This is a genomic window from Photobacterium sp. R1 (assembly GCF_054600795.1).
This window is the reverse complement of sequence record NZ_BAAHZP010000003.1, coordinates 171,754-402,439: the sequence shown is the minus strand read 5'-3', so window position 1 is coordinate 402,439 and position 230,686 is coordinate 171,754. Positions and strand designations below refer to the sequence as shown.

The 230,686-nt window shown below is 50.6% G+C and carries 216 protein-coding genes (2 of these 216 running past the window's edge); 97 read left to right on the top strand and 119 right to left on the bottom strand.

The genetic code is table 11. The features are described 5' to 3' along the window. Positions 1-1,565, top strand: partial view of an ABC-F family ATP-binding cassette domain-containing protein gene (locus tag ACYP03_RS07625; protein ID WP_459779122.1) — the 3' portion only. The gene continues 196 nt to the left of window position 1, outside the view; 1,565 of the gene's 1,761 nt are visible here — the last part of the coding sequence; its start codon lies beyond the left edge, outside the window; the stop codon is at positions 1,563-1,565. A gap of 107 nt (positions 1,566-1,672) precedes the next feature. On the opposite strand, the gene ACYP03_RS07620 is transcribed toward ACYP03_RS07625, so the two are convergent. Then, complete coding sequence (locus tag ACYP03_RS07620) at positions 1,673-2,449, bottom strand: bestrophin-like domain (protein WP_248141953.1); 777 nt, start codon at positions 2,447-2,449, stop codon at positions 1,673-1,675. A 292-nt stretch (positions 2,450-2,741) separates the two neighbouring features. Further along, a complete protein-coding gene (locus tag ACYP03_RS07615; RefSeq protein WP_459779121.1) occupies positions 2,742-4,319 on the bottom strand; it encodes an alkaline phosphatase in 1,578 nt (525 codons plus the stop codon). Positions 4,320-4,651: 332 nt separating this feature from the next. Between ACYP03_RS07615 and ACYP03_RS07610 the strand changes: the two genes are divergently transcribed. From ACYP03_RS07610 to ACYP03_RS07600, 3 genes are all read left to right on the top strand, one after another. Next, on the top strand, positions 4,652-5,644 hold the full coding sequence (locus tag ACYP03_RS07610; protein WP_459779120.1) for a CobW family GTP-binding protein: 993 nt from the start codon (positions 4,652-4,654) through the stop codon (positions 5,642-5,644). Positions 5,645-5,709: 65 nt separating this feature from the next. Further along, positions 5,710-7,092: a TldD/PmbA family protein gene (locus ACYP03_RS07605; protein ID WP_459779118.1), complete on the top strand. Its 1,383-nt coding sequence runs from the start codon at positions 5,710-5,712 to the stop codon at positions 7,090-7,092. Then, on the top strand, positions 7,092-8,432 hold the full coding sequence (locus tag ACYP03_RS07600; RefSeq protein ID WP_459779117.1) for a TldD/PmbA family protein: 1,341 nt from the start codon (positions 7,092-7,094) through the stop codon (positions 8,430-8,432). The genes ACYP03_RS07605 and ACYP03_RS07600 overlap by 1 nt, the downstream gene beginning before the upstream one ends. A 67-nt stretch (positions 8,433-8,499) precedes the next feature. Here the strand turns inward: ACYP03_RS07600 and ACYP03_RS07595 are convergent, their stop codons facing one another. The 3 genes from ACYP03_RS07595 to ACYP03_RS07585 form a co-directional block, all read right to left on the bottom strand. Next, entirely contained in the window at positions 8,500-8,748 is a 249-nt protein-coding gene (locus ACYP03_RS07595; RefSeq protein WP_248141948.1) for a hypothetical protein, read from the bottom strand. Between the two features lie 74 nt (positions 8,749-8,822). After that, positions 8,823-9,272, bottom strand: a complete 450-nt coding sequence (locus tag ACYP03_RS07590) for an acyl-CoA thioesterase (protein ID WP_459779116.1) — start codon at positions 9,270-9,272, stop codon at positions 8,823-8,825. Positions 9,273-9,406: 134 nt separating this feature from the next. Beyond that, positions 9,407-9,934: a CbrC family protein gene (locus tag ACYP03_RS07585; protein WP_248141946.1), complete on the bottom strand. Its 528-nt coding sequence runs from the start codon at positions 9,932-9,934 to the stop codon at positions 9,407-9,409. A gap of 462 nt (positions 9,935-10,396) precedes the next feature. Here ACYP03_RS07585 and ACYP03_RS07580 point away from each other — a divergent pair, with 462 nt between their 5' ends. Next, positions 10,397-11,470: a Preprotein translocase subunit SecY gene (locus ACYP03_RS07580; RefSeq protein ID WP_459779179.1), complete on the top strand. Its 1,074-nt coding sequence runs from the start codon at positions 10,397-10,399 to the stop codon at positions 11,468-11,470. A 93-nt stretch (positions 11,471-11,563) separates the two neighbouring features. On the opposite strand, the gene ACYP03_RS07575 is transcribed toward ACYP03_RS07580, so the two are convergent. The 3 genes from ACYP03_RS07575 to hppD form a co-directional block, all read right to left on the bottom strand. Next, positions 11,564-13,210: a hypothetical protein gene (locus ACYP03_RS07575; protein WP_459779115.1), complete on the bottom strand. Its 1,647-nt coding sequence runs from the start codon at positions 13,208-13,210 to the stop codon at positions 11,564-11,566. 183 nt (positions 13,211-13,393) lie between these two features. Beyond that, the gene (locus ACYP03_RS07570; protein WP_459779114.1) at positions 13,394-14,854 is read right to left on the bottom strand and encodes a hypothetical protein; all 1,461 of its coding nucleotides are present in this window, start codon (positions 14,852-14,854) and stop codon (positions 13,394-13,396) included. 163 nt (positions 14,855-15,017) lie between these two features. Continuing rightward, positions 15,018-16,088 (bottom strand): 4-hydroxyphenylpyruvate dioxygenase, encoded by a 1,071-nt coding sequence (gene hppD, locus ACYP03_RS07565; RefSeq protein WP_459779113.1) that lies wholly within the window; start codon positions 16,086-16,088, stop codon positions 15,018-15,020. Positions 16,089-16,547: 459 nt separating this feature from the next. On the opposite strand from hppD, the gene ACYP03_RS07560 reads away from it, so the two are divergent. Continuing rightward, the gene (locus tag ACYP03_RS07560; RefSeq protein ID WP_459779112.1) at positions 16,548-17,510 is read left to right on the top strand and encodes a CHAD domain-containing protein; all 963 of its coding nucleotides are present in this window, start codon (positions 16,548-16,550) and stop codon (positions 17,508-17,510) included. 138 nt (positions 17,511-17,648) lie between these two features. Next, on the top strand, positions 17,649-17,996 hold the full coding sequence (locus tag ACYP03_RS07555; RefSeq protein ID WP_330960310.1) for a hypothetical protein: 348 nt from the start codon (positions 17,649-17,651) through the stop codon (positions 17,994-17,996). Positions 17,997-18,066: 70 nt separating this feature from the next. Here ACYP03_RS07555 and ACYP03_RS07550 read toward each other — a convergent pair whose 3' ends face one another. Next, positions 18,067-18,549, bottom strand: coding sequence for a glutathione peroxidase (locus tag ACYP03_RS07550; RefSeq protein ID WP_248141939.1), 483 nt, complete (start codon positions 18,547-18,549; stop codon positions 18,067-18,069). A 106-nt stretch (positions 18,550-18,655) separates the two neighbouring features. Here ACYP03_RS07550 and ACYP03_RS07545 point away from each other — a divergent pair, with 106 nt between their 5' ends. Continuing rightward, the gene (locus tag ACYP03_RS07545; RefSeq protein WP_459779109.1) at positions 18,656-19,252 is read left to right on the top strand and encodes a hypothetical protein; all 597 of its coding nucleotides are present in this window, start codon (positions 18,656-18,658) and stop codon (positions 19,250-19,252) included. A 398-nt stretch (positions 19,253-19,650) separates the two neighbouring features. Here the strand turns inward: ACYP03_RS07545 and ACYP03_RS07540 are convergent, their stop codons facing one another. The 4 genes from ACYP03_RS07540 to ACYP03_RS07525 form a co-directional block, all read right to left on the bottom strand. Then, complete coding sequence (locus tag ACYP03_RS07540; protein ID WP_459779108.1) at positions 19,651-20,670, bottom strand: adenosine deaminase; 1,020 nt, start codon at positions 20,668-20,670, stop codon at positions 19,651-19,653. A 117-nt stretch (positions 20,671-20,787) separates the two neighbouring features. Next, positions 20,788-21,321 carry a molybdopterin adenylyltransferase gene (mog, locus tag ACYP03_RS07535; protein ID WP_459779107.1) on the bottom strand — a complete coding sequence of 178 codons (534 nt, stop codon included), beginning with the start codon at positions 21,319-21,321 and terminating at the stop codon, positions 20,788-20,790. Between the two features lie 99 nt (positions 21,322-21,420). Next, a complete protein-coding gene (locus ACYP03_RS07530; RefSeq protein WP_459779106.1) occupies positions 21,421-22,116 on the bottom strand; it encodes a pirin family protein in 696 nt (231 codons plus the stop codon). 54 nt (positions 22,117-22,170) lie between these two features. Beyond that, positions 22,171-22,611, bottom strand: coding sequence for a DoxX family protein (locus tag ACYP03_RS07525; RefSeq protein WP_371929417.1), 441 nt, complete (start codon positions 22,609-22,611; stop codon positions 22,171-22,173). A gap of 268 nt (positions 22,612-22,879) precedes the next feature. Between ACYP03_RS07525 and ACYP03_RS07520 the strand changes: the two genes are divergently transcribed. After that, entirely contained in the window at positions 22,880-24,097 is a 1,218-nt protein-coding gene (locus tag ACYP03_RS07520; protein ID WP_459779105.1) for an MDR family MFS transporter, read from the top strand. Positions 24,098-24,121: 24 nt separating this feature from the next. Here the strand turns inward: ACYP03_RS07520 and ACYP03_RS07515 are convergent, their stop codons facing one another. The 4 genes from ACYP03_RS07515 to doeB2 all read right to left on the bottom strand — a co-directional run bounded on the left by ACYP03_RS07515 (position 24,122) and on the right by doeB2 (position 29,324). Beyond that, complete coding sequence (locus ACYP03_RS07515) at positions 24,122-25,486, bottom strand: NAD-dependent succinate-semialdehyde dehydrogenase (RefSeq protein ID WP_459779104.1); 1,365 nt, start codon at positions 25,484-25,486, stop codon at positions 24,122-24,124. A gap of 18 nt (positions 25,487-25,504) precedes the next feature. Then, positions 25,505-26,776, bottom strand: coding sequence for an ectoine hydrolase (gene doeA, locus ACYP03_RS07510; protein WP_459779103.1), 1,272 nt, complete (start codon positions 26,774-26,776; stop codon positions 25,505-25,507). Further along, positions 26,773-28,032 carry a diaminobutyrate--2-oxoglutarate transaminase gene (locus ACYP03_RS07505; RefSeq protein WP_459779102.1) on the bottom strand — a complete coding sequence of 420 codons (1,260 nt, stop codon included), beginning with the start codon at positions 28,030-28,032 and terminating at the stop codon, positions 26,773-26,775. The genes doeA and ACYP03_RS07505 overlap by 4 nt, the downstream gene beginning before the upstream one ends. Positions 28,033-28,151: 119 nt before the next feature. Then, positions 28,152-29,324 carry a N(2)-acetyl-L-2,4-diaminobutanoate deacetylase DoeB2 gene (doeB2, locus tag ACYP03_RS07500; protein WP_459779101.1) on the bottom strand — a complete coding sequence of 391 codons (1,173 nt, stop codon included), beginning with the start codon at positions 29,322-29,324 and terminating at the stop codon, positions 28,152-28,154. Positions 29,325-29,585: 261 nt separating this feature from the next. On the opposite strand from doeB2, the gene ACYP03_RS07495 reads away from it, so the two are divergent. Next, the gene (locus tag ACYP03_RS07495; RefSeq protein ID WP_459779100.1) at positions 29,586-30,704 is read left to right on the top strand and encodes an anhydro-N-acetylmuramic acid kinase; all 1,119 of its coding nucleotides are present in this window, start codon (positions 29,586-29,588) and stop codon (positions 30,702-30,704) included. A 44-nt stretch (positions 30,705-30,748) separates the two neighbouring features. Here ACYP03_RS07495 and ACYP03_RS07490 read toward each other — a convergent pair whose 3' ends face one another. After that, positions 30,749-31,132, bottom strand: a complete 384-nt coding sequence (locus ACYP03_RS07490) for an MAPEG family protein (protein WP_459779099.1) — start codon at positions 31,130-31,132, stop codon at positions 30,749-30,751. 246 nt (positions 31,133-31,378) lie between these two features. Here ACYP03_RS07490 and ACYP03_RS07485 point away from each other — a divergent pair, with 246 nt between their 5' ends. From ACYP03_RS07485 to ACYP03_RS07475, 3 genes are all read left to right on the top strand, one after another. Next, complete coding sequence (locus tag ACYP03_RS07485; protein ID WP_459779098.1) at positions 31,379-33,925, top strand: hypothetical protein; 2,547 nt, start codon at positions 31,379-31,381, stop codon at positions 33,923-33,925. A 224-nt stretch (positions 33,926-34,149) separates the two neighbouring features. After that, the gene (locus tag ACYP03_RS07480) at positions 34,150-34,833 is read left to right on the top strand and encodes a GIN domain-containing protein (RefSeq protein ID WP_330960322.1); all 684 of its coding nucleotides are present in this window, start codon (positions 34,150-34,152) and stop codon (positions 34,831-34,833) included. A 163-nt stretch (positions 34,834-34,996) separates the two neighbouring features. Beyond that, positions 34,997-35,341, top strand: a complete 345-nt coding sequence (locus ACYP03_RS07475; RefSeq protein ID WP_459779097.1) for a hypothetical protein — start codon at positions 34,997-34,999, stop codon at positions 35,339-35,341. A gap of 72 nt (positions 35,342-35,413) precedes the next feature. Here ACYP03_RS07475 and ACYP03_RS07470 read toward each other — a convergent pair whose 3' ends face one another. The 3 genes from ACYP03_RS07470 to ACYP03_RS07460 all read right to left on the bottom strand — a co-directional run bounded on the left by ACYP03_RS07470 (position 35,414) and on the right by ACYP03_RS07460 (position 38,165). Beyond that, positions 35,414-36,265, bottom strand: a complete 852-nt coding sequence (locus tag ACYP03_RS07470; RefSeq protein ID WP_459779096.1) for a GNAT family N-acetyltransferase — start codon at positions 36,263-36,265, stop codon at positions 35,414-35,416. A gap of 102 nt (positions 36,266-36,367) precedes the next feature. Then, positions 36,368-36,847, bottom strand: a complete 480-nt coding sequence (locus ACYP03_RS07465) for a GNAT family N-acetyltransferase (protein ID WP_330960325.1) — start codon at positions 36,845-36,847, stop codon at positions 36,368-36,370. Between the two features lie 409 nt (positions 36,848-37,256). Next, the gene (locus ACYP03_RS07460; RefSeq protein ID WP_459779095.1) at positions 37,257-38,165 is read right to left on the bottom strand and encodes an aldo/keto reductase; all 909 of its coding nucleotides are present in this window, start codon (positions 38,163-38,165) and stop codon (positions 37,257-37,259) included. A 108-nt stretch (positions 38,166-38,273) separates the two neighbouring features. Between ACYP03_RS07460 and ACYP03_RS07455 the strand changes: the two genes are divergently transcribed. Then, positions 38,274-38,681: a helix-turn-helix domain-containing protein gene (locus ACYP03_RS07455; RefSeq protein WP_248141911.1), complete on the top strand. Its 408-nt coding sequence runs from the start codon at positions 38,274-38,276 to the stop codon at positions 38,679-38,681. A gap of 64 nt (positions 38,682-38,745) precedes the next feature. Here the strand turns inward: ACYP03_RS07455 and ACYP03_RS07450 are convergent, their stop codons facing one another. The 3 genes from ACYP03_RS07450 to ACYP03_RS07440 all read right to left on the bottom strand — a co-directional run bounded on the left by ACYP03_RS07450 (position 38,746) and on the right by ACYP03_RS07440 (position 42,478). After that, a complete protein-coding gene (locus ACYP03_RS07450; protein ID WP_330960327.1) occupies positions 38,746-41,115 on the bottom strand; it encodes a Lon protease family protein in 2,370 nt (789 codons plus the stop codon). Between the two features lie 401 nt (positions 41,116-41,516). After that, a complete protein-coding gene (locus tag ACYP03_RS07445; RefSeq protein WP_459779094.1) occupies positions 41,517-41,975 on the bottom strand; it encodes a DUF3850 domain-containing protein in 459 nt (152 codons plus the stop codon). Next, a complete protein-coding gene (locus ACYP03_RS07440) occupies positions 41,972-42,478 on the bottom strand; it encodes a hypothetical protein (RefSeq protein ID WP_459779093.1) in 507 nt (168 codons plus the stop codon). Before ACYP03_RS07440 ends, ACYP03_RS07445 begins: the two co-directional genes overlap by 4 nt. Positions 42,479-43,044: 566 nt before the next feature. Between ACYP03_RS07440 and ACYP03_RS07435 the strand changes: the two genes are divergently transcribed. The 5 genes from ACYP03_RS07435 to ACYP03_RS07415 all read left to right on the top strand — a co-directional run bounded on the left by ACYP03_RS07435 (position 43,045) and on the right by ACYP03_RS07415 (position 47,072). Continuing rightward, the gene (locus tag ACYP03_RS07435; RefSeq protein WP_459779092.1) at positions 43,045-44,046 is read left to right on the top strand and encodes a helix-turn-helix domain-containing protein; all 1,002 of its coding nucleotides are present in this window, start codon (positions 43,045-43,047) and stop codon (positions 44,044-44,046) included. Positions 44,047-44,071: 25 nt separating this feature from the next. After that, positions 44,072-44,545, top strand: a complete 474-nt coding sequence (locus tag ACYP03_RS07430; RefSeq protein WP_459779091.1) for a hypothetical protein — start codon at positions 44,072-44,074, stop codon at positions 44,543-44,545. A gap of 201 nt (positions 44,546-44,746) precedes the next feature. Continuing rightward, positions 44,747-45,052, top strand: coding sequence for a hypothetical protein (locus tag ACYP03_RS07425; protein WP_459779090.1), 306 nt, complete (start codon positions 44,747-44,749; stop codon positions 45,050-45,052). A 384-nt stretch (positions 45,053-45,436) separates the two neighbouring features. Continuing rightward, positions 45,437-46,150: a hypothetical protein gene (locus ACYP03_RS07420; protein ID WP_459779089.1), complete on the top strand. Its 714-nt coding sequence runs from the start codon at positions 45,437-45,439 to the stop codon at positions 46,148-46,150. 247 nt (positions 46,151-46,397) lie between these two features. Then, positions 46,398-47,072 (top strand): phage integrase, encoded by a 675-nt coding sequence (locus tag ACYP03_RS07415; RefSeq protein ID WP_459779088.1) that lies wholly within the window; start codon positions 46,398-46,400, stop codon positions 47,070-47,072. On the opposite strand, the gene ACYP03_RS07410 is transcribed toward ACYP03_RS07415, so the two are convergent. Together ACYP03_RS07410 and ACYP03_RS07405 are read right to left on the bottom strand one after the other, a co-directional pair. Further along, positions 47,062-47,490, bottom strand: coding sequence for a GFA family protein (locus ACYP03_RS07410; RefSeq protein ID WP_248141816.1), 429 nt, complete (start codon positions 47,488-47,490; stop codon positions 47,062-47,064). The genes ACYP03_RS07415 and ACYP03_RS07410 overlap by 11 nt on opposite strands. 41 nt (positions 47,491-47,531) lie before the next feature. Then, complete coding sequence (locus ACYP03_RS07405; protein WP_459779087.1) at positions 47,532-49,109, bottom strand: ATP-binding cassette domain-containing protein; 1,578 nt, start codon at positions 49,107-49,109, stop codon at positions 47,532-47,534. A 530-nt stretch (positions 49,110-49,639) separates the two neighbouring features. On the opposite strand from ACYP03_RS07405, the gene ACYP03_RS07400 reads away from it, so the two are divergent. From ACYP03_RS07400 to lhgO, 3 genes are all read left to right on the top strand, one after another. Then, positions 49,640-50,653 (top strand): TAXI family TRAP transporter solute-binding subunit, encoded by a 1,014-nt coding sequence (locus tag ACYP03_RS07400; RefSeq protein WP_459779086.1) that lies wholly within the window; start codon positions 49,640-49,642, stop codon positions 50,651-50,653. 71 nt (positions 50,654-50,724) lie between these two features. Beyond that, positions 50,725-52,929 (top strand): TRAP transporter permease, encoded by a 2,205-nt coding sequence (locus ACYP03_RS07395; RefSeq protein ID WP_459779085.1) that lies wholly within the window; start codon positions 50,725-50,727, stop codon positions 52,927-52,929. Continuing rightward, positions 52,926-54,185, top strand: a complete 1,260-nt coding sequence (gene lhgO, locus ACYP03_RS07390; protein WP_459779084.1) for an L-2-hydroxyglutarate oxidase — start codon at positions 52,926-52,928, stop codon at positions 54,183-54,185. The genes ACYP03_RS07395 and lhgO overlap by 4 nt, the downstream gene beginning before the upstream one ends. A gap of 75 nt (positions 54,186-54,260) precedes the next feature. Here the strand turns inward: lhgO and ACYP03_RS07385 are convergent, their stop codons facing one another. The 10 genes from ACYP03_RS07385 to ACYP03_RS07340 all read right to left on the bottom strand — a co-directional run bounded on the left by ACYP03_RS07385 (position 54,261) and on the right by ACYP03_RS07340 (position 65,628). After that, complete coding sequence (locus tag ACYP03_RS07385; RefSeq protein ID WP_459779083.1) at positions 54,261-55,139, bottom strand: 6-carboxytetrahydropterin synthase; 879 nt, start codon at positions 55,137-55,139, stop codon at positions 54,261-54,263. 98 nt (positions 55,140-55,237) lie between these two features. Then, a complete protein-coding gene (locus ACYP03_RS07380; RefSeq protein WP_459779082.1) occupies positions 55,238-55,954 on the bottom strand; it encodes a hypothetical protein in 717 nt (238 codons plus the stop codon). 122 nt (positions 55,955-56,076) lie between these two features. Continuing rightward, positions 56,077-56,457, bottom strand: a complete 381-nt coding sequence (locus tag ACYP03_RS07375) for a SpoIIAA family protein (protein WP_459779081.1) — start codon at positions 56,455-56,457, stop codon at positions 56,077-56,079. 125 nt (positions 56,458-56,582) lie between these two features. Then, entirely contained in the window at positions 56,583-58,136 is a 1,554-nt protein-coding gene (locus ACYP03_RS07370; RefSeq protein ID WP_459779080.1) for a long-chain-fatty-acid--CoA ligase, read from the bottom strand. Between the two features lie 170 nt (positions 58,137-58,306). After that, the gene (locus ACYP03_RS07365) at positions 58,307-60,322 is read right to left on the bottom strand and encodes an alkaline phosphatase D family protein (protein ID WP_330960344.1); all 2,016 of its coding nucleotides are present in this window, start codon (positions 60,320-60,322) and stop codon (positions 58,307-58,309) included. A gap of 143 nt (positions 60,323-60,465) precedes the next feature. Beyond that, a complete protein-coding gene (locus tag ACYP03_RS07360; RefSeq protein WP_330960345.1) occupies positions 60,466-61,209 on the bottom strand; it encodes a sulfite exporter TauE/SafE family protein in 744 nt (247 codons plus the stop codon). Beyond that, positions 61,209-61,739, bottom strand: a complete 531-nt coding sequence (locus ACYP03_RS07355) for a cupin domain-containing protein (protein ID WP_330960346.1) — start codon at positions 61,737-61,739, stop codon at positions 61,209-61,211. The genes ACYP03_RS07360 and ACYP03_RS07355 overlap by 1 nt, the downstream gene beginning before the upstream one ends. 17 nt (positions 61,740-61,756) lie before the next feature. After that, complete coding sequence (locus ACYP03_RS07350; RefSeq protein ID WP_459779079.1) at positions 61,757-63,499, bottom strand: FAD/NAD(P)-binding protein; 1,743 nt, start codon at positions 63,497-63,499, stop codon at positions 61,757-61,759. A 61-nt stretch (positions 63,500-63,560) separates the two neighbouring features. Next, positions 63,561-64,838: a pyridoxal phosphate-dependent aminotransferase gene (locus ACYP03_RS07345; protein ID WP_459779078.1), complete on the bottom strand. Its 1,278-nt coding sequence runs from the start codon at positions 64,836-64,838 to the stop codon at positions 63,561-63,563. Further along, a complete protein-coding gene (locus ACYP03_RS07340) occupies positions 64,831-65,628 on the bottom strand; it encodes an iron-containing redox enzyme family protein (RefSeq protein WP_459779077.1) in 798 nt (265 codons plus the stop codon). The genes ACYP03_RS07345 and ACYP03_RS07340 overlap by 8 nt, the downstream gene beginning before the upstream one ends. 736 nt (positions 65,629-66,364) lie before the next feature. Between ACYP03_RS07340 and ACYP03_RS07335 the strand changes: the two genes are divergently transcribed. Then, positions 66,365-66,859, top strand: a complete 495-nt coding sequence (locus ACYP03_RS07335; RefSeq protein ID WP_459779076.1) for a hypothetical protein — start codon at positions 66,365-66,367, stop codon at positions 66,857-66,859. A 280-nt stretch (positions 66,860-67,139) separates the two neighbouring features. Here the strand turns inward: ACYP03_RS07335 and ACYP03_RS07330 are convergent, their stop codons facing one another. From ACYP03_RS07330 to ACYP03_RS07270, 13 genes are all read right to left on the bottom strand, one after another. Beyond that, positions 67,140-67,961 carry a hypothetical protein gene (locus ACYP03_RS07330; protein WP_459779075.1) on the bottom strand — a complete coding sequence of 274 codons (822 nt, stop codon included), beginning with the start codon at positions 67,959-67,961 and terminating at the stop codon, positions 67,140-67,142. Positions 67,962-68,042: 81 nt separating this feature from the next. Beyond that, positions 68,043-68,852, bottom strand: a complete 810-nt coding sequence (locus tag ACYP03_RS07325) for a hypothetical protein (protein ID WP_459779074.1) — start codon at positions 68,850-68,852, stop codon at positions 68,043-68,045. Positions 68,853-68,963: 111 nt separating this feature from the next. Next, a complete protein-coding gene (locus tag ACYP03_RS07320) occupies positions 68,964-69,806 on the bottom strand; it encodes a hypothetical protein (protein WP_459779073.1) in 843 nt (280 codons plus the stop codon). A 258-nt stretch (positions 69,807-70,064) separates the two neighbouring features. Continuing rightward, positions 70,065-70,313 (bottom strand): hypothetical protein, encoded by a 249-nt coding sequence (locus tag ACYP03_RS07315; protein WP_459779072.1) that lies wholly within the window; start codon positions 70,311-70,313, stop codon positions 70,065-70,067. Between the two features lie 481 nt (positions 70,314-70,794). After that, positions 70,795-71,130, bottom strand: a complete 336-nt coding sequence (locus ACYP03_RS07310; protein WP_459779071.1) for a hypothetical protein — start codon at positions 71,128-71,130, stop codon at positions 70,795-70,797. Next, positions 71,106-71,444 carry a hypothetical protein gene (locus ACYP03_RS07305; protein WP_459779070.1) on the bottom strand — a complete coding sequence of 113 codons (339 nt, stop codon included), beginning with the start codon at positions 71,442-71,444 and terminating at the stop codon, positions 71,106-71,108. The genes ACYP03_RS07310 and ACYP03_RS07305 overlap by 25 nt, the downstream gene beginning before the upstream one ends. A gap of 482 nt (positions 71,445-71,926) precedes the next feature. Continuing rightward, positions 71,927-72,511 carry a hypothetical protein gene (locus ACYP03_RS07300; RefSeq protein WP_459779069.1) on the bottom strand — a complete coding sequence of 195 codons (585 nt, stop codon included), beginning with the start codon at positions 72,509-72,511 and terminating at the stop codon, positions 71,927-71,929. Between the two features lie 5 nt (positions 72,512-72,516). Further along, positions 72,517-73,080, bottom strand: a complete 564-nt coding sequence (locus ACYP03_RS07295; protein ID WP_459779068.1) for a hypothetical protein — start codon at positions 73,078-73,080, stop codon at positions 72,517-72,519. 551 nt (positions 73,081-73,631) lie between these two features. After that, complete coding sequence (locus ACYP03_RS07290; RefSeq protein WP_459779067.1) at positions 73,632-74,456, bottom strand: hypothetical protein; 825 nt, start codon at positions 74,454-74,456, stop codon at positions 73,632-73,634. Continuing rightward, a complete protein-coding gene (locus ACYP03_RS07285; protein ID WP_459779066.1) occupies positions 74,446-80,499 on the bottom strand; it encodes a LysM peptidoglycan-binding domain-containing protein in 6,054 nt (2,017 codons plus the stop codon). Before ACYP03_RS07285 ends, ACYP03_RS07290 begins: the two co-directional genes overlap by 11 nt. A 329-nt stretch (positions 80,500-80,828) precedes the next feature. Then, complete coding sequence (locus ACYP03_RS07280; RefSeq protein WP_459779065.1) at positions 80,829-82,370, bottom strand: tripartite tricarboxylate transporter permease; 1,542 nt, start codon at positions 82,368-82,370, stop codon at positions 80,829-80,831. Positions 82,371-82,374: 4 nt separating this feature from the next. Beyond that, entirely contained in the window at positions 82,375-82,848 is a 474-nt protein-coding gene (locus ACYP03_RS07275) for a tripartite tricarboxylate transporter TctB family protein (RefSeq protein ID WP_248141767.1), read from the bottom strand. 105 nt (positions 82,849-82,953) lie between these two features. Continuing rightward, positions 82,954-83,934 (bottom strand): tripartite tricarboxylate transporter substrate binding protein, encoded by a 981-nt coding sequence (locus ACYP03_RS07270; RefSeq protein ID WP_248141766.1) that lies wholly within the window; start codon positions 83,932-83,934, stop codon positions 82,954-82,956. 264 nt (positions 83,935-84,198) lie between these two features. On the opposite strand from ACYP03_RS07270, the gene ACYP03_RS07265 reads away from it, so the two are divergent. Further along, entirely contained in the window at positions 84,199-85,857 is a 1,659-nt protein-coding gene (locus ACYP03_RS07265; protein WP_248141764.1) for an ATP-binding protein, read from the top strand. Then, on the top strand, positions 85,854-86,561 hold the full coding sequence (locus tag ACYP03_RS07260) for a response regulator (RefSeq protein WP_459779064.1): 708 nt from the start codon (positions 85,854-85,856) through the stop codon (positions 86,559-86,561). The genes ACYP03_RS07265 and ACYP03_RS07260 overlap by 4 nt, the downstream gene beginning before the upstream one ends. A gap of 63 nt (positions 86,562-86,624) precedes the next feature. Here the strand turns inward: ACYP03_RS07260 and ACYP03_RS07255 are convergent, their stop codons facing one another. Continuing rightward, positions 86,625-87,617, bottom strand: coding sequence for a D-2-hydroxyacid dehydrogenase family protein (locus tag ACYP03_RS07255; protein WP_459779063.1), 993 nt, complete (start codon positions 87,615-87,617; stop codon positions 86,625-86,627). A 241-nt stretch (positions 87,618-87,858) separates the two neighbouring features. Between ACYP03_RS07255 and ACYP03_RS07250 the strand changes: the two genes are divergently transcribed. The 8 genes from ACYP03_RS07250 (at position 87,859) to ACYP03_RS07215 (ending at position 93,984) form a co-directional block, all read left to right on the top strand. Then, on the top strand, positions 87,859-88,284 hold the full coding sequence (locus ACYP03_RS07250) for a hypothetical protein (RefSeq protein WP_248141759.1): 426 nt from the start codon (positions 87,859-87,861) through the stop codon (positions 88,282-88,284). 47 nt (positions 88,285-88,331) lie between these two features. Then, entirely contained in the window at positions 88,332-88,940 is a 609-nt protein-coding gene (locus ACYP03_RS07245; protein WP_459779062.1) for a copper chaperone PCu(A)C, read from the top strand. Positions 88,941-89,267: 327 nt separating this feature from the next. Further along, positions 89,268-90,350: an ACR3 family arsenite efflux transporter gene (arsB, locus tag ACYP03_RS07240; RefSeq protein WP_459779061.1), complete on the top strand. Its 1,083-nt coding sequence runs from the start codon at positions 89,268-89,270 to the stop codon at positions 90,348-90,350. Between the two features lie 107 nt (positions 90,351-90,457). Next, positions 90,458-90,799, top strand: a complete 342-nt coding sequence (locus tag ACYP03_RS07235) for a metalloregulator ArsR/SmtB family transcription factor (RefSeq protein ID WP_248141756.1) — start codon at positions 90,458-90,460, stop codon at positions 90,797-90,799. 34 nt (positions 90,800-90,833) lie between these two features. Then, positions 90,834-91,835, top strand: a complete 1,002-nt coding sequence (locus ACYP03_RS07230; protein ID WP_459779060.1) for an ArsJ-associated glyceraldehyde-3-phosphate dehydrogenase — start codon at positions 90,834-90,836, stop codon at positions 91,833-91,835. An 11-nt stretch (positions 91,836-91,846) separates the two neighbouring features. Beyond that, positions 91,847-92,341, top strand: coding sequence for a phosphatase domain-containing putative toxin (locus ACYP03_RS07225; protein WP_459779059.1), 495 nt, complete (start codon positions 91,847-91,849; stop codon positions 92,339-92,341). A gap of 48 nt (positions 92,342-92,389) precedes the next feature. Continuing rightward, complete coding sequence (arsJ, locus tag ACYP03_RS07220) at positions 92,390-93,640, top strand: organoarsenical effux MFS transporter ArsJ (RefSeq protein ID WP_459779058.1); 1,251 nt, start codon at positions 92,390-92,392, stop codon at positions 93,638-93,640. Between the two features lie 32 nt (positions 93,641-93,672). Continuing rightward, the gene (locus ACYP03_RS07215) at positions 93,673-93,984 is read left to right on the top strand and encodes a hypothetical protein (protein ID WP_459779057.1); all 312 of its coding nucleotides are present in this window, start codon (positions 93,673-93,675) and stop codon (positions 93,982-93,984) included. A 134-nt stretch (positions 93,985-94,118) separates the two neighbouring features. Here the strand turns inward: ACYP03_RS07215 and ACYP03_RS07210 are convergent, their stop codons facing one another. Both ACYP03_RS07210 and ACYP03_RS07205 read right to left on the bottom strand, forming a co-directional pair. Next, entirely contained in the window at positions 94,119-94,994 is an 876-nt protein-coding gene (locus tag ACYP03_RS07210; protein ID WP_459779056.1) for a sulfurtransferase, read from the bottom strand. A 99-nt stretch (positions 94,995-95,093) separates the two neighbouring features. After that, the gene (locus ACYP03_RS07205; protein ID WP_459779055.1) at positions 95,094-95,969 is read right to left on the bottom strand and encodes a patatin-like phospholipase family protein; all 876 of its coding nucleotides are present in this window, start codon (positions 95,967-95,969) and stop codon (positions 95,094-95,096) included. Between the two features lie 107 nt (positions 95,970-96,076). Between ACYP03_RS07205 and ACYP03_RS07200 the strand changes: the two genes are divergently transcribed. From ACYP03_RS07200 to ACYP03_RS07135, 14 genes are all read left to right on the top strand, one after another. Continuing rightward, positions 96,077-96,793, top strand: coding sequence for an NMCC_0638 family (lipo)protein (locus ACYP03_RS07200; RefSeq protein WP_330961813.1), 717 nt, complete (start codon positions 96,077-96,079; stop codon positions 96,791-96,793). Positions 96,794-96,926: 133 nt separating this feature from the next. Further along, positions 96,927-97,334, top strand: coding sequence for a GFA family protein (locus ACYP03_RS07195; protein WP_459779054.1), 408 nt, complete (start codon positions 96,927-96,929; stop codon positions 97,332-97,334). A gap of 136 nt (positions 97,335-97,470) precedes the next feature. Beyond that, positions 97,471-97,932: a hypothetical protein gene (locus ACYP03_RS07190; RefSeq protein ID WP_459779053.1), complete on the top strand. Its 462-nt coding sequence runs from the start codon at positions 97,471-97,473 to the stop codon at positions 97,930-97,932. A 90-nt stretch (positions 97,933-98,022) separates the two neighbouring features. After that, positions 98,023-98,364, top strand: coding sequence for a Fis family transcriptional regulator (locus tag ACYP03_RS07185; protein WP_459779052.1), 342 nt, complete (start codon positions 98,023-98,025; stop codon positions 98,362-98,364). A 174-nt stretch (positions 98,365-98,538) separates the two neighbouring features. Then, positions 98,539-99,312 carry an MBL fold metallo-hydrolase gene (locus tag ACYP03_RS07180; RefSeq protein ID WP_459779051.1) on the top strand — a complete coding sequence of 258 codons (774 nt, stop codon included), beginning with the start codon at positions 98,539-98,541 and terminating at the stop codon, positions 99,310-99,312. Between the two features lie 81 nt (positions 99,313-99,393). Next, positions 99,394-100,350: a GlxA family transcriptional regulator gene (locus ACYP03_RS07175; RefSeq protein WP_459779050.1), complete on the top strand. Its 957-nt coding sequence runs from the start codon at positions 99,394-99,396 to the stop codon at positions 100,348-100,350. A gap of 217 nt (positions 100,351-100,567) precedes the next feature. After that, positions 100,568-100,975 (top strand): GFA family protein, encoded by a 408-nt coding sequence (locus ACYP03_RS07170; RefSeq protein ID WP_459779049.1) that lies wholly within the window; start codon positions 100,568-100,570, stop codon positions 100,973-100,975. Between the two features lie 37 nt (positions 100,976-101,012). Next, a complete protein-coding gene (locus ACYP03_RS07165; RefSeq protein WP_459779048.1) occupies positions 101,013-101,657 on the top strand; it encodes a glutathione S-transferase family protein in 645 nt (214 codons plus the stop codon). 40 nt (positions 101,658-101,697) lie between these two features. Next, positions 101,698-101,937: a hypothetical protein gene (locus ACYP03_RS07160; protein ID WP_459779047.1), complete on the top strand. Its 240-nt coding sequence runs from the start codon at positions 101,698-101,700 to the stop codon at positions 101,935-101,937. Beyond that, on the top strand, positions 101,937-102,332 hold the full coding sequence (locus ACYP03_RS07155) for a hypothetical protein (RefSeq protein ID WP_459779046.1): 396 nt from the start codon (positions 101,937-101,939) through the stop codon (positions 102,330-102,332). Before ACYP03_RS07160 ends, ACYP03_RS07155 begins: the two co-directional genes overlap by 1 nt. Positions 102,333-102,427: 95 nt before the next feature. Beyond that, positions 102,428-103,213, top strand: coding sequence for a hypothetical protein (locus tag ACYP03_RS07150; RefSeq protein WP_248141734.1), 786 nt, complete (start codon positions 102,428-102,430; stop codon positions 103,211-103,213). A gap of 88 nt (positions 103,214-103,301) precedes the next feature. After that, positions 103,302-103,622 (top strand): hypothetical protein, encoded by a 321-nt coding sequence (locus tag ACYP03_RS07145; RefSeq protein ID WP_459779045.1) that lies wholly within the window; start codon positions 103,302-103,304, stop codon positions 103,620-103,622. A gap of 150 nt (positions 103,623-103,772) precedes the next feature. Next, positions 103,773-104,372: a nucleoside deaminase gene (locus tag ACYP03_RS07140; RefSeq protein ID WP_330961824.1), complete on the top strand. Its 600-nt coding sequence runs from the start codon at positions 103,773-103,775 to the stop codon at positions 104,370-104,372. Between the two features lie 48 nt (positions 104,373-104,420). Next, positions 104,421-104,876: a GNAT family N-acetyltransferase gene (locus ACYP03_RS07135; protein WP_459779044.1), complete on the top strand. Its 456-nt coding sequence runs from the start codon at positions 104,421-104,423 to the stop codon at positions 104,874-104,876. Between the two features lie 42 nt (positions 104,877-104,918). On the opposite strand, the gene ACYP03_RS07130 is transcribed toward ACYP03_RS07135, so the two are convergent. The 5 genes from ACYP03_RS07130 to ACYP03_RS07110 form a co-directional block, all read right to left on the bottom strand. Continuing rightward, complete coding sequence (locus ACYP03_RS07130) at positions 104,919-105,518, bottom strand: hypothetical protein (RefSeq protein WP_459779043.1); 600 nt, start codon at positions 105,516-105,518, stop codon at positions 104,919-104,921. Between the two features lie 89 nt (positions 105,519-105,607). After that, positions 105,608-106,195, bottom strand: coding sequence for a hypothetical protein (locus ACYP03_RS07125; RefSeq protein ID WP_459779042.1), 588 nt, complete (start codon positions 106,193-106,195; stop codon positions 105,608-105,610). A gap of 74 nt (positions 106,196-106,269) precedes the next feature. After that, positions 106,270-106,872 (bottom strand): hypothetical protein, encoded by a 603-nt coding sequence (locus ACYP03_RS07120; protein ID WP_459779041.1) that lies wholly within the window; start codon positions 106,870-106,872, stop codon positions 106,270-106,272. Between the two features lie 73 nt (positions 106,873-106,945). Beyond that, a complete protein-coding gene (locus ACYP03_RS07115; RefSeq protein WP_459779040.1) occupies positions 106,946-107,548 on the bottom strand; it encodes a hypothetical protein in 603 nt (200 codons plus the stop codon). 22 nt (positions 107,549-107,570) lie between these two features. Then, complete coding sequence (locus tag ACYP03_RS07110) at positions 107,571-107,723, bottom strand: hypothetical protein (RefSeq protein WP_459779039.1); 153 nt, start codon at positions 107,721-107,723, stop codon at positions 107,571-107,573. Positions 107,724-108,043: 320 nt separating this feature from the next. On the opposite strand from ACYP03_RS07110, the gene ACYP03_RS07105 reads away from it, so the two are divergent. From ACYP03_RS07105 to ACYP03_RS07070, 8 genes are all read left to right on the top strand, one after another. Continuing rightward, on the top strand, positions 108,044-108,580 hold the full coding sequence (locus ACYP03_RS07105) for a DUF2937 family protein (protein ID WP_459779038.1): 537 nt from the start codon (positions 108,044-108,046) through the stop codon (positions 108,578-108,580). A 134-nt stretch (positions 108,581-108,714) separates the two neighbouring features. Continuing rightward, a complete protein-coding gene (locus tag ACYP03_RS07100) occupies positions 108,715-109,083 on the top strand; it encodes a VOC family protein (protein WP_459779037.1) in 369 nt (122 codons plus the stop codon). 165 nt (positions 109,084-109,248) lie between these two features. Further along, positions 109,249-110,148, top strand: coding sequence for a hypothetical protein (locus ACYP03_RS07095; protein WP_459779036.1), 900 nt, complete (start codon positions 109,249-109,251; stop codon positions 110,146-110,148). A 133-nt stretch (positions 110,149-110,281) separates the two neighbouring features. Further along, complete coding sequence (locus ACYP03_RS07090; protein WP_330961832.1) at positions 110,282-110,497, top strand: DUF6500 family protein; 216 nt, start codon at positions 110,282-110,284, stop codon at positions 110,495-110,497. Positions 110,498-110,683: 186 nt separating this feature from the next. Further along, positions 110,684-111,913, top strand: a complete 1,230-nt coding sequence (locus tag ACYP03_RS07085) for a lysozyme inhibitor LprI family protein (RefSeq protein ID WP_459779035.1) — start codon at positions 110,684-110,686, stop codon at positions 111,911-111,913. Positions 111,914-112,102: 189 nt separating this feature from the next. Then, positions 112,103-112,927, top strand: a complete 825-nt coding sequence (locus ACYP03_RS07080; protein WP_459779034.1) for an AraC family transcriptional regulator — start codon at positions 112,103-112,105, stop codon at positions 112,925-112,927. 258 nt (positions 112,928-113,185) lie between these two features. Beyond that, the gene (locus tag ACYP03_RS07075) at positions 113,186-113,857 is read left to right on the top strand and encodes a hypothetical protein (RefSeq protein ID WP_459779033.1); all 672 of its coding nucleotides are present in this window, start codon (positions 113,186-113,188) and stop codon (positions 113,855-113,857) included. A gap of 209 nt (positions 113,858-114,066) precedes the next feature. Further along, entirely contained in the window at positions 114,067-114,633 is a 567-nt protein-coding gene (locus ACYP03_RS07070; protein ID WP_459779032.1) for a DUF4145 domain-containing protein, read from the top strand. 1 nt (position 114,634) lies between these two features. Here ACYP03_RS07070 and ACYP03_RS07065 read toward each other — a convergent pair whose 3' ends face one another. Both ACYP03_RS07065 and ACYP03_RS07060 read right to left on the bottom strand, forming a co-directional pair. Then, complete coding sequence (locus ACYP03_RS07065; protein WP_459779031.1) at positions 114,635-114,856, bottom strand: hypothetical protein; 222 nt, start codon at positions 114,854-114,856, stop codon at positions 114,635-114,637. 61 nt (positions 114,857-114,917) lie between these two features. Further along, complete coding sequence (locus ACYP03_RS07060; protein ID WP_459779030.1) at positions 114,918-115,916, bottom strand: AraC family transcriptional regulator; 999 nt, start codon at positions 115,914-115,916, stop codon at positions 114,918-114,920. A gap of 156 nt (positions 115,917-116,072) precedes the next feature. Here ACYP03_RS07060 and ACYP03_RS07055 point away from each other — a divergent pair, with 156 nt between their 5' ends. Continuing rightward, positions 116,073-118,088 carry a TonB-dependent receptor domain-containing protein gene (locus ACYP03_RS07055; RefSeq protein ID WP_459779029.1) on the top strand — a complete coding sequence of 672 codons (2,016 nt, stop codon included), beginning with the start codon at positions 116,073-116,075 and terminating at the stop codon, positions 118,086-118,088. Positions 118,089-118,180: 92 nt separating this feature from the next. Here the strand turns inward: ACYP03_RS07055 and ACYP03_RS07050 are convergent, their stop codons facing one another. From ACYP03_RS07050 to ACYP03_RS07040, 3 genes are all read right to left on the bottom strand, one after another. Further along, positions 118,181-120,151, bottom strand: a complete 1,971-nt coding sequence (locus tag ACYP03_RS07050; protein ID WP_459779028.1) for an LTA synthase family protein — start codon at positions 120,149-120,151, stop codon at positions 118,181-118,183. 38 nt (positions 120,152-120,189) lie between these two features. Beyond that, the gene (locus tag ACYP03_RS07045; protein ID WP_248143246.1) at positions 120,190-120,558 is read right to left on the bottom strand and encodes a diacylglycerol kinase; all 369 of its coding nucleotides are present in this window, start codon (positions 120,556-120,558) and stop codon (positions 120,190-120,192) included. Positions 120,559-120,805: 247 nt separating this feature from the next. Beyond that, positions 120,806-121,255, bottom strand: a complete 450-nt coding sequence (locus tag ACYP03_RS07040) for an Lrp/AsnC family transcriptional regulator (RefSeq protein ID WP_459779178.1) — start codon at positions 121,253-121,255, stop codon at positions 120,806-120,808. Positions 121,256-121,445: 190 nt separating this feature from the next. Between ACYP03_RS07040 and ACYP03_RS07035 the strand changes: the two genes are divergently transcribed. Beyond that, a complete protein-coding gene (locus ACYP03_RS07035; RefSeq protein ID WP_459779027.1) occupies positions 121,446-122,381 on the top strand; it encodes a DMT family transporter in 936 nt (311 codons plus the stop codon). Positions 122,382-122,383: 2 nt separating this feature from the next. Here the strand turns inward: ACYP03_RS07035 and ACYP03_RS07030 are convergent, their stop codons facing one another. The 3 genes from ACYP03_RS07030 to ACYP03_RS07020 all read right to left on the bottom strand — a co-directional run bounded on the left by ACYP03_RS07030 (position 122,384) and on the right by ACYP03_RS07020 (position 123,963). Then, complete coding sequence (locus ACYP03_RS07030) at positions 122,384-122,593, bottom strand: DUF3283 family protein (protein ID WP_248143373.1); 210 nt, start codon at positions 122,591-122,593, stop codon at positions 122,384-122,386. Between the two features lie 103 nt (positions 122,594-122,696). Continuing rightward, positions 122,697-123,341, bottom strand: coding sequence for a hypothetical protein (locus ACYP03_RS07025; RefSeq protein WP_459779026.1), 645 nt, complete (start codon positions 123,339-123,341; stop codon positions 122,697-122,699). 106 nt (positions 123,342-123,447) lie between these two features. Then, positions 123,448-123,963, bottom strand: a complete 516-nt coding sequence (locus ACYP03_RS07020) for a porin family protein (RefSeq protein ID WP_248143243.1) — start codon at positions 123,961-123,963, stop codon at positions 123,448-123,450. A 547-nt stretch (positions 123,964-124,510) separates the two neighbouring features. On the opposite strand from ACYP03_RS07020, the gene ACYP03_RS07015 reads away from it, so the two are divergent. From ACYP03_RS07015 to ACYP03_RS06985, 7 genes are all read left to right on the top strand, one after another. Beyond that, complete coding sequence (locus ACYP03_RS07015) at positions 124,511-124,681, top strand: XapX domain-containing protein (RefSeq protein WP_036756827.1); 171 nt, start codon at positions 124,511-124,513, stop codon at positions 124,679-124,681. 32 nt (positions 124,682-124,713) lie between these two features. Further along, the gene (gene deoD, locus ACYP03_RS07010; protein ID WP_459779025.1) at positions 124,714-125,424 is read left to right on the top strand and encodes a purine-nucleoside phosphorylase; all 711 of its coding nucleotides are present in this window, start codon (positions 124,714-124,716) and stop codon (positions 125,422-125,424) included. A 275-nt stretch (positions 125,425-125,699) separates the two neighbouring features. Next, positions 125,700-127,181: a transposase gene (locus ACYP03_RS07005; RefSeq protein WP_459779024.1), complete on the top strand. Its 1,482-nt coding sequence runs from the start codon at positions 125,700-125,702 to the stop codon at positions 127,179-127,181. A 362-nt stretch (positions 127,182-127,543) separates the two neighbouring features. After that, positions 127,544-130,258 (top strand): ATP-binding protein, encoded by a 2,715-nt coding sequence (locus ACYP03_RS07000; RefSeq protein WP_459779023.1) that lies wholly within the window; start codon positions 127,544-127,546, stop codon positions 130,256-130,258. A gap of 371 nt (positions 130,259-130,629) precedes the next feature. Then, a complete protein-coding gene (gene tal / locus ACYP03_RS06995; protein WP_459779022.1) occupies positions 130,630-131,580 on the top strand; it encodes a transaldolase in 951 nt (316 codons plus the stop codon). Between the two features lie 80 nt (positions 131,581-131,660). Continuing rightward, positions 131,661-133,652 (top strand): transketolase, encoded by a 1,992-nt coding sequence (gene tkt, locus ACYP03_RS06990; protein ID WP_459779021.1) that lies wholly within the window; start codon positions 131,661-131,663, stop codon positions 133,650-133,652. A 414-nt stretch (positions 133,653-134,066) separates the two neighbouring features. Further along, positions 134,067-135,029, top strand: a complete 963-nt coding sequence (locus ACYP03_RS06985) for a LysR substrate-binding domain-containing protein (protein ID WP_459779020.1) — start codon at positions 134,067-134,069, stop codon at positions 135,027-135,029. Between the two features lie 40 nt (positions 135,030-135,069). Here ACYP03_RS06985 and ACYP03_RS06980 read toward each other — a convergent pair whose 3' ends face one another. From ACYP03_RS06980 to ACYP03_RS06935, 10 genes are all read right to left on the bottom strand, one after another. Next, positions 135,070-135,642, bottom strand: a complete 573-nt coding sequence (locus ACYP03_RS06980; RefSeq protein WP_330961198.1) for a flavoprotein — start codon at positions 135,640-135,642, stop codon at positions 135,070-135,072. Positions 135,643-135,721: 79 nt separating this feature from the next. Beyond that, positions 135,722-136,546, bottom strand: a complete 825-nt coding sequence (locus ACYP03_RS06975; RefSeq protein WP_248143234.1) for a metallophosphoesterase family protein — start codon at positions 136,544-136,546, stop codon at positions 135,722-135,724. A gap of 17 nt (positions 136,547-136,563) precedes the next feature. Next, entirely contained in the window at positions 136,564-137,067 is a 504-nt protein-coding gene (locus ACYP03_RS06970) for a group II truncated hemoglobin (RefSeq protein WP_248143233.1), read from the bottom strand. Between the two features lie 20 nt (positions 137,068-137,087). Beyond that, the gene (locus ACYP03_RS06965) at positions 137,088-137,966 is read right to left on the bottom strand and encodes a GNAT family N-acetyltransferase (RefSeq protein WP_459779019.1); all 879 of its coding nucleotides are present in this window, start codon (positions 137,964-137,966) and stop codon (positions 137,088-137,090) included. A gap of 10 nt (positions 137,967-137,976) precedes the next feature. After that, complete coding sequence (locus ACYP03_RS06960) at positions 137,977-139,113, bottom strand: acyl-CoA dehydrogenase family protein (RefSeq protein ID WP_248143230.1); 1,137 nt, start codon at positions 139,111-139,113, stop codon at positions 137,977-137,979. Beyond that, positions 139,110-139,886, bottom strand: coding sequence for a thioesterase II family protein (locus ACYP03_RS06955; protein ID WP_248143229.1), 777 nt, complete (start codon positions 139,884-139,886; stop codon positions 139,110-139,112). The genes ACYP03_RS06960 and ACYP03_RS06955 overlap by 4 nt, the downstream gene beginning before the upstream one ends. After that, complete coding sequence (locus tag ACYP03_RS06950; protein WP_459779018.1) at positions 139,873-141,522, bottom strand: GMC family oxidoreductase; 1,650 nt, start codon at positions 141,520-141,522, stop codon at positions 139,873-139,875. Before ACYP03_RS06950 ends, ACYP03_RS06955 begins: the two co-directional genes overlap by 14 nt. Beyond that, positions 141,522-144,896 (bottom strand): non-ribosomal peptide synthetase, encoded by a 3,375-nt coding sequence (locus ACYP03_RS06945; RefSeq protein ID WP_459779017.1) that lies wholly within the window; start codon positions 144,894-144,896, stop codon positions 141,522-141,524. Before ACYP03_RS06945 ends, ACYP03_RS06950 begins: the two co-directional genes overlap by 1 nt. 255 nt (positions 144,897-145,151) lie before the next feature. Beyond that, positions 145,152-146,588 carry an MFS transporter gene (locus ACYP03_RS06940; RefSeq protein WP_330961204.1) on the bottom strand — a complete coding sequence of 479 codons (1,437 nt, stop codon included), beginning with the start codon at positions 146,586-146,588 and terminating at the stop codon, positions 145,152-145,154. A 213-nt stretch (positions 146,589-146,801) separates the two neighbouring features. Beyond that, positions 146,802-147,464, bottom strand: a complete 663-nt coding sequence (locus ACYP03_RS06935; RefSeq protein ID WP_248143225.1) for an ArsR/SmtB family transcription factor — start codon at positions 147,462-147,464, stop codon at positions 146,802-146,804. A gap of 145 nt (positions 147,465-147,609) precedes the next feature. Between ACYP03_RS06935 and ACYP03_RS06930 the strand changes: the two genes are divergently transcribed. Next, positions 147,610-148,095 (top strand): DUF2938 domain-containing protein, encoded by a 486-nt coding sequence (locus ACYP03_RS06930; RefSeq protein ID WP_330961205.1) that lies wholly within the window; start codon positions 147,610-147,612, stop codon positions 148,093-148,095. Between the two features lie 86 nt (positions 148,096-148,181). Here ACYP03_RS06930 and ACYP03_RS06925 read toward each other — a convergent pair whose 3' ends face one another. Next, positions 148,182-150,161, bottom strand: coding sequence for an alkyl/aryl-sulfatase (locus ACYP03_RS06925; RefSeq protein ID WP_459779016.1), 1,980 nt, complete (start codon positions 150,159-150,161; stop codon positions 148,182-148,184). A gap of 194 nt (positions 150,162-150,355) precedes the next feature. Here ACYP03_RS06925 and ACYP03_RS06920 point away from each other — a divergent pair, with 194 nt between their 5' ends. Next, a complete protein-coding gene (locus ACYP03_RS06920; protein WP_459779015.1) occupies positions 150,356-151,261 on the top strand; it encodes a LysR family transcriptional regulator in 906 nt (301 codons plus the stop codon). A 34-nt stretch (positions 151,262-151,295) separates the two neighbouring features. Here ACYP03_RS06920 and ACYP03_RS06915 read toward each other — a convergent pair whose 3' ends face one another. The 12 genes from ACYP03_RS06915 to ACYP03_RS06860 all read right to left on the bottom strand — a co-directional run bounded on the left by ACYP03_RS06915 (position 151,296) and on the right by ACYP03_RS06860 (position 167,439). Beyond that, on the bottom strand, positions 151,296-152,933 hold the full coding sequence (locus ACYP03_RS06915) for a methyl-accepting chemotaxis protein (protein WP_248143220.1): 1,638 nt from the start codon (positions 152,931-152,933) through the stop codon (positions 151,296-151,298). A gap of 43 nt (positions 152,934-152,976) precedes the next feature. After that, entirely contained in the window at positions 152,977-153,228 is a 252-nt protein-coding gene (locus ACYP03_RS06910; protein ID WP_459779014.1) for a hypothetical protein, read from the bottom strand. Next, positions 153,228-155,306: an NHL repeat-containing protein gene (locus tag ACYP03_RS06905; protein ID WP_459779013.1), complete on the bottom strand. Its 2,079-nt coding sequence runs from the start codon at positions 155,304-155,306 to the stop codon at positions 153,228-153,230. Before ACYP03_RS06905 ends, ACYP03_RS06910 begins: the two co-directional genes overlap by 1 nt. A gap of 292 nt (positions 155,307-155,598) precedes the next feature. After that, complete coding sequence (gene nirD, locus ACYP03_RS06900; RefSeq protein ID WP_459779012.1) at positions 155,599-155,940, bottom strand: nitrite reductase small subunit NirD; 342 nt, start codon at positions 155,938-155,940, stop codon at positions 155,599-155,601. Next, positions 155,937-158,465, bottom strand: coding sequence for a nitrite reductase large subunit NirB (gene nirB, locus ACYP03_RS06895; protein WP_459779177.1), 2,529 nt, complete (start codon positions 158,463-158,465; stop codon positions 155,937-155,939). The genes nirD and nirB overlap by 4 nt, the downstream gene beginning before the upstream one ends. 38 nt (positions 158,466-158,503) lie before the next feature. Next, complete coding sequence (locus tag ACYP03_RS06890; RefSeq protein ID WP_459779011.1) at positions 158,504-159,358, bottom strand: ABC transporter ATP-binding protein; 855 nt, start codon at positions 159,356-159,358, stop codon at positions 158,504-158,506. A 25-nt stretch (positions 159,359-159,383) separates the two neighbouring features. Then, positions 159,384-160,355 (bottom strand): ABC transporter permease, encoded by a 972-nt coding sequence (locus ACYP03_RS06885; protein ID WP_459779010.1) that lies wholly within the window; start codon positions 160,353-160,355, stop codon positions 159,384-159,386. A 12-nt stretch (positions 160,356-160,367) separates the two neighbouring features. Then, the gene (locus tag ACYP03_RS06880; RefSeq protein ID WP_459779176.1) at positions 160,368-161,711 is read right to left on the bottom strand and encodes a CmpA/NrtA family ABC transporter substrate-binding protein; all 1,344 of its coding nucleotides are present in this window, start codon (positions 161,709-161,711) and stop codon (positions 160,368-160,370) included. A 214-nt stretch (positions 161,712-161,925) separates the two neighbouring features. Beyond that, positions 161,926-162,483 carry an ANTAR domain-containing response regulator gene (locus ACYP03_RS06875; protein ID WP_330961213.1) on the bottom strand — a complete coding sequence of 186 codons (558 nt, stop codon included), beginning with the start codon at positions 162,481-162,483 and terminating at the stop codon, positions 161,926-161,928. 95 nt (positions 162,484-162,578) lie between these two features. Continuing rightward, complete coding sequence (gene cobA, locus ACYP03_RS06870) at positions 162,579-163,478, bottom strand: uroporphyrinogen-III C-methyltransferase (RefSeq protein ID WP_459779009.1); 900 nt, start codon at positions 163,476-163,478, stop codon at positions 162,579-162,581. Further along, entirely contained in the window at positions 163,475-166,207 is a 2,733-nt protein-coding gene (locus ACYP03_RS06865; RefSeq protein WP_459779175.1) for a nitrate reductase, read from the bottom strand. The genes cobA and ACYP03_RS06865 overlap by 4 nt, the downstream gene beginning before the upstream one ends. 302 nt (positions 166,208-166,509) lie before the next feature. Beyond that, positions 166,510-167,439 carry a DMT family transporter gene (locus ACYP03_RS06860; RefSeq protein WP_459779008.1) on the bottom strand — a complete coding sequence of 310 codons (930 nt, stop codon included), beginning with the start codon at positions 167,437-167,439 and terminating at the stop codon, positions 166,510-166,512. A 90-nt stretch (positions 167,440-167,529) separates the two neighbouring features. On the opposite strand from ACYP03_RS06860, the gene ACYP03_RS06855 reads away from it, so the two are divergent. Continuing rightward, positions 167,530-168,429 carry a LysR substrate-binding domain-containing protein gene (locus ACYP03_RS06855; protein ID WP_459779007.1) on the top strand — a complete coding sequence of 300 codons (900 nt, stop codon included), beginning with the start codon at positions 167,530-167,532 and terminating at the stop codon, positions 168,427-168,429. A 98-nt stretch (positions 168,430-168,527) separates the two neighbouring features. Here ACYP03_RS06855 and ACYP03_RS06850 read toward each other — a convergent pair whose 3' ends face one another. Continuing rightward, complete coding sequence (locus ACYP03_RS06850; protein ID WP_459779006.1) at positions 168,528-169,517, bottom strand: hypothetical protein; 990 nt, start codon at positions 169,515-169,517, stop codon at positions 168,528-168,530. 346 nt (positions 169,518-169,863) lie between these two features. On the opposite strand from ACYP03_RS06850, the gene ACYP03_RS06845 reads away from it, so the two are divergent. The 7 genes from ACYP03_RS06845 to ACYP03_RS06815 all read left to right on the top strand — a co-directional run bounded on the left by ACYP03_RS06845 (position 169,864) and on the right by ACYP03_RS06815 (position 176,134). After that, the gene (locus ACYP03_RS06845; RefSeq protein ID WP_330961219.1) at positions 169,864-170,262 is read left to right on the top strand and encodes a DUF2170 family protein; all 399 of its coding nucleotides are present in this window, start codon (positions 169,864-169,866) and stop codon (positions 170,260-170,262) included. Beyond that, on the top strand, positions 170,259-170,948 hold the full coding sequence (locus tag ACYP03_RS06840) for a PspA/IM30 family protein (protein ID WP_248143197.1): 690 nt from the start codon (positions 170,259-170,261) through the stop codon (positions 170,946-170,948). The genes ACYP03_RS06845 and ACYP03_RS06840 overlap by 4 nt, the downstream gene beginning before the upstream one ends. Positions 170,949-170,984: 36 nt before the next feature. Then, positions 170,985-172,013 carry an ion channel gene (locus tag ACYP03_RS06835; RefSeq protein WP_459779005.1) on the top strand — a complete coding sequence of 343 codons (1,029 nt, stop codon included), beginning with the start codon at positions 170,985-170,987 and terminating at the stop codon, positions 172,011-172,013. 17 nt (positions 172,014-172,030) lie between these two features. Continuing rightward, positions 172,031-172,666 carry a YjfK family protein gene (locus tag ACYP03_RS06830; RefSeq protein ID WP_330961221.1) on the top strand — a complete coding sequence of 212 codons (636 nt, stop codon included), beginning with the start codon at positions 172,031-172,033 and terminating at the stop codon, positions 172,664-172,666. A 43-nt stretch (positions 172,667-172,709) separates the two neighbouring features. Then, the gene (locus ACYP03_RS06825) at positions 172,710-173,126 is read left to right on the top strand and encodes a DUF350 domain-containing protein (RefSeq protein ID WP_248143194.1); all 417 of its coding nucleotides are present in this window, start codon (positions 172,710-172,712) and stop codon (positions 173,124-173,126) included. A 10-nt stretch (positions 173,127-173,136) separates the two neighbouring features. Further along, positions 173,137-173,766 (top strand): DUF1190 family protein, encoded by a 630-nt coding sequence (locus ACYP03_RS06820; RefSeq protein ID WP_248143193.1) that lies wholly within the window; start codon positions 173,137-173,139, stop codon positions 173,764-173,766. A gap of 391 nt (positions 173,767-174,157) precedes the next feature. Then, a complete protein-coding gene (locus ACYP03_RS06815) occupies positions 174,158-176,134 on the top strand; it encodes a BCCT family transporter (protein WP_459779004.1) in 1,977 nt (658 codons plus the stop codon). Between the two features lie 85 nt (positions 176,135-176,219). On the opposite strand, the gene ACYP03_RS06810 is transcribed toward ACYP03_RS06815, so the two are convergent. Continuing rightward, the gene (locus ACYP03_RS06810; RefSeq protein WP_459779003.1) at positions 176,220-176,738 is read right to left on the bottom strand and encodes a lactoylglutathione lyase family protein; all 519 of its coding nucleotides are present in this window, start codon (positions 176,736-176,738) and stop codon (positions 176,220-176,222) included. A gap of 98 nt (positions 176,739-176,836) precedes the next feature. On the opposite strand from ACYP03_RS06810, the gene ACYP03_RS06805 reads away from it, so the two are divergent. The 3 genes from ACYP03_RS06805 to ACYP03_RS06795 all read left to right on the top strand — a co-directional run bounded on the left by ACYP03_RS06805 (position 176,837) and on the right by ACYP03_RS06795 (position 180,431). Further along, complete coding sequence (locus ACYP03_RS06805) at positions 176,837-177,733, top strand: LysR family transcriptional regulator (protein WP_459779002.1); 897 nt, start codon at positions 176,837-176,839, stop codon at positions 177,731-177,733. A gap of 246 nt (positions 177,734-177,979) precedes the next feature. Further along, entirely contained in the window at positions 177,980-179,161 is a 1,182-nt protein-coding gene (locus tag ACYP03_RS06800) for an acyltransferase family protein (protein ID WP_459779001.1), read from the top strand. A 184-nt stretch (positions 179,162-179,345) separates the two neighbouring features. Further along, positions 179,346-180,431, top strand: coding sequence for an extracellular catalytic domain type 2 short-chain-length polyhydroxyalkanoate depolymerase (locus ACYP03_RS06795; RefSeq protein WP_248143187.1), 1,086 nt, complete (start codon positions 179,346-179,348; stop codon positions 180,429-180,431). A gap of 432 nt (positions 180,432-180,863) precedes the next feature. On the opposite strand, the gene ACYP03_RS06790 is transcribed toward ACYP03_RS06795, so the two are convergent. Next, positions 180,864-181,112 carry a hypothetical protein gene (locus ACYP03_RS06790; protein ID WP_330961226.1) on the bottom strand — a complete coding sequence of 83 codons (249 nt, stop codon included), beginning with the start codon at positions 181,110-181,112 and terminating at the stop codon, positions 180,864-180,866. 401 nt (positions 181,113-181,513) lie between these two features. Between ACYP03_RS06790 and ACYP03_RS06785 the strand changes: the two genes are divergently transcribed. Beyond that, on the top strand, positions 181,514-181,900 hold the full coding sequence (locus tag ACYP03_RS06785; RefSeq protein ID WP_248143185.1) for a hypothetical protein: 387 nt from the start codon (positions 181,514-181,516) through the stop codon (positions 181,898-181,900). A gap of 329 nt (positions 181,901-182,229) precedes the next feature. Here the strand turns inward: ACYP03_RS06785 and ACYP03_RS06780 are convergent, their stop codons facing one another. The 3 genes from ACYP03_RS06780 to ACYP03_RS06770 are packed head-to-tail and all read right to left on the bottom strand — an operon-like array spanning position 182,230 to position 183,457. Beyond that, complete coding sequence (locus tag ACYP03_RS06780; RefSeq protein WP_248143183.1) at positions 182,230-182,436, bottom strand: tautomerase family protein; 207 nt, start codon at positions 182,434-182,436, stop codon at positions 182,230-182,232. A gap of 11 nt (positions 182,437-182,447) precedes the next feature. Continuing rightward, the gene (locus ACYP03_RS06775) at positions 182,448-182,825 is read right to left on the bottom strand and encodes a nuclear transport factor 2 family protein (RefSeq protein WP_459779000.1); all 378 of its coding nucleotides are present in this window, start codon (positions 182,823-182,825) and stop codon (positions 182,448-182,450) included. Between the two features lie 17 nt (positions 182,826-182,842). Beyond that, positions 182,843-183,457: a glutathione S-transferase family protein gene (locus ACYP03_RS06770; protein WP_459778999.1), complete on the bottom strand. Its 615-nt coding sequence runs from the start codon at positions 183,455-183,457 to the stop codon at positions 182,843-182,845. Between the two features lie 196 nt (positions 183,458-183,653). Between ACYP03_RS06770 and ACYP03_RS06765 the strand changes: the two genes are divergently transcribed. Continuing rightward, entirely contained in the window at positions 183,654-184,532 is an 879-nt protein-coding gene (locus tag ACYP03_RS06765) for a LysR family transcriptional regulator (protein ID WP_459778998.1), read from the top strand. A gap of 187 nt (positions 184,533-184,719) precedes the next feature. After that, positions 184,720-185,130 carry a hypothetical protein gene (locus ACYP03_RS06760; RefSeq protein WP_459778997.1) on the top strand — a complete coding sequence of 137 codons (411 nt, stop codon included), beginning with the start codon at positions 184,720-184,722 and terminating at the stop codon, positions 185,128-185,130. 177 nt (positions 185,131-185,307) lie between these two features. Here the strand turns inward: ACYP03_RS06760 and ACYP03_RS06755 are convergent, their stop codons facing one another. Then, a complete protein-coding gene (locus tag ACYP03_RS06755) occupies positions 185,308-186,384 on the bottom strand; it encodes a hypothetical protein (RefSeq protein WP_459778996.1) in 1,077 nt (358 codons plus the stop codon). A 386-nt stretch (positions 186,385-186,770) separates the two neighbouring features. Between ACYP03_RS06755 and ACYP03_RS06750 the strand changes: the two genes are divergently transcribed. Then, the gene (locus ACYP03_RS06750) at positions 186,771-187,289 is read left to right on the top strand and encodes a GNAT family N-acetyltransferase (RefSeq protein ID WP_459778995.1); all 519 of its coding nucleotides are present in this window, start codon (positions 186,771-186,773) and stop codon (positions 187,287-187,289) included. Between the two features lie 56 nt (positions 187,290-187,345). On the opposite strand, the gene ACYP03_RS06745 is transcribed toward ACYP03_RS06750, so the two are convergent. The 3 genes from ACYP03_RS06745 to ACYP03_RS06735 are packed head-to-tail and all read right to left on the bottom strand — an operon-like array spanning position 187,346 to position 191,616. Beyond that, positions 187,346-188,548 carry an efflux RND transporter periplasmic adaptor subunit gene (locus ACYP03_RS06745; RefSeq protein ID WP_459778994.1) on the bottom strand — a complete coding sequence of 401 codons (1,203 nt, stop codon included), beginning with the start codon at positions 188,546-188,548 and terminating at the stop codon, positions 187,346-187,348. A gap of 3 nt (positions 188,549-188,551) precedes the next feature. After that, complete coding sequence (locus tag ACYP03_RS06740) at positions 188,552-190,924, bottom strand: ABC transporter permease (protein ID WP_459778993.1); 2,373 nt, start codon at positions 190,922-190,924, stop codon at positions 188,552-188,554. Next, entirely contained in the window at positions 190,918-191,616 is a 699-nt protein-coding gene (locus tag ACYP03_RS06735) for an ABC transporter ATP-binding protein (protein ID WP_459778992.1), read from the bottom strand. Before ACYP03_RS06735 ends, ACYP03_RS06740 begins: the two co-directional genes overlap by 7 nt. A gap of 407 nt (positions 191,617-192,023) precedes the next feature. Between ACYP03_RS06735 and ACYP03_RS06730 the strand changes: the two genes are divergently transcribed. Further along, positions 192,024-192,455: a hypothetical protein gene (locus tag ACYP03_RS06730; protein ID WP_459778991.1), complete on the top strand. Its 432-nt coding sequence runs from the start codon at positions 192,024-192,026 to the stop codon at positions 192,453-192,455. A 276-nt stretch (positions 192,456-192,731) separates the two neighbouring features. Continuing rightward, positions 192,732-193,397 (top strand): hypothetical protein, encoded by a 666-nt coding sequence (locus ACYP03_RS06725; RefSeq protein WP_459778990.1) that lies wholly within the window; start codon positions 192,732-192,734, stop codon positions 193,395-193,397. Positions 193,398-193,434: 37 nt separating this feature from the next. Here the strand turns inward: ACYP03_RS06725 and ACYP03_RS06720 are convergent, their stop codons facing one another. Further along, a complete protein-coding gene (locus ACYP03_RS06720; protein ID WP_459778989.1) occupies positions 193,435-194,634 on the bottom strand; it encodes a type III PLP-dependent enzyme in 1,200 nt (399 codons plus the stop codon). Positions 194,635-195,124: 490 nt separating this feature from the next. On the opposite strand from ACYP03_RS06720, the gene ACYP03_RS06715 reads away from it, so the two are divergent. The 6 genes from ACYP03_RS06715 to ACYP03_RS06690 all read left to right on the top strand — a co-directional run bounded on the left by ACYP03_RS06715 (position 195,125) and on the right by ACYP03_RS06690 (position 197,883). After that, positions 195,125-195,535 (top strand): GFA family protein, encoded by a 411-nt coding sequence (locus ACYP03_RS06715; protein WP_459778988.1) that lies wholly within the window; start codon positions 195,125-195,127, stop codon positions 195,533-195,535. Next, entirely contained in the window at positions 195,486-196,064 is a 579-nt protein-coding gene (locus ACYP03_RS06710) for an SgcJ/EcaC family oxidoreductase (protein WP_459778987.1), read from the top strand. Before ACYP03_RS06715 ends, ACYP03_RS06710 begins: the two co-directional genes overlap by 50 nt. An 18-nt stretch (positions 196,065-196,082) precedes the next feature. Then, entirely contained in the window at positions 196,083-196,559 is a 477-nt protein-coding gene (locus ACYP03_RS06705; RefSeq protein ID WP_330961239.1) for a GNAT family N-acetyltransferase, read from the top strand. 53 nt (positions 196,560-196,612) lie between these two features. Next, positions 196,613-197,074, top strand: coding sequence for a GNAT family N-acetyltransferase (locus tag ACYP03_RS06700; RefSeq protein ID WP_459778986.1), 462 nt, complete (start codon positions 196,613-196,615; stop codon positions 197,072-197,074). 76 nt (positions 197,075-197,150) lie between these two features. Beyond that, positions 197,151-197,513 carry a MerR family transcriptional regulator gene (locus ACYP03_RS06695; RefSeq protein ID WP_459778985.1) on the top strand — a complete coding sequence of 121 codons (363 nt, stop codon included), beginning with the start codon at positions 197,151-197,153 and terminating at the stop codon, positions 197,511-197,513. Between the two features lie 46 nt (positions 197,514-197,559). Further along, positions 197,560-197,883, top strand: coding sequence for a putative quinol monooxygenase (locus tag ACYP03_RS06690; protein ID WP_330961247.1), 324 nt, complete (start codon positions 197,560-197,562; stop codon positions 197,881-197,883). Positions 197,884-198,016: 133 nt separating this feature from the next. Here the strand turns inward: ACYP03_RS06690 and ACYP03_RS06685 are convergent, their stop codons facing one another. Together ACYP03_RS06685 and ACYP03_RS06680 are read right to left on the bottom strand one after the other, a co-directional pair. Continuing rightward, on the bottom strand, positions 198,017-198,445 hold the full coding sequence (locus ACYP03_RS06685) for an N-acetyltransferase (RefSeq protein ID WP_459778984.1): 429 nt from the start codon (positions 198,443-198,445) through the stop codon (positions 198,017-198,019). Between the two features lie 14 nt (positions 198,446-198,459). Beyond that, a complete protein-coding gene (locus ACYP03_RS06680) occupies positions 198,460-199,029 on the bottom strand; it encodes an AAA family ATPase (RefSeq protein ID WP_248143157.1) in 570 nt (189 codons plus the stop codon). Positions 199,030-199,469: 440 nt separating this feature from the next. Between ACYP03_RS06680 and ACYP03_RS06675 the strand changes: the two genes are divergently transcribed. Together ACYP03_RS06675 and ACYP03_RS06670 are read left to right on the top strand one after the other, a co-directional pair. Beyond that, positions 199,470-201,419, top strand: coding sequence for a thiamine pyrophosphate-binding protein (locus ACYP03_RS06675; RefSeq protein WP_459778983.1), 1,950 nt, complete (start codon positions 199,470-199,472; stop codon positions 201,417-201,419). A gap of 32 nt (positions 201,420-201,451) precedes the next feature. Then, entirely contained in the window at positions 201,452-203,077 is a 1,626-nt protein-coding gene (locus ACYP03_RS06670; RefSeq protein WP_459778982.1) for a flavin monoamine oxidase family protein, read from the top strand. An 89-nt stretch (positions 203,078-203,166) separates the two neighbouring features. Here the strand turns inward: ACYP03_RS06670 and ACYP03_RS06665 are convergent, their stop codons facing one another. From ACYP03_RS06665 to ACYP03_RS06640, 6 genes are all read right to left on the bottom strand, one after another. Next, on the bottom strand, positions 203,167-203,667 hold the full coding sequence (locus ACYP03_RS06665; protein WP_248143153.1) for a GNAT family N-acetyltransferase: 501 nt from the start codon (positions 203,665-203,667) through the stop codon (positions 203,167-203,169). A 127-nt stretch (positions 203,668-203,794) separates the two neighbouring features. After that, positions 203,795-204,208, bottom strand: coding sequence for a hypothetical protein (locus tag ACYP03_RS06660; protein ID WP_330961253.1), 414 nt, complete (start codon positions 204,206-204,208; stop codon positions 203,795-203,797). A gap of 57 nt (positions 204,209-204,265) precedes the next feature. Then, positions 204,266-204,778 (bottom strand): peptide deformylase, encoded by a 513-nt coding sequence (gene def / locus ACYP03_RS06655; protein ID WP_459778981.1) that lies wholly within the window; start codon positions 204,776-204,778, stop codon positions 204,266-204,268. A gap of 73 nt (positions 204,779-204,851) precedes the next feature. Then, positions 204,852-205,328, bottom strand: a complete 477-nt coding sequence (locus tag ACYP03_RS06650) for a GNAT family N-acetyltransferase (RefSeq protein ID WP_248143150.1) — start codon at positions 205,326-205,328, stop codon at positions 204,852-204,854. A 16-nt stretch (positions 205,329-205,344) separates the two neighbouring features. Further along, positions 205,345-206,355, bottom strand: coding sequence for a S66 family peptidase (locus ACYP03_RS06645; RefSeq protein ID WP_459778980.1), 1,011 nt, complete (start codon positions 206,353-206,355; stop codon positions 205,345-205,347). Positions 206,356-206,397: 42 nt separating this feature from the next. After that, entirely contained in the window at positions 206,398-206,682 is a 285-nt protein-coding gene (locus ACYP03_RS06640; RefSeq protein WP_459778979.1) for a MazG nucleotide pyrophosphohydrolase domain-containing protein, read from the bottom strand. A gap of 148 nt (positions 206,683-206,830) precedes the next feature. Between ACYP03_RS06640 and ACYP03_RS06635 the strand changes: the two genes are divergently transcribed. Continuing rightward, on the top strand, positions 206,831-207,196 hold the full coding sequence (locus ACYP03_RS06635) for a VOC family protein (RefSeq protein WP_459778978.1): 366 nt from the start codon (positions 206,831-206,833) through the stop codon (positions 207,194-207,196). A 121-nt stretch (positions 207,197-207,317) separates the two neighbouring features. Here ACYP03_RS06635 and lepB read toward each other — a convergent pair whose 3' ends face one another. The 8 genes from lepB to ACYP03_RS06595 form a co-directional block, all read right to left on the bottom strand. Next, the gene (gene lepB / locus ACYP03_RS06630) at positions 207,318-208,145 is read right to left on the bottom strand and encodes a signal peptidase I (protein WP_248143147.1); all 828 of its coding nucleotides are present in this window, start codon (positions 208,143-208,145) and stop codon (positions 207,318-207,320) included. 95 nt (positions 208,146-208,240) lie between these two features. Then, positions 208,241-209,209, bottom strand: a complete 969-nt coding sequence (locus ACYP03_RS06625) for a polysaccharide deacetylase family protein (RefSeq protein ID WP_459778977.1) — start codon at positions 209,207-209,209, stop codon at positions 208,241-208,243. A 223-nt stretch (positions 209,210-209,432) separates the two neighbouring features. Next, complete coding sequence (locus tag ACYP03_RS06620; RefSeq protein ID WP_459778976.1) at positions 209,433-213,215, bottom strand: cellulose synthase subunit BcsC-related outer membrane protein; 3,783 nt, start codon at positions 213,213-213,215, stop codon at positions 209,433-209,435. After that, positions 213,206-214,315, bottom strand: a complete 1,110-nt coding sequence (bcsZ, locus tag ACYP03_RS06615) for a cellulose synthase complex periplasmic endoglucanase BcsZ (RefSeq protein ID WP_459778975.1) — start codon at positions 214,313-214,315, stop codon at positions 213,206-213,208. The genes ACYP03_RS06620 and bcsZ overlap by 10 nt, the downstream gene beginning before the upstream one ends. Next, a complete protein-coding gene (gene bcsB, locus ACYP03_RS06610) occupies positions 214,312-216,591 on the bottom strand; it encodes a cellulose biosynthesis cyclic di-GMP-binding regulatory protein BcsB (RefSeq protein ID WP_459778974.1) in 2,280 nt (759 codons plus the stop codon). The genes bcsZ and bcsB overlap by 4 nt, the downstream gene beginning before the upstream one ends. A gap of 4 nt (positions 216,592-216,595) precedes the next feature. Then, a complete protein-coding gene (bcsA, locus tag ACYP03_RS06605; protein ID WP_459778973.1) occupies positions 216,596-219,217 on the bottom strand; it encodes a UDP-forming cellulose synthase catalytic subunit in 2,622 nt (873 codons plus the stop codon). A 15-nt stretch (positions 219,218-219,232) separates the two neighbouring features. Next, positions 219,233-220,006 carry a cellulose biosynthesis protein BcsQ gene (gene bcsQ, locus ACYP03_RS06600; protein ID WP_459778972.1) on the bottom strand — a complete coding sequence of 258 codons (774 nt, stop codon included), beginning with the start codon at positions 220,004-220,006 and terminating at the stop codon, positions 219,233-219,235. After that, positions 220,003-220,218: a hypothetical protein gene (locus ACYP03_RS06595; protein WP_248143139.1), complete on the bottom strand. Its 216-nt coding sequence runs from the start codon at positions 220,216-220,218 to the stop codon at positions 220,003-220,005. The genes bcsQ and ACYP03_RS06595 overlap by 4 nt, the downstream gene beginning before the upstream one ends. A 481-nt stretch (positions 220,219-220,699) precedes the next feature. On the opposite strand from ACYP03_RS06595, the gene bcsE reads away from it, so the two are divergent. Genes bcsE through bcsG form a run of 3 tightly spaced genes read left to right on the top strand, consistent with a single transcriptional unit; the run spans position 220,700 to position 224,134 of the window. Beyond that, positions 220,700-222,301 carry a cellulose biosynthesis protein BcsE gene (gene bcsE / locus ACYP03_RS06590; protein ID WP_459778971.1) on the top strand — a complete coding sequence of 534 codons (1,602 nt, stop codon included), beginning with the start codon at positions 220,700-220,702 and terminating at the stop codon, positions 222,299-222,301. Next, on the top strand, positions 222,298-222,444 hold the full coding sequence (locus ACYP03_RS06585; RefSeq protein WP_248143137.1) for a hypothetical protein: 147 nt from the start codon (positions 222,298-222,300) through the stop codon (positions 222,442-222,444). Before bcsE ends, ACYP03_RS06585 begins: the two co-directional genes overlap by 4 nt. 25 nt (positions 222,445-222,469) lie before the next feature. Next, a complete protein-coding gene (bcsG, locus tag ACYP03_RS06580) occupies positions 222,470-224,134 on the top strand; it encodes a cellulose biosynthesis protein BcsG (protein ID WP_459778970.1) in 1,665 nt (554 codons plus the stop codon). Positions 224,135-224,206: 72 nt separating this feature from the next. Here the strand turns inward: bcsG and ACYP03_RS06575 are convergent, their stop codons facing one another. From ACYP03_RS06575 to ACYP03_RS06560, 4 genes are all read right to left on the bottom strand, one after another. Continuing rightward, positions 224,207-225,625, bottom strand: a complete 1,419-nt coding sequence (locus tag ACYP03_RS06575) for a S41 family peptidase (RefSeq protein WP_459778969.1) — start codon at positions 225,623-225,625, stop codon at positions 224,207-224,209. Between the two features lie 166 nt (positions 225,626-225,791). Next, a complete protein-coding gene (locus ACYP03_RS06570; RefSeq protein WP_459778968.1) occupies positions 225,792-226,787 on the bottom strand; it encodes a DUF2860 family protein in 996 nt (331 codons plus the stop codon). 105 nt (positions 226,788-226,892) lie between these two features. After that, positions 226,893-228,530, bottom strand: a complete 1,638-nt coding sequence (locus tag ACYP03_RS06565) for an ATP-binding protein (RefSeq protein ID WP_248143132.1) — start codon at positions 228,528-228,530, stop codon at positions 226,893-226,895. 15 nt (positions 228,531-228,545) lie between these two features. Then, positions 228,546-229,283, bottom strand: coding sequence for a winged helix-turn-helix domain-containing protein (locus ACYP03_RS06560; RefSeq protein ID WP_248143131.1), 738 nt, complete (start codon positions 229,281-229,283; stop codon positions 228,546-228,548). Between the two features lie 736 nt (positions 229,284-230,019). Here ACYP03_RS06560 and ACYP03_RS06555 point away from each other — a divergent pair. Then, positions 230,020-230,277, top strand: coding sequence for a hypothetical protein (locus ACYP03_RS06555; RefSeq protein ID WP_248143129.1), 258 nt, complete (start codon positions 230,020-230,022; stop codon positions 230,275-230,277). Between the two features lie 186 nt (positions 230,278-230,463). After that, positions 230,464-230,686, top strand: the 5' portion of a protein-coding gene (locus tag ACYP03_RS06550) for a PnuC protein (protein WP_459778967.1). Its footprint extends 20 nt past the window's final position; 223 of the gene's 243 nt are visible here — the first part of the coding sequence; it begins with the start codon at positions 230,464-230,466; its stop codon lies beyond the right edge, outside the window.

Below are 230,686 nucleotides of genomic sequence, written 5' to 3'. Positions count from 1 at the left end.
CCTGCCTGATGCGCTATGTGGAACAGCACATTCCGCACGCCTTGCAGGCCGCAACGGTGCTCTCCGCGCTGTCAGAAATGCTGACGGAAGATGAGTACTGGCGGGCAGAACTGCTGCTGGATGAACTCGGCTTCAGTCCTTCGGAATGGCACATGCCCGTCGCCCACTGCAGCGGCGGCCAGCAGATGCGATTGCTGCTGGCACGCGCCATCATCCACCAGCCGGATTTACTGTTGCTGGATGAGCCAAGCAACCATCTGGATTTACCTGCCTTACTCTGGCTGGAGCAATTTTTATCCTCCTGGAGAGGCGCGTTCATCCTGGTGTCCCACGATCAAACCTTGCTGGATGCGGTCACCAACACCACCTGGGTCATGCGCGATCAGGCGCTGCATCATTTTGCCTTGCCTTGTTCGCTGGCCCGGGCCGCCCTGAAAGAAAAAGATGAAGCGGACAGGCTGCGGCATCTCAGCGAACAAAAAGAGATCGACCGGATTGCCAAAAGTGCAAAACGGCTCGCGACTTGGGGCAAGGTTTATGACAACGAAGACCTGGCCCGCAAAGCAAAAACGATGCTGGCGAGAAAGGAGCGCTTAGAGGAGGAACAGACAGAACTGAGTGAAGGTACGCCCTGGACACTCACCCTTCAGGGGGAAGCAATGCCGGCAAACCGGCTGGTTAAAATTACGCCATTTTCGGTCAAATCCCTGGCGGTGAAATCAGCAGCCGAAACCGGGCCGGATCAAGTCACCTTGTTTGAAATCGGCGATATGCGCATCAAAAGTGGTGACCGCATTGCAGTCATTGGCAGCAATGGCTGTGGTAAATCGACCCTGCTCAACCAGCTGTACAACAGCTATCAGGCATCGGAAGACTCACAAAGCACACCACAAGCGGTGACTTTTCACGATCGCTGCCGGTTAGGTTACTACGACCAAACCCAGCAGCAGCTCCGCGATCAGGACACTATCAGTGATGCCTTGTTGTCTTTCGGTTCACTCAGTACAGAACAGTGTAAACGAGCGCTGATCAGTGCCGGTTTTGCGTATGTAAGACACCAGCAAACCGTGGCATCACTCAGTGGCGGTGAACGGGCTCGCCTGCTGTTTGTCGGGCTCACGTTAGCCCGATACCATTTACTGTTTCTGGATGAGCCGACCAACCACCTCGACATGGAAGGCAAAGAAGCGCTGATTGAGACCCTGAATCAGTTTGAAGGTGCAACCTTACTGGTGAGCCACGACCGCAGCCTGATTGAGCAAAGCTGTAACCGGTTCTGGCTGATTCAGCATGGCGTGCTGACGGAATATCTGTCTCCTGAAGCGGTGTATCAGCAACTGTCGTCTCAGCCATCACAGCCTGCTGTTCATGCTGAACCGGGTGAAACCGGTGCGGAACCGTCTGAAACCGGCACAGCAATGAGTGACGAAGAACAGCTGCTGGACCGGCTGATCACACTGGAAACCTTGCTGGAAGAGGATCTGAACCGGCGGCCAAAGCATCAGAAGCCACACCTGCAACAACAGTGGCGGGCTGAAATCGCCCGGCTCAATACCCTGATCTAAAGCACCTTGATCTAAAAAGATAAGCAGCCCCGGGGCAAGTGGAGATTGCCCCGGATTGATGACGAGAACTGGCTTTGACGCCTCACCGATTATTTCTTCCCTACCGGCTATTCCGTACCCATGCTGCTCCGGAGATCAATCATCGACTGCTGGCTGACAATAATGAGGCCTTTCTGAGGACGATTGAGATCAACAACCAGCGTCACCAGGACAGCAAAAGCGAGCACTAAAGGGATCACGGCAATCAGCCTCCGGTTCCCGGTGTAACCTACCTGAGTCCCCAGCGCGATCATGGCAAGAGCTGTGATTGCAGCCAACGCAATCCAGATACTGAGCGGAATCCGGTTCCGCAATGCAGCCGTCACCCTTTTTTCATGCATATCAATCACTTCATTTGTAGCCTGGACCATCAGTGATGTCATGGGGCTTGGATTTTCGATGGCAGCGGAAGAGACCTCTTTCCATAAAAGACGATGGATTTCAGTAGATTTTTCTAAGGCCAGGTTGATGTCACTGCCTTGGACGGCATTCAGGCGAATATCGACATATTCTCTTAAGAGCCGTCTCACCGCTGTGGCAGATTTTTCATCCAGCAAATCGGCTCTTAAATAGGCAGTACCAATAATATTGGCTTCTTCGAGCACATTATTCCGTCTGAGCTCGTGCTGAGAAGATGCAATCGAAAAGGTAAAGGCAAGCACAAAAGCCAGCATGCCCAGTAACCCGCCAACCATTGATCCCAGTGTACTGGGGGCAGCCTTGTCCTTCCGCATATGGGCGTGGTAGCCAAACTGAAAACCTATTTCGCAGAAAATCAGCATGAACAGCGCAATGCCGATAAAGATCAGAGAGATAGGCAAAGATTCTAAAAAACCGACTTTCATATACCACCCCGGTCACTTCAGCTGTTGAATACCTGACGACCACCGCTCGCGTCCGTCAGCCACTGAGTCAGCCACACTTTTAATTAAGCATATGTCGCAAATGCCATAAAGGAAGCACAGTCACTGAGAACCTGATAAATAGGTGCTGTGAGCGCGGAAACCACAAATAAGGAAAGGTGGACGGGTTGGTGATGCAAAATAAAAAACGGCCCTGAGGACAAAGGGCCGTTTCAATCTTTGATGGTGATGTATGCAGTTAAACTGACCTGAGGTCTGAATCCTCAGCAGATCCTTACTTCACCATACCTTTGATGTACTCACCCAGTTCGGAGTGATGCATGATCTTCGAGACCGGAATAATCTCTTTCATCGGACCCCAGGCAAAGACGTTCACAGGCGTATGCGTGTGCGTCCCTGTACCCCAAACGGTGTTTTGTGCTGTTGCCTGTTCACGTGCCAGCAAGTTTCCGCGATCGTTGTACGGGAAGTAAGCATCAAAATCATTGATTGCCGGGACTTCTTCAACAGACAGGTAACTGTGGTTGTCGTGACGGTATGGATTTGGCTTGGTCGTCAGCACGTCTGCTGCCTGAGCAACAGTGATTGGAAAATCGCTGTTTTCATTGACGATTTCAGCCAGTTTCTCCGGAGTTTGCTGGGCTTGATTCAACCCGTCAAACTCAGCGAACATGGTCGCGTAGCTCATCTTCTGGTTGTACAAACCATCCAGGATTTCGAACTTACCAAAGTTGAAATTCGGAGCATAAGCTTGCTTCTGGAAAGCTTTCCCTGAACGTTTTTCAGGTTGCGGCAACCCTTGTGAAGAATAACTGAAGCCGAATGAACCGGTTTCATGGTCAGCAGTGACAATGATTAAGGTATCATCACGACCTTTCGCCCACTGATACACCGAATTGACCGCTTCATCGAACTTGATCATTTCATGCAGCATGGTGCCGGCATCATTACTGTGACCCGCCCAGTCAATCTGGCCGCCTTCAACCATCAGGAAAAAGCCGTCTTTATCTTTAGAAAGCAGATTAATTGCTTTCTCTGTCATTTCTTTCAGTGTTGGTTGTGTCCGTTTCGGGTCGTTTTTAGAATTGCTGTAAGCAATCCCATCATTCATGCCTGAATCAGAAAACAAACCCAGCAGCTTATTTCCATGCGCTTCTTCCAGCATGTCTTTATTAAATGCCAGGCTGTAACCATCGCTTTTTGCTTCCGTCAGCAGGTTACGCTCATCTTTACGCTTGGATTTCAGCTTCACGTCGCCATGTGTCAGTGTCTGCAGGGCTTGATACGTCGCACCTTTGTCATTGACTGACTGAGGAATCCAGTGACGCAGACCGCCGGACAGCATCACATCCGCGCCGGTTGCGAGCATGTCGGAAGCAATGTCGTTTTCAAGAGAACGGTGTGGCTGATGAGCCGCGAATGCTGCAGGCGTGGCATGCGTCAGGCGGGTATCTGAAACCAGACCGGTCGCTTTCCCAAGACGCTTCGCTTTTTCAAGCACGGTTTCAACCGTGTTGCCTTGGGCGTCGATACCAATCACTTCTGAAGCGGTATACACCCCGGTCGCCAGCATAGTTGCTGAACAAGCTGAATCGACAACAATGGCTTCGCCCGGATTCGTCATTGAAGCGCCGATGACCCCTTCCTGAGCGAGTTTATACAAGGCCGTGGTTTCACCCTTGTACACTGAATGTGGCGCATTTTTCGCGTAGGTTTCCAGCAAGCCGACTTGCTGTGGTCCCATACCGTCACCAATCATTAAGATGACGTTTTTAATTTCTGCCGATAATGCTGAAAAAGAGATTGTAGAAGTTGCAGCGGCTAAAATAAGAGGTTTGACTATATGTTTCATCTTGGTACCCAAATATAAATGCGGCGCCAGTTAAACAATCTTTTTTGACGTTTTTATTGCAGCAATAAAAAGGTTTTATTGACGCAATCAATCACAATACCCCATTCATCATTGAAATCTGCGAGTATTGATGAGCAGAAAAGTGATTCGAAATCGTTGTTTACTCAGTCATCACCGGTCAGCTTCTGCCTGGCGTCACCGGGCGCTTTATTCTGTTCAATTCATATTTCAACGGCGAGACATTTGATCCAAGTCATGGATTCCCCTTCATTTCCCGCCCCGCCATGCAGTATGATGGCTGTCACTTAGTTCTGCGGTAAGACGGATATACAATGACCATCAGCAAACCTATCCCGACCAATATCATCACCGGCTTTCTGGGCGCCGGAAAAACCACGGCAATCCTGTCTCTCCTGGCACGCAAGCCAGCCGATGAAAAATGGGCCATTCTGATTAATGAATTTGGCAATGTCGGCGTAGACGGCGCAATGCTGGATCAGCAGGGTGCGATCGTGAAAGAGGTACCGGGCGGTTGTATGTGCTGTGTGGCTGGACTGCCAATGTCTGTCGGCATCAATGCCCTGCTGGCACAAAATCCGGACCGCCTGCTGCTGGAGCCAACCGGACTGGGCCACCCGAAAGAGATCATCAATAAGCTGACCTCAGACAGTTATGCGAAATATATTGATCTGAAAGCGACCATTACGCTGGTTGACCCAAGACAGTTTTCAGACAGTCTCTATACCGACAACCAGAATTTTCAGGACCAGATTGCGCTGGCCGATGTCCTGGTCGCCAACAAAATTGATGCCTGCTCAGACTACGATCTGCTGATGTTCGAGCAATACGCGAATGAATGCGAGCCCGCCAAACAGACCCTTGCACAGGTGAAGCAGGGACAGCTGGATTTATCGCTGCTGGAAGTGCCCCGCATTCAACGTCAGGCCGCGCACAGCCATCACCATGATCACAGCAGTGACGATGCTGCGCCGCTGCCGGGTCTTGAACTGGCACCGGGCGAAACCTTTGTGCGCAGAGAAAACCACGGACAGGGCTACCACAGCTGCGGCTGGTTCTTCGCCACCGATTTAGTGTTCGACTTCTCACAACTCTTTACCCTGTTTACCAACCTGAACGCACAACGGGTCAAAGCCGTGGTGAACACTGGACGGGGATGTTTTGCATTCAACGTCGTGAATCAGGTAGTCTCGGTGAACGAACTCACACTGGAAGGGTTTGAGTCCCGCATTGAAGTCATCGACAAAGACATCCTGCCCTGGGATGAGCTGGAAGAGATCTTATGCTCTTTGGCTAAAAAAGCCTGATTACTGCTATTGTTAATCAATGATTTGGGATCAACTTGCCACCTGAATTTACGCAAGGAGCAATTATGCTAAACCCATCAACGGCGAAAGCCGTCATCGACCATGCGCTGTTTCTCGGCGCAGATTTCGCCGAACTGTTCGTCGAGCACCACCAGTCGGGCTCTGTCGAGTTCAATGCAGGTGATGTCGATAAAATTAACGGCGGTATCGACTTTGGTATCGGTATCCGTTTGTTCTTCGGTCATAAAGTACTGTACGGCTACACCAACAGTACCGAAGAAGAGGAACTCAAGCGGGTCACCAGCCTGCTGGCGGCTAAAGACAGCCGCGACCAGATTGCTCAGGCTGCCGCACTGAACTTTACCCGACTGGCCGACCGCCATCCGGTGCATCAGCCTTTGTCTCAGGATGCCAATCTGGAAGCGAAAATTGCTTTCCTGCGCGCCACCGACAAAGCAGCCCGTGCGGAAAACGACAAAATCGCTCAGTTCATTGGCCGCATTCTGCAACGCCAACAGCAAATTGAAATTTTCAACTCCAACGGCCTGCACATTGGCGATACCCGCCATTACACCCGAATTGCGGCAACTGCTGTGGCACAAAACGGCAGTGAACAGTCCACCGGTTTCGAAGCACCGGGCGCGCTGACCGGCTGGGAATTCAATACCAGCATTGACCCGACTGGCCTGGGCCAACAAGTAGCGAAACAAGCGATGATCAAGCTGACGGCAGAGAACTGTCCGTCCGGCGAAATGCCCGTGATCATCGGCAACGGTTTCGGCGGCGTGATTTTCCACGAAGCCTGCGGCCACTTGCTGGAAACGACTTCTGTTGCCAAAAAAGCCTCGGTATTCCATGACCAGATGGGTGAAATAATTGCCAGTCCTGTGGTCAGTGCTGTCGATGACGGCACCATGGAAAATGAGTGGGGCTCCATCAACATTGACGACGAGGGCATGGCCACTCAGCGGACTCAGCTGATCAAAGACGGGAAGCTCACCAGCTTCATGGTGGATCAGATGGGCGCGAAGAAAACCGGCTTTGCGCCGACAGGTTCCGGCCGTCGTGAGTCTTACAAATTCGCGCCGACTTCCCGGATGCGCAATACCTTCATTGAAGCGGGCGACAGCAGCCTGGATGAGATGATTGCCAGTGTCGAGAAAGGTATTTTCGCCAAGAAAATGGGCGGCGGTTCAGTCCAGCCGGGAACAGGCGAATTCAATTTTGCGGTGCAGGAAGCTTATCTGATCGAAAACGGCAAAATTACCCGTCCGCTGAAATCAGCCACCCTGATCAGCACCGGTCCGAAAGTCCTGAAAGAGATCAGTATGGTCGGACAGGATTTCGAACTGGCCGCCGGCATGTGCGGCTCGGTCAGTGGCTCGGTTCCGACAACAGTTGGACAGCCGGCGCTGAAAGTAGACAACATTCTGGTGGGAGGTAACTGATGGCGGATCAACAAACCCTGCAACACGCCATGGAACAAGTGCTGGAACTGGCTACAGCAGCCGGTGCAGAAGCGGATGTCCTGGCCAGCAACAGCCATAACCTGTCGCTGAAAGCCAACAACGGCGAGCTGGACGAGTACAAAGTCACGTCCGGTCAGGTGATTGGTGTTCGCGTCGCCAAAGACGACAAAGTAGCCACCAGCTATTCCGAATCGCTGCATCCGGACAGTCTGAAGCTCATGGTAGAACAGGCGCTGCAAAGTGCTCAGTACACCAAAGCCGACGCACATCAGCGCATTCAGGCGGAAAACAGCCGTTTGACGACCACTCATCCGGAAATTTATCAGCAGGATGATGCGGAGATTGATCAGAAGATTGCTCTGTCACTGTCTCTGGAACAAGGTGTGATCGGCAAAGGTGCGAAAAGTGCGCCCTACAATGGTTTTGGCGAGTCCGACAGCCTGAGTCTGCTGGCAAACACCCGTGGCAGCTTCTGTCAGCACAGAGAGCGTTCCACGTACTGCTATACCTATGCGCTGATCGATCAGGACGGCAAACAGGCCATGCATGGCGGCATGTCATCCGGACGCCGTTTTGCCGAGCTGGACCCGCAGTACTGCATCAGCCACGGCGTTGAAACCGCGATGGCCCTGTTAGACGGCGGCCCGATTGCAACCGGCAAGTATGCGGTCATCTTTAACCTGAGCGAGCTCAGCAGTTTGTTCGGCGCGTTCGGCATGTGCCTGTCCGGCCAGTCGGCCATGAAAGGCATCAACCCATGGCGTGACTCACGGCATCAGCAGGTGGCCAGCCCGCTCCTCACCGTCAGCGATATGGCTTACATGGAAGGCGGTTCTGCCATCAAAGCGTTCGACAGCGAAGGCTTCGCGACGCAGGACACCATTTTAATTGGTGAAGGCCAGCTGCAAAGCCTGCTGCATAACAGCCATACGGCCAGTTATTTCGGCATTGCCAATACGGCCAACGCCTCCCGTTCTGCGAAAGGTGGTCTGGGTGTGGCGTCGCGTCATCTGATGATTGCTGAAGGTCAGAGTTCCGAGGCCGAAGTCACCGCAGGTGAATATCTGGAACTGGTCGAGTTGCAGGGCGTTCATTCCGGTGCTGATGCGATCAGCGGCGATTTCTCCTTCGGCGCCAGCGGCTTCCTGTGCCGCGACGGCAAACGCATTCAGCCGGTCCGGGGCATCACCGTTGCCGGAAACTTCTATCAGATGATCAAAGCCATTGATGCGGTCGGGAATCAGCTGGAGAACGATTATGAGCGCGATTTCTTCGCACCGAAAATTCGTTTTAACAGCCTGAGTATCGCCGGAAAATAAATGCGCTTACCGTCCTCAAAAGCGAGCTTCGGCTCGCTTTTTTTGTTTAGGTAAACAATCGATTATCTCACCCGATAGCTGAATCCGGATCGAGCAGATAATACACATTCACGGATGCTGCGCCGAGCTCGGGATCCAGATATCCCTGAACACTTTCGATGGAGTCGGCTTCCCAGACACACTGGCAGCAGTGGTTGTCTTTATCGAGTAATGCCGTCCGGAGATGCAGCCCTTCCGGCGGCTGTCCCAGTGCTGACCCAGCCTTTTGTGAGAACAGCTCGACGTCCGTAATATTGTGTTCCGTCGCGATAAACATGCAAAATTCCTCAGTCAGCTCCTTACCTGAGTATAGGAGCTGAGCACGAGTCTTCCTGTCTGGTCTGTCGTCGCTTATGCGCTGGCAGGCAGTTCTTTGCGGGCCTCAATGGCCTCGATGGTTTCGCGGAGCTTTGGAGAAATGCTGGCTTTGGTGTTGTTTTTGAAATCAAACATCACCACCAATGCAGTCCCGCGCGTGGTCACCGCACCCATTTTTTTACTGAAGATCTCGTATTCCATGGTGAAGCGATCGTCTTCGATCCGGGTGACTTTCGAGCCGACCAGCAGAGTATCCGGGTAAGTGACCGGCAAGCGGTAGCGGGCGCTGGTTTCACCGAGTACAGGTCCGACACCTGTATCTTTCATGTCGTCCATCAAAGCGGCTTCTTGGAAGTAATCCAGTCGCGCGGTCTCGAAATAACGGAAATAAACCACGTTGTTCACATGATTCAGGGCATCCATTTCACCCCAGGCAACAGGAATTTCAGTGATCACCGGGTACTGCTGAAGAATTGCGTCCATCTTGATTCCTCAAGGATAAGGTTAGAGTTTTTAATCTAACCTTTCCGCAACATAACCACAACATCCGGCCTCAGAAATGAGAAGTCAGTGAGTGACGACGCATCAGGACGCCGTTCGGGCAACACGCGCAGTATTTACAGAAAATCCATCCCGTAAAGGATTTCGCCGCAGTGACGACATTTGAATTTGTAAACAGCCGGGTTTCCGCCCTTCTCGTACGTACTCAGAATATCCTGCCAGATTTCCGCTTTCAGCAGATGGCGGCTCAAAAACGCCTGCAGGGCCTGTCCGCTGAGCGCTTTCAGTTCCTCGGGTTCAGCAAAGCCATGAAATTCGCAGGCGTCTCCGCAATGATCCAGCCAGACTTCCTGCTGCCAGGACTGATAACCCGGCGTGCGCTGGCAGACCTCGGCGATCACATCGCGGTTCAGGCCCGCGCCGTCCAGCGGAAAGTCATCAGAGTAATACGCTTTAAATGCCTTGGCAGCCGAACCGTCAGCAATACACCAAGGGCACAGCCACTCGATATCACGCTGAGAATAAATACTGCCACTGTACAGGTATCCACGCGCCTCACCACAGCAGTCGCAAACTTTCATGCTTTTCACGACGGCACCGGTTGCCAGTGGATCCGGATGATATGTGAATTTCGGAAGTGTCACTATTTGTATCCTTTGTCAAACCGATGGCTTTGCAGAGCCATTCTCATCGTTTCACACCAAAGCAAACAAGAAACCTTGGCATCAATCCAATGCGGCGAATATGCGACAGAATTTAGCCACACATGAGGGTTCTGACAGAGTGGATGAGAAAATCCGAAGCGTGATCACTTTATCGACAATCGTATCATAATGACCGGGTCCCCTCCGGGTTCGTCCGGCGCACAGCAATCTCCGGGTGGATAAGCTTTCACCAGTTATGACAAGCCTGTGCAAATTTCCGGCTCAAGGCCTGAATTCCCGGTAATTTCATACGGTCTGACTGCTTTTTTCCGGTATCCTTGCCCGCCAATCGATAACGAATGTGCCGGGCTCACAGCCCAGCCAAAGAAAAACGCACTTATGGTTTCAGACAACGCAATTCCCGGGAGAAGCAATATCCGCTTTCCGAAAGGCCGTTTTGCCATGTGGACGGTGTACAGCTTTACCGGCGCCTCAATCTTGGCTTCAATCATTTTTTCGCTCTTGCTGTTTTTATCTATCGACGAGAACCCGGTCATGCAGGTGCTCTTTGGTGGACTGGCGGTCATTTTCGAACTGGGTAAATTCTTTGCCTGGTATGAATTTGGCGAGCGACGCGCCAGACGCAGCTACACCGGTGCGGCCTCTGCTTTTGCTTTCTATTCCGTGCTGGCCGCAATTTCTATCGGCGGCTCCGTGGGCGGTATCCAGAGTGCGACCAATCAGGCACAAAGCCATGTCAGCGTTCAGCAAAGCAAAATCAATGCTTACAACATGCAGATTGAAGCAATCGAAAAACAGATTGCTCTGAATAACGTGGCTGCGCAGAAATATATCCAGATGGCGCGCATTGCCACCGGGGTCACCCGGATCCAGCATGAAAACAGTAAACTCCGCAAACAGCAGCAGGCGCTGGCCATAGAAAGGGACAACCTGCCCGTCGTCAGCCAGGGATCGGTGCTGGGTCTGATTGACGGTCTGGCCAAGACCCTCAGAGTCAGCGCTGAATCCGCGCAGCTTGGACTGGTGATTTTCCTGTCTGTTTTACTGGATTTCTTTGCTGCTTTCTTTGTCGGGCTGATCGGTGAAGAGCTGCGTTTCCGCCAGAACTTCAACCGCAAGCACGCAATTTATGTCTCGGATACAACGGTGCGGCAATCTGACGCCATGCACAATCAAACATCCGATGAAACCCGTTCGACAAACGCCGTGACTGAAAGCTCAGCCAGTCTGGCAACACTTGCGCTGGAAGCAGCCCACGAGGACCAGCAACAGAAAGAACAGACTGAAGCGGTAAGCCCGCAGTCACCTTATGAGCGTGTCGTCGACGCGCTGACATCCAATGCGGTCAGTTGCTCGAAACGCGCCATCATCCGGGCACTCAAGCTGACCGCAGAAGAAGTCGATGCTGTGTTCCACCAGATGATGCAGGAAGGCATGGTCAGCAAGAAGCCAAACCATCACTTCCAGTGGCACGGCGTTCAGGCCGCAACTGAAGAAGCAACATCGGCAAGCTGATCTCTCTCTGCTCAGGGGCAGTGGACATCAGGGATCGTGAACACGAAAAAGCGGGAGCAAACCTCCCGCTTTTTTTCGTTCTGAAAACGATATTCAGGGAATCAGCAGGGTGGGTTTTGCTTCAATGGACAACGCAAAGTCAATCTCCCAGCTCATGCCATCCATGTTCAGGCGCCCGTCGGGTACCCCGTCCAGACCCGGTTGGCCGGTGTCAGCCACTTCCCATTGCTGCGTTCGCGGATCGGACACATTACTGAAGTTATCCCCTTGCGAAGCATCATCGAGTGTCATGATGTAATGCTTGTTATTGATCAGGGCTGCACCATAGACCCGGACACTATGGCCTCCTTTCCATTCGCCGTTCAGGTCGTACCAACTGAACAGAATCGTGACGGCACGACCTTGCGACAGCTCATTAAAAATCCACTCCCATGTCGGGAAATCGCCTTCTCGCTGTGAGGTCAATCCCCCCATGCTGACCGTTCCATTGTCGCAGTCTGCATTATCGCCCAAAACCATCGAGTTGCTGCCCTGATGACGAAAATGCGCCACATCCAGCGGGCCGGAAACCGGATCGGTCAGATAGCCAAACACGCCGCGGATCAACCCGCAGAAACTCGTGTAGTCGCCACTGTCGAGATCATGCACATTATCCCTGCGGCCATAGCTGTCGATGTTCGCAACCAGACTGTTTTCAGGGTCAGGCGTCCAGATCGTCACATCGCCTGCGGTGCCGATTTTACCGATCCCGCGGATATGTAGCTGAGGCACACGCCAGGCGAGCGGCAGATTGTCATAACGATCTTCCAGATACTGCAGCGCGTTGGCATTGGCGATGGGAATACACTGATTGCGCGCTGAATCCAGATTCGGCTGATCCGCCTGAATGACCTGAACCGGAAAACTCAGATCATCCGGGACTGACGGTGCGGGTAAAACCGGTTGTGGCGGTCTGCCAAGCGACAGCGTATTCGGGATTGACGATGACACCGGATTGACCCTGCCATCCACGTGCCCGGCACCTTCTGCGTTCACAACGGTCGTACGAACCGGGTACATCTGCGGCGGAAACTGAGCCGCAAACTGCACGATATCTGTGATATTCGGTAACGGCTGCGGCGAGAACAGCACTGTCGCTCTGAGGCGCTGTATCTGCCCTGCCCCATCTGTGCCCGGACGTAAGTCGAAATAGACCGTTGCATCCGCATGTTGATTCACGGCCTGGTGATTCACGGTGTGGGTTTGTGAGACATAGCGATCATTTTTCCGGTGATTGTGCCTGATATCACTTTGATCATTGCTATCCCAGACATCGTGACCGGCCCAACCGTGAGGACGATTCCTCTCGAAATCACCTTTCATCTTGTGCTGTTTTCCCGTTGAGGAGGTGGGGCCCGAGACAAATAAGTTATCGACGGACCAGACGGGCGTGCCAGCACTTGAACCGGAATCCGGATATAAGAACACGTTCACGTAACCGGGACCGACAGGTTTACCATAGCGATCAGACAATTGTGCCAGCCTCACTCTGAATTGCCCCCAGTCACTCGCGGCGATGGTGCCAATCTCAAGATCAAACGTGACTTGCTCAAAAGCCACCGTCCTTCTGTCCAGCGGGAAGATCTTTGCCCGATCGGCAGAACCAGACACCCGGGCGTCCGTCGCATAGAAATCATCACCGGCATCTGCTGCAGATGTGAGACCCCATCCAAGCATGAGGGTGAAAAACAGAATCGGCATTTTTTTCATTATGATGCACTCACAGATTCAGATACCTGATTGATCAGCGCAGACCAAAACAGGCATGGTCTGACACCTTGTTAAAGATGCAATGTCATGAGTATAGAAATCTGGATACGAAACTTTTCCGGCAAGTGAGACGGCAGACAACACAACAGAGGTAACCTGCTGAATGGCAGCGTATTAAGGTTTTTGAAACAGCGTCTCAAACAGAAATGGCTCATCGAAATGGCGCTGGCCGATAAACGCCGTCGCATGATGCCCTGACTGACGCTGAGTCCCCGCAGACGGAATCCCGAATGGCCAGAGATAAAAACGTTCTGCACGGACACTTTCAGGTAGCATCCCCTGCTGATCAAACAGGCTCTGATGATGGTTGCCGGACGCCGGCAGACTGCGGAGTTGCTGATACGACAGAACGGTCAACGGCCGGGTCGGGTCATCCGAATTCGACCAGCGCACATCTTTAATCATATGTTCGCCATGGCTCAAAGTGACGGCCAGTTTTCCGGCTGGTTGTCTGGCAGACTCGCCTGACCAAATTCGCAGGGTCACGGGCCACTCCACCGCATTGTCCAGTGAGGCAAATTTGAGTTGCGGCGCCAGGGCAAAGACCATGTGGTAACACCCGCAATGGTGAATACTGTCCATCAGATAGGGCTGCCCGTCCGGGTCGAGCGTCAACCGGAGTAAGACCCCGTCAAATGGTCCTGCATAAAGATCAAACGACGAGCGTGCCGTCCGGTTCGCAAACCAGAGACTGTAGTTGAGCTGCATCAGCGTCTGGCCATAAAAGCGGGTGTAACTCACGTGAGTATAAACAGACGGTGTCCGGGTAATGATACTTGGCTGGCCCGACGTGACATATTTCACCTGTCCGGGAAAGTCATCCCGGGAACGCGTTTCAACCTGAACCTCCGGCGCATAGTATTGAAGCAGCCGCTGCTGTTGCGCCTCCGTCAAAACCGGCCAGTTCAGAGCAGACTGATTGCCTGCCTGTTCAAACCATTGCCGGATTTGTGTACGGCTCAGCGGAGGCTTTTCATGGACCGCATACCGGATCACATCGCTATCGGCAGGCTGAATAAACTGACTGATTAAATGACGTTTCTGTTTGTCGATGGACGGCCTGGCAACATACCGGCTGATCGGGTACAGACCCAGCACCCGCTGCCAGGTGACGTAGTCTGAGGGGAAATCCGGCGGATTCGAGCTCAGTACAGACCAGAACATCGAATGATACTGGCTGTATCTGACCAGCTGTGCGGCACATGATTCCAGCGCCTGTGCCTGATAACCGGCTTTTTGCGGCAGGTTCTGATATTCAGCCTGTCGCTGCATCTTTGCCTGATGCGCAACGTAAGCCAGCCACTGCTGCTGACTGGCGCGAGAGGTCAGCCCGGTCAGCATTGACAGGCTGAACCGGTCAAAAGCAAGATGCGGAAACCTCGGATCCCACACCAGCTGCGCATCTTGTACCCCCTGCGCCTGAACCGTTCGCTTAAACCCGGTGAGCAAATCAAGACAATGGCTCTGCGATTGCGTATAGATTTGTTTCTGGGCCGGTACTGAATCCGGAACCGGCTCGGGCACGGAGGTGCACGCAGTGACCAAAACCAGAAAAAACGCAGCCAGAAAACGCATGATCGTCCCTTTTCGTGAAGCTCTCTTGAGTATAACGAAGTCGCCTCAGGTTGCCCGGCACAGCAGGCTTTGCTCCCCTGAACTCCGGCAGCGCGCCACAGAACAAGGCACATAAAAAAGCCCGCATCTGGCAGCGGGCTTTCTCATTTCATGGCAAATTGAATTAAGCGTTGTCCGGCACCTGAATCACACCGCGGCGGATCTGATCCAGTTCAATCGATTCAAACAGTGCCTGGAAGTTCCCTTCACCAAAGCCTTCATTCCCTTTACGCTGGATAATCTCAAAGAACACAGGACCAATCACAGTGTCCGTAAAGATTTGCAGCAGAATACCGGTTTCGTCACCATCGATCAGAATCTTCAGATCTTTCAGCTTCGCCAGATCTTCCTGATGACCCGGAATACGCTTGTTGACGCCTTCATAATAGGTGTCAGGCGTATCCATAAACTGCATGCCGTGTTTCTTCAGCTGTGCAACCGTCTCCAGAATGTTGTCCGTGCTCAGGGCGATATGCTGGATACCTTCACCGTTGTATTGATCCAGATACTCTGCGATCTGTGACTTGTCATCGCTTGATTCATTAATCGGAATCCGAATCTTACCGCACGGCGCTGTCATCGCACGGGACAGCAGGCCAGTGACTTTCCCTTTGATGTCAAAGTGACGAATTTCACGGAAGTTCGCAATGCGCTCATAGAAACCCGCCCACAGATCCATGTTGCCTTGCTTCACGTTGTGCGTCAGGTGATCCAGGGTATTCAGGCCCGCATCCAGCGTTGCCAGACGCTCTTTGTAGTCCGGATAGTAATCAAAATCGATCTCATAGATATCGTGCTCACCATAGCGGTCGACCAGATAAATCAGCGACTCACCAATCCCGTAAATAGCCGGAATGTTCAGCTCCATCGGACCGGCCTGTGCAGGACAGGCTGTTGCGCCGTTTTCAACTGCATGAGCAAGTGCTGCGTTGGAATCTTTCACACGAAATGCCATCGCATTCACGCTGGCACCGTGCACGCCGGCAAAGCCTGCAGCCTGAGAATGCAGCTCACCATTCACAATGAAGTTGATGTCACCCTGACGGTACAGCCAGACTGATTTATGTTTGTGCTTTGCAATTTCTGCAAAACCCATCAGACGGAACAGGTTTTTGAGGTTGGCAATCCCCTCAGGGGTCGGCGCCGTATATTCAACAAACTCAAAGCCGTCCGTGCCCATAGGATTTTTCATCATTTCACTCATCCGTTTATCCTCACATGTTGATTGCTAGGGTCTGTTGACCTGTTCAGCGATTTCTTACCTATAGAATTAGCACTACTGAGGTCCGGTTGAGAAGCCAGATGTAAAACTAAGGTTAACGTGATGTAAAAACCTTTTGTAAACCCTGCTTGCCAACCCAAAACCGCGTCCGGCTTCCCCTCGCAGAGCAGCATTTGAAAAGGCCGTAAAAACCTGAAACATCATGAAATCAAGCCATGTCATAAAATTGAAAAATAGTGTAGAAAGCTTTACATATGCGTATGCGCCGGAAGACTGGCTTAGCTATGGTTATAAGGCTGATGATCTTTCACGGTCATGATTGCAGTGGGTAACCGGGGTTTTCCCTGAAACGTGACTGTGCCGTGAACCGATCTCATTTCAATACATCAACACCGAAGGAAAAGGTCAGCGGTCCCCGGGGAGAAGATCGTTATGAACATGAATAAAAGGGACAAACTTCGCTTACCTGAACGGAAAAAAAGCCAGGTCAAACTCAAAAAAGAAAGCGCCATTTATCTGCCGACATATCATTTCTTAAAAGGTGAGTTTCACCACGCCCGTCGTCATGAAACCGGGCTGGTCCGGGATGACGATACAGAGTTTCTGCATCAGTACCGTGTGGCTTTGAGACGCTGCCGTGCCATCATTGGTCTGTTAAGCCCGCTGTTTGTCCCAGAACAAAAACTCATGCTGCAAAATGATCTTAAAACCCTGATGCAGAAAACCAATGCCTTGCGGGATCTGGATGTTTACCTGGACAACATGGAGCCCTTTTTTTACGCGCTGGAGCATCAGTATCATCAGGGGTTGACGCTCTTTTTCAATGATCTGCTGGATAAACGCACCCAGGCGTTTCATGACGTCAAAGACTGGCTGAAATCTGACGAATACGAGCAGCAATGTGCGCAAATCGCCGGGCTGATCAATGAGATGGAAAACAACCCGACGCCTGCCGGGAAAAGACTGTGCCTGCCGACAGCACAAAAGCGGATCTGGAAGCGATTCAGTCAAACCCTGTCGTTATGTCAGGCTGTCGGGTACAACCATCCGGACGAACAATTGCATCAGCTCAGAATCTCATGCAAAAAGCTGCGTTATCTGCTGGAGTATTTCGCGCCGCTTTTTCCCGGGAAAGTGATCAAAGAACAAATCAAGCAACTGAAGGCTTTGCAGGAATCTCTGGGGGAGTTCAACGACAGTTCGGTACAAATGACTTTTCTCAGCCAGTATCTGGCACAGCAGAAACCGGAATCAAGACGCCACACTGCGATTTCTCATTTACTGGAATTCAGTGAGAAGCAGCATGCAGACCACAAAATCAGTGTGGTTGATCATGTCAGTCAGTACACGTTTGCGACGCATCAGAAAAGTTACGAAAAGCTGTATCAGCCTTAAACACGACGTCCAAAATGCGCGGTCACACACATTTCATTGCTGCATTCTCATTCATCAGTAGAGGCTGAGAACCCAATCACGCTTTATTTTCAGCACTTTGCTAAAGATTAGATATGGCTTACATGGAAGGAAGTGTGTATGAAAAAAACAATCAAAACCATCCCACTGATTCTCTCAGCGCTGTCTGCACTGGCAGTGACGCCACAAGCAATGGCAAATGATCCCCAGAAAGCATTTATGGATGACTGCCTCCAGACCTATCACAATGAATCACTCTGCCTGGGGTATGCCTTGGGGGTCTTTCATACTGTCTCAGCAATACAGTGTAACCAGCATGACTCGCAACCGCTTCATTCGCTGACTCAGTCCGGCCCGGCAGTTCTCACTGAAGGTGCCAAGCGGGTCCGCCTCTCCATTGAAGCAATGCAGCCTGCACTGAACAAAGCCAGCGCTTGCCATCAGATGCCTCAGGGAAGCTCCAGTTAATCAAACCAGTTCGTTTCACCAGTGACCGGCCCAACAACCACATTGCGTCCGGTCACCCATCGTCCCCCGCTTATCCTTTCAGCGCCGCCTGAATATCCGACTCCAGCGCATCAGGTTTAGTGATCGGAGCATAACGTTTGATCGGTTTTCCGTCTCGCCCAATCAGGAACTTCGTGAAATTCCATTTGATCTTTTTCCCGAACAGACCCGGTAGCGTTTCGGTCAGATAAGCATACATCGGATGACGTTGCGGGCCATTCACCTCAATTTTTTCAAACATCGGGAAACCAACGCCGTAATTGAGTTCGCAGAATTCACTGATTTCATCACCGCTTCCCGGCTCCTGCTGACCAAACTGGTTACAGGGAAAGCCAAGAATCACAAGCCCCTGCTCTCTGTACTTCTCGTACAGGGCCTGTAACCCCTGATATTGCGGCGTAAAGCCACATTGACTGGCCGTGTTAACCACCAGCACCACTTTTCCCTCAAAGGCACGCATCGGCTGCGATTCACCCTGCAGTGTATTGGCCGAAAAATCATAAAATGCTGTCATACGCCGCTCTCCTTATTTGTCAAGATTATCATCCGTTTAGCAAACTTTAGCAAACCGCAGCATTTCCCGTATACTGACGGTTATTCCCCAGTATCCCGGAGTTCCTTTGTCTTCCCTCAGCCATTATCTGACTGAAATGGGCGTCCATACCCTGTTCTGTCATCAAGCCGAAACCCCCAGTCTGAAAACGCTTCTGGCGCATCTTGATGCAGAATTTGCCCGTATTCAGTCGATGCGACCAGACAAAAGCGATGCCGATCTGCTGCTCGGACTCATGACAAAAACCCACCTTGCAGCATTAGAACAACTTCAGCAGACCGAAGACAAAAGCGAAGCCATGCAAACGCTTTTTGTTCAGACGCTTGGCGCCGATCATGCCGAACGTTTTACCAATCAGTACCAGACCGACTGCATCATGGTCACCCGGTTGTGGATGCTGGTTCTCGGCAATCAAAACATGGACTTCAGTTATGTGGCTGAGCATGCAGAATCTACCGCGGCGTTGCTGTTCCCTGAAGAAAAGACCGGGCTGAGCCACAGCCGTGCCGAACAGATACGACGCCAGTTCATGCAGGCTTATTATCACGGACAATCTGTATCTCAGCTTCCGTCTGAACAAAATCAGGTCAGGCCGTCTGTACCGGGCAAGTTAAAAGCAATTTATCGCTGGCTTCGGCAGGTGTTACGAAGAAAAACCGGATAAATAAATCTTTTCCCCGGACAAAACGACAGTTACAAAAGACAAAAAAGTGAAAACAGAAAGAATAATTGATTTGAAATCAGGTTATTAAAATCAATTTTTTCCCTTTCAGGGAATAATCTGAAATTTTTATCCTTGGATAAGTTTTTGATATTTTATTAATTTAACAATTAGCTATACATAATTTACAAAATAGATCGTTGCGTGTTTTTTAATCATCCCTATAATACCGCCTACGCTTTAACCAAGTATGTTGTTCCTTTATATACTCTCACCACAGGTGTTGCTGCGGACTGGCTTTCAGCCTTTAACCCCTCACCTCTGGTAGCTCGAGTATATTTATTTCCCCCGCCTGTCATTTATTTGACAGGCGTTTTTTTTGCCCGCTTTTCAGAGCTTTTTTACAGAACAGGATGCAGCTGAACCTGCAGATAATGCGCCAGCCGCTGCTGTAATTTTTCTTTCTCTTCTTCCGGCAAAAAACTCGCCCGGATCGCATTGGCACTGAAGGCAGCCATTTCCTCTTTCGTCACCGCAAAAGCATGGGCAACCGCCAGGAAATTATCCGTCATGTACCCGCCAAAATAAGCCGGATCGTCCGAATTAATCGTGACGCACAATCCCTGCCGCAGCAAATCCACAATGTTGTGATCCGCCATTCGTTCAAACACCCGGAGTTTAATATTCGACAGCGGGCACACCGTCAGCGGCATCTGACTCTCGGCCAGCGCCTGTACCAGATCTGGGTCCTGACTGCATTGCACCCCATGGTCAATCCGGGAGACCCGCAACATGGATATCGCATCGCGAATATGACTTGCAGGTCCTTCTTCTCCAGCATGGGCGACGGTCAGAAATCCGGCATTAAATGCCTGTTCAAACACCCGGCGAAATTTTTCCGGCGGATGTCCCTGTTCTGAAGAGTCCAGACCGACCCCAATGATGTATTCCTGATAGGACATGGCCTGCGCCAGCGTCTCAAATGCCGCCTCCTCACTGAGATGGCGTAAAAAACACAGAATTAGCCGGCTCGAGATATCCAGTTTCTGTTCCCCGTCGGCCAATGCCCGGGTGATCCCCGCCATCACCGTCTGAAAAGCCACCCCGCGTTCGGTGTGCGTTTGCGGATCAAAAAAGATCTCGGTATGCATGACATGATCCTGCTGACAACGCAGCAGATAAGCCCAGGTCAGATCGTAAAAGTCCTCTTCAGTCTGCAGCACCTGCGCCCCGAGATAATACACATCCAGGAACGATTGCAGGTCGGTAAACTGATAAGCCTCTCTTGCAGCCGCCACACTGTCGTACGGCAACGCAATATGATTCCGTTGTGCCAGCTGAAACATCAGCTCAGGCTCTAATGTCCCTTCGATATGGACATGTAATTCAACTTTCGGCAGGGTTCGGATGAAGCTTTCCATGCATTGACCTCTTCGCGCGACACATAGGTAATTGTTTAAAGTGTAGATTGCGAGAGGGCGGTGTTGGGGAGATTTTCCCTGCTGAGATGTGCAGACAGCAGGGAATGCAGTCAGTGATTATTTCTGTTTTGGCCGGAAAACGTGAATCACAGACTCGTCGTTTTCCAGATATGGGCCTTCCATCAGATCGATGCAGTAAGGAATCGCAGGGAACACAGCATCCAGACATTCACGAATGGATTTCGGCTTACCCGGCAGGTTTACAATCAGGGTATCGTCGCGCAGCCCGGCCGTCTGGCGGGACAGAATCGCCGTCGGCACAAACTTCAGTGATTCAGCACGCATCAGTTCACCAAAGCCCGGCATCATCCGGTCACAGACCGCTTCCGTCGCTTCCGGGGTCACGTCGCGTTTCGCCGGACCGGTACCCCCTGTGGTCACAATCAGACAGCACTCTTCTTCATCAGACATACGGATCAGCGTGGATTCAATCACATCACGCTCATCAGGGATCACTTCGTAAACAGGTTCCCAGGGTGACGTCAGATAGTCGTTCAGTGTATCAATGATGGCCTGACCGGAAATATCTTCGTACACGCCAGCACTTGCACGATCACTGACGGTTACAATCCCTATTTTCGCTGTTGTCATTTGTTCTCCTCAGGTTCTCATCAAACCGGCCACATGATGTGGCCGGACTGAGGTCAAGTGTAAGCAATCTTGGCTGAGGGGAAAACCTCTGAGCAACGTTTATGGCAAATCAAACACCAATGCTGTTGCCGGAACTTCACCGGAATTGGATACAATCAACTTAGGTAACTGTTCCGCTTTCAGGCCGTCTCCGGGCTGAAGTGTTTCAGTGCCCGCAGTCAACGTTCCTTTGACCTGATGAATGTAGAATCGTCGACCGGCCTGCAGTGTTAACGTCAGGGACTCCCCTGCCGGCAGAATCAGCTGACTGAGACGGGCATCCTGTTTAATCGACAGCGTGCCATTTTCGCCCTCAGGCGTAATCACAGAGGTTAATCCATCCTGCTGCCCGAAATCTTTCTGCTGATAACCCGGCTCACCGCCGAACTGGTTCGGCTGAATCCAGATTTGCAGAAATTTCAGGTCCGCTTCGTGAGACGCATTAAACTCGCTGTGATAGATCCCTTTACCGGCTGACATCAGCTGAAATTCACCGGCAGGCAGGCGTTTGATATTGCCTGCACTGTCTTTGTGGGCGATTTCGCCTTCCAGCACATAACTGATGATTTCCATGTCCTGATGACCGTGGGTATCAAACCCTGCCCCCGGACGCACGGTATCATCGTTAATGACCCGAAGTGCTGAGAACCCCATCTGCTTCGGATCGTAATAATGACCAAAAGAGAACGTATGGCGGCTGTCGAGCCAGCCGAAAGATGCTCTTCCGCGGTCTGCAGCACGTCTGATTTCCAGCATGATGTCACTCCTCATTCATGAAGCCTGATAACAGGTTTTCTTTACAGCGCGTACTTACTGAAAGCGTTTTGCCAGCAGGCTGTCTGCAGACAGTTTGCCTGCACCTGAGACTGCCAGAGACACAACAATCGCCAACAGAGACAGGCCGAACTCATAACCACCGTTTGACATAAACAGGCCATTTGGTAAGTGAACACTGACAATTGCAACAACCATGGTGACAGCCAGCACCGCTGCCGCAGGGCGAGTCAGCAGACCCAGCAGGATGAACAGACCACCGAAAAATTCTGCACTGCCGGCCATGAATGCCATCAGCATGCCAGGTTCCAGACCGATAGATGCCATCCACTGCCCCGTGCCTTCCAGACCATAGCCACCAAAAGCTCCGAAAAGTTTCTGGGCACCATGGGCCATGAAGATAATTCCGGCTGGCACACGCAGCGCCAGAGGAGCAAAACTGTCAGCAGAAGTCAGCAGGCGTTTGATCAAAGACATGATAAATTTCCTCAAAATATTCAGATAAAAGTCGGATACAAGTTCAAAGATTTTGAAAGCACCGTAAAGTTCAGTAGCTTTGCTGTTTGACTCGATTGAGAGCAAGTGTAGTTGCTGTGACAGCCAAACAACACAGCCCGGATTTGAGTAAGTAATTCGAATAAATCGAACAAGCGAAGATTGTGCTTACTGATAAAAATAGTTGCAGACAATATTCTGTCTCTGTGACAGACTGCATATCCGGAAAGTTCAATGGAAAATGAAAGACATGGAGTTGTCTCACGTACGTCGTTTCTCTGCACCGATCTGGGCTGTTCTGATCGGCACATTCCTGACCCGCGCTTCTTTTTTCATGGTCTGGCCTTATATGGCTGTCATGCTGCACCGCAATTTCGGGCTCTCTGAAATTGAAATCGGCACCATTATGAGTCTGGCCGCTTTTGGGGGCGCCGTGGTCGCACTTTATGTGGGTTACCTGTCAGATAAGCTCGGCAGGAAAAACCTGCTGATCATCAGCTGCCTGGCGCATGTCGCGACCTTTGTCATTCTGGCTGAGGCCGATCAAAGCTGGCTGTATGCTGCCGGAGCACTCATGGCCGGGATCAGCAGGGCTATGCTCGAACCCCCGGCTCGGGCCATGATTTCAGATTTACTGCCAGAGATTCATGTGCGGGAGATGGCCCATCAGGTCCGTTATTACTGTATTAACCTGGGTGCGGCCTTTGGACCATTGCTCGGTTTACAGCTCGGCTTTACCGGCGTGCAATCTTCGTTTTATCTGGTCGCGCTGGGGTATCTGATCTACTGCAGCTGCTTTATCATTGCCTTCTGGCAAATCCGCAATACACCGCAGCCGCCCAAGAACAGTCAGAACTTCGGTGAAACCCTGCAGGTTCTGGCAAAAGATAAAGCGTTCATGATCCTGATTCTGGCCAACACCCTGGTGATGTATGCCTACCTGCACCAGGAAACCTCACTGGTTCAGTATCTGAACGCGCTGGGGGATCGGGTGGTTGACCTGTACACGCAGATGATCACGGTCAATGCCGGTGTCATTGTCCTGCTGCAATTTCCCGTGCTGAAACTCCTGAGCCGCTGGTCGTTATATCAGCGGGTTTATCTGGGAGTGTCGCTGTTTGCTGTCGCATTTGTCATGTATGCCATGTTCCCGTTAGATTCACCGGACTGGAGCTGGCTGGCGGCAACCTTTGTACTGGGCGTCGGGGAAGTGATTCTGTTTCCGACCTTCAATCTGCTGATCGACCGTGCCGCTCCGGATCATCTGCGGGGGGCCTATTTTGGGGCCGGTAACCTGACCTCCATTGGTGTCAGTCTGTCTCCTCTGGCTGGGGGCATCATCTTATCCTGGTATGGCGGTCCGGCACTGTTCCTGTCGACCGCTTTTATACTGGTCATTGCTGGTTACCTGTACATCTGCTCATCGCGTTATCAGCAACAGCAAGTTGAAGAAGCTGAAGCGGTTTAACCGCTTCAGCTACACGCCCTTCCTTCACTTCACCCACACCTGTTTGGCATTCACAAACTCGTGAATGCCATGCGGACCAAGTTCACGACCATAGCCTGAACGTTTGATACCGCCGCTGGGCAGGCGGGGATCGGTTTTAACAATCCCGTTCACCGCCACCTGACCGGCGTGCAGTTCCCGGATAAACCGCTGGGCCTGAGCCGGATTCGTCGTCCACACGCTGGCCCCGAGTCCGTATGCCGTATCATTAGCCAGAAGCAATGCATGATCCGCATCATTGGCTTTGATCAGCGCCATCACAGGGCCAAATGTTTCTTCCCGAAACACGGTCATCTCAGGCGTCACATCTGCCAGCAGAGTCACAGGATAAAAATAACCCATACCGGTATCCGGCTGCCCGCCCATCAGACAACGCGCTCCGGCAGCAACGCTTTCTTCCACCTGCCGGTGCAGATTCTGGCGCAAATCTTCCCGTGCTAGCGGCCCAACATCCGTCTCGGGGGAAACCGGGTCACCCACTCTGAGCAGAGTCAGCCGCCTTTCCACTAACTGAATGAAGATTTCATACACCGGCGCTTCAACGATAATCCGCTTCGCTGCAATGCAGGACTGGCCCGCATTGATGATCCGGGAAAGGGTGGCAATATCTGCGGCGGTTTCCAGATCTGCATCTGCAAGCACCACGCAAGGATCCGATCCCCCCAGTTCCAGCACAGCCGGTTTAATCAGACTCGCAGCCAGTGAAGCAACTGTGGCGCCGGAGCGATCGGAACCGGTAAAGGAAACCGCTGCAATATCGGGGTGAGCGATCGCCTGCCCGACCAAATCATTCTCAACCGGGAGGTTGATCATGATATTGTCCGGCGCTCCTGCCAGCGAAAACATCTCTGCAATCGCCCGGGCACAGCCCGGTACGTGCGGATCATGCTTCATCACACAGGTATTGCCTGCCATCAGTACCGGAGCCAGAAACCGGAACGCCAGCCACACAGGTGCGTTCCACGGCAAAATGCCGAGCACAGTGCCCAATGGCTGGTAGCACACATAACTGTGTGACGCTTCCGTCTTGATATTCTGATCTGCCAGATAGGCTTCCGCATGTTCCGCATAATGCTCCGCACACCAGGCAGCCTTTTCCACTTCCGGCCCGGCTTCTTTCACCGGTTTTCCCATTTCCTGAGTCATCAAAGCACCAAGCCGGGCCTGATTTTCTCTGAGCTGACCGGCAACCCGCCGAAGCACTTCAGCCCGTTCATCAAAAGATAAACGCCGCCAGTCCGCCTGTGCCGCAGTGGCCGCGGAGATACACTGCGCCATCTCATCAGCATTCAGTGTGGGATATTCTTCAATCAGTGTGCCATTGGCCGGATTGATTGCTTTCAGTAACATGGTGCGCCCCTCCTCATGCTATCCGTTCGCCTGCTGGTGTTTACCTTTTCGGGCTTTGTCGATCGACGTGGCTTTTTCTGCAGATACAGCTGCCGACGGCTCTTCCAGCCCTGACGCTTTGCCCTGATCCGGCCGTATAGTGAAATCTTTGGGCAAACTGAAAAAGGACTCGCACCCATCGGCCGTGATGTAAATGGTGTCCGAGATCCCGCAAGTTTTATCGCCATCCACGCCCCACATCCAGGGAATAATATGAAAAGTCATGCCTTCTTCCAGCACCGTAGACACCCCCTGCTTCAGGCTGACAATGTAGCCCTCATCCCAGCTGGGTGGGAAAGCAATCCCGATTGAATAACCAGACCGGGTGATCAGCCGGGCACCCACGTCATTTTGGGAAATGATATTTCGGATCAGATTATCCGCATCCGAGACGGTCATACCGGGCTGGATGTAATCATTCAGCGAATGCAGCGCCTGCTTCATCAGCTCCTGAGCCTTGAACATCGAATCCGTCAGCTCTCCCAGAACGACCGTGCGCATCATGGCGGTGTGATAGCGGCGATAGCAACCGGCAACTTCGAGAAAGACATGCTCACCGGGTTTGACCACCCTGCCCTCCCAGGTCGCATGACCAATCATAGTTCGCGGACCGGAAGTCACATAAGGCATCACAGCCGGTGCTTCCCCGCCGGCTTTGAACATTGCCGCACTGATGGCCGCACCAATTTCATTCTCCGTCACGCCAGACCGACAGGCCTCAATCCCGGCTTTCATCCCGGCTTGAGTGGCAACGGCTGCTTTGCGCATCAGCTCAATTTCGACTGGTGATTTACAAATCCGCCCCTGCTCAACAATGCCGAAGCAGTCCAGCAATTTGGCTTCGGTCAGGGTGGTATGAATCGTATCCTGGTGGTACGCCGGGAAAAAATAGCTGTTCCGTTCATAGCCAATGCGTTTTCGCGACAGCCCGAATTCACGCAGCGCATCCACCAGCATCTGAATGGCGTCCCCGGTATCCGGATAGGGCCGGGTGCGCTCGATCCAGGTCCGGGCGAACACATTCGACTCTTCCATCGCCCGGGTGATCATGAAAGGCTCATCTTCCAGCGGCACCACCAGTGCCTGAAAAAAAGAATATCCGGTGGTCTGGTAATCCGTGAGGTACATAATGTTTTCCGGATCGGTAATCACCACCGCATCCAAATGGCGCTGCGCAATCCGCAGACGAAGCTCACTCAGGCGACGTTCATATTCCTCAAAAGGGAACGTCATATCATCGCGTTTTTTCATGCCGCCTCCTGCAGAACGTCTTGTGTCACAGCCACCAGAATCGCCAGCCCGGCCTTGAGATCTGCCTCTGGTGTCGTCAACGGCGGGATCAGCTTAATCACCCGGCCCCCGCTGCCGCAGGCGGAGACCAGCAGTCCGGCGTCAAAACAGCGGCTGACAATGGTTTTTGCTCTTTCGCCGTTCCCGACATCCACACCGTACAACATGCCTTTGCCGCGGATCTCAATGGTTTCATAAGCCCCCAGCGATCCGAGTGCAGACTGCATGATGGCTTCTTTCTCTTTCACTTCCGTCATCAGGTGACTGTCTTCGAAATAGCTCAGGGCTTCACTGCCGGCCACAAAAGACAGACACTGGCCACGGAAAGTCCCGGTGTGTTCACCCGGTGACCAGTGCCGGTCATAATCAGGTTTCACCAGATTCATCGCAATCGGCGTACCCAGTCCGCCTAAGCCTTTCGCCAGACAGATGATATCCGGTTCGATGCCGTAATCATCAAAGCTGAAGAAGGAACCGGTCCGCCCCATCCCCGCCTGAATATCATCCACAATCAGCAGCGCACCGACCGACTTCGCCAGTGACGCCAATGCCCGAAGCCAGGTTTTGTCGGCAATATTCACCCCGCCTTCTGCCTGCACCGTCTCAACCAGAAAGGCAGCTGGTGCTGTTACCCCGCTTGACCCGTCCCGGTAACTTTCTTCCAGCAGTTTCAATGCCTGCATGGCGGTATCGGCCGTTGCCCCTTCCGCCCCGAATGCGGTATGCGAGACATGTGTCAGCGGAATACCGGCCGCCCCCCTGAAATACTGATTGGCAGTACATGCCAGTGAGCCGAGCGTCATGCCATGGAAACCATGATGAAAAGCCACAATGTCATGCCGTCCCGTGGCACGCCGGGCCAGCTTCAGGGCCGCTTCAACCGCATTGGTGCCGGTAGGGCCCATAAACTGCATCTTGTGTGACATCTGGCGCGGTTCAAGAATGATCCGGGAAAATCGTTCCATGAAATGACGCTTGGCGCGGGTATGCATGTCCAGGCTGTGAGTCACGCCGTTTCGCTGCAAATATTCAATGACCGCCTGTTTCATCCGTTCATTGTTATGACCAAAGTTCAGCACGCCAGCCCCGGCGAAAAAGTCGATATATTCTTTGCCGTTTTCATCTGTCTGCCTGGCATTGCTGGCCGTGTCAAACACGGCAGGGTAGACCCGGCAGTATGCCCGGATTTCGGATTCGCGCTGTTCAAAAATGCTCATCGTACATCTCCTTGTGCGGTCAGATTGTCTGGAGTGAAATCTCTGATGTGAAGAGGGCTGTTGCGCTTCGCCAATTGCTCAGCCAGCGTTCAACAGCCCTTGAACTTTTTTTACCTCTCTTACTCTGTGTAGTCCGGTAATGGCGCCCCCGCAAGCCGGGCGTACCATCGAACCACTTTTTCGAGTAACCGATCATTAAAATCGTAGTGCGGACTGTGACAGGGATACTGATGCGTCATTTCGCCGTCATCCGCACCGATCAGGGCGAATGCGCCCGGCAGCTGTTGCAGGTAATAACTGAAATCTTCCGACGCCATCACCGGCAGGGAAATGGCGTGATCAAGCTGCTGCTCTGCATCCGCCAGCCAGGCCCGACGGGCTTTTTCAGCCTGTTTCGCATGATTGATAGTCGCACTGTAGCGCGGCTGGATTGCAACTTCACAGGTCACGCCGAAGCTCAGAGCCGTATGATGGCAGATTTCTTCAATCAGCTGATTGATCCGGGTTTTCGTGTCGTCATCCGGCACGCGGATACTGCCACTCAGCACGGCCTGCTGCGGAATCACGGTCAGCCCACTGGCAGCTTCGATTGACGTGACACTCACCACAGCAGCATGTTGCGGTGGCAGACGACGGCTGATGATCTGCTGCAGATTCAGTGTTATCGCTGAAGCTGCCAGCACAGGATCAGCACAGAGCTCCGGCTGGCTGGCATGCCCCCCCTTGCCTTTCACCGTCACCGAAAAAGTCCCGTTGCCGCACATCACCAGGTGATCCGGACAAATCATTTTTCCGAACGGGATGGCTGGCCAGTTATGCCAGCCATAAACTTCATCAACACCGTCCAGCGCGCCATCGGCAATCATTTCCCGGGCACCATGCCCGCCTTCCTCTGCGGGCTGAAACAGCAAAGTGACCGGCCCTTTCAGTTGATCTTCATGCGCTTTCAGCCAGGCCGCAGTCGCCATCAGGGCCGCAGTGTGACCGTCATGACCACAGGCATGCATACAGCCCTGATGCCGGGAAGCCCAGCTTCGGCCGCTGTCTTCTTCAATCGGCAGCGCATCAATGTCGCCCCGCAGCGCAAGATGGCAGCCATCCGGGTGAAGCGACGGAAGATGCGCAACCGTGCCGGTTTTCGCACAAGGGCGCCAGTCAATGCCCAGCGCCGTCAGCCGGTCCCGGATCGCTGCGGCCGTCTGATGTTCCTGCCACCCGAGTTCGGGATGACGATGTAATTCCTGCCTGAAGGATTTCGCCGCAGACAGATTTTTTTGCCAAAAATCGGACATAACACTACCTGATCATCCATAAGCCAGACCGGAACAACCCTGCAGCGGCAGATTTACACACGCAACCCAACGCTTTTATTGATAATTTTCCGGCACTTAACTGCAAGCCTAGCCATGATGGCAGCAGTTCTCAACTTTCGTTTGATTTTCCACCCGCCGACCCAGATGAATTTCACGCTCGGGCAAATACAGCACGCCATCCGGCACAAAATCGTGATAACGTCGTTGCCTGAAATTGGTCTTAACGGCAGGAGCAAAATCATGAGCCGGGAGTTATACCGGGAGTTATACATAGGCGTGATGTCCGGCACCAGTATGGATGGTGTGGATACGGCGCTGGTTGCGATTGACGAGCAACACCTTGAATTATTAGCCCATGATGACTTTCCGATGCCCGCAGACCTCAAACAGCGGTTGCTGGATGTATGTATTGGCCAGCAAACCAATCTGATTGAAATCGGTGCGCTGGACCATCTGCTCGGGCACCTGTTTGCTGATGCGGTCAATGCCCTGCTGAAGAAATCCGGCTATTCCGCCGGACAGATCCGGGCGATTGGCAACCATGGTCAGACGGTATTCCACCAGCCTTGCGGCGATGCTCCCTTCACCATGCAGCTGGGAGATGCCAATATTATCGCCACCAAAACCGGGATCGATACCGTGGCCGACTTCCGCCGCAAAGACATGGCGCTCGGCGGACAAGGTGCCCCGCTGGTGCCCGCGTTTCACAAAACCATCTTCCAGTCTTCCGACTCCAGTGTCGTGATTCTGAACATCGGCGGCATCGCCAACATTTCCGTGCTCCGCCCGGATCAGCCGGTGCTCGGGTTTGATACCGGTCCCGGCAACATGCTGATGGATGCCTGGTGTCAGCAACATACCGGACACAAATTTGATCACGACGGCCAGTTCGCCAGTCAGGGCGAGGTCTGCCAGACACTGCTGCATGCCTTGCTTCAAGATCCATATTTTGCCCGTTCAGCCCCGAAGAGCACCGGCCGGGAACTGTTTAACCTGCCCTGGCTGACCCAACACCTGGCAGGCCAGACACTCAAACCAGAAGATGTGCAGCGCACCCTGTGTGAATTCACCGCAGTTACCATTGCCCGGGATGTTCTGTCATTTCAGTCCGGCCCGCAGCCGACCCTGCTGGTCTGCGGCGGCGGAGCCCGGAACCCGCTCCTGATGACACGTTTAGCGGCATTGCTGGGCGACTGGCAGGTTTCCACTACCGGTGAACATGGCATCGACAGTGATTACATGGAGGCCATGGCATTTGCCTGGCTGGCTCAGCGACGTATTCACAACCTGCCGAGCAATTTACCCGAAGTGACCGGAGCCAGCCGACTGGCATCTCTGGGAGTGCTGTACTTCGCCTGAGCACACATGCAACGGCAGCCGAAAGGCTGCCGCTGACATTTCTTTCAGCCCAAAATGAGGTACAACAAATTCAGCACCGCCAGCGCGATAATCGGCCAGAGCGTCAATTGCATCCCCAGTACCCGGCCTTTCAGGCTGTCAGCCAGAATCCCCCGGCCATGGATCACCCGCCCAAAGGTAAACACCAGCCCGGCAAGGACAATCAGCCAGTTTGCACCGCCGTTTTCTTCCAGCAGAAAAAGTAAGATCAACGCAATTGGAATATAGTTCACCGCATTTGACTGCGCCGAACAGGCCAGTTGCAGATCTTTTGCTTTCCCTTCTCCGTCGCCGTAACCAATTTGATGACGCCGGCGAGCCTTGATGACCTGGATCGACAGCCAGCAGAGCCACAGCGCCAGCACCGAAGCAAAAAAACTTGTCGTCATGAGCAGAACACTCCCTGTGATTTATGATGACTTTCATAAGCTTATACCAGAATGTTGACAATGAACGCTTCCTAAACGTGTCAATTCTCAGTTGCGTGACAACCATTTTCTCCGGCCTGAATGATGGTCAAGCTGGGCAACACTAAGCTAACACTCAGAGCATGATAAAAAAGCCGGGCTGTGATGTTGCAGCCCTGCAACTTCATTGACCACGGTATGTGGTGTGACTGATTTTAGGGGCTGAACATGATGAACAAATCATGGGAGTGCGCATGCGGGCTGATCGGGATCAGCCTGCTGGCGGGTTGTGGCGGAGAAGCCAAAGCACCTGCCACGCCAGTAAAAACTATTTCTACCTATTCTGTTACCGCCATTGACGGCTATCTCGAAAATGCCCAGGCGTGGGTGGATATCGGGGAGAACTTCCGCTTTGAAGGCGGGGATCGCAAAGGCATGACCAATGCTTCAGGTCAGGCTTCCATATTCCTCAATGGCCTGGACAAACCTTCCCAGTATGCTTCCTTTGTCCTTGCGATTCCGGGACAAACCGTCGATCGGGATCAACCGGACAGTCCCGTCGCCACTGGCTTTCTGATGTCTGCCCCGGTGGGCTATACCACGGTCACCCCGCTGACCAGTATCGTTCATCTCTATATGTTTGAAGGACTTGGGGAATCAACCGCAATTACAGCCGTGGCGCAGTCTCTCGGAATTGGCACGGATCAGGTCATGGGCGATTACATTGCCGGCGGCCTGGCGGATGTCGCCGTAAAAGCCCGGGCCATCGTCATGCTGGGGATCCTGCCGGAACAGGAACTGACCAGCGGTGCCGATGTGACCGCACCGCTGGCGGAGTTTCGTCGCTTACGCGATGCCCTGAAACAGTTAGATACCCATCACCATCTGGTCAGAGATGCTCATGGCCGGATTATTTTGGACAGTGACAGTCAGCCTGTGATTATTGATGATGTCGCGCTGAGCACCGACACCGACGGCGATGGCGTGATTGATGCGGCAGACCCTTTCCCAGATGACGCCACAGAAAATGCAGACTACGACTATGACGGCATCGGAGATAACGCCGACCCCGATGATGACAATGACGGCCTGACCGATGCCGAAGAGGCTGTTCTTAAAACCGATCCGTTCAATGCGGATACCGATGGGGATGGCGTCAGCGACAAAGATGACCAGTTCCCGACTGATGGCAGTGAAACCGTCGATACGGACGGCGACGGGACCGGTGATAATGCAGATCCGGACAATGATAACGATGGCGTCAGTGACAGTTACGACGAAGATCCGATGGACGCGGCAAAATCAAACTGTCAGTTTGATGCCATCATCTCCAGCACATTTGATATGGATGCCAGCTCAGTACATAACGTCATCCTGCAATGCGGGGGTTATCTGCCCCTCGGGATTGCTGACGTGCAGGCGCTAACAACACTGCGTCGCAGCCATGTGACCGGTACAGGCGGCAGTGAAGCCTTTGAATTTTCAAATGACGGCACTGGCGTTCGCTACCGGAATGGTCTGGCCACCGGAAGCTTCAACTGGCTGATCACCACCAGTAATGACCGCAACGGCTTCGCGCCCGGTATGGTGAAGATTTTCCACAGCAACGGTGATGCGGAAGTCTGGGCGCTGCTCAATAAGCACAGCGAAACCAATTCCTTCGTCGTTTATTCTGAATATGCCAGTCAGGGCAATGGCCTCATCGATACGCAGGCAATCTCGCAGATGCGGAGTCTGGATTACCGGCAGTCAAACGATCCTGTTCCGGCTGCCAGTGCGGACCTGCCCCCCTGCACCACCGATGACTCTTCGTTCTCTGGAGATGCGCCCACCATAGCAGCAACCAAAGAACAATTTACAGCAGCGATCGAAACCTGCAAACAAGGTACGACAGGCGGGGATATTACGTTTTCTGCCGACCTTCTGGCCAGCCAGTCCTTCCTGTGGGGACAATCTGGTGACGATCTGTCCACCCGTTACACCTTCCTGACCACCGACGGTGAAAATCAGGGCTTTGGTTACCGTCAGAAAAACGGGGACTATCAGACTTATCAGTGGGAAGTGGAAAACAATCAACTGGTGATCGTCGGCAGCGATGTTGCAAACTCAACCAGCTGGATTCAAACCTTTGCCGCACTGGGAGAAGACGAGGCAAACCACGAAACCAACTGGAAGGTGTTTACTCAGGATACCCTCTGGGTGAAAAACGGCACACCCGGCGGCATTACGGCTGAACAGGGCGCCATCAGTTCGGGTTCACTGGTCCGGAGTGCATTACCCGGCGGCATATTGTCACATTGTGATGACTTCAACACCGGCTGGAATGACAGTACACAAAGCCCGACGGACAGTGGTGCAACCCGGACAGAGTACGATCAGGCACTGACCAGCTGCGGAACCCCATGGGCTGCAACGCCGTTGCAGTTCACTGCGGCGCTGCTGACCAATACGAAACTCCTGACGGACAATGGTCACAGCCTTGAGTTCTCCGGCGTACCGGCAGCCAACGGTGACGGATTACTCTCTGGCACCGGTACCTATGTCACGCCGGGTGCGGACCAGCCGGTCACCGAAGCATTCAGCTGGGTCATTCAGGCCAACGGACAACTGGAGATCAGTTTCACCGGCAGTGACAAAACCATAACCTGGACCTTACAGGATGCCGATGGCCTTGGCTTTGCGGCGTTGCGATTCATGACCGATCCGGACTGGCAACTGGCGACGGATCATGGCGTGATCCGCAATGTCTCTTTCACCGTGAATTCGCTGATGTAGCAGTTGCTGCCGATCTCAAAAGCACAATTGAAATTGATAAAACAGGTGGCTAAATTCGCCACCTGTTCGTTTTTATGACGAATGATTTTCTCTGGAAAGCACTGAGTGTTCGCACATGAATTCGCTTCAAAGCCTTATCAAACCTGGCTTCGCCAGCTTGGATGAACATTGGCACGTATATTGATTATTCAAATCCAATTTTCCTCAAACGAATGTGACGACTGATGAATCAAACAGCCAAAAAAGTAATGCTCCCAGCTTCCCTCACCGGTATCCTGCTTTTCTCCGGCATCGTCGGTGGTATCCCTTTCAGCTTTGCTGATGAACAAACCCGCACGTTACCCCTCAGCAGTTTCGACTCGCTGACGGTTGAAAAAGGGATGGAAGTCAGCGTGCACTGCAGTGACCGAAACTATTTTGAAGCCACCGGAGACAGCAAAGTCCTGGATCAAATGAAAGTCAGGGACCGGCAGGGGACGGTTCAGATCAGCAATGAATCTGAGGGGAAATGGGAAGATATTGAACCCATCACGCTTCATGTCTATACCGCACAGCCACTGCATAAACTCGAAGCCAGATTTGGTATTCAGGCCGATGTGGATAGTTGTGCCCTTGCGAAAGACAGCTTCACAGCCATCGGCAAAATGGGCAGTAAACTGACACTCAGCGGCGAAACCGAGACCCTTTCACTTGAGCTGGCCATGGGTGCCGTACTGACGCAGGCCCCACAACCATTACAGATCAACAAAGCCACCGTCGAGCTGGGTATGGGCGCCAGCGCCTGGTTATGCCATGCCAAATCGGTTTCCGGTAATCAGTCAGCCGGGACCCGATTATCCGTTTCTCCCGGCACGCAAACCCACATCAACAGCGGCTACGGCACAACCCTCGTATTTGATGCGTGTTAACAGAAGTCAAAAAAATTCAGGGCAGGCACGTCAGTACCTGCTCACTTCTCCCTAAAAAATCACCTCATACAAAGATCATCTTTTTCCTTTCAAAGTTCTCAGTTCAATACACCCGCTAAGATAAACATCCAACGTCAGCATCCGGGGTACGGGGCCAACAGATATGCCTGAAATTTCAATCAACGATGCCAAGCGGGCGATTCTTGCAGCGACAGAGCACTATGAAAAACGGATTGAATCGAGTGTCATGATTTCGCTGGATAACGGCGAGTCGGTCAATGTTCTGTTTTCAGGGATCAGAAATCAGACTCATTGGCTGTTTGGTTTACCCGATCTCTATTTGCTAAACAAAACCGACATCCCCCTCCTTGCGCGCTGGTGGCAAAAGCTCCATCCGAATAACTGCAAGATGGTGGAGAGACAGCAAAAGTACCCGGGCGCCTATGTGATCAACATTCAGTACATGACTGCACACCGGGAAATGATCATGCAGGTACCGGTCACATGAATCATGGCTAGACTCACCATCAAAAAGATGAAGGCCCATACGGGCCTTCAAAAATTCGTCTATTGAAACCGGTCACCCGATCTCAAATGATGTCACGCCAAACAGCCGATTCAGCGGCAATGCTGGCGCATTTTGGGTATACATCCGGGCGGTGCCGAAGGACACTGTCATCCCATATTTTTCGGCCAACGCAACGGCTGCTGTATTGACCTCCGGCACATCCAGAAACACAGGCTGAGATGGCTCTGCCCGGGATTTCAGTGCCAGAAACAAACGCTCGGCCAGCTGGGCATTATCCGCATACAAAGGACCAATTTTATAGCCGGTTCTGCACTGGCGAATCACACCATAGCCAGCCAGCTGATCATTTTCCATGATCCCCAGCGCATGGCTGTGCGGCTGATTAATCCAGGTTTTCAAAAAGTCGGTTCGCTGAACGGGAAAGAAAGGCTGGTCATAAGCTTCAATCGCATCCAATGGCACATCAGACAGCGGTACAACCGCTGCATCTGGCTGGACATCTCCGCCAGCCACACCTTCATACCGTAGATTGCTGTACGCCAGTTGAAAACCGGATTTCTGATAATTTGCCTGCTGCTCAACCACGCCATCCAGACCGACATTGCAGCCAGTCAGAGATTTCATCGCTGCATTCCAGAGTTGAATGCCATACCCCTTCCCGCGGTATTCCGGCTTTACAATATAAAATCCGATAAAGCCAAACGTGCTGTCATAGCGGATCGCAGAAATTGTCGCGATTGGTTCTTCATCAAGCAGGCCAATCAGAAAACCATTAGGATCAGCCTTGGCGTAACAGGCTGCATCATTGAGCCCCGGATTCCACCCTTCCTGAGCAGCCCACTCAACCGCGATTTCGGCTTCGTCCGTTTTCATCGGCCTGATCGTCAACAACTTGTTTTTCATCACATATTCTCCTGACGTTTTTATGATTATTCTTTTGAGTTGCATTTATACGAACAGTAACACAAGCCAGAAAAAGCGTCGGCTGGACCAGTCAGCATCGCATTAGTTTTTCAGGGCCATCTGCATGATGTGCTGTGGCCCGGCTGCCCCCCCCAGATAAAGATCACCGGTATCGGTAAATCCACCTTGCTCATAGCAATATCTGGCAGCCGGATTTTTGCAGTTCACCGTCAGAAACAGCTGAAGTGCTTCCGGATAAGCTGATTTCAGGAATGGCTTCAGGCTGGCAACAGCGGCCTTGCCGTAACCTTTGCCCTGATGATGCTGATCGATGAAAAAGGCACGCAGCCCCAGAGCATCCGTCTCTGAAAAATCGTAACACTGACCATAGCGGGTATCGATCAGAAAGAAACCGACGACAGTTTCCCCATCCAGAATCACATGCGGATGAACGATATTGTCGATGATCACCAGAATCTCATTCATGGTCCCGACAAATTTCACCTGTGTTTCCTCAACCGACAACACCGCAACTTGCTCAAGATGAGCCGGTTTCATTGCTTCAATACGAATCAGATTCATGATTTCCCTGCGAGCAGCAATATAAAACAATCAGTTAGATGAGCAGTTTAAGTGATTCGAGCCGTAAAAAACGAAGACTGTTTGCCCGGAGGTTGAGGCAGGTCTCATTATTCATTGAGACAGCGGCTATAGTAAACAAAGGTCATATGTCAGTTTGGTGACAACCACCAGCAAGTTACAACGTCACTAAATTGAAAGCAATGATCGGCTTTCTGAATGTATTTTCTGTATGAGTTGACTTTGAAAGGAGTAATTTATGGCTAGACGAGTCTCGAACAAGCGCATCAAAGAAATCCTGAAAAAAGCTACTGAGAAGAAAAAATAAGTGCGTTTCAATCACCACTTCAGAAAAGACAACCCCGCCAATTGCGGGGTTGTTGCATGTTCTGGCTTAGAAAATACGGAACCGTTATGGCACTCCGTGTCCTTTGGAGGCCACCCAGACCCGGAACCACTGCTCACGGCTCAGCTCAAACGCCAGTGAAGCCACCGCATCTTTCACACGCTCAATTTTCCCGGAACCGATAATCGGCAAAGGCTTGGACGGTAAACGGCGTACCCAGGCATAAATGACCTGATCAATGGAATCAGCACCGATTTCCTGACGAATCGCTTCCAGTTCATTGCGAACACGAACGGCCTGCTCAGACTGACCATTGAAGATCTCGCCGCCGGCCATACAAGACCAGGCCATCGGTTTCGTGCGTTTCATTTGCAGCTGATCCAGAGTGCCGTCATGGCAGACCTCAAAATTCAGCGGATTGATTTCAACCTGATTCGTCACCAGTGGTGCGTCTAACCGTGATTGCAGCAGGTCGAACTGTGCTGGCGAGAAGTTTGACACCCCAAAGTGCGCCACTTTGCCCTGCTGCTTCAGTGCTGCGAAAGCCTCGGCCACTTCATCGGCATCCATCAGCACATCCGGACGGTGGATCAGCAAAACATCGAGCTGCTCGATGCCAAGGCGTTGCAATGAATGATTCACCGACTCGGTGATGTGCGATTTGCTGGTGTTGTAATGGTTAATCTTCTGCTCAGGATACTGGCTGCCACACAGTTTGATATCGCACTTCGAGACAATCTGAATGTGCTCACGCACACTCGGATCCAATGCCAGCGCTTCACCAAACAGCTGCTCACAACTGTACCCTCCGTAGATGTCGGCATGATCAACGGTCGTGATCCCCAGCTCAAAATGCTGCTTCAGGAAGGTCAGTCGCTCCTGAGGGCTCATGCCCCAGTCTGCCAGACGCCAGTAGCCTTGGACCAGTTCAGAAAACTCAGGCCCCTGAGGCGTCAGTTCGACTTTTGCCACCATGGCAATACTCCTTTATTCATTGCTCGAAATAATTCCTAATCCTAGGCTGGATTGAGGCAGCGGGCAATGATATAACCCACAAGATTCGAACCAGAGTACGAGTATTCAATGTCATTTTCAGAACGATTAAGAAACCTGATGGGTAAGGAAAGCATCAGCGGTTTTGCCCGTCGGGTCGAGCTGAGTGAAGGGCTGATCCGTAAGTATTTGAATGGCAGTGAACCCAGCCTGCAGAAGGCCAATCAAATCGCGATGAAAGCCAATTGTTCACTGGAATGGCTGGCCACCGGCTGTGGTTATCTCTACCGTCAGGCTGAAGTCGTGGACAAAGATGCGCTGGCTGTTGCCTGGGAGCATGTGACCGGGCAATCATTCAGTGGCAAAACCGCAGACGAACTCACCAAAGTGCTGTCCGGCTACCAGTTTCTCCGCACCCATAAAAAATCCGATGGCTACCTGGATGTACAGGCCATGGCCAGCTTTTTGTCTCTGGCACAACAGGAAGAGCCATCGTAACGACTGAACAACAAATTTCCCTCCCCCAGACAGGAGAGAGGGAAAGTGAAAACGCATCCATACGCTACTTGCGCATCGCATTCAGCTTGTTTTGTGCAATCCCCAGCACAGAATCCGGCGGATAACCGCCCTCCTGCCATATACCCGTTTCTTCTCCCGTCAGCAGGCTGATGGCTTCACTGACATGATGAATCGCCCAGATATGGAAATCTCCTCTCTCCACAGCGGCTAAAACATCTTTACGCAACATCAGGTTATGCGCATTCGACTGCGGGATAATGACACCCTGCCGGGCATGACGGCCTTTAATGGTACAGACATCGAAGAAGCCTTCGATCTTCTCATTGACACCGCCAATCGGCTGCGCCTGTCCGAACTGATTCATCGAACCGGTGATCGCGATCGACTGGTTGAGCGCGCAGCCCGAGAAAGCCGAAATAATCGCACACAGCTCCGCCATTGAGGCGCTGTCTCCGTCGACACCACCATAAGACTGTTCAAACGTCAGGTGGGTGGTCAGCGGAATTTTTGCGCTTTTTCCGAACAGGGAAGACAGGTATGCCGTCAGGATCATCACGCCTTTGGAGTGAATCCGGCCACCCAGCTTCACGCTGCGTTCGATATCCATCACCTCGCCTTCTCCCCACGACGTGGTCGCGGTGATCCGGTTCGGAATCCCGAAACGATGATCGGACGTCGAAATCACCGACAGACCGTTAATCTGCCCCGTCACTTCCCCCTGCGTATCAATCAGCGTGGTGCCGTTTCTGAAGGTATGCAGCATTTGATCCTGCAACCGGCTGACCCGTTTTTCCTGACGGAGCAGCGCCTGTTCAACATGAGCCACACGAATCATGGTCGCATTAGCCGCTCTGGCGGTGTAATTGGTCTCCCGCAGCAGATTTGCAATATCCGCCGAATGCAGCGACAACTTATTCTGATCTTCTGCCTGACGAGAGCTGTATTCGATAATCCGGGCGATCGCTTTACGGTCGCAATGCAGCATATTGTTATCGTGCACAATACTGGAAATGAACCGCGCGTACTGCGCTTCCGACCCATCGGTGCGATCCATCTCATCTTCAAAGTCTGCGGTCACCCGGAACAGTTCGCTGAAGTCCGGATCATAATGCACCAGCAACTGATAGGTTTGATAATCACCGAACAGAATAATCTTCACATCCAGTGGAATCGGCTCCGGTTCCAGAGAGATCGTGCCGGATAGCGTCACTTCCCTTTCCAGCGAACTCAGGTTCAGCTTCCGCGAACGCAGCGCACGCTTGAGACCGTCCCACACAAACGGCCGCTCAAGCACTTTCACCGCATCCATCAGCAACACGCCGCCATTCGCACGGTGCAGGCTGCCGGAGCGGATCAACGAGAAGTCGGTAAACACGGTGCCTTTGTAGGTCGCATTTTCGATATAACCGAAAATAGTGTGGTAATTCGGACTTTCTTCCACCACGATCGGAAAACGCTCACTGTCCTGACTGACCAGCACATTCACCTGATAACGCCGCGGCATTTTCCGGTCCAGCGCCGCATAAGCCAGCGCGACCTGATCTTCACTTTCTTCCAGAAAGATATCGAGATTTTCCAGAATATCTTTCTGCATCGCCGACAGATATTCCTTAATCTCACTATGGCCCCGATACTGCTTTTTCAAAGGCTTGATGAAGTGCGACACCACCCCCAGCGCAACTTCTTCATTCAGCTTCTGGATTTTATCGGAGAACTCTTCTTCCCAGTCGGTCATCTCGCGGGCAATCCCACGCAGTTTCACTTCCAGTGCACTGATAATTTCTTCAAACTTCTCCTGCTCAGCCTGAGGTAATGCTTCAAAACTTTCCTCGGTATGGGGCTCTTCGCCGTTCATTGCCACCAGCTGATAGTCGCCCTGAGTGGTCAGTGTCAGGCTGACATTCTGGTCCTTAGCTTCAGTCGTCAGGTTGCCCAGTGCCGTTTGCTGTTTTTGCGCCAGCTGATTTTTCAGCTGCTCAGAACGCGAATAATACATTTCATTGTCGAAGGCCAGCGGCAGCGCTTTCACCATCCGCATCATCAGCTTTTCGATATCTTTTTTGAATGGCGTCCCCATTCCCGGTTGCAGTTTCAGCACTTTCGGAGTACGCGGCTCATCAAAGTCCGCGACATAACACCAGTCATACAACGGCGACGCATCACCATTGGGATCATGACGGTTCAGGTAGCGCAGCACCATGGTGCGCTTCCCCAGCCCATTCCGGCCAACGGCATAAATGTTGTAACCCTTCTCCTTAATTGACATCGCAAACTCAACCGCCTGCTGGGCACGCTCCTGGCCGACGATCTCGTCCAGCGGTTCTAAATGTTTGGTCGATGTACAGTCGGCATCCAGCCCGTTCAGGGTGCAGCTGCGGTACAGGGTATCGGCTTTTAATACTTGAATGGTCATACCCTTCCCCTTCTTCTCTTCACTGATAATGGTTTCAGTGTAGTCAGCAAATAGTTACTTTTTAGTGACTTAGCTTGGTTTTAGGGCGTAAAAGGTTTGATTGTCTGTTTTTTGTGCGATTTTGGATTCGGGGAAATGAAACCGACTTGGATTTGGTTGGTTGATTTTAAATCGCCCAAAAGGTTTAAGCCGTAAGAAGACAGGCGAAGCACAGGCCATTTTTTCCAGAACGACTGAATCGCTGCGGTCCTGATTCCCCTCCTCGTAGCACACCGGGAAATAACGTTGAATCGACCATTTCAGCCTCCACATTGAAAGTCCGATCTAAAAGCGATTTTTTTGTATTGGATACTGCTGATGGCGGTGAATGCCGCCATCAAATTCACTTAACGATGTAACCTTTACGTTTGCCATTCAATCAGCGGAAACTGCTTCAGAAAGTGGTTTGCTTCATCCACCCAGCAACGACCCGCCTCAACGGCACGTGTCGCATCATCCGTGGCATTGCCCGTTTGCTTGATAACCGGAACCTGCGCTTCAAGATAATCGCAATGCTCCTTGAGCCGATCCCGTAAATAACCAATCAGGCGAATCCCTTGCAACGGCGTGGTATTTGCCAGCGAAAGCACACACCAGCCGTTCATCAGACCAAAGTGATCGCCCTGCTGCACATAGGTGATTTTTGCATTCATTACCTGCCCGGTATCATCGCCGTTATCGTCAACCTCCCGCAGAATCAGGACATCACCAGCACGATAATCACGATCGTTCAAACGCACTTCATGGGTTTTACGTCCGGCTAAGACTTTTCTGAAATGAACAGGCTGTACTTTCACTTCATGGAGAGTGACTTGATTCACGATTGCACCCCCGCTGTCAGGTGCGCTTCAGCAATCAACTCAATCAGCTTATCTTCAATCGCCAGCAAATCCTGAATGTCATCATGTGCAAAATGAAATGAATCATCAAATAAACGAACTTCGCTTTGCCAGTTTTCATAAGGGGTATTTTGCGGACACACGTAAACATACAGCCAGTCGGTATGGGGCGAATAGCTCACGTGAACATGCAGCAAATGTTTACACTCGATTGCCATTTGCAGAATGCCTAAGGCCACATCTTGAGCACTGCGATTTAGGATCGCCTCGGCCAGTTTCTCAGCGTCCATAGCCCCTGTTTCGGCCGGTTCTTCCTGAGAGCTGAAGGAAGTTGTCCCCTGAACCAGTACGTGCCGCACAATAGCTTCACAGCGGTTTAACAGCATCAGATTTTCTTCCGAGTGCCGATTCACTTCTTTGAGCAATTCAACGGCTTCTTTTTTTGCCTGCTGGGCTTGTTCCAGTATGGCTTGTGCATGACTCATGCTTTTCTCCTAACCAAAGTGACAAGAAAGTCCGCACCAGGCGGACACATTGCAATATCAATTCACGGGAAAACTTGAAGGGTTCATACAACAAAGAGGACCAGTCAGGTTCTCAGAACCGATGCAACGATCACCACTGGCAGCCTTCTTCTGCTTCGTAACAGGTTCAGGTCCGTCACAATTACAGACCTGTCGCAGCTTCAGACGGCGTAGCGACGATTCTTCGAGGTATTCAGCCACACGTAACGACAGGCCGCGAAGGTCCGGACGTATTCCAGCGGAATGCCTCTTTCACAGCGAAATACATTTTTACAGTGAAATACCTTTATTTTTCAGAACGGGCCCATGGAATCCCTTATGAAAGTCCGGCAATGGGGACACTGTTCAAAATTTTATGCTGAATGATAACTGGTGGCTCGCCACAAAATCATGGAAATTCGTCATCGTACAGATCTGCGAGATGCAGGGGTGTATTAAAGGAAAACATGGTGCTATCCTCCTGAGTTGGTTTGCTTTTTTATCGGGTATCTATTGCTTTGGCCGGCAAGATACCCAAGGACAGAACGATGATAGATCGCCAAAACAACAACCTCAATGAAAATTTGGCGATCAAAATCAAAAATAACATCATTGGCGATATGGTAAAGGGAAAGATTCTGCCTTTTGACTACTTAAAAGGTCATGCGTTTACTGAGATGCTCAAGAAAGTGACCGGGTGTAATACATTCCTGGAGTTGTCACAGATATTTGACGTCAAAAAACCAACATTCAGCACTTGGAATTTACATAACCGGACCTCTCATGAGCTGATGGTGCGTTTACATCTTTCAAAAGGCATTCCCATGCGCACACTAGCGCTCGGTGAGGGGCTGGATAGTGAACAATTCATCAACAATAATTTCGTTGGTGAACAAATCCCGTCTTTTAACTATCTGGTTGGTCAGCAATTTACGGAACTGGTCAGAAGTGCTGTGGGGTGCAGAACATTTCTGGAACTGGCTGATATTCTGGATGCCCCGAAATCAACCTTCAGTGCCTGGAACCAGCACAACCGCAACTCGCACGAGCTGATTGTCCGGTTGCATTTAGCCAAAGGCATTTCTGTTCGTTTGCTGGCATTAGGGGATATGAGCCATATCACAGAATCAGCGTTCTACCCTTCCCTGCGTGTCAATACAGAAAACCTGCAGGTACAGGAATCCGCATCAACGTTCGGAAATCATCCGCTTGCCACGGTTCTCCTCAAGAGCTATTGCCTGACCAACGGACAGCTGATTGATACCGGAGACATCCCCTATCCACTTCGACGGATGAACAGCTTCAACCTGAAGGCTGAACAGACCATTGAAGTGGAAACGAATGAAGCGATCTACCTGGTAGATAAGTCTTCAACAGATCCTGTGTCTGGGAACTACCTGATTGATGTTGATGGCCGTTTATCCATCAACCACATCCAACGTTTCCCAGGTAAGAAACTGGCGATCGCCTTCGGCGAGAGCACGATTGAAGCAAAAGAAGAAGATATCAGGGTAATTGGCAGGGTTGCGGTTACTTCAAAGAAGGATTGATTTTTTGACTAGCTAGGGAAAGCTAATGAAAACTAGAATTCTTGCATCACTCGTCGTATCTATCGCACTTATCGCCTGCTCTGAAAGCAAACCTGATTTTCAGGTAAACAGCATCAAAGTCTCCGACTTTGCCTATGAGATGGGTGGTAAACCAGCGGTAAACATCAATCTCGCACAAGACGAGAAGAACTTTTGTGATGTAACTATATGGCGGGCAGATGTAAAACAAGGCTTCGACACCACACTCAAGCAAAAAAGCTCCGGTAACATCAGCTCAACTTGCATCATCAACGGCAAGACGTTCATGCAATCGTCAAAACACCCTACGATTGCAAGCCTAACAATTGATGAACTCGACGCACAAAATAACAAAGCAGTACTGCGTACTTCATTGAAGCTGGTTGACATCAAAACACTAGATGAATTCTTTGAAGTAAAAGATTTACGACTACCGATTGATGGTGAGCAGTTTGTGAATTTGGTTGAGTTACCAGAATAATTTAAAAGTGCTCTGCTTTGGCACGACCTTACAGATTGCTCTAACACATTAATTTTCAAAAGTCAGTCAGATTCATACGTGAAAAATTTCCTTTGGCAGTTCTTGGGCTAGAGTTTTAGTAGGTAACTATATATTTAGTTATATTTAGTTTCATATTGTGTTTTGTAGAATCCACTTATTTTCAATTACTAAGGGGTGGTTATGCTAATGATAGCGAATGTTAAGATGTCAAATGGCAACGTAGATGAGCTTGGATACAGAGGTTTGGAGGAGATGTTAAACGATGGGTGGGTGGATACGTGGAACTTAAATGTGGATCGTTTGAAAGCTCAAGATCGTATACGTGTTTGGAACGTTGGAGAAAAGCAAATTTTGGACGCCTCAATTAAGCAAGTCATTGACCATCCAACTGAACCTAAAATTATATTAGGTGAAGATGCAAAAATTATTGAAATGACAATCCCTTGGATTGCGGGCCCTCAGCGTCGTAAGTACACTGAAGAATAGCTTTATAACTAAAGTATGAAATTTCAAGATAATTTTTCTTATCTGTGTTTATTGCATTTGAGCAACGTCTCTAACTTGAAAATGTCCAGTTCCGTGCCAGCAACTCATCCTGGCACATTTTTGCCTCAATGTGCTTTAGCACAAATTTCAGTCTGCTTTCACTTGGCAATTCTTGACTAAGTTTTCTTGATATCGGATTTGATTCTTGTTTTATATTATCCATTTTATAAAAAACTCTATCTTTGATTCATCTGTGCTAAATTGTCATAAGATAAATTGGTTTATTAAGACGTCAATATCTGCATTTTCTAAAGATGTTATACTGATTCGGCTTTTTTAAAAGGCACCGTGAGGCGTAGTCAATAAAGATTAAAGGATCTGAAAATGAGTATTAAAGATCAAACTGATACTACTACCATATCTCTCTGGAACCCCAGTGCCGCAGTAGGTTGGAGCTTACTGTTTTCACCGATTTTTGGAGCATGGCTTCACTCGAAAAATTGGAGCGCTCTTGGAGACGACGGAAAAGCAAAGCAATCGATGAACTGGGTATATGGAGCAATTGTTATTATTATATTGGCTATTCTTCTGCCAGAAAAAATCGGTAGCGCAATTGGATTGGGCTATCTCTTAAGTTGGTACTTCTCGTCAGCTCAGCAACAAGTAAAATATGTTAGAGAAAAACACAACAATGCATATCGAAAAAATGGGTGGGCCAAACCTATTGGCATTGCAGTCGTCAGTTTAAACTCATTTATTTTAGTTGCAGGTATAGCAACCACATATTTCGATTCGGACTTACAACAAGAAGTCGCGCTAACAGATGTTAGTGGGGTATGGCGAGCAAATCAAGATGGAACAATGGTGACGCTCAAACTAGACGGAAAAATAAAGACAATCGACATTAATGGACAAGAAATTCCTGTGGAAGTACAGGGGTTTGATTACGAAAACAAAATTTTATCTTTGGTTGTTAACAACAATCCTTCCATAATTTGGTCAGTGAGACAGATATTCTACAAAGATGGAACATTTATCCTGAGCCTCACCTTACATGACGGCACACAGGACGATCTTTCTTTTGTCAGGAACCTGTAACACCATACTAACGAAGAAGACATTGACTTACTTTTTCTCATGCTATAGAACCCAATTCGAGCCTTTGATCTAATACGGAAGTGTCCAAGGACGAGTTTGTATGGCTCATTGTACGATCTGTTAAAGCCTGAAGTGTCAGAATTCAAATGAGCCACCACTCATTGTTTTCTTCGTCCATATCAAACATTGTTTCGCCGCTCTCATCAACTTATACTGTTTTTATATACAGTATTTTTAGCGCTTTTCAATGTCTATCCAAAACCTTAAAGATGGCTCGAAGAATCCATGGATTTGTGAGTGCTACCCGAACGGCCGCAACGGCAAGCGAGTTCGTAAGCGTTTCAGTACTAAAGGCGAGGCCGTTGCCTTTGAACGCTACATCATGTGGGAGATGGACGATAAGCCTTGGCTGGGTGAAAAGCCGGATCACCGCCGCCTGTTAGACTTAATAGAACTGTGGTTTCAGCTACACGGTAAGAAACTCAGTTCTGGCCACAGAGCAAAAATACGTATGCTGGCGGTGTGTAACGACCTGAATAACCCGATTGCCAGCGACATCACCACCAAAGAACTGGCAAAACTGGACGAATGGAGCTTTCCAAATCCGTTTGAAGGGCTGAATTCAGTTCGGCGATCTGAACCCGAACTCACCTTCCTGACCGAGGCACAAATACTTCACCTGTTTGAAACCATCAAACAAAGCAACTGTGATGAAGAACTGAGGAAGATATTCAAGATTTGCCTGGCCACCGGTGCCCGAATCAACGAATCTGTGTTGCTGAAAGGTACCCACGAATTCGACTGCAAGATCACCTTTGTGAACACCAAAAAGAAGCGCAACCGTACTCTCCCTATTTCTGATTGCCACCACACAAAAAACCGGGCCATCACAGCCCGGGTTCTGTCGTACTTCAGGACATAAACTTCGCGAGCACTTCCGCTTCCGTCAGGTTCTCGGTGTCGTTGCTGAAGGCATAGTAAGCGGGTTTCTTGTCGATGAAGATTTGCTGATCCATCTCCAGTTCTTTTTCCTGATCCAGCAAGCCAGCCGGAACCATGTACTGGCCGGTTGGCTTCAGGAAATAGAACAGGTGTGTGCCGCACTGTTTGCAGAAGCCGCGTTCGGCCCATTCGGATGACGCAAAACGGGTGATATTTTCTTCACCGGTAAAAGTCACTTCGGTGCCCGCAGCTACAGAAAGGTACGGGCCACCGCCCCACTTTCTGCACATGTTACAGTGACAGGCTTCTGCATGTTTGGCGCCGCTGGTTGAGTTCAGCCCGACCTTGCCACACAAACAATGCCCATGAATATGGTGAAATGTTGTCGTTTCAGACATGATGATCTCCTGATTGAAATGCCTCAGATAGCATAATGGATTTACTGTGATAATTCCCAGTACTGATTCACACCACATTCAGAAACAAACGCCGGATCATGGCTGACCAGAATATAGCTGCCCTGATGCTGACTCAGCGCCTGTGCCATCAGCGATTTTCCTTCCAAATCCAGATGATTATCCGGTTCATCCAGCAGTAAGACCCCTTCCTGATACTGATGGCTCACCACCAGCATCGCCAGTCGCATCCGTTCGCCGCCGCTCAGGGTTGAGACTTGCTGCGCAACCCGATCGCCCCGAAAACCAATACAGGCAGCCAGGGTTCTCAACTCGCTGGCCGGATACGCCGGACACAACCGCAGCAGGTTCTCCAGAATGCTGTCGGACAAGTTCAGCAGGGAAAAGTGCTGGTCGAGATAACAAACCGAGCCGTGTCTTTGTACCTGACCGCATTTTGCCGGTAACTCACCAAGCAGGGTTTTCAGCAGGGTCGATTTCCCCATCCCGTTATTTCCTTGCAGGTGAATTTTATCGCCGAACCACACACTGCGGCTGACTGTCGGCATCTTCCCCCGCACCAGACCCAGTTCAGTGATCGTCAGTAAACGCGCACTTTGCTTTCTGACCGTTTCAGTACTGAAGCTGAGCGGTTTGGCTGGATCGACTTTCGCCTGAAGCGTTTTGAGCTTTTCTCTGGCCTGGGTCAGTTGCTGATCCTGCTGCTGTTTCCTTGAAGATACGGCGCTTTCGGCACTGTTTTTCTGAAAATCCAGCAAGAGTTTCGACTGACTGCCGCTGCGTCTGTCCCGGTTGCCGGAGGCCGCCCGTTTTTGCGTTTTCTCTTCATTGCGCTGGTGCTGCCGGGTCAGGCTGGCAATCTGCTGCTTCGCCTTCACCAGCCCGTTGGTCAGCGCCTGTGCCTCCTGCTGTTTTTGCAGGCGGTAATCAACAATATCCCGTCCGTAACACGTCAGCCCGGTATGACTGAGTTCATAAATACAGTCGGCCAGTGTCAGTAATTGCTGATCATGGCTGATCAGGAAGATCCCGCCGGAATAACCCGCGATCTGTTCGGCCAGCCAGGTTCTGCCCGCCTGATCCAGATGGTTGGATGGTTCGTCCAGAATCAGCAGTCCGGCTTCGCTTTGAAAACACAGCCATAAACGCAGCCGGGTCAGCTCGCTGCCGCTGAGGTGCGAACAGTGTTGCCAGGGGTCATCGGGGAGTCCCAGCGCTTGCAGTTGCCGTGAAAGCTGAACCGGTAAATCCCACTGGTCGTCCACGGCCTCAAAATCAGCCGGGTCGCAACTGCCCGCTTCGATGCGCGACAGTGCCTGTAAACAGGCATCCACGCCCAGCGCTTCTGCGACTGTGCCAAGTGCCGATAAATCTGCCGTCTCTGTGAGCTGCGGCAGTGCGACAACATGGCCTTCTGCCGTGACTTTTCCTTCATCAGGCTGACGCCGGCCGCTCAGCACCGCCGCCAGCACCGATTTACCGCTGCCGTTTTTCCCGACGAGCGCCGTGACTTCACGCTGCAGTGTGATTGAAAGATCAGAAAATAATGGCTCGCCTTGCGGGAGCAAAACCGTGAGTGATTGTGCGTGCAGTAATGTCATATCGACCTCCTGTGCAAAAGCAGGGCGCGGCATGACCGTCAGAAAATGTATTGCAGTTGTGTCTGTTCAAAGCTTTCTTGAAATCGCAGGCAATCAAATGAAGCGATTGATAAAAAAGCGATTTGCACTTGAAGCGATGCGTATATAAAACAATGCGCAGCCATTGAAAAATGGCACAGACAAAGACGGTTAACGCCCACTAACCCTGCGGATCCAAAAAATAAGTTCAAAGGATGTCAGGGGGTTAGTGATTCATCGTGGCGTTAACTCCGGAAGAAATGATGCGCGCATTAAACCATCGGATGCATAAAATCGCAAGCCGCGTGGATTCGACTTCATGTCAAGACCACAGTTTCTGTGCAGCAGCCCGATCTGGTTCACAGAGAAAACAATCAGTAGCGGCGAATCCAACGGAACTGGCTAATATTAGCCAAGGAGATCAACACGTTAATTCGTTTCATGGCACCAGCAGTGGAATGTGCCGGTATCCGGGGTCGGCTGGCCCCGGCAATAGCAAGGAGCTTTACAGGATGTTGAAACGTACCCTCAAAACCCTCATCGCCACCGCGACCCTCAGTGCTTGCCTGACCGCAGGCGCACAGGCCGCAGAAAACAGAAACTATATTCTGGCGACGGCTTCCACCGGCGGCACCTACTACCCGGTTGGTGTGGCACTGGCAACACTCAGCAAGGTCAAGCTGGAGCCGGCCCATCACTTTTCACTGTCGGCCATCAGCTCGGCGGGTTCCGGTGAAAACGTCAAACTGATGAATGAAAACGAAGCACAGTTTGCGATTTTACAGGGCCTGTACGGCGCCTGGGCCTGGAATGGTGAAGGACAGTTTGCCAGCAGTGGCCGTCAGGACAAACTGCGCTCCGTGACCATGCTTTGGCAAAACGTCGAACACTTTGTGGTGCGTTCTGATCTGGCAAAAACCGGCACCGTGAGTGATTTATCCAACCTGAAGGGCCATAAATTCTCGATTGGCAGCAAAAACTCCGGGACGGAAGGTTCGGGCCGCCAGATCATGAAAGGACTGGGGGTGAATCCGGACAGCTTTAATCTGGCCTATCTGGGCTACGGTGCCAGTGCCGATGCCATGCAAAACGGCACGGTGGATGGCATGAATACCCCGGCAGGCGTGCCGGTCAGCGCCGTGACCCGGGCATTTGCTTCTCTGGGGAAAGACATCACCATTCTGTCATTCACCGATGCGCAGGTGAAAGAAGCCAATCAGAATTATGAGCTGTGGACGCCATATACCATTCCGGCCGGAACATATCCGGGCCAGGGAAAAGACGTTCAGACCATTGCGCAGCCCAACTTCCTGGCCGTTCGGGATGATATCTCCGAGCAGGATGTGTATCTGCTGACCAAAACCATTTACGAGAATCTGCCTTTCCTGAACAGCATCCACGCGGCGACCAAAGCTATGGCGATTGAAAAAGCCATTGCCGGACTGCCCGTGCCGCTCCATCCGGGTGCAGCCAAATATTACCGCGAAGTCGGGATTAACATTCCTGAACGTTTAATCGCGAAGTAAGCTTTCGGCCAGTCTTCTCCGGGCTGGCCATCTCATTTCACACCCCATGTTTGACCTTATGAGCGTACAGGATGACTCAAAACGCCGATCAACGCCCTGAACCAGAAACCGAAAAACAAACCACAGAGCAGGAAGCGCTGCAGCAGTTCGAACTGACCACGCGCAGCGATATTCCCTGGCTGACCCATTTTGTCACCGGATTTGCCGTGATTTTAGCGCTGCTGCATCTCTGGTTTAATACCCTCTCGACCCTGCCGGAATTGTGGGTCTCAGCGACTCACTTTGCCGGTTTTGCCGTCATCTGCGCGCTGCTGTACCCGGCCCATGCCCGCTTGCGGCACAGCAAAATTGCTTTATCCCTCGATATCCTGATAGCGCTCGGAGCGCTGGCCTGTCTGGTGTATATCCCGCTGGCCGAAGATGATTTATATGCCCGCGGCGTGAAGTTTGTCACCGCCGACTGGGTCTTCTCGCTGCTGGCGATTGCCATCGCACTCGAACTCATCCGTCGTACCATCGGGCTGTTCATTCCGGTACTGATTGTGATTTGCCTCAGCTATGTGGTGCTGTGGGGGAAATGGGTGCCGGGCATGTTTCAGTTTCCCGGTCTGAGTATGGAAACCCTGCTATACCGCAGCTTCTACAGTGCCGACGGTATGTTCGGCCCGATCGCCCGCATCAGCTGGAGCTATGTCTTCATGTTCATTCTGTTCGGCGCCTTTCTGGTGCGTTCCGGCGTGGGGGATTTCATCATTGATCTGTCCAAAGCGGCGGCAGGAAAAATCATCGGCGGTCCCGGATTTATTGCCGTGCTCGGCTCTGGCCTGATGGGCTCGGTTTCCGGCTCCAGCGTTGCGAATACCGTTTCAACGGGAGTGATCACCATTCCGATGATGCGTAAAGCCGGTTTTCCTGCCCGCTTTGCTGCAGGCGTCGAAGCAGCCGCATCGACAGGCGGGCAACTGATGCCGCCAGTGATGGGTGCCGGTGCCTTCATCATGGCCTCATATACTCAAGTGCCCTATGTCGATATCGTGGCGGTTTCTGTGGTGCCTGCGCTGATTTATTTTCTGTCCGTCGCCTTCTTTGTCCGCATTGAAGCCAAGCGCAGCGGCGTGCACAAAATTGACACCCACAGTGAACCGTTTCTGAAAGTCCTGTTCCGGGGCTGGCATAACCTGATCCCGATCGGGGTCCTCGTGGTGCTGCTGGTGAAAGGCTTCACACCCACTTATGCTGCTGGGATTTCGATCCTTTCGGTAATTGTCGCATCCTGGCTGTCCCCCAATAAAATGGGCCCGAAAGCCATCATCGAAGCGCTGTCAATGGGCGGCCGGAATATGGCTACGACTGCTGTGCTGCTGGTTGGCATCGGACTGGTCGTCAATGTCATCAGTACCACAGGGATCGGCAATACTTTCTCGCTGATGATTAATGAATGGGCTGGCGGCAACCTGCTGGTCATGCTGCTGCTGATTGCGCTGGCTTCGCTGATCCTCGGGATGGGCTTGCCCGTCACTGCCGCTTATATTGTGTTAGGCACGCTGTCGGCACCGGCGCTTTATCAGTTAATCGCTGAAAGTCAGTTGCTGGACTTACTGGTTCAGGGCCAGTTACCGGAACAGGCCAAGGCGATTTTCATGCTGGCTGCTCCCGATCAGCTGGCAGCGCTCAATGCGCCGATGACGATGGAAAATGCTCAGCGTCTGCTGGCAATGGTACCGGCCGATTTCAAGTCCATGCTGCTGGAACAGAGCCTCGGTGCAAGTGCCGTCACGCTGGCATTACTGTCAGCCCACCTGATCATTTTCTGGCTGTCGCAGGACAGCAATGTCACCCCGCCGGTCTGCCTGACCGCGTTTGCCGCAGCGACGATTGCACGCACACCGCCGATGCGGACGGGTCTGACGGCCTGGAAAATCGCGAAAGGACTGTATCTGGTGCCGTTGCTGATCGCCTATACCGCGCTCATCAGTCATGACTGGGGCGAAGTACTGCTGATTGGCGGATTTGCCGTCATTGGCACTTATGCGCTCATTGCTGCGATCGAAGGTTATCTGGAAGGCCGGTTGAATGTGCTCGGCCGTCTGCTCCTGACCGCAGATGCGGCTGTCCTGCTCTGGCCCGGTATCGATTGGTGGTGGCGGGTCGTCGCGGCCGTGATTTTCGCCGTGCTCTTTGTGTATACGGCACGAAACGGCACCCAAGGCATTCATACAATGTCCGGCACCTCCGATACGCCGTCTTCCTCAAACCAACAAAAGGTGATGCCATGACATCCGTGTACGATTATCTGGTGATTGGCGGCGGGATCGTCGGTGTCGCAACCGCCTGTGAACTGCAACGCCGTTTTCCCGAGTGTAAAATTCTGCTGGTGGAAAAAGAAACGCAGCTGGCCCGCCATCAGACCGGCCATAACAGCGGTGTGATTCACGCCGGGGTGTACTATACCCCCGGCAGCCTGAAGGCCCGCTTCTGTAAAGCCGGGGTCCAGCGCACCCTTGCATTCTGCCGGCAGCATGACATCCCGGTCGAAAACTGCGGCAAACTGCTGGTCGCAACCAATGAGACCGAACTGAGCCGGATGGAAGCCCTGTTTGAACGGTGCGGAGAAAACGGCATTGACGCCGAACTGCTGGACGCGGCGCAGCTTCACCAGCGTGAGCCGAATATCACCGGACTGGGCGCGATTTTTGTCCCTTCTACCAGCATTGTGGATTACCGTTTGGTGACGGAAACCATGGCGCAGCGCTTTCAGGCCATGGGCGGCCAAATTGCGCTGCACACAGAAGTGATCGGTATGACTGAAGACGATGAGGCCATCGAACTGACATGCCGTCAGCCCGGCGTCACCAGTGCCGAGCCATTTACTGTCAAGGGACGCTTTCTGGTCAGTTGCGGCGGCCTGATGGCCGACCGGCTCACCCGCATGCTGGGGCTGAATACCGATTTTCAGATCATTCCTTACCGGGGTGAATATTATCGCCTAGCCGCACGGCATAATCAGATCGTCAGTCATCTGATTTATCCCATCCCCGATCCTGATCTGCCCTTTCTTGGCGTGCATTTAACCCGGATGATCGACGGTTCCGTGACCGTTGGCCCGAATGCGGTGCAGGGCTGGAAGCGGGAAGGCTACGGACGGTTGAATTTCAGCCTCCGGGACAGTGCTGAGATGCTGTCTTTTCCCGGTTTCTGGCAGGTCACGGCCAAACACCTGAAAACCGGATTGCAGGAGTTCAGGGATGCCTGGTGGAAAGCCGGTTATTTAGAGCGGGTTCGGAAATATTGTCCGAGTCTGGCGCTGACTGACCTTGAACCGTATCCGGCAGGGATTCGGGCGCAAGCAGTACTCAAAGACGGAACTCTGGTACATGATTTTCTGTTTGCAGACAGCCCGCGCAGCCTGCATGTGTGTAACGCACCGTCACCAGCCGCAACGTCCGCCATGCCGATTGCCGACTACATCTGCGATAAAGTTGCTGAAAAAATGCCGCCTGTGGTTTCTGTTATTGATTCTGCAACGAACTGAGTGCTCATAAAAAAACACCCCGGTAATCATACCGGGGTGTTGATGTGTTTCTGTTCGACTGTTCAAGTCGCTTGTTTACAGACTCGCCATAGCGCCTTTTCCGACACCTTCATAAGCCACAACATCCAGCCGCTGGTTTTCACCCAGCTTCGGTTTCACTTCGGCCGCGATAAAATGCGCCAACAGTTCAATGGTGGTGTCGGTATGGATCATGTCAGTTTCGCTCTTAGCAATCGCCAGTTCAAACAGACCTTGTGGCGCGGTATAACGGAAACCATAGTGCGTCTCGTCCGTCGCACCTGCAGCATGTTCACTGAGGTTCAGTGCCGTCACGCTGACCTGATCTTCCGCAGTGCCCAGATAAATATCTGTCCAGCGCTTCGCCCAGTCGGCTTCCAGCTGGCTGTCCCGCTTGCCGTCAACATAGAGTTCAATCGGCGAGCGGTGACCGTGCGCAATACGCTGGCAGTTGCCGTCATGCTTTTTCAGACCATGGCTGTAATGATAGAAAGCACCGTCAATCTGTTCATGACGCAGCACCAGTTCCAGCCCCTGAACATTATCCGGCAACTCTCCGGCCAGCACTTGGTAAAGATGCTCGGTCACGGTGTCGATGGTAATGGCTTCGGCTTCAACTAAGCAGAATGCTTCTTCAGGACAGTGCAGGTGAATACTTTTCTCATCGCGCAGCAGATCAACCGTGGCATAACCTGGGGTTGTTTCCGCAATCTGCACTAACGGATGGTTCACAGGCACCAGCAGACGGTGATCCACGTATTCATCCACCAGCTTTTTGATCTGCTTCTTCACACGGCCAAAATCCAGCACCATGCTCATTTCATTCAGCTCGCCAGACATCACCACATCCAGTATCCAGCTGTCGCCCACCATACCGCGGGCCGGGCACAGGTATGAGGCATCAATAACGGTGAGATCTCTGACAAATAGCTTCACGCTGACGTCCTTACTGAAATGATAGTCGTTTACGGAGCTGGGCATTATACGCGGACAGCCGGAGGAGTAAACCTAAACCCGCTCCGTAAATCCGATGCTCAGTAGCGATAATTTGCCGCCAGAAACAGGGAGCTGACACCACGTTGCTGCGACTGAAAAGTAATCGCATTGCCCTGATCGTCTTGCCCCTGCCAGTTTTTCATCTTACTTGGCAGCATACTGTGACGAAATCCGGCTTCCAGAGTCATATCCGAAGACACCCGCCATGCCAGGCCGGTCTGCATCCCGAAAATCACCCCGTTCACATGATAGTCACTCTGATAATCCGAGTTTGATTTCACGCTGGCATAGCCTAAATGCAAGCCGACATAAGGTGAAAAGTCTTTGTGATATAAGAAGAAATAATCTGTCGCCAGCAGGTGGAGATTCGCCAGATTTTCATAACTCAGGCCGGATGACGAAAAGTCGCTGTCGCTGTGATGCCGTTCAAAACTGTAGTAGATCCGACTGCGTCCTTCCGGTGTGTAGTAGCCAAAATCCACACCCCAAAATCCGTTGCCGCCGGCATCTTTTGCGGTTTCGGTCTGACCAGACACCGTGGCTTTATCGGTCAGTCCCATCAGACTCACGCCGCCCCGCAAACCAAAGAAATAACGGCTGTCTTCTGCCTGCACAGTATCAGCCTGCTGTTCCGCATTGCTCATCGTTGCATCCGACGCAGGCTGTGCAAGATTAGCCTGCACACCGGCACTGAACAGACACCCTGCAAACATCGCAGACGCATAAGGAACAATAGAAGATGTTAGAAACTGCAAAGCTGCCTCCCTGAGATCACGGCTCGCCGGACCGTTGCCCGGTATTGCCGCATCATAGCAAGTCCCTGAATTCCAGACGAGCAAAAATCCGAGTCAAAACAAGAGGCAGCATCACTGGTGCTCTAATCCTCCCGCAACCAGGCCAGCGCATCCACCGGGGTATCGAAACATTTCACTTCCCCCGAAATAAACCAGCTGCCGACTTTCGCCATCACATCCATCCACTTCTTGTCACCATAAATAGCAATACGGTGAAATTTTTTGCCGTGTTTCAGGCCCAGTTTCAGATCATCCCACGCTGCTTTGAGCTCCCAGCCCTCAAACTCCGAGCCATCAAAATACACATTCACTTTCGGATGCTCGACGCCCGCCAGGGCTTCATCAATCAGTGGCGTGATCTGCTCATAATCTTCGTGAGTCAATTTACCGACCGCTTTCAGTTCCATGAAAAAATTATCGTCATGTCTGTCTACTTCAAAAAATAAACCGTGCGTGGTTTGCATACGGGCCTCCTGTTGCCGACGGCTGAGGAAAGTGAAAGATCAGGATAAGTGTAGCGGGCATCAGGAAAAATGACGGGATTTGAATCAATTGCCGGGCCATCTGGCCCGACAATGCAGCAAAAGAATTACGCCGTTTCGGTTGCGTTGCGCAGCTCTGCTTTCAGTTCTTTTTTGAGGATTTTGCCCGTGGCGTTCATCGGCAGGGCCTGACGGATTTCAACCTGGCGCGGATATTTGTACGCTGCCAGCTGGGCTTTCCCCCAAACCTGCAATTCAGTCTCAGTGATGGTCGCCCCTTCCTTCAGAACAACATAGGCCTTCACGTCCTCCCCATACTGCTGAGATGGAATACCAATCACAGCCACCATCGCCACATCCACATGCGTCATAAACACTTCTTCAATTTCGCGGGGATACACATTGAACCCACCACGAATGATCAGGTCTTTGACACGATCAACAATAAACAGGTTGCCATGTTCATCAAAACGTCCGATATCGCCTGAATGGAACCAGCCATGACGCAGCGCATTGTCGTTCTCTTCCGGACGGTTCAGATAACCTTTCATGACATTGTGACCACGAATAATAATTTCACCCGGCTCGCCCTGCGGCACCGGCTGATCATTGTCGTCCACCACGCGAATCTCAACGCCCTGAATAGGCTGCCCCACAGAACCGGGCAACCGGGGCTTATCCAGATGGTTAAAACTGGCAATCGGGCTGGTTTCTGACAATCCGTATCCTTCGAGTACAGGAATGCCGAACCTGCCCTCAAACGTCCGCAACACTTCGACCGGTAAGGAGGCACCACCGCTGACTCCCAGTCGCAGACTGGACACATCGTGTTCGGCTTTGCAGAGATTCAGGCTGATATACATCGTCGGTACACCGGCAAAGATGGTCACGCGATGCTGTTCAATCAATTCAAGCACCAGTGCTGCATCAAATCTCGGCACCATCACCAGGGTACAACCAAGACTGACCGGCGCATTCATATTGACGGTCTGACCGAATGTGTGGAACAACGGCAGCGTCAACAGGTGGACATCGTCCCCCCGCATCTGCATCAGATTTTGCGCTGCCAGCGCATTGATATACTGGTTGCTCTGTGTCAGCTCTGCGCCTTTCGGCAATCCGGTGGTCCCCGAGGTATACAGAATAACCGCCGTATCTTCGGCACTGCGGTATGCACAGTCACCATCAGAGGACTGATTTTTCATCAGCGCAGACAGGGTTGGCATGCCCTTGTATTCCTGCTGCGACTGATCCGCAGTCATCACCACCATATGTTCACAGCCGCCAACCTTCTGAAAAGCAGCAATCCCGGCATCCGCCATCGGTAATTCTGCCGTGCCTTCAAAACAGAAATAGAATTTCGCTTGTGCATCTTCCAGGTGGTACTGAATTTCCCGCTCACGCAGCAGAACATTCAACGGTACAACCACTGCACCGGCTTTTTGAATCCCGTAATAAACCAGCGGAAAATATGGCAGGTTAGGACAACTCAGCGCAATGCGATCCCCAGGCTGGACGCCTTTGGCTTTCAGGCCGTTGGCAATCTGACTGGCAATGGCATTGAACTGAGCGTAAGTGATCTGAGTCTCACCACAAATAATGGCGATTTTATCAGGTTGAGAAACAGCATTTCGTTGTAGTGCAGCGGCAAGATTCAGCATGGTGTTTTCCTTGTGATGTTCTCTACACAACCATCTTATTGTCGGGCCAGTTGACACAACCCGGAATTGATACAAAAGATTTAATCGGACGTTCGACCAAAGTCAACGAGGCGATTTGATTTTGTTAACAACTTGTGAAGCCAACGCAACTTTACGCCTGATCGTCAGGATCAGGAATTCAGTTTCTTCTCCGTTTTCGCGAGCCGCTTCGACTCCTGTCGGGTCGGCGGAAAGCCGATCGTCTCCCCTTCAGCGGTCAGGATCGCGATCCGCTCCGGTCGTCCCGATTCGTGAATCCAAAGCTCACCAATACAACTGGTGTTCACCAGACGTCCGTGCCCCGGCGTATCCGGATCCCGCTTCTCGATCTTCATTCTCTTCCGCTTCGTCAGCCAGTTCAGCGGTGAAGAGGGCGTATAAAGCAACCGGTCCATTCGCTCGCAAAAACGGAGCAACCGTTCAGGAAAGGTGTTTTTGATACCGCTGGCAGTCACCTGATAAATATGCGGGCTGTTGCGTCGAAAACGCAATTTGATGTCATAGGCAAAAGAATAGTGAACATCACCCGACAGGATCACAAAATTGGTCGGTGTTTTGGTGTGAGTGAAAATACTCAGCAGCGTATTGGCCGCGCCCGGATGAGCCATCCAGTTTTCCGCATCCACCATCAGCGGCTTGCCAAGCCAGGTCATGAGCCGTTGCAGGGCTTCTATGAATTTCACACCAAAAATCGGGGCTGGTGAAACAATAATGACCGCAGATTCGTGCATCAGGGCCTGCTGCATTTCTGTCAGGGCTTCCCAGTCCATCAGACCCGAAGGTTTGTTCATTTTCGATTCCGACCGCCAGCGCCGGGTGCGCGTGTCCAGCACCAGAATCTTAGGCTGCGTCGCAATCTCGTAATGCCAGTGCTCAAACTCGTACAAGAGACTGATCATCGCCTCATGGTTCTCATCACTGGGCTGCGAGAAAAATGCCCGGGCCTTGGCAGCAAAGCGTTCGTCAAACCGGGACGGGTCATTCCCCCATCCCTGACACAACCAGTACCCGAACAGACTGTTGCCGATGATTCGTCGTGAAAAAGCATTCTGATAGACAGCCTGCTCCCAGCCTACCGTCAGGTTCCAGTCATCCGTGACATCATGATCATCAAAAATCATATAAGTGGGAATATGCGCCATCAGACGCTGTACCTGATTCAGACCTGAAATAAATCCGTCAATTTCCGCCTTTTCCCGATGCCAGAGCTGTTGCCATTTCTCAGCCAGCACCTGCGTGCCGCACTGAAAACCCTCTTGTGCCAGCCTGCCGTGATCCACCAGCCGCCAGACCTGCGGCGACCACACCAGCAGATACATCGCCAGAAATTCGCTCAGACCAATCAGGTGGTTTTCACAGTCAGTTGAACTGAAAACAGGACGACAGCGTTTCGGCAGCCAGCTGAATCCACGGCTATCTGACAACCAGTGTCCGGTTTCTTCGTGAACAGGCAAAACCTGATCACGGCCGTATAACTGATAATCACTGTGTCGCAGCTCAGACAAGGATGCATAAGGCGCATCGGAAAAGTGCTCGTCGGGCAAACCCAGCAGATCAATCACCTGACTGATCGCATCCAGTGTTGGCCCGGCAACATGATCGGCATAAATTTGATCGCCGCTCATCATCAGCAAAGCCGGACGTTCCGAAACAGCCAGCGAAGCCACCTTACTGTCTGCAGCTACCAGACTGTCTTTTCCGGGGAAATGCGGATTTCTGCAAGAACCATGCTGGATATAATCCGCACGGGATTTGATCATCAGCGACAATCGTTTCTCGCCGGGATAAAGCAGTTCGGGGATCAGGGTGCTCACCGGCCCCTGCTGAGTCTGGATTTCATAGGCCAGTTCACAATCGACAGGGAACTCACCTAGAAATTGCGCCATCACAATCCAGGCAGAACGGCCGACCTGAATCTGTTGTTCAGCTGTCAGTTCTGCCTGGAAAAAAGCTTTTTCCTCCGTGGCATGAAAGAGCTCAAACTGCCCTTCCAGTCTTGAGGTCGTCACCATCCACACCGTGACCGACTGGGCATCACATCGCCGCAATACCGGACCGGCGAGCACCAGCGGCAACTCAGTCTCATCCTGAGCAGGTAGGCTTGACGAATGCTGTGTCTTTTTCTGATGTTGATTGCTGACTGTCATCTATCCCCGAATATCTGTCTCTGGACAACAGAAGGCATTGTAACCGATACACTTTCGTCTGATGCAAATTGATTGTCAAAGCCGGGGACAGGTCATGTGAAGCGGTGCGCAGCGGGTGATTCCCGGCGACACACCGCCAGACGTCACAGGTGGTTGAGGATAATGTATCCACCCAGAACAAAGAGGGACATAAAAAACAGCCGCTGAAAAACAGGGACAGATAAGCGCTGACGCACCTTTGCACCAATAGCCATACCCGCGAACGCCGGCAGCAAAGCGACGAGAGAAAGACCGCTGGCTGAGAGTGTCAGTATATTTTGCACCCATAGTCCGAGCATCAGCCCTGCAGAAGAGAAGGTGAACAGAATCCCCATGGCCTGCACCAGTTTTTCTTTGGGCAGCCCAGCTGATTGCAGATAAAACACCCCGGGCACGGCAGAAGATCCCGTCAGGCCGGTAAAGATGCCATTACAGGTGCCCATTGCCACGCCAAACGCCGTCTGCCACTGAGGCCGGACAGACAAGCGAAAATTCAGCAGCCCGGTCACAGCATACAGGCTCAGCAAAATGCCTAAACAGAGGGACATGTAGCCCGTGTCGATCATCAGCGCCAGCCAGCACCCGGCTCCGACTGAAACCGTAGCCGACAGGAAAAACAACCAGTGTTCACGGCTGAGCGACCGGGCATGTGGTCCGGTAACAGCCTGATAGATGTTGGTCAGAAATGCGGGTAAAGCCACCATCGACATTGCGGAATGAATCCCGATCACCGTCGTCAGTAACCCCAGAACAACGGGTGGCAGGCCGAGGCCCACCACACCTTTGATCATGCCGGCAAACGCAAAGACCAGCATGATGATTACGATGGTTGTAACGTCATATTCCATCAAACAATTTCTTCCGGCATCAGAGGGTAAATCGCAGCAATGCCCTGCTCTGCAAAGTATCTCAGTGCCGTCACCACATCCCGGTTCTCCTCATCGGTGAGTACCTCAGGTTTGTGCTGTGTAAAGTGATCGGCCAGCGCCAGGATGTCTGCTTTACGGTCCTCAATGTATACCGGCGTTTCATCCCCGTTTTGCGGTCCCGTTTCCGACAGCAGCGCCTGCATGGCGCGGGTATCTTTCACGAACTCGATATCAAAATGACCGAGCTGCATCAGTACATACCGGCTAGCCACTCCCTCCGGGGCACCATTGGCAAATCGGTGTTTTACCTGAGCCGGGATCTGAAACACTTTTCCCTGAGGCACAATAAACAGCTTTTCGAGCTCAGGCAGTTCAATACGAATGGTACCTTTCGAGCAATAGATCATGTCAGAGACCGACTGGTGAAAATGATACGGCACCGCCTCATGATCCAGATTAAACAGACTGACGCGAATACCGTCCTGATAATAAAACTCTTTCATTTCCATGACTGCATTTCCTTAAATTAGTTCTGCCAGGCAGACTCAGCGACCAATGGTGACGATTGACGGGCACAATAGGCAGCCCATTCTTCTGACAACCACATTGCCGCTTCAACAAACGCGGCTGAAAAGTTCCGCTCATTCTGCCAGTAACGGGTCAATACGCCATACGAAGCAATCCATGGTGACGGGACCACTCTGCCGGTTTCCGGATCCCGGCACATCACGCCATAAGATTCATCGCTGTCGAGCATAATCCCCCCGGTCGAATAATGACCTTCCCGGTTTGCCAGCAGCTCTTCACGTTCAGCCAGCGCCGACACCAGTCTGGACGGATGCAGGGACAACCTGAAATCCTGTCCGGATGCACGAATTACGGCATCAACCAGCCTTGTGCTCTCCGCGTCTCCGTCTGTGAAGGTGACTTGATACTGGCCACCATGAGCCACAGGATTACCCGATATCTGGTAGCCCATTTTTACGGAGTCCAGCTTTCCGGATTCAAACAAAGCCAGCAACTTTTCAGCGTTCAGTAAAGGAATCGGTACGGCAATCCGGATAAAGTGCGTGTCCAGCTCCCGGTCATAGATTTCTTTCTCAAACGCATTCAGATGACGATAGAATTTCATCCGGCGGGCTTTGAGAAGAATTGTATGAACCAGATTATTCTCATGCGGACAGGTCACATCATAGCGGAGCTTTTCAAAAGCATTTTCAAACTTTGGTTCGACAATATCCTGCCAGCCGATCTGACCTGATGTCGCCGCCCTCAGTTCCTGATCAATCATCGACAAAATATCATTCAGACCTAATTTTTGACCCAGTACCCGTTCAAGCTCGCCGAAGGTCTCTTCCGTCAGATACTGAAATTGATACTCGACCGACGCGCCCCGAACCGCAGGGAAAAAACCGCACCGGCTACCCGCGACAATCTGAATCTGAGCCTCTTCCGGCGACGGGGTATAGCCTGTGATATGCCCGCTGTCTGAAAAATGGAATGTCCCGGATTCGGCCAGCGACATAATGGCATCGATTCCGCTCGGTCCCATCCCTTTGACAAAACACGTCAGGGTTTTGTCCCGGACGGCTTCAGACCACGCCGCCACGCTGGCCCGGAGTTTTGAATCGGGATAAGGACTGTCAAGGAAATTCCCGGCAATCATTTCAGATTCAGTATCCAGCGGCACCCAGTGACCGGTCGAAAGAAGCAACTTGTCGATCCCGGTGATGACTTCTCTGCTGCCATCATCCACACGTTCAATCACGAGACTGAACCGCTCTGACTGTCTGAATCCATCGATTGCACAATAGCCGTTATAGGATTGAATCCGGATCCCATGACGACGGGCCTTCATGACTGTATCCCTGAACCGCTCTTCCAGATAGACCCCAAATAACGCCCGGGGATAAAATCCTTCCGGATCCGGTTCCCATGCATCCAGCGGGACACCCGGATGCGTCTCCCGGATCAAAGCCGGAAACTCTGCGGCCAGACGCTGGCGATGCTCACCCAGCCAGTCATAAAAATCATCTCCGGCAAGCGACATTTGCCGGGCCTGATTATTACAGAGATGGCCGGGTAACAATTCGTACGGTGCGTATGGATAGCCGGGACCATTCACCTGACGCGACTCAATAGTCAGAATTTCCACGGATGGCACAGGGCGCCGATCTGCGGTCAGGGCATTCACGAGATGAAACAAAGCAGCCGTACCGGAAAACCCGGTCCCCACAATACACAGCCTTGTTGGATTGACTTCAGACATAATCTCCCTCTTTGAATCATCTCCCGGATGCAACAATACATCCGGGAGAAACTGCCGGAATCTACAGGCTCAGTAGTGCATCCCTGATCCGCTCTGCTGCTAAATGCAGCGTCGACTCAGATCGCCCCGTATTCAACCGAATGAAATGCTTCAACTGAGGTACATTTTCAGCAAAGTGAGGTCCCCCGATCGAAGCCACACGGGCGCGCTCAAGAAGGAATTGTTCAGCGCTGTCATAACCCAGTTTTTCTATCTTTTCACCGTAACCGGAAAAATCAGCAAAGATGAAAAATCCGCCTTCCGGCACAGGAACGTGAACATGAGGAATTGCATTCAGCGCTTCGACAAATCCCTGAAGATTCATCCGGGAATTCACCGCCCTGGCCATGGCAACCTCATCCATATATTCCTGCATCGCCTCATGTGTGGCGACCTGAGCATAGGTCGCAGCAAAAGAGTTCAGATTGACCTGCACTTTCGCCATCATGGCCAGCTTATCCGCCGGGCTGCAGATATAACCGACACGATCACCATGCATGCCATACGTCTTCCCGGGCCCGGTGACCAGCGTTGTGCACTCCCGCATTGCATACGACACGCCGTTTTCCAGCGTCACGGTAATATCGGAAATTGTGGCCGGGCCATCGAGAATATGGGATTCGTACGGACAGTCGAACAACACCTGAACCGGGGGCTGCCCCAGCTCTGCGCGACGCAGATTGTGCCGCGCAATCACTGCTGACAAATGGCTCAGATCCTCGCGGCTGTATATTTTGCCGGAAGGGTTCAGACAATCCCCGAGAATGATCATTTTCGTGCGATCCGTGATGGCCTGATCGAGCACTTCAGGACTCAGCGCTTTGTCATAAAAATCGCGGACCAGCACACCTTTCAAGACGCCGCCGTGTAAATCAATCATATCGGCGTAGTGCGGCCAGTTCGGTAACGGGACAATCACTTCATCTCCCGGGTTCAGCAGCGTGTGAAAAACTACGGTGATTGCACCCTTAATGCCGCCCGGCGTGACCATAATTTCATTGTCCGGGGAGTAGCGTACCCCTCTGAGCCGGAAAACACGGTCGCTGATCGATTTCCTCAGAAACTCGAACCCGGTCACAGGGGCAAATTCATGAATCGCCCGCGGCTGTTTCTGAATAAAATGAATGACTGCCTCATTGATACGGTCATCGGCCAGATCATCCAGCGTCCCGATACTGAGGTCGATAACTTCTTCACCCGGACGGGCATTGGCATTTAATGCAGCAATTTTTGCCTTGGTTCCGTGTGTCACCGATTCACGTAACTTCATTGCAGAGTCTGAAAAAATGGTCTCAGGCATAACTACTTTCCTCTTGAACTGAAACAGGCAACGCATCAAGTTCTGCGGATTTCCGGTACATGGCCAGCCACATCGCCTGCTGTGCTTTAAACATCTCGGTTGCACCGTAAATGATTTCATTCAGATCGCTCTGCGTCAGGCAGTTATTCAGCACACAATTTCGCGCATCAGCGGCATGTCTTTCTTCGACGCCGTTGTCGACGTGCGCGTTGAAATACACCTCAACTTCTTTTTTATATTGCGCCTCATCAAGATGAGTCCGGCTCAGACGGAAAGCTTCCCTGAATGCCGTCAGCATCCGGTCAGCGTGTGTTTCCAGAGCCATAACAACGCCCAGCATGCGTGGATAGCTGTCAGAAATCAGTGCCTGAACCCGTTCACGATAGGCCAGCGTTTCGGGAATAATATCGGGACTGTTTTTCGCATCCTGAACTTTCAGGGGCTCCAGGTTATACTCCCGGGCGCCAAACAGGTTCAGGGCATTTTCCATAAATATTTCATGGCAGTGGGCTTTATTCCCCATCCCGGTCTCTTCACCCAGAATGTACGAAAACAAAATCAGCGTATCCATATCGTTTACCGCCGCAGAGCGGGCACAAACATGGGCGATTCCTTTCACAGTCAGTTCAGTCCGGTAAAAAAAATTGGCCCGGAATAATTCATAAGTGGCAGGCGTCCATGGATGCGTTGCCAAATGCTTAAAATAGGTATTTTCGAATATCGGGTGATTTTCCAGCTCCGTCAGAAAGCTATCCAGCTTCCCGCTCAGTTGATGACTTCCGCTTGACATTGTTTGCTCCTTGATTTCACAAGTAGTCGGGCTTGTTATCTATAAACCTCTTATTTCTTTTCGTTAACAAACTGATAATCAGATGCTAACAACACGATACTAACCACAACCAAAGAGCAGTTAGTTTAATATGCATCACAATTCTTATAATCCCATGAAAATGGCAAACCCAAACTCAGCGAAATTGTGCGGCTGCTCAAAATTCACACACACTGCAAATCCCCACGAGTTCAATCACTATCCGTTAAAATCTTCACCGAACATCAGCAGCAAACGAGAAGGAGATAACAGACAAGCAATTGAAATTAAAGAAATTAATATCATGTCATCTAACGCTCTTGATGAACGAACCTCAGAAATGCGGATATTGCAGGTATGCAGGTATGCAGGGGCATGCGAAACAATGTGACAATAAATCAAATAGGCTGTGCTTACGGAAATTTCAGAACAGAGACATTCAAATACTGCACGAGATGCAGCCAATGATCTGAAAGAAAAGATAATGAAAAAACACGTTCACGATGAGTGGTCAATTATTTATCTTACCACTTCAGGGAATTAAGACTTTCATTTTTTTGGTCTTGCTTCAAACAATTTATTTAATAAAAAAACGGATATGAACTCATATTGTGATAATAACCATCCTATTTTAAAGTGTTTCTCTGAAACAACGCGCATGGAGGAAAAAACCTCCATTGGCTAGAACAAAAACAATATCCGTCAAAGGTTAATATCGATGAGTATAACAACACCCAATCAGGTCACGATCAATGACTTGCCTTCTAAAGTAAAAATTACATTACCGGAAGAGCCGGATTCGGGCGGCGCTTCACTTCTCATGTATCTTGGTATGGGAATATCTATCGTTGGTGTGCTATTCATTCTCTTTGGCCCAAGAGAGATATATTACAACGCCTATAAGGGAATGACATTTATCCAGATACTGCAAGCCTACCCTGGTCCAATTGCCAGTGTCGGATTTTTGATTTGTGGTATTGCAAACTATGTCACCAATTCTGCTTTACAAGAATATCAGACCGGTGTCGTTGCATCACTCGAAAGTGCGATTCAAATTACCGACGAAGATATTCCTGAAGGATTAAAGTTAAGCATTGAACAAAAAGAAGAAGACGACAAAGATATTTACTATGTCAGCTTAATTGAAGCAACTGATGAGCCGGAATCAGACGAGAGTACTGAATCAGCAGCTCTGGAATCAACCGAAAAATAGTAAAAGCCAAGATAAACTGCGTCTTTTTTAGGACGCAGTTTTATATTTAAAATTCACTCACTCTTCCTATAATTCATATTTACCCCACCAAGAAATGAAGCTCTTAAGAACAATTACCAGCCCCATAACTTACAATAATTATGTGTTTTTTCAGTATATAAATTTTCGTGCCTACTGCATTACAATATATAAATCCAGAATATATCATTAGTTAAAATCATTCAAATTAATAATGTAAGCAACCGCTCACATTATTATAATAGTTTAACTTCATTTAAAACTATCTAGGATTGATGTCATCAAATGGCATTCTATCCTGAACATGCCACCAATGATCGTAGAAACGATCTTCTTCATTAAACAAAATTTCTAATTCATGGTATCCATATTGATGGATAATATCCTTCACTTCTTCCAGCTGTTCTGCTGTCAAAATCAAGAAATTATCACCTTGAGTCTGAACTCTATATAAATCATATAAAAACGGTTTTTTAACTAGAAGACCATAAATACCCAACCAAGGCCATGCGCTTTCTTCTGGCTCCGGCTCAGGAATAGAGCCTAATTTCAAAAATGAAAGTGATGCTGCGCCAGCACCAGCTAAAACCATCGGCCCGGCAACAAATAACAAAATCACTGCAATGGAGAGTCCCCCAAGCATGCAATATTTCGCCATATTTTTCCGTCTCTCACTACCGGCCTTAACACCATATGAGTAAAAACCAGATGCAGTGATTTTTTGATAGTATATGACTGGAAACCATTCTGCGCCTAGGATCATCACTACAATTGGTAATAAAAACACCAATATTCCAACAATAAAGTACGGGTAGTTCTCAGATAAATTACCCGCCAATAAGGATATAAATAGTATTGGTAAAAATATTATTGAAATTGACCACACAACAGGCATTCCCCACCGACCATATCTCCCCCAATAATCCACTTCCCATTCCATGATGGCAGGTTCATTTTTTACAATTTCAGCATAAATTTTTTTACATTCTTTTTCTTTATCCAGATAATCATCGAGATCAACATTTGAATTTATCCTGTATTGAACAACCTGGTATATTTGTAAAACTTCTTTAAAATCTTTCATTGTCTAAAACTTTAAGATCACCCAATCATCCCTCACCCAATTAAAAAGGAAAGATGAGAACTAACTCATCTTTCCAATAAATTAAAAGTCGTCTCTAAATGGCATTGTGTTTTGGTGATCATTCCATCGATCATAAAAACTATCATCAATTTTATCAATGATATCGAGTTTATGTTGACCGTAATAATCAACGATATTGTTCACTTCTTCAATTTGCTCTTTAGTTAAAATGAGATAATTCTTCCCATGTGTTCGAACTTTATATTTATCGTATAAAAAAGGTTTGCGCTCCTTAATAATACTATACATACCTAACCATGGCCAGGCACTTTCTTCAGGCTTTTTCTCAGGAATAGAACCCAACTTAAAAAATGAAAGTGAAGCAGCACCAGCACCAACAAATACCATTGGTCCGGCAACAAATAAAAGGATGACAGCTATTGAAAGCCCACCGATTACGCAGTACTTCGCCATCTTTTGACGTCGTTCACTTCCCATCTTAACGCCAAATGAATAAAATTCTGATGGTGTTATTTTTTGATAGTATCGTATTGGAAACCATTCAGCACCGAGCACCATGATCAAGATTGGTAATGGCAAAACAAAAAATCCCATAAACATAATTTCATATATATCATCTTGATCTCCAGCCAACCAATATAGAGGAAAGAATGGAACAAAAGTAAAAGCAAAAAAAACAAATACTGGTAAACCCCATTTACCAAATCGGCCCCAATAGTCGACATCCCACTCTAAAATTGCAGGTTCACTCTTTACAATCTTTGCATATATTTCTCTACACTTATCTTGCCGGTGTCCCCAGTGTTCTAGCTCTGGGTCAGTGTTGAGTTGTCGCTGAACCTGTTGGTATCTTTTTTTAATGTGTTCCATGAAACGACTTAATAGCTTTCCAACCAATACTCTTCATGGCGGACATTGATGCCATCTGATTAAGCCAATCAACCTAGAGAAAAGGTGAGCTTATGCTCACCTTCTGCGTATTTATTTTTCTGTTGTAGACATTTGACTATTTGCTGCCTCGACTTGACGGAAAGGCATCGTATCTTGATGTTGCCACCAACGGTCGTAAAATGATCCCTCTTCCTTATCTAAAATATCAATTTCATGTTGACCATACTGTTTCATAATCTCTTTAACTTTTTCCAATTCTTCTTTCGTAAGAATCAAATAGCTATCACCTTGCGTACTCACTTTATAAAGGTTGTACAAGAACGGTTTCTTTAACAAAACGAGGCTATACATCCCCAACCAAGGCCATGCACTCTCTTCTGGTTCAGGTTCCGGAATCGAGCCTAATTTCAAGAAAGAGAGTGAAGCAGCTCCGGCACCCGCAAAGACCATTGGGCCAACAACAAAGAGCAAAACGATAGCTATCGTAAAACCGCCAAACATGCAATACTTCGCCATCTTTTTCCGTCTTTCACTGCCCACTTTGACACCATAGGAATAAAAACCAGATGCGGTAATTTTCTGGTAATATCGCGTTGGGAACCATTCAGCACCTAAAACCATAACCAATATTGGAAAAGGAAGTACAAAAAAACATAATAAAATTAATTTATATACATCCTCATGTTCTCTATTAAACCAATACAAAACAAACAACGGAATAAATGCATAACAGAAATAGATCAAAAATGGTAACCCCCATTTACCAAATCTCCCCCAATAATCCACTTCCCATTCCATGATCGCAGGCTCATTTTTTACAATTTTAGCGTAAATCTCACGACACTTTTTCTCTCTGGACATCCAGCCAGTAAGAGACGGATCGTTGTTCAATTGAAACTGAACATTTTGATATTTATGTTTAATTTTTTCCATAAAGTGCTTACGTTAATACAGACTGACTTCAACATTGAAAATGTGACTTTTACTACTCTTATTTAAATATAAAAAGGTGAAAAATCATCCACCTTAAAATACACATAAATAAAAAATTTATCTTGGGTTGATTATATCATATGGCATTTTATCTTGTACATTCCACCAGCGAGTATAAAAATCATCTGTCAACTTTTGAAAAATATATAACTTATGATAATCATAGTTTTCAATGATGCTTTTAACATATTCTAACTGCTATGATGTTAAAATTAATGTACTCTCACCATGTGTATGTACTTTAAATAGATTATACAAAAATGGTTTTTTAATAATTAGACAATATATACCTGTCCAAGGCCAATCACTTTCTTCTGGCTCAGATTCTGGAATCGAACCTAATTTCAGGAAAGTGAGTAAATCAGCACCTGGAAAAACCATCGGCCCTGCGACAAAGAGCAAAATTATTGCGATTGAAAAACCACCCATCATACAATGCTTCGCCATATTTTGACGCCATAGGAATAAAATCCAGATGCCTTTATTTCCTGATAGTAGCGCGTTGGGAACCATTCAGCACTGAGTCTATGATCAAGATTGGCGATGGCAATACACAAAAACACATGATCATGATCTAATATAGATCATCTTAATCACCGGCCATCCAGTATAGTAGACATAATGGAACAAAAGTAAAAAGCACAAGCGCTGGCAATCCCCATTTACCAAAACGTCCCCAATTGTCGACTTCCCACTTTAATATTCTAGGCTATTCCTTGATATTCTTTTTATAACCTTACGGCATTGTGCATATCTATGGGCCCTGGCTTCTAAATTAAGTTTAGTGTTTAACTGCTGCTGTACCTGTTAATATGTATTTTCATCTGATCCAACTGTAGGATAATTGTGCTTAATATACAGTTAAAAATATGCGGATAATTTCGGATGAAGTTATATAATAAAAAATTAACTGAAGGTGAAGATAGCCTCACCATTCAAAGTTCTCACATTTTATATGGCATTGTTTCCTGATGTTCAAACCATCGATCAAAAAACTATCTTCAACACTATTAATAACATCTAATTCATGCTGTCTATATTGACTGATGATATCTTTAACTTGCTCAATTTGCTCTTTCGTCAAAACAAGATAATTTCTACCATGTGTCCTGACTTTATACTTATCATACATGAATGGTTTATATTCTTTGACAATACTATATACACCCAACCAAGGCCAAGCACTCTCTTCCGGGTCAGGTTCAGGAATCGAGCCTAATTTCAAAAAATAAAGTGAAGCTACTCCAGCCCCAGCAAATACCATTGTCCGGCTACAAAGAGCAGAATAATGGCTATTGCAAACCCACCCACCATACAAAACTTACCCATTTTCTGACGTCGCTCACTACCAACTTTCACTCCATGCGAATAAAATCCAGATGCGGAGATCTTCTGATAATAACGAGTGGGAAACCGCTCAGCACCTAAAACAAAAATTAATATAGGGAGCGGCAAGAAAAAAAAGATTGCAAATACAATTTTTATAATATCTTCGTCATACCTGCCAAACCAATAGACTGTATACATAGGTATAAAAGCAAACAGAAATGACGCAAAGAATGGTAAGCCACTTGCCATATTGCCCCCAGTAGTCAACCTTCATTCTATAATGGCAGGATCATCTTTCACTATTATTGTGTAAATCTCACTGCATTTCTCTTGCTGTTGTTTCCAATTCTTTAAACCCAGGTCTGTATTGAGTTGCCGCTGTACTTGCGCGTATCTTTGCTTGATTTTTTCCATAAATCAAAAAATAATCCGCCTATAAGATTACAGACGGATATATTAATAATACAGACAACTTTTTGAAAATATTTCTCAAAAATCTAGAGCGTTGTATCACTAAACGGCATCTTATCTTGGATATGCCACCAACGGTCAAAAAAGATATCTTCTTTTTTATATAAAATATCTAAATCATGATGATCATAATCTTTTATGATACTGATTACTTCTTCCAATTCTTTTGCTGTTAATATAAGGCTATTATAACCATGAGTCTGAACTTTATACTTATCATATAAGAATGGTTTCTTAACAATAAGGCTGTAAATTCCCAACTAAGGCCACGAACTTTCTTCAGGCTCTGGCTCTGGTATTGAACCTAACTTTAAAAATGAGAGTGAGGCGGCACCAGCGCCAGCAAAAACCATAGGTCCGGCAACAAAAAGTAAAATCAAAGCAATTGCAAATCCACCGATCATGCAGTATTGCGCCATTTTCTTCCGACGCTCACTGCCTGTTTTCACACCATAAGAGTAAAAACCGGTTGCAGTGATCTTCTGATAGTATCTGACTGGAAACCATTCTGCACCTAAAATTAATGCAACCAATGGCAATAAGACAACCGATACAGCAATAATACTGGCTTTATAATTATTGAACATATCTCCGGTGATTAAGTGAAATGTCATCATTGGTAAAAAAACAATTACAAAAAAGGTAATAGTTGGCATAAACCATTTACCAAACCTTCCCCAATAGTCAACCTCCCATTCCATGATTGCAGGTTCCCCCTTAACGATTTCAGCATAAATCTTCATACATTCTTTTTCTTTATCTGAATAATCATCAAGTTCAACATTATCATCAATAATTTTTCTAACTTTTTTGTAATTGTATAAAGCAGTATTATAATTATCCATAATAATTACTCTCCCCCAACTAACACAAATTCACTTTGAGTACCATTTATCATTTTCATAACTTTTTTATATAAATCAGAATCTTTTAAATCTTTTAATGAATCACCAAATACACTATCATAGGTTTTCACTTCTGCTTTCATCTTCTCTTTTACAGCTCCGATCACTGAGATTTCTTTTACTATTCTCTTGAGTTCAAAGCAATGGGGTATAGCTGGATGATTCATATTTTCATCCTTATTCAAGTCATCTGGATACCAGACTAATAATAAGATCGAGTCAAAAACATTATTTTTTGGCTGTTTCAGCCATAACCTGTATACCTCATTCATTGTATTAGTTTCCAACCATGTATCCGCGTACTCCCCTTGATATAGAGGGGTTGATGGAAGGTATGCAGAATTAGCAGAAACCCATTTGCTAAACGGTCGTCTATTATTGATCCAATCAGGATACAAATCATCTCTCTCATTAACTTGAATTAATTCAATCTCATCAGAACGATAACTATACCAGACTGCATCAATTCTCACATTTTTCTGGTTTAGTTCAGCAGGGAAATCTACCATAAACCAAAATCCAGTTGCGAGGCTCAATGGGCAAGGCGGGATCGGTGTTGAGTTGCCGTTGTACCTATCGGTATCTATTTTTTATGTGTTCCATAAATCCATAAATAAGAAGTCATTCTCAGCCGATACTATTTATTGCGGACATTTAAACGTTCTAATTAAGTCATTCACCACAAAGAAAAGCTGAGCTAATGCTCACCTTCTACATATTCATTTTTCTGTCGTTGAAATTTGACTATTTTCTACCTCTACTTGACAGAAAGACCTCGTATCCTCACAGACAGAGTTCACAAATGGTAACCCCCATTTACCAAATCGGCTCCAACAACCAACTCCTCACACCATAATTGCAGGCTAATTTTTACAATTTTAACGTAAATCGAACGACACATTTTCTCTCTGAACAGCCGACCAGTGAGAGATGGGGCATTATTCATCTGAAACTGAACATGTTGATATTTTTGATTGATTTATCCATGAAAAAGGAACTTATACAATATGATATTCATATTAAAAAGGTGGACAATTGCCCACCTTAAAACATACCAAAATCACCTGGGATTATTATAATGACGAAATGGCATCGTCTCCTGATGGTCCCACCAACGACTGTAAAAGATACCTTTTCGCTTATCTACTAGATCAAGTTCATGCTGACCATATTCCTGAATCAGTAATTTCACTTGCTCTAGCTGCTCCGCTGTTAAGATCAAATCATTATTACCATGTGTACTCACTTTATACTGATTGTATAAGACCGGTTTTGTGACAACGAAGCAATAAATACCCAACCAAGGCCAGGCACTTTCTTCAGGCTTTGGCTCTGGAATCGTCCCTAATTTCAAAAACGACAGGGATGCCGCACCCGCACCAACAAACACAAGTGGACCTGCAACAAAAAGCAAAATTAAAGCGATTGCAAATCCGGCCATCATACAATACTTCGCCATATCTTTTCGTCGTTCACTTCCGACTTTTACGCCATAGGAATAGAAGCCCGATACTGTGATTTTCTGGTAGTATCGTGTTGGGAACCATTCAGCTCCCAATATCATAATCAGCGCAGGTAAAGGGAGTATAAAAAATCCAACGAGCAGTCCTTGATACATCAATTCATGATTTCTTAATCCAAGATATAGTACCGATAAAGGAAGTACAGCAATCAGTAAAAACATAAAAAATGGTAGTCCCCAGCGACCATAGCGCCCCCAATAATCAACTTCCCACTCCATAATTGCTGGTTCATCTTTCACGACCTGCGCATAAATTTCTTCACATTTCTCCTGACGATGAAGCCAGTGTTCAAGTTCTGAACTTTCGTTTAAATACTGTTGTACTGAATGATATTTTACTTTTGCATTCTCATTATTTAACATTGTCATGCTCTTTATTAAACCCAGCTATCAGAAAATCATTCTTACTATTTCGTGCCATTTTAATCGATTTTTTAAAGGGGATCGAGTTCTTCAAATCTTCTAATGATTTTCCAAATGCACTTTTGTATACTGTCATATCCGCCTTCATCTTTCCACTAGCAATTCCAGATGGATTGAAATTTTTTTCGAATGATTGTATATCAAAACAATGCGGTATTGCATTCTCACGAATTTTAGTAGAATCATCTTTATCAAAATCATCTGGATACCAAACCAATAATAATAGTGAATCAACTTCATTTACTGGACGCGGCAACCAAACGTAATAAATACTATTTATCGTTCCTGTATCTTGCCATGTATTATGGTAACTTTCTTGGGTAGAAGGTTCAAGTGACAAGTATGGTGTTGAAGAAAACCATCCTTTAGTAATAGGTGTTTTATTTTTTACCCAATTAGAATGATATTCTGGATTACCACTAATATGGAAAAACTCCATTTCTTTTGAATCTTTCTGATACCATAATCCATCTATTCTCACTTTTTCTTCCCGTAATTCTGCGGGAAAATCTACCATGACCCAAAAACCATTCGCAAGATATGTTTTTGGATTCAAGACATCATAGTACATTTCTGTATTATCTTTTGTCGGTTGAAAATATACTTGTGGCTGATTTTTCAGTCGCGAAAATGCTTCAAGCGCTTTTTGATAACCATCTTTCTGGTAATCCCATTTGGTAGAATTTTCACCGAGAAAACGTTTATTAGCCCATGGAGTTTTTATCAATAGATCAGTTACATCATCATCTCTCACAAAATTCAAATATGCGGTACACATTGCATACACTGTAGCGGCAATTAAAGGCAAACCAACTAATGCCCAGATAGGTACTGCGTAACCCGCCATACTAAAAACATCAATAAAACCAGAAATAGAAAGAAGCGCTGTTGATACAGCTTTTCCAATATGTGCAGTGAATACAAGCCCTTCAGTATTGGGAAGATCATAAAATAAAATTTGCCCCGTTTCCAATACTCCTGCTCCAATTGCGGCAATATTCGCGCCTAAGCCAACCAACAATGCTCGTCGCAATAAAAATTGAGTTTCTGGGTTTAATACTTTTGCTTCCCGCCAAGATGCGAATAAATTTTTAGATTGAAATGCTTCATAAGCGTCAGTTGAAATATGAAACACTTCCACTTTACTGAGCATTTCTTGTGCTTCTGCCACATAACGTGCTTTAGTAATAGACAAGACTGAATCAACTAACCACAACACACGATATCCAATTGTTATATCATCTTTAAATTCTTTAACGTGTTTCATCGATGCCTTTTGGTAATCTTCCATCAATGCTAATGTATTGAAGACAATTACCGCCATATCAAGTCCTCTGGAGGTTAACTCCTTCACTGCTTCATAATTTTTCTCACTAAAAATTTCCGAAAGTAAGCATGGGAGTTTTTTCGATGAATCAATCGCATATACATTTATTAGGCTATATCGTTCATATCTTACACTTTTAACTCGCTCTTTTTGTTCACTTAATTCAAATTCACTAACATTTATCTTTCCACTTTTCATTTCTGATAAGATATCATTTTCGAACAATTCCTGGCGCGTTAAACTATCAAAAATATCTTGCTGCTCTTTAGGAAGATGAATTATTCCATGGCTTATTGCATATGCATATAAGCATCCTACCCACTGGGTTCCCCATCTCATTTTTTGAGTAGGATTCTCCTCACTAAGCTTCAACACATGAAGCATTTGCTCAAATAAAGTTTGGAAAATCTCTCTATTAATTGAGTATATAATCTTATTGACAATAATATTATTGGAAAAATTAGAGAATGCATTTTTCATTACCTGAATAGTATTGCTCACGAGATAATTATAAAGCGTCCATCCGACAAAATTCTGCTCTTTAAATACGCCTCCTAAGACTGCTCCAGCGCCAGCTGTCAACGCTGATCTGTCTGCATAAGAGCTTTGAAAGTGCCATGTATGCACCTCATTTACTAATTCTTCAGCCTGTTCTTCATTATAACCAATACTCATTAAATAGTTATAAGCATCATTTGGGCCATGTTCAATGAAAAAACTTACATACTCTTCTAGATTTTCTTTCCATTGCTGGTTGCCAATATAAAATAAACTACCTACTAAATTCGTTAGAGGCTGTGATGGTTTAAATTGTGTCTGATGTATACCTCGTTGTTCCTGTGCCAAAGTTGAATCAAAGAAAAATTGATACGTTGTCGTAAAAGAGATCAGCTCCTCGACATGTTGAATCGATTCAAGGTCAAAATTCAAATATTTAGCTGACACTCCTAAACTGTTTAACACTACAAATGAACATTTTGCGACGTACTCAACCCATTGAGTATAAGCAACCTTTGATTCAGTGAGTCGGACAATTACTTCATTTACATCACTTAAATGAATTCGAGAACGCCATTTACTTTTTTCATAATATTCATCGATATAGTCTTTTTCATATTTTCGAAGTGGATTATTTGTCTTTAGTCCTAGCTCATTCGCATACTCAGCCATTCGCCCAAAGTAATTTATCTTTACGTCTTCAGCATATGACTTTATTCCTCGTTCAATTTCTAAGACCCCATCATCTCCACCACTAGCTGTATAAACTTGTAGGTTCACAAGTTCATCATTCATATATTTTACGAACTTCGCCTGCAACAACTCATCACCTTCCACTTCTTTCGCGAGTGGATCATCTGGTAAGAGCTTCAGGTTACAAAAATCCCCGACTGCTTTTGCCAGATTCAGCTCTTGTAGGTTTTTTTCCTGCCACTGCGACCGAAGATCATTAGCCAGAATAGTGAGTTTCAGGCTGTCTTCTGCCAGTGCAATGCCATCTTCGATGATCAGGATATCGGCATGCAGGGGTTTTTCCGGGTCAATTGTATCCAGATAGGGTTGGTTCGACTGAACCGGCGTGAAATGCTCTTTTTCTGCCTTAGCATCCTTATCGTTGCTGCCGGGTTTAACATCGGTGTCCGCTTGATTCGTCGGCGTCGTGGTATCAGCAAAGCGGTGATCCTGAATGGCAGGGCCGGCATCAATGTCGGCAACCAGTTGAGGCAAGTCATTGAAGACTTCTTCTTCACCTTTTGTGCTGACCAGCCTTTGGTTGAAATCGTAAACGGCACCGGCATTTTTCGTCAGTGCCTGACGGAATTCCGGATCGCCCGTAAACTGGCTGCGCTGTTTTTCTGTCCATTCCCGTTCAGAAAAGACAATGTACGCCCAGCCATTCAGGCTGTGGCACGGCAGGTAAGGCGTTTTCTCGTCGTTGCGTTCAAACAAGCCCTCAGCATAACGAAATTCATGCAATTCATCGGCATGCGGGTATCGTGCCGCGAGATTGGTATTCGCAGCAACATAGTAAACATACACATAGCCTTCGCGCAGTTGACGAATGGTCAGCGAATGAGCGGTTTCACTTGCAAGCGGATGGGCATGAACCTTGTACTTTTCACTTAAGGCTGCCTGAATCGGGTGTTTGCCCTGCTTCTGCGCCAGAACCAGACTTTGGTTATAAGGCGCTTCAACCTCATCCAGAGCGTAGCGGCCCAGACAGAGCTTGATGGTCTGAATATCTGCTGCGGTCGTTAACGATGCCACGCGCACCACGGTTGCCTGAGGTGCCAGCAAGTTGTCCTGAGTCATCGGGGCGAAATTACCACCGAGCTTCGGTTGCGCATAGTGGTACAGCATATTCTCGGCAAGGTTGTAATCTTCTACCAGAACGGCCGGGAAGGTATTCCGCTGCACGCCTTCTGCCCGATTCTGAGGCGGATCGATTTTCAGCGTTTGACCAGTACGCAGACTGAACAGCGGGTCGGAGATATCCAGTCCGTTGATTTCAGCCAGTTGTTTCGGCGACAAGTTATAAAGCGCAGCGATACTGCTCAGGCTCTCATGGCCCAGCGCATCATTGATCGCTTTCACCTCGTGAATTCTCGGTTCGGGGTTTTGTTCTTGCGTTTTATTTACGATCACGACATCCCCGGCCATGACGTGATCAGTTTCGCTCACCTTCTGAAGATAAGGGTTGTATTCCAGCAACATGGCTTGCGAGATACCGGCGCTCGCCGCCACTTCATCCAGCGTGGCGTCTTTTTTCACCGGAAAATAATCAATTTTCATCACCGCGCTTTCTTCTGCTGCGTCCGGTGCTTCTAACGGCAGAATCAAGGTTTCACCGGGGAAAATATGGTCTTTGCGATCACCGACCTGATAATCCGGATTCAGTTCAAGCAGCTCACTGAGTTTGATTTCATGGGCTTTGGCAATCGCAGTCAGGGTATCTCCTTTCCGGATGGTATACAGTTGCCCCTGTCCCTGATGCTGAACCACATCCACCAGATTTTGCTCCGCGGCTTTGCGCATCGCTTCCAGATCGAGCAGCGTGGCATGTTTATCCAGCCACGTCCCATCCATCTGGTCAAATTCCTGCTGGGTCAGTTTGTGCGGGGAATACAAAAGATGCTGCCGTTTCGCAGGCTGATCCTGAACCCGCCAAGGCAGGATCAGCGTACTGAGTTCATGGTCATCCAGTAATTCATCAGATAACTGACCCGCAACTGACTTCGTCGCCTGATACTGCCAGTTGTCATCATCTGGGGTGATTTTATATTCATGGAGCAGTGCATCGGCCATGAAATGGTAATAGTAACCAGAGGTCGGCAGGGCTAACCGGTGTCCAATTTCAACGGCCAGCTGTACCGGTATAAACGCATCATGCGCCTGATGCGTGTTGACCGGGTCTGGCATCACCGAATTAATGGATGTTTTCAGAACACCCGCACCGCTTTTCACTTGCAGCGACTTCGCTTCATTCACCCGCAGCTTCGACACATAAACGACTGAATCTTTATTTTCAACACGCTTCAAAGCTTCCGTTTCTGTTTCCGCTGCGGTGGGCGCGACGGTGATGACCTCATCTAATTTCAGTGCTTTGAATGTATCTTCAGAACAGGTCAGTTCCACTGCGTACTCAAATTTCGGTGAATCATTCAAGGGCTCTTTCAGATACACCACGGCTGTTTGGGTCGCTTTCAGGTCCTCCAGAAGGCACATCCCTAAATCCAGCCATGGCTTCTCGTCTGACGATTCACCTGTAGGTAATTGCACGCTGTGGATCGGTGCTGTATGCGCCTGTAGTTCAAATGCCTTCGTTTCCGAGTACACCGACAATTCGTCCAGCGTGGTCGAGATTTGGGCAAGACTATCAGATCTTTCTTCCAGCTCATCAAGTTGCTGAACTGTCATCTGACGGGGTGAAAAAAGCACTTTCACGCCAGAGGTATCTTTCTGGTGTTCCCCCTGAATTTTGTAAGGGACCCAGAACTGAGGCAACGGATAGCCATCCGCCTCACGATGCTCATGTTCAGTGCTATATTTGGCTCGATTCCGGTAGTAAACAATGTCGATGTCACGATATTGCCCGTCTGGTGTGATTTCCAGCTCTCGCCATACTTTTCCTTTCCAGAAAATATACAGATAGCCGCTTTTCAGATCCGCCGCATTCGCTTTATCTTGTTTCTCACTGAGATAGACCAGCGCCCGAACCGGGACCAGAACATTATCCCATTCAGCCATTGATACGGCTTTCTCCACAGGCTGGAGATTTTCTGCCAGCAATAATCGTATCGATGCCGGAACATCCTGCATCGGCAAGGATATATACAGATTTCTAGGTTCTGTATTCAAACCCTCAAACACAGCCAGACTACGATGCTTGGTCTGGTTATCTTTTTGTGGTTTGGCAATCTTTTCTGATTGTTCATCCGTTTTGGATAAAGACAGGGTCGAACTGTTGGGTGCCCATTGCCCCGCAAGTTCAATCACAATTTTATGTTCCGGTATCGGTTCCGACTTCGTCTCTGCAGGCGACTTGCTAGGCGACACATAGCTTTCCAGATCGGTCAGCGGCGTATAGTGCGCCTTCACATAACGGACTGGTGGTTGATTCTCATTCCCTTGATTCGGATCTTTTTTATCTGACGACATGTGAAATCTACTACTTTGTTATTTGGGGGAGATTGTTATTATTTTTTTGGCTGTTCTTGAGAGAGGAAAAAAGAGACAGCCTTACATATGCCTGCCTGATTGCCAGGAAAGCAGCATGATTCTTTTAAAAAGAACAGGTTCCCAGAATATCAAAACAATATCTTGCGCAACAATGTTGATAACAAGTCAACGCGGGCGATAGGAACAAAGATCAAAAATATAAAATTATTTGTCAGATACATTTAATTTATCCGCATAAAGAAAAAAGCAGCCCCTATAGGGACTGCTTTTGATCGGTATTTGCAAAGTACACTTATTTGGCTGGTTTTTTACACCTGTTGTGCCCCTTCTTTGGCAGCAACTTCAGCAGCAAGCTTGCGCTTGTCACGCCAGTTACTGAATAAAGGCATCAGTAAAGCAAGGACCGCCAGAATCATGATGGTTAATGTCAATGGACGCTCCCAGAGGAAGGCAAAAGAACCATCAGAAAGTGTCAGCGAGCGACTGAGATTTTTCTCGAGAATATCGCCCAGAATAAAGCCCAGTAACATGGGAGCCATCGGGAAATTCAGCAGCTTCAGGAAAGTTGCCACAACGGTGATTAACACCATCAGCTGAATATCGAAGGCATTAAAACTGACCAGATACACACCGGTGATCGAGAAGAACAGAATCAGCGGGATCAGAATCGGGCGCGGAATGACCAGCAGTCGTGAGATGTACGGAATCAGCGGCAGGTTCAGAATCAGCAGCACCAAGTTACCGAAGTACATGGAAATGATCACCGACCAGAAAACATCTGGATTGTCGACGAACAGACGTGGTCCCGGTTGAATACCATAAGCGATCAGTGCACCCAGCATAATGGCCGTGGTACCGGACCCCGGAATCCCCAAAGTCAGCAGCGGGACAAACGAACCGGTTGAAGCCGCGTTATTCGCAGATTCCGGTGCTGCCAGACCACGCAATGCACCTTTCCCGAACTTCTCTTTTTCCGCTTTCGGTGCCAGATTCCGCTCCATGCCGTAGCTCAGGAAAGACGCAATTGTCGCACCTGCACCCGGCAAAACGCCAACAAGAAAACCAAACACCGATGAACGGGCGATGGTCGGGGCCACATGCTTCACTTCTTCTTTGCTCAGCTTCATGCTACCCAGATTGTTCATGTCCATCTGGGCATCTTCTTGCTTGTGCTCACCGCGCAGCACCGTCATCACCACTTCCGTCAGTGCGAAGGTTGCCATCGCCAGCAGCAGGAAGCTGATGCCGTCGATCAGATCCACATTATCAAAGGTAAACCGCGGAACACCGGTCATCACGTCGTTTCCGACCGTTGAGATCATCAGACCGAACACCGTCATCATCAAGGCTTTCAGCACCTGTCCCTTGCCAGAGAAAGCGGCAACCGCCGTCAGACCCAGGATCATCAGGGCAAAGTAGTCACTGGACTGAAAGCTCAGCGACACTTTTGCCAGTGCCGGTGCCGCAAACAGCAGGATGATGGCCCCGACGGTACCACCGGTGAAGGAAGAATATGCGGCCAGAGCCAGCGCTTTACCGGCCTGATTTTTCTGTGCCAGCGGGAAGCCGTCAAATGCCGTCACCACTGTACTGGAACAGCCCGGTGCGTTAATCAGAATGGAAGACGTCGAACCGCCAAACACGGCACCATAGTAGACGCCTGCCATCAGAATAATTCCGGAAGCCGGATCCAGACCGTAGGTAATCGGGATCATCAGGGCAATCGCAGAAATTGGCCCCAGGCCCGGCAGCATGCCGATAAATGTACCCGCGAAACAACCGACCACAACCATCATCAGATTGAACGGCATCACCGCCGTGCTCAATCCTGTCAAGATTCCATCAAACATCAGGTTATCCTCCAAGCAGGCCAGTAATGAGACGACCAGGCGCCAGATAAATGTCGAGGATCTGAGTCAGCAGGAACCAGAAACCGGCAGCAAATGGGACAGATGCCAGCAACAAAATCTTCGGGCGACGCTCACCCAGCAGCCAGAAGCCCCCCACCAGAAAAACAACCGTCGACAGCAGGAAACCAATCCATTCCAGTGCCGCAGCAAAAATCAGCATCAACACCAGCAATTTCGCCATCAGCACAAAATCCAGTCCGGTCAGATCCAGTTTGTCTGTTTCGCTGCGGCTGGCTGTCAGCAACTGACACAATGAAAAGAAAATGCCCATTCCGGCCAGTGCCAGCGGCAGAGATTTCGCGTGAAACGGCTGAAATTCATCTCCGGGGAACAAAACAATTTCACTGCCGTAGTATCCGTAGGCGATGGACAGGCACAGAAACACCAGCCCACCGATATGATCTTTTGTTATCGTCATGGTCATCCTCACCACAATCAGACCCGGCCTTCATTGCTAAGGCCGCTTTGTTACCACGCGCACCACCCGGGCAGGCGGTGCGCAACAACGTCATTCAGACAGGGATTATTTCAGGAAGCCCAGCTCACGCATCAGGTTGCCAATTTCTGTTTCCTGCTGAGCCAGGAAGGCAACGAATTCTTTCCGCGGCTTGTAGATTTCAGTCCAGCCGTAGCGATCACGTACGGTTTGCCACTCTTTCGTGTTGTACATTTTGCCCAGGACTTCGGCAAACTCATCCGCTTTCTGCTCGCTGATGCCAGGAGCCGCGAAGAAGCCGCGCCAGTTTACGAAGGTCGCGTCATAACCCAGTTCCTGCAGTGTCGGAACATCCGGTGCTGATGGAGAACGCTTGTCGCCCGTCATTGCAAGGATACGGATCTCACCGGCGTCTGCCAGGCTCAGTGCTTCACTCAAACCGGTCGACAGCAGTGTGGTTTCACCAGACAGCAGGCCAGCCATGGCTTTACCACCCGCATCATAGGCCAGATATTTCAGGCGGCGCGGCTCACCACCACCGGCTTTAAAGGCCATTGCAGCAACCAGATGGTCCATGCTGCCGCGGGCAGAACCGCCAGCAACCGTGATGCTGCTCGGGTCTTTTTTATAATCGTTCACAATTTCAGTGAAGCTTTTGTATTTGGAGTTTGCCGGCACAATAAAGGCAGCATAATCACCGACGGTCGCAGCAACCGGAGTCAGGTCACGGAATGACTGAGGGAATACTTTCGACAGCGAACGAATCACAATAGGTGTGGAATTAACCATCAAAGTGTCGGTGGATTGTTCCGCTGTTTTGATCAGGTAAGCAATTGCTTTACCGCCGCCGCCACCGGACATATTTTCGTATGAAATGGTGTCGACCAGATTAGCATGAGACAGAACTTCACCCGTACCACGAGCCGTGCTGTCCCAGCCGCCACCGGCACCGCCCGGGACCAGGAAATGAATCGTATCGACTTTCGCCTGAGCACTCATACTCAGTGCAGAAGCCATAATGGCAGCGAGTACAGACACACGTTTGCGGGATATAAACTGAGTAAACATACCTTTTCCTCGTTATTAGACTGGGTTCCATTACCCTGGCCTGATTGACCGCACCGATCTGTCACTCCGGTTTACCGGCTCAGGCTCTGATATTGCTTTGATACAGATTGAAAGTATGCCAGCACCTGAAATATGAAAAGATTGTAAAAATAATGTGAATATCGGGCTTAAAGTGTATTAAGTTCATATTGTTCACAGCAATTTCACCCCGCTGACGTTACACTGTTTCGCTTGTATTATCCGGTGGATGGAACTCACCTTGTCATGACTAAGCTGTTGTCTCTGCGTCATTTTCGACTCAAAACCAGAATGGTGCTGATTCTGGGTTTTATCGCGATCCTGCAAACCGGTGCCCTCGGCCAGTTCACCATTCGCTATCTAGACAGTGTGTTACATGAACAGATTGGCCAGCAGGCCATGCGGGTCGCCCAGACAATCGCTGCTTCGCCGGATGTCATCCGTGCCGTCTCTGAAAAAAATACCGTCTTCCTCCAGCCGCTGAGCATCCGTATGGCGCAGGCCGCGCAGGCACGATTTGTAGTCATTGGTGATGAAAAAGGAATACGGCTTGCACACCTGAATCCGCAGCGGCTCGGAAAATCCATGTCGGACGATGACACCGACGATAACAGCCAGGCACTGATTCACGGTAAGTCTTATATCGCGTTGGATCAGGGCAGTATTGGCTGGTCGATTCGCGGCAAAGCCCCCATATTCAGTGCAGATGGTTCACAGATTATCGGCATCGTTTCTGTCGGCTATCTGCTGACTGAAGTCGACCGGATTGTCAGCCGCCACCAGCTGTCGATGATTGTCGCGATTACGCTGGCTTTTCTGTTCAGCGTGCTGATGGCCCTGTGGTTTGCCAATCATTTCAGGAAAGCCATCTTCAATCTGGAACCGGAACAGATCGGCCGGATGTTTCAGGAACGAAATGCGACCCTGGAAACCGTGCGGGAAGGGATCGTTGCGATCAACCAGCACGGCATCATCACAACGTTTAACCATGCTGCCATCAAAACTCTCCAGCTGCCGGAAGACGAAGTTTATATCGGTCGCCACATTACCGACGTACTGCCCGACAACGGCATGCTGGATGTGCTGAAAAGCGGTGAGCACCATTTCGATAAAGAAATCTGGCTGCATGATCACAACCTGATTGCCAACCGTTTTCCGCTGATCCAGAACGGTGAAGTCACGGGCGTTGTTTCCAGTTTCCGGCTGAAGAATGAAGTCGATCTGGTCAGCCGTAAGCTGACCCGAATCCAGCAGTATGCGGAAAGTCTTCGCAGCCAGTCCCATGAATACAACAATAAACTCCACACAATCGCCGGTCTGATTCAGATCGGGGCTGTCGGGCAGGCACTGACACTTATCGGGCAGGAAACATCCAGTCATCAGAGTTTTATTCAGACCATTATGCGAGCAACATCAGACAGTATTCTCGCAGGATGTCTGCTGGGGAAATATAATCGAGCCCGGGAACTGAATCTGGAACTGCAAATCGATGAGAACAGCCAGATGTCAGACATCCCCCCGGCTTTGCCCCGGGAGCAGCTGGTCAGTATTCTTGGTAATCTGATCGACAATGCGCTGGAGGCCACCCTGCATCATCAGGGGGCCGGTGGTATTGTCATCCTGAGTATGAGTGATTTAGGCAAAGAGTTAATTTTTGAAGTCGATGATCAGGGACCTGGGGTTCCGGCTGGCGATGAAGATAAAATTTTTACCCGCGGCTATACCACGAAGAATCAGGAAGGACATGGCATCGGCCTGCATTTAGTCAAACAACTGACCGAGCATCTGGGCGGCCTGATTACCGTTGAACCGGCCGAGCCTTCAGGCAGTCGTTTTACCGTTTATATCCCGAAATCGCTGCGCCGGTCCGACGGTGCAGAACATGGAAGTGAGGAACACCAGTGACAGCACCCATTTCTGTCGTCATTGCTGAAGATGATCCGCAAATCGCGGAAATACAACGCAGATTCGTTGAAAAGACATCGGGCTATCAGGTCGTGGGGATCGCCCACGGCTTAGACGAAGCCCGGGACTTAATTGATGTCTTCCGGCCACAGCTGCTGTTGCTGGATAACCAGTTTCCGACCGGCACCGGTCTGGAATTGCTGCGCGAGATCCGAGCCAAAAATTATCACACCGATGTGATCCTGATTACCGCGGCGAAGGAAGTCGACACCTTGCGCACCGCGATGCGAAGCGGCATTTTTGACTACATTCTCAAACCCGTGGTGTTTGAACGCCTGCAGTCAGCCCTGTTTCACTACAGTGCCCATCTGAATAAATTGTCGGATATGGAATCACTGGTTCAGAGTGATGTCGACGGTCTGCTCCAGCCCGCCAATACGGAGGCGAGCCCTCTGAACACAGGCAATGCGAATGCTCCCCGGCTGCCGAAAGGTATCGACGGTCTGACGCTGGATAAAATCCGCAATGTTTTTACCGGACCCGGTATCCATCTGAACGCGGAACAGGTGGGTCAGGAGATTGGCGCCAGCCGCACCACAGCCAGGCGTTACCTTGAATATCTGGTCAGCACCGATGAACTCTGCGCCGAAGTGTCCTACGGCAGCGTCGGACGACCCGAACGAAAATACCGAAGCCCGCAATGAAGGGCGGTAAAGCGATGAAATCAAAACGGGCCTTCTGAGACCTCAGAGCCCGTTTCCGGTTTTTTAAAGTTGCCGCGCAGTTATCAGCACTTCAGGGTTCGCAATTTCAGTCGGCCGGCCGTTGCTGTAGTTCACCAGATTCACAAAAGCTTTCTCAAAGTACAGCGTATAACTCTCTTGCTCGACAAAACCCAGATGCGGCGTACACAGCACATTCGGCATGGCAAGCAACGGCTCTTCATCCGGGTTGACCGGCTCCGTTTCATACACATCCAGGGCAGCAAACCCGGGGCGCCCTTCGCGTAAGGCCTGAATTAAGGCACCGCTTTCCACCAGCTCAGCACGGCTGGTATTTACGAACAAGGCATCAGGTTTCATCAGCGCCAGATCAGCGGCGGTTACACTATCACGGGTCTGCGCATTCAGCCGTAAATGCAGCGACAACACATCGGACTGGGCAAAAAATTCAGCTTTACTGGCTGCCGCACGGTAGCCCTGTCCGGCTGCAAGTTCCCGCGAGGTTTCACTTCCCCAAACCAGCACTGTCATCCCGAATGCTTCTGCAATGCGGGCAATCCGCTGGCCGATTTTGCCATATCCCCAGATCCCCATCGTCCGGCCGCTGAGTACCCGGCCCAGCCCCAGACTGCCCGACTGCTGCCATTTCCCCTGTTGCAGTTGCTCACAGTAAGCAAACAAATGGCGGCTGGCGGCCATGATCAGCGCCCAGCACAGTTCCGTCGGTGCAATGGGAGAACCTGTTCCTTCCGCCACCGCGACCTGATGCCGGGTACACGCGGCTAAATCCAGATGCTGGCTGATTTTTCCGGTCTGGCTGATCAGTTTCAGCTGAGGTAACTGCCTGAGCATTGCATCGTCAATCACGGTTCGTTCACGAATCAGCACAAGCGCCTCTTTGTCTTTCAGACGTTCGACGAGCGCATCCAAATCTGAGGCTGGCGTGGTGTATACCGTCACTTCATGTTCACGCAGCAGAGCGTAACCGGGTAAAGTCCGGACAACATCCTGATAATCATCCAAAATCGCAACTTTCATGCTTTCCTTGTCCTCCGTTGACCAGAGGCGCTATTCAACCATGCACGGACAGAAAGCTCAATCTGTTGCTTATGACCACAAACTTCAATGAAAGCGTGACGGACAACATCGTTCAAACAACGCACCAACAAAACACATGCAAAATGACGTCCTCTTTTTCAGAGACTTAGCATGAAGTTGCTACGGAAAATGCCGGGCATCTGCTACTATTTCAGACTTCTTTGACCACAGACTGTCTCGCATGACACACACGTTGACTTCAGCACGATACCGCACCGGAATGATTACCTTCATTCTGGCGTCTGTCGTTTGGCTGAATCTGTTGTCTGCGATTGTGGTGATCAACCCTGATTATCACCAGAACGGCCGTCACTGGCTGACCGGTGATAAAGTTCTGATTTGTACAGTTCACGGGCTGCAATGGGTGTCCGTCGCCGAGTTAACTCACCCGCAGGAAGAACACACTCAGGCACACTGGCAGAATCAATGCCCTCTGCTGAGCCCATTACAACCGCTCAGTACCAATCCGGATCAATTCCGCCAGGTCATCCTGACCGCCATCGTTATTTTTGCCGGTGTCCGGATCGCTTCCCGGGTCTGGGCCAATAACAAGCTGTATACTTTATTCGGTCCGAAACAATCTCCGCCAGGATTCAGCAATTCCTGAACATAACTTTCAATTGATTGCTGAACAATTTCTACATGGAGAATGCTATGAAAACTGAAAATACTGTGAAAATAATGAAAACTCTGCTGCTGGCTGCTTCTGTCTTCACTGCCGGACTGGCTCAGGCGCATGAATTTAAAGCCGGACAACTGCATATTGAACACCCCTGGTCCAAAGAAGTCCCGCCAATGTCATCTGTGGCTGCCGCATTTTTCTCAATTGAAAACCATGGCGATGAAAACGATGTTCTGCTGCGTGCTGAATCACCGATTGCTGAAAAAGTGGAACTGCACGAACACGCCCATGAAAATGGCATGATGAAAATGCGCAAGGTCGCTGACATTCAGGTGCCGGCGCATGACACACAGTTGCTGCAGCCCGGCGGATATCACGTAATGATGTTCAACCTGAAATCTGTTCCCAAACTGGGTGAACACTTCCCGCTGACCCTGTACTTCAAACAAGCCGGTAAAGTCGATGTGGAAGTGAAAGTGGAAAAAGCCGACTACCAGATGGGAAGCAACCAGCCAATGGAACATCACAACATGGATCATGAAGGGATGGATCATGACCATATGGAAGACGACGACATGGGTCATGATGAAATGAACCATAGCCATATGGACCACGATGACATGCACGACAACATGAATTAATCTTCAGGTCATCATCCCTACCCCGTTCAAGCTTGCCGGACGGGGTATTTTTTTATCCGTTCGCCACGATGAAAACTGTCCGTTCTGAACCCCATCTTTGCTCAGACCAAATCCGGCGTGACTCGCCTTTCTGCTTCAGACCATGAATTTCTGATGACAACGGTCACTGACTGTTGATCTCTTGAATTTCCTGACTAAGATATATGGAAATTCGAATATGAATATAAATAAGATATTCATCAGTGCAGAGACAGGAGCAGAGGCAGATTAACCGCGCTGTTCGCACTCGTCACCCGTTCACCCGTTCACCCCATTGAGAGTTCCATCATGAATCAAGAAACCACCATGACACTCAAGACCCGCAGTAAAATGCAGTTTCTTGACCGCTATTTAACGGTCTGGATTTTTCTGGCAATGGCCATCGGTATCGGCATTGGGGTCACCTTTCCGGGCATTGCGGCATGGAATGAATCCATGACTGTCGGACAGACCAATATCCCGCTTGCGATCGGTCTGATCCTGATGATGTATCCGCCGCTGGCCAAGGTCGACTATCAGCTGCTGGGCAAAATCACCCGTGATAAACGCGCAATCACCTTATCTCTGGTCATGAACTGGCTGGTCGGCCCATTGCTGATGTTCTCGCTTGCACTGATTTTCCTCGGTGATGAACCGGGATATATGACGGGCGTCATCCTGATTGGTCTGGCGCGCTGCATTGCGATGGTCCTGGTGTGGAATGATATCAGCGGCGGCAACAGGGAATACGGGGCTGCACTGGTGGCCCTGAACAGCGCTTTCCAGATCCTGACCTACAGCTTTATGGCCTGGCTGTTCATTACCGTACTGCCGCCATTATTCGGTTTCAGCGGTTATGCCGTGGATATCACCATGCTGGATATTGCCAAAAGTGTTCTGATCTATCTGGGTATTCCTTTTCTGGCCGGTTTTCTGAGCCGGAAATGGCTGGTTCGCATCAAAGGGGAAGACTGGTACAACCGGGTATTCATTCCGCGTATTTCTCCTGTCACCCTCATCGCACTGCTGGGCACGATCGTGCTGATGTTCAGCCTGAAAGGGGAAATGATTTTCGAACTGCCAATGGATGTTTTCCGGGTGGCCCTGCCGCTGATGATTTACTTTCTAGTGATGTTCTTTCTCAGCTTCTGGGCCGGAAGGAAAATGGGGCTGCCCTATGACCAGAATGCATCCATCGCATTCACCTCATCCGGCAACAACTTTGAACTGGCGATTGCGGTCGCTATTGCCGTCTTTGGCCTGAACTCCGATCAGGCACTTGCCGGTGTGATCGGTCCGCTGGTTGAGGTGCCCGTCCTCATTGCCCTGGTCAACGTCGCCCTTCGCATGAAGCGCACTTACCCGATCGCGCGCTCTAACACTGATGCATGAGGGTCTGCCGACCCTCTTTGTGAAAGTTTCATGACAATTGCATCGGTGAGATTGATCCATTCGGCCATCGCACTAAGATATACGGAAATTCGAATATGGTAATAAACATGCTCCCCCACCAATTTTTCAAACTGCTGGCAGATGAAACCCGGGTACGCTGCGTCCGCCTGATCGTGAAAGAACAAAGTCTGTGTGTCGCTGAACTGACAGAGGCTTTGCAGGTCAGTCAGCCGAAAGTATCGCGTCATCTGGCGCTCCTGAGGGCCAGTGGTTTACTGGTTGACGTGCGTCAGGGGCAGTGGGTGTTCTACCGTCTGGCCGATGACTTACCCGGCTGGATGCAAAAACAGATTCACGGACTGGTCGATTCGAACTGTCTGGAACAGGAATATCAGCAAGACAGTGAACGACTGGCGGTCATGAAGCAGCGTTCAGTGTGTTGCCCATAACAATTGAAGAATCATTTTGTAGGAAGAATCAGGTATGACAATCAAAGTCGGTATTAATGGTTTTGGCCGCATTGGCCGTCTGGCACTGCGCGCGGCGTTTGACTGGCCGGAACTGGACTTCGTTCAGATCAACGATGTCGCTGGCGACGCAGCGACGCTGGCCCATCTGCTGGAATTTGATTCAGTGCAGGGCCGTTGGCATCATGCTGTCCAGGCCGCAGACAACCAGATTGTGATCAACGGTCAATCCATTGCCACCACGCAGGAAAAGGACATCGACGCCGTCGACTGGTCCGGCTGCGATGTGGTGATTGAGGCCACTGGCGTGCACCGTAAAACATCGTACCTGAACAAATATCTGGCACAGGGCGTGAAGCGCGTGGTGGTTTCAGCCCCCGTGAAAGAAGAAGGCATTGCCAATATTGTCGTTGGTGTGAACGATCATATCTTCAATCCCGAACTGCACCGCATTGTGACTGCAGCTTCCTGCACCACCAACTGTATTGCACCTGTGGTCAAAGTGATCCACGAAAAACTGGGCATTGAACAGTCTTCGTTCACCACCATTCACGATCTGACCAATACCCAGACCATTCTCGACGCGCCGCATAAAGATCTGCGCCGTGCCCGGGCCTGTGGCATGAGTCTGATCCCGACCACGACAGGTTCCGCATCGGCCATCATCGAGATTTTCCCGGAACTGAAAGGTAAAATTAACGGCCACGCCGTACGGGTTCCGCTGGCGAATGCCTCCCTGACCGATATCATTTTCGACGTCAAACGCGACACGACCACCGAAGAAGTCAACCAACTGCTGCAAGAAGCCTCGCAAAGCGAGCTGAACGGTATTCTGGGCTACGAAGACCGTCCGCTGGTATCAATTGATTACAAAGGCGATCCGCGCTCGACCATCGTTGATGCTCTGTCGACCATGGTTGTTGGCAAGCGCATGGTGAAAATCTATGCCTGGTATGACAATGAAATGGGCTACGCCACCCGGACCGCCGAGCTGGTTCGCAAAGTCGGCCAGGCATAAGGAGTAGTTTCATGACACATCCAATCTGGACTTTACCGATCAATGACCGCAGCTCACTGGTCCTGACCCCTTGCCCCGGCACCAAAGGCGTCTCCCTGTCAGACAGCCTGGCGCAGCTGAAAGCGCAGGGCGTTCAGGCCGTCGTCACGGCAATCAATGCACAGGAAATGGCAGAGAAAGACGTCGCGGAATTAGGCCAGCTCGTTGTTGAGGCAGGTATGCTGTGGGCACATACCCCCATTGAAGACGATGCCGCACCCGGTGCCGACTTCGCAACACAATGGCAGGCAGTAAGCCCGCACTTGCATACTATGATTGAACAAGGGGGCGACATCGCACTGCACTGTATGGGCGGTTCGGGTCGGACCGGTTTGCTTGCCGCACACCTGCTGCTGGAACTGGGCTGGCCGCTGTCCCGCATCATTGAAGCGGTTCAGGCACTGCGTCCGGGCGCCTTCACCAAAGCTGTGCAGGTCGACTACATCCGTCAGGTCGCCTCAGAATAATCACAACATCGCCGTTTCTTCGCCCTGAGCAGAGAAGCGGCGAATCAAATGAGTATCTTGTCTATGTTTGCCAAGTATTTTGCTCAGTTCAGCCAGCCGGTTCGCCAGTACATGCTGGTCACTTTCAATTACTGGAATTTCACTGTCACTGACGGCGCCCTGCGCATGCTGGTGGTCCTTTATTTTTATGAACTCGGCTACTCCACCCTCGCGATTGCCTCTCTCTTTCTGTTTTATGAATTTTTTGGCGTCGTCACCAACCTGATAGGCGGCTGGCTGGGCGCCCGGCTCGGCCTGAACCGGACGATGAACATTGGGCTGGGCATGCAGATTGTCGCCCTGCTGATGCTGGCTGTGCCCAATCCGATGCTGACCATTCCCTGGGTCATGGCGGCGCAGGCACTGTCCGGGATTGCCAAAGATCTCAATAAAATGAGTGCCAAGAGCGCTATTAAGACCTTGGTGCCGGACAACAAACAAAGTGCGTTGTATCAGTGGGTCGCACTGATGACAGGCTCCAAAAATACCCTGAAGGGCGCTGGTTTCTTTTTAGGAGGGTTACTGCTCAGTATCATGGGCTTCCAGCATGCCGTACTGGCGATGGCTGGCGTTCTGGCCCTTGTCTTTCTCGGCAGTATCATGTCGCTGAAAGCGGATCTGGGGAAAGCAAAGAGTAAGCCGAAATTCGCGGAAATCTTCTCTAAATCAGAAAGCGTCAATATTCTCTCTGCAGCCCGGATGTTCCTGTTTGGTGCCCGGGATGTCTGGTTTGTGGTCGCGCTGCCGGTTTACCTCGGTTCTGTCTTTGGCTGGAACCACAGTGCCGTCGGCGGCTTCATGGCGGCCTGGGTGATGGCTTATGGTTTTGTGCAGGGGTTTGCACCCCGATTCACCGGAAAAGCACAGGGTAAGGTGCCCGACGGACATGCGGCCACACGCTGGGCGTTGCTTTTAGCCTTGATTACTGCGGCCATTGCTACAGGCGTTCAACTGGAATGGCAACCAGAACTGGTCATTATCGCCGGTCTGATGATTTTTGGTGCAGTGTTCGCGATCAATTCTTCGCTGCACTCTTACTTGATTGTCAGTTACGCCAAAGACGACGGGGTTTCACTGGATGTCGGATTCTACTATATGGCGAATGCAATGGGCCGGCTGGTCGGCACAGTCCTGTCTGGCTGGGTCTTCCAGATCGCCGGATTGTCAGCCTGTCTGTGGGTGTCTTTTGCGTTTCTGGCACTGACCACACTCATCTCACTGAAGCTGCCCAAAATTCAGGCTTATCAGGTGGTCTCTTAAATTTGCATGATCTGTCGTATCTGATACTTGATATGACAGATCTGTTGGCCAGTCTTGACTCAAACACAGCGTTCAGCCTGCCGGATTCATCACTCACAACGGGGCAAACGTATTTTATTCAGACTGCAATTTGTGTTTTGCCCAATGGTATGTCGCGCATCAATTCCGAATCAATCTCAGTATTTTCTGATGCGCGCCAGACACTCTTTGCGTTGCGAGCACAAAGAGTGCCCAGAAATGCTTTTTCTTTCTCTCGTGCTGGCCGGGCCGGTTATAAGCGCTCCCTGCGCCGACAACCTAAAAATTCATCCATGAATTTTTCCCTGGGATTGTCAATGACTTAGGTTCTCGAGTGTGATTGAACCGTTCCGTTTTAAAACAACCTGTTAGATCGCTCATCGCAAGGAAACAAAACTGACAGATTGCATTCGAATCTTATCCAAAACACACTCATTCACATCATCAAAGTAAACTGACTTCAGGCAATCGGTAAGTCGGTTCGCTGTCCCCACTCCGCCCAGGAGCCGTCATACACGGCCAGATTCTTGTAACCACACTGATAAGCAGCCAGAAATCCGATACAGGCCGTGACGCCCGAACCACAGCTGAAATACAGCCGATCATTCGGGTGAATCTGTTGTTCCTCAAACCGGGCCCGCAACCGGTGCAGAGCAAGGTATCTTCCTCCTTCCAGAAAACCGGCAAAAGGCAAATTCACTGCATGTGGAATATGTCCGCTTCTCAGTTCCGGACGCGGCTCAGGCTGCTGACCTGAGAACCGTTCTGCTGCCCGCACATCAATCACGTGATGGCCCGGAAGACCGGCCACTTGCACGATGTCCGGCCAACCCGCAATCCACGCTGGCTGACGTTTTGCCTGCCATTTTGGCTGCCAATCCCGGCCAGCAACCGATGTGGCAGGTACATCCGTGACCGGTTTCCCTTCGGCCAGCCATCCGGGTAAACCGCCATTCAGGACATACACCTGCTGATGACCCATCAGCTTCAGCAGCCACCAGGCTCTCGGCGCCGAATAAATGCCTTTGGCATCGTAAATCACAATCACTGAGTCCGGCCGAAGCCCCAGCTGATTCACTGCCCGCTGAAATGCATCATCATCCGGCACAGTATGTGGCAGCGGTGATGCAGGATCAGAAAACTGCCCGTGAATATCAAAAATCACCGCACCGGGAATATACTTTCTTCGCGCTACCTCATCATTTTCACCGGTAATGCTCGCCATGGTCGCATCCAGCACAATGAGATGAGGGTTCTGACACTCACGCTGAAGCCAATCCGTTGAAACTAAAGCACCCTCTTGCATTTCCCGCATCTCCGCGCATCTGTTCATCATGAGTAATTTCTGCGCAGTTTAAAATTATCATCTGATGAAGCACCATCTAAACCTGAAGTTTTCATTCATTTTTGTCTGAAAACTTGAGCACGAACGTATTCAGAGACAAAAATGACAATCTTCTTCATGAGAGCCGTTGAGTTCAAGGCGGCGATGAACATGTAACATCCCGGCTTTCAGCCCCATCTGATAGCCTTCATCCAGTGTCGATTTCCGCATAGATAAGCGCTTCACGCTGAAGTCTTCAGGCGGTGCGATCACCCGAATCGTAGCGTCTTCCGGCGGATTCCGGATGAAATCCAGCGATGCGTTGTAGTTTTCCGCGCGTTTCAGCATGGCCCCGGCAATTTGCGGCTGACGGGCAAACAGCTTTTGAATGAGCCACGGATGTTTAGCCGGTTTCATCTGATAGCTCAGCGGATGCGATAAAATCACCGTGATATCCCGTGCGCCACGCCGATAGGCTTCTCGCACCGGGATCGAATCGGCAACACCCCCGTCTGTGTAGCATCCGCCGGAAAAGCAGGGTGTCGCTTTATAAGCCACAGGCAATGCGCTGGTCGCTTCAATCACATCACTCACATTGTCTTCACTCACGTGATAATAATCAGCCAGCCCGGTTTCGATATTGGTTGTTGCGGCGATCAGTGCCGTTTTGCCAAACAAGCGCTGCTGATCCAGGGGATACAAGCGCATAGACTCTTCCACCAGCCATTTGACATCCAGCAAATTGCCACCGCGCAAGAAGCGGGACGGATTAAAAAATCGTTTATCCGTTGCCAGCTGTGTGATGACCCGATAACTGCGCTTGGGCTGATTTGCCAGATATCCCAACAGGTTCGATGCGCCCGCAGAGACGCCAATCGCTAAATCGTAAGGATGAAAATCATCTTCCATAAAGGCATCCAGAACACCGCTGGCAAAAATGCCTCGCATAGCGCCTCCTTCAACCACCAGTGCTTTATTCTTTTTCATATGCATCTAACCCACTGAATTAATTTAAGTTGATGTTAGACAAGCACGATACGAATAGATAATTGAAATCACGGATTATTGAGATAGGCAGAAGTGATGAAGCCGCTGTGAACCTGATCAACCACTCAAATTTTTATGCCATAAGTGCATATCGTTACCTATGTCGCTATCATTTGGCACAAAACACCCGCCCTCAGTCGGGTTTCATAAATGATCCGATGTTCTCAACAGCAAAACAGCGAGAGACGCATAAGGCGCACAGACAGATGAAGATAAAGAAAAGTTTACTACTTTCAGCAGCATTCCTTTCGGTCGCCGGATGCTCATCAACTTCGCCCGCAGAAGACAGTGATGATCTTGCGTACAGGAAGTCCGAGCCTATTCAGTTATTTATGACGACCTGTGTGGTCGGGAGAAGTGGTTTACCGGCTGTAGAGCAACTGGCACAAAAAAACGGTTTTCATGTGGCGCCTTCAGATGCTGCACGGCATTACCTGTACGGCAATCCCGGAAAAGCCTGGGTGCTGGAAAATGAACGAGGCAGCTATGGATTAAGCATGCTGGCAACGAAGAGCCTTTGCTCCGTATTTGTTCATCAGGGAGATCCGGATGAAATCCAGGCCAGTATGGAAGCCTGGCTGCCGCCAAAAGACAGTGGTTTTACATATACCAAAGCGATCGTGTCAGATTCAGGAAATCTCAAGACGACCGCATACGACATCTACCAGGGCCCGAAAAACATCGAAAGATGGGTGATAACCATCAATTATTCCCAGTCTTCCGGGTTAGTTGCCATCTTATCGTATACAGGTAACGACGTGTGATCACAGAGCTACCATCAGGGGCTGTCGAACTTCATGTTATCGCTCATTTTCGATGCCTTGACTCCTGAAGCTGTCATCACACCGAACTCTGAAAACTTTCATCTATTTTTTATCCGGCAAAGGCGAACAGACAATGTATCCAATTAAATCCGGGTCTTGCTTATGTGGTGCAGTACAATTTGAGGTGGAAGGCGATTTTGATGCATTCTATCTGTGTCATTGTCAGTATTGCCAGAAAGATACAGGTTCTGCCCACGCTGCAAATTTGTTTTCAGCCACGGCAACCCTGCGGTGGCTGTCCGGTCTGGATAAGGTAAACACCTTTACCCTGCCCTCGACACGACATCAGAAGAGTTTCTGCACCGTATGCGGCTCCGCGCTGCCGACATTACAGGAACAGGGAAACCTGTTAGTCGTCCCGGCAGGCAGCCTGAATCAGGCCATTGATATTCGCCCGACCGCACACCTCTTTCTTGCCAGCAAAGCCAGCTGGGAGCATGATCTCCAGCAGGTCACCATGTACAGTCATCTGCCTGAATAACACCATCAAAATGCAACCAAGAGCATAATGTGATAATTATTCCAGTCCAATGCGCTGCCTTTGTCACACGGGCTGAATGCTGAAATACTTGCTGTGTTTTCAGTTCAACATTTAGATGTATTGATAAGGACTCACAATGCAAATCAAAGAGACTCACACAGGCCAGGTCCTGTCTGTTCGGCGCCGTCTGATCATTTCTGAAATCGGTCCGGCCAGTGTCGACAGCTGTCGGTTCATTCAGGACATCATTGATAAATCCAATCTCCATGTGACCGGTCCATGGCATTTTATTGCCTACAATCTGCCGCAGGACAACCACACTGAATTCGATATTGATTTCTGTCTGCCCGTTTCCGGCGAGTGCGATGAATATCTGAATGAGGAGGTTCAGGCCAGGGGATTAACCCGTTTCCAGTGCGCCAGCGCTGTCTACGAAGGATCATTAGATCATTTATTTGAGCAAGGTTATCAGCCGCTCGTAAAAGATATCGTCGAACAGGAACTCAGTTTCACCGGCGAAAGTCGTGAGGTCTACCACACCTGGTGCGGGCCGGACTCCGACAAGAATGTTGTAGAAATTCAGATTGGCGTTCAATAAAGCCTCCGGTTATCCGTGATGTCAGATTGACAGCGCCAGTGAAAAAGTTACCGTATCGGCTGAAATCAATCCTGACATCCAGATACCCATATGCGCAAAACCGATAAAAAAACTGAAAATCAGCTCAGAGTAATCCTGACTGATGTCTGTAATCATGCACTGGAAACCTATCCTGGTTTTCAGTGGCTGACCCACCAGGTGAATTATGCCAGCTTCCCGGATAGCCTTCGCATTGTCTGTGTGTTCGATACCCGGGAAAACTTGTCACACTTCCTGGCAGAACAGGGAAAACCTGCGCTGGATACACTGATTCACCAGAAACTGAATGCTGCAGGCATCCGGTTAAAAAAACCTGCCAGCCAAATCCACTACGATACGGAGGAAAGCTGTGCATTGGAAAACAACGGTCAATGGGCTGAGCGCTTGCGCTGATTTAGCGTCCTGAACGACAACGCTGGAAAACACACACAATTTTCATCCACTGAATCTGTCCCGATTTCATTGTTATCTGTCCCACGGGCCACTCACACCCTCAAGGCCGGTACCCGGATAATGACTCCTGTGCCACATCAATCTTTTATAAGCAATGTCATTCAGGAGTCAGCCATGAAATTCACCCAAGTCCGAAACGCCACGCTCATCATTGATTTTGCAGGAAAAAAATTCCTGATCGATCCCATGCTGGCAAAGAAAGGAACCTATCCGGGATTTGAAGGGACCCCTAACAACCACCTGAGAAACCCGTTAGTCGATTTACCTTTTTCCCTCGAAACCCTGCTCGATGTCGATGCCGTCATCGTCACCCATACCCACCCCGATCACTGGGACGAAGTCGCCAAACAAGTCATTCCGAAAGACTTGCTGATTTTTGCTCAGCATGAGCAAGATGCGGCAATCATTCAGCAATCCGGCTTCACCAATATCCGGGTTCTGTCTGAGCACACGGATTATGACGGTATCACCCTGAGCATCACCGGCGGCCAGCATGGCAGTGATGACGTGATGGCGGTCATCGGTGAACGTATGGGGGAAGTCTCCGGTGTCGTTTTCAGTCATCCGGATGAGCAAACACTTTATATCGCCGGCGATACGGTCTGGAACGCTCATGTTCACGCCAGTATTTCTCAATTTCAGCCGGATGTGATCGTGCTCAACAGCGGTGATGCCCAAGTCATTGGCCTTGGCCCCATCATCATGAACAAGGAAGATGTTCGCAGTGTGTATGAGGCCGCACCGAATGCAACCATCATTGCCAGCCATATGGAAGCAGTGAATCATGCCGTGCTGTCCCGCCCGATGCTGTGCGACTATCTGGCAGAGTTCAGCATGACAGACCGGACGCTGGTGCCGGAAGATGGTGAGTCATACACTTTTGCCTGATCATCTCCTATGATGTGCCCTGTGATCATTCAGGGCACATTCGTCCCGAGGACAGGCCCACAGCAAGGAGCAGCATGAAACATGGCATTACCCACGGTTGCAGTGATTGCATTTCATCAGTTCAGTCCGTTTCATTTTTCCGTACCCTGCATCATCTTTGATGACATTCTGCCGGACATGAAGCTGTTCAACCTGCGGATCTGCGCCGGAGAAAGCGGCCCCCTTCGTTCCAGCCACGGTCTGACGGTTGAACCGCCGTTTGGCCTGGAGGGCCTGAAAGACGCCGACATCATTGTGGTCCCGTTCTGGCGAAAAACCAAAGCCCTGCCCGACGAAGCCTTGCTCAATGCCCTGCGTGATGCCCATGATCGCGGCGCGCAAATTGTCGGCCTGTGTCTTGGAACCTATGTGCTGGCTTATGCAGGCTTATTGGATAACCGCCGCGCCTCAACACACTGGGAATTTGAACAGGATTTCACAGAGCGCTTCCCCAACATCACGCTGGATACCAATTCCCTCTACGTCGAAGACGGCAATATTGTGACCTCAGCCGGTACCGCTGCCGGGCTGGACTGTTGCCTGTATCTGCTGCGACAGCGTTATGGCAGCGCCATTGCCAATAAGGTCGCCCGCCGCATGGTGATTCCGCCCCATCGTGACGGCGGACAGGCACAGTTCATTGAACGACCGGTACCCGCCACGACGCAGGATGTCCGGATGAACAGCCTGCTTGAATTTCTGCGCAGCCACCTGCACCAGCAACATGATCTCGACAGCCTGGCCGACCGCGTGATGATGACGCGCCGGACGTTTACCCGGCAGTTCCATAAAGCCACCGGAATTTCTGTGGGCGAATGGCTGTTATCGGAACGGCTTCAGCGTTCTCAGGAACTGCTTGAGACAACCACCCTGCCCATTGATTCGGTTGCCAGTCAGGCTGGTTTTGCCTCGGCCACCTCACTGCGGGATCATTTCAAACGCAAGTTCAGCGTTACACCGAGTGAATGGCGCCGGTCATTCCAAATCGCATCTGTTTGACGTTTCCGGGTTGCCGGGTATTCACCAGGTTGCTCAAACGCACAAAATTGATCATGAATTCAATCACAACAGTGAAATCAATCAATTGCACAAGGTAATATACGTCGCAATTGGCTCTGCTATCCGTCCGGTGTTTCCAGTCATGTCAGGGTAAACCGTCAGGGAAATATCGCCGGATACGCTTCCATTTCCACGGGATCAATCAAAAGGTATTCGCATGTATCAAGGAAGCTGCCTCTGCGGTGGTGTTCAGCTGTCAATCTCCGGAAAAATCAGTGACATCATCCACTGCCACTGTTCTTTGTGCAGAAAGTCGACCGGCTCTGCATTCGCCACCAATGGCTTTGTGAACCTTGAAGATTTCACCATCACCCAGGGACAGGACTTACTGAATTCTTTTGAATTACGTTCCGGCAGAAAGCGCTATTTCTGCCGTCATTGTGCGTCTCCGGTTTACAGCTCTAATGCCGCCGATCCGACCCGAATCCGGCTCAGACTGGGCATTCTTGACAGCGATATCACCGAACGGCCCATCTCCCATAATTTTGTCACCTCGAAAGCCAACTGGGATAGTCTGGGGAGCGACCTCCCTCAGTACGAAGCACATGAACCGGGCCGGGAATAATCGAACAATTGTCTAAACATTTCACAGACCAAAGGAGATGGCCGTGTATCAACTGTTTTATTACCCTGGAAATGCCAGCTGGGCACCGCACATGCTGCTTGAAAAAATCGGTACAGCGTTTGAGCTGATTCTGATTGACCGAAAATCGGAGCAGCAAAAGTCGCCCGAATACCTGAGGCTGAATCCAACCGGACGCATTCCGACCCTGGGGGATCATGATCACATCATTCTTGAAAGTGCGGCAATTTGCTTGCATCTGTGCGATAAACACCCGAAAAGCAAGCTGATGCCCGACATCGGTGACCCGGACAGAGCCCGCTTTTATCAATGGCTGTTTTACCTGACAACCACGCTTCAGGCGGAGCTGATGCTGTATTTTTACCCGGACAAGCACACCTTACTGCCGGACACAGCCGCTGCGATTGCCAGCGCGCAGGAAGCCCGGATCACAGACATGTTCGCGTATCTCGATGATTCCCTGAAAGGCAGGGATTTTCTGATTGGCGACCGGATCAGTGTCTGCGATTTTTTCCTGTTTATGTTGTCGCACTGGGCCAGCGAATTTGCCCGGCCGCCCCTCTCCTTTGAACATTTAGGTAGATATTTAAAAGCGCTGGCGCAACGACCGGCAATCCGGAAGGCGTGTGAGACGGAAGGCACCTCTTTAGCGGCATACCAGTAAGTATTCTGAATCAACAATTCTCCAGGATCAGGACAGACCGATGAAATTTTCTGACGCTGAAAAAGCAAATATGCTGGCACTGAAAGGTGTCGGAGAAACCGTTATCTCACGACTCGAGCAAATCGGTTTTTGTTCGCTCGCCCAACTGGCAACAGAGGACCCGGCGGACATCACCAGACAAATCTCTCGCATGATGGGTTCAACCTGCTGGCACAACAGCCCGCAGGCAAGACAAGCAATTCAGGCCATTATTAATTTAGCGAAGGACAACCAAAATTAATGAACAGCGCACAGGATTTTTCAATTTACGATCAGTCATTCCGCTATAAACAGGATGAGTACTCACTGACCCGGATTCGAAATGCAAGAGTGAAGATCAATACCCTCAAAGACCACCTGCTTCGGATCATCTCGATTGGTTTGATTGTATCCAGTGTTGTCTGGGTCATTTTCCCTGACGGGTTTAGCTATCTCATCGCTCCGATCGGTATTCTCTTCGGTGCACTGGGCGCATTCGTATCCGGTAAAAAATATGAGCTTCAAATTGAATTCGAACACACCGACGAAACAGGTTTGCAATGGATATCCGTTGCAAAAGGCAATAAGTTGGCAGAAAAAAAAGTATTTTTAGATCAGGTGCATTCGATCAAACAGAAAGTCACATCATCAATTTAAGTTGAACCCAAACGATGATTCCTCTGCGGCAGACGCATCCATCCCTTCCTGCCGCAGAGAACATTCAAGATTTGCCCGCATTGTACGAGATCATTTTGAAAAAAGTTTCCTATTTAGTCCGTGTCACCCGTCTGCCGGCAGACCTGAGGTCTGCATTGCAAAGCACGGCTCATCCCCTTTATCAAACCGCACTACTCTACGCCAGACTCATGCAATCAAATTTACTCTGGAAAGTCTGGGCCATTGATGAAGAGGATCAGATCTGGCTGGAAGTGAATGATTTGGACCAGGACGGCGAGCCAGCATTCCATACGCTCAAACTTGATGAAGGCACTTACCAGAAAATTGATTATGAAGAATACAGGATTGAAGATCTCAGCCTTGAAAAACCTGAACACACAGAGACATCCCCATGGACAACAAGCCTGGAGGTTCAGTCCGCAATTGCTTGGCTTCCCGCGTATTTTAAAGACAGACAAACACAGATTGCTAAAATTCTGAACGCTGGCGGCTGCCGGGAACTGTGGATGCAGGGAGATATCTATCTTTACCTCAATGATGACGCTCTGCGCACCAATGCAACTAAATATAGATTCGATCTGTATAAAGAAGACCAATTTGCCATTGAGCTGAAAGTGCTCGGCGGCCAGTATCAGAGTAAAGTGGTCAGTTTCCTTGAAAACGACTTTCGCAAGCTATTATCCAACACCACGGTACAAGATAAATATGTCGTGCTGGTGCTGGATAATTCATCACCTGAAACAAAGCTTTACAGCCGATTATTCAGTTATGCACATCCATCCGGATCGCTCATCAGCCAGTTAGATTTTGGCGCATTTTGCGTCCGGATCTGGAAAGTTGCCGGGCACACGCCGGGCTGAGTCCCGGTCTTATCATTGAGTTCTCATCTCATCTGGAAAAGGTCGCCTCAGATCATCAGCATAAAGCAACATGATGAGAGAAAACCCCGTGAGAAAACGTTTGATAATCGGTCTTGTCGCGCTCCTAACCGGGTGCGTGAATATCGCCATTGATGATCTTGCGCCTTCAGCACAAATTGAATTGCCTCAAAACGGCCAGTCAAATCTGGTGTCTTTTGAGAGCTTGTTTGCAGAGGATACTGAGGGGCATTTCATCAGCAAATACCCTCTTAAAATTGGGGCCGTTCAGCTTGGCGAAGGAATTCGCATTGGCAGCTTTGTCACCATCAGCGGCACTCAGATCGAAGCACTGCAGGGAACACAGTTCAACGTCATCAATCATGACGGTGTGCTGGAGATCATCCAATAACGCATCTCAGGTATTCTGTTTCAGGTTGGCGTCACTCATCCTGTGAGGGCGCCCATATTGCAGAAAAAACCTTTCCTTTTCAGAAATTAGCAACCCAAACAGACGTTATACTTCTGGCATTGAACCGGACTATTCAAAAGAGAGCACCGCATGATCCCTTTACTCACGAAAGACTCGCTCAGCAGCGACTCGCAAAACCATGAAGCAGCACTCAGAGCCATCGCCCATATGCCAACCCGCAGCCTGCCTGTGTTGATGGACAGCGACTACACGCAACAACTGTCTGATGCCGATTTCATGCGCATTGCTGTTCTGCTGGCGGAAAAAAGTTACCTCGAAGGTGGTTGTCCGATTGGTGCCGTGATCATCGACAATGAAACCCGGCAAATTGTCGGAAAAGGCCACAATACCCTGGTTCAGGAAGATCACCCTTATAACCATGGTGAAACCTCTGCCATCCGGGATGCCGGCCGGATTGATTTCAGCAAAACAACGCTGTTTACCAGCCTGAGTCCGTGCGACGTTTGCGCGACCCTGTTATACATGCGCGGTTTTGCCCGGGTGGTTGTCGGCGATGTGACGAATGCAGCGGGTAACGAAGGGATGCTGCTCGCCAAAGGACTTCAGGTCAATATTCTTGAAGATCAGGCCGGTATTGAACTGTATGCCCGTTTCCGAAAAGAAAAACCGGCGCAGGATCTGGAAGACTGGAAAGGGCTGAGTGCAGTCCGTCAGGAAGATGCTTGCTAATCACAAGTTCAAGGCATGATTTGTGGACAACCTTTATGGAAAACGTTAATGGAAAACCTTGAGGAAACGATTCGCTGCTGCCAGTTGGATGATTTAGACAACCTGCTTCAGCTGTATCGAGAACTACGGCCGAACGATCCTGAACTTTCCGGCCAACTTGCACACGATTGCTGGCAAGCGTTGCTGAGTCAGACGCACACCAGAATTATCGTCGCCGACATCGATGGCCAGCTCGCCTCAAGCTGTCAGTTAGGGGTGATTCCAACACTGACCAATGGCGGAAAGCCATTTGGGGTGATTGAACATGTCATTACGGCAGAAGCATTCCGACGTCGGGGACTCAGCCGTAAGGTCCTCGAACATGCACTGTCGCTCGCCTGGGAAATGGGATGCTACAAAGTCATGCTGCTGTCTGGCGAATCACGACACGCCGCCCACCAACTGTACGAAAACATCGGGTTTCAATCTGGGATTGAACGCGGCTTTGTGATCAAACCAAGCTGATCATGGCTTGATCCGAAGCGACACTGAAAACAATGCATTGCATCATTTTCTATCGTATGGCGACCCCGGAAACGGCGTATCTGAAGATTCACCGGTGCCGTCGAACAGCAGAACAGATTCAGTGGCACCATCAGGTTCACGAGTCACCCAGCCATTTGGGTCAGCATTCTGACGGGGAGTACAATTACTATCCATGTCAAAACAATTCAGTGAATAGAAAACCCGAATACGAGCCCCATCGACTGCAACAGTTACTGTCGCCAAAACATCATAATAATCTTCGTAATAATCCCGGAGTGTATCGATTTTCTGTTTGGCTAATTCCAGATCGATCGGGGCTGAAATTTTGAAGTATTTTTCATTTTTATCCCAACCTTTTGACCAAAAGCCCTCAATATTTTGAGGATAACTGATTGCCCCAATATCTGAGCTGGCACCGGGGTAACCACTCACGGCACCATAGCCAAAGTTCACCCAGGCGCCTCGGGCATCTTGAAGCAATATTCTTTTAAGAATGTAACGACCATCCAGAGAACCAGCATTGCCGATTCGGGCAACTGTTTTGGTGCCCCAAAATGATGAACACCCGGCCATCATAAACACCAACGCCAACAGAAAAAATGTCGCTTGAGGTTTTGCCATGCTCGATACGTCTCATCTCGGTTCAGGAAAAGGGGACCAGCCCCTCATGACGCACCGCCATGAGGAGCAAACGATTATCTTTTTTTATCTTATGGCGACCCAGGGAATGGCGTATCTGAAGATTCACCGATGCCGTCGAATAGCAGCACAGATTCAGTTGCACCATCGGGTTCACGAGTCACCCAGCCATTTGGGTCAGCATTCTGACGGGGAGTACAATTACTATCCATGTCAAAACAATTCAGTGAATAGAAAACCCGAATACGAGCCCCATCGACTGCAACAGTTACTGTCGCCAAAACATCATAATAATCTTCGTAATAATCCCGGAGCGTATCGATTTTTTGTCTGGCTAATTCCAGATCGATCGGGGCTGAAATTTTGAAGTATTTTTCATCAACATTACGACCTTTAGACCAAAATCCCTTGATAAATTTCGGGTAGCTGATTGCCCCAATATCTGAACTAGCGCCAGGGTAACCACCGACGGATCCATAACCAAAATTCACCCAGGCACCTCGGGTATCTTGAATATAAATTCTTTTGAGATAATAAGGACCATCCAGAGAGCCTGCATTGCCAATTTTTGCAATTGTTTTGGTTTCACCAAAGGATGAACACCCGGCCAGTGTCAACATCAACGCCAGCAGGAAAAGTGTCACTTGAGGTTTTGCCATGCTCGATACGTCTCATCGCGGTTCAGGAAAGGGGAATCAGCCCCTCAAGGCACAACGGCAAGAGGGGCAAACGATTATCTTTTTTTATCGTATGGCGACCCCGGAAACGGAGTATCTGAAGATTCGCCGGTGCCGTCGAACAGCAGAACAGATTCCGTGGCACCATCAGGTTCACGAGTCACCCAACCATTTGGATCCGCATTCTTACGGGAAGTGCAGTCATTCACTACGTCAAAACAATTCATGGAATAAAAAACCCGGATACGTGGCCCGTCAACTGCGACGGTAACAGTCGCTCGATAAGCATGAAAATCCACATAATAATCACGGAGCGTATCGATTTTTTGTCTGGCTAATTCCAGATCAATCGGGGCTGAAATTTTGAAGTATTTTTCATTTTTATCCCAACCTTTTGACCAAAAGCCCTCAATATTTTGAGGATAACTAATTGCCCCAATATCTGAGCTGGCACCGGGGTAACCACTCACAGCCCCATAACCAAAATTCACCCAAGCCCCTCGGGTATCTTGAATATAAATTCTTTTGAGAATATAGCGCCCATCCAGAGAACCTGCATTGCCAATTTTTGCAATCGTTTTTGTACTGCCAAATGATGAACACCCTGCCAGTGTCAACATCAACGCCAGCAGGAAAAGTGTCACTTGAGGTTTTGCCATGCTCGATACTTCTCATCGCGGTTCAGGAAAGGATGACCAGTCCTCATGACGCACCGCCATGAGGAGCAAACGATTATCTTTTTTTATCGTATGGCGACCCCGGAAACGGGGTATCTGAAGATTCGCCGATGCCGTCGAACAGCAGAACAGATTCCGTGGCACCATCAGGTTCACGAGTCACCCAACCATTTGGATCCGCATTCTTACGGGAAGTGCAGTCATTCACTACGTCAAAACAATTCATGGAATAAAAAACCCGGATACGTGGCCCGTCAACTGCGACGGTAACAGTCGCTCGATAAGCATGAAAATCCACATAATAATCACGGAGCGTATCGATTTTTTGTCTGGCTAATTCCAGATCGATCGGGGCTGAAATTTTGAAGTATTTTTCATTTTTATCCCAACCTTTTGACCAAAAGCCCTCAATATTTTGAGGATAACTGATTGCCCCAATATCTGAGCTGGCACCGGGGTAACCACTCACGGCACCATAGCCAAAGTTCACCCAGGCGCCTCGGGTATCTTGAATATAAATTCTTTTGAGGATATAGCGCCCATCCAGAGAACCTGCATTGCCAATTTTTGCAATCGTTTTTGTACTGCCAAATGATGAACACCCTGCCAGTGTCAACATCAACGCCAACAGAAAAAATGTCGCTTGAGGTTTTACCATGCTCGATACTTCTCATCGCGGTTCAGGAAATGAGAATATTGCATTCAAAGTCAGCCGTTGGCTCCTCGGTCTTTTCAAGTACCTGAGCAGACTGTTTGTTGATGTCGCTGTAATCTTCCAGCGGTTGAAACCTTGCGTTCACATATCTTATCGGTTGCTTATGATCAAATGCCATGATGAATCCCTTGAGATATCTTTCAGCCAAAAATATCACCGTAAGACATTGATTAACATGATAATTTTCATTTCAAAATGTCGTTTCACCCTGTCGTTTTCACTTTATGACCAGTCAACGTTAATAGTGGAATAAAGATCAATGTTTATTGAACCTGAAACCATCAATCAGCAAATAACTGTCAATGGGTTGATCCGGTACGTAAATATCGAATACCCCCATAGCAGCCCAGTACCTTGCTGTGTAAAGTGGCGCATTAGATATTGACCATTTCCGGGATCACAGTCGGGCGACTGGTTGTCGGAACAGGAGACAAAAACGTGATTGGAAAGCTACTCGACAAACTGATTTTTGGCGCTGCATTACTTCTCGCACTTCAGCTGCCCCTGCTTACCGATCATTATCAGCAGTATCTTTCCGGACTCTATGAATCAACCCAATGGCAGGTGAATGGCTTTCAGACCACAGCTCACCGATTCGGCTATGCCAGCGTAGAGGCCATGATAGAAAGGCATCTGACCAATGAAGAACCCAGTGTCCGGGCCGATGCCAATCAAAAACTGGCAACCCTCGCCCGATATCAGGAGCTGCAAGCCGGCATGACAATTTTCCGGCAAGGCAACCTGATTTCAAAAACGATTTACATGTTCCATCCAGCCCGGCTCCATGATCTCGAAAAAACACTGACCAACTTCAAACCCGGCATCCCCTTTACGCTCAGCGGGATTGCTTTTGGTGTCATCGCAGCTTTGCTGGCGAACCTCATCCTCACGCTGCCATTTTTCCTGCTGGCCAGGCACCGCAGGCAAAAACAATTTGCTGCCAGATCACCAGTTCAACGCGTCAAACACACGTGAGGACCGTGCTGTTCTCAAAGCGCCTGCTTCAATGAATTGAAAAAGTGCACAGTTTAAAACTGATTCATTGGACACTGACGTCAACCAATCCAGACTTACTGTGAGCAATTCACAACTGGGAAGCGGACAAGATGGTGAGCAATATCCTTTTAGGGACCAATGATATCGCGAGGTCTGAAGCCTTTTACGATGCACTGCTGGCGTTATTTGATGCCACAAAGACGATGAAAACGAAACGCTCCGTTTTATGGCAGACGAAAAACGACAGCGTCGGTATTGCTGTTTGCCTTCCTCACGATGGTGAAATGGCCACAAACGGCAATGGCACCATGGTTGGGCTGAAAGCCAATTCGACAGACATGGTCAAAAAGGTTTACCTGACTGCACTCGAACTGGGTGGCACAGATGAAGGTGAACCAGGTGAACGGAAACCAGGCGTGTTTGCCGCGTATTTCAGAGATCCCGACAATAATAAATTCGGAGTGTTTTGCGTACAGAAGTAATTACAAAGGGGACGGGAATGAAGAAAGCTCACAAACAGCCTTGGCTGAGTTCATTGATCCTTATCTAAAAAACGTGACACCTGATCGCCTTATTCCGCATGAAGTTATATGGTACGGAGCATTCATTTCTCACCTGATTCACGATGATTCATGACTTTCCATCACTTGATGAAACGCCTCCTGGCAGTTGGCCTGCTTCTGAGTTCCGGACACGTTTTCGCCGAGTGCACTGCAGACGAATTCAAACAGATTCGAAATCAGGCACTGTCTGCATACAAAAACAAGGATGTTGCCGGCGCTGAACAAACGCTCAGTACCTATTACTCAGAAACCTGCGACTATTACAAGATGAGTAAAACATCAGATGCAGTTTTTAATCAAGGCCTGTGGCTGATCAGTGATCTCATGTTTTACCGTAAAAAACTGGGTGACGATCTGGGCTGTGTATCTCTGGGAAATGAGGTCTACACGCAATGGATGGTGAGCAACCCAGGCCGCCATGAGCCGAAAGTAGAAAAAGCACTCCAAACCAATCTGGCTCAATGCGAAAAAAGCCTTGAAGCGCAATTTTCAAAACCGGAAACCTGTCCTGTCAAAGGCTATGAAGACATGGCAGCTATTCCAGCTGCATGGCGGACACAAGACGAACAATACTTTGAAATTCCCTGTATTCAGTTCATCGAAAATTCCCGGAACATGATTGGAGATGAACGAGACGGACCCCAACTCAGAAGTGAAGGGATCAATGATATTGCCAGTTTCAATATCCTTTATGTCAGCCAAGTCACGCCGGATGAAAGCCAGCCTGAAGATGATGAGGTCTGGGTCAATCACTATGCACTGGATAAACTTTTTATCAAAAGCCCGAACGATAAGCTCTGGGATACGGGCTATTGCTATTCTTTCGATCTCAGGTTCGGCAAAAGTGCTGGAAGTATTTATTTAAATGGCAGCTCTTCTCCCTGTAACGGTGGTCATGCAAGCTCGCTGAATCATGTCATCCTTCAAATGGATTACCCGTTTTCTGTCAATATTCTGAAGCAACATACCAATGTCGTAAAATAAAGCCTAAAACCGGAGTTATCGATATTCTATGCTTGGTAACTCCGTTCAGCACGAAGACAGTTCAGACAATCACCCCAACATATGGGCTGGTGACTGGAGCTCAATCAATACGTATAAAATTCAGGAAATCAGCATGCGCGAATCATTACGACAAAAAATCATTCAGGTCTGCCAAAAGAAAATGGCTCAGAAAGGCGACAATGTCGGCGTATCTTTCTACGCCTTCTTTGCCAACAAAAACGATGATCCGGAATTACTGATGGAAGCCGCTACCTGGTGGATTCAGACCCACCAGCTGGACCACTTTGAAAAAGCCAGAAAGATCATTGAGATGGTCGAAAGTGAGTAATGCAGAAAGAGAGCAACGCTGAAATCCCAGCTTGACCTTGCCAACGCCGTTCCTCTCTGCCCATGGTTGGGCGAAGCAAACGTGACATTGCTCCGAATACTTTTACGTTTGATTTCAATGCATTGAGTCTTTTTCTTGCTTTGTGTAGCTTGAGGAAAATTGAAGTTATGAACCGGACTCTTTTTCATGAAGAAATCATTGCTCTTACTTTCCTTTTTGGCGACATCTGTTCAGGCGGCCAGCTTCAATTGTGAGCTGGCCTCAACACCGACTGAAAAAATGATTTGTGCAAATCCATCGTTAAGTACCATGGATGAAGTCATTCATCAGCTCTACACAAGCGCACTCAAAACACCGGGGAACGATACCCTGAAAACTGAGCAACGCTCCTGGCTCAAGTTCAGGGACCACAGTTGTGACGACCGAGCTGGATGTGAAACCGTATTTCAAGACCGGATCAACCGTCTGCTCCTCAAAGTGTCCCAGGAAAATATCGCTCACCTGAGCCAGGGTATGGCACTGCCTGATGAAAGTGCTCTTGATCAAACATCTGCAGACGCGGCAAAAAATATTGCGGCTGAAGTGTATCAACCCTGGTTGAGAAAAGAAGTGAATCATGCAAAAAATCCAACCGTTCCGATTGCAACTTCTGTCAATCATGAAATCTATATCTATTATAAATATTACAATGATTCCAAGGGGGGCTATGAACTTCGGGAAAACAAGCCTTTAACTCATGAAGATAAGTGTATCGCTTCAGATGTTAGTGGTGATATCTACGTCAAAAATGGTCTATTATATTTCTACACTAACTTTTCCGATGACATGATAATGGAACATAGTCATGTGATTGGTGCTTACGAAGAACCTCAAGTAGGCAAATATATTGCTTTAGAAGACTATTACGAATTGTCATTCAGGACAAATCAAGAATCCTCGACGAGTGCACTTTCAGAAGACCAGAAAAAGCTAGCCTTACTCACAAATGACCTCTTGCCATCAAAAGAAATAACTAAATATTCTTATGACTCAAAAGTAGAAGCACTATTCCAAAAAGCAAAATCATTCGCTGAGAGCCACCCGTTTACAGAGAAAAATAATATCGCAGTTTTTGATAGTGAAACGAATCGTATCAAACTCATGCCAAATATCATGAAAGATAAACCCATTCTTGAATGGGCGATTTATAACATGGTCTGGAGTGAAGATAATCAATCCATTTATTTTGACAATTATGCAATGCAAATGGCCTGTATCTGGAAATACGATATTCATGGGGATGTGGTTCATAAAATTGTTCCCGAACATGAAGCAATTAACCCTTTCCCTTTCACCTATCAAGGCCAAGAGTTCATCGTTTATATTTTGTCCGGCTACAACCCGGGTAATCGATTAATGATTGCGATGAAGCCTTAATTTCATTTCTATATCCGTCCTCTCTCTGTTTCAGCCTGGATTGCCCTCATTGTCGAGGGCGATCATCTCTTTCACTCCCGTTCAGTGCACACTTGAACGAAGTTCTTTCACCAGACAACTTTGTACAAAACAAATCAGGCAAAATACGATACATTGGCAACATGCGGGTAGAGGAGTCTGGTAGTACCGATGTCAAGAAGAAAGCAAGCAGTCACTTATGGTCAGGTTAGTGAAATTGAAGGGCTGGACTACCTCAATGCCAGTTACATTGAGCAGACATTTTCCCGCCATGCCCATGAGGGATATTGCGTCGGTGTGATCAGTGAAGGCACGCAGGGTTTTTATCACAATGGTGCAGAGCATCTGGCGCCGCAAAATACCATCATTCTGGTCAATGCAGATGAAATTCACACCGGCTATGCAGCCACAGATCATGGCTGGAGTTACCGGGCCTTGTATCCGCTGCCCCAGCTCTTTGAGCAAATCAGTCAGGATTTAGGCAAACCCGAATACGGCGCCCCTTATTTCCGTCAGTCGGTCGTCAGAGACGACCAGCTCGCCGCTCATTTTCGGCAGCTGTTTGATACCCTGGATCATTCCACCGATCCGCTGTACAGAGAAACCCTCATCTACACGGCACTGACTCAGTTGGTTATCCGGCAGGGATGTTCGCGAATCGACATCAAACCGGCCAAAGGGTCAGACAAATCGCTGACGATGGTGAAAGAATTTCTGGATGAATATCCAAACTGGCAAATAACACTCACGGAACTGGCTGCGCTGGCCTGTATGACTCCGTATAGTCTGGTGCGTGCTTTTAAACGTAAATTTGGTCTGCCGCCCCATGCTTATCAAATACAGGCAAGGCTGAGGCTGGCAAGACGACTATTAAAACAGGGACGCTCCATTCAAGATGCAGCCATTGAAGCTGGTTTTCACGATCAAAGTCATTTCCACCGTCATTTCAAAAGTGCAATGGGTATCACACCCGGCAGATACATGAAACATGTATAAAAAGATTCGGGAAATGAAGATCTTATTTCCCTAACCAATTGAGCATACCGGTCCTGGGAGCAATCCGGATAATTACCTGAAAGACAGCAGCATGATTTCATCATCGACTCCGGACGTTCATTCCATTCGGGAATGCAGCGCTCTGCCCCCTAAAAATCACTGGTGACTTGCCCATTCAGGGAGATTTTCAAGATTGCTCATATTTCGTTTTTTGGTTCGCTCATTCTTGAAGCCCGTATTGCAATGAAAAAATTAATCATGACAGAAGGTAAAATCATGTTCAGAAAAAGTATTGCATTCGCAGCAACCTTGATTCTTTCTGGCTGCGTCAGTACAAATAACATCCCGATTGATGAAGCAAAATTAACATCTGCACAACCCAAATCCATTACCGTTACGCAACGAGAGAAACCAGACTTTTCAGCGATGACCGCTGGCAAAGCCTACTTGGGTATCTTCGGTGCCGCCGCAATGATTTCAGAAGGGAATGAGATTGTTGAACAAAATCATGTGGAAGATCCGGCCAGCTATATCAGCCAGACACTGAGAAAAGTCTTAGCGCAGAAATATCAGCTTTCTGTGGCGGAAAGCCAGCAGTTGATCGATTCTGACGATGCCGCCGATATTGCTCAGGCTTATCATAATGCTGACCTGATTCTCGACATAGAAACCATCAATTGGAGCTTTGTCTATTATCCGACCGACTGGGATAACTATCGTGTGATTTATTCTGCCAAGCTCAGGCTGGTTGACGCCAGAAATGAATCGATTCTGGCGGAAGGCTTCTGTGCCCGAGTCCCTGAAGAAGAGGAATCGGCCCCTTCTTACGAAGCATTACTTGAAAATAACGCCAGTATCCTGAAATCAGAATTACGATCCGCTGCCGATCATTGCATTCAGGAATTTGAACACAATGTATTAGCGATCTGAACACATCCGGGCCATCTGAATCCGGTGGCCCGGACATGGCAATGCTTCAATTCTTTCCTGAAAGTGAGAGAACAATCACAATGGTTTTCAGCCAAAAATCCATCGTCTGACATCTCGCCTGCTACAGTTTGAAACATACTCACCAAGTTGCCATTAAATTGTTAGCACATCACTCGTCGAAAAATAACCCGTCATTCAAGGAAAGAACGATGTTTATTGCCACCAGTTTTTCTCTGATCTTTCTTTCTCTCGCCTGTACCCATATTTTTGTCGAAACAGTAGAGATTGACGCAATTACAATTGTCCTGATGGTGTTAGCAGCATTGCCTTGGGTTTTTCCTTATCTCAAGTCACTGGAATTACCGGGCGGCATTAAAGTTGAAATGAAAAATGTCCTGAAAAAAGTTGAACAGGCTTCCGCAGAAATTGATGGCGCCGTCCCGAGCAATGGATTTCAGGGCGTTGACGCTTCACTTGCTTTTATTGCCCAGCGGGTAGAAATTGAAAAAATTGTTCGCCGGTATCAACCGGATTTACCCTCATCCCGTTTCGCGCTGACGGCCCGATTGACCAAGCTGGCAAAACAGAACATCCTTCAGCAACATCTGGCTGATGCACTCCTTGAAATCGTCAAACTGGGAAACCTTGCCTCGCAGGGACAGTTTGTCCAGACCGATGAAGCTGAGCTGATTCTGATGCGTTCTGGTCCGTTACTGGACAAGCTGGAACAGACGCTCAGCCAAGCAATAACAGAAGAAGCCGCTCTGGTTGACTGATTCAGGGCAAATGATCAATCTCATCCTGAATCTGATAGCCTTTATCCGTGACGATTTTCTCCAGCACCGCGACCCGTGCTTTCAGCTCACTCAGCTCTGCGCGCAGCAATTCTGCTTCTTTGCTCGCCAGTCGCTCACTATCCTGCTGTTTCGCCTGAAGGCGCAGATATTGCTGTAAGACAAGCGCCCCAAAAATAATGGCAATGATCCAGACAGCTGTCATGGCTTCTCTCCTTATGACTGATTCTCAAAACGGATTCTCAGAAACCGGTAACCCAGCCAGTTCAGCATTCCCCCGGCGTGATACCAAATTTTCGCTTAAATGCTGTAATAAAGTTCGACGGATGATTATATCCGCATAAATAGGCCGCTTCACTGACCGAGACATTTTCCAGCTGCATCATATCTCTCGCTTTTTCCAGACGCCGGTTACGCACATAATCAAATACCGTACACCCTAATCCCGTCCGGAAACGGCGTTGCAGCACGCTGACACTCATCGCCGTCGCTGACGCGACCTCCTGTAAGCGTACGTCATGATGCAAGTGCGCTTCTAAATACGCCACCACAACCGACAACTGATCCGGGATATGATGCATCGCATCAGCAACATGCTGAAACTGTACCGGTGAGCAATTCACCAGTTGCCGGCACAGCTGCATCAGAATCAGCTGCCCTCGGGATTCCAGCATCAACTGATGCATCCAGGGATCTTCGGCCTGATCTAAAGTCAGTATCTCTTCACAGAGCTTCAGCATGTCTTGATCCGGCTGCCACCGCCAGCTGGCCAGATGGGTCTGCAAAAACTGACGAACAGATTCAGGCAGAGGGATACTGTTTTTATCAAACCATTCCGGATTCACCAGCAGATTGATCTTTCTGATCTCCTGCTCCTGCGCACTGGCAACAATGTGTCTTCTGAATGCGCACTGACGGGCCAGATTCACCGCGAGCGCTTTCGCACCATCACTGGCATCCAGCACATTGTCCATGCCGTCATAACCAAAACGAATCCGCCCCGACAGTAACAGCGTAATACACACGCAGGGACCGGCATTCGACAGCACATCTGCATCAGCCAGTTCACGAAAAGTGCCGGCCTGGACAATCAATCCGCTGCGAAACTGACTATATTGAAACTTCCCCTGCAGCAGCGTTTCGTTGGGCTGACGATTGTCCGACAGAATGCGATCGGCACTCTGGCTGTCCTGACTCAACCGGGTCATCACAACACGCTTTCTGGCATAGTTCGGTGAGTTCTTCTCTGGACTGGTCACGCTCATCTGCCCCTTTCTGCTGTGTCATTTGCCAATAACTGTTAGACGATTTGGCATAACGATCCTGCCTTCTCAAAATCCGCCCATGAAAATATCATGAATGCGAATCAATATCATTATTGATAATTCTTATGGATATGTTTCAGGTAGGACCAAGCTCACATGTTCAATGACCAACATTTTGATTTTTCACCTTTCAGAATTTCAGCCCTGACGATTGCCATCGCAGCTTCACTCTCTTTCCCTTTCAGCAGCCATGCGGCAGAAGCAGAGCAGCACCTTGACGAAGTGGTCGTCTGGGGTGCCAAAGTCTCCAGCTCTTCTGAATTCATGACTGACGAGGATATTTCCGTTCGCCAGGCCGATCACCTCTCTGACTTGCTGCGGGATATTCCCGGTGTTGACGTAGGCGGCACGCATTCCGTGAACCAGCGCATTAACATCCGCGGACTCGGTGAGACAGATCTGGATATCCGCCTGGATGGAGCTTCGCAGTACGCCAATATGTTCCACCATGTCGGGAATCTGACCCTGAACCCGGACATCATTAAAGCAGTGGATGTCCAGGTTGGGGCAAACTCAGTCCTGAACAGCGGGCTGGGCGGTTCTGTGATGTTTGAGACCAAGTCCGCCAAAGATCTGCTGCGTCCCGGAGAACTATACGGTGCGCGGATTTTTGCCGGATATGGCAGCAACGCCTTCACCCAGGGCTCGTTGTCCCTGTATGGACAGCTTACTGAGTCGCTGGATGCACTCTTCTATGCCTACCAGATCGACCGGGACAACTTCAAAGACGGAAACGGAACAGAAACCCTCGGTTATGACGGCACTGTAGACGATATGATGCTGAAGCTGGGCTGGGAGCCTGCCGCCAATCAACGGCTTCAGTTCACCTATGACCGCTATCGCGATAAGGGTGACTATAATCCCCGGCCGGATATGTCGACCGCAGCCAATAACGGCCTGACACAGGACCAGCTCGCTCCGACCCACTATGATCGCGATACCTTCAGTGTCCGCTACCATCTCGATCAGGGCGATGCACTGGATCTGTCCGTCACGCTTTACCAGAACCGGATTGAGCTCAAGCGTGACGAATCCGGACTCATGCCCTGGCCGTCAAACCGGCAGAGTCTGAATACCGCTGAAAATATCAATACCGGAACGACAATCCTGGCCGTTTCCAGTGTGGATCTGGCTGATATGCGCCACACCTTCCGTTATGGTGGCGAAGGCAATATTCAGGACAGCAAGAGCCGTTACGGCACGCAGCCGAAAATGAAGGAAACCCTGACGGCATGGGCGCTCTATCTCGAAGATACCATCCGGATAACCGATGCGTTCACCGTCACCCCCGGCCTGCGCTACGATGCCGTCGATCGGGATGCCCTGACCAGTGAGAAGACGTTTGATGACATCAACTGGGCACTGGCCGCAGATTATGACGTCACTGAGAACCTGACGCTGTTTGCCAGCACCCGCTCTCTGTTTAAAGCTCCGCCGCTGCTGGAGACCTTCGTCAACTTCCAGGACGTCACTTTCCTGGCCGAAGACATCAAACCAGAAAGCGGCCAGAATACTCAGGGAGGACTGCGCTGGAGCCATCACCAGGGAAGCAGCAGCTATGGTACAACCCTGACGGTATTCAAAACCCGGCTGGATGATTATCTGGCCAACGAATACCGTGACGGGAAGTACATTTTCTTTAACAACGGTGATGCTGAAATTAAAGGGTTCGAGACCAGCCTATACTATGGCTATGAGGCGCTGATGGCGAAACTTTCATACGCCAGAGCAGATAACAAAAACAAAACCAATCACACCCCAATCATTGCTTCAAATGGCCGCAGCAGCGACGTGGGTGACAGCATCGGCCTGGCACTGGATTACAGCCTGTACGATTACGATCTCTATCTGGGATACCGGGGTCAGTTTGTCCTGAAAGAAGACAACGTCCTGTCGGGCACGCCAGTCAAAGACAGCTATGATGTTCACAACATTTACGCGCAATGGGCTCCGCAGCAGATCGACGGCCTGGTTATGACGTTTGGTATCGACAACCTGTTTGATGAAGCCTATGTCTCACACGCCTCCCGCTCAGGTCTCGCCCGTGGACTGGACACCGCTGATCTTGAACCGGGACGCAACATCAAGATTTCAGCCTCCTATCAATTCTGACAGCAATTCATGCCATCTCGGATTTCCCTGACAGCATACGAAAAAGCCGCCCATCACAGGCGGCTTTCATCGGTTGATTCAGAACTCAGCGCTTATTGCTCAGCACTGACGAGCTGCTGCTCCGTCACCGGAGGAAGTCTGTAACTCCCCTGCCGATAGAGCTTACCGCCCAGCAGTGCGTGGGCCAGTGCTCGCTTGGATTCGGTTTCAGAAACCGAAGCCGGTGTCATGGACTGAGCCGCAAAATCATAGTGATAACCAATCGGCGCTTTACCCGGCTGAAGAACGACCAGCTTATCCTTGGTCAGATAACCAAAGTTCTTATCGAACTGCATCATGGCACGCTGGTATTCCGGCGCGACGGCTTTTGTCATGTCATGACCGATCATCGGGGAGGTATTATCCGCACCAATCAGCGACAGCAGCGTCGGAGCCATATCAATGTTACTTGCCAGACGGTCATCCTGACGCGGCTGCACATCCCCCCCCAGGATCAGAGCCGGAATGTGGAAACGGTCAACCGGCACCGGCACTTTCCCTTCTGCACGGGCGTCATGGTCTGCAATCACAATAAAGATGGTGTCTTTCCAGTATTCAGACTGCTTGGCTTTCGCGAAAAACTCACCCAAGGCTTTATCTGAATATTTCACCGCATTGTTACGGCTGTGCTCAGGCTGTTCATACAGTTCAATTTCACCGTCAGGGAACTCATATGGTGAGTGGTTACTGCTGGTGAAAACCAGACTGAAGAACGGCTGACCGGTATTGTGCAGACGGGTAAATTGCTGATCCGCCATCTGATACAGATCCTGATCCGACGCGCCCCATGACCCTACGAATTTCGGGTTTTCAAAGTCCGGCAGGTCAACGATTTCCTCAAAGCCATTCCCCAGGAAGAAAGACTTCATGTTATCGAAGTGACTTTCACCACCATAAATAAACTGGGTATGGTAGCCCTGACGCTCCAGCAGTTCCGCAATGGTGTAAAAACCGGTCTGGCTTTTACTTAATTTCACGACGGCCCGCGACGGCGTTGGCGTAAAACCAGTTGTCATCGCTTCGATCCCGCGCACAGAGCGGGTGCCGGTGGCATAAACCTGCGTGAAGTTCCAGCCTTCCTGCATCAGCTGGTCAAGATTCGGCGTCAATGGCAGACCACCCAGTGCGCCGACAAAACGCGCACCCAGGCTTTCCTGCAACAGAATCACCAGATTCTTTTTACCTGCAAAAGTCGGCAGGTTGGTATTCAGCGTCGGAATGTCATCTGAAACAAAGCTGTCTGGTCGGCCAGATGCCTGACGAACCGTTTCAACAACCTCTTCCAGCGGCATCTTGCCATAGAATTCTTCTGCATTTTTCTCTGAACCCATGTTCTTCGCCGCAAAAATCACGGAGTAAGCAGAGTTCAGGGTCAGGTCATTCAACAGCGGGTCCGTTGAAAATGCGACCATTGCCGGGTTCAGCGGGCGATGCTGAAACGTTGAACGGGCTCCCATCACACCAAAAGCAAGCACAGCAATTGCCAACACCGGGCGCCAGTACCATTTCGGTGCCTTCAGATCACGCACAGCGTAACCGCTCAGCTTCCAGCCCAGGAACAGGGTCAGCAAAGTGCCCAGCAGACCAATTGCCAGCTCTGCCTTATAGCCAACCCACAGCATGCTGAATACTTCTTTTGGATAAATCAGATATTCCAGAAACAGACGGTTCGGACGCAGATTATATTCGGTAATAAAAGTAGGCGTCGCCAGTTCCATATAAACCAGCACCCAAAGACCAGCCACCAGCCAGACTCTGAGCAGGAACACCCAGATTTTTCCCAGAACACCCTGAACAGGCAGTAACGTTGCCAGCAGGGAAGGTAATAAAAGAAGCCAGCAAAGTGTCGAGATATCGACTCTGACGCCTTGGGTCAGAATCATCATCCAATCTTGCCAGCCCGTCACGTGTTCAGCCTGCCAGGCAGTCAGAAGCACACGGGAGAGACTCAGGAAAAACAGAGAAATGAGAGAAAACAGGATGACAGGGAACATCAAACCTGTTTTTTGTTTCAGCTTTTGCATTAGAACTACATCCGAATAAACGGCATCCGGAAAACGGACTACCAGTACAGCTTCAATAAAATCGCCAGCCAGATCCCGCCGGCAAGAAGCAGCGAAACAAACACTGCCGCAGAACCAATATCTTTTGCACGCCCACTCAGCTCATGAATTTCGCTGCCGATCCGATCAACCACAGCTTCAAGCGCAGAGTTCAGCAGCTCCACAATGACAACCAGGAATAAACTGGCAATAAGAAGGATGTGTTCAACGAAACTGACAGGCAGAAAAAATGAGATTGCAGTGAGCAGCACAAGCAGACAAATTTCCTGACGGATTGCGGCTTCGTTTTGCCACGCCGCTTTCAGGCCTTGCATCGAATATCCCGTTGCCTTGACGATGCGAACCACCCCAGTGTTACCAGGCTTCATAGTGTTCCTTGTCTAATTTTAAAGTCGGACAAAATAGTGAAAAATTGCTTTGATGTCAGCAGCAAGTTGCTCAGTTATGAGCTTACTCCAATTCAGACTGACCTCGTTTTGTCATTTTGTGATGTTTAACACGCCCCCTGAGATATTTCGTCAGAACATCCAACTCAAAATGGCCCTATCCTGACGACAGTTCCTTAAGAATGCCTTAAGAATTGAAAACTCCCGGCCCAATGCTGAACCAGGCCCGCTAAACGGGAAGTTGCCGGCCGGTTTTCACCGACCTGATTGCCAGATTGGTATGGATATCCTTCACCATCGTTAACATCTGAAGCTGACGGACAAAAACCTCGTAATGCGGCAAATCTCTGGCGACCACCTCGAGCAGGTAGTCGTAAGCGCCTGAGATGACATGCGCACTGATCACTTCGGTCATTTCACACATCACTTTCTCAAATGCATCAATCGGCTGATCATTATGGTTATTCAGGCTGACATTCACGAAAAACGTCATCATCAGTCCCAGCTTTTGCCTGTCCAGAGTGGCCTGATATCCAGAAATGATGCAGTCTGATTCCAGTTTTTTAATTCGTCTGGCACAAGGCGACACAGACAGACCGACTTTATCGGCGATCTCTGCCGTACTTTGCCGTGCATCGCGTTGAATTTCCTGCAAAATCTGCTTGTCTTTTTTATCCATCATCCTTGCGGCCTGCGTTCTGTCACTGAATCGTCAACGACGTTTGTTTGGGGAAAGAGAAAACAAACTAAAATTGGATGAAATATTAGTAATATTTACCAAAAATAAAAACAATGAGGGCTGATTTTGCCAACATTTCTCACTGAGATTTGTTGATACTGGAGATATCTCAACAGTCAGGATAACACCAATGCAAAAATCCGCCTCTACACTGCTTACAGGGCTGTCAGCGATGATGATCACCTTGCTGATCTGGTCCGGTTTTTTCCTTTCGCTTCGTGCCTCCACGCATTCAAATCTCACCACAGCTGACATCGCTCTGATTCGCTTCGTTCCGGCAGCTGTACTGTTCAGCTGGTTATGCCGGTACAAGTTCAGACGCATCCTTCAGACACCGAAACGCTATTTGCTCCTGATCTGCTGGGGAGCTGGCCTGCCTTATTTTTTAATTGCCGGACAAGGCTTACAGTATGTTCCGGTTGCTGATGGCGCTTCACTGATCCCCGGAATCCTGCCGCTGTTTGTTTCAGGGATTGCAGTTTTCTGTTACCGGGAGACCATTTCACCAGCCCGGAAAGCCGGACTGATGCTTATCGCCACTGGTGTCGCGGGGTTTGTAGCCAAGTCATTCGCTGCAGGCCAGCCCGGCATGCTGCTTGGATACAGCATTTTGCTGTTTGCCAGTTTCAGTTGGGCGTGGTTTACCATCGCGATGCGGTTATCCGGACTCACTGCGATGGAGGGCGCTGCTGTCATTGCCATTTCAGGCTGCCTTTTAATAGCAGCAGGCGCTCTGAGTGGTCAAATGTCCTTCAACCTGCTGGCTGCTGACCATCATGAGGTGTTTTATCATTTTCTGGTGCAGGGGGTCGGGGTCGGTATTATTTCCAGCCTTTGTTATACCATGGCAATTTCGAGGCTGGGGGCAGAAGTCAGTGCAGCTCTGGGCTCATTTACGCCAGTCCTGGCCGCTTTCATGGCCATTCCTTTATTCTCTGAACCGCTGACGGAACAAACCATGCTGGCGATGGCGCTGATTGTGATGGGTGCTCTGGCTGCCAGTGAAGTACTGTCCGTTCAACAGGGCAGCCTGCTGAAAAAATTACGCAGACAACGCGCGGGGTGAAATTAGGCCACCCCCATCATGCTTTTATATGTCTCGACGGACTGCTCAAAAAAAGCACGTTCGTCGTCATCAGCAATTTTTTCAGCCTGATTGAAAAACACCTCCGGACCAGCTTTGCCGTTTTTCAGCTGCCAAACGGCATAAGCTGCCTGTTTATCCAGTTCCACTCGGTTTTTTTCTGAATCCGACAGCAAACACAAATTATGCATGATGTATCCCTAAAGTGAGGTGTGAGTCGCTTAAGGGCGACATAGTATCGGATTCCGTATGAATGTGAAGCCTTTCACCCGCTCAGAAATATCCCGGACACAAAGACTAAAAACCCAGATGTGAAGACACCACCCAGGTAAACACAACCACGACCACAGTAATCAAAGCTACACTGATCACCGGATTGAGTGTCCGCTGGCTGGGATACCGGATTGCATCCATCACGGATGGTTCATCGGTATGTCCGCTTCCCGTCCCGGCCTGATTCAGTTGCGACAGTCCTTCAGTGATACAGTCCTCTTCGCTATCAATGACCTGCGCATCAAACCAGCGCTGGCGATCAACCAAAAGTTCGGCAGGCACTTGACGCGGGGGACCGAATTGTCCGGTTCTGGGTTCTATCACGCTGAGCACCATCAAGTCCCGGGACTCTCCCCAAACCCAGCAAGGTAAGTAATTGCCCTGAATGTTGACCCGGCAAGGAAATGGATAGGCATCACTGGTCAGCAGCTGATTCACCGGCATCCCGGTATGCTGGAGTGCACTGTGTGCACTTTCCAGCCAGGGCTGAATGGCATGACGATACATATTCTGGCGGAGAGGTAGCAAGCGAGACAGGCCACGCAGCACAAATGGCTGGTACTCCGATCGGATATGCTGCTGCTGCCATAACTGCTGCGCAGGCTGCGAGTCCTGCAATGCAAGAAACACAGCCTGGCAGGTTTTCTGATAACGTTCATAGTTTGTCATATTCACCTCCGCAGCCACCCTATACCTAAAGTTTAAGTGTTTCTGGTTCGCTGATCGTTGATCTCGCTGCGGGTTTCACGAAGATGAGATTTTTTGTGAAACACAGTTACAAACTAAAACCTACGCTCAGCAAAATGGCATTATTGTCCACATCGCCCATATCACGGTATTCATAACCCAACGACAAATCCAGCAGTGGAATGATCCCTAGTACGAATCCGGCGCCGCCCGCGAATCCCCATCCGTCATCGCTGTGTTTCACCCCGGCCAGCTTGCGATCAACTTCGTAATAGTTTCCGCCGGCTCTTGCGTAGATACTGCCGACCAGCAGCGGGATATCGGCCTGCAGCGTAATCGGCACAGACGTATAATCAATGTCGTTTTTTGCTGTGGTTAAATCTGAATCCACTTCCCCGCTGCCAATAGCCAGCCCGGCATTGACGCTGAAAATACTGGTCAGGCGATATGATGCATCCACACCGTATTCATAGCCGTAATCAGAATTGCCATCGTACTCCAGCCGCGCAGCACCAGCGTGCGCGCCAACTGACAATCCCAGAATATCTGCACTGGCTGGCAGGCTGAGCATTCCGATTGCCAATGACATCCATACTTTTTTCATGGTCATGATCCCTTCGAAGAAAAAGTCCAAAACAGTCTGTGCCCCATAAACCTTTAGTCCATTTATCCACTTTCGCCAACTAAAGCTGCCGGAAAAACAATCAGATACTGGCAATTTTCATGACTCTGTCACAAACACAGTTTTTCCTCCCGTAAAAATGAAATCGATTACACTTGTGTGGTTGTAAAACTTTCAGGCACTTCCCGGCGTCAAAGTATTAAAATTCAAAGTTTTTGCATTAAATTACTGTTAAAAAAAGAAATAATGCTTATTGAGTATTTTCATTCCTCACTTTTTGAGTCCAGAAAATCGAATAAAAAGCAAACGATTCGCCTCATACTTTCAACAGAATTAGTAAGTAATGCTGGATTACACCGCAGATAATCAATAAAATGTGATCGATTTCAAAAGTTAAGGGGCATAACTTTCCTAGACTGGCCCCAGATTCAACGACAGCCTTTTGGCATGCTTTCATTTATTGCCGCCGCTGTGTTGAAGTTTTTCAGACAAGATGTACCGCTGAGTACGACATACAGAGGGTAAACACATGAACGAGATTCTGCTCGCAACTGTTGCAGGATTAATTGTAGGACTGTTCTTCAGTGCGGTGAAGCTGCCATTACCAGCGCCACCTGTTCTGCCTGGTATTATGGGTATCGTTGGTGTTTACCTCGGTGGTATTGCGTACCAGGCAGTAGTTGAACGTTTCTTTTCATAACTTTTTTACGAATAACTTGTCAGGAGTCCGCTATGGCAACCCCGCATATCAATGCTGAACTTGGTGATTTTGCAGAAACTGTACTGATGCCAGGTGACCCGCTGCGCGCGAAACTGATCGCCGAAACATACCTGGAAAATGCTAAAGAAGTGTGTAATGTCCGAAACATGTTCGGCTACACCGGCACTTACAAAGGGAAGAAGCTTTCTGTCATGGGCCATGGTATGGGTATCCCATCCTGCTCAATCTATGTACACGAACTGATCAAAGATTTCGGCGTGAAAAACGTTATTCGTATCGGTAGCTGCGGTACTGTGAGCGATGATATCAAACTGATGGATATCGTGATCGCAATGGGCGCATCAACTGACTCGAAAGTAAACCGCATCCGTTTCAATAACCATGACTTCGCAGCCATCGCAGATTACCATCTGCTGGAAACTGCAGTGACTGAAGCACGTGAGCAAAATGTACCGGTTCGTGTTGGTAACGTCTTCTCTGCTGATCTGTTCTACAGCCCTGAAGCTGACCTGTTCGACAAAATGAACAAACTGAACATTCTGGGTGTCGACATGGAAGCGGCCGGTATCTACGGCGTTGCTGCTGAGCTGGGCGCAAAAGCACTGACGATTCTGACTGTTTCAGATCACATTACCCGTGGTGAGCACCTGAGCTCTGACGACCGTCAGAAATCTTTCCACGCTATGATGCAGGTTGCTCTGGAAACCGCGATCAAAATCTGATGCGGCACCGTTCTGACCTGCCCGTCGGGCGGGTTCAGAATGGCAAAGGCGGCCCATAAAGCCGCCTGAAACCCAAGGATTAGTCAGCTCAAGCTAGGCATCCCGCCTGTCGCAGCTCAATATTTTGTAATATGTGGCGTCTTACACAATTTGAAGCGGGTAACCCCGGGCGACATTGCAATGCCTGACCGTTTGGGCCAACTAATGGGTGCTGAGTCATCGTAAGCGGTAATGACTCGGCACCTTTTTCTATGATGTTATCGGAGTGGGGCTCGATGATGACCAGCCAAAGACAATCTGCATCATTGCCGCCAGCCAGTGGCCAATGGCAGTTTAATCATTGCAAAACGGTCCATTGCCGCAATTTTGGCTCCCATAATCCCGACGATTACATCATTCAGCTGACCAACCCGAACCGTCCTTCATTCATCTGCAAGGAATGCGGTGCATTTCCGCCGTTGATCAGTAATCAGAGTGTGGTCGCCGAATGGCGGTACCTCAAACTTCAGCAAAGCTGCGGATTACCCGCCTGTAACAACCTGAACTGTGAAAATTTGGGGCTGCCGGTGCTGACTCACCGCCACCTCTATCACGCCTTTGGCTACAGTGGTGATCGTCAGCGGTATCGCTGCAAATCCTGTCAGACAACCTTTGTCGATCGCTGGTCCGGTTTTAATCCCAAGCATCAGGTTCAGCAAAAACTGCTTGCACTGCTGTTTACCGGTCACCCGATCCGGGATATCTGCCGGCGCCTGAGCATGAATCCGAAAACCTTCTATGATCAGCTCAACCATATTGCCAGCCGTTGCCGACGACAGTTGTCTGTATTCGATGCCCGTCTGTTACAAAACCGATCGCAACTGGCACTGGCCTGTACACTCAGTCCGTTACAGCCTCATGCTGAGAACGGAGTAAACTGGATTGCCAGCTGTGAAGCCCATTCCGGGTACGTCCTCAGCCAGCACATCAATTACCATCCGGAAGATACGGGTGACGCTGCGGCAATACATGATCCGTACAGCCCCAATGCCCGCTTTATGGCAAAACCCACCCAGACGGCGACGGTCTCTGAACCTGTCACGACTCAAGGCTTACTGGCCCAGGTTGATGCGAAATACCGTGAGGTGCTGTCGAGGCCACATCTGGAAGACCCAACCAGTGCTCTGAAGCTGAGCCACTTTCCGGCCAAAGGCAAACTGGTGCGGCCGCAATACGCAACCTACGCACATTTTCTGCAGTTAAACGAACTAGTCAGCGAAGACACCCAGCTCATGCTGTTTATGCCGCAGGAACCTTTATTACGTTCCGCTTGCCTGTCTGTTTTTCTGGAGCGGATTCGTTCCGGCACCATTGAGCCTGTCTATGTCGAAGAAGATCACGATTGGCCGCAAGGACAGCCAGCAGGCAGAATCGATATCGTGCTGCTCGGATGGTGGCGTGACCGGTGGGCATTCACTCGCATTGATCAGGTCAGTAAAGGGATCTGCCATTTAGGCGGAGAAAAAGATAATGAAGCCCGGTGGCTGCAACTGGCTTCGCACAGGGCTGTCGACGAGTATCAGCAACGCTTTTATCAGCAGTTCGCGCAATTGGTGGACGAACCGCGCCGCAAAGCGCGGCCCGGGGGATTGCTGCCTTTGCTGGATATTTACCGCGCGTGGCATAACCTGTGTCGTCAGGATCGTCAGGGCATGACCCCGGCACAGCAACTCGGGCTGTTACGCTCCCCGTTAACTCTGGAGCAATTACTGAACTAATCCATGGTAAAACGCTGCTTACCCGAGTCAATCCATAATTATTGTCTGGCGCCTTTGCTGTCCCATTCAATGACCTGAGCAGTAAACATCCTGCCGATACCATTATCCCGGAATACAGAGTTTCGAATCACATCTCGCTGCACTCATTTTTTTGCTGTGGCAGGAATCTCAGGAAACCGATACAAATAAGAACCGCCTGTCCCTCAAATCGGTAATATCGCTGCTCAGCTCTCTTCTCCGCACACTCACTCTTTGGCATAGTCATACTTTGAGAGTATGCTTCGATTAAGTCGCGAATCAATCGAGGTCAAATGGTGATAAGGATTGTCCCCAACCGAATAAAACCGATTCTTCTGGTCAGCATGTTGGCTGTCGGAATCATTCCGTCCTATATCTATGGTTGGATCAGCAGTGAAAAACTCAATGAAGTTGCACTGGACAGAATCGCCAACGGAATTAATGCGCGAAATACGATTGCAGCGCAAAGTCTTGACCAGACTTACACCCTCAGGCTGAAAAACCTCTACCTGCTCAGCCAGTCTCCGATGTTTTCCCGACCCTCGTCGCAAATCAGCCAGTTCTTTTACAATTTCAGCCAGACCGATACTTCATTCGCAGCCATGCATCAGATACGGCAGCAGAACGGGCAATACTATCTGGCCGCAAGCTCCAAAGAAATGGCATCCATCGATACCATTGATGTTCCTGATTTAGCCGCAATTGACACAGCACTCATCCAAAACCAGAGCGAAAAATATATTTCACATCCTCAAGTCAAAAACAGTGAAGCCACTGCTTTTCTGGCCAAAAAAATCCGTCAGCAACCCGATGGTTTCCTGCTGATCGAATATAAGATGGATGACATTAAGCTGCAGCTGAAAAAATTAGGGAGTGAAGTCAGCAGCACGGATAATATTTACCTGACCGACATTGAAGGAAATTTACTTATCACCAGTGATGACTCCCCCCAGTCTCTGAAACAATACCAACAATTTTATCTGGAGAATTTACTGACCGATCCGGGCAAAAGCACATCATTCCTGCCATTCAAGCTCGGGATCAACTATTACAACAATCCGGACGGCGAAGCGATGATTGCCGCGGTTGTTCCTTCCCAGACCAAGGACGCAAATGGCTTGCCCATCTGGGCTCTGGTCACTCTGACATCACAGGATAATGCCATCAGCATTATTGATGAACTTCATCATTTTCTGCTGCTCGCATTAGCCATGGTCAGCGTGTTTATTTTGTTACTTTCTATCGGTCTGACAAAACGCATTACCGACCCGATTGCAAAGCTGACCCGCTTTGCGTCACAGTTTCGTTTGGGGAATTATCAGCGCAACCCCCACTTTGAAGGCCCTTACGAATTTCAGGTTCTTCATGATGCGCTCAACCAGGGCACAGACAAAATTTACGCCGATACCAAACGGCTGAATCAGGCACTGGAAAAAGCCAAAGCGGCCGACAAAGCGAAATCAGCTTTTCTCGCAAATCTGTCCCATGAAATCCGTACGCCCATGAACGGAATGTTGGGTTTGTCGCAACTGCTGCTGAAAACAGAGCTGACCCCGGAGCAGGAGCATCATCTCCACACGCTGCTTGAATCCGGTAAGCATATGATGACTCTGCTCAATGATATTCTGGACTTTTCAAAAATCGAGCAGGGACAACTCAAGCTGGATAAAACCCATTTCCAGTTTACCGATCTGGTCGGTGCAATCGAGAGTACATATTTCTCACTGGCGAAAGAAAAAGGACTCTCATTTCACATTGATTGTGGATTTGCGCAGGAAACCTGGTTTTATGCAGATAAATCCCGTATCCGGCAGATTCTCTTCAACCTCATCAGTAATGCCATCAAGTTCACCGATAAAGGTGAAGTCCGGGTTCGCATGAGCCTGACTCATTTACCAAATGAACAAAAACAACAGCTCAACATTGTGACTGAAGATACCGGCATCGGCATTGCCCCGGAGCGTATTACACACATCTTTGACCCTTTTGCACAGGCTGAAGTCTCAACCAGTCGCCGTTACGGCGGCACAGGTCTGGGCCTGAGTATCGTTCGTCAGTTGGCACAACTGATGGATGGTGATGTTGTACTGACCAGCACCCCGGGCGTTGGTACTCATGTCACGGTCAGCCTTTGCCTGGAGAATGGTATTCCTCAGGAAGAGCTGATTGAACATATTGAGATTGATAAAAAGGCATTTGCCGGGCTGAACGTTCTGGTGGTTGAAGACAATCACCTGAACGTGCTGATCATGGAAAGTTTCCTGAAACAGTGGGGCTTCCACACATTCACCGCTGAAAATGGCCTTGAAGCGCTGACGATGATTCAGAGCCAGACATTTGATCTGGTCCTGATGGATAATCATATGCCGGTCATGGATGGTCTGGAATCCACCCGCCGGATTCGGGCATTGCCTGAACCCTGTTGTATCGTGCCGATTTTTGCCTGCACCGCCGATGCATTTGAAGAAACCCAGCAGAATATGCTCAATGCCGGTGTTGACTGTGTCATTACCAAACCGCTGGATGAACGGAAACTGCTGGATGCCCTGCAACGCTTCCGGCATCGTATTGATTACATGGCATCCTTAAGACAACGTGCACTCACGCAGCCAGATTTCAGCCATCAGTCCGTATTCAGTGATCCGGTTTTCAATACCGATATTCTGACCATCCCTGAAACACAGGAGCACAAGGAAAACAACCTGGAACATTTTACCCTGATCGCAATGGATGAATTGTCGGAGATGCTGGATCATGACTTGAGCATGATTGCACAATTCCTCATCATCTTCGCTGATGATCACCAGGATTATGACCTGAAAATCCGCCAGGCAATTGCTGAAGGAGATCAAAAAGAGGCCATCTTACTCAGCCACACCTTAAAAGGTGCATCCGCCAGCCTCTGCGCTCACTCACTCAGCGAGGCAGCGATGATCGTTGAAACAACACTCAAAGACGGACAAACCCCGTCAGAGGCGGAGCTTTCGGCGCTATCCAATGCCTTGCAGGCCCTCTGCACTGAAATCCGGAGTCTGTTGGAAACGACAACCTTCGTGTAATCTCCCCGGCTCATCAATCATCTGTTGATGAGCCAGTTTTTACTGAGCTCCCCCGGATGGAAACGGAATCACCACCGAACATATGATCACACCCCAAAACAAATGATCACAATTTAAGAGCAAGAATGATTGATAAAATTGATCGAGCTACGAATACACTTCGGTTTCATTGTGTAAAATTTGCCTGATTAAGCGAGTTACCCGGGCTTTGAGATTGACATTTTCACTGAAAAATTCAATTATCGGGACATCAATTGTTCTACAGCGATCCATATGTTCATACCTGTTGGATCAGGTGCAGACGGATCCTGACAAGAGCGGTCAACTGGCTAAACTTAAAGCTTGCACAAACACAGCAAAGGTCGAGAGATATGAGCACGAAACTGGAACAACTGCGCGCACTCACTACTGTTGTTGCCGACACTGGCGACATCGATGCGATTAAGAAATATCAACCGCAAGACGCGACCACCAACCCTTCCCTGATCCTGAAAGCCGCAGAAATTGAACAGTACGCGCCTCTCATCGACGATGCCATTGCGTACGCAAAAGCGCAAAGCAACGACAAAGCTCAGCAAATCGAAGATGCTGGTGACAAGCTGGCTGTAAACATCGGTAAAGAAATCCTGAACGTCGTTCCTGGCCGTATCTCAACTGAAGTTGACGCTCGTCTGTCTTACGACACTGAAGCTAGCGTGGCAAAAGCACGTAAGCTGATCAAAATGTACAACGATGCCGGTATCAGCAACGAGCGCATCCTGATCAAACTGGCTTCTACCTGGGAAGGTATCCGTGCTGCTGAAGTTCTGGAAAAAGAAGGCATCAACTGTAACCTGACTCTGCTGTTCTCTTTCGCTCAGGCGCGTGCTTGTGCTGAAGCGGGTGTATTCCTGATTTCTCCTTTCGTTGGCCGCATCATGGACTGGTACAAAGCGAAAGAAGGCCGCGACTTTGAAGCTTCTGAAGATCCGGGCGTTCTGTCTGTTACCAAGATCTACAACTACTACAAAGCACTGGGCTACAACACCGTTGTGATGGGCGCAAGCTTCCGTAACACAGGTGAGATTCTGGAACTGGCTGGTTGTGACCGTCTGACCATCAGCCCGCAATTGCTGCAGGAGCTGTCCGAAGCACAAGGTGAGGTTGTCCAGAAACTTTCTGCTGAGGTTGCTTCTGAAGAGCGTCCGGCACCAATGACTCACGCTGAGTTCCTGTGGGATCACAACCAGGACCCAATGGCGATTGAGAAGCTGGCGGAAGGTATCCGTAACTTCGCGATCGACCAGGGCAAACTGGAAACCATGATCGAAGCGCGCCTGTAATCCAGCGCAGAATTTTGAGAGCAGCACAACGCTGCTCTCAGTCGTTTTATGACTAACTTGAATTGAGTAAGAAGAATATTATGGATCGTAAAGTACTTGCGAATGCTATCCGTGCCCTGAGCATGGACGGTGTACAACAGGCGAACTCCGGTCACCCGGGCGCACCGATGGGTATGGCGGATATCGCCGAAGTTCTGTGGCGTGACCACCTGAACCACAACCCGCAAAACCCGAACTGGGCTGACCGCGACCGTTTCGTACTGTCCAACGGCCACGGCTCCATGCTGATTTACTCCCTGCTGCACCTGAGCGGTTATGCGCTGTCCATTGACGACCTGAAAAACTTCCGTCAGCTGCATTCAAAAACACCGGGCCACCCGGAGTATGGCTACGCGCCGGGTATCGAAACCACCACGGGCCCGCTGGGTCAGGGCATCACCAATGCCGTGGGTATGGCGATTGCTGAAAAATCTCTGGCAGCTCAGTTTAACCGCGACGGCCACGACATCGTTGACCACTACACCTATGCGTTCCTGGGCGACGGCTGTCTGATGGAAGGTATCTCTCACGAAGCATGTTCTCTGGCCGGTACCCTGGGTCTGGGCAAACTGATCGCGTTCTGGGATGACAACGGCATTTCTATCGACGGTCACGTGGAAGGCTGGTTCTCTGACGACACACCAAAACGCTTTGAAGCGTACGGCTGGCACGTGATCCCTGCGGTTGACGGCCACGATGCTGCAGCAATCAACGCAGCGATTGAAGCAGCGAAAGCAGACCCTCGCCCAACGCTGATCTGTACCAAAACTATCATCGGTTTCGGTTCTCCGAACAAAGCCGGTTCTCACGACTGTCACGGTGCCCCGCTGGGTCACGACGAAATCGCAGCAGCCCGTGAATTCCTGGGCTGGCAGCATGGTCCGTTCGAAATCCCTGCTGACGTTTACGCAGAGTGGGATGCCAAAGAAGCAGGCGAAGCGAAAGAAGCAGCATGGAATGAAAAACTGGCTGCTTATGAAGCCGCTTACCCAGAACTGGCTGCAGAATTCAAACGTCGTGTAAACGGCGAACTGCCAGCACAATGGGAAGCAGAAGCAAGCAAGATCATTGCTGATCTGCAAGCCAACCCGGCGAACATCGCCTCCCGTAAAGCTTCTCAGAATGCGCTGGAAGCCTTCGGTCAGATCCTGCCTGAGTTCATGGGTGGTTCTGCGGACCTGGCACCTTCGAACCTGACCATGTGGTCTGGCTCGAAGTCGCTGACGGCTGATGACGCATCTGGTAACTACATCCACTACGGTGTGCGTGAGTTCGGGATGACGGCGATCATCAACGGTATCGCACTGCACGGTGGTTTCGTCCCTTACGGCGCAACCTTCCTGATGTTCATGGAATATGCCCGTAACGCGATGCGTATGGCTGCCCTGATGAAAGTTCAGAACATTCAGGTATACACCCACGACTCCATTGGTCTGGGTGAAGACGGCCCGACGCACCAGCCGGTTGAGCAGATTGCTTCTCTGCGCCTGACGCCAAACATGAGCACCTGGCGTCCGTGTGACCAGGTTGAATCAGCAATGGCGTGGAAACTGGCGATTGAGCGCAAAGATGCACCAACCGCGCTGATCTTCTCGCGTCAGAACCTGGCTCAGCAAGAGCGCAGCGAACAGCAGGTTGCTGATATCGCAAAAGGTGGTTACACCCTGAAAGACTGTGCAGGCAAACCTGAGCTGATCCTGATTGCCACCGGTTCTGAAGTTGAGCTGGCCGTGAACGCTGCCGCTGAACTGAGCACAGAAGGCAAGCAGGTTCGTGTTGTTTCAATGCCGTCTACCGACGCATTCGACAAGCAAGATGCGGCTTACCGTGAATCTGTGCTGCCATCTGACGTGACTGCCCGTATCGCCATTGAAGCCGGTATTGCCGACTTCTGGTACAAGTACGTCGGTTTCGACGGCCGCATCATCGGCATGACCAGCTTCGGTGAATCTGCACCGGCTGGCGAACTGTTCAAACTGTTCGGCTTCACCACTGAAAACGTGGTGAGCACGGCGAAAGAACTGCTGGCGTAATTCCGGACTTTTCGGACACCAGATCATAAACCCGGCCTTTGGCCGGGTTTTTTTATACCCTCGACACCGATCTGAAAATCTTCTCCTGCTATTTCCATCTCAATGCATCATTGAAATGTGCATCATTTGCAGAAGTGCTCGAATGCTCGTTGCTCTGATCCAGACCAAGATCGGCTCTGAGGTGTTCCGGCACCTCTTGTAAGGAACGGATGCATTGACGTTTCAACTGCCAGATCCGAAGTTTAGAAAATATTTTCTTAACTGATGTAACAACTTGCTGAACAGTCGGGAATACAGGATCATACATTGTCATCATCGCTTTACTGCCTGTGTTTATCAAAGTTATGATTAATTTTTATTCAGGACTGTATCTGGCTCAAACGATAGATTCTGACACTCAGTTAAGGAAAACTTATGCTAAAGCCAACAGACCCGCATAAACGCATGCCGCCTTTGCAAGGTTTGTATTATTTCTATCAGGCAGCACACTATGGCAGTTTCAAACTGGCGGCAGAAACCCTGCACGTCACTGCAGCAGCAATCAGCCAACAAATCAGACTTCTGGAAGACTGGCTCGGTACCCCCCTGTTCTATCGCCAGCACCGTAAAGTCGTTCTGACCCCTGAAGGGCAAATCCTGTTCGAACACACACAAAAAGGATTCCATCAGATCCAGAGTGGCGTCTGGCTGATCAACAACGACCCGGACCCGCAACGCATATCACTCTCCACATTGCCCTCATTTTCGCAGCATTGGCTGGTTCCGCGGATGACATCATTCAAAGCGGAGCACCCGGATATTTCAGTTCTGATTGAGTCCAAAACCGAGCTGGCCGATTTCGAGCAGTCTTCACTGGATCTGTGTATTCGCTATGGGGAAGGCTGTTACCCGAACCTGCATTGTCAATGGCTGATGGATGATCTGCTGTATCCGGTGTGCCACCCGCTCTATCAGGCACAGCACCAGATTTATTCCATCCATGATTTACAACGGGCTGATTTGATTGGCGATATCTGGCCGGATATCAACTGGGAACGCTGGCTGGCAACCGTAGGTGCCAAAGGCGGTTCAAGTTCGCTGGCATATGATGGCGTCAATTACGTTCTGGAAGGCGCGCTTTCCGTCCAGGGTGTCGCGCTGGCACGCCACAGTCTGGCACAACGCTATATTGAAGAAGGCACTCTGGTTCGCATTGGTAACATCGCGGTGAAACCCAATTTCAGTTACTACCTGTGTGCTCCGGAAGGTTATTTTAAGCGCGAGAAAGTCCAGATCTTCACTGACTGGATCCGCCAGCAAGCCGATAAATTTCAGCAATCGTTCCCAGCTGACCAGGAAATCCGGCAATTCAGTGACCAGATCATCAAGACAAAATAACGGGGGAGCGGATTGCACCGCAGCTCCCCCCGTCACTGTTTTATGAATTTGCCAGTGCCTGCTGAATGAGTTCAGCGACTGCCTCCGGAGCTGGCAGAGATGGGTGTCCCACCATACGCTGAAGCGACGCATCAAAGTTTTCGTGCCACACCGGCTCCACAACGTCGTAGCCATCTTCACGCAACTGGCTGACATTCCGTTGTACCGCTGGCTTGTTCCACATGACTGAGCCCATCACCGGTAAAAAGTAAACCGGAAAATCTGCTGCAAGAATCACAGTCGTCAAACGGTTGGTTGCCCCACCTCTGGCAGCCGTTGCCAGCGTATTTGCAGTTGCCGGCATCACCATCAGCACATCATGATCTGCAACGATGCGGGACGGTTTATCTGTCGGCCAGTCTCCCGGCCGCTCTCCGGCTACCACCCGGTCACAATACAGCGCCATACTGGAAGCCGGAATGAATGTCTCCGCTGTGGGGGTCATGAGCACAGTCAGTTCGCAGTCGATCGTGCTTTTAATCATTTGCAGGTATCTTGGCAACAGCATGATATCCACTGAGCCAGACGCGCCAATCAATACTCTTGGCTTCGATGTTTGTTGCTGCTTTTCCATCATTCAGTCCTTTTAGCCATTTTATATTCCCAATCCCGGAAATTGCTGTTCGACGCAGCGCACCCTGTAGCTGGTTTGTTCAGGTCAACAAAGTATCGAGTGCCGTCATGACATGAAACGGCTGCCGCCCCTGCCTGTCTCTCGGATATCCCAGAGACACTTCCACGTGGGGAATACCATCAATCAGGGTCGAGCCCTGTAAATGCAAATGCCCGTACACCACCAGACAAACCGGAAATCGTGTCAGCCAGTGCTCTACCCGCCGGGTACCACACCAAATCGCAAACTCCTGCGGCTGTAATGCCTGGGTCAGACGTTGCACCATGGGAAAGTGATTCACCAGGATCAGGGGATAGTCTCTGCTTAACGCACTCAAACGCGCTTCGGTGAACTGCACACGTGCATCACACCAGCCCGATATATCCGGGAAAGGGTAAGATTTCAGAAAGTATTCATCCGCACAGACCACACCGGCACGCCGCGCTCTTTCGAGGCTTTGTTGCGGTGTAAAATCTGCCGGATGACGAAATGAGTAGTCATACAATACAAAAAGAGGTGCAATCAAAAACGACTGGCCGCCGGCGGTGGTATAGACCGGATACTCATCTTCCGGAGTCAGTACACCGTAACGGTGACAGATTTCCACCAGCTGGCGGTATCGTAATTCACCCGGAAGCGCCATCGGCTCCCGGGCAGTACACCAGAGTTCATGGTTCCCGGGTACCCAAACCACCCGGTAAAACTGTGCTGCCAGCGTGCGGATCGCCCACTCAAACTCGGACAGATCATCTGCGACATCCCCGGCCAGAATCAGCCAGTCTGACGTGTTGTCAGCACGGACAGATTCAATGATCCGTTTATTTTCAGGATGAGACACATGCAAGTCACTGGCAGCCATCAGCATCAGAGAAACTCCAGATCTTACAGGGTGCCCGGAGGCGCTTCGCCCCAGCCCCAACGCGGCACTGTATCGCGCTTCGATGGTTTTGCCCCCGGTTGCGAGTTGGCCATCGCTCTTCGGGAGCCCCATTCAATGTAAGCCATAAAGGCCGACCGGAATTCTGGATCGCCAGGCAGTTCCACCTCATCGGCACTTTGCATCATCAGCGCAATCCAGCGGTCCCGCTGTTCAGACTGGATCGAACGGCCCCGATGCTTCTTGAGCATATGTTTAAAGCCCCCTCTCTCATTGGTATAGAGCGGCTCACCACCGAACACCTCTTCAAACCACATGGCAACGTGCACGTGATGATCAGGCGGCATATGCTCAAACAAAGGCTGAAGCAAAGGGTCTTGCTCAACTTTGGCGTAAAAGACCTTAAGTAAGTTACGAATGGCTTCACGCCCGCCCATCCACTCCAACAGTGTTGGCGGCTGAGGCTGATTCACCTGTTCTTTCTCAGTTACTTCTGTCGCTGTGTCCATTTCAATGTCCTTATTCATGTTTATCCCAGCTCCAATGATGCAATACACCACACCTGATGTTCCTGTTCCTGAGGCGGCTCACCAATGTACATCCGCTGTGTCTGAAACACCGATTCAAAACCATATTGTTCAGCCAGACGAAGGAGTGTCCGATCAGCCTTTTCAGGGACATCCATTGCAACCTGACCACCCGGAGAAACCACGGATAATGCCGCTTGCAACAGTGGCTCAACCAGATCCGGAGAGTTCGCCAGCAACGGACCAATGCGATAGCCATCCTGTGACTGACGCACACCGATAACCCCTTGGATCTCGCCACTGTGACGGATCAGGAATCCATGTCGTGTTTCTCCGGTAAACCAGCGCTTCAGCAATGCGCCCCGGTTCACTCCGGTGCAGCTGGTATCGAATGCCACGATGTCGTCTGCATCTGAGGCATGCACCGGTTCAATTCCTTCCGGACACGGGTAATCCTGATGCACCATACCAACCATGCGCTCAGTATTCCGGTAACCGACAAAGCCCAGTTTGGCGTAGTTTTCGACCTGATTCAGGATTCCGTCCAGACCTGTCACCCGGTCACCACCATGACGAAGCGCACTCAGGCAGAGTCTCAGGCCATGGCCCTGTCCGCGGAACTTCGGCGGAACCAGATAATGTCCGACAAAACAAAAACTTGAGGAAAAGTTCACAACTGAAATTGCCGCCACAGGCTCATCATCGAGATAGGCAATGAAAAACCCTTGCGGATCAACCTCAAAGAACACATCCGCATCGCCGATGCCCATGTCCCAGCCTTCATTACCAGCCCATTCCAGCACGGTTTGCCATTGCGTCAGATCCGCATTCTCGATACGCCATGCACTCAATACTTCCTGTTCATTTGTAACAATATCCATCTTTTCCTCTCTAAAGCCCCATGGATTTACTGATAACTTCCAGCATGATTTCACTGGTGCCACCGTAAATTTTCTGAACCCTGCTGTTGACCCATAACTTACCAATGGATGAATCGCTCAGATATGCGCTGCCGCCGTGCAGCTGCAGACATTCATCTGCGACTTTATTCTGGACTTCCGTTGCCCACCACTTCAGGCGTGCAGCATCCTCCAGTTTCAGCGCACCGGCATTAAACTGTTCAATCGCCTCATTCAGATAACTGCGGGTTACTTTGATTTGCGTATCCAGCTGCGCCAGTAAAAAGCGGTTGTACTGGAAGGAGCCGATCGGCTGACCAAACGCCTTGCGGTGTTTCACATAGGCCAGCGTTTCAGCCATCATGGCTTCCGCACTGGTAATCGCGACAGTACTGATACTGAGCCGCTCACGCGTCATGGCAGTCATAAAGTAATAACTCCCCAGGTTCTCGCGGCCGAGCAAGTTGCTTTTCGGTACAACACAGTGATCAAAATATAAATCAGCCGTATCACTGGCATGCCAGCCCAGCTTTTTCAGGGCCGGCCCCCGGGTAAATCCGGGCATGTCTCTTTCGACGATAATCAGACTGATCCCCTGCCCACGCGCACCGGCATCCGTTTTCACCGCAACGACAAAAAGATCCGCATTCACGCCATTGGTGATAAACGCTTTGCCGCCATTGAGGATATAGTGGTCGCCCTCTGAAATGGCCTGCGTGGTGAGTCCCGTTGAATCAGAACCGCCACCGGGTTCTGTAATTGCAATAGCTGCTATGCGTCTGCCACTGCACAGATCCGGCAGCCAGCGCTGCTTTTGTTCCTCTGTTCCCAACAGGTTGATGTAACTGGCAATCACATCATTGTGCGAAATGACAATCGGTGCCGTCATGCCAACCGCGATCATCTCCTCCGTCAGCGCCAGCGCATACCGGTAATCAGGTTTATCCTGACCGCCGAGCTCCGGACTCACCCCCATACCCAGCAAACCATGTGCCCCCATCGTGAGCCAGAAATCCCGGTCCACCAGTCCCTGAGCTTCCCAGGCTGCTAATTTGGGTTTTGCATGATGCTCAAAACACTCCCGGCAAGACAGCCGAAAACGCGCTAGTTCCTCTGTAATCGTACTCACTGAAACACACTCCAACTGTCCATTCTGTTTTCTTGTTCGAGCCGGTCAGACTCATCAGCTTCCATGGCCTGCCGGATCACCGGCCAATGCTGGTAAACCGCGAAATGATCGCCATTCAGCCTGATCAGGGACGTACCGCCTGTGGTATGGCGCTGCCACGCCTGAATCGTCTCTTCAGGTACATGCGGATCGTCCGAGGCGGAAACCAGTACCAGCGGCTGCGCGACCCGCATCTCTTTCAGTTGCAGAAACTGACTGCGGATCTGAAAGTCTGTCCGTATCTGACCGACAAAGCGTTTTGCCAGAACCGGCTCGTTCAGCACGGTGTCCGGCGTCCCCTGATCCGCACGCATTTTTTGCAACAGAGATTCATCAGACCATAAATGCAGATCGTCATAGGGCTGTTCGCTGGGTGGGACCGATCCGGACACAACGCTGAATGCCGGATGCATGCCGTACTTTTCAGACAGAACCCTAGTCACCACCACACTCAGCACACCGCCAAAACTGTGGCCAAATGTTGCCCAGCCATGAATGCCCTGCTGCTGTTTCAGTCTGAAATCCCTGAATATTGTGTCGGCCAGTTGCCCGGCCAGCACTTCCAGATTGCTGACCTCCGGCTCCCGGGCCAGCACGCCTCGTCCCGGCATTTCAACCGGCTGCAGCAAGGTCGTGCCTTCCGCTTCATGTTGTTTGCAGAACGGACGATAAACAGAAGCACTCGCACCGGCATGCGGGAAGGCATAAATCACCCGTGTTTTATGCGATGTCATCGAGGCCTCCTGTTTTCAGGGCATGAGCGATGCGCTCTGCGAGCATAATCGTGGTCAGGTTGGTTGGCATTGAAGGGATCAACGGAAACAGCGAGGCATCGGCTACGGTCAGACCCGAAACGCCATACACCCGGCCATCTTCGGCCGCAGCGCAGTTCGGATCGCCCTCGGGTCCCATCCTGACCGTACCTGAGGCGTGCCAGCCCGGATTCAGCATATTTTTCACCGCGCTGTGCATCACCCGGTCATTTCCGATCATGGCTTCAGACCAGAACTGGACCCCGTCAAGAAACGAGGCGACCTGAGGGGCATGTAGTGCTTGCCATAACTGCCGGACAGCACCCACCATCCTGGCTATGTCATCATCATTTTCCCGCAACGGCAGGTGGATAGACGGCAGCACCTCTGCTTCGCGACTGGTAATAAAGACTTGTCCCCGGGCAGCCGGTTGCATCAGCATCGCGGAAGCACCAACCAGCATCGGATAATCGACGCGGTTTCTGAACTTCGGCACGGTGCTGCTTTCCACATTGTTAAGCAATCCGATCTGGACATCACTTTCTGCATCTACTACGCCGCTGGCAATCCGGGCAGCGATCTGTCGCCAGGGCAGCCCGGGACGGCAGATACCGGTTTTAGGCAACGCCCACAACACGAGCGAAGCATGATCCTGCAAGTTTCTGCCCACCGCAGGACTCGCCACACGAACCGGAATACCCAGCGCCTGCAAGTGCTCAGGATCACCGATCCCGGAACGCTGAAGCAGTGCCGGGGAGCCAATAGCCCCCGCGGCAACAACGACTTCACCTGAGTCAAAGGAAAGCGAACGCCCCTGCCGGATAACGTCAACACCGACCACGGTCTGTTCGTCAAACCGGATACCGGACACCAGCACTTCGGTCAGCACGGTCAGATTGGGGCGGTCCATCACAGGCATCAGATATGACTGGCACACATCTACCCGACGAGACAGCTGCGTTACATTGGCAGGGACCAGACCGACCGCCGGTGCTTCACCTTCATTCAGATCTGCTGCATAAGGAATACCGAGATCCTGACAAGCCTGAGAAAACGCTGCATCCAGCGGATGCAGGCTTTCCGCCGCCGGGCGACGCAACACCATCGGCCCGGCATCGCCGTGCTGCGGACAGTCCGGAAAATCAATGTCGGTTTCTGATCGGCAATACCAGGGCAGTACTTTGTCCCAGGTCCACTGCGTGCACCCCATCTCAGCCCATGCGGCGAAATCTCGGGGAAAAGTCCGCAGTGCTACGGCACCGTTCACAGCCGATGATCCGCCCATCACCTTGCCCACCCGGTAGTCGAAATACTGAGGGCGTGTCTCCTGCACCGGATTTTCAGCGACCTGACGGATGACCTCGCTGGCTGGCGTATATTCCCCTTTCAGCCGGGCCTGGTAATGCCAGTTATAATTTTCCAGAACCAGGCGGGATGCATCATTCAGCGGACTGTCCGGCAAATGTGTATCGGATGCCGGCCCGGCTTCGAGTAATAACACCTGCTTGGAATTGTCTTCTGAGAGCCGGGCTGCCAGCACACAGCCAGCCGCCCCGCCTCCGACCACGATGTAATCAAACCGGCCCTGCGCCAGTGCGTTCTGTTCTTCTGAGCTCATCACAGGCTGACTCCGTCCGGTTGTTTCATCGACTCGATGATTTGCGCGAACTGACGGATGCTGGTGTTCATGAAGAGTCCTTCAATCAGATCCTGCTCCTGAACCGCGGTCACATGAAACGCTTCACGAAGAGTACTCAGCAATGCAACGGCAATCAGAGAATCGCCTCCAACGTCAAAGAAACCGGCGTTAACATCCACATCGTCATGCTGAAGCAGTTCACGCCATAAGCTGAGCAGGCGTTGTTCAGTCTCTGACACCGGCGCAGCATCTTCTCCGGCAGCTAGCGCAGTTTCCTCAGGCCAGGGGGCCGGCAATGCTTTGCGGTCAATTTTGCCATTGCCAGTCAGAGGCATATGTGGAAGCACAATGAAGTAAGTCGGCGACATGTAAGGCGGCAACGATTGACGTACCTGATCCCGGCAACGCTGCTGAATGATGTCCTGATCGATATGTGTTGCCTGCTCATGCAGCACCAGGTACGCAACCAACTGGCGCTGGCCGGAATGCGGGTGAGCGGGCGCATCAATCACCACATGACTGATTTCATCCAGCTTGAGTAAGGCATACTCAACCTCTCCCAGCTCAACCCGGTAGCCATTGATTTTGACCTGGTTATCATCCCGGCCGAGAATCTCAATCAGGCCATCAGAAATATACCGGCCTAAATCACCTGTTTTGTAAAGCCGCTCACCCGTTTGAGGATGCACAAAAAAGCGTTGTGCCGTTTTTTCCGGATCGGCCAGGTAACCTTGCGCCACTCCGTCACCCGCAATGTATAACTCACCAATCACCCACTTCGGACAAGACTCAAGCCACGAATTCAGGACATGAAAACGCTGGTTAGCCAGTGGTTTGCCATAAGGAATACTGACCCAATGTTTTTCTACCTGCTCAATGGGATAGCATATCGACCAGATGGAACCTTCTGTTGCGCCGCCAAGGCTAATCACCTTCGCTTCTGGCAACGCACCGCGGATCCCATCCGGCAAATCAACCGGAATCCAGTCACCACTCATCAGGATCAGTCTGAGCGAACTGTTTGCCAGATGCTCACTGGCGCGGTCGACCATCACCTTGACTGGTGCAGGCACACTATTCCAAATGGTCACCCCATGTCGGATGAGCGTCTCGCACCAGACTTTCGGATCATTACTGGCATCGGCCTCCTGAAATACCAGACGGCCGCCTGCACCCAGCACACCAAAATAGTCGTAGACCGACAGATCAAATCCTGCCGGTGCAATAGACAGCACCGCGTCATCCGCAGTGACATGAAAACGTCTGTTGATGTCCTCAACCGTATTGGCCGCATTTCGGTGCGATATCATGACTCCCTTCGGTTCACCTGTTGAACCGGAGGTGAAAATCACGTAAGCCAAATCATCCAGTTTTTGCACCGAGCTGAGCGGTTCTGCAGATTCAGCCTGAGCCGGTAAATGATCCAGATTGACCCTCAGAAATGGCTGATATTCCTCAGGATCAGCGAAGGTCGTCGTATCCGTCACGACAGCCTTTGCCTGACAACGTTGCAGCAGGTGCAGACGACGTTCCCGGGGCAGAGCCGGATCAATCGACACATAAGCAGCCCCGGCCTGTAAGATTCCCAGAAGTCCGACAATCAAATCTGGACCCTGTGGCAAGGAAGCGGCAATCAAATCGCCCGCTTCGATCCGGGCCGATGCTCTTAATTGCTGCGCTAAGCGGGTCGACTGTGAAACCAGCTGGCCGAAAGTCAGACGGGTGTTCCCCTGTTCTATTGCAATTGCATCCGGGCGACTCGCCGCAGCTTCCAAAATCATGTCGTGCAGCAAGCGGGGGGTAAAATCAACTACAGTCTGATTGGCCGCCTGACGTTCTGCCGCGTCTGATTCAGGTAAATCGACAACGGAGCCGGTTTGCTGCCAGAGTGACGGTTCACTGACCATTTTTTCCAGTAAGTTGACGTAAGCAGTTAACATGTCTTCAATCAGATGATTGGGGAACAGACCGTCGACATAATTAAAGTGAATCCCCAAGCCTTCCGGTTGAAGATCGATTTGGTTTTCCAGCCAGATCTGCGGCGTTTGATTGCTGGCATAGGCCTGCTTGCTATTGGGACCACACCAGTCAGACACCCATTCTTCCAGCTCTGAAGTCAGGGTATTACTGAAAACCACAGGCATCGACACAGCACGGTTTTCCTGTTTACGGCTGGTCAGTTCACGTAAGACCTGAATTCCGTTAAAAGTGCCGTGCAAACGTCCCTGGTACAGGGTGGTTTGCAACTGCAATAAACGCTGCTCAACCGTGCTTTCCTGATGACCTGCAACTGGCAGCAATTGCGGCTGAAGAAAATTCCCCACGGTCAGCTCAATGCCTTCCTCAAAAGGCCTGCGCATCAATTGCGTCAGCGTCAGTGTAAATTCCTGACGTTTAGACCACTGGCGGATCACTTCTGTATAACACCCAAGCAAAACCGACTCTGCTGTCAGGCCATGCTGATCTGCAACGGTTCGGAGTGCGCTTAAAATATGATTTGGAATCAGTCTGGACAGACGTTTAATTGAGGGTGATTCAATTTGTTGCGGAGATATTTTCTGTGGTAGTTCTGGAGCCGGGGGAAGATTTTCAATTTGCTCCAGCCAGTATTGCTGGTCCTCCCGGCCTTGCGGCTCTCCCTGGAGTACACGCTCTGCCGCAATATATTCCAGAAAATCAGGTAATCTGGACAGTGGGGTCTGGGCCTGCTGCAGATATTCACGCCACATGTCTTTCAAGACCAAGCGTACGCTGATCAAATCAAGAAACATCAGGTCAAAATGAAAATGCAGGCGCCAGTTGCTCTCTGACATTCGGGTCACCCGAACTTCAAAGGCTGGGATTTCGTCCAGTGGAAGTAACTGTTTTTCCATTTCATGACGCAGAGTCGCGAGAAAGCCAGCTTGTTCAGTTGGCTCCCAGGCAGAAATATCTTTTGTTTTAATGCTGTATAAAGTGCCAGCCGGAAAAACTTTCTGGTTACCGCCAGCGACAGTCACCGCTCTGAGCATGCTGTGCCGTGAAATCACTTGATTGACTGCGTGTTTAAAACGGCTTAAATCCAGCGCTTCAATATCCAGTTCAAGATAATAGCTACTGGATAATCCCCCGAGTTCCAATCCGGTATTTCTGCCGATCAGATACGCATACTGAATATCTGTCAGCGGTTGTTCCTCCCCTTCGGCAAGGGGGATCTTTTCAGAAAATGGGGCGTGTAAAGGCAGGTTTCCGAGGTATAGTGCGTCGAGGTGTTCATCTGATTGCCAGTCAATCAGTGACTTTTGCTCAGTGTTCTGGAATCCCAACTTTCCATGTTTTTTGACTATCTGTGTGCCAACGTGATCAAGGTTCATAGTGGGTCATGTGTCCTTCGTTCGTTTGTATAAAGTCTGCGTTTCGAAAAATTATTGGTATGTAGAAACGCAAATTAAATGCACTCGATTGCTATGCAACTAGAGCGCACGTTACAAACTAGAAGAAAAAGAACCACTCAATAAAGAAATCAATTGATTAATTTATGCTTTATTTGAATTCACTGGAGCCATATCAATTCCTCATAGAAATAATGCTGTCTATCTATAGCAAAATATTGCTTCCCGTCACATTTATCAGGCCTCGCCAGCGACTGCAGTCTCCATTCGCTGGAACTTGCGCCGTGTCAGAAACCATGCCAACCCGGCAGCAAACAGATAAACGCCTGCCGCAGTGCCAAAAGCCAGCCCATATCCGCTCACGACATCAGGGGCAAATCCTGCGACAGCCATCAGAGATGCCAGACCAAATGTCGGGCCTAACTCCATAGAGGTATTCATCACTCCTCCGGCCAGACCGGCTTGTTGCTGGGGAACATGCATTGTCGACAGAACAGCAGAACCAGCGAACATCATTGAAGTGCCAATTGTCAGTGTCACAATGCCAGGCAACAGTCCTGAGGTATACATCACCTGCAGATGAATTCCTGAAAGCAGCGTCAAGCCCGCGGCACCAATCAAAAGCCCGCAGATAGTTACTTTCAGTGGCCCCAAGCGGCTCACAATATTACTGGCTGCTCGATTCATCAGCAGCAGCGTGAGGGTATAGGGGACAAAAGCACCAGCAGTTTCGAGCGGAGTCCAGTTTTGCTGTATCTGAAGAAACAGAGACAACAAGAAAGTAACCAGTCCCATACTGGCCGAAGCCAGAAGAATACCGATCAACCCGACAATGCGGTAAGGTTCACGAACAAAACCCGGCGGCAGAAGAGGCGCTTTGACACGTCGTTCCACCCAAAAAAACAAACTGAGCAGGCAGACACCAGAGATAAGCGGCCCGAGGACCATCGCTGAAGACCATCCAAACTCTCCGCTGGCGATCAACCCATAACTTCCAAGTGCAATACCCAGGGTTGCAAGCAGAGCACCGATGAGATCAAGCCCGGATTCCTGAGGAAGAGATTGCGCGTTATCCTTCGGCAAGAGCCACGCAACGGCTGCCAAGCCAATCAGAGCAACCAGCACAGGTGCGACAAACATCCATCGCCATGAAACCCAGGTCGTCACCACGCCAGATGCAAGAAAGCCTACACCTCCCCCAAGAACGGATACGCCCCCCCAGGTTGCCATGGCACGCATGAAATCACCTGGCAGAGGAAACAAAGTCCGTAAAACAGCCACAGCTGCCGGTGCTGTCATCGCTGCACCGGCACCCTGCAGAAACCGCATGACAACCATCATGGAAAAATTCGAAGAGAAAGCTGCACCAGCAGACGCCAGGCCGAAGATACAAAGTCCGATGGTCAGAAGTTTTCTGCCGCCAAACCTGTCTGTTAATCGTCCGCCGAATAACAGCAGTCCGCTGAACGATAAACCATATGCGGTGCTGACCAACAGCAAATCAGCTGCGTTCAGCCCAAACTCCACACCAATATCCGGTAAAGGAATTCCTATCATGACAATGGTAAAAATCAGTGTTGCCTGCACCACAGCGAGCAAGGTAAAGGCAAGCTTGAACTGTGGTTTTACTTCAGCAGATGTTGTCTGCACTTTCTGTTCCCCCATTTCGGTCATGACAGGATCCTTAAGATAAAAAGCCAACTGACATTGTTATATTTTAAAATTATTATTCAATTGAATCATTGAATGTTGCATAGCATAGGTGAGTAATCTCATATCTGTCAACATGAAAATGATTCAAAAAATGGGGAGAGACAAACTGGACGAAATATCTTGAGAACTTCCCCCTGCAACGACTCAGAGCTGATGGCTGAGTGAAAAATCAATTCACGCTCTGTCAACCGGATAACCCGCGGCTTTCCATTCCGGAACCCCTTCATTGAAGCGCCTGGCTGACAAACCTTTTTCTCTGAGCGCGGCGACAGCCTTGACAGACAGGGAACAGTAAGGCCCACGGCAATAAGCAACGATATCCTGCTCTTCCGGCAACTCAGACAAGCGCTTTTCCAGCTCCGGCAGCGGAATATTAACAGCGCCCGGCAGATGACCCTGAGCAAATTCCTCTTCAGGACGGACATCCAGCAAAGTCACACTGTTTTCATGCATCCGGCTTAAGAGCTCTTCACGCGATATTGCTTCCGCATCTTTCTGATCATTTAAGGTGCTCACCACTAGCTTTTTGATTTCAGAGTGATTGAACTCTGCGAATTGTCGCAATGCAATCAATAACTCCACGATGGGGGCATCCCCCAGACGATAGAAAACGTGTTTTCCTTCCCGTCGTGTTTGCACATATCCGTTCCGCTTGAGTTGCTGCAGATGCTGAGAAGCATTGGCTACCGTCAGCTCAGCAAGCTCCGCCAGCTTTTCTACCGGTTTCTCCCCCTGAGCGATATGCTCCAGCAATATCAGCCGGTGTGCATTACCCAGGGGCCGTGCAAGATCTGCCAACTCTGCGTAAATATGATATTGATTGTTTATCATTGACATAAAAATAGTTCTGCCTCATCATTCAATCGATTTATTGAATTATATATCTTTATCAGTGAATTGGTATGGTACGTGCCTCATTTGCTGACATTTTTATAGTTATACCAAATACATACCAGCCTGAGAGTAATAAAGGAGAAACTGTATGGAACCAGGCTTCATCATTCACGCTGTTTTACTGGGAATCGGCGCCACCCTGGTCATGGACTTGTGGGCCTTATTCCTGAAAGTCTGCTTTAACATTCCATCTCTGAATTACGCCATGGTCGGTCGCTGGATCGGACATTTACCTAAAGGACAATTCACCCATCCAAATATCGGAAAAGCTGCGCCTGTTACCGGTGAAGCCGTCATTGGCTGGACAGCCCACTATCTGATTGGGATTGCCTTTGCGTTTGTATTGCTGTGGGGATGGGGACTGGAATGGACAGCTTCGCCAACCCTGTTACCTGCACTGATTGTTGGTATCGTGACCGTGGCAGCGCCGTTTTTCATCTTACAGCCAGGCATGGGAGCCGGCGTGGCCGCGTCAAAAACACCCCAACCGAATACCGCCAGATTCCGAAGCCTGCTGGCTCATACCTCCTATGGCGTCGGACTTTATCTGACCGCATTGGTGCTTCCCCTTTAAGCAGTGTTCTGTTTATCCCCCTTGAAGCACAAAGCCCCTGGCCAACGTCAGGGGCTTTACTTTATTGGAGCACTTTTGGCGTCCCGTTAAGGTGTGACAATACCAAAGTCACTTCTGAAGGTATCGAAGATTGCCATGAAATCCGCAAATTTCTGACCATCATTCACTTTCAGCTTTCCAGCTTTTATTTGTGATTCCAGTGATGCTTTGCGTGTCAGTAAATCCACCATGTCAGATTTTTCGATAACCAATGTAATATCCGGGTTTTCCAGCTGGCGATCCTGATACGTTTTCAACACGGCGTTTGATAACAGCATTGAATACTCCCCTGACCTTGAATCCGTGTCGCCTGTCACTTTCAGGTTTATCGTGAAGGTTTTACCTGCCGCCTTTTCCGGATTCACCCGCACGGTCATTGCTTCCAGCACAGAACTTACAGGCATGTTTTTCGCAATTGCTGTCGTATCCGGCGTTGGTGCAGACTTGAAACCTTCACGCAATTCCTTCGCACCAATCAGATAATAATTGCGCCAAGGTCCTGACTCAGCCTGATAACCCAATTGTTCCATCGCATCTGCTTCCAGGTAACGCGCTTCTTTATGGGTTGGATCGGCAAACACCACATGATTCAACAGCGTAACTGCCCATCGATATTCACCGTTTTCGACAGCTTTCTTCGCGATTTCAATTACCTGTCCGGCACCTCCCATTGCCTCAACATACTTCGCCCCCGCATCCTCTGGCGGCAGCGGATTCAGGTTCGCCGGGTTACCATCCCACCATGCTCCAAAGTAAAAGTCGTACGTCGCTCGTGCGTTGTGCGATACCGATCCGTAATAGCCACGGTTAAACCACGCTTTATCCAGAGATTCCGGCAATTGAATTTTTGATGAAATTTCATTTGGGGTATAACCCATATTTGCAAGCCGCAGCGTCTGATCATGGACGTATTTGTACATATCCCGGGTTTTCTCAAGCTGATCTTTAATTTTCGCCTGCCCCCAGGTCGGCCAGTGGTGTGAAGCAATCATGGTATCGGCTTTATCGCCATACAGGTGAATGGTCTCATCCACATATGCAGCCCATTTACTGGCGTCACGGGTTTGCGCCCCCCGTAATGTAGAAATATTGTGGATGGTATGCGTCATCACCTCAGATGCCAGCAAGGTTTTATACTTCGGCATATAAGCCATAAATTCTGCCGGGGCTTCAGACCCGTTCGCCATCTGGAAATCAAACTCAATACCGTCAATCCGGTGTTTTTCACCGGTCTTATGAATCAGTAAAGTGGGTTCTACAATTCCCGGTATACCTGTCGACGTTGTCTTACCCAATCCGGCATCCACCAAGCCTCTTGGTCCGCGTTCAGCCAGGTTTCCATACATGAAACTTGCACGTCGCGACATCAGATTTCCGGCCAGAACATTCTCTGAAATGGCATGTTCAAAGAAACCTTCCGGGGCAACCACTTCAACCTGCCCATTCTGATACGCGTCTTTCGTCGTCACGCCCCAGATACCACCGAAGTGGTCAATGTGAGAGTGTGTGAACACGACTGCAGTCACGGGCAGGTTCTCGACGTATTGATTCAACAGCGCCAGGCCAGCCCGTGCAGTTTCCTCAGAAATTAATGGGTCGACCACAATCCAGCCTTTTTCACCCCGGATGAAAGACATGACTGATAAGTCAAATCCCCGGATCAGATAAATACCTTCCGTGACCTGAAACAACCCAACTTTATTGTTCAGTTGGGCCATGCGGAGCAACGAGGGATTAATGGTATCCATCTGTTGCTTCGAATTCACAAACTGAAAAGCATCAAAATCCCAGACAACTTGACCATCTTTGTCCTGAATCGTTTGATAGGGCCAGGTTGCAATGAAGCCTCTGCTGGCAGAATTGAAGTCCTCACGGTCTTCAAAATTCAGGTATTGACGCAATGCATCATTTTTTTCAATGGTAAAAGCACTGGCAGGTTTACTTTCGGGAGTAATTTCCATGGACGCGAATACAGATTGTGACACCAGCGCAATGGATAGAAATACGACAGACTTCCTGAACTTCATCAATTAAACCTCTTCTTGCAACAGCCCAAACATTCATTATTTCTATGTTTTCAGCCGCAGCATTTTTTGACCGAATATAAAATTCAAAAACAGTGAATCAACGTCAGAGATACCGCAGACAAGTTGACGCTCTTTGACAGTGTGTTTAGTCTATCGGCTTCGCATTGAACCGTCGGAAAGGTGCTGTTGAAAGAATGGAAAGTGGTGTCGATTTAAATTTACTGCGCACTTTAGTGATCGTCTGCGAATCGAAGAACCTCAAACTCGCCGCGGTGAGACTGGGCGTGACTGAAAGCGCTGTCAGTAAGCAGCTGTCACGTCTGAGTGAACAATTGAACGAAGTGTTGTTCGAGCGAACACCAAATGGTCTTGAACCCACCGCTTACACACGATTGCTGTTACCTGACATTCAATCTGCACTCAAAAGTATTCAGACTGCACTGAACAAAAAGACGTTTGACCCCAGACAATTCCAAGGCACGCTGACAATCGCTTTGCCATTAATCACGCTCGATAAATTTGGCAAACAACTCTTTCAAACCCTCAAGCAGGCTTTACCGCAAAGTAAAATTATTCTTTCTACCTGGAATTCGACAACCCTCTCATCCATCATCAATGGTGAAATAATAATGGGCGTTCACTTTTGGAATTCAGATATTCCGGGCGAAATTCATCTCAGAAATATCACAGATGATGAGTTTGTGGTTGCCATTGCGAAAAGTCATGCCGCATCAGATTTTAATGAAGTGAAAACCTGGCCATTTATTATGTTACGCAGCAGCGGCTGGAATGATCACCATTCTCCCTATTACGAAAAATTCGTCAATTTAGGCACTACCTTTAATTTTGAATACCAACTTGATAGCCCGCAACTTGCATATCAATTTATGAGCAAAGAAAAAGTGGCCATGCTGACGACGCTGAAGAATATGCCTGGTGACCTGAAGCGCATTCCGACACCGGACGCATCCCGGTTGCAGGTCAAATTATCGAGTTACACCACACTGGCCAATCGCTCCAATCCGTTAAACCTTTTCCTCCATAAAAAATTAGTTGAAGTGTTTTCATCCAAATCAAAAGGCCCGGCATCACATCGATAAGCCGGGCGCAGCGTATTCGCTGAAACAGCTAGTGTTAAGCCAGTTTAAACCGGTGAATCATCTTCATCAGATCCGATGAAACATGGATCAGTTCATCGCTGGCCTGTGCCATCTGATTCGACTCTGATGCAACCGACAGCGACATATCTTTCAGACTGACAACATTGCTGTTGATGTCGTTCAGTGTCAGCGTCTGCTGCTCGGTTGCCGTTGCGATATGCTGATTCATGGCCTGAATGGTCTGCACTTCACCATTAATCACATTCAACGCCTCACCGGCATCTTCAGAGATTTTGGAAGCATTTTTTGCTTTTTCCGTCCCGGTTTCCATCACTTTCACGGCATTTCCAGCACCAAGCTGTAACTGCTCGACAATCTTCTGAATTTCCAGCGTCGATTCCTGTGTCCTTTGCGACAATGTCCGCACTTCATCGGCCACCACAGCAAAGCCTCGCCCTGCTTCACCGGCCCGGGCAGCTTCAATCGCTGCGTTCAGTGCCAGCAGGTTAGTCTGTTCGGCAATGCCCCGGATCACTTCCAGCACGGTATCCACATTCCGGCTGTCTGCTGCCAGCTGTTCAACCACCTGACTGGCCTGATCAATATTCTCAGCCAGCGCGTTGGCTTCCTCGACATTCTTATCGACAATCAGTTTTCCGCTTTTGGTCCCTTTCGCAGCAGACAAACTGGCATCATTGGCTTCAACCGTACGTCGACTGACTTCTTCAACAGTCGCCAGCATCTCCGTCATGGCCGCTGCCAGCTGCTCCACATCATTTTGCTGCTGGTTCAGATTGCTGTCCACGGTGTGAATCGATGAGGACACCTGATTCGCAGCCGCTGCAACCTGAGAACCGGCCGTATTGATCTGCAGCATGATCCCCTGTACCGAAGCCACAAACTGATTAAAGTACCGGGATAAAACGGACAGCTCATCAGCACCTTGCTCATTCAGACGCTGGGTCAGATCGCCTTCCCCCCGGGAGAGCGCCTGCATCGCGGCAACGGTCTGCTTCAGCGGCGAAGTGATAGAACGGATAATCAATGCAATCAGCGCAGACAGTACCAGTAACATCCCGCCGGCATTCATCATTGACATCATTTCAGCCTGGCGGATATCTTCCTGCAACGCGACCATATTCATCCCGCTGCCCACCAGCCATTGCCAGGGCACAAATTGCACCGCGTAGCTCGTTTTAGGCTCCAGAACCGTTTTATCCCTGGCGGAAGGCCACTCATAATCAACGAAACCACCGCCCTGCTTCGCTTTCTCATAGAGTTGCTGCACAAAATACACCCCGGCACCATCTTTCAGGTTCAGCGTATTTTTACCAATGAGCGCCTGCACGCCACTGACGAGCTGCACCCCTTGGTTATCCCCCACAAACACATAGTTTCCGTGATCAAAACGCATGGCTGCAACGGCCTGAAGTGCGGCTTGCTTCGCCTCCGCTTCAGTCATTTCGCCCGAAACACTCAGGCTGTGGTAATGACTGATCACCCCCATCGCACTATCCACCAGATTCGCGACGCCATGCTCATAATTTCCTCGCATGAACTCACGCGTCTTGCTGGCATTCACCAGCGTATTGACCAGCAAACCAAGCGCAAACAGCACCAGCAGCACCCAAATTCGTGCTGCAATGCTGAAACCAGACAACCAGGTTCTCATTCTGTTTCTCCTTAGGTTTCGTGATCCATAGCTATCGTGAACCTTAGCTTTCGTGAGGTGTATTCAACCTGCGAGCCTTGAGGCATAAATGGTGCTGCTGATGCAGATCGCGTAATTTCGCCTGACTTTGCTTCAAATCCTCCCCCTGATTCGCAACAAAATGGTTCACAGCATCTTCAAGCGAAGCCAGTAATTCGTGAGACTGAGCAACATGCTTTTCCTGCTGTTCCGGAGTTTCGCGGCCACTGGCATGTTTGATTCGCTTGTTCTGGGCTAACTGAAAGACGTTTTCCATCATCTGGTTCCTTCTTGCTCATGGTGCTCAAAACGGTACACATTGATTCGGTTTAACGCACAATCCGGCAGGTAAATATGGTTATTATTGGCATGCAGCAAATATGGCATCCAAAGTTGCCCTTTGCTGGCATCTGCGCCAAAACTGCTGAAACTGTCGACAATATTGCCATTCAGGTCAAAAACTTTGATCGCCCGGTTCACCAGATCTGAAACAAACAGATGCTGATTGTCATAGTCAATGCTGGTAGGCAGCAGAAAATGATCGCTGTCGATGCTGTAACCCGGCTGACCAAAGCTGTGAACCCACTTCATTCCATTATCAAAAATCTGAATCCGGTTATTATTCTGGTCCGTAACATAAAGCCGGCCCTGTTCGCAGGCTGTAATATCGGTCGGCGTGTGGAACTGCCCATTGCCCTGTCCCAGTTCACCAAACACTTCAACCAGCCCCGCCACACCTGATGCACTCAGACGCCAGCGAGCAATCCGGTTATTCCCGGAGTCGGCAATAAAGATATCGTTGCTGACCGGGTCGATGGCCAGACCCTGTGGTTTATTGAACTGCCACGGCTCACGGCCCATGCCCCCGAAGTTGGTATAAGGCACCAGTTCACCCAACCGGTTGTCATACTGAAAAACAGTGATGATGCCACTGAGATAATTACTCACGACAATCATCGGTACACGCGGATCCAGTTGTCCGGGTAATGGCTGCATGGGCTTGTAAGCGGCAATGCCTAACGAGCCGGGCATTAATGGCAGGCTGACGGGCAAAGACGCATCCTGTTTGCCATTTTCACTAGCCTGTAACTGGAAGTTCCCGGCATCAACCATCCAGAGGACATCCTTGGGATCATCAAATTTGTCATTGAGCATCACCCGGAGCCAGGTTTGCTGCCAACGCTGCACCCATTCCAACTGAGTGGTGACGGCCAGATTCCACCAGGCAGGCATCGCGGTTGGCTGAACCGCCTTGATCCAGGTTTCCTGCAGGGACAACTGATGCGCAAACCAGCGCTCAAACAGCGCCACAAAAGGGGAAGGGACCACAGCTTTGACCGCAGCATCCAGTGCGCCGGCAACCGCAGTGATGAAATGAAACTGACCCGGATTATCCCGTTCATCCCCCACGGAGCTCAGCACCCGGGTGGATGCCACGTTGCCGTCGCGCACACGGGACAAGTCAATCTCATGCATTTGCAACGTCGCCAGAATCGGCTCAGTGATCAGCATTCGGTGGGTGTCCGGCACAGCCGTGACCTGAATCGGCGAGAAGAAACCGTCCAAATCCCCCTGATAGTTGCCCGCCATGTCATAGACCGAAATGGCACTGTTTTTGGCCCCCGGGATCAGAATACGATTCTGGGTCACCGACACATCACGCGCCAGCTCAAGACCATCCAGATAACATTTCCCATTCGCCGGAAACGGAATGCCCTGACCATGCCAGTCGCAACGCACCACCGTCGCGAATCCCGTATTCGCCACATACAGAGAACCCTGCTCATCCCGGCTCAGTCCCTGCGGCCAGAGAAAATGGATGGGACCATTCTCAGTTTCCACCGCATGTAATGAACGGCGGTATTCACCATCTTCTGAAAAAATCACCAGTCGGCTGGCGCCGCCCGGACCTTCATAGAATTCATCGGCCACACACAACTCACCTTGCCAGAAAGCCAGGCCATTCGGACCTTTCAAAGCCACATCTGTTTCATTGCCGAATCGTTTCACAGACGTAATGGATAACGCCTGATCATATTCAAGAATATGGATACGTGTATTGCCGATGTCACTGACATACATCCAGTTTTGTTCCGGATGAGCCAGCAACCGGAAAGGCATATTGAACTGCTGTTCACCGTCGCCGGTCGACCCGAACACAGCAAGCAGATGCGCCATCTCTTTATCGAAAATCAGCAGGCGATTATGCGCGGTATCGGCCAGCCAGATATGTCCGTAATGATCGATGCAATTCCCCACCGGTGTATTCAGAGACACATTGCCTGAAGCAAGACATGGCAGTTCAGGTAAAGCCGTGCATACCGTGCCAATCGTCGAAAGAAAATGGATACCCATATGGCTTCCCTGCTCACAAAAAGATGCGTTAATTTTTAAATCACTCACTGTATGGATAGATGAGCCGGGATGTAATGGAAAACAGGACTTTCGAAATTTTGAGAGTGTTCAAAATTCATACAAGATCTCAACAAAATTGCAGAGGGTTTCTGGTATTTTGCGGAACTTATGATCAGATAAAATCGTCAATTATTTGACGATCAAATATAAAAATGCCAACCGGTAGCGGTTTCGGCTGGCATTGGATCAGCATAGAAGCTGACCTCTGACTGAGGCAGGTCGCTGTCAGTGATTACATTAATGATGCTGCAGTGTTCACCCACACCTCGTCGTCTTCGACCCTGACCGGCCAGACCCGGACGCGGACTTCCGGCTGTTCAAGACACTGACCCGTGTGCAGACTGAAGTGCTGTTTATAAAGCGGCGATGCCACACTCAATTCGCCCTGGATATCCCCGACAATTCCCCTCGAAATCACAAAGGCCCGGCCAATCGGGTCCCAGTTATCCAGTACAAAAATGCCGGGCTGCTGAGACGGCAGATAAAACAGCGCCAGCTGCGTATCATGGACCATCGCACCCATGCCTGAATTCACAATCAGATCATCCAGATGACAAACTTTCAACCAGCTCATACGCCCTCCTGCTCAGTCTGGCGGGTATTTTCAGGGGACGGCTCAATCATCTGAACCGGAATCCGCTGTCCGCGTTCACGTCGGTAGCCCGGCGAGACCACGTCACCGCTTTCATTCACGAAGCGTCTGAACCGCGCCAGTTTCTCCGGCGTCGACAACGTGGTTTTCCATTCGCACTGAAAAGTCTCCACCACATGCTGCATTTGCTTTTCCAGCTCAGCGTTGATGCCCAGACTATCGTCCACCACCACACTGCGCAGATAGTCCAGCCCGCCCTCAAGGTTCTGTAACCAGACGGATGTCCGTTGCAGCCGGTCGGCGGTACGGACATAGAACATCAGCACCCGGTCGATCAGGGTCACCAGTGCATCAGTTGAGAGATCCGACATCAGCAAATCGGCATGGCGCGGCCGCATCCCGCCATTGCCGCACACATAAAGGTTCCAGCCGTTTTCGGTCGCAATCACACCGATATCTTTACTCTGTGCTTCAGCGCATTCCCGGGTACACCCGGACACCGCAAACTTGAGTTTGTGCGGCGAACGCAGCCCTTTGTAGCGATTCTCCAGCATAATCGCCAGGCCGATTGAATCGTCGACGCCATACCGACACCAGGTCGATCCGACGCAGGATTTCACCGTTCTCAGCGATTTCCCGTAGGCATGGCCGGTCTCAAATCCGGCATCAATCAGGGCCTGCCAGATATCCGGCAACTGTTCGAGCTGTGCCCCGAACAAATCAACCCGCTGACCACCGGTGATCTTGGTATAGAGATCGTATTTTCTGGCGACTTCCCCTAAAACAATCAGCTTCTCCGGCGTAATTTCCCCGCCCGGAATCCGGGGCACCACAGAATAACTGCCGTCTTTCTGAATGTTGGCCAGAAAAGCGTCATTGGTATCCTGCAATGGCTGATGCTGAGGTTCGAGCACATGTTCATTCCACAACGATGCAAAAATCGAGGCGGCCGCAGGCTTGCATACATCGCAGCCCATGCCCTGACCGTGCCGGGCGATCAAGTCGTCAAACTGTTTGATTTGTCCCACCTGCACCAGATGGAACAGCTCCTGACGGGTATAAGCGAAATGCTCACAGAGATGGTTGCTGACTTCCATGCCCAGTGCCGCGAGTTCCTCATCCAGAATCGACTTCACCATGGTGCTGCAACCACCGCAGCCTGTCCCGGCCTTGGTGCAGCTTTTTAGTTCAGACAGGTCGTGAGTCCCTGCCTGCACCGCAGCCGTAATCTCTCCCCGGGTCACGTGATGACAGGCACAGACAATCGCCCCGGCATCTTTGCTGCCCTGCAACGCAGAACAGTCAAACAGCAACTCAGCCGGATGTGCAGGCAGCGGCATGCCGTTGAGGTAACATTGCAGCAGGGCATCATAATCCTGATTGTCCCCGATCAGAATCGCGCCCAGCAGCTTGTCTCCGGTGTCATTGACCACCAGTTTTTTGTACACCCCGGCACGCATGTCCTGGAACACCATTTCCTGACAGCCTTCGCCCTGACCGAGCGAGTTCCCGATGGCAGACACGTCCACGCCCATGAGTTTGAGTTTGGTGCTCATGTCCGCGCCACTGAAGGTGCTGTCGCCCCCTAAGATCTGATCCGCTGCAATCCGCGCCATGCTGTAACCCGGTGCCACCAGCCCGAAAATCCGTTGCTGCCACAACGCACATTCACCGATAGCGTAAATATTGGGATCGCTGGTCTGACAGGCATCGTTAATGATGATGCCGCCACGCTCGCCAATCGCCAGTCCGCACTGACGGGCCAGTGTATCCTGCGGGCGGATCCCGGCGGAAAACACAATCACATCCACTTCCAGTGGCGCATGCTCCTGAAAGTTCATCCGGTGAAAAGCGGTTTCACCGTCCGTAATCCCCGTCGTTGCCCGACTGGTGTGCACCTGAACACCCAGTTCACTGACTTTACTTTTCAGCAGTGCACTCCCGGCATCATCAATCTGAACCGGCATCAGTCGTGGCGCAAATTCCACCACATGGGTTTCAAGCCCCAGCAGACGCAGCGCATTAGCCGCCTCCAGCCCCAGCAACCCGCCGCCGACGACCGCGCCGGTTTTCGCACCGGCACAGGCTGTTTTGATGGCAGACAGGTCATTGAGCGTCCGGTAAACAAAACAGTTGTCTCTGTCGCTGCCCTGCACCGGTGGCACAAAAGGATAAGAGCCGGTCGCCAGCACCAGTTTGTCATAGGCAAGCTGACTGTCACTGGCTAACGTGACACGCTGTTTTTCGCGGTCAATGCCGACCACCTGCTCTCCCAGCAACAACTCAATGCCATTGTCCTGATACCACTGCTCGTTGCTCAGCAGCAGATCCTGATGCTCACTGCCGGAAAACAGGGACGACAGATGAACCCGGTCGTAAGCGACAAAGCGTTCTTCGCCCAGCACAATAATCTGGTAAGACTGATGCGCATTTTGGGCCACCAGTTGTTCGATGAAGTGGTGGCCGACCATGCCGTTGCCCACCACCAGTAATTTTTCGCGTTGCATCAACATCATGCTCTCCTGAACTGTGTTTGGGTCCCGAATCAGGCCACTTTTTCGTTGCGGTTTTTCTCTGACACCGGCTTTGAAACCGAATCCGGTTCCGGAATCGGCGCCACTTTGCGCTGCTTCTCGTACAGAAAACGCAGCACACTCTGCCGAAGACGCTGATAATCCGGAGCATCCGCCAGCGCGACCCGATCCCGGGGACGTGGCAGGCTGATCTCCAGCACTTCGCCAATGGTGGCCTCGGGGCCGTTACTCATCATCACAATGCGATCCGACAGCAGCACGGCTTCGTCCACGTCGTGAGTGATCATGATGACGGTGTTCTTCAGCTCAGCCTGAATCGCCATCAGCGCATCCTGTAAATGTGCCCGGGTCAGGGCATCCAGTGCCCCAAAGGGTTCATCCATCAGCAGCACTTTCGGCTGCATCGCCAGCGCCCGGGCAATACCGACCCGTTGCTTCATGCCGCCGGAAATTTCATCCGGCCGTTTGTCATGGGCATGGTCCATGTGCACCAGTTGCAGGTAGTGCATCACCTCATCCCGAACCGCTGCTGACGTTTTACCTTTGCTGACCTGTTTCACCGCCAGTTCAACGTTCTGATACACCGTCAGCCAGGGCAGCAACGCGTGATTCTGAAACACGACCGCCCGCTCGGGACCGGGACCGGAAATTTCCCGCCCTTCCAGAATGACGCCGCCATCCGTCGCATCCAGCAGCCCGGCGACCAGATTCAGTACCGTGGACTTACCGCAGCCTGAGTGACCAATCAGAGAGATGAATTCGCCTTTCTCAATGCTGAAATTCACGTCTTTCAGTGCCACAAACTCACCGTTGGGCGTCGGGAAGCGCATCCCCAGATAACTGAGTAGTAAATATTCACGAGACATGCTTTTCTCCTTGTGCTCAGCCGGCTCAGTGCTGGCTCAGCTGTTGATTCCATGAAAAATGACGCTGCAAACTGAGCATGCTCCGATCGAGCAGCAGACCGATGAAACCAATGGTGACCACGGCCACCATGATCCGGCCTAAGGATGCGGCACTGCCGTTCTGGAATTCATCCCAGACAAACTTGCCCAGCCCCGGATTCTGCGCCAGCATTTCAGCAGCAATCAGCACCATCCAGGCCACCCCCAGCGACAAACGCAGACCGGTAAACACCATCGGCACGGAGGAGGGCAACACGATGGTGCGCACATGCTGCCAGCGAGAAAGTTTGAGCACCCGGCTGACATTGAGCAGATCCTGATCCACGCTTGTCACACCGACTGCCGTGTTAATCAGCGTCGGCCACAGGCTGCACATCGCCACCGTAAAGAGGGAGTTGAGAAAAGATTTGGCAACCCGCGGATCGTCACTGACATACAGCGCACTGACCACCATGGTGACAATCGGCAGCCAGGCCAGCGGTGAGACCGGTTTCAGCAGCTGGATCACCGGGTTCAATGCGGCATACAGCCCTTGGTTCAGTCCGAGCACAATGCCCGCCGGAATGGCAATCGCAGTCGCCAGCAGAAATCCGGCCATCACCGTCAGTAAACTGGTGCCGATCTGGTCGAAGAAGGTCGGTTTCCCGGTGTATTCCCGGACACGGACTTCAGCCTGCGGGTTCTGAGCCAGCTTTGCGGCATTGCGCTTATCCTGACGCGCATAAAATGCAGCCTCACGATCCCGTTCATGCTGGTGTTCCGCGACCAGATTGGTGAACTGCTGCCAGGTCTGTACCGGTCCCGGCAGTGTGCCCAGAGAGGTCTGCACTTGACTGGCCGCCAGATGCCAGAGCAGCAGGAAGACGACAATGCCCAACAGCGGCAGTGCCAGCGCCCGGCTGTGCTGGATCACCCGCGCCGGTTTCGGCAATGCAGGCAACGTGATGATGGAAGCCATAAGCCATCCTCCTTAAAGTTTGTCGTTGCCTTTCAGACCAATCGCGAACTGATTGAGGTACGCATTGGGCTGATGGCCGTCAAAGGTGATCTGATCGATAAATCCGTTCTGCGGCGGCCGGAAACCGTCTTCCTTGTCGAAATCAGGAAAATCAGCCGCTTTCATCTTGCCTTCGACAATCAGGGCTTCGGCAGCCTGCCGGTAAATCTCCGGTCGGTAGACCTGCTTCGCGATGGACTGGTACCAGTCGTCAGGTTTGGCTTCAGGGATCTGACCCCAGCGACGCATCTGCGTCAGTGTCCAGACGGCATCGCTGTAGTAGGGATACGTTGCGTTGTAACGGAAAAACACATTGAAGTCCGGCGCCGGGCGTTTGTCTCCTTTTTCGTACTCAAAGGTGCCGGTCATACTGTTGGCAATCAACTTCGCATCGGCACCGACATACTGGCTGCGAGCCAGCATCCTGACAGCCGCTTCACGGTTGGCATTGTTCTTCTCATCCAGCCAGTGAGCTGCACGGATCAGCGCTTTCACAACCCGGATATGGGTGTTGGGATAGGCATCGGCCCAGGCCTGACTGACCCCGAAAACTTTCTCCGGGTTATTCCGCCAGATGTCGTAATCCGTAATCACAGGCACACCAATCCCTTTGAAAACGGCCTGCTGATTCCACGGCTCACCCACGCTGTAGCCCTGAATGGTTGCCGCTTCGAGGGTGGCGGGCATTTGCGGTGGTGGTGTCACACTCAGCAGCACATCCGCCTGTTGCTGACCGCTGTTGTCACCATGAATCGGGTCGTAATAGCCGGGGTGGATACCCCCTGCGGCCAGCCAGTAACGCAGCTCATAATTGTGGGTCGACACCGGGAAAACCATGCCCATCTTGAACGGCTTGCCCGCCGCCTGATAAGACGCAATCACAGGCTTGAGCAGATCCGCTTTCACCGGGTGCCTGGGCTTTCCGTCGGCGGTTTTCGCCACCTGCGGTTTCATGGCTTCCCACACGTGATTGGCCACCGTGATCGCATTACCGTTGAGATCCATACTGAACGCAGTCACTACATTAGCCTGGGTGCCAATGCCAATGGTGGCACCAATCGGCTGCCCGGCCAGCATATGGGCGCCGTCGAGTTCACCGTCGATCACCCGGTCCAGCAGCACTTTCCAGTTCGCCTGTGCTTCCAGCGTGACGTACAGTCCTTCGTCTTCAAAAAAGAAGTTTTCATAGGCTACCGCCAGCGGTGCCATGTCCGTCAGCTTAATAAAGCCGAATTTCAGCTCATCTTTTTCCGGCGGTCCGACCTTGGCCAGTACCGGCACCGACAGCAGACTGGCACTGACAGTGCCAGCAATCATCCAGTGCTTCACGCTTTTCATCGTTCACCCTCTTCCATACTTGTGAAATCCAATTCGCTCAAAACAAAAAAACGCCGCTCCCCGGCGGGGAAGCAGCGTTGCCTGATTCATCAATTCTGTGTCTCAATTTGCTTATTGTGTCGCCTGTTGTCTGGCCTGCAGGCTGACCTGCTTAGAGATGGCGACAATACGTACCATCAGCAGCCTCAACCGGCTATCGGTTCAGACTGATCAGTAAGTTCTTCGCAATCTGTCCCAGACTCTGACTCTGTTGCATCGCCGCATTGCGAAGCAGTTTGTAAGCCTCGGATTCATCCAGCCCGTGCAGCTTCATCAGCAGCCCTTTGGCCTGCTCAATCAAGCGCCGCTCCTCCAGCCGTCGGTTCAGAGTGACCAGCTCCTTTTTAAGCTGACACTGTGCCTGCCGGACCTGCCATGCCCTTTCTACCCACACACTCAGCGCCGTTGCCGAGTCACCGGGTAAAAGCACATAACCATTGGGTCCGGGCAGCCGGTGAATATCCTGAGGTTCCAGCTGGCGAACCATGACCACCAGCGGCCAGCCCAGACAACCGGCCTGCTCCACCATCTGCCGTAATTCGGCATCTGCTCTGGCCCAGCTGATCACCAGAACTCCGCTTTGCGCCTGACTGACCAGCGCCGCAAACTGACGGAAACCACAGCCAGTCACGTCATCATAAGCAGCGGCCAGCTGTCCCGTCAGACTGGCCTGCTCCCGGGTGCAGTCACTGCACACCACGATCTTTTTCATGTCTGGCTTCACCATGATCACCGACTTCCCTGTACACGACGATTCAACACACCGTTCTGTTATGAAGAAGCAAGCAACCAGCCAGTTCGTCAGAATCAGCCGTAAAATACCCCTTTAGGGTTAGCCCTTCTGGCTTCGTCGCACATAAGTGCCTGATTCAGCGTCGCGCGCAATGCAACGACATCGCCCATGATCAGCAAAGCCGGAGACTGTCCCTTCAGCGTCTGCCCCAGTTTGGTGAGATTGCCCAATGACGACACATGCACCTGCTCATCGGGGGTACAGCCTTTAATGACCACAGCCAGCGGTGTGTCTTTGTGCAAACCGCCGAGCGTGAGACCGCTCTGAATTTCCCGGGCCTGTTCCAGCCCCATGTAAAAGACAATCGTCTGCCCGGCCCCGATCAACTGCGCCCAGGCGGGCAGCGCCCCGGACACCACATGACCGGTCACCAGCGTGACCGAACGGGACATTTCCCGGTGGGTGAGCGGAATCGACGTCGACGCCGCACATCCAATCGCGGCTGTTATTCCGGGCACGAATTCAAAGGAAATTGCTTTTGCGGCCAGCGCCAGACCCTCTTCACCCCCCCGGCCGAAAATCAGCGGATCACCGCCTTTTAACCGGACGACATAGCGTCCTGTCTCTGCTTTGTCGATCAAGAGCTGATTGATCGCTTCCTGTTTCATGCTGGGCTGCCCGCAACGCTTGCCCACGTAGATCAGCTCAGCCTCCGGATTCGCCATCGCCAGAATCGCATCGCTGACCAGACGGTCATACACCAGCACTTCTGCCTGCTGAATCGCTTTCAGCGCTTTCAGAGTCAGCAGCTCCGGATCGCCGGGACCGGCGCCGACCAGACTGACGGCTGGCTGATCATGAGCAGAGAAACAGGTACGGACCGGCTGAATAGCACTGACCGTCCCCTTTATTTCAGTGCCGTTTGTAATGGTGTCGTGTGTTTTGTTCACCGTTGTTGTGCTGTCCGTGCTCATGCCTGCTCTCCTTCTGTGACGGATGATGCCCTGACCGGCAATGCGCCTGCCCTCAGTTCGGGCTGGTCTGTCGTTTGCTGTTTCAACAGCGATTGCACTTCTCCCAGACAAGACCCGCAGTTGGTGCCGCATTTCAGTTGTGTCTGTAAACCATGCAGACTGGTGATGCCGTCCTGCTCAATGGCTTTGAGGATTTGCCGGTCCGAGACTCTGAAACAACTGCACACCAGTCTGGATGGTGTCTGCCCCTGTGACGTCAGGGCCACAAATGCACGCAAAAACATCCGGACTGAAAAGGTCCCATCAAACAAAGCAGTATAAGGCTGGGGATCGAACGACAGTGGCTGCTCACTGACCAGACAGAAAGCTTTCAGTCTGTCGCCTTTCATCTGCAGCCCCGCCCAGCGATTGGGCCCTGAGCCGATTTCATCCAATACCAGCATTTGTTCTGATTGATCACAGAGATGGACTTTCGCGAGCGGTACCTTGCAGGCAAACCGCCAGAAGTGAACCCGTTCGCCGGTCTGAAAACTGAAATAGTCGGTCTCAAACGGAGGCGGCTGCTGACCCATCCACACCCCGTAACTGGCCACTTCAGCCGCCGATACGGAAACGGCGGCTGATTTAAACGCAGGCTGCCCCGAGACCGGGTCAACCACAGGAGCCACCATCTGATTCACCCGGCTGTCAAAACCAAACCGTCCGGCCCAGTGCATCGACATAAAGAGCTGCTTCGCCGACAGACCGTCATCCAGTGCCAGCTTCGCCAGAAGGGTCTGTCCCGCATGATTCAGGCTGACCAGTTGCCCAGCGTTGAACTGATGTTTCCGGGCCGACAACGGGTGCATGTAAACCGTCGGTTCGCTCTCACTTTCAGCCAGCCGGGCAATATGACCGGTCCGGGTCATGGTGTGCCACTGGTCGCGCTGACGCCCGGTATTCAGCCACCAGCGCTCTGCCAGCTCACCCCCTGCATCCTGAGTCAACGCAGGGAGCACAAAATGGGCCCGTCCGCTGACGGTAGGAAACCGGCCGTCACTGAACAGATGCGAGGGTCTTCCCAGCGGCCAGCGCTGCGGCTGCCAGTTGGCATATTCTTCGTCCGACATCGATGCCAGTTCTGAAATATCAAACAGATATGGCGCATGGCGGTTAATCCCACTCAGTGCCGCGTATTCCCGGTACACATCCGCCACGCTGGCAAAATCAAAACCGTGAAACCCCATAGCCTGCGCCACCTCACAAATCGCCCGCCAGTCGGCTTTGGCCTCGCCCGGCGGGGGCAGAAAAGCCCGCTGCCGAGACATCATGCGTTCAGAGTTCGTCACCATGCCGTCTTTTTCGCCCCAGCCGGCAGCCGGTAACAGCACATCGGCAAAGGCCGCAGTATCCGCATCCGGCGAAATATCCGAGACCACCACACAGTCGCACCGGGATAAGGCTTCTGCAACTTTGCGGCTGTCCGGCAGAGACACCACAGGATTGGTCGCAATCACCCAGACAAACTTCACCTTGCCTTCATACATGGCCTCAAAGAGATCGACGGCTTTCCGGCCCGGCCGGGTCGCCATCTTCGGCGCCTGCCAGAACTCACCGACCGCCTGCACCGAATCCGCATCAAAGCCCCGGTGGACAGCCAGCTGATTCGCCAGTCCGCCCACCTCCCGGCCCCCCATGGCATTCGGCTGTCCGGTCAGCGAAAACGGCCCGGCACCGGGCTTGCCGATCCGGCCGGTTGCCAGATGACAGTTGATGATCGCGTTGGCTTTGTCTGTTCCGCTGGCCGACTGATTGATGCCCTGACAAAACAGTGTCAGAGTCTCGGGGGCGTCTTTAAAAAGAGTGAAAAAATCATGGAGCAACGTCCGGCTCAGGCCCAGTGCGTCGGCACAGGCCATCAGCCGGTATTGTTCATGGCGAAGTTCCTCTGCCAAAGCTTCATATCCCTGACAGTGCGCCTCGATAAATGTCTGATCCAGCGCCTGATGATCCTTCAGGTAACGCAACAGGCCGTGAAACAGCAGCACGTCGCCATCATTCGCAATCTGCAGGTGTAAATCGGCCTGCGCCGCCGTTGTGGTGCGTCTGGGATCAATCACCACCAGTCGTAAATCCGGATTGGCTTCTCTGGCCTGCTGAATCCGGCGAAACAGCACCGGGTGTGTCCAGGCCGTATTCGCCCCCACAATCACTATCAGTCCCGCTTTATCAATGTCCTCGTAATGCACAGGCACCAGATCTTCCCCGAATGCACGATTATGCGCAGCAACGGCAGAAGACATACATAACCGGGAATTGGTATCGAGATTCGCAGTGCCGATAAACCCCTTCATCAGCTTGTTGGCGACATAATAATCTTCGGTCAGCAACTGGCCGGAAACGTACATGGCCACGCTGTCCGGACCATGCTCAGCAACGGTCTGCATCAGCTTTTCAGCAATCACCGCAGTGGCCTGTGTCCAGCTCACTTCCTCCCCGTGAACACGGGGATACAGCAAGCGGTTCGGAAGACTCAGACTTTCTTTCAGCGCCGCTCCCTTGACACACAAAGCGCCCCAGTTGGCCGGATGGGACGGATCGCCCGACACCTCCGCTATCATTTTCAGATTGCCCGACGGGTGCCGGTACTGAATGCTGACCCCGCAACCCACGCCACAATAAGGGCAGGCAGATTGTACCGCCGGTTTCCCATCCGGCTGCTGCCGGCAACCTGAACACGGCTCGGCCATGCTGCTCATACGCGTCTCCTTCGCGGTACTGCCACCGCAACCTGCAGGCATAAAAAAAGCCACGTCCCCGGGAAAGGACGTGGCAGCAATGCCTAAAACCAAAGTATTAAGTGTTGAATGTCGTGTACGGTGTTAAACCTGCATGATGTGTGCCAGATTCAGGGTTAATGCTTAATTCATTAAAAATCAACAAGATAAATCAAAACCTGTCATTCCAATCGCCGTCACCGCTCTGCAATAAGACCTGATCCGGTGCATCCCTGCACAGCCTTGGTGAAACCATCATGGCGGGTTTATCCGTGTCAGCCGTGTTGATTCAGCCGCATCTCCCGTTGCTTCAGCCATACGGGACCAAAGGTGTTCATCAATGTCGCCAATACAATCAGGCTGATCCCCAGCACCTTATTCCATGCCAGACTCTGCTCGAAGAAAAGCACCTGCCAAATCAGTGCGAAGATCAGATTGGTGAAAATCAGGGGGGCCAGCACCGAACCTGAGGCCACCAGACGATAAGCTTTCACGCGAAACACCTGGGTATTCACGATGCACACGGTCAGCAATAGCAGCGCAGGCAATATCATCGACTGCATATCGGTGATCAGCTGCCAGCTTGTTGCCAGCTGCTGATGGTCATGGGTAAACAGCACCAGCGGCAACAGCATCAGACTTGCCAGCGTAAAGCACCAGGCATTCAGCCCGACTGCCGACATCGTGCCTTTGCTGACCCGGTACAGACTGACTTGCGAACCGGCATTGAACACCCCGGCGGCGACTCCGACCAGAAGTTCAGGCCGCAGGGTAAACCCGCCCGCCTGACCCGCCATGAGCACAACCCCCAGAAAAGTGATGGTCAGATTCATGACCGTCATGGGTGGAACCCGAGCCTGAAATAACAGTTTTTCTAACACTGGAATGAAAAGCGGGCCGGTACTGAACAGCACCACAGTTTCCACCAGACTCAGGTGGCTGATCGCAAACAGGAAACAAAGCTGTGCCGCCGCAACACAAAAGCCGCGAATGGCGAGAGACTGCCAGAGTTTTTTGCTGTCGGGTACGGCCCACTGCGTCAGTGACATCAGCCAGAAAAACAACACAGCGGGCAGTGCAAAGCGCAGCAGGCTGAGCATTTCAATACTGAAATGCTCGCTCAGCAATTTGGTAATCAGCCCGTTCACCGACAGGCTAAAGGTGGAAGCCAGCATCAAAAAGAGGGGACGTAAATCTGTGTTCATGAGGACTCCTTAGCTGGTGAGGAGTCTAACGGGGTTACAATTGAGAAAAAAGCGAATAATATTAACCAAAATGGTTAGAAAAACTTACAGATGAAAAAGCACATTCCCCTGAAATCCATTTATGCATTTGTCGCCGTTGCCGAAACCGGCAGCATGACCGAGGCCGCCGAAGTGCTGAGCGTCAGCCATTCCGCGATCAGCCAGGCGATTAAATCACTGGAAAGTCAGCTCGGACTGCCCTTATTTCAGCGGGTCGGACGCCGGGTGGAACTGAACCGGAACGGCCGTAAGTATTACCGTCAGGTCGCCCCGGCACTGGAACAGATTGTGGCAGCCGGCGAGGCTTTACAACAGCAGCACCAGCATCGGCTGACCCTGAATATGGTGAACTCGCTGGCACTGCACTGGTGGATCCCGCGCGTGCCCGAATTTCAGGCGCTGGCCCCGCATATTGATATCCGGATTTCGACTTTAACCCATGTGTTTGATCTGGAAAGAGAAGGGGTTGATGCCGCCCTCATTCACGGTCGCTCCGATGACTGGAAAGGCTATCACTGCGAAAAATTAGGGGATGACGAGTTGATTCTGGTCTGTGCGCCTGCGCTGCTCAACGGACAGCAGTTTCAGGCGCCAGAGGACATCCTGTCACACTTTCCGCCGATTTTTGTCACCAATCCCAGACGCCAGCACGACTGGCAAATCTGGTGCGACGCCAGCCAACAGGCCGTTCCTTCCCGGCAACGCAACCTGTGCTTCACCACATCTGCGCATGCCATCCAGGCCGCGTTACGCGGCCTCGGTGTACTGGTGACGCACAAACTCTTTGTCAGAGATGATATCCGGCAAGGTCTGTTGCAGGAGATCGGGCCCGCCGTACTCAACCCCAGTCAGGCATATCATTTCGTCTGCCCCAAAGAGAAACTGACGCAGGAAAGCGTTCTGACTCTGCGGTCCTGGCTACGCAGCGAATTTCAGCACAAAGACAGTTGATTCGCTTTGCCACACAACGAAGCTGAACTGCGCCCGGCCTGAACTTGTGTCCGGTTGTTTGAGCGCACTTTGAAAATGCCGCAACGGTTCTTTTCTGCTCATTCCCCCAAGATCAGATGAACATGATCTGAAAAGAGGAAGCTGCCCAGCAGCATTGAATGATTTTTGCTGCCGTCGGAATAATCCAGATAAAACCGCACCAGTAAATAACCAGCAGCGTCTCCCGTGCCCAAATCCAGAATATTGAGCGGGACTTCAATGGCTTTATCATGCTGGCTGCCCAATGTAACCGGTTCGGTCAGTGACACCTGATTATCTTCGTCCGGTCCGAGGCTAAATCCATTGGCAGGGATTGCCAGTCTGGACGGCAGATGCTCACCCTGGTAATCGTTCTGTGGCGGTGAAGTTACAACAAAGACCCGTTCACTCCGCAACGCATTCAGCGTCGCCTTAAGCGCGCCCCGGTTAGAAAAAGTGAACCGCAGCGTCGGTTGCAAACCGGTATTGATGACCTCTTCCACGTACACGACGGGCTGAGGCAAATCACTTAACGGCATATTGATTAAAGCGCCCTTCTCGTCATAGCGGTAGTAATGAGCAATCCCGTCATCATGGGTATAAACGTCCAGCCGGGAGATCAGGCTCCCTTCTGCCTGCGGGTCACGGGAAATCCGGTAAATATAGAGCGCATTGTTCAGTGGATTCGCCTTCAGCAGCCCCGACACTTCCAGTTTTGACGGCGGCTGAAAGCCTTCAGTCAGATCCGTATGCTGCAGATAACCGGGATCGCCGCACAGCAGCCAGGCTGGCAGCATAGACGTCCAGCGCTGGCACTCACCACCCAGCGTTTCATCTCCGCCATCGGAACGCTCTGCAATCAGCGCATCGTACTCTTTCTGGCTCATGGCAATCAGTTCCGGCTTCAGGAAGACGGACTTATCATCGGAAAACGGAGCCAGTTCAATACTGGTCAGATGAAGTTCTGCGGGCCGGGTATGATAGGTATAGTAGTTGAGCACCACGGCCCCCAGGATCATGGCAATGATGAGCGGCAAGATGAACCGCAACAGCAGATTTTTTTTGGTCATAGCGATCACTCAGCAGACAGACCACGGAAACTGCTGCTAAGTATAGCTTCATGCGATTGATACGACTTCATGGCCGGGAGGAGCAGGCAAAAGGCTCTTTCACGCCCTGAAAGTTCAGCTACACATCACAAAACAACACTTTACCTGTAAAAAAACGGCTTTAGTTTATGTGTTCAAAGGCATAATCTGTCGCCCAAACACCTTATATTAACGGTGAGCTTATTATCATCCGAAAAATCCGGCTCACTTTTGTACGAGTCAGGAACTTCATCGGGTGAAATCAGTCGAAAGCCTTTGTGTGACTCGGTCACAAGGTTTCTTTTTTCTTAACCTAAGGATGCTGACTATGTGGCAACTTTCCGATCTGGCTCCCCTGCTGTCTGAACATGATGGCTGGCAAGTCGAATTACAGGGTCAAGCACTGCTGATCCGCAATGAAGATAACATCGAAGCCTTTCTGGCAGTCTCCGGTGAACAGATCCTGGTCGAGGTTGTTCTGTTCGATGCCGCTCAAGTCAAAGATACAGACGCACTCAACAACGAAATCCTGCGGACCCATAAGATGTTCCCGCTGTCGACCATCGGCATCAACAGCATCAACGGTAACGATTACTACATTGCCTTTGGTTCACTGTCTTCCCAGTCCAAAGCAGAAAGCGTGGTTATTGAAGTGGCAACGCTGTTCCGCAACGTAGAAGCCTTTATCGATCTCTATCAGGATTACCTCAAGGAGCAAACCGCATGAGTGTCTGGAAAAAACTGTTCACTGCAATCAAAGGTGGTGCGAACGAAGCGGCTGAAGCTGTTGTAGACAGCCAGGCGCTGCGTATCCTGGATCAGGAAATTCGTGACGCCAAAACTGAACTGCGCCGTTCCGACGAAGCACTGGTGGGTATTGTTGCCAAGCGCAAGCTTTCCCAGCAGAAAGTGGAAAGTTTCAACCTGGGTATCGCTGAATACGAAGGTTATGCCCGCAACGCCATGGAAAAAGGTCAGCAGGATCTGGCACTGGAATGTGCACAGAAGGTTGCAAATCTGCGTAACGAGCAGCAGACCGAGCAAACCTATCTGGAACAGTTCTCCCGTTCTGAACAGTCCCTGCGTGCAAACATTGCACAGGCCAAAGACAAACTGCGTCAGCTGGAACAGCAAGTTGATGTCGTGAAGGCAACCGAAGCGGTTCAAAAAGCACAGTCCTCCGTTTCTGCCAGTCAGGTCGGCGCCAACACGAAAATGCACACCGCGGTTTCCTCTCTGGAGCGTATTAAACAGCGCCAGACTGAAAAAGCCGCACAGCTGGAAGCTGCATCTGAAATGGCAGCAGAACAATCCGGCAGTGCACTGGAGAAAAAACTTGCCGACGCAGGTCTCAAGAGCGGCGGACAAGGTTCTGCTGAAGATGAGCTGGCTCGCATTCTCGGTCGCCAGTAAGGGAACAACGTTCCCCAAAGGATTGAGGAGAAAGGCATGTCAATCTGGTTGTGGGTCCGCCGTTGGGCCCATCAACAATTCAATCAACTCACTGGTCGCAACCTGCTCATCACGCTGCTCGTCTACATCGGAGCAAGCTGGTTACTCCTTGAACTGGCTGGAGAGCAAGCACTTACACATTCACTCAGCCGCTTCGTTTACTACCTGGTCGTCACCGCGTCCACCGTCGGTTATGGTGACTATTCACCGGAATCTGCTGCGGGTCAGTGGGTCGTCGCCCTGTTTGTGATTCCGGGCGGCCTGGGGTTATTCGCCATTGGCATTGGCCGTCTGGCCACGATGTTTATGAGTTACTGGAAGAGCGGTCTGCTCGGCAATCGGAGAATCAACGTGGAGAACCATATTCTGGTACTCGGCTGGAACAACCAGCGCACCCTGCACCTGATCCAGATGTTGCAGCACGAAGAGCGCACTCGCCGCCATATCGTGCTTTGCGTCCGTCCTGAAATGGAAAACCCGCTACCGGGCGAAATCGACTTTGTCCGCGTCACCAGCTTTACTGACACCCAGAGCATGGACAAAGCCGGGATCAGCAAAGCCAGCTGTATCATCATTGATAACGCTGAAGATGATGTCACCCTGGCAGCCGCGCTGTATTGCGCCAGCCGTAACCCAAACGCGCACCTGCTGGCTTATTTCAATGATGAAGCACTCAGTGACCTGCTGAAAAGTCATTGTCCGAATGCCGAGTGTATTCCTTCCGTGGCTGTCGAGATGCTCGCAAAAGCGGCCGTCGACCCCGGCTCCAGCGGCTTACACCACGAACTGCTCAGCACCCACCATGGCATGACACAGTACGCGGTGCGCTTCCCGGAAAGCATGGCGCCCACGCCCATCAGCAAACTGTTCAGCCAGTTTAAAGAACAGCATGATGCCACGCTGATTGCTATCGACCGCGGTCAGGGCATTGAGCTGAATCCACCGCTGAATCTGGACGTCACACCCGGCACCAATATTTTCTACATCGCCGATGAGCGGGTAGACCACTTTAACTGGCCTGCATAATCGGATAAGGAGAACGTATGTTCGACTGGTTTAAAAAACGTAAAGAGCCTGAAGCCAGTGGCCCGACCGCCCCGGAAATTCTGGGCCTGCGCCTCGGCGGCGCATTCGAGCTCGATGATCTGAAACTGCGCCTGACAGAACCGTCGCTGACGATCGAAGGTGCTGCCCGCACACAGCTGATTCAGGCTGTGGGTGAAGTCTGGCTGGATGAGCAGACCCGCCTGCTCCGCTACTATACCGATGACGAAGGCTTTGTTCAGGTGCTGACCCATGGCACAGGCGACGCCGATGTCAGTGAAGTCAAACTGTTTTACTTCTACGAAAGCAAGCCTGTCGACACCGACAGCGAATGGCAGCATCTGCTCGATCACGGCATCGTGAAAAGCCAGTGGCAGCTGGAAGACCAGACTTTTGAGAAAATCTGGGACAACAGCCGTCCGGTTGCAGTTACCGAAACCACCTGGCTGCAGAATGGCACCACCAGCAATACGGATCAGTTTTTGATGGTGTATGAAAGGGAAGCCGAACCGTCACTGGCTGAAGTCCTGCTTGTGGCTGCAGAAGAAAAAATTTTCAACAACCGGGCCGAACGAAGCCTGGTGCTGAGCACAGGGTTTGATCTCAGTCCAACCGACTTCAAGTTAATCGGCTGAATCAGGCAACAATACATAAAAACGATATATTTTAGGGATTTCCATGGATCTATTAACACAATCTCTCGCAGGGTTAGGCTCTTTTGTCATCTATTTTGCGATTTCTATTCTGTTCCTGATGCTGTTCAAAATTATCTTCGTCCGCATCACGCCGTATGACGAATGGAAACTGGTCAAAGAAGAGAAAAATACCGCAGCAGCCATTACCCTGTCGGGTTCTGTCCTGGGTTATTCACTGGCCATTGCCGGTGCTGCCAGTAACTCAGTGAACTTTGTTGATTTCTCTATCTGGGGTGTGGTTGCCCTGCTGGCTCAAATGCTGGCTTATCTGATTGTTCGTTTAGGCTTCATGCCACGCATCGCTGAACGCATTGAAGCGGGTGAGATCCCTGCGGGTCTGCTGATGGCTGCGACTTCTGTTGCTGTGGGTCTGCTCAACGCTGCCTGCATGACATACTGAGGGCGGCGCAATGAAACGGACCAAAGAAGTCAATCTCCCCGGTATGCGTAAGCAATGGCGTCCCTTTGCCATTGCACCTGTCACTGCCGCGATTTCTGCAGGCCTGCTGGCTGGCTGTAGTGACCCGAAAGAAGAAGCCAAGCTCTACCACACGGTATACGACTGTAAAAGCGATAACCCGGGCTTCGAAGCGCAATGTGAGGCAGCCTACGAGACCGCATTGAAAGATGCGGCACGTACAGCGCCAAAATTCATGACCCAACGTGACTGTATCGCTGAATTCGGCCAGAACAGCTGTGTCGGTGCGCCTGAGAATAACTGGTTTATGCCTGCGATGGCCGGCTTTATGTTCGCCCGCTTGCTGGACAATAACCGCGGCTACTACAGCCAGCCGATGTTCAGTTCGACTTATCCGGGCAGCCGTTACTACAGCCGCTGGACCACAGCTGATGGTTATGACTACGGTTCTTACCGCTATAAGAACTCCAAAGTGATCCTCAGCAAAGAGCAGATGAAACCGAAGCCAACGGTCAGCCGCACGATCTCACGCGGTGGCTTTGGCTCCAGTGCGGCAGCTAAATCCAGCTGGAGCAGCTCAAAGAGTTCATCGAGTTCATCCAGCCGGAGCTGGGGCGGCTGATTCCGTCATCAGCACAGAAAGAGCGCCGCGGCGCTCTTTTTTTTGCCTGAAGATTACAGATCAAAACAATTGTGCACGAAGTTTATTCACGACCGAAAAACCTGAATCAACTCATGAAAAACAATAAGTTGCTTCAATAAATCAGACATTTCAAGAAAACACACCCTAGATCACACTTTGAATACTAAGTGGTTTATTGTTAACATCTCTACACTTTTGACTCAGAAGATAGTTTCATCTTTCTGTCTGAGCGCAGGCCAATCAGCAGAATATTGCTCTTCATGCAGATAACTTTGCTGTCCGTATTTTCACGCTGCATGCACTGATAGTTTGGCCGCAGCCACAGAGTTGGCTCAAAGGCGGACGCTTAACCGTAGTATTTGAAGGATTTATGGGAATTAAGTCAGATTTAAATAAACCGGTATTTTTTACCTCGGCGATCTTTATCGCTGCACTGTCTTTCATTGGTGTGATGTGGCCTCAGGCCATGGAAGCCTATTTCAAAAACGTTCAGGGCTGGATCATTGCCCAGGCAAGCTGGATTTACATTCTGGCCGTCGCCATCTTCCTGATATTCCTCATTTTTGTGATGTTCAGCCGTTTGGGAGATATTAAACTCGGGCCGGATCATTCCGAACCGGACTACAGCTATACCTCTTGGCTGGCCATGCTGTTCTCTGCCGGGATGGGGATCGGTCTGATGTTCTTTGGCGTGGCAGAACCTGTCATGCACTTCACCTCTCCTCCGGTCGGCGACCCGCAAACCGTGGAAGCGGCCCGTGAAGCCATGAAGATCACCTTCTTCCACTGGGGTCTGCACGCCTGGGGAATTTACGCACTGGTCGCGCTGGCAATGGCGTATTTTGCCTACCGCCACAAGCTGCCTTTGCTGCCACGTTCAGCACTGTACCCGCTGATTGGTGAACGGATTTACGGCCCGATTGGTCATATGATCGATATCTTTGCCGTGATCGGGACGCTGTTCGGTGTCGCCACCTCGCTGGGCTTTGGTGTGGTACAGGTCAATGCAGGTTTTCACTATCTGTTTGATCTGCCACAGACCACGACCGTGCAGGTCATGCTGATCGCTGCCATTACCCTGATTGCCACGGCATCTGTTGTACTTGGCCTGGACGGCGGGATCAAACGCCTGTCAAACATCAACATGTTCCTGGCGGTCCTGCTGCTGGCTGTCGTGATTCTGGCTGGCCCGACGGCGTTGATCATGAAATCTTTTGTTCAGAATACCGGCTCATACCTGAGTGAGATCGTGAGCAAAACCTTCAACCTGTATGCCTATCAGCCGAAAGAAGACTGGATTGGCGGCTGGACGCTGCTGTACTGGGGCTGGTGGGTCTCGTGGTCGCCGTTCGTGGGCATGTTCATTGCCCGGATTTCACGCGGCCGAACCATCCGCGAATTCCTGGTGGGTGTACTGCTGATCCCGTCACTGTTCGGTTTCCTGTGGTTTACGGCATTCGGTAACACGGCGATTGATGCCATCATGAATCACGGCGCCGACTACCTGAGCAAAGCGGTCAGTGAGAACGTCCCGGTCGCGCTGTTTAAGTTCTTTGAACACATGCCGATGTCTTCTGTGCTGTCAGTCATTGGTGTGGCGCTGGTCATTACCTTCTTCGTCAGCTCGTCTGACTCCGGCTCTCTGGTCATCGATACCCTGACCTCAGGCGGTGCCGCGGAACCACCGGTCTGGCAGCGTATTTTCTGGGCCGTGATTGAAGGTGTGGTTGCGGCGGCCCTGCTGGCTGCAGGCGGCTTGTCGGCGCTGCAGACCATGACGATCGCCAGTGCCTTCCCGATCATGATTCTGATGTTGCTGTTCTGTTACTGCCTGTTCAAGGCGCTGCGGAACGACTACATGCTGCAAAACAGTATTCAGAACCACAACACGACCTTGCAGTACACGCAAAACAGTGTCAGCTGGAAGACCCGGATTTCTGCACTGGTCAGCCATCCGAAGCAGGATGAGGCCGAGAACTTCATCAGGGCTACGGCAACACCGGCACTGAAAACGCTGGTCGATGAAATGAAAGCACAGGGTCTGGCTGCGAAGCTGCAAGTGCTGGATGAGTCCCGTGTTCGTCTGGTGGTCGAGAAAGAAGAAGTCGAAGATTTCGCCTATGGCATTCGTCTGCGTCACTTCGCACTGCCAAGCTACGCGAATGAGTCCTACGACGATTATTACCGGGCTGAAGTCTTCCTGCTGCAGGGCGGCCAGCAATATGACGTGATGGGTTACACCAAAGACCAGATCATTGCCGATGCGGTCACCCAGTACGAACGTCACATGCACTTCCTGCATCTGGCGACTTCGGAAAATATTGTCGAAGAAGCCGTAGCTTCCTGAGGCATTGAACCCGAATCGAACCATAAAAAAAGCCAGCTTCATGCTGGCTTTTTTGTTAACCGGTTAATCAAAGAACCATCCCGGATCAGTGGCTGTAGGCGCCGCTGGCATAATGCAGTTCATAACTGTGGCTGTAAATTTCCAGAATGTTCCCGAACGGATCTTCCATATAAATCATGCGGTAGGGTTTCTCACCCGGATAATAATAGCGCGGTGCTTTCATGCGCTTTTTCCCGCCTGCGGCAACAATACGCTCCGCCAGTTCCTCGACATTCGGATCCTGCACGCAGAAGTGGAACACACCGGTCTTCCAGTATTCAAAGTTGTTTTCCGGCTGTTGCTGATTGTCGAATTGAAACAGTTCCACCCCAATGCGATCGCCTGTCGACAGATGCGCAATCCGAAAACGTCCCCAGCCTTCGCCAAAGACATCAGTACACATTTCGCCGATAGCGCTGTCATCCTCCACGATTTCCGTCGGCGGCATAATCAGATACCAGCCCAGCACTTCGGTATAAAACTTCACCGCCGCTTCCAGATCCGGCACCGAAATGCCGATATGAGAGAACGTTCTTGGATAAGGCGTTTGTGCTTCAGTGTTCATCAGTGGAATCCTCCTGTTGTTGAGCGTCCCACTTTAATTCGCCAAAAAGTGAATTAAAAATTATCATTTATTCTTATTTTCATCACGATTTGTTATCCATGAAACTCAACAGGCAATGGCTTCATACCTTCGCGACGCTGGTCGATGTCGGCCAGTTCACTGAGACCGCGGCCCGGCTTCATATGACGCAACCCGGGGTCAGCCAGCACATCCGCAAGCTGGAACAACAACTTGGGCAGGCACTGCTCATACGGATCGGGAAGAGGTTTGAGCTGACGCACGCAGGAACCGTGCTCTACCAACACTGCCAGACACTGACCGCAGAGGAACAACGCCTGCAACAGGCGTTGTTACAGGATAACCCGGAAGCCGGTCCCTGCCGTTTCGCGATGTCCGGCACACTGGCAAATCAGCTTTATCCGCTGTTTCTGCAACGCCAGCAGGCCTTTCCGGCATTATCTGTGGCCGTCGAATCAGCGCCGGATCAGCGTATCCTGCACTTGCTGGAACAGGATGAAGTCGATCTCGGCATCGTGGCCGAACCGCTGACCCAAGCACAGTCACAGGCACGTTTTCACAGTGAAAAAATTGGTGAAGAGACTCTGTGTCTGGTCTTTCCCGCCGCGCCGGACACATCCCCATTATCAGAAGCCCTGCTGACAGAAACCGGGTTGATCGATCACCCCAATGCGCGCCGTTATCTCGACAGTGTGCTGTTGGATCTGCCCTTCTCCTTACAGCCGGATACACTGCCGGTGCATGGCTACATCAATCAGCTCAGCCAGATTCTGCTGCCGGTCTCGCTCGGACTTGGTTTTACCGTTCTCCCGGAAAGCACCATTCTGGAGTCCCCCTATTCGAAAGGATTAATCATTCTGCACCGTACAGTCAATGTCAGGGAGCCTCTGTACCTTGTCCGGAAACGCCACAGGGAACTGGCATCCCGTTATCCCTGGTTCATCGACTGTATCCGGCAAACCCTGCAACGCAGCTGATCGCTTCGCCGGTCCATACCGGCGGTGGCCAAGCCTCCGCTTCAGTTCATTGAAACATCTCAATTTTCCTGTCAAACCGCTGATGTTTCATGTTGTTACAACCGCAATCCTGTCAGACACACAGTTTCCCGGTTCTGGCCTGTGAACAGACAAATGCAACAAGACACCTATAATTTTGCATCGTAAAATAACAGTCTTCAAAAACAGCCAACAGCCGGGTACTGACCGCAGCACGAGGACACTCATATGCAGACCAAACCAGGACAACTCCCGATCCTGACGCCGATCCGCGGCATCGCCGCCCTGATCGTCGCTTTTTTCCATGCCCGTTTAATCTTATTTCCGCAATGGAAAGAAGCGATCGCCGGTGTTACGCAGTTTCTGGAAAATGGCTATCTCTGGGTCGATATCTTTTTCATGCTGAGCGGCTTTGTGATGATGCACGTTTATCTGCCTGCATTTGCCAACGGGAGCAACCTGCCCAGATGGCGCGCCTTTTTGTGGCTGCGATTCAGCCGGATTTACCCGCTGTTCTTCATCACTTTTGCGGTGCTCTTCCTCTGGGAATATTACAAATCGCAACACCAGATTGGGTTCTATGGTGGTGCCTTATTCGAAGCCTGGGGTGCCAGTGGCACTCCGCCGTTTGCCGGACCTTTCAACCGCACCGAAGCTATTTTACCGAACCTGCTGCTGCTGAATGGCATCGGCAGCCAACCCCTGAGCTGGAATATTGCCGGCTGGTCACTGAGCATTGAATGGCTCTGCTACCTGGTCTTTCCTTTGCTGGTGCTGGCGATGCGACCGTCCGCCAGACGCAGTGCCTGGGTGCCTTTTGCAGTTTTCATGACGGTTGGCACATTGGTGTACCTGAAAGGGAACCTTGATATTACAGCGACTTACCAAGCCTTCCTGCGCGGCCTGTGCGGTTTTTCTTTCGGGATGTGGCTCTGCCGGATTCAGGTTTCTGTGCGTGCCAAACACTGGATGAATCAGGATGTCCTTCTTGTTGTTCTGATTGCAGCGCTGATGACCGTTCTGCATTTCAGCACGACGATGATCACCTATGTTCTGTTTGCCCTGCTGGTTCTGGCGGGTGCACATCAGGTTCAGCGGCCATCCGTCATGCAGTCTGTGCTGGATAACCGGATCACACAGTATCTGGGTGATATTTCCTATTCGATCTACCTGTGGCACACCGTCATCCTGCTGGCTGGTGTAGAAATAATCCATCACATCAATCCGGACTGGACAACCTGGTGGTATGCCCAGACCGATGGACCGATCCTCATCACGGGCATTCTGGCTTTCACCGTGCTTTTACTGGCCGTCTCCGCAATGAGTTACCACCTGATCGAACGCCCGGTGATGAAATGGCTTCGCCGTCTCGGCGACACTCAGAGAGCCATTCAGGTTTCACAGATGTAAACCCAGAGCATCTCCCATTATCTTCTGGACTGAAAGTGGCTGAATCATCAGCCACTTTTTTTTGCTGCCCATTTTGTCAACATATCTGCAATTCACACTTACGCAACATCACACATAATCCAGCCTATACTCCTAACGCATATTGACTCATCAGACAGGACGTCACACAACGGCAGGAGGCACCATGTTCGGACAGCAATCCCCCATTCACTTTTCTCTGTTCACCTTCGGGCTGATGCTCGTGCTTTGCAGCGCCCACCTCAAAGCAGCCACCGTGCAACTGCCCCCCATGAACGCCCGGACCGATCAAACCTCTATCTCCGGCCTCTCATCCGGCGGCTTTATGGCAGCCCAGTTCCATATCGCCTATTCCGAATCACTGATGGGTGTCGGGATTGTCGCCGGTGGCCCCTGGAACTGCGCAGGCAACAACCCCTTCGTCAACCCGCTGGTCAACGCCACCACCACCTGCATGAATCCGTGCCAAAACGCACTGGGTGTTTGTCCGTCGACGCTATTTCCCAACAGTAGCTACCTGTCGGAACTGGCAAAAGTCACCGCAGAAAATGGCCGGATTGATGACACGAACAATATCAGAGATGACCAGGTTTACCTGTTTTCCGGCAGACTGGATGAAACTGTAGTGACGGGCGTGGTGGACACCGCGAAAGCGTTTTATCAAAAGCTGGATGTGCCGCTTTCACAGATTCACTATGACAAGAGTGTGGATGCCGGACATGCCTTTATCACCAACGATCCGGCTGATACCGCCTGTGATATCACCCAGTCGCCCTACATCAATCACTGTAACCTGCATCAGGCGCAGCGGATTCTGGAGCACATCTACGGCCCGTTGAAAGCCCCGGCAACCAGCCTTACCGGCGAATTGATTGCGTTTGATCAGAGCGAATTCTTCGATACCTCCCTGACCAGCATGGACAACACAGCTTATGTGTATATTCCGAAAAGCTGTCGCAGCGAATCCTGCAAAGTTCATGTCTCTGTGCATGGCTGCCGCCAGGGGATTTCCGTCATCGGCACCACTTATGTCACCGAAACCGGCTATTTGGAAGTCGCCGACACCAACAACATCATCGTACTTTTCCCGCAGGTGAAAAAGTCTGAGTTTGTCCCTTACAACCCCCGCGGCTGCTGGGATTTCTGGGGCTACGGCACCATGGGGCAACCACCGTATAACTACTACACCAAAGATGCGCCACAAATGCGGGCGATTCAGGGGATGATTTCGCGGCTGACGCAGGTGATGTGAGGCAATCATTTGAGGGCTCTGCATGTCTCGTATCATTTCTGCAGTGCCCCTCAGCATTTGGGGGCGCGCCAGATACGCTTTGCTGGCACAAAGCGTACCCAGACATGCCTTTTGGTTCTCTAATGTTGACCGGGCCGGGTGTAGGCCTCCCATCGCCGACAACCTAAAAATTCACCCATGAATTTTTCCCTGGGGTGTGGGTTTGCTTAAACTCTAACTCGTAATTTGCCCCAAACCAATTTAGAGCTTGAAAGCTGATCCAACATTTTGTGTCTTGATTGACCTATTTTATCTGATGACTAACATTAACTGGGTCTGGAAAAAGTATCCTTGGGTAAAGCAGAAGCATGATCTATTTTATCGGACAAGCCTCTTAACAGTGTGAGTACACTATTTGAAATCGCTAAACATTGATCGTATCAATAAAGCCCGTCAGTCGAGATACCAGTTCGTCGCATAAATCACTAGAAGGACGAGAAGAGTGAGAAGGACTGGGAGGGCGAGCATCATTGCCAACTTTTTCATGGAGCTTTGTTTATCAAATACCACGCCTTCAGCTTTCCTCACCCTCCTCTCTTCATCAAAATGCCATTTAATAGCGAAGTAGGCTCCAATAGCTAATACAATAAGCTTAAAAGCTCCAGCAAAGTACGGAAAGAAGTTAGCCCAACTGCCGTTCATTATCTATCTCCATCAAATTAAATATCGATTTTGCGGTAGCAGAATCAAAGGTTCATGTTTAGTGCGCACCCAAAGTCAGGCGTTCTAGCTAGCGCAAGTCTACTGCTCGCGATAGCTGTCCACAACTCTCTTTGCAATACCTGTAGTTAATGGTGGTTTGCTGAATTAGCAAAAGTACTGGCACATTTATGTCCACTTATCTTTTAGGCCGCTACAGATTGGCCTGGCAGTGGTAAGCCTATAAGCCATGTCTTTAGCATTAACGGAATGATCAGTGTTCCCCGATCTGCACCCTGCCCCACATCATCCAGGGCAATCCACTCTTCAATGTCAATAGAGATAGTATTTTGCTAGAAAACGCGCATAATCTTGCTATACAACACTCAATGAAGAAATTATCTATGACTGCTTTTCAATATTACTTTCATCAATTGCCTTGTTTTAACTGTAAAAAAACCACAGTAAGCACTGATCTGGGTTGGTTAACGGTTGCGATGAAAGATGATGTCCTAGCACAAGTGGCTGCGATTATCGCGCAAGGCAACGTTGAGCCAGATCTTTCGGTGAACGTGACTTGTACGAAAGAGGAAGCGCGTGATTACTTATTGCTGAATTTCTATGGTTACTCAGAAGAAGAACTCGCGGATCAAGTTGAAGCGGAAGATGAGCAAGAAGTCGCGGATGAAATAGCAGAACTACTGGCAGAAGGTAACGATTCAGCAGTCTTTGAACACGAAATCGCACTCCAAAGTTGTACTGATTGCGACATTGATGAAGAGTCAAACTAAGCGTAATCGTTCAACTTAAACATGTTCGTCATAAGTAACATGATGTTCTGTTGATTCAAAGCGTTAGCAGAGTAGGGTTTGCTAACGCTTTTTTGTTTCTGCGGTTTTAAATTAGGCACTGTTCAAGGAGGCAGGGATTGCTTTTTACCTATCGCATCCTCCTATACTTGAGACATTGCTTGAAATACTAAATGAACAAAACCCCTGACACACTTTTGTCTGACCACGAATTTAAAAACCAAGATTCACACAACCCCCTGGGAAAAATTCATGGGTGAATGTTTAGGCTGTCGGCGCCCAACACGCCGACAGCCCCAAAAAAATCAACACTACCGCCCCACGCTTCTCCGCAACTCAGTCACCTGCTCATACCCAATACCCCAATTATCCGTACTCACTTCATCAATCACCACAAACGTGGTTTCAGGATTCTTATTGAGTACCTCAACCACCAGTTGTGTCGCGCCTCGAATCAGCGCCTGTTTCTGGGCTTTTGTAACGCCTTCATCGGTCAGTTTAATGTTGATATAAGGCATGTGCCTTCTCCTCAGTTTGATGCCAGATCAGCATACATTTTGTTGACGATACGCCACTGGCCGTTTTCTTTCAGCAAGCCAATAAAGTCGATGTAGGTGTGGCCCAGCAGCGGACACAACACTTTCACCATGGCCTGATCACCGATCACATCGGCCGATAAAATGCGGTAAGCAAATTCAGCACCCAGCGTATGGGGTTTCTCGCGTGAGCGGACAACCTCCAGCCATACTTCGACGCTTCGTCTTAAGTTCGGTGCTTTCAGAACTGCATCCGCATGAAAAATGTTGCTGAGTTTTTCGGTATCGCCGTGATGAATCCCTTCAAAATAGGTCTGAATGATTTCCGTGATCTGATCGAGATCCCGATGACGGATGTTGTGCAAATTCAAGGGCAAGCTCCTCTGGCTCATGCAAACTCTGGAACGGCTTGTTCAGCCTGGAGTGCTTTCTGGAAGTTCGGCATGGCAATCACGTGGTCAAGCATGCGCTGTACTTTCTCCGGAATCACAATGCTGACCGGAAAACTGGCGCCCCAGCGAGAATAAACGGCCAGCATGATATCCGCGGCCGAAACCTGTTCACCGCCGAGAAATGGCGACGATTCCAGCCGTTTCTCAACCACCAGCCAGAGCTGATTAATTGCAGTCGCCGCACTGTCGAAAAAAGCTTGCCGCTGCGTCTGATTTTCGATTGCACTAAAGGCAAAAAACAATCGGCCATAGGCCGGATGCATGGTTGCATTGGCAAACATGATGTCCTGAATCGCCTGTTGTCTCGCCGTTAGGTCATACACCGGTAACATCAGGTTTTGATGTTTTGTAAGCAGATAAATCATCACGGCAGCCCCTTCACTTAAGGTTCTGTCACCATCGATCACGACCGGCACTGTGCCCGCCGGGTTGATGGCCGTGAAATCGGCGACCTGTTGTTTCTGAATGAGCTTGACGTCCTGACCCAGTTCACGAAGGACAACCTGAGTGGCCAGTGAGCAAGCGCCTGGCACGAAATAAAGCGTATACATGGTGTTTCTCCTGTTCTGTTTGGTGATGTGAGCCATTCCGGCTCCCTGAACTCAGTTCGTCCGCACAGCCACTTAAACATCAAACCGGACGATGGAGAAAAGTGTATGGTGATGAAGGCGCTTTATATATAGTGACAATGTGAACGGAATGTTTTCAAAATGGAAACAGTTAACATCAACAGGGAATACGAAAGCTTTGAATAAACTCCGGGGAATGGCGCTCTTTGTGCGTCTGGCAGATTTAGGCAGTTTTACGCGGGTTGCCGAGCAAAACAACACGTCCAAATCTATGATCAGTAAAGAAATTGGTCGGCTCGAGGATGAACTTGGGGTCCGCCTGCTGCACAGAACAACGCGCAATGTTCAGCTCACCCATGCAGGGGAAGCGTATTTACAGCGGGCCCGGAAAATACTGGCCGATATCAATGAAGCCGATGCCTTTGTGCAATCGCTGCAACAGACACCCCGGGGCAAGCTCAGGATCAATGCGCCGATGGTACTGGGGATCACCGATCTGGCAGATATGTTTGCCGATTTTATGCGCCAGTTCCCCGACATTGATTTAGACATTCACCTTGGCGATGAAGATGTCGACTTGGTTGAGCAGGGGTTTGATCTCGGATTTCGCGCAGCCAGCCGTCCGTTTGACTCCAGTTACGTTGGCCGGCCACTGACAACGTTTCAGTACCGGATCTGTGCATCCCAACGATATCTGGATCGCCATGGCAACATTGAGCACCCCAAAGATCTCCTCTACCACAATTGCTTTGAATACGCCTACTTCAAAGGGAAAAATGTCTGGCCCATCGAAGATGGGATTCCCATCAAAGGGTCATTACGCGTGAACAGCACCCTGTTTATGTTAGAGGCGATCAAGGCCGATCAGGGCGTCGGATTTCTGCCAGATTTCGTGTGCCGGGACGCGTTAAAAAACGGAGAAGTAGTCGAAGTCCTGAAAGACGTACAAAAGCCTTCTCTCACACTGTATGCCCTCTACCCAGCCAGACATTTCGTTCCAGCCACCGTCATTCAATGTATTGCGTTTCTGGAGCAATGGTTTCAGAGCCATGACTAATATTACGCCCCAAAATGGCCTTCAATTTTATTCTTCGACTATAACCAACCATGACCTTCGTTCTATAAATAAAAATACATTTGATCATTAAAGAGTTACACAACCACAGTCGCTATAAAACATCAGGTTTCATAGGGAATACATCTCTGTATCTGGCACCTGGCAATCATTCACAAAAGGAGATCATGTGACAAACGTCAATACAAAAAATCCAGTAAAAATGTTGATGCTTACCCTGCAAGGATTCATTGTTTTTAATGTGATCGGCGCATTAACGCTTTTCCTTTCAATGACTGTTGCAGAGGGGATTTTCAACAATAATAGCGATGATATGCCAATAGCAATGACTTTATTTCTTTCTGGATCATTTCTAACACTATTTATCTCGAAAAGAATCTGGAACTTCTCAAACACAAAAAAATTAAGTGATGTATTATCGATGACAGCATTAATCTGTGGTGTCATCATTGCTGCTGAATATTATCTCATCAGTGATATTGATGAGATTAAAAAACTGAAAGACCCCTATATTTTGTTCCAGTCCGCCTCATTATTGATCACTTTATTATTGCAATATTATCGATATAGCAAGAGATAACAGACTGTACCGATTCCACTTCACCACATTCATCACTTGGCAGAAAAAGCATCAGGAAAACGGCACACTGACAGAAGTGACTTCGCAACTCAATCAGTAGCCGTTCTCCAATTTTTTGTCTGTGGCCAGCCACCAGTGACTGGCCACACCCCTTTCGAAATCACACCATCATGACCACTAATAATCCCGCTGATTTTGCTCCATCAGTTTTGCAAACACGCTGAGGGCTTTTTTCCCCTCAGCATTGGCGAACGACATCGCTTCTTCAGGCGTCAGGAAAAACTCCCGTTCACAACCATCACCAATGGCTCGTTCCCAAAACAAAAGGCCATCATTTCTTAGGCTGATTTGGTAATAACCATGCTCAGAAAGATTACACTCCTCAAATTCTGAGGCTTCTGATTCCTTTCGGCCATACTTCGCCTGTATCGTTTCAGGAAGCGGGTGCGAATATGGATTGTCATAACGTGATTGATTCACCGGTATTGCCATAAACCAACGCCAGGGATTAATTTCCTCGCCGGTCGCCAGTGAAAAGTAGCTTGTATGGTAGCTGATGCCTCTCGATCCTGTGCCTACCGCCCACGAGTAGAAACGTACGCCCAGCCACAAGCCATTCAGAAAAACGGGGCTGACCGATGTTTCGTCGTACTTCGCTAAACCATTCCCCTGCAAAAAACTCTCCAGCGTCTCCAGTTGCCGTTCGACATTTTCCTCAGAGGTGACACGTGCATTTAAAGCTGCATTGATCGCCTGGCTGCTCGGAAAGTTGGCAGCCAGTTCAATTGAATTGTCTCCCCCATAAGCGACGTCCCGGTATTGCCAGCCGAACCAGTCTTTCCACTCTCCTTTCTTCCATTTGAGTGTTTTTTGCAGCGCAGAAAGAAATTCCTCTTCCCCGCAATTTTTATCGAGATCATGGTATTCAAATTTCAGAGACAAAGGTAAAGACGAGGTCCCTGATACGGTAGACCACTGCCCTGTAATGTGATTGCCGGGCTGACCGGTGAGTTCCCAGCGGCCGGTATCACCCTGTTCGATCCAGAATCCATCTTTCAGGGTCAGCGTAATCGGCGTTTTATAGCGCTGATAATAGTAAATCGCCTGCTGACCTGAATCCTGAAAGCACACTTTGATGGAGGACTTACCGATCGTACCGGACCACACACCAGCCGGTGCGAATGTCGATGCGGAAACGGTCGGAGAGAGGCTCAAAAGGAGCGACATGGGAAGGACGAATTTGAGTTTTTTCACACGATACCTGCAGTTCTGGAGTCAATGTTGAACAATGAAAAGGCTAAACATGAGGTGACATTAAAATCAGTTTCAACCGCCTTTTTCATTGCCCTATCTTCAGTGCATAAGGCCATGATTCAAATCATAAAAAGCCAATTTCTTAACCTGTATTCCAATTTCACGTAATTGATGTGCTTCGGCTTCAATCTCAGAGCCCAATTTCAAACCTCCCCATTGGTTTTGCCATGCTCAGCAGCGCTGCAATGGCACTTAACCGATTGATTGCATTCAACTAATGATAATTTACACATATTCAACAACCCAGTAGGATGAATGCCTTTCAAGGCCTCTGTGCATATCACACAAATTATAAGGAAATCATTGTGTTGTATTCAGAAAGACTCATGATGCGTCCCGTAAGTCAGACCGATGTTGAAGATTTATTCGCTATCTATGGCGACCCGGAAACCAATCGTTTCAACCCTGCCGGGCCATTTCCGAATATCCAGTATGCTGCATCTGTAATGTGCCGCTGGCTTGAGCACTGGAACGCGCACGGTTTTGGTATGTGGGCAATCGCAACCCGAAAAGAACCAGAAAGCGTGATTGGTTTTGGTGGCCTGAGTCTCTTTGAGTTTGAGGGAAAAACGATGAATAACCTGGGCTACCGGCTGAGCACGGCGTCCTGGGGAAAAGGCTATGCGACGGAATTTTCAAAATGGGCGCTGTCATTCGGTTTTGTCGATTTAGGGCTTGAACAAATTTCAGCCCGAGTCCGGGCAAACCACCTCGCATCCCTGCAAGTGCTGAAAAAATCAGGATTTCGCAACGAACAAACCATTCAGGATGTCAAAGATGCGCCGGCAAGTTTGCTTTTTCATATGAGTAAAGCGGAGTGGGAAGCATCCGAAGCCCTGGCCTGAGTCAGCGGGTATCAACGGGCTTTCTGCCACATCCCACCGTTGGTGCCCACGCGGGTTCATGGCGTCTGTATCACCGTGCGTATCATCACACCGTCCTGAACCCGGTCACTGGGATAGGCGATCACTTGATCGCTGACAGAGAGCCCTGCCAGCACTTCGGCATACTGACCTGTAAGATGGCCGATCTGAATGGCCTGCAAACGCGCGCGGCCATCATCATCTCTGAATACGGCCCAGTCACGGCCATGACGAAAAATCGCAGCAATGGGAACACGCAGCACGTGATCGCCATGCCAGACTGCAATGCGCACATCCACCTGAAAACCGTGGCCAAGCGCCGCCCATTTGTCCTTTGGATCAGAAAAATCGATGAGCACGTTCACACGCTGCTCCTCGATGCCAAGCGATGAAACTTTGGTGGCGCCTGCCGGTTCTATCCGGCGAACGGTGCCATTTAAGACGCCTGCGCCACCCCAGTTATCGATATCCACGTGATCACCGGGCTGAATCCGCACGGCATCGCGCGATAACAGGTCAGCAGCGATTTCGAGATTGTCCGGATCGCCGGTTTCCATCAAAGGTGTCCCCGCCGCCACGACAGCTTCACTTTCCTGTAAAATCCGCAAAATCTTTCCATCAGCCGGTGCGATGATCTCGACTTGAGACCGCCGGACTGCTGCTGCCTCACCAGGTTGCAGCAGTGCAGCCTTCGCCTGCTGAAATTCAGCTTCTTTTTGCAACAGAACCGACTCTGCCGTCGTCAGTCCCGCTTCCGCCGCACGTAAAACCTGCCGGGCCTGATCCTGCCTGTCGATCGACACCGCATCCTTCTGCGCAAGTTTCCCGGCCCGCTTAAAATCAATCCGGGCATATTCGAGACGGGCTAAGGCGCTTTTCACCTGTGCCCTGGCTGCATCCCTTGACTCTTCCGCCGCATGCATGGCCGATGCACGTTCAAGTTGCGTCCGGGCATCCAGCAACGGTGACACCGCAGGCTGCAAAACCGCCAATACAGCACCTGTGGTCACGTCATCACCGGCATCTTTTTCAATCCGCAACAAACGGCCGGATACCGGCGCGGTCAGGGTATAGACCTCTTTCACGCGGGTGATGGCATCATCATCGACGGTTTCTGTCATCGGCCCTTCCGTCACCATCACGACTTCAACGTCGATCGCTCGGGGCCAGAACGCGAAGGTCAGGCCAGCAACCAGCAGCAAGATAAACAGTAAAGTCCAGCGGTATTTCCTGAACGGCATACGCTATTCCCTTTCCTTGAGCACGCTGAGCAGGTCAAGCTCTCCCAGACGATAGAGCGCCAGCAGGCCGCTGAAAATGGCGGCAATCAAAATCACAAGCACGGCATAGCCATAAGTTGATGGTTCGATCGCAAACGGAATACGGTAAAGATCGGACGCAAAAAAAGTCACTATCAGCCGAACCAGTCCGTATCCGAGAATGCATCCCAAAGGCAGTGCCAGAAGAGTCAGCAACGCGACTTCGCCGCCCAGAATCCATGCGACTTCTCGTTGATGAAAACCAAGCACACGCAGCAGGGAAAACTCCCGGGAGCGTTCAATCAGGGTCAGGCGCGCATTGTTATACACGACCCCAAACGCCAGCACCGATGCAAACAGCACATAAAATGTCACGATGGTGAACAGGTTCTGCTGGATCAGCCTGCGAAACAGTGCCTCTGACACATCCAGCGCCGTAACACCGGCCACAAAAGGCATCTCTCTGATTTTCCTGTAAATAGATTCTAGTTTAGAGGCATCGACCGTGACGATCGCCGTATTCGCCACCGGTCCGTCACGGAGATAACGATTGAGTGTCGTCCGGCTAATGTATGCGGACAACCCGACGTATTCCTTGCTGACCCCGGTGACGGGAATCCGGAATTCCGGCATCCGGCCTTCCAGTATTTCAATGCGCATCAAGTCGCCCTGCCGGATATTCAGGTACCGGGCCAGCCATTCATTCAGCACAACGCCTTGTGCAGGCAAAAAGATTTTTCGACCGTCAATGTCCAGTGGCTGACTCAGTTCAGCGCCCGGATCCAGCCCCTGAATGGCCGTCCGTTTCGAAAGATGCCCGGCCACCAGACGGGCAGAGACATTGCGCTGTAACTCAACTTTCAGCACACCATCCAGATGGCGGATATCTGCTGCGGCGCTGTCTGGCCTGATTTCCGTAAAACTGATCGTCAAGTCCTGACGGTTATTGCGATGGAAAAACGATTCGAGCATGACATCAATCGAGTCGAAAAAATTCAGCGTCGACAGAAGCAAAGCGATCGACAGTGTCACCCCAAGCACAGTTAACCCCGAACGGAACGGCCAGCGCACAAGATGCCGCACCACCATTCGGCCGGATGGTGTGATCCCGCGAAACAGCCCTATTTTTTCGCCGAGCCCGGTCTGATACAGCGGTGGGGGCGGCGGTGCCATCGCAACAGCCGGTGGCAGCCGGACCGCCTTGCGAATCGCAGCCAGGGCGCCCAGACCAGCGGCGGCCAGACTGATTGCGGCCGCCCCGAGGAAAACCCCGGGGGTGATATGGTAACGCAGCACGGGAAACTTAAAATAGGCGATGTACAATTCCGCCATGCCGTGTCCCATCCACAGCCCTGAGGGCCAGCCAATCAAAATTCCGACACAGGCTATAACCAGCGCCGTTTGCAAATAGTGAAATCCGATCGCGTTATCACTGTAACCGATGGCTTTCAGAAGACCGAGCTGTCCGCGCTCCGTTTCCACCAGTCGGCCGATGGCAATGTTCAGCAGAAAAACCGCGGTCCCCAAAAAAATCGGCGGCATAATGCGGGTCATGGATTTCAGTTCCTTCAGCTCACTGCTGATAAAGGAATCAGATCGCTGATCTTCCCGGGTGAAGGCGCCGGTCCCCCCGTAGCGCCTGAGGATCCGGTCAAGCCCGGCAACCACTTCGTCCGGATTGGCGGCGGGGCTGAGTTTCAGCGCAACTTCATTAAATGCACCTTTCAGATTCCCTGCTGACGCCAGCGCGTCCCGGTTCATCCAGAAAATCCCAAAACGTTTGTTATCCGGAATCAAATCACCGGGACCGAGCGCATAGACAAACTCAGGGGATAAGGCGATACCCGCGACCTTAAAATGATGCTGTTTTCCGTAAATTGTCGCATGGATCAGATCACCCGGATGCAAATCGTGGGCCTGAGCAAAGGCTTCATGCACCAGCACCTGTTCCGTTGAATCAGCCTCGGGCCAGTGACCAGACCGCAGCACCAGCTGATTGAGTGGGTTCACCCCTTCCGGCAGGGAAATAAACAGGCCCCGGACAGGTTCAATGACCTCCGGCATGTCTAGCAACGCATATTCCCGGATGCTGGTGCTTGCGTTGACCACGCCGGAAATTTGTCCGATTTCGGCCAGCGTGCTGTCCGGAGCACGCTTGAGGCTGGCGAAGACATCCGCAAAACGGTATTGCTCGTAATACAGGTTTCGGGTCAGTTCAAGGGAGCGGTAAGTCCCGGAGGAAAGCACGATCATGGCAACAGCAGCGGCAATGACCAGGGCAATCGCCAGCACCTGACCCCGGATTTGCCAGAGATTGCGGATCAGTTTTTTCTCCAGCGCACGCATAGCGATTACCACATCAGCGCCGAAGCGGGCTGCCGTTTTTCATTCCGTTCTTCTTTGACGATCCTGCCGTCGGCAAAATGCAGCACCCGGTCACCAATCGCTGCTATCGATGCATTATGCGTGATGATGATCGTTGTGGTGCCCAGCGTTTCATTGACTCCGACAAGCGCGTCCAGCACCTTAATCCCTGTTGTACTGTCGAGCGCACCGGTAGGCTCATCGCACAAAAGCACCTTTGGTTTTTTCACCAGCGCCCGGGCCACGGCAACACGCTGCTGCTCACCGCCAGAAAGCTGTGAAGGAAAATGGTCAGCACGCGCTTTCAGACCCACCATATCCAATGCTTCGTCCACGGGCATCGGATCACGCACAATATCTGAAACCAGTGCCACATTCTCCCGGGCATTGAGGCTGGGGATCAGGTTGTAGAACTGAAAAACGAAACCGGCATAATGACGTCGGTACTGGGTGAGGTATCGTTCATCCTGTCCGGACAGTTCCTTGCCTTCAAAAATGATCTGTCCGCCCGTCGGGGTATCCAGCCCGCCAATCAGATTCAGGAAAGTTGATTTCCCGCTTCCCGAAGGACCGAGCAAAACAACCATCTCTCCTTTCCGGATCTCAAGGTCTACGCCCCGCAGCGCCCTGACCTCGATCTCTCCGGTGAAATAGGTTTTTGTCAGGCCTCTGATTTGATAAGCCATATGTTGATCCGATGCATGCATCATATCCCGCCATCACTTTCACCAGAATTGGAATCCATAAGCTCTGATCCGCATCTTGCATCAATCCCCAAAGCGCAGGTTACACCTTGTCTCAAGCGCAAATAAACAACGGATAAAACAATCATGAAAGGTCAAAAAAACGCAATCATTGATGGCTTTAAGCATAGGCAATCACACAGCGTTCAGGACAGTTCTGAATGGAATGAGTCATTTATCTTTCAACGCATTTCATCGCATTCCTTCTCCGCTCAGTCTCGCGCTTTGAACACGGCTTCACTCAAACTCCGGCCATACTTCTTTCCATGATGATGCCCTGTCAGACAGTCCCCCCTGCTGGCCGACAGGGCATGCATCATACTCATCCCCTCAAGTCATAGGAAAAACGCATGAAGACTCAATTTGTTGTTCTGACGCCCGTCAAACTGATCCTGGGCCTTTTTCTGCTCATGACCACGATGACTGCGGCGGCCGATGATATCCGCACAGAACGCGTACAGTTCCAGAAAGGTGCAACCAGTGCTGTCGTCGAAGACTCGATTCAAGGCTATGAAGTCGTCGACTATGTCCTCAATGCCCGGGAAGGGCAAACCATGAATGTCAGCATGGCCACCAAAAACACCGCAACCTATTTCAACATTATGGCTCCGGGAGAAAACGAGGCTGCGATGTTTAACGGCTCGGTGAACGGAAATCAGTTTGAAAGACAGCTGCCTGCCAGCGGCGACTACAAAGTGCGGGTCTACATGATGCGCTCCGCAGCGCGCAGAAATGAAGTTGCGGATTACCGCCTGGAAATGATCATCAACAGCGGAAAATAGTTCGGGGAAATTTACTTTCGGACGGCATCCGCATTGCGCAGATCAGCATCGCAGACACTAACATTGCAAAAATTGACCATCGCAAAAATAGACGCCGGCCTTCAAACAGCCAATGGAATATCTCTCTGCCCTGTTTCCATTGGCTTTACCTGAATATCATCAAGACGCCCGACAGGCAAAGTAAAATCCCCATTCCTTGTTCAGTTTCAATACGTTGCTCGGGGTCAGTGCCTCTGATAAACTCCGCACCTCTTCTGCCGCCGACGTATACACTGAATGTTTCGCACCTTCCTGATTGCTTCACTGACTCTTGTTCCGTTCACAAGCTCAGCCATAGAACTGGCGGTCGGCCTTCAAAGTACACTCAGTCATCTCGAAATCGAGGATCTCTCAAACGGAGATCAAGAAGTGGCAGTGATGACCAGTGGCTTCCAGCTTTTTCCGACAGCTTCACTGATCTCTGATCCATATTACTTTTCTGAGAACTCAAACATTGGGGTTCAGTTTCAGGTCGACTGGTCATTTTTTAAAGCCGATCGACAGGAAATCAATGACGGGACAGAGACCGTCGATCTCGGCACCTCGATCAAGGCTTATGCCCTCACGGCCGTTCCTGTGGTGTTTTACCAGTTCAACCGACATGCCGCCAAAGACTGGAATGTCAAAATCGGGGCGGGGCTGGGCGTGGGGTATCTGGATTTAACCGGGAAATATATGATCACAAATTCAGTAACAGAATCCGGTGAAATCAGAAAGGTGAACAAGAACGGGCTGGGGATGGCAATCAATGTTTACCTGGAAGGCAACGTCGGTAATCACATGTTGCTGTTGTATAACTTCAGTCCGGTCCTGAGTGATAAAACGGATGACTTTCAGGAACACAATGTCGTGCTGGCCTATAAGTACCGGTTCAATCTTGATGATCTCTGGTCCGCCGAATAAACAAAAAAGCGCTCAAGGTTGAGCGCTTTTTCAGTCTTCAGCCGGTCATGCGTTCACTGTTTTCAGCAAACTCATTCAGCACCACAGTTTGTGCCCGTTTGAAGAAGTTAAAATCAGTCGCGGTCGCACTGGTGTAGGCGCCCATCATCCGGCCGATTACCAGGTCACCATTCTCCAGCTTGGGCAGCATGATATTTTCTGCAATCACATCAATACTGTCGCAGGTAGGCCCGGATAATACGCTCGGGACACACTCGCCCCCCTGATTCAGGGTGACCAGCGGATACTTGGCATCATCGAACATCAAACCACTGAATGAACCGTAAATCCCGTCATCCAGGTAGTACCACATCTGACCTTCGCGTTCCGCCTGCCCCATGACGGAAGCCACACTGGTGACGGCCTGCGCCACGATAAAGCGTCCGGGTTCAGCCAGCACCTGCACGGTTTCCGGCAGTTCACTGAGCGCTTCGTTGATCGGCATGCAGAACTGGTCAATCGGCATCACCTGCTGCGTGTAGCTGACCGGGAAACCGCCACCGATATCCAGTGTGCTCAGTGCCGGCAGTCCACGTTCAACCACCTGCTCCATCACCGCTTTACAGGTCCGGATCGCATTCACGTATTTCTGCGGGTTCATGGTTTGCGAACCCACATGGAATGACAGACCTTTGATACGAATGTTCCACGCCTGTGCCGTTTCGATAATGGTCAGTGCCTGCTCAGGCGAGCAGCCAAACTTTTTCGATAAATCGGCGAAAGCCTCTGAATTCCGGAAACTCAGACGTACCAGCAGCTCAACGTCATGCTGATAAGGCTTGAATTTCTCCAGCTCATTCAGGTTATCGACCACAAATACATTGCAACCGTAGGCCAGCGCGTCACGGATGTCTGAATCACGTTTGATCGGGTGCGTATGAATAGTGCGTTCAGCAGGAACACCTTCCTGCGCCACCAGCTCAACTTCACCTGTGGTTGCCAGATCGAAGCTTGCGCCTTCATCCAGCAGCGTTCTGACCACAGCCGGCAGCGGCAGCGGTTTGAGCGCAAAGTGAAGGGTTACATTCGGTAAAGCCTGCTTCAGCGCACGATACTGCTGGCGAACCACATCGCAGTCCAGCATCAGGAGCGGGGCACCGAATTGCGCCACAGAAGATTCAATTAAATGAACTTCTTCCGCAGACAGGGTTTGATTGGTGAACGATTGAAAATCTAATACCGAATGGGCGTGAGCCATCATCAGCCTCCAACATGTATGAGCACTTTTCATTGCAGTGTGATGAAAAGTGGAGCGTCAAAAAAAGCGCAGATGCGCAGTCAAAGTCACTCTTGGATAGTTGCTCTATCGCCTTGCCACATGTCAGCTGTGATGTACTCGGATTGGCTATCATCAAGAAGCGGCGCGATATTAAGGTCATCATGTAACCAGTGCAATAAAAAAGTACGGCCGTGAGCACAAAAATTTTTTGTGGTCAGGATAGACTCTGTTTATGGTTTCCGCGCGCAAGACAAATGCTTTTTATATCCTTGAATTACATGCGTATAAGGGACCCAATGAACCACCCCAAAAGGTCTGTCATCCGACATTGGAGGGATTTATTATCGTCAGAGACAATTGATGTATTCGCCTGAACCTGCAAAGTCCTCAGCTAGTGTGTGTAAAACAGCAACGCTTCTGACTGCATATTCCAATCCGGGCGCCAACCTCAGGATAAATGGGAAATATCATGATGAGTCAGCAATATCAGGGATCGTGTTTATGTGGCGGCGTTCAGTTTGCCGTCGAAGGTTTTCACAAGCAGGCAGCGAATTGCCATTGTTCGATGTGCCGTAAATTCCATGGTGCAGCATTCGGGACCCTCGTGGGCGTTCAGGGGCTGACTTGGCTGTCCGGGCAACACCTGCTGAATGAATTTACAGCGCCAAATGGCACAATCCGGACTTTTTGTATGGTATGTGGTTCGAGCATAGGATTTCGCGTCAAAGGCGCTCCCTTTGAAGCCATTGAGTTAGCCATTGCAACATTTGATGGCGATATTCCGGTTCAGATTGATGCTCAGATTTATACCCGTTACAAAGCAAACTGGTGTGCCCTACAACCAGATATTCCAAGTTTTAATGAAGGGCGGACAGGATAGCGAACGACCAAACATATGGGTTCACCTGGCGCGAAACAACGCCATCATGTTGAACGAACCTCCAAAAGTAACGGGACACAACGTAATGACCAATGTAAGTCAACCAGAAGATATGCCTGAGGCATTCCAAACCGCTTGGAATGTTCACGATATGCAGGCATTTGGCAGTCTGTTTACTGAAGATGCTACATTCGTGAATCGCTTTGGTCACTATGTTCGGGGGATCAATGAAATCCTCGCACTTCATACGCCTATTCACGAAACAATCTATCAGGACTCAATGTTGAGCAATCAGCTGATCGATATCGACCACATCAGTGACGATGTCGCCATCATTCATTTTTGGAGTCGTCTGTCCGCAGGCGAAGCGCACCCGGCAGGACCTCATGAACTGGATACCCTGATCCTCGCCGTTCTGAAAAAATGCCATGTTGGATGGTGCATTCGTGCTCTCGAGAATGTCACGCTCACAAACCCGCGAACAGGTGAAACCATATTACGTGATACGCCCAGTGAAAACCGCCATTGAACACCCAGGAAAAGATGGATGATACGACAAGCACAAGAAAAGGATTTTGAAGCCTTAGTCCGGCTTTTTATCATCGAAAACAAACATCATGCATCCCTGACACCGGACGTTGTCCGGGAAACGGATGATGTGTTCACCGTTCAGGAGCTGAAAGACATTTTGTCTGATGACAACCAGTCCTTACTCGTCGCTGAAATCGACGGGACAGTATCCGGCGTTTTACTCGGGCATGTGGTTCATGTTTCGTCCAAGCGTTGGGTGCAATCCAGATGTTATGCCTACGTCGAAGAAATCGTTGTTGCCCCCTCGGCAAGACGTAAAGGCCTGGCAAGGGCGCTTTTGGACACCTTTGAAAACTGGTCGCAAGATAAAGGCGCAACATGTGTCGAGCTTCATGTCTGGTCCGGCAATGCTGAAGCGATCAGCTTTTACACCAGAACAGGATTCCGAAATAAACAGCACTTACTCACCAAAGTACTCTGTGAGGATGCATGAGTATCCACAGCAATTCGCTCAAAGCAGAAACTGCAACTCATTCCTGAGGTAAAATGAATATTTCACTGTTAGCCGATGTCCCTGAAGCAGCCCCAACCATTGCTGGCTGGTACCTGAATGAATGGTTGCACCTGCATCCTTCTGCAACCAAAAGTACAATCACGGAAAAACTCCTGCAAGGGACGAACCGGACAAAAGTCCCGCTCGCTTTCGTGGCACATTTCAATGGAGAACTCGCCGGGGCCGGTGAACTGAAATTTCGCGAGCTGCCCGATTATCCGGCTTACCAGTATTGGCTGGATGGCATTTATGTTGTGCCTCAATACCGAGGAAAAGGCATTTCAACACAACTCATTGAGTTTGCCGTAGAAAAAGCAAAAGAACTCGGAATTCCTCACCTCTGTCTTCGTTGTGAATCTCACAATGTCAAACTGTACGAATTGAGAAATTTTAAGGTGATTGACCGGGAAGGCAGTAAGTTCATCATGGCGCGCGTACTGGATGGATCACAATAATTACAGCGCAAAAATGACCACTTGTGATTCATCCCGTCAGATGAGCAAAGAATAACAGGATCAACCAGGAGCCTTTGTGTTCATTTCAGAAGTCGCACAGAAAACGAACCTTTCAATTCACACCCTGAGATACTACGAGAAAGAAGGACTGCTCAGAAGTATTCACCGCAATCCTGCCGGACAACGGATCTATCAAGCATCAGATCTTGAATGGCTGGCGTGGATTCAACGCCTGAAATCAACCGGTATGCCGCTTGCAGATATTAAAGTCTTCGCGGCTCTTCGCCAGCAAGGGGATTGCTCTTTGAAAGATCGACAAGAATTACTGGCAAAACACGCGGTCTCACTCAAGCGGGAAATTGAACGACTAAATCAGGAATTGGCCATTGTCGAATATAAAGTTGACGCTTATGAGGAAAAACTGCTTGCCCTAGAGTGAACTCTAGCAGTTAGCCTTGTTTCGCCATTCACAATCAGGAGTTTTTATGGTGTTCAGTCAAGGTTATTACATTACCGCAGAGTTGAAAGTGAAAGATCGAGCCAATATTCAGACTGCTTTTGAATCACTGCAACGCTTATGCGCACAAACGCTCCAAGAACCGGGATGCTCCATTTTTCAGCTCCACCGCTGCCTGCAGGATGACTCACGTTTTCTGCTCTGGGAACGCTTTGACAGCGAGGCGGATTACCATGCTCATTTTCAGCAACCCCATACTCTGGCGTACCTGAAGCTGGATCTGACCGAAGTTGTTCAGTATTTCGCCAGCAACGTCCCGAATGTCAAGACGACCTGCGGAGCACCCCAGTAACGCAATTCGGATACAGTCTCTCTGGATCTCGCTAGATCTAGGGAATAGAGAATAGGGATTTCGCAGAAGCGGTTCGATCGCAGCAGTTCACCGCAACCTGGGTTGCTGCGTATCGAATCCTTGCCGTCGCACTTTATGATGCACAAAACGCCATCTGCCACTCAGCTTCACCGGTATGCTCATCGGTGCTTTCTGCAGTCACCTGAAACCCCTGAGATAAATAGAACTGATAGCTGGCCTGGTTGCGTTGATAAACATTCAGCGACAACATTTTGCGCTGCATTTTAGCGTGGTTCAGCAAAACCTTCCCGATGCCCTGCCCCTGTGCCTCCGGCGTGACAAAGATCGCGGCAAGCTGGTTCTCATACAAAGCATAAAAACCTTTCACTGCGCCATGGTCTTCATACACATGAACGTCTGAAACCGGTAAATACAGGCTGCGCATATTCTCAACCTGAGACTGCCAGAATTCGGACGCAATAAAATCGTGTGCTTTGAGTGATGCTGTCAGCCAGATTGACAAAACAGTGTCCATATCTGCTGCTGTAAACGTTCGGATCATGGTGTTGATTTTCCTCATTCATTCGATGTCGGTTCAGTGCCCAATGTTTTCATGTGCTTTTGCTGTTGGATCAGCTGATTTGCCTGTGCCGGACTGCGTAGCTGAACAAATTGAATATGTGCAAAATTGGGATCCGACATCATGCTCAGATAGCGCGCACGGTTTTTGCTGTAGGTTTTTATTGTCCACCAGACAATGGAATCCCGGCTCAGAAAGGTTTTCCGGAATGATTCCCGATTGCCCGTTCCCGGCCAAAGTTCCTGTTTGCTCAGGCAGCGGATCACCGCGCGTTGAACCGCCTGAAATAGCGTGCGGGTAAACGAATAATCTACCCAGATGACAGTATCCGCATGACGCCATTTGAGGGCTGCCGTTCGGTGATAATTCCCGTCCAGAATCCATTGCGTCTGGTCGAGCGCCTGTTCAATGGCCAACAAAAATGCTTCGTCCGTCGATTCTGCCCAGTTGGGTTTCCAGAACAAAGCATCCATTTCAATATGCGGATACCCCAGAACATGTGCCAGTTTCCGGCAAAAAGTCGATTTCCCGCTGCCACTGGTGCCGATGACATTGATTCGCTGCATTTCCCTCCCCCTCACTTGAAATCATTCATTTTATTTTCAGTTCATTTTCTGAATTCCGGTATTTTTTCTAATCTGAAAAATTCTTTGTTCTGAATTCACTGACTTCAGGGAATTAAAAGTTGGTTGATCAGCTGCCGAAAAAAAGTATTTAAAAATCCGACGATTATAAAAAGATATCTTTTCAATACAATTCATTTCCCCCTGACATTTATCAGCAAAACAGACAGTTACAAAAAATGTGACCTTGTTCTCTGATATCAATTCCCAAAATGTCTGACTCAAATGCACCAATCAAAGATGCATTATTTCAACTTGTACCCAGCCTGAATGAAATTTGTATGCACTATTCCTCTGACCTAAGTTCGATAAGCCGGAACGAAATTTAACATTTTATTTACCAATTGGGAGGTCGCTGTCCCCGATTTCAATAAGGAAAAATCATGTCTGACCTACCGCCACGCATCATGCGTGATTATTTATACGATGCATTAAACCAGCTCGGTATCCGTCAAATATTCGGTGTCCCCGGCACCAATGAAATTCCGATTATCGATGGCACGTCCTACCCGGAAAACAACGTGGAATATGTCGAATGTTTGCATGAGAACATTGCGATGGGGGCAGCCATGGGCGCGGCCCGCATGACCGGAGAACCCGGTGTGCTGGTGGTTCACATTACCCCCGGAATTGCCCACGGGATCGGCAACTTATTCAATGCCTACCGTTCTCATACTCCTTTGGTCATTCTCTGCTGTCAGCAGCAAAATGAACTGGTCACGCAAGAACCCTTACTGTCATCCAACATTGCTGAACTCGCGAAACAGTACTGCAAATGGTCGCATGAACTGCGTACACCCTATGAATTCCCCATGGTGTTACAACGGGCCTTCAAAGAAGCCAAAGCACCGGCTTGCGGCCCGGTCTTTATTTCCATCCCCTGGGAATTCATGATGGTCAGCCCCTTGCCCAACCAGCCACAAAAGCTGCCGGGTATCACCCGTATTCCCACCAATTTCACGGGCGATACAGACGAAATTCAGCGTTTGGCACAGCGTTTTTCTGAAGCCAAAAATCCCATCATCATCGCAGGTGATGGCGTGGGTTATGATGATGCCGCACAACAGCTGGGTATTCTGGCGCAAACGGTCGGGGCGCCCGTGGCCCTGCAAACTTTCAGCAGCCTTGCCAACTTTCCGAACGATGATATCCACTGGCAAGGCGAGTTACCGGGAAATCAGGCGATGCTGCAGGCCGTGTTTCAGCAGCATGATGTTGCGTTTCTGGTCGGCTGGAGCAATCAGGCTCAGGTCACAGTCTTCAACTATGCCGATGGGCCGCTGATACCGCCCTCAGTGGATATTCTCTACCTGTCGAATAACACCTGGGATATCGGGAAAAACTATTACGGCAGCCACGCCGTTCTGGGCGGCATCCGGGCCAGCCTGGAAAAACTCAATGACGTCATGGCTGGGCTCCCGGTGACGCCGGAGCAGCAACAGGCCAGAGATGCGCGCAACCAGCATTTACAGCTGCTCAGTCAGCAACGCCGTCAGGACTGGAATGCCTATTTGAAACAGGCGGAAGAGACCCCGGCCGCGTGTATTAATCCCGCGCTGATCCCGCACTATTTATCTCAGGCCATCACTGAGCAAGGGCTCGCCAACCAGTTTGTCTATGTTCATGAAGCCGTTTCCGACAGCCCCAGTTTTCAGTATCTGATGCCGCTGAACAAAGAGATGAGCCGGCCAATCAGTTATTACTGCGTCTCCGGCGGCTCGCTGGGTTGGTCGATGCCAGCCTCACTCGGCATCAAGATTCAGCCCACAGCGATCCAGGGTGTGACGCCAAAACTGGTGATCAATGCCGTCGGTGACGGGTCGTCGCTGTTTTACCCGCAGGTCTGGTGGAGTGCTGCCAAATATGATCTGGCGGTGCTTTACATCATCACCAACAACCGGGAATACCACACGCTGCAAAACGGACTGGAAGAAGTGATCGATTCCTACGACTGGGAACCGAAGAAAAAACCGGTTGAACCAGACCCGGCGGATCCGGCCAGCTATCACAATTACGAGGTGGATTATCTGTCGCTGCAACATCCGCAACTGAATTTTCAGCAGATTGCCGATGCGATGGGTGCTGGCGTCCAAGGGAAGATTGTTGAGCAAACCAGCGACCTGAACACCGCGCTGAGAGAAGCCATTCAGTTTGTTCTGAATGAAAACAAACCTTATGTGCTGGATATCCGGACGGAGCGGGATCCGGCGGCCGTACAGCAAAGTACTCACCTGAAATCCTCGGCAAAACGAATACGCCGCCCGTCGTTAAATTATTTCCACAAGGACGTGTTGGATGAAATTAATCCCAATCATTTCAGCACACTGGCATAAACCATTTTCATCAAACTGCAAGGAAGGGTCCTATGAGTCAACATTATGATGTTGCGATTATCGGCGCCGGGGTATCCGGTGTTTACAGCGCCTGGCAATTGAAAAAGAACTTTCCCGGAAAAAGCATTGCCGTCTTTGAAGGTAGCGACCGGATTGGTGGACGCCTGTTATCCGTGAAGGCACCGGGCGTGGACAATATGGTCGCTGAACTCGGGGGGATGCGCATTCTGGATGCTGCACGGCAGCCACTGATCCACGCATTACTAGATCAAATCAATCAGTTCAGTTCCCTGCCGGATCCGATTGAGTATTATCCGTTTCCGGTAGATACCCCGGTCAACTTTGCCTACCTGCGGGAAGTCAGGCTGCGTCTGAAAGACTATCAGGATAACCCGCACGCCTTGCCGTATAACTACAGCACAGATGCTTACGCACAAACGCCCGGCAGTGTCATGATCGCGGCGCTGGATAAAATCGTTCCCGGCATCACCGATCCGGATCTCACGGAAAGACAACGCCGGGAAATGGCGATGAAGGCCGAGTTTCAGGGCAAAATGCTGTATGAACAGGGATTCTGGAATGTGCTGCAACAGGTGATGAGCAGCGAAGATTACCTGTACTGCCAGGATGCAGGGGGTTACAACTCCACCATGTCCAACTGGAATGCCGCGGATGCGATTCCCTGGTTCCTGACAGATTTCGGGGATGATGTGAAATACTTCGGCTTCAAACAGGGATTTCAGCAAGTGCCTGTCGCACTGGCAGAAGAATTTCAGGCCATCGGCGGCGAACTGATGATGGGTCATAAGCTGACCACGTTCACGCAGGTCAATGGTGCTTTTGAGCTGCATTTCAATACGGAACTGGAAATCACGCCTCATGATGCGCTGCAGTGTACAGCGACGCACGTGGTGCTGGCGATGCCAAGACGCGCCATTGATTTGCTGGAGCCCAATTGTCCGCTGCTGCAACAACCGGTCGTCAAATCCCTGACCGGCAGCGTCACCCCCAGACCCCTGTTCAAGCTGTTTACCACTTACGCTTCTCCCTGGTGGGTCGAACAATCCGGCATTGAATCTGGCCGCAGTGTAACCAACATGCCCGTCCGTCAGACCTACTACTGGCCGACCGATGAGGGTCAGCCCGCGCTGTCAGGTCCTGCGATTCTGATGGCCAGTTATGACGACGGAGTCAACGTGGGCTTCTGGGACGGTTACCGCCAGAAACGCGGACTGGCCTGGAAACAACAGATGGAAGTTTTACCTTTACCCGAATACCGCGCCTTTACCGGCCTGATACAGCAGCAACGGGGAGCCGATGCCCAATGGCTGGCACACCAGGCACCTGAGTCTATGGTGAAGGAAGTCACGCGGCAGGTTAACCTGATCCACAATGTGTCTGTCGGGGAATCGGCTCAGACGCAGCCTCTGCAGGCAGCGTTCCGTGACTGGGGGGATGACCCGTACGGCGGCGGCTGGAACAGCTGGAATATCGGTGTACAAAGCGACGATGTCGCCAACCAGATTGTTCAGCCTCTGCCGCAGACGCATCTCTATATCTGTGGTGAAGCTTACTCACACAGTCAGGGATGGGTTGAAGGTGCCCTGCAGACCGCCCAGCTGATGCTGGCGAAGCTGGTGCCTCAGCTCAAGGCATAATCCGGTTTGGACAGCCTCTTTGAGAACAGGCTTTGCAGTGACCTGCAAGGCCTGTCTTTCAAAACAAGGCTATACCGAACGATGCCGGACTATGCCGGATGGCTTTCCTTCAGCACCGGCAGCAATCGCCTGAAAATCTCGGTCCCGCGTAAAGTATGATCACTGCCCACACGCTGCCAGCCCCAACGGCGATAATGCCGCCGCGCCCTTTCATTTTTACGCCCCACAGTGAGGAGTGCCGCCTGACATCCGTCGGCCTGCAGCCGGGTTTCAATATAACGCTGGGCAGCATCGGCAACCCCTGAACCACGGTAATCCGGAATGATATACATGAGATGGACATATCCTGTGGCCGGTTCATCGGAAAAACTTTTGAATTCAAGCTGTCCGATAATACGGTGATCGTCCCAGATGTGGATGTAATACCAGCGTGGATCAACCAACCGGGAACGCATGCGCGCCTCATATCCGGCAATGAACGCCGAAAACCCATGATCCGCATGAAATGTGCAGATATAAGCATCTCGCCGAAAAGCCATACAAAACGCAAAATGTGCATCAACATTGATGGGATGAAATTCAAGTGCCATTTGACCTCCGTGTCTCCATGACCTTGTCTGAGCAGTCCTGCTCATTCAACCGAAATGTGGTTCAGGATATCCGTTTATTGGGGGATAAACTGACAGCCCGAATTGAATTGGATCGAGCCCGAAAATCTTACTCTAAAAATACAGATAAGGAACGATGAGGATCAAAACTGTCTTTACTATTTTCAAGACAGGCAAAGGCTTCATGCCAGTCTTTTCGGTGAAAGGTAAAGTGCTGGTAGATCATGCAGTTGAAATAATGCATGGCATGCTTTTCTACATCTTCTTCCGATCGAATGGGCCATTTCTTTTCCGCGTAATTGCCACATTCCTTTGAAACAGGAGTCAATTCCGATAAACAGTTTGCTTCTGAAATCTGAAAACATTTCAGATAGACCGGTTGATCACAAATAACCCTGGGGCCATTTTTCAAGAGTTTTTGAGAGAAAATATCATACAGGACTTTCTCCTCCGCCGGTGGTTGCTTTTGGGATGCGCACCCGGCAAGCCAGAGTGCGGCAATGAATACCATTCCTTTTTTCATTGATAGTCCATTATGATTTCTTTTCAGGCACTCACTGCCGCATCAGATGAAATCTGGTCAGGCTGTTTTTGCCATGGCTTTCACGGCTTTTTTCACTTTTTTCATCGCCATTTGTCGTTTCAGCGGTGACAAATAATCGATGAACAGATTCCCGCTCAGGTGATCAATTTCATGCTGCATGACGACCGCCAGAAAATCATCCCGTTCCAGAGTGATCGGATTTCCCTGACGATCCAGTGCTTTCACGACAACGGAGCTGTAACGCTCAACATCGGCATAATAATCCGGCACAGACAGGCACCCTTCCTGACCCATGACCTTTTCTTCGCCGCTGACAACTTCCGGGTTAATCAGCACCAGCGGTTCGTCCCGTGTTTCTGAAATATCAATCACCACCAGGGCTTCAGAACGACCCACTTGCGTAGCCGCCAGACCAACGCCGTTGCTGGTGGCATACAAGGTTTCGAGCAGGTCATCAATCAGGGTTTGCACTGAATCTATGTCGGTGACCGGAACGGCTTTCTCTTTTAAGCGTGGATCCGGTGCTGTCAGTATGTCTAAAATCGCCATAACGAAATTACTTTTCTCTGAGTTGCGGAAAAGATGAAGTACAGCACAGATACTTCATCAAAGTCCATCTTCTTCAGTCCAAACTTTTCACCATGGGCACACAAGCCAATTCCAGTCCTTTTGGCGAACGATAGACTGCAATCTCATCGCCCGTAAAGCCCCTGGCACGGTAAAAGTCGGCCGCATTCAGCGTCGCGTCCAGTTTCAGTGCGGTCACGCCCGATTCTCTGGCGAGTGTTTCAATATGCGCCATCAGGGCCCTGGCAACGCCCTTGCCCATATAATCCGGCGCAACAAAAATGGCATCCACCTTCCCGATCCCATGTTCAGTGTTGAGCATGGCCGTCCCGATCACCCCCTGTTCAGACTCGGCCACGTAAAAAGCCCGTTCGATATCAGCGATAAAGCGTTCTGACATCCCGCCTTCCGTCCAGAGTTTTAACTGCGCTTCCGGATAATCCGCAACACACTTCGCCCAAATCGCCCGCTGACGAATCTCGTGTGCAGCCTTTGCATCCGCTTTGACTGCTTTTCGAATCACAAATGTCATCTTTCTCTCCTTGGAATCACTTTGCCAGCCATGGGTCTGTCAGACGAATGCTTTCACGATCAAAATCGATCTCTGCCGTCGCTCCCAACGGTGTGACCAGCATCGGGTGGGTATGGCAGCTATCGAAACCAGCCAGAATCGGTAATGACTGGCCGTTCAGCACTTCCAGTAAAACATCCAGCGGCGTTCTGCCTGTACCTCTGTCATTAAACAGCTCGTGTTTTCCTAAAATCACGGCAGACACCGTCTCAAACACGCCACAGAGTTTCAGGTGAGCCAATGAACGCTCAACGGTTTCGATCCCTTTGAGGGAATCTTCAATCAACAAAATATCGCCGGACTGAATCGCTGGCATGTACGGACTGCCCCAGATTCCGGTCATGGTATTCAGGTTACCGCCAATCACCCGGCCTTTAATCACGCCTTCACCCATAAACTGCCAGTGGTTGGGGGATAAGCGTTTGGCTTCAGACTGCGTTTCCCAGTCAATCATTTCATCCGTCCAGGCTGGCGGCATCTGATACTGGTACGAGGATTTTCCCGGGCGGCAGAGCAGCTCAAAAAATGAGTCATAGGTTTGCTCAACCAGTGGCGGCAACTCGCCAAACGAAGCCACCAGCGCAGGACCATAAAAAGTAATCAGCCCGGTTTGGGCGTATATTCCCATCAACAGCGCGGTGACATCGGAATAGCCAATGATAATTTTGGGATCGCGTTTCAGCGCCTCATAATCGAGATAAGGCAGCAGCGCGTTACTGTTATTGCCACCAATCGTCGATATCACACAGCGCACTTCCGGATCACGGATCAGGGCATTCAGTTCTGCCGCGCGGGCCTGAATCGAGCCGGAACGATAATGGTCGGAACCTCCGGTCAGGCTGCCTGCCACAAGCTGAAATCCTTTGCTCTCTAGAAAGTGTTTCGCCCTCTCAAATCGCTTTGGCGCGAAGACTGTCGCGGGCGAAGAAGGCGAAAAAAATCCAATTTTATCCCCGGGCTTCAGGGCGGGCGGTAAAATAATGTTCATGAGAACGAATACATCCTTGCTCTGTTGAATGGGTGCCGCAAACTAACTGCAATATTTCTGCTGATTGAGCTGGTCTTTCAGGTGATGGGTCTGCGTTAAATCGACCCCATGGACATTGGCCAGTGCACACAGATAATAAAGAACATCATACAATTCTTCGGCAATCGTCCCTTTTAAATGGTCAAGATCAGGCTGACCCTCTTTCCCTTTCCGGATTGCTTCTGATAATTCCCCGACCTCCTCGATCAGCTTGAGGAAATACCCGGGAGTGTTCTCCGGATGATGATCGACGGCCCGAATATGTGCCTGTAATTCACTGATTTTCATCACTTCCTTTTCATTATTGTATACCTGAACTGGCAATTTGTGACTGTAAACATCACTCAAAAGATATGCAATAGGATACTGACAGTTTCTGACAGTCCGCCGGTTTAAACTCAGGTCATTCCTAGCCAACACCGAAAAGAGGTCAATGATGCTGACACCCAATCTGCTGTTACTTTATGTGAAAAGCCCTGAAACCAGTGCTGTTTTCTACCAAAAACTGTTCAATTGCGAACCGGTTGCCGTCCTTCCCACCTATGCGGCGTTCGATTTTGAAAATGGCCTGAGTCTGGGGCTCTGGTCGGAAGAGGCGAAAAACTTTGTCTCCGGCGGAAGCGGCCATCGTTGCGAACTGTCGTTTATGGTGCCGGATGACGAAACCGTAAAATCGCTTTACGACCAATGGCAGCCATCCGTGACCATTGAACAGCCTCTGCATGAAGCGGTTTTCGGTCTGACCTTTGTCGCTCTGGACCCGGACGGCCACCGGATCCGGGTCTGTACGCCGGATGATTAAATCCAGCATCCGGATACAAAAATGGCCGCAACCGCGGCCATACTTTTGAATGTAATCTTTTTCAGCGTAATGTTTTTCGGCGCAATGTTTTTCGGCGTGATGCCTTCAGACGGAATTGAAATCACTCGAAGTGATATACCACTTTTCCGACAATGCGTTCAGACGGGATCACCCCGAAATTGCGACTGTCGTATGAGTTATCCCGGTTATCTCCCAGGAAAAAATAATGGTCTTCCGGAACCTGAATCGTCAGCTCATTCGGGCGGGCGCGCTGAAAATTGCGCAAGATTTGATATTCCTGCTCGCCCAGCGATTCCGTCACCAGCACTTGATCAGCCTGAACCGGCTGCCGGTGAGTTGCTAAAGGTTCACCATTTCTCAGCACTTCACCATCTGAAATCACAATCTTGTCACCCGGTATCCCGATCAGCCGCTTGATATAAAGCACATCCGTATCAGGAACGACAAAAACATACATGTCTCCGGGCACCAGTGTGCGTTCCGAAGCTCCTTCTGTAAACAACAAGCGACCATAAGACCATTTGGCACGGTAGCCCATTTTACTGACCAGAATTTTTTCACCCGGGTTCAGCATCGGTGACATCGACTGCCCCGGAATCTCGAACGGTTCGAGTACAAAAGTCCGCAGGAGAAAAATACTCCCGAATGCAGCAGCAAAAATCCCGGATATCCCCCACCAGCGGGCATACCAGACATCCGGGCCCGTCTTGCCCTGTCTGATAAGCCAACAAAGATGGGCAGCAAAAAGAACATTGATGAAGGCCAGATAATCCGTTTTTATATTGAAGTAAAAGAGAAACAAAGCGGCGACAACGACCGCCGAGAAAAATACAGCTGCATATTTCCATCGCCTGACATAGAGATAACCCAGCGGGCCGGTGAACAGGCCCAGTAAAATTGCCACCCAGTATTGAGGCTTACGTTCCATTTGATCATTCCTTTGTGATGCGGCGACTGAATGACAGGTGATTCCTCTCCCATACATCAACGCCACGCTTTCAATCAGCCCTTGGGCATCAGTGATTAACCTTCAGATACAACACACTTTTCTTTGCCGGACAGTATATCTCTCAGCTTTTGATAGTTGGTGAACTGAATCTGATTTCTTGCAATCGCAGTCTGCAGTTTTCCGGTGTGCCAGACCTGCATTTCATCCGCCCGGAAACGGGCATCGAGCATTTTCTTTTCAGCGCTGTCCGTCAGATAAGCCGGATGAATCGCGACGTGATGTAATGCCGGTTTTGCCTGATCAAACATATCGCGATACAAAACCTGACTAAGCGATGGATCTTTTTCCCGTGGTTCCGGGTTGTAATACATCCAGAAGACATCCGGCCCATACAGCTTATCTTCGCGAAGGCTGGCTGTAGCCTCCATTTGTTCCGCTTGGCTCTTCCAGAACAGCTGGGTAATCACCGGCAGCTGGTATTTATCGGCAAGGTTCAGGGTTTCCGTCAGAAAATCATCCCTTGCGTCCCAATAGAGCATATGAAAATCAAGATGGGTGACATTCAGACCCATCGCCAGTGCGCGGGTAATCTGGGCTTCCAGTTCCCTGACGACATCCCGGATATCGGCGTGTTCGGCCAGAGTCGGGCCGTCCGGCCACATATATCCGGCTTCGTTATACAAAGACGGCACCTCTTTCCGGCTCAGCACCGGCCCCCAGCCATTGGCTTCCTGCCATTCATTGGTCAGCGTCAGATGCAGGCCGACCGGCAGATTCCGTTGCCGGGCGTAATTTGCAGAAAAAGCAAAATTTGGTGCAGGCACCATCAGTGAAAAAGTCTGAATCACACCTTGTTCATATAAATCCACCACAGCTCTGTCCATGTCCGGATGCATCCCGACATCATCGGCATTGATGACAAAGACCACATCATCCGGCTGATATCCCAGACACCGGGTCATCTGACTTTCCCTGGCGCATCCGGTCAGCATCCCTGCCACAGTAATCACCGCGACGGCCAGACCCGTTTTTTTCAGTTTCATGCACACTTCCTTTTCAAGCGAACACAGTACTCAGGCTGCACTGATGAAGCAGCAAAGTACGATTCAACCCAACGAATGAATCAAGAGGCATATACCATGACTATTTCTTGATGAACAAGCGCTTTCTTATCAGCATGTTACGAACATCCCTCATAGCGATAAGCAGGGAAGCATATATGCGAAAAAAGAGCACTTTCGTGCTCTTTTTATTCCTTGATTCATCTCAGTCAAAATCACTGTACAGCTGCGGCACTGCAGGCGGGTATTCAATCGGCTGCCATCGATCGCTGAAGGTGTATTTCATGTAGAGCATGAAATGGTTGGGTTCGTAAAAATCTGAACGTTGCAGATCCAAAGATGCCCCTAAATACCAGCGCTCGCTGATCCGCTGCTCGATGGCACCTTCCAGTGCATAACCAAATCCACCGCCCGTACTGACATCTCCGGCTGATGCATCCGGCGCATCTTCTTCCGACCAGGAATGAGAGACGGAACCGCTGACCCGATAAGACAAACGGTTGCCGTAGCGCCCGTAATAATTGACAGGCAGAGACAAGGAGACATAGCGCTGCGGACTGTAATACCCGCCGCTGCCCAGCGTATATTCCCCCAGATTTTTATCGTAATGGAAATACAGCAGGTTGGTGCCGACACTCAGGCGCTGATCATCCGTCGCCATCAGCTTGTAGTAAGCCCCGCCCAGCAACGCCAGCCGGGTATTATCCGCAACATGGTTGCCTGTCATCTGATGATACTGCAGGCTGTTCCAGAAACCGTATGGCTCGCCGATATCCCAGCTTGAACTGAGTTTGATCCCCGTGCGGACCACTCCGCCCCATGTCGTTCCCGCCGGATCGCTGACCCCGTCCGGAACCTGCATCCCGGCATAAGACAACACAGTGCTGGTTTCGGGACGCCGGGATGCCGTGACCGAGACTCCAAAATCTCCCAGCTTGCTGTCAACGGTGACGCCACCCACCCAGGTGCTGTGATCAAAACCCAGCGGTGTCGTACCGATATCCGCAGCCCAATTTTCGGCCTGCCAGCCCACGCCCAAAGCCATGCCGGATGCCTGGCTGCGGAATGTATCGGAATCAACCGAGCGGCCCGCCGGCTTCTCAAAATAGTCCAGATGACCGGAATCAACGTGGACATAATCCGCCCGCAGCAACAAATGTCCGTCCCAGTCTTCCACCGGGATTCGCGCTTGAACCGGGATCTGACTGGATTGGTTCTCACCGTCTCTGGCACTGTAATCCCAGCCGATGATCACGTGACCATCGCTGCGATCACGCAGACGATCGATATCCGCCTTCACATTCCGGGTCAGCCAGTCATCATCCGCTTCCTGATACAGCGTTCGCAATTCAGGGGATGCCTTGCGGGCCTGCTCAGCATCCGGGCTTTTTTCGATCCGGTCAGCATTCAGCGCTTCATAGCCCCGCTGCTCTGCAAGCACCCACTGCTTGTTCTCCATGGCAATTGCCATGGCATTGCGATAATCCATCGCATCGGCATCTGAGCGCAAATCAAGTTCCAGATTCAGGGCATCCGCTTTGGCAGTCTCACCTTGTGCATTCATCACCGGAGCGACAGCCATCAGCTGACGGGCCGACAACGACGCTCGTTTGACAAACAAGCGTTGAGAGGCCCGCTGATAAGCCTCCGAATCACCGGAAAGCGCAGCGGCCTGTAAAACGCCCACCTCAGCTTCCGTCTGGTCAGGTTCCGGTTTCACCAGAATTTGCTGATACAAGGTCAATGCTGTGTCGTGCTGTCCCTGAGCCAGCCGGAGGTCGGCTTCCGCCAGCACCCTGCGGGAATGCAGTGCATCCAGTGCAGCGACCAAAGACTGATCCAGTTCACCATTCAGCTGTTGCTGACCTTTTCCAGCCAGCCACTGATCAAACTCGCTGAATTTCGCCAGCGTAATCATCAGCACGCCGTAGCTGAGTTCAGCCGATTCAGACCACTGCGCATCCGGCGTCATGCCGCGATAAATGGCTTGGGCCCGTTGCCGCTCACCCAAATCTGCCCAGACAACAGCCAGACGGGCCAGTGCCTCGGGCTGATCTGCATATTGCTGGCCCAGCGCATTCAGCTGCGAACGCACGGTGTCCGGATGCGTCTGATAGCGTGCAGTCACATCAGCCAGCGTCTGGTTCAGCTGTAACCGGGTCAGATTCCGCTGCATCGCGTCTGTCCGCTGTGAAACCGGCACACGGGAGAGCACAGTCACCGCTTCCGAAAGTCGATCCGCATGCGCTAAATACAACGCATAAGCGAATAACATGTCCGGATCTGTCGTCCCGGACGACCAGTGTCGCATCAGCACATCGGCCTGCGCTCGTTTTCCGGCCAGAACCAGTGCGTCGGCAATGTCACGGCGCTGCCAGGCTGAGGTCGGATTCAGGGCCAGAAAATCGTTCGCAGCGCGTTCTGCAGCCGGTAAGTCCTGATTTGCCAGAGCCTGATTGAGCCTTTGCTGAGCCGACTGAGTTTTCATGTCTGACAGCCGCTCTGCCAGCACCCGTTGCTGAAACAGAGGCAACCCCTCCACAAAGGCAATTGCCTCCGGCAGTCCGCCCTGTGCCTCACGGACATTCACCCGGCCACGCAGTGCGGTTTCATTATTGCCATCGCGCTGAAGCACCTGCTGATACGCCTGATCAGCCGCTTCAAACTTTTTCTGCGCCAGCAATAACGCAGCCAGTTTGTTATAGGCATAAGGCGCACTAGTATCTGCTGCGATGGCTTTCCGGTAGGCCCGCTCCGCCTGAACGATCTGATCCTGCACTTGGTAGGCATCACCGTCATCCAGATAAGCCCAGTATGACGAGGTTTCCACCAGCGACTGCCACTTACGGATATTGTCCGGATCCGCATCCAACTGCTGTGCCTGCCTGAAGTATCGCAATGCTTTCTTCTGCTGACCCTGGCGCAGATACACCATACCGAGGCCACCCAGAATCTCCGGATCGTTCGGCCGGGCAGACAGCGCATCGGTCAGCAGGCGCTCAGCCTCTTGGTATTGTTCTTTCTCCAGTGATGCCTGCTCCAGCAATGCCAGGCCCCGGCGTTTGGCCTGATAAGTCGGGTCTTTCCGTAATTCCTGCTCGGTTTGCCAGCGTGTCTGAGCATCCTGACTGGCGCGCTGAATCGCCATATCCGACGGATAATAGCTGGCGACGATGGCATACTGATCAGCCACCGCCTGAGAAATCGGCAGTTGCCCCAGCGCCCGCAACCAGGCTTCTGCCGCAACGTGCCCCATATCCGAACGCAGCGCCAGTTGACGGTAGGTGTCCAGAATCCAGGGATCGGCCGGGTCACGGCGCCGGATATGATTCGCCAGTGCCAATTGAAAGCCAGGCACGCCCGGACAGGCCGCATTCAGCTGCTCCAGCCCCTGCTTCACGGCGTCCCAGCGCTCCCTGATGTTGCCTTCAACCTGAAGATATTCCAGCTGCAGTTCTGCCGAAGGCATGCCGTTGGGAAAAAGCTGACGATACGCTTTCAGCGCTTCAGGATAGCGTCCGGCATGAGCCAGCAGACGCGCCTGTTGCAAGGCCGCTTTCTGAGGGCCCTGAATCGCAATCAGATCATTCAGCGCCACCCGTTGCGGAGAACCGGCTTTCAGCTGATTCGCAATGGCCTGCGCCTGTTCCGTCTGATGCTGCTTCAGAAACAGCCTCGCCTGAAAATACAAGCCGTCCGGCTGCTGGCTGTCAATCGCAAACAGACGCTCCAGCGCACTGGCCACAATGTCGTCCCGGTTCAGCGCGGTTGCCAGTGCAATCTGCTCCACCAGAAACGCTACCGAATCCACACCTTCCAGCGACGCGGAAAGCCGAACGGATGTGACCGGCTGATAAACCTGCTTCAGTTGCGCTGGCGTCAACGGGGTGTCCGGCACAATGCCCGCCAGCGCTATCTGGCTGACAAACAGCGACCCGACGCTAAGTACTGCCTGCCTGCGCTGACCCGGAAATCGGATTACTGACATTGATGAATCCATGCTGGCTCCAGTTCCCCGTTCACCCCAAAGCGGTAACGCTGCTGATGCCAGCCCAGCCCGAACATCGCCAGTACATTGTCGTAATAGTGATCATCCGCTTGACGAACCAACAGTTCAGATGCGCGCCTGGCCTGAGCGGCCAGCAACGACGGCTCACTTGAGGCTGCCAGCAACGGCAGTAATGCTGCCGAAAAACCAGCGCTGCCCGCGGACTGAGCACGTCCGTTCTCTGTATTGACTTCACGTGGTGGCGCCGACAGTTTCGCGATCGCGGCCACCATCGGCTGCATGGCTTTCACTAATTTGGCCTTGTCGTTCGAGTCGTTATTCAGCATCCCCGCCCAAAGATAAGTCCGGATGGCGTTATAGCTGCCTGTGGGCCCGGTCTGTTGGTCGGCCGAGAATTGGTTCTGACTGAGCGTCGCCCAGTCCGGACTGAAACCGGCAGGCATGGTCTTCAGAATCATCGCCAGACTGGTTTGATACACCGACTGCCAAGCATGGTGCGGATAAAGATCGCCCATGCGCTGGATCAACTGAAGCGGAACATAACTCGGATTGACCCGGTATCGGCCATCGCCGAGCTCGAATCCTTCAGATCCGGGCAGCAACACCGTGCCCATCCCTTCAATCTTCACGGTCTCTTCCCGCAGGATCCGGTTTGCCATCAGGTAGGCCAGCGAACTGTAATAGTAGTTGTCCCACAAACGTCCGGCTTCGGCCAGGGTGTAGGCAATCCAAAGGTCAGAGTCCGAGGCCGGATTGGCGTCCAGCACACCAAACTGCCCCGACGGCTGACGCCCCCACAGCCATGACGGCAACCGGGCCGTCAGATCGCCTTCAGCCAGCTGGTTCTGCGTCCAGTTCAGTAAAGTGGCGAACGTGCGCTGATCGTTGGCGACCAGCGCAAAAAACAGCCCGTACGACTGACCTTCAGATGTGGTGATCTGACGCGCGTCGCTGCCGTCAACCACCCGGCCATTTACAATGTAAATCGACTGAAACTGCTGCCATTCCGGCCAGTCGCACGTGGCGGCCCAGCTTGTTCCTTGAAACAAGAGGCACAGGAGAATCATCAGCTTTTTCATTCGTTTCCTTCTCCTTTTGCCAAACGTCTGGCCGCAATTTTACGCAGGATCCGCCACAGGAAGACGGTTACAATCACCACCAGCAAAGCCGCCAGACTGGCCACCCACACCGGATGGTTCGAGAAGTGGTACCAGACCAGTTTCCACACCGGCAGCTTTCCGACATAGTAACGCTGTCCCACATTGTAGCTGGCGACTTCCTGATTTCTCAGGATCACGACAGAACCCGACATGAACTCAACTTTTCCGGCATCAGTCAGTGCCTGATCGACCAGTTTCAATGACTGGGGACTGGCGGCCATTATGGTGACCAGACTGCGTTTTTTGGTAAAGGGCGATTCCATCCCCGTCATCGCTGCAAACGCACCGCCGGCTTCCACAGACACCACATCCGCGGCATCCTGATTGCCGGTCGGCGAAGCCAGCCAGTTCATGCCCAGGGATTTCTCATTTCTGCCCGGCAAGCGGATCTGACGCTCTCCGACTTTCACCACCAGATTGACCTGATCGCGGTCAAGCGCGGCACTGCTCAGTTCAGGCACAACACCAAGACTCAGGATATCTTTGTCTTTCAATGTCTTGTTGTCCCACTGATTGGTCAGGGTAACATTGACCCCCGGGTAACCGGCATCCGCACCCAGACGTCCCATCACATTCAGGAAAGTCTGCAGTTCTTCCCGGGTCGGCGATGCCGATATCACCACAGCCGTGTCCGCCAGATCGGCCATTCGGGTAAACGGGAAACCGGATGTAGCAAAAGCACGCATGTTCGGCATTTCGATGTAATGCGAAAAACCACTGAAATCAATGGTTGAACTGCCATCAATCACAGCATATTGCTTGCTGGGCTGAGTGACCTGACAGTTCCCCTCAGTCACCGATGCGAAACCGAATTCAAACTCAACATGATTTTTGCTGCCGACCTTGAACGCCGGAATACGAACCCGGTTACTGCCGCTCAGAATGCCGTCGTCCAGCAAAGGGACCCGGATGCGTTTGGATTCGCCCCCTTTCCCTTCAGTCGTCAGATTAAACGCCTCGACGAACTCATCGTTAATTTTGAGGCTGAGCCGCGAGCCCGAGTTATCCGTCATCGGCGGTGAATACCGGTAGCTGAGATCCATCGGAATCCCCCGGCTCTGCCAGGTGAACAGATCCGGTGCCAGTTGTAAATTCAGGTTGATAGGTGCGGGAGCACGCCCTTCCACCTGGAGCTGATTGCGCTGTGCCACCAGTTCTGAAAACGCAACCGGTCGCGAGGTATCCACCCAGTTCGGCGCATCATAAGGTACTCTGGGTCTGACCTGCTTCACTGCATTGATTTTCGCCATCGGACCGGTGAGCAGTTGGGTGCCCAACGCCAGCCCCTGAACGGCGGTATTCAGATCCTCACTGTCCCGGCCAATCACCAGCAGCAGCTTGGCAAAAGGATGGGTGGGATGGGTGATCATCTGCAGGCGCGGGCCGTCGGTGTCGGGAAAATCACGCAGAAAATCAGGCTTGTTATCGTTGGTCACAAACACCACCGCATGCTGCCCGGGCAAAGCGTCGAAAGACAACGGAAACCGGGCACCGCGCCACTGGGACAAAGCGCCAAAATGGGATGCCAGCACTCCGGCCGCTTTGATTTGGGCCAGATCATAGTGATCACCCATCACCACGGGCAGGTTCAGACGTGTGAAATCTCGCGGGTCAAAAAACGGTGCCGGCAGCAGGCTCAAATCACTCTGAACCCGGGTTTTCTGGACCATCAGCTCAACGTGACTGCTCTGGCTGATTTCCGCCCAGATACTGGCATCATTCGGATTGGAGCAGGTTTTGTGGGTATTGCCGATCAGTTCAAACCGAATCTGGTTATAGTTACTGAAATAGCGGGCATCCAGCGGCATCGAAATCGACATCTTCCGGCCCTGCTGACCATCCGTAATCGGCACCACGCCCATCAGTTCGTCATTCAGATACACCTTGATGTGAGAAACCAGCGCCAGCAGCGCCGGGGAAGGCGTCACATCAAAATACAGGTTTCCCTGCGCAATCACTTCATCCAGCCGGGAGCCGAAACCAATGTAGGCATTCGCTTCGCTGCCCTGAATGCCAACAGAACCTTGAAAACCCAGCTGTGAAAACGGCAGCTCGCGTTTGCTGACAGCGGATAAAGTCTGCGGGGCAACAGACGGAACCGTCCCCGCCAATGTTTCCTGTGCGCCGGCAACTGCAGACACACCCATTCCCATAAGGATGGCTGAAAGTGTTTTTATTGTTTGATTCAGTTTCATTCTTTTAAGTCCTGTTTGGGACAAAACGGGGTCTGAGAGACCTGATCACATCAATGACCGATAAGACAATCTGTACAACAGTCGCGAGTATTTTTGGGCCGTGCCGGACCAGACGCCGGTAGCCGTCGAGTCCCACCTGAAGAACCGCCTGCATGCTCGACAGCGGCTTATCCGATGCATAAGACTGCTGCCATTTCGCCCAGGTGTCGGCACGGGCAAAAGTGCACTGCACATAATCAATCCGTTGTTGCATACTCAGGCGATCCAGCTGCAGGCCGAGCATCCCCTGACGGGCAAAGGCGATGATGGCCGGGAACACAAAGGACTGGTTCCCGCGGCTGAGGACCACTTCCAGTTTCTGCGTCGCCATCGCTTGCAGCCGCTCACTGTCTCCGTCAGCCAGCTCAATCCGCATGCCGCCCAGCGAGAAATCCTTGAGAACAGCCTGCAGCAAATGACCGGAATGCAGCCGGATTGCCACCGGAATGGACACCTCCACCCGGTGATCCCGACGCACCTGCTTGGCTTCCACCGCAACAGCCACGGCAGCACCAAGGATCAACAGGTTATAAAGTGTCCAGAGAAGGTTCACCAGCACGGTGGTGAACTCATGATCCGGGCCCCAGCCTAAGCGGTACACGCCTACGCCCAGACCCAGCACATTCAGGAGCACCAGCACCAGATAAGGCCGTGAGATCACCCAGTCATAATGCGATTCTTCCACCAGGCCGCCTTTCGCGGTGACGTTAAATTTGCCTTTATGCGGGGCGAACAGCGCCACCGTTGTCGGGCGGGCGATGTACCAGGCCAGCACGGTTTCATACACTTCTCCCCAGAAGGAGTAGCGGTAATCCCCCTGCATCCGCGAATTGGTCAAGCTGGCGTGGATCATGTGCGGCAGCACATACAGCACAATCGCCATCGCTGGTGCATAAATGATGTATTCATGCAGCAGCAGGAACGCCAGTGGTGCAGTCAGAAAAACCAGCCGCGGAATACCCGAGAGAAAATGCAGCATGGCATTGGCATAACAGAGTCGCTGGGACAGCTTGAGTCCTTTACCGGTCAGCGGATTATCGACCCGGAAAATCTGCGCCATCCCGCGTGCCCAGCGGATCCGCTGCCCCACATGAGCAGAGAGCGTTTCAGTCGCCAGACCCGCTGAAATCGGCTGTTTCAGGTACGCCGAGTGATAACCCAGACGATGCATCCGCAGCGAGGTATGCGCATCTTCAGTGACGGTTTCCACCGCAATGCCGCCCACTTCTTCCAGCGGGGCACGACGAAGCACCGCACAGGATCCGCAAAAGAAAGTGGCATCCCACAGGTCATTGCCGTCCTGAATCAGGCCATAAAAAAGATTGCCTTCATTCGGGATATTCCGGAAATTCGACAGATTCCGCTCAAAGGGATCCGGTGAAAAGAAATGGTGCGGTGTCTGAATCAGCGCCAGTTTCGGATCCTTGAGAAACAGTCCCATTGTCAGCTGAAAGAACACCCGGGCCGGAATATGGTCACAGTCGAATATCGCAACATACTCACCGCTCGATTGTCTGAGCGCATAGTTGATGTTGCCCGCTTTGGCATGCTCATTGGTCGGACGGCGAATATAGTGAACTCCGACTTCATCGGCAAAGTCACGAAAGCTGTCCCGTTTCCCGTCATCCAGAATATAGATATTCAGTTTATCCTTCGGCCAGTCGACACCCAGTGAGGCGTACACTGTGGCACGCACCACATCCAGATCTTCATTGTAGGTCGGGATCATGATGTCAATCGTCGGCCAGAGTTCAGTGTCTGACGGCAGCGCAACAGGCTTACGGTTTAACGGCCAGATATTCTGGAAATATCCCAGCATCAGCACCAGCCAGGCATAAGTTTCAGCGAGCAGCAGCAGGCAGCCCAGCCCCAGAGCCAGCGGTTCATCCCAGTTCAGGGTGGACGTATACCGCCACCACAGGTAACGGCACGAAGCGGTTACCGACAGGATAATCAGCAACAATGTCGGAAAATGTCCGGGCATGCGCCGGAACATCATCGCCAGCGCCCAGAGCAGCAACACGAAAACCGTCTGTGCCTGCAGGCCAAACGGCACCGTGAAACAAATCAGGGCCAGCAAGACCACAACACACAACAGCATCAGGTTCACCACCTTACCCGTCCGGCTGTCTTTGAGGATCGCCCTGAAATTTTCGGTATCGGATTCGGTTGCCTGCTGTTCCAGCCATTGCACGGCAATGCTGAGACGTTGCAGCGGCAGGTAAAAGATCTGAGCTGACCCGCGATAGGCCCGGCCCAGCCACGTCTGCAACCAGCCCTTAATATCCCCGGGCGCGTGCTGCCTGACACACAGCAGCCACAGGCTTTGGATCAGAAAACGGATCGGATCCAGCCAGACAGGGGCCGCAAAGTTGATCTGCGGGTAATAGACCAGCGGCAGTCGCCAGGCCGGTACACCGGCCACTTCCGGCTTCAGCAACAGAAACGCAAAGACCAGCCAGCACCCGAGCACCAAATGCCCCAAACCGGTCATTGGTTTCCCGCCTTCACGCTCAAAGGCTGCTTTCTGCGCCTGAAACTGCCCGACCACCCAGGCTTTAAAAATGAAATTCAAGGGGTTCAACATAGTTCAATGTTCGAATCAGTGTGATGACAGCTGCGCAATACACCAGAGTGCCAGCGTCTGATAATCTCTGGCGGCCTGACTGCCGGGTGAGTAGTGCTGTACTGTGGTCAGGTTGGCGGCGCTGTCCATGAGTGCGATATCCCGGTGCAGGACAACCGGAGATAACAGCGGCCCCAGCTCGTTTTTCATGACTAGCATAAAATCACGGCTGAGTTCTGTTTCCGGCTGAAACTGATTCAGAACAAACTTCAGCGTCGTCTGATTCTCTGGGCCTGCGGATCCCTCAAACTGAGGCATGTTGTGCTGAAGCACAGCATAGCTGGCTGCATCCGGCGTCAGCACGACCAGCACCAAATCAAATTGTTCGGAGGCATTCAGGGTGTTCAGCCATTGCAGATCGCTGACCACCAGATGATAAAGCTGCCAGTGTTCCCGCTCATCGTCGCGTTTCACCCGGGACAGCGCAGTCACCAGTTCAGAAAGATACAAAGCCCGTTGCGCGGTAAAACGGCTGAGGAAAGGCTGACTCAGTTGCCCGAAAGGCAAAAATGCCACCCCGTGCGGGCTTTCAAAGCCGGACGCAAACCAATCTCCGGAATCGCAGATACGGCTGGCCCAGCCATCGGTATGACTAAAAGGCATGCCAAGGTTCAGCCGGAGGACATTGACGGGATCGGTATCCACCGCCAGCACATCTTTCTGCACCTGAACCAGCGACTGTGCCAGATGGGCTGTCACCGTATTTGATCCCGCCCCACCGCGAAGACTGACGATCGCGACGCGTTTCATAAAGCTTTCGCAACACCCGGCTGACGGCTGTGCCGACGCTGCGGCTCAGCGCCGGACTGAGACGAAACCGGCATTAGCGAGTCTCCCCGAAAAATGAGCCATTTGCGTTTTGCATTGGTATAAGTCTCATTTTCAGTCATCTCAATATAATCATGGTGCGGCATTTTGTAAGACGCATAGATAGCGTCAATATCTTTGGCTGGCACGGACACGTATTATCACCACTTGTTAAAAAATATAAATATTTGAACCACAAAGGAACCAATGAGAATGATTCGTTGATTCAATAAGAAAATAGATTGTTTTTTTATTAACTTTTGTAATACATAATGCTCAAAAAAATCCCACAAAATAATCCTGTTTTTCAAGCTTGTATAATTAGAGAAATGAAAATAAGACCGGATGGCCATCTTCATTTGCCAAATAATTATCTATAGAATTTATCCAACTCGCAACCAAACACATACCAAAACATTTGAATGCTTGTAAAAACATATAAATAGATGTTTACTGCAACCCGTTCACGGCGATGATAAAAGAAATAGCGCCAATATGTTTCACTTTTTAACCAGATTCTATATGATCTGCGTGTATTTTTGGCACAACCTTTCTTGATGCCTGCACCTGCGATTCCCGACCACAGTGCGTTCATGACGCACATTCTGATTGGGTGACTATTTTTGAGTACAATTTATGTCTATATATCAAGGCAGGCTGCCTGTTGAAAAAAAAGAATCTCGCTCGGTATATGTTAATTTATTTGGACATAAATCTGTTGCAACCGATTACCTGATTTCGACAAATAAACAGAATCAAAACATAACGTTCACATGTCTGAATGATAAAGACAGCTTTTACAGCGGACTGAATGAAGAAATATTACCTGAATTAAAATCATCTCTGAAGCGTCAAGGGAATCGAATTTATTTCCTGACAAAAAATATGTCAGAACGTTCCCTTCATGTTGAAAAAATCATTCAGGATATTTTTCGTATTCGCATTTCGAAGCAATCAAACTTGACGTTGCTCATTCCTGATATTCTGCTGGCCAATTTATCGCAGCAGAGTCTCGGGCAATTATTTGAATTGCTCAAACAATATGCAACTCAGCGGCATTTAACCATCGAGGTTTTGCTGTATGGCTCGCTGGCTGTCTCAGTCAGGCCCGCATTACTGGCGCTCAACTCTCTGCTGGCCGGACTGGCAACCATGACGGCCGTCAGGCCCGGTAAATACCAGTATCAGATTGCGTTCTGGGCCAGTCGTCAGGGTATCCGGGCCGACGAAACCTGGCTGATCAGCCGGGAATCCGCCGGAGAGCTGGTCGTGCTCCCGCCGTCTGAATCTGCCCTTCCGGCGCAAACGGCAACGAATACGGATCAGTCGCCCGTCATTCTGAGCCGAGAAGCGCTGAATGAGAGAGTGCAGCCAAACGACTCGTTACAAATCATGCCTTCCAATCAGGCAGTTCTGAGCGATGCTGAGCGGCCGGGGAATGCGACTCTTATTCTGGGCTGCGGATCGCCCGAAATGATCCGCCAGCTGGCTGTTGATTGCTTCCGCATCAGGCAACAAGCCGGCCCGAAACTGAAAATTATCATCCGGGAAACACGCCAGTGCCTGCGATACAGCGATGAAGCCTTTCTTCTCAAAGCGGGCGTGAATTTAATCGTGCCATATCAACTGCCTTTCACCCGGCTGATGAGTCAGGCTGAAGCCATCCAGTACCAGGTGCTGACGCGTCCCCTGCCGGAAGAAACAGAAGAACTGCTGTCTTTCGACTTGCGCTATGAACACAGAGGTTACCTGGAGAACCCGGTGTTTGCTCAGTACTGCCATCAGATCATGCAGCGCTCGACGCCATCTCAGCTGAGATTCGCTCTTGTGAAACTCAGCCTGTTGCCCGGGATGAAAGCAGAAGAGTGCCTGCGCCTGTGTCATATCCGGCGCAACGGCGATGTCGTCACGGCCTGTCATGGCGCACTCTATGTTCTGTTCAGTGCGATTCGACAGGCGGATATTCACACCGCGCTGAACAATATTTTTGATTTCCCGGTCCGGGATCTGTTTCACCAGGTTCGAGTCATTCACACCCATCACGACACAGAGCGTGAATTGACAGCAGTGGCCGAAGATGCGGTCTCTGTCTCCGGGTTGAGCGCATCCGGCACCACGGAACCGGACCACTTTTACAGGCGATCATCCGGACATTCATCAGGCCACGCATCAGGCAGACATGAGGGCATGCCACTGTTTGCTGTCCCGAAACCCATCCAGTTACAAGGTGATTCATGAACGTTGACGACTTTCTCCTGACAGCCGGTATCAGCCTGCTGATTGGCCTGGTTCTGGGCTATTTCGGACGTGAGCTCACCGCCAAAGGTATCCGGGTGTACCGGAGCCATTTCAGGCGTTCACACTACTTTGAACAAGACTAACAAAACCGACAAACAGTAAGCGCACATGACGACCCAAATCACTTCCCAAACTGCTCAGCCCCTGCAAGGGCTGGGTTGGTGGAATGTCTATTTCATCATTAAAATCGCTCTCTTCCTGCAGGGCATTCTCAGCTTTCACCCGCTCGAAAACTTCGCGCTGGTTATCTTCCTGCTCTTGCCGCTGAAAGGCAGATTGCTGCAGATCCTGCGACTGATGGTTGCGATCCCGGCAGCCGCCTGGCTGATGCATTACGACTCTTACTTGCCGCCGCTGGAACGGCTATGGGCTCAAATGGGCCAGTTGATGCAGTTTGAATGGCATTACCTGCTGGAACTGACGGGCCGGGTTATCTCTTTTCAGACCCTGGCGGCACTGTTTGCCGTCGCTGCCGGTTATTCTCTGCTCAACCGTGTGCTGCGAGTCTCGGTTATTGTAGTGGCGACCCTGTTTGTTATCAGCTTGCCCGCAGCGCAAATGTCGGCGGCCGTTGCCCAGCCAGAACAGCAGACTGTCGGCGAGAAGACTATTCCTGACAACCACACTGTGCCTGACAGCCAGACGGTTAAAACTGCGACATCTGTGACGTCCCCGACCGGGACCGATGACGCATCACTGAATACTTATCTGTCCGGCTTTTTTGACACCGAATCCGAACGTCAGGTGTTGTTTGACAACCGCGCCCAAACCGCTGCACCCTTTGATCTGCTGTTCCTGAGTCTCTGCTCTGTTGCCTGGGATGATATCGAAATCGCCGGACTGTCCGATCACCCATTGTTCAAAGAATTCGATGTCCTCTTTGATCGGTACAATGCCGCAACCTCTTACAGCGGTCCGGCCGTGATCCGTCTGCTGCGCGCAAGCTGTGGTCAGGAAAACCACCGTCAGCTGTTCTCAGGCGCACCCTCACAGCAGTGTTACCTGTTTGATAATCTGAAAAGACTCGGTTTTGAAGAGAACCTGATCATGAACCATGACGGGGTCTTCGATAACTTCCTGCAGTTGATCAAAACCGAAGGGCAGGTCAGTGCCGATTTGATGCCACAACAGGGCTTTCCCCCCTATCAGAAAGCATTTGACGGCAAGCCCGTTTACCGTGACCGGCAGGTGCTGGAAGATTGGTTCACGCACCGGAAATCCGATCACAGCGAAAAGGTAGTGACGCTCTACAACACCATTTCCCTGCATGACGGCAACCGGATCATCCGCGGTGATACATCGACCAGCATGGCCAGCTACAAAACCCGGCTGAAGAACCTGCTTGATGACCTGTATGCGTTCTTCCAGACCCTGAAACAGTCAGAGCGCAACATCGTGGTGGTCATGATCCCGGAACATGGTGCCGGAATGAAAGGTGACCGGATGCAGATTTCCGGCATGCGTGAAATACCGTCTGAATCGATCACGCATATTCCGGTCGGCCTGAAAATCTTCGGCAAAGGCATGGTCCGGACGGGCGCTCCGGTTCACGTCACTGCGCCTTCCAGCCATCTGGCCCTGTCGCAGCTGATCAGTAACGTTCTGGCACAAAATCCGTATGAAACCGGACATTTTGACCCGGCCAGCCTGATCAAAAACCTGCCGGAAACCCCAAGGGTCTCGCAAAATGAAGGCTCGACCGTCATTGATGTCAATGGCAAGCCATACATCTCGCTGGACGGCAACACCTGGTCGGTATACCCGGCCCACTGACGCCCGTCTCCTCAGACAGCACAACACGCCACCGGTCAGGTGGCGTGTCACTTTAGACTGGACATTAAGCTCTCAGAACCCGTAGAACACCAGCTCATAAGCAGGAATGAATGCATGGGCCGGCGTGAATTCTGCTGAACTCTCCGTAGGTTGAATGCCCTCGCAGTCCAGACGCTTTCCGTTCATATCCACCAGCCAGAATTCAGGCACAGAAAGCCCAAGTGAATCAGATAATGCAACATACGATGGCTCGGCATAAGCGCCCTGCGTCACACTGCCAAAATGTTTCACCTGGGGCTGTGTTTTGACGGCCAGGGCCAGAATCTCAGCAGCCCCGGCAGTATCCCGATTCGTGACCAGATAGACAGGCTGACTGTATTGCACCGGCCCTTCTGGCCTGAACGTCACAAAGTTCACGGAAGCCCCCGGACGTTCAAAGCCAAAAACAGGCATCTCAGTCGTAAAAAAACGTTCGGCAACTAATTGCGCCGTGAGGTAAGAGCCGCCGGGATTTCCGGTCAGATCCAGGATCAATGCACGGGTGTGCTGCAGCTCCGCCAGAATCAGATCCAGTTGCTGCCTGATGTCCGCTTCATTTTGCTGACTCAGATGGCTGACCAGCATCACACCGATATTGTCCTGGGTTTCTCCCCAGTAAAACATCGGATGCTCACCGCCAGAAGATTTCAGCGACTGCGTCAGCAGGTAATGTTCCACGGCCTGCAAATACGCATTTTTGCTGCCAGTCTGAGCCGAATAGGGGTTCAGCCAGGCCTTCTCGGGGAAAGCCTCTTCACCGGGTAAAGTGTCCTTGCCGGCTTGTCGCTGAAAACCGAGATGCTGGCTCAGCGCAGAGGGTCGGCGATAAGGCTGCGAGGTTACACCATCCTGATGGACCAGCACCTGAAACATCGACAGCTCGCCCAGCATCGCAATGACTTCATTTGGTCCCGGTTCCTGAGATGTCGCGCGGGAAGCTCTGTCACCGTCCGGAATCAACTGCGACATACGCTCGGCCAGCACCGGATTATTTTCAAGAACAGACCAGATCCGTTGGGTCTCATGAAGGCCAACCGTCATTTCCCGGTCTGCCGCAGCCGCGGAGGTCACAACAATCTTCACCAGATCTGAATTGTCCCGGCCACCGGTATCTTCTGCCCATAATCTGAAGGTGTAAGTGCCGGCCATGGCGATATCAATCACGGTAGCCTGTTCCCGGTCCCCATCGATGATATTGACCGGCTGAGGGCCCGACGCCAGACTCCAGCTGACCTTCCGGATATCGTATACACTGAGATAGCTTTCCACTTTGCCCTGAAGCGTGAGGCTGTTCACCGGCAAAGTCAGCACCTGATCCCGGCCCGCATCCACGGTCGGTTTGGTCAGCTTCTCCGCATCTTTCGCGATATCATCAGAGCCGCAGCCCAAAAGCATCGTGGTTGCCAGCAGCATACTGCTCAGAAAAAAGGGGCGCATCTGGAATTTTTGCATGACTGAATCTCTCTTCGTTCCGCTGAAAATACAGATCGTTCATTGACTGAGAGCAGCTTAATGCCTGAAATCACAAGAGGCTGTGGTAATCGTTAGACCGTGTGTGACACTTTGTGACCATTTCAGCCGCAGTGACCCCGCACCCCCTCCGGCATTGAACACATCGCTAAAACCGGTAGCTGATCCCGGCCGAAACAAAATAAGATTCAGAGTCATAGAACCGGATATCGCTTTGCGTGTGTTCAATCGAACCCAGCAGGTTCAGTGCCAGATTCTCTTGCCCCAGCACACCGCGATAGACATACAACACGCTGGCATTCAGAAGCGTTGCATCTCTTTTCTTGCCAAAGACAGGGTGCACCGTGTCGTATTCTTCATCGCTGTACCGGAGCATCGTATAAAATCCCTGACGATGATCATTCAGATTGATCCCCAGCTGATACCCTACAGCCGTGAAGTCATTCGCAGCCCCGTCAGCATTGCGCTCGGTATAGATCAAACGGGGCACCAGAGCCATCAAACGATTCACAGGCAACAGCAGTTCGGCTGAACTTTGATAGAACTGACTCTCCCGAAGCAGTTGCTGACGCTGCGCCTCACTGAGCAACAGGTTCTGCCCGGAAAGATCGTCATCATCCAGCTGATAATCCACAAAGCCGTAGCGAAGCGTCAGGGGGATGACTGAAGCAGTGAAGGCCAGCCGCCCCCCCTGTGTGGTCACATCCGTTTTCTGACGTGCCACCCGGGTCAGGAAAGGGTCTGTCCAGGTCTCATTGATGCCCGGCAGTTTCGGGAAATAAGCCAGAGTAATTTCCCCCAGGCCGGGAATCACCTGAGTAACTCCCAATTCAGCCTGAAGCTGACCTTCAACGATCTGCTCCTTGCTTTGTCCGATGAAAACCTGGGTCATGCCGGATGAAAGGGTGTATTGCAGTCTGCCTAATGGCGCGACTCGTGTTTCTTCGGTTCGCTTGCCGGAATGATTCAGATCATCCGTGATGGCATTGTCATCATGGGTGTTGAATTGAGACTGACGGTGAATGGCGAAACCATTGAGGCTGATCTCGCCACTCCATCCCGGCCGCATCGGTGCCTGCCCGTTGGCCAGCACACTCCCGGAAAGCAGCATCGCAACGGATAACCCGGCTGTTTGGCGTTTCATTGTTTTTTCCTTGTCTGATAAGCATGTCGGATTTCCATGCTAAGTGACTGAGAAAAAACAAACAGACCAACTCTGGGACCGATTGTGACCAAGTAAGACAAACGCTCAGGAAACGCTTTCCGGCTCAGATTCTTTCATGGGCGGATGCTCCGCGGTTGGTTTCAGAGCCATCGGCCAGCGCAGCGTAAATCTGGCCCCGCCCATTGATGCCTCACCCAGCGACACACTACCCCGGTGCAGCAGCATAATTTGCCTGACAATAGCCAGCCCCAGACCGTGCCCCTGCCGGGTATCACGCTGCTGGTTATCCACCTGGGTGAAGGGATCGAAAATGGACTCCCGCATTGATTCCGGGATACCGGGCCCGTCGTCTTCCACGGTCAGGACCCAGTCATCATCATCCTGCCTCAGTTCGATACGGATCTGACTGACGGCAAACCGGCCGGCATTATTTAACAGGTTATTGAGAACGCGGACCATGGCCCTTTGATCAACCCAGAAGGGCTGCGTCTGAAGCGCTGGCGGAAACCAAAAACGGACTGCCAGACCGGCAAACTCACCCTGAAGCAAGCGGACTTCATTCTGATACATCTGGACCAGATGGCACGGTACAATTTGTACCATCTGGCTGTTCACGCTGTAGCGGGACAGCAATAATGTCTGATTGATCAGGTGATCGAGATCATCAATGCTTTTATGAATGATTTTCCGGTAATTCTCTTCCTGATCTTTTCGGATATCGCTGCCGGAGAGCATTTCAAAGGCAAAGCGCAGCCGATACAGCGGCGTACGCAAATCATGAGCAATCGCGTTAGTCAGCTCCCGGTGGCCGTTGATCAGCTTTTCAATGTTGTCGGCCATTTTATTGAAAGCATTCCCCAGTTGGGCAATCACAGACAGACGGGAAATTTTACCCCGCTGGCTCAACCGGCCTTCCCCGAAATCATCTGCGGTTTTTGCCAGCCGTTTTAAATCACGCCAGAGCGGAAAAAGCCAGAGCAACAACGCTCCGGAAATCGTCACCACGAACAGAGACATGACACTCAGCTGGAGTAATTGCTGCGCATTCTGACTCTGCATATCGTGAATACTGATGAAATAGTCGTGATTGAGCTGGGTATACAACAGCGTACTGCCGTCATCCTGCGTACGGCCAACAACCTGCCCCCTCAGTAACCGCCGCCTCTCAGATTCACTGAATTGAGCGCTGCCGGTTGGCACAAGTCTGGCTTCAAATGGCCGTTCTACAGAAACCTTCGTCAGATAGTCCTGCCACTGTGACTGAGGTAGTGTCAGCACCGTCCGTTTCAGAATGTAGAGTGCACCTTGTGACTGAATCGCAATCAACTCATTTTCAGACAGATTCATGGCATAAAACAGCACCCACTGACTGTCCGCAACCTGCTTCAGCAATGCCGTGGGATCGCTGAAGTCCATCGCCAGTTCCCCCAGATGAAACCGGTTCAACACTTTTTCATCACCCTCATACTGTGCCAGTGGCACCAGCTTTAACTGAGAGCCGAACTGTTCGCTGAGATCATCAATATAGGACTGCCACTGCGCCTGAGGCTGGTTCACTAAGTCATCATGAATCACCAGCAAGGTGTCATCATAAACCTTGGAATAAAACTCATACATCATTCGCTCACTCATGTAACTGATCGGGCCAAAACCGGTCGGAACCATGAGAAAAAGTAAAGGAAGGATAATCGCCAGCCAGAGAAACGAAAACGCTTTAATCATCAGAATCGTCCATCTTCAATAAACGGGCATACAGAGCTGATAGCCAATTCCGCGAATGGTTTTGATCAGTTGCGGGTTCGCCGGATCATCATCCAGTGACCGGCGCAACCGGGAAATTCTCCGGTCGATCGAACGATCCAGCCCGTCATATTCATAACCGCGAATCTGCTGCATAATCTCCTCTCGGGAAACCACTTCTCCGGACTGCTGCGCCAGCAGGTAAAGGAGTTCAAATTCAGCTGTCGTCAGATCCACCAGCTGATTTCTGAACACAACCGTACGACGGTGGAGATCAATGTTCAGCTCACCGACGACCAGCGATTCCGCCCGCCCTTCACCTGTATCCCGGTGCATGCGCCGTAACAGTGCCCGCACTCTGGATAACAGTAAACGCGGCTGAACCTGCTTGATCACATAATCATCGGCACCGAGCTCCAGTCCCATCACCTGATCAATGTCATCATCCAGCGCAGTCTGCATCAGAATCATGCCTTTATAGTCTTCTCTGACCTGACGGCAAACATCCATGCCCGACATCCCCGGCAGCATGATATCGAGGATCACCAAATCCGGGTGTTTCTCCAGAATCTGGCTGACGGCTTCCACACCATTTCCTACCGTCAGTACCCTGAATTCATGGGTCTCAAGAAAATCACCGATCAAACAGGCTAACTCCTGATCATCTTCAACCAGCATGATGGTGTATTTTCTGTCATCCCCGCGGACGTGCTGCATTTTTCTTCCCTTTGCCATTCTCTTCTTTCCTGATGTTATCGCAGACCTGTCGCGCACCCTGTGACAGTTTGTGACCGGAATGACTGCAGTGAATCCCACTTCTGCAGATGTTATTGATGCTACGAACAGCCATCAATGATAAACATTCACCAATGTGATGAATTCACGCGTTTTCATCCGGATCGAAATCAAACATTCATAAAAATCAGCATCAATAATCAGTACAACATTGAAATGGAAGGCAAGGAATGGAAGACCAGAAATAGAAAAAAATAGAAGACCTGAATAAAAAACAAAAGAATAAAGACAAGTCATAAAAAACGAATCAACAAAGCCAGAAAATTAAATTCAGCGAACTTCACTAAAATCAGATTTATCAATCACCCCAAAATATCCGACCAACATAAAACCATACACCCAACCACAACCTAACCACCTGATATAAAAACAAATTACAAACAACACAATTGAGATAAAATACAATCCATTCAAGCCAATAACATGATTCATCCCGGTTGAAAATAGGTGAATCCCCCCTGTTTTCAGCATCACGAATCAGAGTGCCACTTCAGCACCCCATTCCAGTTTAAAACCACGAAGTGTGTCGCAAATGTATCTGCAATCCATGGATATACACCAACAAATACACCACCATAATGGATTGAATCTAGTATTTTCATCTAATTCATATCCATAAGAAACCTTCAATATACTTTTTTAAATAATGAATCAGTCAATATCATGGGAGTGATATATGGGAAGCTTTATCTCTCTTTTCATTGGGGCATATCTGGTGCTGGGAACTGTCGCGACACTTTATGCCGTCTTTTTCTTTTTCCTGACGGGGTTAACCATCTTTGATCAGGGTATAAAGAAAATCATGCCACTCCGGTTTAAGTGCAGTTATGTTTTCGTCATGTTTCTGATGATGCCTGCATTTTATTTGGTCTTTATAGAAGAAATTCTGGCATTGCCTCGCTACTACAAAGCACAAAAACAAAAAATGGCCTGAACCATCGCCCTTCAAAAAATAAAGCAGGACAGGTTCCCGGACACCCGGCCCTGTCCTGCCCGTCTCATCTCCGCCAGTATTGGTGCAATGTGGTGCTCGCTGACAGCGACTCCGGCTTTTTCTGCGAAACAGCGGTAGCGTCTATACTCTGTAATCTCATCCACGATGACTGGCAATGGTGAGCGCATGCCTTATTTTCAGTACTATGGCATCGACTGGATCGCAATGATCCTGACTTTTCTGGCGATCTGGCAGATTGGAAATCAGAACAAAATCGGCTTCATTCTGATGATCTTCGGGAATGCCAGCTGGATAGCGGTTGGTTATTTAACCGACAGCATGGCGATGATCATTGCCAACTTCATCTTCTGTCTGCTGAATGTGCGCGCCATCTTCAAATGGTCCAGGG

What these genes read in the sequence shown, in the direction of transcription:
- ACYP03_RS07570 (WP_459779114.1), bottom strand. Translation starts at nt 14,854, where the DNA reads ATGCGTTTTCTGGCTGCGTTTTTTCTGGTTTTGGTCACTGCGTGCACC.
- ACYP03_RS06865 (WP_459779175.1), bottom strand. Translation starts at nt 166,207, where the DNA reads ATGGCCGAGCCGTGTTCAGGTTGCCGGCAGCAGCCGGATGGGAAACCG.
- ACYP03_RS06845 (WP_330961219.1), top strand. Translation starts at nt 169,864, where the DNA reads ATGTGGCAACTTTCCGATCTGGCTCCCCTGCTGTCTGAACATGATGGC.
- ACYP03_RS07080 (WP_459779034.1), top strand. Translation starts at nt 112,103, where the DNA reads ATGTCAAGAAGAAAGCAAGCAGTCACTTATGGTCAGGTTAGTGAAATT.
- ACYP03_RS06930 (WP_330961205.1), top strand. Translation starts at nt 147,610, where the DNA reads ATGGAACCAGGCTTCATCATTCACGCTGTTTTACTGGGAATCGGCGCC.
- ACYP03_RS07020 (WP_248143243.1), bottom strand. Translation starts at nt 123,963, where the DNA reads ATGAAAAAAGTATGGATGTCATTGGCAATCGGAATGCTCAGCCTGCCA.
- ACYP03_RS07595 (WP_248141948.1), bottom strand. Translation starts at nt 8,748, where the DNA reads ATGTTTATCGCGACGGAACACAATATTACGGACGTCGAGCTGTTCTCA.
- ACYP03_RS06935 (WP_248143225.1), bottom strand. Translation starts at nt 147,464, where the DNA reads ATGTCAATGATAAACAATCAATATCATATTTACGCAGAGTTGGCAGAT.
- ACYP03_RS06795 (WP_248143187.1), top strand. Translation starts at nt 179,346, where the DNA reads ATGTTCGGACAGCAATCCCCCATTCACTTTTCTCTGTTCACCTTCGGG.
- tkt (WP_459779021.1), top strand. Translation starts at nt 131,661, where the DNA reads ATGGATCGTAAAGTACTTGCGAATGCTATCCGTGCCCTGAGCATGGAC.
- ACYP03_RS06745 (WP_459778994.1), bottom strand. Translation starts at nt 188,548, where the DNA reads ATGCCGTTCAGGAAATACCGCTGGACTTTACTGTTTATCTTGCTGCTG.
- tal (WP_459779022.1), top strand. Translation starts at nt 130,630, where the DNA reads ATGAGCACGAAACTGGAACAACTGCGCGCACTCACTACTGTTGTTGCC.
- ACYP03_RS07505 (WP_459779102.1), bottom strand. Translation starts at nt 28,032, where the DNA reads ATGAGCATTTTTGAACAGCGCGAATCCGAAATCCGGGCATACTGCCGG.
- ACYP03_RS07330 (WP_459779075.1), bottom strand. Translation starts at nt 67,961, where the DNA reads ATGAAAGATTTTAAAGAAGTTTTACAAATATACCAGGTTGTTCAATAC.
- ACYP03_RS06805 (WP_459779002.1), top strand. Translation starts at nt 176,837, where the DNA reads ATGAAACTCAACAGGCAATGGCTTCATACCTTCGCGACGCTGGTCGAT.
- ACYP03_RS06830 (WP_330961221.1), top strand. Translation starts at nt 172,031, where the DNA reads ATGTTCGACTGGTTTAAAAAACGTAAAGAGCCTGAAGCCAGTGGCCCG.
- ACYP03_RS07070 (WP_459779032.1), top strand. Translation starts at nt 114,067, where the DNA reads ATGTTTATTGCCACCAGTTTTTCTCTGATCTTTCTTTCTCTCGCCTGT.
- ACYP03_RS06555 (WP_248143129.1), top strand. Translation starts at nt 230,020, where the DNA reads ATGGGAAGCTTTATCTCTCTTTTCATTGGGGCATATCTGGTGCTGGGA.
- ACYP03_RS07370 (WP_459779080.1), bottom strand. Translation starts at nt 58,136, where the DNA reads ATGCTGAATCTTGCCGCTGCACTACAACGAAATGCTGTTTCTCAACCT.
- ACYP03_RS07205 (WP_459779055.1), bottom strand. Translation starts at nt 95,969, where the DNA reads ATGAAAAAGAATAAAGCACTGGTGGTTGAAGGAGGCGCTATGCGAGGC.
- ACYP03_RS07270 (WP_248141766.1), bottom strand. Translation starts at nt 83,934, where the DNA reads ATGTTTACTCAGTTTATATCCCGCAAACGTGTGTCTGTACTCGCTGCC.
- ACYP03_RS07255 (WP_459779063.1), bottom strand. Translation starts at nt 87,617, where the DNA reads ATGAAAGTTGCGATTTTGGATGATTATCAGGATGTTGTCCGGACTTTA.
- ACYP03_RS07475 (WP_459779097.1), top strand. Translation starts at nt 34,997, where the DNA reads ATGCCTGAAATTTCAATCAACGATGCCAAGCGGGCGATTCTTGCAGCG.
- ACYP03_RS06640 (WP_459778979.1), bottom strand. Translation starts at nt 206,682, where the DNA reads ATGAAAATCAGTGAATTACAGGCACATATTCGGGCCGTCGATCATCAT.
- ACYP03_RS07115 (WP_459779040.1), bottom strand. Translation starts at nt 107,548, where the DNA reads ATGGTAAAACCTCAAGCGACATTTTTTCTGTTGGCGTTGATGTTGACA.
- ACYP03_RS07275 (WP_248141767.1), bottom strand. Translation starts at nt 82,848, where the DNA reads ATGACGATAACAAAAGATCATATCGGTGGGCTGGTGTTTCTGTGCCTG.
- ACYP03_RS07190 (WP_459779053.1), top strand. Translation starts at nt 97,471, where the DNA reads ATGCAAATCAAAGAGACTCACACAGGCCAGGTCCTGTCTGTTCGGCGC.
- hppD (WP_459779113.1), bottom strand. Translation starts at nt 16,088, where the DNA reads ATGATGAAAAATCCTATGGGCACGGACGGCTTTGAGTTTGTTGAATAT.
- mog (WP_459779107.1), bottom strand. Translation starts at nt 21,321, where the DNA reads ATGACAACAGCGAAAATAGGGATTGTAACCGTCAGTGATCGTGCAAGT.
- ACYP03_RS07035 (WP_459779027.1), top strand. Translation starts at nt 121,446, where the DNA reads ATGCAAAAATCCGCCTCTACACTGCTTACAGGGCTGTCAGCGATGATG.
- ACYP03_RS07160 (WP_459779047.1), top strand. Translation starts at nt 101,698, where the DNA reads ATGAAATTTTCTGACGCTGAAAAAGCAAATATGCTGGCACTGAAAGGT.
- ACYP03_RS07215 (WP_459779057.1), top strand. Translation starts at nt 93,673, where the DNA reads ATGACAGATCTGTTGGCCAGTCTTGACTCAAACACAGCGTTCAGCCTG.
- ACYP03_RS07425 (WP_459779090.1), top strand. Translation starts at nt 44,747, where the DNA reads ATGCTAATGATAGCGAATGTTAAGATGTCAAATGGCAACGTAGATGAG.
- def (WP_459778981.1), bottom strand. Translation starts at nt 204,778, where the DNA reads ATGGCGATTTTAGACATACTGACAGCACCGGATCCACGCTTAAAAGAG.
- ACYP03_RS06680 (WP_248143157.1), bottom strand. Translation starts at nt 199,029, where the DNA reads ATGCAGCGAATCAATGTCATCGGCACCAGTGGCAGCGGGAAATCGACT.
- ACYP03_RS06875 (WP_330961213.1), bottom strand. Translation starts at nt 162,483, where the DNA reads ATGAAAAAGATCGTGGTGTGCAGTGACTGCACCCGGGAGCAGGCCAGT.
- ACYP03_RS07300 (WP_459779069.1), bottom strand. Translation starts at nt 72,511, where the DNA reads ATGGATAATTATAATACTGCTTTATACAATTACAAAAAAGTTAGAAAA.
- ACYP03_RS06665 (WP_248143153.1), bottom strand. Translation starts at nt 203,667, where the DNA reads ATGGCACTTGAATTTCATCCCATCAATGTTGATGCACATTTTGCGTTT.
- ACYP03_RS07450 (WP_330960327.1), bottom strand. Translation starts at nt 41,115, where the DNA reads ATGACCATTCAAGTATTAAAAGCCGATACCCTGTACCGCAGCTGCACC.
- ACYP03_RS06645 (WP_459778980.1), bottom strand. Translation starts at nt 206,355, where the DNA reads ATGAACATTATTTTACCGCCCGCCCTGAAGCCCGGGGATAAAATTGGA.
- ACYP03_RS06970 (WP_248143233.1), bottom strand. Translation starts at nt 137,067, where the DNA reads ATGGACACAGCGACAGAAGTAACTGAGAAAGAACAGGTGAATCAGCCT.
- ACYP03_RS07430 (WP_459779091.1), top strand. Translation starts at nt 44,072, where the DNA reads ATGAAAACTAGAATTCTTGCATCACTCGTCGTATCTATCGCACTTATC.
- ACYP03_RS07490 (WP_459779099.1), bottom strand. Translation starts at nt 31,132, where the DNA reads ATGACGACAAGTTTTTTTGCTTCGGTGCTGGCGCTGTGGCTCTGCTGG.
- arsB (WP_459779061.1), top strand. Translation starts at nt 89,268, where the DNA reads ATGAATCAAGAAACCACCATGACACTCAAGACCCGCAGTAAAATGCAG.
- ACYP03_RS07310 (WP_459779071.1), bottom strand. Translation starts at nt 71,130, where the DNA reads ATGGTATTTGCTGGGGCTGGAGTAGCTTCACTTTATTTTTTGAAATTA.
- ACYP03_RS07090 (WP_330961832.1), top strand. Translation starts at nt 110,282, where the DNA reads ATGCGCGAATCATTACGACAAAAAATCATTCAGGTCTGCCAAAAGAAA.
- ACYP03_RS06770 (WP_459778999.1), bottom strand. Translation starts at nt 183,457, where the DNA reads ATGTATACGCTTTATTTCGTGCCAGGCGCTTGCTCACTGGCCACTCAG.
- ACYP03_RS07400 (WP_459779086.1), top strand. Translation starts at nt 49,640, where the DNA reads ATGTTGAAACGTACCCTCAAAACCCTCATCGCCACCGCGACCCTCAGT.
- ACYP03_RS07550 (WP_248141939.1), bottom strand. Translation starts at nt 18,549, where the DNA reads ATGACAGCATTTTATGATTTTTCGGCCAATACACTGCAGGGTGAATCG.
- ACYP03_RS07245 (WP_459779062.1), top strand. Translation starts at nt 88,332, where the DNA reads ATGAAAACTGAAAATACTGTGAAAATAATGAAAACTCTGCTGCTGGCT.
- ACYP03_RS06940 (WP_330961204.1), bottom strand. Translation starts at nt 146,588, where the DNA reads ATGACCGAAATGGGGGAACAGAAAGTGCAGACAACATCTGCTGAAGTA.
- ACYP03_RS07015 (WP_036756827.1), top strand. Translation starts at nt 124,511, where the DNA reads ATGAACGAGATTCTGCTCGCAACTGTTGCAGGATTAATTGTAGGACTG.
- ACYP03_RS06815 (WP_459779004.1), top strand. Translation starts at nt 174,158, where the DNA reads ATGGGAATTAAGTCAGATTTAAATAAACCGGTATTTTTTACCTCGGCG.
- ACYP03_RS06840 (WP_248143197.1), top strand. Translation starts at nt 170,259, where the DNA reads ATGAGTGTCTGGAAAAAACTGTTCACTGCAATCAAAGGTGGTGCGAAC.
- ACYP03_RS07440 (WP_459779093.1), bottom strand. Translation starts at nt 42,478, where the DNA reads ATGAGTCATGCACAAGCCATACTGGAACAAGCCCAGCAGGCAAAAAAA.
- ACYP03_RS07040 (WP_459779178.1), bottom strand. Translation starts at nt 121,255, where the DNA reads ATGGATAAAAAAGACAAGCAGATTTTGCAGGAAATTCAACGCGATGCA.
- ACYP03_RS07480 (WP_330960322.1), top strand. Translation starts at nt 34,150, where the DNA reads ATGAATCAAACAGCCAAAAAAGTAATGCTCCCAGCTTCCCTCACCGGT.
- ACYP03_RS07335 (WP_459779076.1), top strand. Translation starts at nt 66,365, where the DNA reads ATGAGTATAACAACACCCAATCAGGTCACGATCAATGACTTGCCTTCT.
- ACYP03_RS06910 (WP_459779014.1), bottom strand. Translation starts at nt 153,228, where the DNA reads ATGGAAAACGTCTTTCAGTTAGCCCAGAACAAGCGAATCAAACATGCC.
- ACYP03_RS07185 (WP_459779052.1), top strand. Translation starts at nt 98,023, where the DNA reads ATGCGCAAAACCGATAAAAAAACTGAAAATCAGCTCAGAGTAATCCTG.
- ACYP03_RS07615 (WP_459779121.1), bottom strand. Translation starts at nt 4,319, where the DNA reads ATGAAACATATAGTCAAACCTCTTATTTTAGCCGCTGCAACTTCTACA.
- ACYP03_RS06975 (WP_248143234.1), bottom strand. Translation starts at nt 136,546, where the DNA reads ATGCTGATGGCTGCCAGTGACTTGCATGTGTCTCATCCTGAAAATAAA.
- ACYP03_RS06945 (WP_459779017.1), bottom strand. Translation starts at nt 144,896, where the DNA reads ATGAACCTTGATCACGTTGGCACACAGATAGTCAAAAAACATGGAAAG.
- ACYP03_RS07280 (WP_459779065.1), bottom strand. Translation starts at nt 82,370, where the DNA reads ATGTTTGATGGAATCTTGACAGGATTGAGCACGGCGGTGATGCCGTTC.
- ACYP03_RS06855 (WP_459779007.1), top strand. Translation starts at nt 167,530, where the DNA reads ATGAAAAAGCACATTCCCCTGAAATCCATTTATGCATTTGTCGCCGTT.
- ACYP03_RS07225 (WP_459779059.1), top strand. Translation starts at nt 91,847, where the DNA reads ATGACACATCCAATCTGGACTTTACCGATCAATGACCGCAGCTCACTG.
- ACYP03_RS06565 (WP_248143132.1), bottom strand. Translation starts at nt 228,530, where the DNA reads ATGATTAAAGCGTTTTCGTTTCTCTGGCTGGCGATTATCCTTCCTTTA.
- ACYP03_RS07325 (WP_459779074.1), bottom strand. Translation starts at nt 68,852, where the DNA reads ATGGAACACATTAAAAAAAGATACCAACAGGTTCAGCGACAACTCAAC.
- ACYP03_RS07580 (WP_459779179.1), top strand. Translation starts at nt 10,397, where the DNA reads ATGTGGACGGTGTACAGCTTTACCGGCGCCTCAATCTTGGCTTCAATC.
- ACYP03_RS06575 (WP_459778969.1), bottom strand. Translation starts at nt 225,625, where the DNA reads ATGCAAAAATTCCAGATGCGCCCCTTTTTTCTGAGCAGTATGCTGCTG.
- ACYP03_RS06625 (WP_459778977.1), bottom strand. Translation starts at nt 209,209, where the DNA reads ATGAAACTGAAAAAAACGGGTCTGGCCGTCGCGGTGATTACTGTGGCA.
- deoD (WP_459779025.1), top strand. Translation starts at nt 124,714, where the DNA reads ATGGCAACCCCGCATATCAATGCTGAACTTGGTGATTTTGCAGAAACT.
- ACYP03_RS07180 (WP_459779051.1), top strand. Translation starts at nt 98,539, where the DNA reads ATGAAATTCACCCAAGTCCGAAACGCCACGCTCATCATTGATTTTGCA.
- ACYP03_RS07065 (WP_459779031.1), bottom strand. Translation starts at nt 114,856, where the DNA reads ATGACAGCTGTCTGGATCATTGCCATTATTTTTGGGGCGCTTGTCTTA.
- ACYP03_RS07250 (WP_248141759.1), top strand. Translation starts at nt 87,859, where the DNA reads ATGACACACACGTTGACTTCAGCACGATACCGCACCGGAATGATTACC.
- ACYP03_RS06720 (WP_459778989.1), bottom strand. Translation starts at nt 194,634, where the DNA reads ATGGCTCACGCCCATTCGGTATTAGATTTTCAATCGTTCACCAATCAA.
- lhgO (WP_459779084.1), top strand. Translation starts at nt 52,926, where the DNA reads ATGACATCCGTGTACGATTATCTGGTGATTGGCGGCGGGATCGTCGGT.
- ACYP03_RS07515 (WP_459779104.1), bottom strand. Translation starts at nt 25,486, where the DNA reads ATGTTACTGAAAGCAATCAATCCGGCCAATGGCACACTGATTGAAGAA.
- ACYP03_RS07265 (WP_248141764.1), top strand. Translation starts at nt 84,199, where the DNA reads ATGACTAAGCTGTTGTCTCTGCGTCATTTTCGACTCAAAACCAGAATG.
- ACYP03_RS06985 (WP_459779020.1), top strand. Translation starts at nt 134,067, where the DNA reads ATGCTAAAGCCAACAGACCCGCATAAACGCATGCCGCCTTTGCAAGGT.
- ACYP03_RS06850 (WP_459779006.1), bottom strand. Translation starts at nt 169,517, where the DNA reads ATGACCAAAAAAAATCTGCTGTTGCGGTTCATCTTGCCGCTCATCATT.
- bcsZ (WP_459778975.1), bottom strand. Translation starts at nt 214,315, where the DNA reads ATGAAAAAGCTGATGATTCTCCTGTGCCTCTTGTTTCAAGGAACAAGC.
- ACYP03_RS07355 (WP_330960346.1), bottom strand. Translation starts at nt 61,739, where the DNA reads ATGGAAATGAAAGAGTTTTATTATCAGGACGGTATTCGCGTCAGTCTG.
- ACYP03_RS07525 (WP_371929417.1), bottom strand. Translation starts at nt 22,611, where the DNA reads ATGTCTTTGATCAAACGCCTGCTGACTTCTGCTGACAGTTTTGCTCCT.
- bcsB (WP_459778974.1), bottom strand. Translation starts at nt 216,591, where the DNA reads ATGAAACTGAATCAAACAATAAAAACACTTTCAGCCATCCTTATGGGA.
- ACYP03_RS07085 (WP_459779035.1), top strand. Translation starts at nt 110,684, where the DNA reads ATGAAGAAATCATTGCTCTTACTTTCCTTTTTGGCGACATCTGTTCAG.
- ACYP03_RS07155 (WP_459779046.1), top strand. Translation starts at nt 101,937, where the DNA reads ATGAACAGCGCACAGGATTTTTCAATTTACGATCAGTCATTCCGCTAT.
- ACYP03_RS07520 (WP_459779105.1), top strand. Translation starts at nt 22,880, where the DNA reads ATGGAGTTGTCTCACGTACGTCGTTTCTCTGCACCGATCTGGGCTGTT.
- ACYP03_RS06820 (WP_248143193.1), top strand. Translation starts at nt 173,137, where the DNA reads ATGAAACGGACCAAAGAAGTCAATCTCCCCGGTATGCGTAAGCAATGG.
- doeB2 (WP_459779101.1), bottom strand. Translation starts at nt 29,324, where the DNA reads ATGTCCGATTTTTGGCAAAAAAATCTGTCTGCGGCGAAATCCTTCAGG.
- ACYP03_RS07605 (WP_459779118.1), top strand. Translation starts at nt 5,710, where the DNA reads ATGCTAAACCCATCAACGGCGAAAGCCGTCATCGACCATGCGCTGTTT.
- ACYP03_RS07365 (WP_330960344.1), bottom strand. Translation starts at nt 60,322, where the DNA reads ATGACAGTCAGCAATCAACATCAGAAAAAGACACAGCATTCGTCAAGC.
- ACYP03_RS06660 (WP_330961253.1), bottom strand. Translation starts at nt 204,208, where the DNA reads ATGAAAAAAGGAATGGTATTCATTGCCGCACTCTGGCTTGCCGGGTGC.
- ACYP03_RS06700 (WP_459778986.1), top strand. Translation starts at nt 196,613, where the DNA reads ATGAATATTTCACTGTTAGCCGATGTCCCTGAAGCAGCCCCAACCATT.
- ACYP03_RS07360 (WP_330960345.1), bottom strand. Translation starts at nt 61,209, where the DNA reads ATGGAATATGACGTTACAACCATCGTAATCATCATGCTGGTCTTTGCG.
- ACYP03_RS07590 (WP_459779116.1), bottom strand. Translation starts at nt 9,272, where the DNA reads ATGGACGCAATTCTTCAGCAGTACCCGGTGATCACTGAAATTCCTGTT.
- ACYP03_RS06570 (WP_459778968.1), bottom strand. Translation starts at nt 226,787, where the DNA reads ATGAAACGCCAAACAGCCGGGTTATCCGTTGCGATGCTGCTTTCCGGG.
- ACYP03_RS07575 (WP_459779115.1), bottom strand. Translation starts at nt 13,210, where the DNA reads ATGCCGATTCTGTTTTTCACCCTCATGCTTGGATGGGGTCTCACATCT.
- ACYP03_RS07350 (WP_459779079.1), bottom strand. Translation starts at nt 63,499, where the DNA reads ATGTCTGAAGTCAATCCAACAAGGCTGTGTATTGTGGGGACCGGGTTT.
- ACYP03_RS07130 (WP_459779043.1), bottom strand. Translation starts at nt 105,518, where the DNA reads ATGGCAAAACCTCAAGCGACATTTTTTCTGTTGGCGTTGGTGTTTATG.
- ACYP03_RS07540 (WP_459779108.1), bottom strand. Translation starts at nt 20,670, where the DNA reads ATGGAAAGCTTCATCCGAACCCTGCCGAAAGTTGAATTACATGTCCAT.
- ACYP03_RS07195 (WP_459779054.1), top strand. Translation starts at nt 96,927, where the DNA reads ATGTATCCAATTAAATCCGGGTCTTGCTTATGTGGTGCAGTACAATTT.
- ACYP03_RS07405 (WP_459779087.1), bottom strand. Translation starts at nt 49,109, where the DNA reads ATGACATTACTGCACGCACAATCACTCACGGTTTTGCTCCCGCAAGGC.
- ACYP03_RS07345 (WP_459779078.1), bottom strand. Translation starts at nt 64,838, where the DNA reads ATGCCTGAGACCATTTTTTCAGACTCTGCAATGAAGTTACGTGAATCG.
- bcsA (WP_459778973.1), bottom strand. Translation starts at nt 219,217, where the DNA reads ATGTTGAACCCCTTGAATTTCATTTTTAAAGCCTGGGTGGTCGGGCAG.
- ACYP03_RS06950 (WP_459779018.1), bottom strand. Translation starts at nt 141,522, where the DNA reads ATGAGCTCAGAAGAACAGAACGCACTGGCGCAGGGCCGGTTTGATTAC.
- ACYP03_RS07610 (WP_459779120.1), top strand. Translation starts at nt 4,652, where the DNA reads ATGACCATCAGCAAACCTATCCCGACCAATATCATCACCGGCTTTCTG.
- ACYP03_RS06965 (WP_459779019.1), bottom strand. Translation starts at nt 137,966, where the DNA reads ATGGATATTGTTACAAATGAACAGGAAGTATTGAGTGCATGGCGTATC.
- ACYP03_RS06810 (WP_459779003.1), bottom strand. Translation starts at nt 176,738, where the DNA reads ATGAACACTGAAGCACAAACGCCTTATCCAAGAACGTTCTCTCATATC.
- ACYP03_RS06920 (WP_459779015.1), top strand. Translation starts at nt 150,356, where the DNA reads ATGGAAAGTGGTGTCGATTTAAATTTACTGCGCACTTTAGTGATCGTC.
- ACYP03_RS07375 (WP_459779081.1), bottom strand. Translation starts at nt 56,457, where the DNA reads ATGCAAACCACGCACGGTTTATTTTTTGAAGTAGACAGACATGACGAT.
- ACYP03_RS07315 (WP_459779072.1), bottom strand. Translation starts at nt 70,313, where the DNA reads ATGGCGAAGCATTGTATGATGGGTGGTTTTTCAATCGCAATAATTTTG.
- doeA (WP_459779103.1), bottom strand. Translation starts at nt 26,776, where the DNA reads ATGAAAAAACGCGATGATATGACGTTCCCTTTTGAGGAATATGAACGT.
- ACYP03_RS07410 (WP_248141816.1), bottom strand. Translation starts at nt 47,490, where the DNA reads ATGTCTGAAACGACAACATTTCACCATATTCATGGGCATTGTTTGTGT.
- ACYP03_RS07125 (WP_459779042.1), bottom strand. Translation starts at nt 106,195, where the DNA reads ATGGCAAAACCTCAAGTGACACTTTTCCTGCTGGCGTTGATGTTGACA.
- ACYP03_RS06890 (WP_459779011.1), bottom strand. Translation starts at nt 159,358, where the DNA reads ATGTCTCGTGAATATTTACTACTCAGTTATCTGGGGATGCGCTTCCCG.
- ACYP03_RS07005 (WP_459779024.1), top strand. Translation starts at nt 125,700, where the DNA reads ATGATGACCAGCCAAAGACAATCTGCATCATTGCCGCCAGCCAGTGGC.
- ACYP03_RS06955 (WP_248143229.1), bottom strand. Translation starts at nt 139,886, where the DNA reads ATGACATCGCATAAAACACGGGTGATTTATGCCTTCCCGCATGCCGGT.
- ACYP03_RS07435 (WP_459779092.1), top strand. Translation starts at nt 43,045, where the DNA reads ATGATAGATCGCCAAAACAACAACCTCAATGAAAATTTGGCGATCAAA.
- ACYP03_RS07485 (WP_459779098.1), top strand. Translation starts at nt 31,379, where the DNA reads ATGATGAACAAATCATGGGAGTGCGCATGCGGGCTGATCGGGATCAGC.
- ACYP03_RS07045 (WP_248143246.1), bottom strand. Translation starts at nt 120,558, where the DNA reads ATGAAGCCTGGTAACACTGGGGTGGTTCGCATCGTCAAGGCAACGGGA.
- ACYP03_RS07420 (WP_459779089.1), top strand. Translation starts at nt 45,437, where the DNA reads ATGAGTATTAAAGATCAAACTGATACTACTACCATATCTCTCTGGAAC.
- ACYP03_RS06670 (WP_459778982.1), top strand. Translation starts at nt 201,452, where the DNA reads ATGAGTCAACATTATGATGTTGCGATTATCGGCGCCGGGGTATCCGGT.
- nirB (WP_459779177.1), bottom strand. Translation starts at nt 158,465, where the DNA reads ATGCAACGCGAAAAATTACTGGTGGTGGGCAACGGCATGGTCGGCCAC.
- ACYP03_RS07290 (WP_459779067.1), bottom strand. Translation starts at nt 74,456, where the DNA reads ATGTTAAATAATGAGAATGCAAAAGTAAAATATCATTCAGTACAACAG.
- ACYP03_RS06725 (WP_459778990.1), top strand. Translation starts at nt 192,732, where the DNA reads ATGTTTCGCACCTTCCTGATTGCTTCACTGACTCTTGTTCCGTTCACA.
- ACYP03_RS07120 (WP_459779041.1), bottom strand. Translation starts at nt 106,872, where the DNA reads ATGGCAAAACCTCAAGTGACACTTTTCCTGCTGGCGTTGATGTTGACA.
- ACYP03_RS06785 (WP_248143185.1), top strand. Translation starts at nt 181,514, where the DNA reads ATGACTGCTTTTCAATATTACTTTCATCAATTGCCTTGTTTTAACTGT.
- bcsG (WP_459778970.1), top strand. Translation starts at nt 222,470, where the DNA reads ATGACGACCCAAATCACTTCCCAAACTGCTCAGCCCCTGCAAGGGCTG.
- cobA (WP_459779009.1), bottom strand. Translation starts at nt 163,478, where the DNA reads ATGAGCACGGACAGCACAACAACGGTGAACAAAACACACGACACCATT.
- ACYP03_RS06825 (WP_248143194.1), top strand. Translation starts at nt 172,710, where the DNA reads ATGGATCTATTAACACAATCTCTCGCAGGGTTAGGCTCTTTTGTCATC.
- ACYP03_RS07210 (WP_459779056.1), bottom strand. Translation starts at nt 94,994, where the DNA reads ATGATGAACAGATGCGCGGAGATGCGGGAAATGCAAGAGGGTGCTTTA.
- ACYP03_RS06585 (WP_248143137.1), top strand. Translation starts at nt 222,298, where the DNA reads ATGAACGTTGACGACTTTCTCCTGACAGCCGGTATCAGCCTGCTGATT.
- ACYP03_RS07170 (WP_459779049.1), top strand. Translation starts at nt 100,568, where the DNA reads ATGTATCAAGGAAGCTGCCTCTGCGGTGGTGTTCAGCTGTCAATCTCC.
- ACYP03_RS07110 (WP_459779039.1), bottom strand. Translation starts at nt 107,723, where the DNA reads ATGGCATTTGATCATAAGCAACCGATAAGATATGTGAACGCAAGGTTT.
- ACYP03_RS07050 (WP_459779028.1), bottom strand. Translation starts at nt 120,151, where the DNA reads ATGCAAAAGCTGAAACAAAAAACAGGTTTGATGTTCCCTGTCATCCTG.
- ACYP03_RS07235 (WP_248141756.1), top strand. Translation starts at nt 90,458, where the DNA reads ATGCTCCCCCACCAATTTTTCAAACTGCTGGCAGATGAAACCCGGGTA.
- ACYP03_RS06860 (WP_459779008.1), bottom strand. Translation starts at nt 167,439, where the DNA reads ATGAACACAGATTTACGTCCCCTCTTTTTGATGCTGGCTTCCACCTTT.
- ACYP03_RS07165 (WP_459779048.1), top strand. Translation starts at nt 101,013, where the DNA reads ATGGCCGTGTATCAACTGTTTTATTACCCTGGAAATGCCAGCTGGGCA.
- ACYP03_RS07465 (WP_330960325.1), bottom strand. Translation starts at nt 36,847, where the DNA reads ATGAATCTGATTCGTATTGAAGCAATGAAACCGGCTCATCTTGAGCAA.
- ACYP03_RS06885 (WP_459779010.1), bottom strand. Translation starts at nt 160,355, where the DNA reads ATGGCTTCCATCATCACGTTGCCTGCATTGCCGAAACCGGCGCGGGTG.
- ACYP03_RS06880 (WP_459779176.1), bottom strand. Translation starts at nt 161,711, where the DNA reads ATGATTGCTGGCACTGTCAGTGCCAGTCTGCTGTCGGTGCCGGTACTG.
- ACYP03_RS07470 (WP_459779096.1), bottom strand. Translation starts at nt 36,265, where the DNA reads ATGAAAAACAAGTTGTTGACGATCAGGCCGATGAAAACGGACGAAGCC.
- ACYP03_RS07075 (WP_459779033.1), top strand. Translation starts at nt 113,186, where the DNA reads ATGACAGAAGGTAAAATCATGTTCAGAAAAAGTATTGCATTCGCAGCA.
- ACYP03_RS06730 (WP_459778991.1), top strand. Translation starts at nt 192,024, where the DNA reads ATGAAGACTCAATTTGTTGTTCTGACGCCCGTCAAACTGATCCTGGGC.
- ACYP03_RS07340 (WP_459779077.1), bottom strand. Translation starts at nt 65,628, where the DNA reads ATGTCAAGCGGAAGTCATCAACTGAGCGGGAAGCTGGATAGCTTTCTG.
- ACYP03_RS06915 (WP_248143220.1), bottom strand. Translation starts at nt 152,933, where the DNA reads ATGAGAACCTGGTTGTCTGGTTTCAGCATTGCAGCACGAATTTGGGTG.
- ACYP03_RS07495 (WP_459779100.1), top strand. Translation starts at nt 29,586, where the DNA reads ATGAGCCGGGAGTTATACCGGGAGTTATACATAGGCGTGATGTCCGGC.
- ACYP03_RS07620 (WP_248141953.1), bottom strand. Translation starts at nt 2,449, where the DNA reads ATGAAAGTCGGTTTTTTAGAATCTTTGCCTATCTCTCTGATCTTTATC.
- arsJ (WP_459779058.1), top strand. Translation starts at nt 92,390, where the DNA reads ATGAGTATCTTGTCTATGTTTGCCAAGTATTTTGCTCAGTTCAGCCAG.
- ACYP03_RS07560 (WP_459779112.1), top strand. Translation starts at nt 16,548, where the DNA reads ATGAACATGAATAAAAGGGACAAACTTCGCTTACCTGAACGGAAAAAA.
- ACYP03_RS06925 (WP_459779016.1), bottom strand. Translation starts at nt 150,161, where the DNA reads ATGAAGTTCAGGAAGTCTGTCGTATTTCTATCCATTGCGCTGGTGTCA.
- bcsE (WP_459778971.1), top strand. Translation starts at nt 220,700, where the DNA reads ATGTCTATATATCAAGGCAGGCTGCCTGTTGAAAAAAAAGAATCTCGC.
- ACYP03_RS07000 (WP_459779023.1), top strand. Translation starts at nt 127,544, where the DNA reads ATGTTGGCTGTCGGAATCATTCCGTCCTATATCTATGGTTGGATCAGC.
- ACYP03_RS07175 (WP_459779050.1), top strand. Translation starts at nt 99,394, where the DNA reads ATGGCATTACCCACGGTTGCAGTGATTGCATTTCATCAGTTCAGTCCG.
- ACYP03_RS07025 (WP_459779026.1), bottom strand. Translation starts at nt 123,341, where the DNA reads ATGACAAACTATGAACGTTATCAGAAAACCTGCCAGGCTGTGTTTCTT.
- ACYP03_RS07055 (WP_459779029.1), top strand. Translation starts at nt 116,073, where the DNA reads ATGTTCAATGACCAACATTTTGATTTTTCACCTTTCAGAATTTCAGCC.
- ACYP03_RS06560 (WP_248143131.1), bottom strand. Translation starts at nt 229,283, where the DNA reads ATGGCAAAGGGAAGAAAAATGCAGCACGTCCGCGGGGATGACAGAAAA.
- ACYP03_RS07320 (WP_459779073.1), bottom strand. Translation starts at nt 69,806, where the DNA reads ATGGAAAAAATTAAACATAAATATCAAAATGTTCAGTTTCAATTGAAC.
- ACYP03_RS06905 (WP_459779013.1), bottom strand. Translation starts at nt 155,306, where the DNA reads ATGGGTATCCATTTTCTTTCGACGATTGGCACGGTATGCACGGCTTTA.
- ACYP03_RS07415 (WP_459779088.1), top strand. Translation starts at nt 46,398, where the DNA reads ATGTCTATCCAAAACCTTAAAGATGGCTCGAAGAATCCATGGATTTGT.
- ACYP03_RS06790 (WP_330961226.1), bottom strand. Translation starts at nt 181,112, where the DNA reads ATGAACGGCAGTTGGGCTAACTTCTTTCCGTACTTTGCTGGAGCTTTT.
- ACYP03_RS07530 (WP_459779106.1), bottom strand. Translation starts at nt 22,116, where the DNA reads ATGCTGGAAATCAGACGTGCTGCAGACCGCGGAAGAGCATCTTTCGGC.
- ACYP03_RS06835 (WP_459779005.1), top strand. Translation starts at nt 170,985, where the DNA reads ATGTCAATCTGGTTGTGGGTCCGCCGTTGGGCCCATCAACAATTCAAT.
- ACYP03_RS06715 (WP_459778988.1), top strand. Translation starts at nt 195,125, where the DNA reads ATGATGAGTCAGCAATATCAGGGATCGTGTTTATGTGGCGGCGTTCAG.
- ACYP03_RS06750 (WP_459778995.1), top strand. Translation starts at nt 186,771, where the DNA reads ATGATGCGTCCCGTAAGTCAGACCGATGTTGAAGATTTATTCGCTATC.
- ACYP03_RS06635 (WP_459778978.1), top strand. Translation starts at nt 206,831, where the DNA reads ATGCTGACACCCAATCTGCTGTTACTTTATGTGAAAAGCCCTGAAACC.
- ACYP03_RS07555 (WP_330960310.1), top strand. Translation starts at nt 17,649, where the DNA reads ATGAAAAAAACAATCAAAACCATCCCACTGATTCTCTCAGCGCTGTCT.
- ACYP03_RS07135 (WP_459779044.1), top strand. Translation starts at nt 104,421, where the DNA reads ATGGAAAACCTTGAGGAAACGATTCGCTGCTGCCAGTTGGATGATTTA.
- ACYP03_RS07285 (WP_459779066.1), bottom strand. Translation starts at nt 80,499, where the DNA reads ATGTCGTCAGATAAAAAAGATCCGAATCAAGGGAATGAGAATCAACCA.
- ACYP03_RS07140 (WP_330961824.1), top strand. Translation starts at nt 103,773, where the DNA reads ATGATCCCTTTACTCACGAAAGACTCGCTCAGCAGCGACTCGCAAAAC.
- ACYP03_RS06690 (WP_330961247.1), top strand. Translation starts at nt 197,560, where the DNA reads ATGGTGTTCAGTCAAGGTTATTACATTACCGCAGAGTTGAAAGTGAAA.
- ACYP03_RS07455 (WP_248141911.1), top strand. Translation starts at nt 38,274, where the DNA reads ATGTCATTTTCAGAACGATTAAGAAACCTGATGGGTAAGGAAAGCATC.
- ACYP03_RS06650 (WP_248143150.1), bottom strand. Translation starts at nt 205,328, where the DNA reads ATGACATTTGTGATTCGAAAAGCAGTCAAAGCGGATGCAAAGGCTGCA.
- ACYP03_RS07305 (WP_459779070.1), bottom strand. Translation starts at nt 71,444, where the DNA reads ATGGCAAGTGGCTTACCATTCTTTGCGTCATTTCTGTTTGCTTTTATA.
- ACYP03_RS06675 (WP_459778983.1), top strand. Translation starts at nt 199,470, where the DNA reads ATGTCTGACCTACCGCCACGCATCATGCGTGATTATTTATACGATGCA.
- ACYP03_RS06735 (WP_459778992.1), bottom strand. Translation starts at nt 191,616, where the DNA reads ATGGCTTATCAAATCAGAGGCCTGACAAAAACCTATTTCACCGGAGAG.
- ACYP03_RS06685 (WP_459778984.1), bottom strand. Translation starts at nt 198,445, where the DNA reads ATGATCCGAACGTTTACAGCAGCAGATATGGACACTGTTTTGTCAATC.
- ACYP03_RS06800 (WP_459779001.1), top strand. Translation starts at nt 177,980, where the DNA reads ATGCAGACCAAACCAGGACAACTCCCGATCCTGACGCCGATCCGCGGC.
- ACYP03_RS07395 (WP_459779085.1), top strand. Translation starts at nt 50,725, where the DNA reads ATGACTCAAAACGCCGATCAACGCCCTGAACCAGAAACCGAAAAACAA.
- ACYP03_RS06780 (WP_248143183.1), bottom strand. Translation starts at nt 182,436, where the DNA reads ATGCCTTATATCAACATTAAACTGACCGATGAAGGCGTTACAAAAGCC.
- nirD (WP_459779012.1), bottom strand. Translation starts at nt 155,940, where the DNA reads ATGAGCTGGTTGAAAGTTTGTCATCTGGATGATCTGATTGTGAATTCA.
- ACYP03_RS07060 (WP_459779030.1), bottom strand. Translation starts at nt 115,916, where the DNA reads ATGAGCGTGACCAGTCCAGAGAAGAACTCACCGAACTATGCCAGAAAG.
- lepB (WP_248143147.1), bottom strand. Translation starts at nt 208,145, where the DNA reads ATGGAACGTAAGCCTCAATACTGGGTGGCAATTTTACTGGGCCTGTTC.
- ACYP03_RS07295 (WP_459779068.1), bottom strand. Translation starts at nt 73,080, where the DNA reads ATGGTAGATTTCCCTGCTGAACTAAACCAGAAAAATGTGAGAATTGAT.
- ACYP03_RS07460 (WP_459779095.1), bottom strand. Translation starts at nt 38,165, where the DNA reads ATGGTGGCAAAAGTCGAACTGACGCCTCAGGGGCCTGAGTTTTCTGAA.
- ACYP03_RS06705 (WP_330961239.1), top strand. Translation starts at nt 196,083, where the DNA reads ATGATACGACAAGCACAAGAAAAGGATTTTGAAGCCTTAGTCCGGCTT.
- ACYP03_RS07230 (WP_459779060.1), top strand. Translation starts at nt 90,834, where the DNA reads ATGACAATCAAAGTCGGTATTAATGGTTTTGGCCGCATTGGCCGTCTG.
- ACYP03_RS07600 (WP_459779117.1), top strand. Translation starts at nt 7,092, where the DNA reads ATGGCGGATCAACAAACCCTGCAACACGCCATGGAACAAGTGCTGGAA.
- bcsQ (WP_459778972.1), bottom strand. Translation starts at nt 220,006, where the DNA reads ATGAAACGCGTCGCGATCGTCAGTCTTCGCGGTGGGGCGGGATCAAAT.
- ACYP03_RS06620 (WP_459778976.1), bottom strand. Translation starts at nt 213,215, where the DNA reads ATGTCAGTAATCCGATTTCCGGGTCAGCGCAGGCAGGCAGTACTTAGC.
- ACYP03_RS06980 (WP_330961198.1), bottom strand. Translation starts at nt 135,642, where the DNA reads ATGGAAAAGCAGCAACAAACATCGAAGCCAAGAGTATTGATTGGCGCG.